Genomic DNA, 226,069 nt, shown 5'->3' with positions numbered 1-226,069 from the left:
GAGCCGGCGGAGGTCGTCCGCGTACTGGTCCGGATCACGCCCACCAAGATCACCGGCAACGCCGCCTGACGCGCGCCATGAACGGTCCGTTCCTTGCAAATTTTGCAAGGAACGGACCGTTCATCTCACACGCGAGGGCGGCAGGAACCCCACGATCGTGGCTAATGTGGACCTCGTGACCTTTCGCGCTGTGTTGTTCGACTTCTCCGGCACGGTCTTCCGGCTCGAACAGGACGAGACCTGGCTCGCCAACCTCACCGACCACGAGGGCGAGAGCCTGGACATCGAAGCCCAGACCGAACTGATGCGCCGGATGACCGCGCCGGTCGGCCAGGTCGTCGATCTCGACGAGGAGCACCTGTACGCCTGGAACCACCGCGACCGCGACCCGGTGCTGCACCGGAAGGTGTACCTGGAGGTCCTCAAGCAGTCCGGGGTGCCGCACGCCGACCAGGCCGTCGCGCTCTACACCCGGCTGATCGATCCCACCCAGTGGACGCCGTACCCGGACACCGAAGCCGTCCTCAAGGGCGTCTCGGGCAAGGGCGTGAAGCTCGGGGTGCTGAGCAACATCGCCTTCGACATCCGTCCCGCGTTCGGCCGCCGGGGCTGGGACGCCTACGTCGACGAGTTCATCCTGTCGTTCGAGGTCGGAGCGGTGAAGCCGGAGCCGGAGATCTTCCGCGCGGCCGTCGAGCGGCTCGGCGTCGACCCGGCGGAAACGCTCATGGTCGGCGACAGCGAGGAAGCGGACGGCGCCGCACGCGAGATCGGCTGCGCGTTCGCCCTGGTAGAGCCGCTGCCGACGACGGAACGGCCGGACGCCCTGCTCAGCGCCCTGCGCGCCCATAACGTGCTGTAATACGGTCACTGCGACACCGCTCACGCCGACCCCGTACCCTTTTAGGGTGGCACTACACCTCTATGACACGGCGACCCGGAGCGTGCGGGAATTCCATCCCGCCCGTAGCGGAACGGCGTCCATGTACGTGTGTGGTGCCACCGTGCAGGGCGTACCTCATATCGGCCACGTCCGCGGCGCGCTGAACTACGACGTCCTGCGTCGCTGGCTCGTCCACAGTGGACTCGACGTGCTGATGGTCCGCAACGTCACCGACATCGACGACAAGATCCTCACCAAGGCCGCCGCGGCGGACCGCCCTTGGTGGGAGTGGGCGGCCACGCACGAGCGCGCCTTCGAGTCGGCCTACGAGGCGCTGGGGTGCTTGCCGCCCTCGATCGCTCCTCGGGCGACGGGACACGTCACGCAGATGGTCGAGCTGATGCAGCGGCTGATCGACGGCGGGCACGCCTACGCCTCGGGCGGCGACGTGTACTTCTCGGTCAAGGCGTTCGACGGCTACGGCGACCTCTCCGGCCAGAAGCTCGACGAGGTCCAGCAGGGCGAGAGCCTCGGCGAGGGCAAGCGCGACCCACGCGACTTCACACTGTGGAAGAGCGCGAAGCCCGGCGAGCCGTCGTGGCCGACGCCGTGGGGTTCCGGCCGCCCCGGCTGGCACCTCGAATGCTCGGCGATGGCGACCGCGTACCTCGGCGCCGAGTTCGACATCCACGGCGGCGGCGTCGACCTGGTGTTCCCGCACCACGAGAACGAGCGCGCCCAGTCGAACGCGGCGGGTGACCCGTTCGCGCGGTTCTGGCTGCACAACGCCTGGGTGACCATGTCCGGCGAGAAGATGTCGAAGTCGCTGGGCAACACGGTCTCGATCCCGGAGATGCTGCGGAACTACCGCGCGCCCGAACTGCGGTACTACCTGGTCCAGCCCCACTACCGGTCGACGATCGAGTACTCCGACGGAGCGCTCACGGAGGCCGCGCAGGGCTACCGGCGGATCGAGCAGTTCCTCCGCCGGACCGCGAGCAGCGCCGGCGCCGTGCACCTCGGCGAGATCCAGCCCGGGTTCGCCGCCGCTCTCGACGACGACCTGGCCACCCCGCAGGCGTTCGCCGTGCTGCACAACACGGTCCGGGACGGTAACGCGGCCCTCGACGCGGCCGACAATTCCAAGGCACTCGAAATCGCCGCCTCCGTGCGCGCGATGACCGACGTGCTCGGCCTCGACCCGCTCTCCGCGCGCTGGTCCGAGGCGGGCGGCAATGAGACGCCCACCCGGCAGGCGCTGTCCGATCTCGTGGAAGGGCTGCTCACCGAACGGCAGCAGGCCCGAGCCGACAAGGACTTCGCCCGTGCGGACGCCGCGCGTGACCGCCTCCAGCAGGCGGGCATCGTGGTGGAGGACACGCCGAACGGTCCACAGTGGACCGTCAAGGACGTCTGACACTTACTCGGTTTCTAGCTCAAGGATTCTCACTGATGGCAGGCAACTCCCGGCGCCAGGGCGCTATTCGCAAGCCCGGCACGAAGAAGGGTCAGGTCGTCGGCTCCGGCGGCCAGCGCCGGAAGGGCCTCGAAGGCAAGGGCCCGACGCCCAAGGCCGAGGACCGGCCCGGCCACAAGGCGTACCGGATGGCCAACGCGCGTGACCGCAAGGACCAGGCGCGGCAGAAGAAGGCCGACAAGCCGGAGCTGATCGCCGGGCGCAACCCGGTGGTCGAGGCGCTGCGCGCCGACGTGCCCGCGACCGCGCTGTACGTGGCGATCAACATCGAGATCGACGACCGCGTCAACGAGGCCGTCCGGCTCGCCGGCGACAAGGGCATCTCGATCCTGGAGATCCCGCGCGAGGAACTGGACCGCAAGACCAACCGGGCCATGCACCAGGGCCTCGGCCTCCAGGTCCCGCCGTTCGTCTACGCCGACCCGCGCGACCTGATGGCCGTCGCGAAGGACTCCGGGCAGACCCCGCTGTTCGTCGCGCTCGACGGTGTCACCGACCCGCGCAACCTCGGCGCGGTGATCCGGTCGGCCGCCGCGTTCGGCGCGCAGGGTGTCCTCCTGCCGGAGCGGCGCAGCGCGGGGATGACCGCGGTCGCGTGGCGGACCTCCGCCGGCACCGCGGCCAAGCTGCCGATCGCCGTCGCGACCAACCTCACCCGTCAGCTGAAGGCGTGGAAGGACGAGGGCCTGATGGTCGTCGGCCTCGACGCGGACGGTTCGGTCGACATCGACGAACTGGACCTCGCGGCGGACCCGCTGGTCATCGTGCTCGGCTCCGAAGGCCGCGGCCTGTCCCGGCTGGTGCGCGAGACCTGCGACGCGACCGTCTCGATCCCGATGGCGGCCGGCGTCGAATCGCTCAACGCGTCGGTCGCGGCCGGGGTGCTGCTGGCCGAGGTGGCGCGCCGCCGACGGCTCGCGGGACGTGTCTGACCCCGCACTTCGTCACACGGTGCGGGGTGGTCAGGCTAAGGTCACCAGCGGATAACGCGTAACCGCCCTGGGGGACCCCGCACCGATGTCGTTCATTTCACCGCTGTTCCTGTGGTACTTCATGCCGGCGGTCCTGCTCGCCGTGCTGGTGTGCCCGCGCAGCTGGCGGAACGGCATCGTCGCGGTCGGCAGCCTGATCTTCTACGCCACCGGCGCCGGGCCGTACACGCTCGTACTGCTCGGCTGCATGGTGGTCAACTTCCTCGCCGGGCCCGCGCTGGAGCCGAACGCCTGGGACCTGCAGAACAAACGGCGCAAACGGCTGCTGCTCGGCGTCATCGGCCTCAACGTCGGCATGCTGCTGATCTGGAAGTACGCGGGATTCGCCACCCAGCAGATCGCGGCCGTGACGCATTGGTTCGGCGGCGGCTTCCCGGTGGCCGACCTGGTCATCCCGATCGGCATCTCGTTCTACACGTTCCACCACATCTCCTACGTGGTGGACATCTACCGCGGTGAACGCCGCGCGCTGCGCGACCCGGTTTCGTTCGCCGCCTACATCGCGATGTTCCCGCAGCTGGTGGCCGGGCCGATCGTGCGGTACCGCGAGATCGCCGACCAGCTGCCGCAGCAGCGGTCGCATCGTCTCGACGACATCGCCGCCGGTTTCCCGCGGTTCGCGCTCGGGCTGTGCAAGAAGACGATCATCGCGGACTCGCTCAGCCCGATGGTGGACGCCTGCTTCAACACACCTCCGGATCAGATGACCTTCGCGATCGCCTGGCTCGGCGCGATCGGGTACACGCTGCAGCTGTTCTTCGACTTCTCCGGGTACTCCGACATGGCGATCGGGCTCGGCCGCATGCTCGGTTTCCGGCTCCCGGAGAACTTCGCGAGACCGTACTCGTCGGTGACCATCACCGAGTTCTGGCGACGCTGGCACATGTCGCTGTCCCGCTGGTTCCGCGACTACGTCTACATCCCGCTGGGCGGTAACCGCACCGGCGCCGGGCACACGTACCGGAACCTGTGCATCGTGTTCGTGCTGACCGGGTTCTGGCACGGCGCGCAGTGGACGTTCCTGATCTGGGGCATCTACCACGGCGCGCTGCTGATCGTGGAACGCGCTTTCGGCTACGACGTCACCCCGAAGAGCCAGGCCGCCCGTATCGGCCGCCGCGCGCTGACGCTCGTGCTCGTCGTCTTCGGCTGGGTGTTCTTCCGCGCCAAGGACCTGCCGCACGCGCTCGGCATGATCGGGCACATGGTGCTGCCGGACTTCACCGGCCTCACCGACGTCGTCGAGAGCGCGGTGACCAACCAGCGGCTGCTCATCCTGCTGTGCGCGCTGGCGATCGTGTTCCTGCCCGCGCATCCGGTGACCGGGCCGCTGCTGGAATCCTCGCGGAGCCGCCCGGCCACGGCGCTGCGGATCGGCGTGATGACCGTCGGCCTGGTGTACGCGGCCATCCTGATCGCGACCGGGACGTTCAGCCCGTTCCTCTACTACCAGTTCTGAGGGAGCCCGAAGATGAGCGACCTGGCCGCCCAGCCCGGAGTGATCCCGTACGTGGACAACCACGACGGCCCCCGCCGGCTGCTCACCATCGACATGCGTCCCTTTCCCAGCATGAGGCTGACCTACGTGCCGTTCGCGAGCATCGACGGCAGGCAGTACGTGGTCTCGTGGGGGTCGGTCATGTTCGAAATCCCCGCCGACCGGAACGTGCACGTCAGCGTCCACATGCAGACCAACTACGGGGCCGGGTCCAGTGCGACGCCGTTCGCCTCGATCGTCTTGGCGCCGCATCACGGGCCGGTCCGGCTGGCCACCCAGCTCACCAGCCAGGGCGGTTCGATCCTCCCGGTCGGCTAGCTTGGCCTCATGACCGACGGCTGGAAGCGGGATCGCATCGGTTCGGCGTTGCGCGGGGAGAACCCGACCGTGCTGCGGCGCCTGGACGCGGGCTTCGCGGTGATCGGCGATACGCAGTTTCTCCCGGGCTACTGCGTCCTGCTGACCGATTCCCCCGGCGTCGGCAGGCTGAGCGATCTACCGCGGCCGCGACGGCTGGAGTTCCTGGCGGACATGGAGACGCTCGGCGAGGCGGTCGAAAATGTCTGCGCGCGAAGGGATCCGGGCTTCCGCCGGGTGAATCTGGAGATCCTCGGCAATACGGATCCGTTCCTGCACGCGCATGTCTGGCCGCGTTACGACTGGGAACCGGCCGACGTGGCAGGGCGGCCGGTCTGGCTCTATCCGGTGGAAAACTGGGCCGCTTCGCTCGGCTCCGAGCACGACTCGCTGCGCTCCGAACTGACCGGCGAGATCGACAGGCTGCGGGCCGCGTCGAGCACCAGCTGAGCGAACTCCTTGCCTCGCACCATCGGCAGGTAGTGCCCCGCCTTCGGGACGTTGACCAGCCTGCCGTCGGCGCAGGCGTCGAGAAAGCGGCGCTCATGGCGCCTGAAGTGGTCGCGTGAGCCGTTGACGAGCCAGGCCGGGCCCGGGTAGGCCGCCAGTTCCGCGAGTACGTCGAAGTCCGCGAAGGCCTCGGCGACGTCCGGAATGACCTCGGTCGCGATGCCGCCGCCGATCACCGCGTCGGCGAGTTTCGGTGGAAGGGCGCTGCGGAACTGCCATCGGCTCAGCCGTTCGCCCCGGTCCGGCAGCCGCGTGAGCAAGCGGTGCGCCACGCGAAACGGGGTCTCCAGCGCTCTGCCGGGCAGGAAGGTCGAGCCCGCGACGACGAGGCCTGCCACACGCTCCGGATACCGCGCGGCCGCGGCGATGGCGAGATAGCCGCCAAGGGAGTGGCCGACGACCAGCGCGGGTTCGTCGATCGCTTCGGCGACCGCGCCCGCCGCCGCGGCCAGGGTGAACCGCTCGCCTCGCCGGGTGCCGTGGCCGGGTAGATCGACTGCTTTCGCGGGATGTCCGAGCAGTTCGAGTTGCTCGGTCCAGGCGGCGCCGCTGAGCCGGATGCCGTGGACGAAGACGACGGGGACCATGGATTGCCTCCTATTTGCAACGCACCGTTGCGTTGCAAAGTACGCGCGATCGTCGCGCAACGCAACGGTGCGTTGTAGTGTTCTCCGGTGACCACTCGGAACGGCCCTCGCAAGGCGGAGGCGATCTTCGCCGCGACCCTCGAACTCCTGGCGGAGCACGGCTACGACAAACTCGCCATCGAGGCCGTCGCCGCCCGGTCCGGCGTCAACAAGACGACGTTGTACCGCTGGTGGCCGTCGAAGGACGCGCTCCTGGCCGCCGCGCTGCGCGATTCGGGCCTGTTCGCCGTCGACGTCCCGGACACCGGCAGCCTGCGCGGCGATCTTCTCGCCGTGGCAACGCAAATCCACCGGCTGCTGACCTCGGAGCGCACCGCGCCGGTCGTCACGGCGGCCCTGACCGCGGGCCCCCGGCGTCCGGAACTCGGCGACGTGGCACGGAGTTTCTTCGCCAACCGCATGGCACGCGAGGAACCGATCTTCGAACGCGCCACGGCGAGAGGCGAACTGCGTGCCGGCGTCGATCCAGTGCTGATGATGGATCTGCTGGCGGGGGCGATCTGGTTCCGGTTGCTGCTGCGCGGCGGCGAAGCCGATCCGAAATTCCTCGAAGAGGTCGTCGACACGATACTGGGCGGTGCCGCGTGAAAATCACGCTGAAGATCGAATCCGAGCGGCTCGAAGATTATCTCGCCGCCGACGCGATCGTCGATCACGATCATCCGCTGATCCGCGAAACGGCTGACAGCCTGTCACCGACCGGCGGCACCGAGATCGACGTGATTCGTTCGATGTTTCACTTCGTGCGCGACGAGATCGCCCATACGGTGGACGCCGCCGATTCCCGCGTCACCCTTATGGCGTCCGAGGTTCTGCGTGAACGGGTCGGACTCTGCTACGCGAAGGCCCACCTGCTGGCCGCTTTGCTTCGCAGCCAAGGCATCCCGGCGGGGTTCTGTTATCAACGGATCGGCGTCCTGCACGGGCTCAACGCCGTGTACCTCTCCGGTCCGGACCACTGGATCCGACTGGACCCGAGGGGCAACAAAAATGGCGCGGACGCGCACTTTCCTTTCATACAAGCGAGTCGCCCGGAAGACGAGCGGCTCGCCTGGACGCTGGACCCGTCGAAGGGCGAGATCGACTTCCCCACGGTGTACACCGCACCGTCTTCGGCCGTCGTCGAAACCTTGTCGTCGGCGAAGCCCGGTCCCGCATGGTACGAAGGAATCCTTCCGCACGCTCCGTGAGTGGTTTTTCCGCGATCCGGCGAAACCTCCGATGCGAAACCGGCATCGCCGAGCGTCACATTCGTTGTTGGTCTCTTTCCCCCGAATTTCTTATTTCGACATTGTCACGATGCGCGTAGAGTAACTCCCCGCACTCGAACAGATACGCACTGCGTTCGTCCGTTCGGGTGCTGATCAAGGAGGTGATCCCTCGTGCCCGCGGAAGCCGACCGGCTCCGCCGTACCCCGTTGCAAGAGATCTTCTGGACCAGGACGAGTCTTCTGCTCACGGTACTGGTCGTCGTCGCGGGCCTCAGCCTGTGGATCTCCAGCATGATGGATCCCGGCGCCGGCAAGACACTGCTCACTTCATTGGGCACCGGCACCCTGATATCCGCGGTGGTCGGCTTCGGCCAGACCCTGATCACCGCCACCGCGTCACAGCGCGCGATGGTGACCCCGGTGATCGAGGAAAGCCGACGCGCGCTGGAAGCGCTCAGCGCCGAATACCGTTCGCTCAACAAGGAATTCTTCCCCACCCACGTCTTCGAGGCGACCACCGATCCGGATCCGTTGTTCAACCGGATCATGACCGAAGACCTCGACGTGACCAGGCACTACTTCTTCCGCGGGTTCTCCGGAAGGCACGCCGCGGCCCGATTGCTGTTGTCCCGCACCGAAAGGGAGCTTCGCGTGGTCATCGCCGACCCACGCGACGAGGGCGCGATCGGTGGCAGGGCGCGCTATCTCCTGCGCAGCGAAGAAGCGGGCATGGACTACGAGACGATCCGGTCGCGGCTCAACGACGAGATCAGCATCGGCCTGGTCGGGCTGTTCCTGGCGCGCAGCCGGTGCTCGCTGGTGGACATCACCGTCGTCGCCGACCCGCCCTTGGACCGGCTCGAAGTGTTCGACGAGAGCGTTTGGGTGACCTTGTACAGCGACATCCGCGGCGCCACCACGTTGTATCCGCGAACGCTGCGGTTCAGCGAAGGTTCCTTTCTGTACAACAAGGAACGTTCGGAGTTCCTGCGCGTTTCACAATCCCGGTCCGGACGACATTTCCGCATCTCCACCACGACGACGCGGGCGGATTTCCTCGCCCTGTACGAAAAGATCACCGGCTCTCCCCTGTCCGAAGAGAACTTCCTCGAACTGGAAGGGAAATTTCATTCCTTCCGGAAGGAGTTCACCACCCTCGCCGAGTTGAACCCCTGACCTCTCGGCGTCGCAGAGCACTAGATTTGAGGAGCTGAAGTTGCTCACTCGCTTGTCCCCCCTCACCCAGCTCTCCGCGCTGCTCCGGACCACGGACCTGCCGCTGGCGCAGCACTGGCAGATCGTCGACGGGATCTTCCGGGACTGGACCTCGCGACCGGAGCTGCGCGACGACCTCCGACGGCATTTGGATTCGCTGAGCCCGGACGAGGCGAGCGCGGTACTCGAGCGGTCCCGGGAGACCACCACCCATTTCGCCTGGTGCCTGCTCGATTGCCCGACAGATCCCTTTTCGGTCTGGCTGCACGAATACAAGGCGCCGGAGGACTGGCGTGAGGGGTACGCCGATTCCGTGCACAATCACAGATATCACTTCTGCACCACGATCCTCCGTGGTAACTACGTCCACGAGCGTTATTCGACCCTGCGCGACCAGCTTTCCGGATTGATCACATCGGTTCGGTTACGACGTAGCACGCTGTGTCAGACCGGGTCGGTAGGCGTCATGTACGCGGACGAGTTCCATCGGATTCCCGAGGCCACCGAAGGGACTATGACGTTTTTGGTGAAATCACGCCCAGTGAGCGAGTTCAGTCTTTCCTTCGACCCGAAGACCGGGACAGGGCATCGTCACGTTCCGGTTGAGGTCCGATTGGGGGACCTCGCCGGCCGCATCTAACTACACACCGCCGTCGAAGGCGCATACCATTACTCCACCCGTCTCCTAAACGGGATCGGAGAGGTGTATGCGCGCGCGAAAGAGCACGATTCCTTCCCATACCATTGACGCCGTCGAGCAGCACGTCCGGCGACTGTGCTGGCGTTATGCGGACAAACTGCAGTTCCACGGCTGGCACCACGTGAGTTTTGTCCGGGCCAAGGCCGCGGGGTTCGCCGACCACAACGGCGCGGATCGCACCGTCGTCGAGGTGGCGGCACTGGTGCACGATGTGAACTACATCGTGCTCCGGAACTCCCCCGCGGCCGCCGGACGAGATCTTCGGATGGACATCCTGCGGGAATGCGGTGTCGAGGAGCACGTGGGCCGCTGGGTCGACGACATCATCGACGAGGCCGAAATGGCCACCAGAGGCCGCCACATCTCGCTCGAAGCTCAAGCGTTGAGCGACGCCGACACACTGTTCAAGGCGCTGCCGGTGACGCCCGTCGTCCTCGCCCACCGCTACCTGCGGGAGAACGGGTTGAGCCTCCGCGAACTGGCACACAAGATCGTCGGCGAGCAACGCGACGTCCACGACAGTGGCTACTACTTCTACAACCCCAAAGCGGCGGAGAACTACTCCCGCTGGGCGTTGGCGAATCTCCAGTTGTGGCAATGCATCAAGGAAGCCGTCGACGATCCGACGGTCGTCGAGCTTCTCGACGCGGTGCACGCCGTGGACGCCACGGACTTCGAGGCCGAACCTGCCGCGTCCTAGACGCCTTGGCGAACCGGCCTGCGCCGCCGCCAGTACGCGAAGCAGACTGCTGCCAGCAACGGCCCCCACAGCAGGAGCGGCGCGTAGGTGAGTTCGAAGAAGGCGAGTTGCCAGCCGTGCATGGCATTCGAGGGATAGTCGGCCGGGAGCGGATCGCCTTGGATGGTGAGCCCGGACATCCCGGTGACGAAGGCGGTGGTCCACAGAACGGTCAGGATCGTGGCCCCGAGGGCGGCGGGCAGGATCGCGGCGAGGGGCCGCACTCGGCGGCCGCCGAGCAGCGGGATCCAGCGCGGGACGACCTCTCCCCAGGCGGCGATCAGTCCGATGGCGGTGAAGGCCAGCAGTTCGGAGACGACGGACAAGCCGATGATGTACACCGGCCCCGGCAACCACGACGGGAGCTGCCCGGCACCGTGTGTGGCGTCGTCGCCGATGTGGAAGACGACGGTCATGATCCGCCACAGACCGGAGGGAAGCACGACGAAGGGGATGGCGTAGGCGGCGATCCGGGCCCACCGGGGGACTCCCGGCACCGGGGCGTGCGCGTTGTGCCAGGCGGCGCGCAGTCGCCCGGGCGCGGCGGGTCGGTGGACAGTCATGCGTGCTCCTCGGACCATCGGATGCCGATCACTTGATCGGTTCCCACGATCACAGCCGCCGCTGCCCGCCGCGTCCCCCGCCGGATTGAGCCCGGCCCGCCTCATGGGGGAAGGCATGTCCCCCATGGGGCCTAGCGCTGTCCGTAGCCGCGAAGTTTCTCCACGACGTGCTCGATCTCGTCGGACGGGAGCAGGTTCGGCGTTCCGGCCGCCCGCGCCGTCAGCCATACCTGGCAGACCCACTCAAGCTGCTGTGCCCGGCTGTACGCCGAGCCGAGGCTGTCGCCGAAGGTGGTGGTGCCGTGGTTCGCCAGCAGGCAGCCCCGGCGGCCGTCCAGCGCCTCCAGCATGGCTTTGGCGAGCTCCTCGGTGCCGTACGTCGCGTAGGACGCGACGCGGGCTGTCGGACCGATCGCGGCGAGCATGTAGTGGATCGGCGGCACCTCGGTGACGAGGGTGGAGACCGCCGTGGCGTGCACGGAATGCGTGTGCACCACGGCGGAGACCGGCTTGCCGTCCGGATCCGCCGCCTCCCGGTACACCGTGAGGTGCATCGGGAGTTCGCTGGTCGGTTTGAGCGCGCCGTCGACGATTTCGCCGTCCAGGCCGACCACCGGGATGTCTTCCGGCCGCAACCCGGCGTAGTCGACCCCGGTCGGGGTCACCGCGACCAGTTCGCCCTGCCTCGCGGAGACATTGCCGGAAGTACCGACCACGAGCCCGTCGGCGGTCATCCGGCGGGCGAACTCGCAGACCGCCAAGCGTTCTTTGGCCAGGATCACCGTCATAACCTCCAAAGTCCGCGGGCCGCGGCCAGTGAGGCCTGATAGTCGGCGTAGCCCTGCTCATAGAACCCTACGTTCTCGGGCCGGACCTCGACGACACGTGCGCTCTCCGCCCAGAGTTCCCGGTCGACCGGTTCGCCGAGGGCGTCCGCCGCGACGATCACCGCGCCTCGCGCGCCGACGCCGGGATCACCGGGGATCACGATGGGCCGTCCGAGAACGTCGGCGAAGATACGGGTCCACTCGAGCGAGCGGACCCCGCCGCCGCAGGCGTACAACGTGCCGGTGAGCCCGGCCGCCTCGAAGCAATGCCTTGCCGCGTAGGCGATCGACTCGCACAGGGCCCGGACGATGTCACCACGCTCGCTCTCCAGGCTCAGCCCGGAGAACTGCGCCCTCGCCGAGGCGTCGACGAACGGCGCCCGCTCACCGGACGCGGAGAGGAACGGCAGCGCGCGGACACCACCCGCGCCGGGCCCGCTCGCGTCGAGCAGCGAACCGATCTCCTCGACCTCGATTCCGAACAGGCGGCACATCCAGTCGATCCCCGCCGTGCCGACCATCGCCGGCATCGCCCGCAGGAACTCACCTTCTTCCGGCGTGCAGAGGAACATCCCCGCGGGTTCGCCTTCCGGATCGAACTCCGCCGAGTCCGTCAGGACCTGGCAGGCGAGGGTGGTGCCGGCGGTGAGGATGCCGTCACCCGGCCGCCGTACACCGGCGCCGATGGCACTCGCGGGCAGGTCGAACGGCCCCGCGGTGACGGGCAGCCCGACCGCGAGACCGAGCAGCCCGGCTCCGCGTTCGTCCAAGCGGAACACGGTCTTCGGCGCCGCCGGCTCCACGAGCAGGCTCCGGCGGTGGGAGAGGCCGACGGCCGCGATGGCGTCTTCGTCGTATCGCCGGGTGGCCGGGTCGAGGAAGGGTAGCGAAGCATCCGACGCGTCGACCGTGATCTCGCCGGTCAGCCGCTGGAGTACCGCGTCGACGCAGTAGCCCGCCACCGCCGCCCGGTCGAGCGACTCCGGTTCATGAGTGTCCAAAAAGGACATGATGGCCGCGGCGCAGCCGGGGAACATTCCCGACGCGGTGCGGCGGAACACTTCCCTGGTCACTCCGCCGGCCTGCCATCGGGCGAGCAACGAGTTCGCCCGTCCGTCGAGCCAGGAGATCGCCGGCCGCACGGCCTCGCCGGACTCGTCGCGCAGCCACAGCCCGTCGCCCTGACCGGTGAGGGCCAGCGCGGTGACCGGACCGTCGAGCCCGGCGGCGACCTCGCGCACCACCGTCGCCACGGTGCCCAGGACCTGGTCGAGGTCTTGTTCGACCAACCCGCCCGGCAGATGGTGCACCTCGGACGTGGTGCACGCGCTCGCCACGGACATCCCGGCCTTGTCGAAGACGACCGCCTTGGTCAGTGACGTGCCGATGTCGACGCCGATGATCATGGCCGCAGGACCTCGGGGTTCGCCAGATTCGCCGGCGCCTCCCCACGGGCGTACCGGCCGACTTCGGCGGCGACGATGCTCGCCGCCCGCTCCGCCGTCTGCCTGCTGGCCCCGGCGAGATGCGGTGTCGCGATCACGTTCGGCGCGTCCCGCAGCGCCCAGTCCGCGGGCGGTGGCTCGACGTCGTACACGTCGAGCGCGAGCGCGCCGAGCCGTCCCGAGCGCAGGGCTTCCGGCAGCGGCGAGTAGTCCAGCAAGCCGCCGCGCGCGGTGTTGACCAGTACGGCGCCTTCCGGCAGCAACGCGAGCTTGGCGGCGTCGATCAGGTGCCGGGTCTCTTCGGTGAGCCGGGCGTGCAGGCTCACCACGAAGCTGCGGCGCAGCAGGTCGTCCAGTTCGACGAGTTCCGCCCCGTCGGCGCTGATCCGGGCCGGGTCGGCGAACGGGTCCGAGACCAGCACCTTCGCGCCGAACGCGACGAGCACCCTGGCCACCCGGGCACCGATCGCGCCGTACCCGACAAGGCCGACGGTGGTCCCGTCGAGTTCGAGACCGGCCTGGTCGTAGGCGTAGTAGTCGCCGCGCCAGGTGCCGCCCAGCAGTTCGGCCGAGGACGTCGAGATCCGGCGCATCGCGGCCAGGATCATCCCCACCGCGAATTCGGCGGCGGCACCGGCGTTGCGGCCGGGCGCGTACGTCACCGCGACTCCCGCTTCGGTGGCCGCCGCGAGGTCGACGTTGACCGGACCGCCCCGGCACACCGACACGAGTTTGAGCCCCGGCGCGGCCGCGAACACCTGTTTGGTGAAGGGCGCCATCTGGGTCACCACCACCTCGGCTCCCGCCAAGGCCTCGATCACCTGCTCTTCGGTGCCGCTGGCCTCGTGCACGTTCGCGACCGGACCGAACGGCTCCACCGGCCACGGCAGGGTCAGTTCCGAGAATTCGTGCCCGGCGCCGATCTCGGCACGGACGGCGTCGGCCAGCAGGCCGGTGCCGACGAAATGGTCTCCCGCAGCGAGTATCCGCAACTCTGCGTCCTCTCTCCGTGCCCGTTTCGGGCAGTCTCTCAGTGCGCTTGCTCGTATTCGGTGATGTGCGCGACCTTGCTCGCGCTGGCCGAGGCCGGGTCGAACCGATGGCCGACCCATTCGGCGACGATCTTCTTCGCCAGCTCCGGACCGATCGCCCGTGCGCCGAAGGTGATCACCTGGCAGTCGTTCGACTTGACCGAACGTTCGGCGGAGTACGAATCGTGCGCGACCGTGGCCCGGACACCGGGGACCTTGTTCGCCGAGATCGCCATGCCGATCCCGGTCCCGCAGACGAGGACTCCTCGATCCGCCTCGCCCCGCGCGATCGTCTCCGCCGCCGCCAGGCCGAGCAGCGGGTACGCCTTGTCGTCGGACCCGTCGGCCACGCCGAGGTCGGTGACCTCGTCCACCCGGTCATCGGCGAGGAGCAGGTCACGCAGCTGGTCCTTGAGCTCCACCCCGGCGTTGTCCGCCGCCACCACGATCCGCATTCAATCTTCCTTTCCGAGAGCCTGGCCGACCGCGGTGACGAGCAGCGCGAACGAAGTGGCCCCGGGATCGGGGTGCCCTTTGCTCCGCCGCGCCAACCGCGCCGCCCGGCCTTTGACGGGCAGCAGGTCCGCCGTGGCCTCGGCCGCGCTCACCGCGACCTGGGCCGCCTTCTGCCAGGCCTGCGGGACGTCGGCGCCCGCCGTGGCCTGTTCGCGCAACGCCAGCCGGAACGGCTCGATGGCGTCGAGCATGGTCTTCTCGCCGGGCTCCGCCTTGCCCAGTTCGACGAACGCCTTCACCGCGCCGTCCACCGCGCCCGCGAGAGCTTCCGCCGTGACCTCTTCCGCCGCCAGGCCACGCAGGCCCGCACCGGTCTCGGCGAGCAAGACGCCGTACAGCGCGCCGGACGCACCGCCCGCCGCGTCGGCGAACGCCGTCCCCGCGGCCAGGAGCGCGGTGGACAGCGAGTCTCCGTCGCGCCGCGCGGCGGAGACCGCGGCCCGCATACCCCTGGTCATGCCCAGTCCGTGGTCACCGTCGGCCGCGACCGCGTCCAACCGGCCGAGTTCGGCTTCGTTGGCCTCGATGTCGCGCAGGGCCGCCGTCAGCGCGCGATCCACGATGCCCTGCCCCGGTTCGGCCTCCGCCAGCAGAGAGTCCACTGTGGACTCCAGCGGCACCTGCGCCAGCGCGGCGCCGGTGCTCCGGTAGCCAGGGGTGTCGCAGGGGGCCGCGTAGAGCTCGGCGAGTTCGTCGTCGAGCACCAGGATCGACAGCGAGACACCCGCCATGTCGAGCGACGTGACGAACTCGCCGACCTCGGTATGCGACGGGCTGAGCCCCGCCGCGGCGAGCCGTTCGTGCACCCGGGTGTAGGTCGCGAACATCTCCTCGTATTTGGTGCGGCCCAGCCCGTTCACCAGGACCACCACGCGCCCGTCGCCGGCGGGCAGTTCCGGGAGGAGGCCGTCGACCAGTTCGTCGGCCAGCTCCCGTGCGCTCAGCCTGCCGACCGTGCGGACGCCGGGCTCGCCGTGGATGCCGAGCCCCAGCTCCATCTCGCTCTCGCCGACGGTGAACAACGGAGCGGACGCGCCGGGCAGCGTGCACCCGCCGAACGCCACCCCGAACGTCCGGGTGTTCGCGTTCGCCTTCTCCGCCACCGCGTGCACGGCGGCCAGATCGTCACCGCGTTCCGCGGCGGCGCCCGCGATCTTGAAGACCAGGAAATCGCCCGCGACACCGCGACGCCTTTCCGGCGCTTCGGCGGGACCGCTGGCGATGTCGTCGGTGACCAGGATCGTCCTGCTCTCGATGCCCTCGGCGGCCAGCCTGCGCGCGGCGAGCCCGAAATGCAGCACGTCGCCCTGGTAGTTGCCGTAGCCGAAGAGGACGCCGGCGCCGCTCTCCGCGGCCCGCGCGGTGCGATAGACCTGCTCCGCGCTCGGACTGGTGAACACGTCGCCCACCACGGCTCCGTCGGCCAGACCGGGACCGACCAGCCCGGCGAACGCGGGATAGTGCCCGCAGCCGCCGCCGATCACCACCGCGACCTTGGGTTCGGATTCTTCCCGGCGCAGCACGCCATAGGCATCGGGGACCTTGCGCACCGAACGCCCGTACGCGGTGACGAACCCGTCCAGCCAATCGCGTTTGAACGTCTCCGCGGAACCAAGGACCGTCATCGCCCGCTCGCTTCCGCGAATTCACCGGACAGGTACGCGAGAAGCTTGCGACGCACGTCGTCGTTGTCCTCGGCGACCTCGGCGGCCAGCTCCAGCGCGTCCGGTTTCGGCGGGTACACCGGATTCGGCAACGCGATCACGGTGAGCCCGGCCGCGGCGGCGGCGCGGATGCCGTTGCTGGAGTCTTCGACGCCCAGGCATTCCTCGCCGGACCGACCGAGCCTGGCCGCGGCTTCGAGATAGACGTCCGGACTCGGTTTGCCCCTGGCGACCTCGGCGCTGGAGACGGTCGCGGCGAACTCGCCGGTGAGCCCGTGCTTGCCGAGCACCGCGTCGATCACCCTGCGGGCGGCCGACGACGCCAGCGCGACCGGCACCTTCGCGCTCACCTCGCGGACCATCTCCCCGGCGCCCGGCAGGAGGGGCGCCTCGCCCGCCTCGATCGCGGCGATCATGCCGTCCACCACGGCACGCTCGACCTCGGCCGCGGTTTCCGGGGTGCCGGACCGCTTCGCGAGGTACGCGGCCCATTCGGGCGCGCTCATCCCCTGCACGGACGCGGTGTCCTCAGCGGTCCATTCGGTGCGGTGCCGGGCGGCGTACGCCACCCAGTTCTCCTCCCAAAGGTGTTCACTGTCGACGAGGACACCGTCCAGGTCGAACACCACCGCGGCGAGTGCCATCCGGCATCTCCTTTCACATCGATGCTGTTAAGTTAACATCGAAGATGTGATCTGGACAAGCCCTGAGGAGGGATCCCGTGGTCGCACGGTTGTTATTGGCACGGCACGGCCAGACGGAATGGCACGCCGAGAACCGGTACGCGGGCAGCAGCGACGTCGCGCTGACCGAGGAAGGGCTCCGGCAGGCGGACGAACTCGCCGGATTCGCCGCGGCGGCCGGACTGTCGGCCGTGTTCTGCTCACCGCAGAGCCGGGCACGTCGCACCGCGGAGCCGTCGGCCAAGGCGTTGGACCTGCCTTTACGAGTGATCGACGAACTGCACGAAGTCCACTTCGGACTGATGGAAGGGCGCACCAGGGCCGAACTGGCGGAGGCGGATCCCGATGCGGTCGCGAGGTTTCTCGCCGACCCCGTGAGCGGCGCCTTCCCCGGTTCGGAGCCTCCCGTGGAGGCGGCCGCCCGGGGAGCCGGGGCACTGCGCGGGATCGCCGCCGAGGTGCCGGGCGAGACGGTGCTGGTCGTCGCGCACAACACCTTGATCAGGCTGACCCTGTGCGCACTGCTCGGCATCCCGCTCGAGAACTACCGCACGGTGTTCCCGCGGCTGGACAACGCGGCCATCACGGAGATCGAGATCGACGGCACGCGCACCGGCCTGCTGCGCCTCAATCAGCCGGCCCGCACGCGATACTGGACATCATGAGCGATGAGAAGACGGCCGGTGCGAGCGCACACTCTCGTAACACGCGTCAGCAGCTGATCACCGAACACGTCTTCACATCCGGCTCCGCGAGCATCGCCGAACTGGTGGAACTCACCGGGGTCAGCACCATGACGGTGCACCGCGACGTCGACGAACTGGCGCGGCGCGGCCTGCTCCGGAAGTACCGGGGAGGCGTGTCGGCCATGCCGTCGACGGTCTTCGAAAGCAACGCCGACTACCGGATGAACGTGCATTCGGAAGAGAAGATGGCCATCGCCGCGCACGCGCTCGCCCGCGTCGAACCGGGGATGTCGATCCTGCTCGACGACTCCACGAGCGCGCTCGCGCTGGCGAAGATGCTGCACCGCGTCACCCCGCTGACCGTCGCGACGAACTACCTCGGCGCCATCGAACTACTCAAAGGCGTTCCCGACCTGCGGCTCATCTGCATCGGCGGCGACTACTCGGCGACCCACGACTCGTTCCTCGGCATGCAGAGCCTCGAGGCGATCGAGCGGATCAACGTCGACGCGACCTTCGTTTCGACCTCGGCGATGAACACACGCATGACGTTCCATCAAGAGCCGGAGATCGTGATGCTGAAGCGCGCGATGCTGGCCAGCGCGCGGACGAAGGTGCTGCTGATGGACCACAGCAAGACCGAACGCGCGGCACTGCACCGGCTGGCGCCGTTGAGCGACTTCGACGTGCTGATCGTCGACGACGGGGTGGAAGAGCATCTGGCCGAGGAGATGCGAAGCCAGGTGGAAGTGGACCTCGCGGAACTCTGAGGTGCCGCCTGCTGAGACCTGAAGTACGTGAAGGCCCCCTTCACTGCGTCTAGCGCAGTGAAGGGGGCCTTCACGTACTTGGCGTGACCCGGGCGCGCGAGGCTAACACGAAAATCCACCGATGTAACATCTTGAAAGTTAAGTTAACACGATCCATGATACGCTGAACACGACGTCATGGAGGCGTGCATGAACCAGGTAACATCGCCGTTATCGCGATCCGGGAGCGGGTTCGCCCGCGTACTGAACCGCTGGGGCCTGCCGGCCCCGCTGTTCCTCGGCTACGCCGGGCTGCTGCTGTTCATGATCGGCGACGGGGTCGAGTCGGGCTTCATCGCGCCGTTCATGGCGGACAACGGCGCGGGCACCGAGATCAAGGCTTCGTATGTGATCACCGTGTACGGCGTCGCCGTGATGCTGGCGTCGTGGTTGTCGGGCGCGTTGTCGGATCTGTGGGGCCCGCGTCGCGTGATGATGATCGGCCTGGCCATCTGGCTGGTGTTCGACGTGCTGTTCCTCGCGGTCGCGGTATCGGGTGAGAACTACCCGTTGATGCTGGTGTTCTACGGTCTGCGCGGGTTCGGCTATCCGATGTTCGCGTTCGGTTTCCTGGTCTGGATCACCGCGGTGGCACCGGTCGCCAGGCTCGGCGCGGCGGTGGGCTGGTTCTACTTCGCGTTCACCGGCGGGCTGCCGACACTGGGGGCGCTGGTCGCGAGTTTCACGAACCCGGTGCTGGGCCAGTACGGCACGCTCTGGGTGTCGGTGGCGCTGCTCGCGCTCGGCGGGCTGCTCGCGATCTTCGGGGTCCGGCAGCGGACGGGGTACACCCGGCTCGCGCCGCCGGACGTGAAACCGGTCCAGAGCCTGGTGTCCAGCGTGTCGATCGCGTGGAAGAAGCCCCGCGTCGGCGTCGGGATGCTCGTCCGTGTCATCAACACCGCGCCCGAGTTCGGGATGCTGGTGTTCTTCCCGACGATCTTCATCGAGGACATCGGGTTCGGGGAGAGCCGCTGGCTCCTCCTGGTCTCGGTCATCTACGGCACGAACATCTTCTTCAACCTGATCTTCGGCGTGCTGAGCGACCGGATCGGCTGGCGCACCACGATCTTCTGGTTCGGCGCGATCGGCTGCGCGATCTCGATCCTGTTGCTCTACTTCGTCCCGATCGCCATGGGCGCCGAGTACTACTGGCTCGCGCTGCTCGTCGGCGCGCTGTACGGCGCCACGCTCGCCGGGTTCGTGCCGATCTCGGCGCTGCTTCCCTCCCTCGCCCCGGAGAACAAGGGCGGCGCGATGGCCCTGCTGAACCTGGGCGCGGGCGCGGCGGCGTTCGTCGGGCCGGCGATCGTCAGCGTGTTCCTCGGCCCGCTGGGCGCGGCCGGCGTGGTGATCGTCTTCGCCGCGCTGTATCTGGTCGCGGCGGTCATGGTGCGCTACCTGAAGCTGCCCGATGAGACGGCGAAGGCGATCGAAGAGGACAAGAGCCTGCAAGAAGTCGGAGAAAAGGTCGCCACCACGTGAACCAACCCGTCACGATCGGCATCGACGTCGCCACCGCGGGGGTCCGAGCCCTCGCGGTGCGCGGCGGCACCGTCCTCGCTTCGGCCGCCGCGCCGCTGCCCGCGCCGGTCCGAGACGGCCGCGGACACAGCGAGCAGGACGCCCGGTCCTGGTGGCCGGCGGTGAAGACGGTGCTGGCGAAGGTCACCGGCGAGCTGCCGGGCAGGGGCGGCGAGGTCGCCGCGGTGGCCATCGCCGCGACGTCGGGGACGATCGTCGGGGTCGACGCGTCCGGTGAGCCGGTCACACCCGCGCTGATGTACGACGACAGGCGCGGCGCGGAGCTCAACCGCGAGGCCACCGGGCTCGGTGCGGATCGCTGGCGGCGGCTCGGTTTCGGTGTGTCCGCCACGGCCGCGCTCGGCCGGATCGCCTGGCTCGCCGGGCACGTCCCCGGCGTCGCCGGGATCCGGCACACCCCCGATCTGATCGCCGCCGAGCTCACCGGCGGGCCGGTGGCGACCGACTGGTCGCATGCCTTGAAGAGCGGCTACGACCCACTCGCCCTCGAATGGCCTGCCGAGATCTTCGAGGCGTTGGAGGTGCCGCCGAGTCTGCTCCCTCCGGTCGTCGCGCCGGCCACCGTGCTGGGTGAGGTGGCCCGTCCGGTCGCGGGACTCCCGGCGGGCTGCCCGGTCGTGGCCGGGATGACCGACGGCTGCGCGGGCCAGCTCGCGGCCGGGGCGGTCGCTCCCGGGAGCTTCGTGGGAATCCTTGGCACGACGTATGTGCTGAAGGGAGTCACCGAAGAACTGGTCCCGGATCCGACGGGGGCGATGTACAGCCACCGTCATCCGGACGGCTGGTGGCTGCCCGGTGGCGCGTCGAACACCGGCGGCGAGGCCGTCGCCGGGCAGGATCGTCTCCCCGAACTCGACGCGGCGGCGGCCGCGCTGGGCCCGGCGAAGGTGGTCGCGTACCCGTTGCGGCGCAAGGGCGAGCGCTTCCCGTTCGCCAGCCCGGACGCGGAGGGCTTCGTGTCGGGCGCGTCGGACGAGGTGGAGCTGCACCGGGCCAGGCTGGAGGGAGTCGCCTTCCTCGAGCGGCTCGCGTTGGACCATCTGCGCCGCCTCGGAGTCACGGTCACCGATCCGCTGCTGGCGGCGGGCGGCGGCAGCAAAAGTCCTTTGTGGACACGGATCAGGGCCACCGTCACCGGCCTCGGCCTGCGGGTGTCACCACAGGCGGAAACGGGCTACGGCGCCGCGCTGCTCGCCGCGGCGGGGATCCTGCCGGGTGGGCTCACCGAGGCGTCAGTGGGGCTCGGCGAGGGAACGCTGGTCGAACCCGACGAGCGCGAGAGTGCCGCGCTCGCCGAGTCGTACCAGCGATTCTGCGCCGAGCTGCACACCAGGGGCTGGATCGACGACGAGCTGTTCGCCGTCGCCCAGCGTTGAGAGATCAGGAAGGGCGTGGGCCGTTGGACTTGGTGGGGGCGGGCTTCGGCGCGGCCTCCGGCTCGGGTGCCTCGGCGGCATCAGGGGCGGGAGACAGCAGCCGGATGGCCTCCTGGACCGCGACGTCCGTGGCGGAAAGCCGATCGGCGACCTTCGACCGGAGTTCCAGCGCGAGCTTCCGGGCCTGCTGAGCTTCGGCCTGCTGCGTCTTCGCGTCGGTAAGGGCCTCCGCGACCTGCTCCTGCTTCGCGGCGATGTCCTCCGCCGAAGACTTCTCCGATTTGGCGATCTTCTCCGCCGAGATCCGCTCGGCTTCGGCGCGTTTGGCCGCCGACACCCGGTCGGCTTCCGCGATCTTGTCCGCGGACGCCTTCTCGGCCTCCGTGCGACGAGCCGCCGAAGCCTCCTCGGCCTTCTTGTCCGCGGCGGCGCGGGCGCGGACGCTTTCCAGGTCCAGCTCCTTGCGCTTCTGCGCCGCCTCGGAGTTCAGCCGTTCGATCTCGGCCTTGGCGTCGGCGAGCAGTTTCTCCCGCTCCGCCTCCGCGTCCTTGGCGGCCTTCTCGCTCGCGCGCTGCGTCTCGTGGGCGTACTTGTCCGCTTCGGCCCGGGTCGACTTGGCGTCCGCTTCGGCGGCGGCCTTGAGGTCGGCGATCTCCTCCTCGGCGAGCTGCATCATCATGCGGACGCGTTCGGCCATCGCGCCGGCGCCGGACGGGCTCGAACTCATCCGCACGAGGGCGGCCTTGGTCTCGTCCAGCTCCTTTTGGGCGTGGCCGAGCGCCTTGGTGAGTTCACCGGCGGTCGCCACGGCCTCATCGCGGCTGCGCGAGGTCTGCTTGAGTTCGGTCGCCAGTTCGGCGAGGTGCTCGTCGACCTGACGCTTGTCGTAACCGCGGACAGAGCCCGCGAACGGGGACGATTTCGCTGAGGGCGCCTGAGGCGCCGTCTTCTCAGGAGCGACCATGGCGGCCACCTTAATGAGCGGGCACCCGTCGGGCAGTACCGCCAAACGGCTGCACTCGGCGTGCGGTGGACTGATCACATGGCATCCTGCATTGTTGACAGGTCGTAAGCAGGGGAGGCCCGGTTGGATATCTCGGCGATCCTCGAAGACATCCGCGAGCACTGGCACGTCTACGCCACGATGCCCTTCATCGCCGCGCTCATCGGGTACATCACCAAACGCGTCGCCATCGAGATGATGTTCCGGCCGCTGGAGTTCGTCGGGATCAAACCGTTCTTCGGCTGGCAGGGGGTCATCCCGGCCAACTCGCGCCGGATGGCGACCACCGCCGTCGACCTGCTGACCAAGAACCTCGTCGATCCGCAGGAGATCTTCTCCCGGCTCGATCCCGAGGAACTGGTCAAGGAACTCGAAGAGCCGCTCCTCAAGGCCGTCGAGGACGTCACCCGCGAGGTGATGGAGCAGTACCAGCCCAGGCTGTGGGAACTGCTGCCGACCCGGGCGCAGCGCATGCTGGTCGACCAGGTCCGGGCGCAGGCGCCGAAGGTCGTCGCGAGGCTGATGCGCGAGGTGTCGACGAACATCGACGAAGTCCTCGACGTCAACGAGATGCTGATCAACGCGATGGTCCGCGACAAATCGCTGACCTGCCGCCTGATCAAGGAGGTCGCGACCCCGGAGCTCCGCTTCATCGCCCGCTCCGGTATCTGGTTCGGCTTCGTCATCGGCCTGATCCAGTTCGTCGCGTGGGCGTTGACGAAGCAGCCGCTGATCATGCCGATCTTCGGTTTCGTCACCGGGTTCGTCACCGACTGGCTGGCGCTGAAGATGATCTTCTATCCGCGTGAGCCGCGCCGGTTCCTGTTCTTCAGCTGGCAGGGCATGTTCCAGAAACGCCGCCAGGCGGTCGCCAAGGACTACGGCGCGCTGATCGCCGACGAGGTCCTCACCGTGCGGAACGTGATGGAGGCCGTGCTCACCGGGCCCAGATCGGACAAGCTGTTCACGATGATCACCCGCGAGGTGCAGCGGACCATCGACGCGCAGGCGAGCATCGCGAAACCGTTGGTGGCACTGACCGTCGGCGGGGTCCAGTACCAGGAGATGAAGAAGGCCGCGGCGGAGAAGGCGATCGCGTATCTCCCCGAAACGGTGAAACACGTGGAGAGCTACGCCACTGACGCGCTCGACGTCCGCAACACCATCGTCACGAAGATGCAGCAGCTGACCCCGCTCGAGTTCGAGGGGATCCTCCGCCCCGCCTTCCAGCAGGACGAATGGAAGCTGATCGCGGTCGGCGCGGTGATCGGCGGGCTCGTGGGTGAACTTCAGGTCCTGTTACTCCTCCATTGAGGACAGGCGGCTAGGTTGCCCCTCAAGCAAGACGCGGGAGGGGCTCGAAAGTGGACGCCGTCATCGCCGATCTCGGCGAGCACTGGCCGGTGTACGTCACCATGCCGTTCGTCGCCGCGCTGATCGGCTACGTCACCAAACGCGTCGCCATCGAGATGATGTTCAAACCGGTCGAATTCGTCGGCATCAAACCGTTCCTCGGCTGGCAAGGAGTGCTGCCGGCGAACGCGGAGCGGATGGCGGCCACCGCCACCGAGATGCTGACGAACAACCTCGTCGACCCGAAGGAGATCTTCGCCAGGCTCGACCCGGCTCAGGTGGCGAAGGAGATCGAGCAACCGCTTCTGCGGATCGTCGAGGACGTCACCCGCGAGGTGATGGAGCAGTACCAGCCCAGGCTCTGGGAGGTATTGCCGAACACCGCCCAGCGACTGCTGCTCAAACGCGTCCAGGCCGAGGCGCCGCGTGTGATCACGAAGATCATGGGCGAGATCTCGGAGAACATCGAGGACGTCCTCGACCTCAAGCACATGGTCGTGACGAACCTGGTGCGCGACAAGGCCTTGCTGAACCGGCTGATCCGCGACATCTCGCGGCCGGAGATGCGGTTCATCGCGCGGTCGGGGATCGTGTTCGGGTTCTCCCTCGGCTTCGTGCAGCTGCTGGTGTGGGCGCTGACGAAGTCGCCGATCGTGCTGCCGCTGTTCGGTATCGGCATCGGCTGGTTCACCGACTGGATCGCCCTGAAGATGATCTTCCTGCCGCGCGAGCCGAAACGGTTCTTCGGCTTCTACACCTGGCAAGGCGTGTTCCAGAAACGCAAGGACCAGGTGTCCGCCGACTACGGCGACATGATCGCGCGCGAGATCATCACCATCCCGAACCTGCTCGAAGCCGTGCTGAGCGGACCGAAATCGGACAAGCTGTTCGCGATGATCACGCGCGAGGTGCAGCGGACGATCGACGCGCAGGCGAGTGTCGTGAAGCCGTTCGTCGCGATGGCCGTCGGGAGCAGGCGGTTCCAGGAGATGAAGCAGACAGCGGCCGCGAAGGCGGCGGCGCGGATCCCGGAGACGATCCGCCACGCCGAGGGCTACGCGGTCAACGCGCTCGACGTCCGGAACACCATTGTGGACAGAATGCGGCGGCTGAACCCGCTCGAATTCGAGCAGCTGCTGCGCCCGGCGTTCCGGCAGGACGAATGGAAGCTGATCGCCGTCGGCGCGGTGATCGGCGGCCTTGTCGGTGAACTTCAGGTACTTCTACTGCTTCACTGACCCGCCACTGCCCCTCCGCCACCTCAACGGCGACGCTGCGCGCCACTGGCCCTGAAACCGCGATACGGTTTCCCCCTTCCCTGAGCGAAGCGAGGAGGTCGTGTGGACGCCGTCCTGGACGACCTCGCCCGGCATTGGTGGCTGTACGCCGCGATCCCGTTCGTCGCCGCGCTGATCGGCTACGTCACCAAACGCGTCGCCATCGAGATGATGTTCAAACCGCTCGAGTTCGTCGGGATCAAACCCTTCCTCGGCTGGCAGGGCGTGGTACCCAAACACGGCGGGCGGATGGCCGCCGTCGCGACCGAGTTGCTGACGTCGAACCTGCTGGACGTCAAGGAGGTCTTCCGCCGGATCGATCCGGCGATCATCACGCGCGAGATCGAGCAGCCGCTGCTGCGGGCCGTGGACGAGGTCGCCCGCGAAGTGCTCGAAAAGCACCATCCCAGGCTCTGGGAGGTCATGCCGACGATGGCGCAGGAGCTGCTGATCAAGCAGGTCCAGGCATCGACGCCGCGGCTGGTGCGCGAGTTCATGGAAGAGATGACCGAGAACCTCGACGAGGTGCTCGACTTCCAGCACATGACCGTGCAGCGGCTCACCAGGGACAAGAAGCTGCTGGTCCGGCTGATCCGCGAGACGTCACGGCCGGAGATGGCGTTCATCGCGCGCACGGGGATCTACTTCGGCTTCGGGCTCGGCATCGTGCAGGCGTTCGTCTGGGCGCTGACGAAGGAGCCGTGGGTGCTGCCGATCTTCGGCGGCTGCATCGGGCTGTTCACCGACTGGCTGGCGATCAAGCTGATCTTCGTGCCGCGCGAGCCGGTGCGGGTCGGCCGGGTGATCCTGCAGGGCAAGTTCCAGCGGCGGCGGGCCGAGGTCGCTCGTCAATACGGCGAGATGATCGCGAACGAGATCCTCACCGTGCCGAACCTGCTCGACGCCGTGCTGCGCGGGCCGCGGTCGGATCGGCTGTACGCGCTGGTCGAGCGGCTCGTGGCGCAGGCCGTCGACGAGCAGGCGAGTGTCGCGAAACCGATGGTCGTGATGGCCGTCGGCGGGCAGCGGCTGCAGGAGATCAAGCAGGCGGCCGCGCGGAAGGCGCTGGAGCGGCTGCCGCCGACGATCCGCCACGCCGAGGGCTACCTGACCGAGGCGATGGACGTCGCGAAGATCGTCGAACGGCGGATGCTCGGGCTGACGCCGCTGGAGTTCGAGGGGCTGCTGAGGCCCGCGTTCCGGCAGGACGAATGGAAGCTCATCGCGGTCGGCGGGCTCATCGGCTTCCTGGTCGGTGAACTCCAGGTCCTGCTGATGCTGCACTGACCTGCGTTTAGCGGGCTAAACGCGATCTGGGTTCTCCAGCTGTTCTGAAGGCCTCATCGCGTTTAGCCCGCTAAACGCGCTTTGGGGGCGGTTCTCACGTGCGGGAGACACGGGATGATTACGGTGGAGGGGTGGCGTCCGAACCCCAGCAGCTGCCAGCCGTTCACGAGGCGTGGCTTCCGCGCGAGCACGCGTTGCACCGTCCCCGCCACGGCGGCAGGCAGCTGACCGCGCTGATCAGCGCGCTTCTGTTCTTCACCACCCCCGCGCTGCTGTGGGTGTTCGGCGTCCGGCCTGGCGAGATCGAGAACCACAAGCTCGCGAGCTTCCCCGGTTTGGACCGGGGCTGGGGTTTCTTCACCGACATGCCGGCCTGGGCGATCGACCAGCTGTCGTTCCGGCCGGGCGCGATCGCCGCCGCCGACGCGATCAGCCGCGGTGTCTTCGGCGAAGGCGCCCCGCTCGACCAGCCGCCACCGCAGCAGCAGGCGGGCCCGATCCCGGCGCCGCCGGCACCGTCGCCGTCCAAGACCGCGCCCACCCAGGGGCCGACGCCGAACGCCGCGTCCGGCTATCGCCGTGTCGTGCAGGGCCGCGACGGCTGGCTGTACTACGGCTACGACGCCGACGCGAAATGCGATCCGTCCCGTCCGCTGCCCGAGACCATCGCCAAGATCAACGAGCTGCGGCGCGCGGTCGAACAGTCCGGGAGGCGGTTCGAGCTGGTCGTCGCGCCGGACAAGTCGACGATGGTGCCGCAGTTCCTGCCCGACACGTACCCGGGCAAAGACTGCTCGCGGTCGGCCGAAGCGACCACCTGGCACCGGATGCTCAAGGACGCGCGCGCGATCGACCTGCGGCCCGAGCTGCGTGCGTCCGAGGGGCGGGTGCAGCATCCGATCTACCCGCCGAACGACACTCACTGGGCCGACGAGGGCGCCCTGGTGATGACGCGCGCCATCGCGAACGCGATCAAACCGGGGGTCACGCAGACCTGGGTGAGCGTGCCCATGGGCCAGTACGACGCGACCGCCGATCTGCCGCCGCTGATCAACAAGCAGGGCACGAAGACGAACACGCTCTACAGCCTCCGCCCGGACGGCCTGGTCGAGCGCGCGGGCGAGACCAACGGCGACATCGACCGGCCGGTGTACCGCACCGCGAGCCCGCTGATCGGGACCGTCGACGAGAAGGTCCTGATCTATGGCGACTCGTTCACGAAGGCGTCTTCGCGTTACCTCTCGGGCGCTTTCACGAACCTGACGATGCTGGCGCACTTCACGCAGAAGACGTCACAGGCCGAGGCCGTCAACGCTTTCGTGAACGCGAACGTCGTGGTCGTCGAAGCGGTGGAACGCAGTGTGGCCGGCGGTCAGCTCGCCTTCATCGACCCGAGTTTCCTCGAACCGCTCAAGAAGGCGCTCGCCGAGAACCCGATCCGCTAGCGCAGCGCGGGCTGAGCCGTCGGCTCGACGCGGATCCGCGACGAACGCCCGCGCAGCCACGCGACGAGGCGGCAGACCAGGTAGATCACGAACGAGATCGTCGTGACGAACGCGCTCACCGGCTTCCCCGGCGCCAGCGAAAGGATGATCCCGCCGAGCGCGGCGATCTCCGCGAACACGATCGACAGGACGGTCGCCTTCCACGGGCTCGCCGTGACCCGCGCGGCCGCCGCGGCCGGGGTCACCATCAGCGAGACCACCAGCAGCGCGCCGACGATCTGCACTCCGAGCGCGCTCGAAATCCCGACCAGCACCGCGAAGATGAGCGACAGCAGCCGCACCGGCACACCGCGCGCCGTCGCGACCGCCGGATCGACCGTGGCGAACAGCAGCGGCCGGTAGATCACCGCGAGCACCACCAGGACCACGACCGAAGCGCCGACGAGCAGGTTCAGATTGGTCGAGTCGATGGTGATGATCTGCCCGACCAGGATGCCGAACTTGTTGGCGCTGCGGCCTTCGTAGAACGACAGCAGCAGGACACCCATGCCGAGGCCGAAGGCGAGGATCACGCCGATCACGGAGTCGCGTTCGGACTCGCGGCCGCCGAGGAGCCCGATCAGCAGGGCGGCGATGACCGCGCCCGCGAGACCACCGAGTTCGACGCCGACCCCCAGCAGCAGCGCGCCCGCGGCGCCGGTGAAGGCCAGTTCGGCGGTGCCGTGCACGGCGAACGACATCCGCCGCATGACCACCAGCGGGCCGAGTACCCCGGCCACCAGACCGAGGACGGCGGCCGCCAGCAGGGCCGTCTGCACGAAGTCGAGGCCGAGAAGTTCGCCGGTCAAGGCGAAGTCGAACATCTTGTCCACGGTGCTAGCTGGCCCGTTCGTCGATGTGGTGGGGTTCGTCCTCGCACAGCGCGCTCTGGGCCCCGGCGACGTGGATCTGCCCGCCGACCTTGAGCACCTCGATCCGCGTCCCGTACAGCTCGGACAGTGTCTCCGAGTTCATCACCTCGTCCGGCTTGCCGACCCGGAACTGGCCGTTCACCAGATAAAGCACCCTGTCCACATAGGACAGGATCGGGTTGATCTCGTGCGTGACGAAGAGGACGGCCGTGCCCGCCGAGGCCCGCCGCTCGTCGATCAGCTCGCTGACCGCGCGCTGGTGCGCGAGGTCGAGGGAGAGCAGCGGCTCGTCGCACAGCAGGACCTCGGGGTCGCCGACCAGCGACTGCGCGACGCGGAGCCGCTGCTGCTCGCCGCCGGAAAGCCGTCCCACCGGCTGCTTCGCGTACGCCTGGGCGCCGACGGACTCGATCGCCTTCGCCACCAGCTGACGCCGCTTCGAAATCCCGAAGAGCCCGGTCCCCCACCGGTGCCCGTCCAGGCCGAGGCCGACCAGGTCCACCCCGCGCATCGTCAGGCCCTCGTCGAGGGCGCGCTGCTGCGGGATGTAACCGATCCGCCGGTTGGTCCCGCCGGGGCGCCGCCCCGCGATCTCGACCGTGCCCTCGGGCAGCCTCTGCTGACCGAGCAGCACCTTGAGCAGGCTGCTCTTCCCGGAGCCGTTGGGCCCGAGGATCGCGAGGAATTCGCCGGGCTCGACGTCGAGGTCGAGCCCGGACCAGAGGGTCCTGGTGCCGAACGCGAGGCTCGCCCCGCGGACACGGACCGCGGGGCGGGCTTCGGCGGGTACGGAGGTCACTACTTCAGTGCTCCGGCCAGCGCGTCCACTTCCTTGGTCATCCATGCAATGTAGTCGGTCACACCCTGCGGGAGCGTTTCGGTGACGTCGACGACCGCGATCCCGGCGTTCTTGGCGTCGCCGACGACCTGCTGGGTGACCGGGGTGGTGGTCTGCGCGTTGTTGACCAGGGCCTTGACCTGCTTGCCGGAGATCAGCTGCTTGACCTCGTTGAGGGCGGCGGCGGGCACGTCCTGCTCCGCTTCCACGGCCTCGGCGAAGGCCGGCGGAGTCGCGTCGGTGACCTTCGCGCTGTCGAGCAGGTAGTGCGCGACCGGCTCGGTCGCGACGACCTTGGCGCCCGAGCCGCCCAGGCCCGAGACCTTCTTCAGCAGCTCCTGGGTCTTGCCCTTGAACGCGGTCGCGTTCGCGGTGAAGGCGTCCTTCGAGGCGGGCTGGATCTCGCCGAGCTTCGCGGCGACCTGGTCGGCGATCTTCTCGACGCCGGGGAGGCTGTACCAGACGTGCTCGTTCTCGTTGCCGGTCGCGGCGATGTCGACGGCGACCAGCTTCTGCGCGCCGGTGGCCTGGTCGGCGAGCTTCGAGAAGAAGTCGTCGTAGCCGCCGCCGTTGGACAGCGTCAGCTTCGCGTTCTTCGCGGCGACGGCGTCGGCGGCGGTGGTGTCGTAGGAGTGCGGGTCGGCCGAGGGGTCGTGGATGATCGAGGTGACCTCGACCTTGTCGCCGCCGACGGCGGTCACGACGCTGCCCCAGACGTCGGTCGAGGTGACGACCTTGATCTTCTCGCCACCGCCAGGGTTCGCGGCGGACGCGTTCTGCGGGCCGGAGCCCGTCGACGCCTTGTCACTCGACGCGCAAGCCGTCGCGCCGAGCGCGAGGACGGCCAGGGCCGATACGGCCGCGAAAACACTCTTAGTACGGCGGGAATTCATTTACTGCACTCCTGCGGATGCCCTGGCCAGGTGTCCCCAATGCCGGGTAATGGAAACCGTTGTCAGATTCAACTGTACCCCATCCGGATGACGGCGCCCCCCGTCCAGGCACGAGCTGTACCCAGGGTCACTCTGAATCGAGACCTGCCACACGTCGGGTGATGCTTCTGCAAAACGTTCTGAACCGTTACGGTTTGCGGATGGGCCGTCCTATCCGCACCAGGAGGCAGGCGACACTGGCGTCGTTGGCCGCAGAGCTCGGTGTGTCGAGGACCACCGTCTCCAACGCCTACAACCGACCCGACCAGCTGTCCCCTGAGCTGCGCCGCCGCGTCCTCGAGACCGCGCGCCGCCTCGGCTACCCGGGCCCGGACCCGGTGGCCCGTTCACTGCGGACGCGCAAAGCCGGGGCTGTCGGTCTTTTGCTCACCGAGAACCTCTCCTACGCCTTCCGCGACCCCGCCGCCGTCGGCGTGCTCGAAGGGCTCGCGCTCGCCTGCGAGGACGCGGGCGTCGGCCTGCACCTGGTCCCGGCGAGCCCGGGCCGGGAGGACGTCGCGGCCGTGCACCGCGCCGGCGTCGACGGCTTCGTCGTCTACTCGGTACCCGACGACGACCCGCATCTGGGCGCGGTGCTGGAGCGCCCGGTGCCGACGGTGATCGTCGACCAGCCGCGGGTGGACGGCGTCGACCGGGTCGGCCCGGACGACGCGGCCGCGGTCACCGCCATGGCCGAGCACCTCATCTCGCTGGGACACCGGCAGATCGGCGTGCTGTGCATGCGGCTGGCCCGCGAACGCAACGACGATTTCGTCTCCATCCAGCGGCAGAGCGCCGCCCACTTCCACGTCCAGCGGATCCGGCTGGAGGCGCTGGCCGCCGCGTTCTCGGCGGCCGGGGTCGACTGGGCGACCGTTCCGGTGGTCGAGCGCTTCGATCACACCGTGGACGACGGCGCGTCGGCCGCGCGCCAGCTGTTGGACGCGTATCCGCAGGTCACAGCCGTGATCTGCACTTCGGACATCCTCGCCCTCGGCGCGCTGGCCGAGGCGGAGCGCCGCGGGCTGCGGGTTCCGCAGGATCTGACGGTCACCGGGTTCGACGGCATCACCGAGGCCGAGCGGTCCGGGCTCACCACGGTCCACCAGCCGGTGCTCGAGAAGGGCAAGGCGGCGGGCAAGCTGCTGCTCAGCTCCGCCGACCGGGTCGGGCCGAAGGTGATCACACTCCAGACCGAACTCCGGGTCGGGCGCACCTCCGCGCCGCCGCGAACGGCCGAAGAGCGCTGGTTCGGGCCGTGATCTGCGTCCGCCCGCGTTGCCCTCGCCCGGCACGTCGGTTCCAATGAACACGTGACCTCAATCGACGTACTGCTCAAGCGAAACCAGGAGCTGGGTGACGTCACTCCTGGTGACCGCTCGTCTCCGAGGCCATCGCTCCACGTGACGATCCTGACCTGCATGGACGCCCGTATCCGGGTGTTCGAGATCTTCGGCATGATCCAGGGCGAAGCGCACATCCTGCGTAACGCGGGCGGGGTCGTCACCGACGACATGATCCGCTCGCTCGCGCTCAGCCAGCGGAAGCTCGGCACGCGTGAGGTGCTGATCGTGCAGCACACCGACTGCGGCCTGTCCATGGTCACCGAAGACGACTTCAAGGACGAGCTCGAAGCCGCCAGCGGGCTGCGCCCGACGTGGTCGGTCGAGGCGTTCCGGGTGGTGGAGGACAGCGTGCGCCGGTCGGTGCAGCGCGTCCGGCGCAGCGACTTCCTGCCGTATACCGACAACGTGCGCGGTTTCGTCTACGACGTGAAGCTGGGCCGCCTGACCGAGGTCGGGTAGGGGTTTTAAGCTGGCCGGGTGGGCGTCGACGCGGATGTGCTGACCGACTGGTTCGACGAAGCAGGGCGCGAACTGCCCTGGCGTGAGCCGGAATGCTCCGCCTGGGGCGTGCTCGTCAGCGAGATCATGTTGCAGCAGACGCCGGTCGCGCGCGTCCAGCCGATCTGGCTCGAATGGATGGCGCGCTGGCCGGTGCCGTCGGCGCTGGCGGCGTCGTCGCAGGGTGAGGTCGTACGCGCCTGGGGCAAACTCGGCTACCCGCGGCGCGCGCTGCGGCTGCACGCCGCGGCGGCCGTCATCGCCGCCGAACACGGTGACGTCGTTCCGTCCGATGTGGACACTCTGCTCGCGTTGCCGGGCATCGGCGCGTACACCGCCCGCGCGGTCGCGGCCTTCGCCTACGGCAAGCGGGCGCCGGTGGTGGACACGAACGTCCGGCGCGTGGTGGCCAGGGCGGTCCACGGCGCCGGTGACGCCGGGCCGCCGTCGAACACCCGCGACATGGCCGACGTCGAGGCGCTGCTTCCGCCGGAGGACGCGCCCGCCGCGAAACTGTCCGCGGCGCTGATGGAACTCGGCGCGCTCGTCTGCACCGCGCGGTCGCCGCGATGCGCGGACTGCCCGATCTACGAAGACTGCGCGTGGCAGCACGCGGGCAAACCCGCCTACGCCGGGCCCGCGAAACAGGTCCAGAAATTCGCCGGGACCGATCGCCAGGTGCGCGGGTTGCTGCTCGACGTCCTGCGTGGCAGCGAAGGCCCGGTCGAGAAGGCGCGGCTCGATCTCGTGTGGCACGAATCCGGGCAGCGCGACCGCTGCCTCGACTCCCTGCTCGTCGACGGCCTCCTCGAACAGACCCGGGACGGTCTGTTCGCACTCCCTGGCGAACACTAACGCATTACGACAAAAGTTGGTCAATGGTTGTCATCGGCGCGATGGCGGGTTAGTTTTCCGGCCAACGCGCATGATGGGAGTTACGCCCGTGGCCGACTTCGACCGACGTACCGCGCTCAAGGGCGGCCTGACGGTAAGCGCCGTCGGGCTACTGGGGACAGCAACGATTTCCGCCGCCGACGCGGCGTCCGGGGTGACGGAACCGAAGATCTACGGAACGGCCGCGTGGAGCGCGCGGCCGCCGAACGGCACGATCGAGGTGCAGAACCACAAACCGACGTACATCGTCGTGCACCACACGGTCGATCCGGGGAACGTCACCGACTACACGCTCGAACACGCCTTCTGGGCGTCGCGTTCGATCCAGAATTTCCACATGGACACCCGTGGCTGGATCGACACCGGCCAGCAGTTCACGAACAGCCGCGGTGGGCACATCACCGAAGGGCGGCACCGCAGCCTGGAGATCCTGCGCGGCGGGACCCAGCACGTGCTGGGCGCGAACGTGGGCAACAACAACAGCACCTGCATCGGGATCGAGAACGAGGGCCTCTACAGCAAAGAGGACGTCACGCCCGCGCTCTGGGACTCGCTGGTGAAGCTGGTCGCGTACATCGCGTCGCAGTACGACATCTCGCCGGAGTTCATCAAGGGGCATCGGGACTTCAACTCGACCGAATGCCCGGGAACCGTGCTGTACAACCGGCTTCCCGAGCTGCGTACCGAGGTCGGCAAACTGCTGGGCACCGCGTCGCCCAAGGTGGACCTGCCGGAGTGGCCGCTGCTCAAACCCGGCGACTCCGGACCTCGCGTTCGGACGGCGCAGGAACTCCTGCGGGCACGCGGTTTCGCGGTCCCGGCCGACGGCCTGTTCGGACAGTCCACAAAGGACGCCGTCGCCGCGGTGGCGGCCCGGCACGGGCTGGAACGCGATGCCTGCGGTGCGACGGCGGCGACCGACGAGACCGGATTCCTCGGCTCGGACGTCTGGCCGCTCATCGTCGGCTCCGGGACCGATCCGCGGGCGCTGAAAGCACGACTCGCCGGCTGAACAGCAGCGGCGAGAGCACCAGCAAGGCCGCGCACCACGGGAGCGGCGACGTTCCCAGCGGCAGCAGCAGCCCGCCGACGAGGGCTCCCCCGGCGACGGCGCCGTTCCAGGCCGCGATCGTGAGCGACTGGGCGGCGTCGGCCGTGGGGCCCGCGAGCAAGGCGGTGACGGCTTGGAACGCGGTCGGCGCGCCGCCGAATCCCAGACCCCACAGAGCCGCGGCGGCCAGCACCAGGCCAGGGACACCGTCGCTCATCCCCATCAGGAGGATGGCGGCGGCGGTCACGGCGGAGCAGGTCAGAAGCACGGCGCGCGGACGGCTGTCGAGCGCGGAGCCGACCGCGACCAGGCCACCCACCGTGGCGCATCCGAACACCAGCAGCGCCGCGCCCAGCATCGGTGCCGCGCCGAGCCCGGCGAGCACCGGGCCGATGTAGGTGTAGGCCACGTTGTGTCCCAATGAGAACAGCGCCACCGTCGCCAGCACGGGACGCATCCCCGGCAGCCGTGACGCGGCCAGCGGCCGGGTCGGCCCCGCCGATTCCGGGGGCACGGCGGGGACCGAGGCGGACACCCAGACCAGCAGCGGCACGGAGATCAGCGCCATCGCGGCGAACGCCCAGCGCCAGCCGGCGAATTCACCGAGCGCGGTACCGGCGGGCACGCCCAGCGCGAAACCGATCGGCGTGCCCGACATGGCCACGGCCAGCGCCCGGCCGGTGAGTCCCGGCGGGGCGAGACGCATCGCGTAGCCCGCGACGAGCGACCACATCACCCCGGTCAGCGCACCGGAAACGACCCGGGTGGCCAGGATCAGCGGATACGACGAGGACACGGCGATCACCAGGTTGGTCGCCAGGAAGCCGAAGATCAGCACCAGGAGCAGGCGTTTGCGCGGCATCCGGAGCGTCGCGCCGGTGAGCGGGATGGCGGTGAGCGCGGTCGTGATCGCGTAGACCGTCACGAGCTGCCCGGTGGCCGACGGGGAGACACCCAGCTCCTCGGACATGCCCAGCAACAGCCCGGCGGGCAGCACTTCGGTCAGGCAGCCGAGGAACACCGTGGTCGTCAGCGCGAGCAGCGCCGGAAGGGGCAGCATGCCCCGACGGTCTCTTCCCGGGAGCGGCGCCGGTAGTCCCTGACCGGTATGCCGCACGGTTATCCGCCGGGATAACCCGGCGGCATGACCGGCTGGCAGTGCCGCGCGCCGTGCGGGCGTACGCACGATGACCGGGCACCCTCCCCTGGAGAGAGAAGGCTCGTTCATGACCGTGCGGATTCGGTGGCAGGAGCCACTGTGCACCGCGTTGCTCGCCACCACGATGCTCGGCGCCTGCCCGGCTTCGGCGGTGGCCAAGCCGGCCCCCGGCAGCGACGGGTACGTGCACGTCTCACCCGACGGCACCGTCCTCGGACCCGATCCTTACTACCCGAAGGACGGCAACGGCGGTTACGACGTCGACCGGTACTCACTCGCATTGGACTACGCGCCGTACTCGATGTTCTTGAGCGGCAAGGCGACCATCACCGCCACCGCGACCCAGGATCTGGACCGGTTCGATCTCGACCTGCGTGGTCTCACCGTCCGGGCGGTCACCGTCGACGGCGTGGCCGCGACGTTCCGCCGGGAGGGCGAACACGAGCTGGTGATCACCCCGCGGACCCCGTTGGCCGAAGGCGCGCGATTCACCGTGGTGGTCGGTTACGACGGCCGTCCGGAACCGATCGCCACGGCGCGGGGGCGGGTCGGCTGGCTGGCCGCTTACGGCGATTCCGCCGTCGCCACCGGTCAGCCGCGTTCGGCGATGACCTGGTTCCCGGTCAACGGCACCGAAGTCGACAAGGCGACCCTGCGCGTCTCCGTCACCGTCTTGGACGAATTCTCCGTGCTGGGCAACGGTTTTCAGGTCTCCGACGTACCCGCGGGCGTCGGGCGGCACACCGTCACCTGGTCGGAGGAGACCGCGCTCGCGCCGAGCACGGCGATGCTCGGCATCGGCCGCTGGGAGGTCGAGAGGATCACCCTTCCCGGTGGGCGGACCGCGATCAACGCCTATCACCCGTGCGCCGTGGACAAGCGGAAGATCGGCGGGCGGCTGCCCGAGGTGCTGGAATTCCTCGCCGGGAAGTTCGGCGATTACCCGCAGTCGGCGGCGGGCGGCCTGTTCCTCGACCGCTCCCTCGGCTACACGCACGGCGCCCAGACCAGGCCGGTGTACGGCCGTGCCGCCACGATCGCCGATCTGGTGTACGCCAGCGCATACCAATGGTGGGGCGCCGGGGTGAGCGGCAAGATGTGGCGCGACGCGCTGATGCCCGAGTCCATCGCGCGGTACGCGGTGTGGCTGTGGGACGAGAAGAACGGCGTCGATCTGGATCGCCGATACCGCGAGACGGTGGCGAAGGTGCGCGACGACGCGGCCTTCTGGGCGCCGAAGCTCACCGATCCCGGCAAGGGCGCCGAATTCGCGCCGACGGCCAAAGCGGTGCTGATGGTGCACGCGCTGCGCCGTCTCATCGGCGACGAGGCGTTCTTCCAGATCCTGGCCGGTTTCCCGGTGATCAATCCGCAGGGAAACCAGAACTGGCATGACTTCGAGCTCTACGTTTCCGCGATGACGCAACGCGATCTCGGCGAGTTCAACCACGCTTGGCTGGACGGCACGGTGCGGCCGCCGGACTCGCTCCTCTTTCCCGGGAGCTGAACGACCTCGCCACATGATAGGTGCTGGGCTTGGTGATCATGTCGCGAAAGCCACTTTCGAGACGTCTGATGTCCCGAAAGTGGCTTTCGCGGCACCACCTCCAGAATCCCAGGCCTGAGCAGTCCGTGCCGTCCTCACCCCTCACGAGGCCTGTCCAGGTACTCGGCGTAGACGGGTGCCGTCCGCGCCTCGGCCCAGTACGTTTCGACCACGGCGGAGAGCAGCTCGTTCCGCCGCCCCGCCACGAAGGTCTCCTTGTTCCAAGCGAGAACATGCCTGCGCGGCAACACATCCCCGCGCAGCGGCCGGGTCACGACGCCGTGGTCGCCCGGATCGCAGATCGGCTGGGACAGCCCGATCGCGCCCGCCTTGACCACCAGCAGCGCCACCTGCTGCGAAGTCACCTGATGGGTGAACGACGGGGTGAAGCCGTGCCGTGCGCAGGTGTCCGCGAAGTATTTGGTGAACGTGGCCGCCGACGAATCGGAGACCATCACCCACGATTCGTCCCGCAGGTCCCGCAGGTCGATGACCTTCTCACGCGCCAGCGGATGGAATTCCGGCAGCAGGACGAAGGTCGGCTCGGTCACCACCACCGCGGTTTCCACGTTCGCGGGGATCTCGAGCTCGTATCCCGGATAGTCCTTGACCAGCGCCAATTCCGCGCGGCGCTGGGCCAGCAGCGGCAACAGCCGCTCGGGATGGTCGTCGTGCACGACCTGCACCTCGGAGACCTCCGGCCACAACCGGGTCACCAGCGACGGAAGACACGCCACCAGCGCGCTGGCCACCGCGGCCACCCGGACGACGTCGGGCGGGCCGCTGGGGCAGACGCGCTGCTCGATGTCTTCGAGCAGTTTGTCCAGCTGTGGCAGCAAAGCGGCGGTACGGCGTAACAGCAGTTCCCCCATCGGAGTCGGTGTCACGCCGCCCTCGCGCCGATCGAACAACTGGTAGCCCAGCATGTTCTCCAGCCGTTTGAGCTGCGCGGAAACCGCGGGCTGGGTGACGCCCAGCGCGATCGCGGCCCGGGAAAGGCTGCCCGTGTCCGCGATCGCCCTGATCACCCGCAGGTGGTGGACATCCAGCTGTACGACGTCGAACTCCTTTGTCACGAACGGGTTTTCGACCCGCCGGAAGAAGTCATGGTCGTGGAGAACACCACGGCCGTGGTCCGTCTGCCGAGAAGAACATACAGCAGAAAAGCGCCGAAAACGGAGTTCACCGTGGGGATTCCCCACGGCAGCCAGACCCCCACCGCCGCTCCGGCCACCCAGCCGATCAGCGCGGCGGGAACCCAGGTCGGACAGGTGGACGGCAGTTCCCCCGACGCACGGGTGGCCGCCAGATCCGGTTTCCAGCGCCGGACCACGTAGTACTCGGCGATCACCACTCCCGCCACCGGCGGCGTGAGCACGCCGACCCACGTCAGGAAGGTGGTGAAGTGATCGAGGATGCCGATCGCGGAGAGCACCGTGCCGAGGCCGCCGAGCAGCAGGGTCGCGGCGGTGCGGTCCAGCCGTCGGGAAAGCAGCACCTGCACGGCGTTCACCAGCCCGAGCGAGGACGAATAGAGGTTCCAGTCGTTGATCTTCAGGATCGCGGTGACCAGGATCAGCGTGCCGAGCACACCGGACGACGAGGTGATGATCCCGACGACGTCGGCGCTTTTCGCCGCGTGCGCGAGCAGGACCCCGATCAGGCCGATCAGGTACTGGCCGAGGGTGACGCTGACCAGGGTCTGCTTCACGACGTCGGACGCGGTCCGGTTGAACCGGGTCATGTCCGGCGTCATGATCGCGCCCATGATGAAGGCGCCCGCCACCAGCGTGGTGCCCTGCGCCAGCGACATCGCCGGTCCCGGCGGCGGCTCGGACATCAGCGTGGGCAGCGCATGGCCGCCGAGCGCGGAGATGATCGAAAACCCCGCCAGCGCGAGGAAAGCGGGCACCGTCAGATACGCCGTCCAGGCCATCGCGTGGAAACCGAACACGACGATCGCGGTGACCAGCGCGCCGCCCGCGAGCGCCCACACCCACACCGGCGGGCCGCCCATCAAGGCGTGCAGGCCGTGGGCGAAGACGTCGTTCTGCACCCCGAACCAGCCGGCCAGGCTCACCGTCATCAGGAGCCCGACCAGCGACGATCCGCCGGTACCGAAGCCCGCCCAGCGCGCGAGCACCGACGTCGAAAGCCCTTCCCGGGTGCCGGCGACACCCATCAGGATGGTGATGATCTCCAGCAGTACGGAACCGATCGTGATGGCGAGTACCGCGTCCCAGAACGTCATGCCGAAACCCAGCACCGCGCCGAGCAGGAACTGATGGAACGAGGACACCTGCCCGAACCGTTGCAGCGCGACGGAAACCCAGGAGTAGCGGCGTTCGGCAGGCACCCGCCGCAGGGAGAAGTCGTCGTGTTCCACGCTCACTCCACCCGTTCCGGGACGGCTTGTTCGAGGACGACGAAACCTTGGCCCGGCAGCGGCCGCCACGAGAGTTCGCCGCGGTAGAGCCGTTCGAGGAAGCCGACCCGCTGGTGATAGGCGAACACGGAGCTTTCGACACCCGCCACGGCGACGGTGCCGACGAACATCGGCAACTCGGCGAGGAAGTACCGGACCGCGCTGCGCAGCTGGTCACGCGTGGGGTGTTCGCCTTCGGGCAGGCGCCGGTCCAGCACCCAGCCCGTGGCGCCGAGGCACTGCTCGGCGAACTCCGGGTCGGTGGCGAACCGTTGGTGTGCCTCGGAAAGCAGGCCGAGATACGCGCTGTCGGCCTCTAGCACCGAGGCGTCCAGGATCAAGGTGTGCGGATCCGCGGGGCAGACCCGCTGCAGTGCCCGGACGATCTTGTTGCGCGTGTAATTGCCCTGCCGTTGCGCCTTTTGCGCGGCGCGGACCGGGTCGTAGCCGAGTGCTTCGAGCGTGAACGCGGACGGACCGTCCGGGACGAAGAAATGGAAAGCGCGAAAGGCCGACATGGCCCAGACCGCCAGATCGGCGATACGGTCCACGGTGAAATGGCTGTTGAACGGGCTGACGCCGAGACAAACGTGCTCGGCCCGCGCCAGCGGATCGGCGCAATGCTCCGTGAGTGGCAGTGGTCGCGGCAAGACGGCTCCTGATTCGCGTGATCTGCGATGCGTCGACCGAACGTAGCCACGGCACGTCCGCGCGGGTATTGCCACCGAATGTTGTCACCGGGTTATGAGAAATCGCGGCTCTCTACTTTCGGGGGTGCCGGGCGCGAACCGGTCGCGGTATACGAAGTCATGGAGATTCAGGTTCGGCATCTTCGCGTGATCTGTGCGATCGCCGCCGCCGGCAGCCTCAATCGTGCCGCGGCCGGACTGGGGCTCGGCCAGCCCGCGCTCAGCCATCAGTTGCGCCGGATCGAGCGGATGATGGGCGGTCCGCTGTTCCACCGCGACCAGCACGGGGTGCGGCCCACCGAACTCGGCGCCCTGATCCTGCGGCGGGCGCGGGCGATCGTGCTCACCTTCGACGAACTGGAGCACGACTTCCACCGGCAGGAGCCCGAGCCGGGCGCGTCGATCCGGATCGGCTGGAACGACAGCGCCATCACGGGTTCGCTGCTCGGCGGACTGCGCGACCTGCGCCCGGGCGAACCGTTCCGCACACGCGCGGACACCTCGCGCACGCGGCTGCTCGCGCAGGTCGCGAACCGGGGCATCGACCTCGCGCTGATCATGATCTGCGGCCGTCGCGGCCTCCCGGTGCCGCCGGAGGTGCGGACGCTGACGCTGGTCGAGGAGCCGTCTTTCGTCGCGATCCCCGCGGAGCATCCGCTCGCCGGCGAAGAGGAGATCGAGCTCGCCGAACTCGCCGGGGAGGACTGGATCGTGTCGAGCGGCGGCGACGGCTGCCGGGTGGTGTTCCGCGAAATGTGCCTGGCGCACGGTTTCGATCCACGGATCACCCACGACGCCGATATCGACACCGCGCGGGAAGACCTGGTCAGCGGCGGCTACGGGGTCGGGCTGATCCAGCCGACCCGGCCACCGGCGGACGGGCTGGCCATCCGGCCGCTGGCGGGCGCGCCGATGTGCGTCCGGCATGTGCTCGCGTGGCGGGAGGACGGCCCGTGCGCGCACGGTGTCCCGGAACTCGCCACCACGGCGAGAGCGGGCTATTGGCGGCTCGCCGAACGGACGGCGTCGTACCGCTCCTGGCTGCACCGCCACGGCGGGGTGGCGGCCGGATAACCCTCCGGCATGCCGATGCGGCACTAGAGCGTGTCCCGGAAAACGGCCGACGATGAAAATCGTCAATCACGGTCGCCGAAAGAAGGGGCACCATGCTGCCGTTGATCACCCGCACGGAACTGCTCTCCCGGATGGAGTCCGGATCGGTGGTCGTGGTCGACACGATGCCGGTCGCCTATTTCGAAAAGGAGCATCTGCCGGAAGCGCTCAACATTCCGGGTTTCCCGTACGAACAGGCCGCCGAATTCACCGACCGGCTGGCACCGTCGGTGCTTCCGGACAAGGCCGCCGCGATCGTCGTCTACTGCGCGAACACGCCGTGCCGCAACAGTGAATTCGTCGGACGGCGCCTGCTGGAGCTCGGGTACACGAACGTCCGCAAGTACCGCGAAGGCATCGAAGACTGGGTCGCGAACGATCTGCCGACCTGGTCTTCGTTCTGAAGGGAGATCGTCTTGTCCAAGTGCAAACGGTTCGTCTGTGTGCTGGCCGGTGTGCTGGCACTCGTCACCGGCTTCGGCAACGGCGCGGCTTCCGCCGCACCGACGGCCGAGAACGTGGTGACCGTGACTTCGGCCAACTACGCCGAGGTCATGAACATCTCGAAGGAAAAACTGGTCATCATGGACTTCGGCGCGACCTGGTGCCCGCCGTGCCGTCAGATGAAGCCGGTGATCGAACGGCTCGCCGGTGAATACGGCGGGCGGTTCCTGCTGGGCGAGGTCGACGTCGACCGGAGCCGTGACCTGTCCACCCGGTACAACATCCGCTACCTCCCGACGCTGGTCGGCGTCCGCAACGCCGCCGAGCTGCCGTCGTCGCGGAACATCGGTTACCCGGGCGAAGCGCGGTTGCGCGCCTGGATCGACGCTCAGCTGGCGAAGGGCTGACCGATGACGTCGGAGAGAAACGCTTCGACGGCACCGAGGTAGGTCTCCGGCGCTTCGTCGTGCACCACGTGCCCGGCGCCTTGGACGACGATGTGCCGTCCGAGGCCGCCGGGCACGCGTGCGGCCAATTCGGCCTGCTGGCCGTGCGGCATCGCGGTCCGTTCGCCCTCGATCGCGAGCAGCGGGCACTTGACGCGCTCGACGAACTCCCAGAAATCACGCCGTCCCCATTCGGCCGCGATTTCGTAGAGGTCCGGAAGTGACGCGATCAGGTGGTAGCCGTCTTCGCGTTCCTCGACGCATTCGATGAAGTAGTCGCCGGTGTCGCCGAAGAACTCGCGCACGTGGGCCAGCGACCGGAACGGGACCGGCCACGACTCGAAATACCCGCGCCAGGTGTCCACGGTCCGGCCGCGCTGATCCGGTGCGAAGTCCTCGCAGACCACGGCGCGGACGAGCTCGGGGTGCGTGGCCGCGGTGACCCACGCGTGCAGGCCGCCCATCGAATGTCCGATCAGGACCGCGGGTTCGCCGAAGGTCCGCAGCACCTCGGCGACGTCGTCGGCGAACCGTTCGGTGCGCCAGGGCCCGCCGCGCGGTCCGCGTCCGTGCCCGCGCGCGTCGAGGCCGTGGACACGCCCGTACGGTTCGAGCCTTCGCGCGACCCGCCACCACGTCGTCGCCCTGCCCATCAGCCCGTGCAGAAGGACGATCGGCGGCCCGTCACCGCCGAAAGTGACCAACCCGTCGCGCTGAATCACCACTAAGCTCCCCTCATGCGCAGCCGTGTCCCCGCCGCCGGTCTGGTCTTGGGGGTCGTCTGCGCCCTGATTATCGGCTGCAGTGCCGATCCTCCTCCGGCCACGCCCCCTCCGCCGCCGCCGATGAACCCGGCGCCGGGTGCTTCGGGTGCGGGCGACCCGTATTACCCGATGGACGGAAACGGCGGCTACGACGCGACCGAGTACCAGGTCGGGATCAGTTACGACCCCGCGAAAGGACGTCTCGACGGCGACACCACGGTGATCGCGAAAGCGACCCAAGACCTCAATCGGTACAACTTGGACTTACGCGGCTTGACGGTCCAATCCGTTGAAGTGGACGGCAAACCGGCGAAGTTCGCCCGCGAAGGCGAATTCGAGCTGGTGGTGACCCCCGCCGAGCCGATCCGGAACGGGACCTCCTTCCGCACGAAGGTCCTCTACGGCGGCGACCCGTCGGCGACGCCCAAGGCGGGCGGCAGCGAGAACGGCTGGCAGAAGTCGAAGGACGGCGGCGCGTTCATCGTCGGCGAGCCGCATTCGGCGTCGTTCTGGTATCCCGTCAACGAGACCCCGCGCGACAAGGCGATGTTCACCCTCACCGCCCGCGTGCCGGACGGCTGGACCGTCATCTCGAACGGACGCGAGATCCAGAAGACCGCGGCGAACGGCTGGACCACGACGTCCTGGCAGGAACGCACCCCCGTGGCCCCTTACCTGACCACGGTGGCGATCGACAAGTTCACCGTCGACCGGATGGCGCTCCCGGACGGGACGCCGGTGGTCAACGCGTACGCGCCGGGCGCCGAGGACCGGCGCGACACCGGCAGGCGGCTGCCGGAGATCATCGGCTTCCTGACCTCGAAGTTCGGGCCGTATCCGGTGGACGCGGCGGGCGGCGTCTATCTCGACGAGGACATCCATTTCTCGCTGGAGACCCAGACCAGGCCGACCTACGCGAAATGGGCCGACCTGATCACCGTGGTGCACGAAACCGCGCACCAGTGGTTCGGCGATTCGGTGACGCTGAATTCGTGGTCGGACATCTGCCTCAACGAATGTCTCGCGTCGTACGCGCAATGGCTGTGGCAGGAGTCGCGGGACAACGAGAACCTGGACGACCGTTATCGCGCCGCTCTGGAGATCATGCGGGGCAGCACCGATTTCTGGAAGCCGAAACTGGTCGGCATGGGGGCCGGGCAGGAATTCCGCGGCGTCTACGACAAGGGGATCCTGGCCGTCCACGCGCTGCGGCGGAAGATCGGCGAAGGAGCGTTCGGGCGGTTGCTGAAGGAATGGCCGGCGGCGTACCGGAACGCCAACGCGACCTGGGCGGATTTCGAGGCGTTCACGATCAAGCTTTCGGAGCAGGACCTGCGGCCGTTCTTCGACGCGTGGTTCCACGGCACGACGATCCCGCCGGACGCCGAACTGCTGCCGGGCACCCTGCGAGGCTGATCCCACCCACGCGTTCAGTCCTCTAAATGCGGGCTTGGGGGTAGTCCGGCAGGTCGATGCCGTTCACCACGTCCCGCATCTTCCGCGCGGCCAGCGCGGCGAACGGCTTCAGCCGCATGACCCGCATCGCCAGATACCGCGTCCGCAGCCCCGTCCGCGACTTCGCGAAGATCGACTCCGCGTTCTCCCGCCCCGTCTCCTGCGTCTTCTCGACGAACTCGCGCATGACGGCTTCGTAGCGCTTGAGCCCGGTGTCGAGACCGGCGGCGAGTTCCCCGGCGAGGACGTACGCGCCGACGAACGCCAGGCTCGTGCCCTGCCCGGACAGCGGCGAGGGGCAGAAGGCGGCGTCGCCCAGCAGCCCGACGCGGCCGCGCGACCAGGATTCCATGATCACCTGGGCGCACGAGTCGAAGTAGAAATCGGGCGCCTCGTCCATCCGGTCCAGCAGCCAGGGCGCCTCCCATTCCATCCCGGCGGCGAACCGGCGGACCAGCGCCTTCTGCGCCTCGATATCGCGATAGTCGTAGTCGACCTCCGGCGAAGCGAACCCGAAGTACGCCATCGCCTCGTCGCCGTCGCGGACGGCGCGGATCCCGGCGGACCGGCCGACGTCGTCGTGGCCGACGGCCCAGTTCCGCAGGCCGAGCCGGTTCGGCACGCTGAAGAACGCCAGGTACGAGCCCAGATGCCGGACGAACCGGGCTTCCTCGCCGAAGGCCAGCGCACGCACGCCCGAATGCAGCCCGTCCGCGCCGACGACCAGGTCGAACGTCCGCCGCGAACCACTCGCGAAGGTGACGTCGACCCCCTCTGTCCGCTCGTCCAGAGCGGTGATCCGGTCACCGAAGACGTACTCCGTCCGCTCCCTGGTCGCTTCGTAGAGCACTTCGGTCAGGTCGCCGCGGAGGATCTCGATCTCCGCCACGACACCGTCGCCGTCGAAATCGTCGGCGCGGATGGTGGCCTTCGTACGGTTCTTCCGGTCGACGAGCGTCTCGCCCTTCGTGTCCGTGCAGGCCGCGCGGATGCGTTCGTCCAGCCCCATCCGGCGGGCGACCTCCTTGGCCGTTCCGCGCAAGTCGACGGCCTGGCCGCCGGGGCGCAACGACGGCGCGCGCTCCACGACGGTCACCTGGAAGCCGTACCGGGTGAGCCAGAAGGCCAAGGCCGGTCCGGCGATGCTCGCTCCGGAGATGAGGATCTTGGTGTCAGCCATCGTCTGGAAGGTCCCACGCATCACATCGCGGCGCAAAACGATTTCGTCGTAGGCTGGCGGCATGGCTGTCGTGAAGATCAACGCGATCGAGGTCCCCGAAGGCGCAGGCCCCGAGCTGGAGAAGCGGTTCGCCGCGCGGCTGCACGCCGTCGACAATCAGCCTGGTTTCCTCGGCTTCGAGCTGCTCCGCCCGGTCTCCGGCGAGTCGCGCTACTTCGTCTACACCAAGTGGGAGTCCGAAGAGGCGTACCAGGCGTGGGCGTCCGGCCCGGCGCGTGAGGCGCATGCGGGTGAGCGCGCGAAGCCGGTCTCCACGGGTGCGAACCTGCTGGAATTCGAGGTCGTCCAGGCTTCGAAGCCGGGTGAGTGAACTCGAACGAGCCGCGGAACTGATCGACGGCGCCGGCGCGCTGCTCGTCTGCGCCGGTGCCGGGATGGGCGTCGACTCCGGCCTGCCCGATTTCCGGGGCGACGAGGGTTTCTGGAAGGCGTATCCGCCGTACGAGCGGCTGGGCATCAGCTTCGTCGAGCTCGCCGACCCGCGGCATTTCGCCGAGGATCCCGAGTTGGCCTGGGGTTTCTACGGACACCGGCTCGCGCTGTACCGCGCGACCGTCCCGCACGACGGGTTCCGGCTCCTGCTGTCCTGGGGAGCGCGCAAACCGGGCGGCGCCCGCGCGTTCACGTCCAATGTGGACGGACAGTTCCAGAAGGCGGGCTACCCGCATGTCGCCGAAGCGCACGGGTCCATCCATCACCTTCAGTGCCTCGCGAGGTGCGCCGAGGAGATCTGGCCCGCGGACGACGTCGAGGTCCCGATCGACGAAGACACGATGCGGGCGGTGGCCCCGTTGCCATCCTGCCCGCGCTGCGGCGGTCTCGCCCGGCCCAACATCCTGATGTTCGGCGACTACGACTGGTTCGGCAGGCGAAGCCAGGCCCAGCTCGACGAGCTGAACGCGTGGCGCCGCGCGCATCGCGACCTCGTGGTGGTGGAACTCGGTGCCGGACAGGCCGTGCCGACGGTGCGGCGGTACTCGGAGCTGGCCAGCGCCGCGACCGGCGCCCTGGTGCGGATCAACCCGCGTGAACCCGGGATCCGGCACGGCCGCGGCGTTTCACTGGCGACCAACGGCCTCGAAACCCTCGAAGCGCTGGACGCCCTGCTCAGCTAGGCCGGGTCCACAGATCGCGGCTGCTCGCCAGGACCACCCGCCCGTCCTCCAGGGTCACCGCGGCGGTGATCCGCTCCGCCGGGCAGCCCAGCTCACCCCGCCGCCAGCCACCCTCGGCGACCCACACGACCGTGCAGGCCCGGTTCGCCGTTCCGGTCTCATTCGACTCGGTACGGTCCCCGAACAGCACCGCCTTCCCCGCCTTGTCGACCGTCCCGCCGAGGATCCGGCCCTCCCCGGCGGACGCGGTCACCCAGGCGCCGGGCGCACCGGTCACGATCAGCGCGTCGTCCACGGAACCTCCGGCCAGCAGCCATTCCCCGCCGGTCCGGAGCACGGTGGAGAACCAGAGGTCGCTTCCCCGCACCTGAACCGGCGACACCGTCCAGGACACACCCGCGTCACCGGAGGCCCACACCCGCAAGTCCCCGCCGAGGGAGCCGGCCACGAGGACCTGATCGCCCTCGGCCGCGACCGCCGCCGGCGCCCACCGGCCCGGCCGGTCCTGCGGCAGGACGATTTCCCGCGCGTCGCGTCCTTTGTCTCCGGACACCCACGCGATCGGTTCCGACCGGTCCTCACCCGGGAACTCCCGGACCCCGACCCCGATCAGGTTCCGGCCCGCGCGGGCCAGCGCCACCGCTCGCCGATCAGGACCTGGCCGGAACAGCCGCTGGGCCTCGCCGGCCGGGTCCGGGAAATCGAAGGTCCGGGCGGCGCCGGGCTGCACGACGAAGCCCAGCGCGCTCTCGGGTGGCCCCGGTGGCAACGTGCCCGGGACGCAGGCCGCGACCAGCGACAACGAGAGGATTCCCCAGAGCTTCTTCACGAGCGGGAAGCCTGCCAGCGGAAGGTCACTTTCCGGGCAGGACGATTTCCGCGTAGACGGCGTCGTGATCGCTGCCGGGCGTCTCCAGCACCTTGAAGTCGGCGATGGCCGTCCGTTTGTCCGCCAGCACGTGATCGATCGCCACCGGCGGCGCCATCCCGTTCGTCCAGGTCCCCTGCAACGCCCTCCCCAGCTCATCGGCGGCGTCCACGTATCCCCTGGTCAGCAGCTCGCGGAAGAGCGCGTGGTCGAGGCTCGCGTTGAAGTCGCCCGCCAGGATCCGGATGTCGTGCTCGGCGTCGGCGTACGGCAGGTCCTTGGCCTCGGCGACCCACTCGTGCCGGTCCCACATCGGTGCCGACGGATGGACCGCGACGACCTCGACGCGGACGCCGTCCCCGAGATCCGCGCTCGCGCTGGGCTGCTTGTGGTCCGAGTCGCCGCTCAGCGTCAACGGCGTGAGCGGGTACTTCGACACCAGCCCGGAGCCGGACGCCCACTCGGCCGGATGCAGCACGTGGTACGGCAGGACCTGGAACAACCCGGCCCGGTCGAGCCCGGTGATCGCCTCGGGGGTCAGCTCGGTCAAGCTCAGGACGTCGACCTGGTGTTCCTTCACGTAGCCGACGATCCTGGCCGGATCCGCCTGGCCACCGAGCATGTTCGACGCCAGGACGCGGACGTGCTTGCCGTCCAGCGCCTTCTGTTCGTTCGCGAAGGCGCGCGGCAGGACCATCGACGCGATCGTGCAGGTCAGCACCAAGGCGACGACCGCGGTCCACCAGCGGCGCAGTCCCAGCGCGAGGACGCCGAGCACGAGCGTCGCGATCCCGGCGTACGGGGTGAGCGCGAGCGCCGCGATCGTGTACGTGTTGCCGTCGTAGCCGACCAGCCGCAGGGCGGTCAGCACCGCGAACGGCACGACCGCCGCGATGAGGAGCCCGCTGACCAGCTTCCGCCCGGTGCCGGGACGCGCCGCCGGACGGACCGCCCGTTCTTCGATCACCATGCCGTCGAGTATGCCGATCAAGCGCGTCGAGGCGGCGGTCTCCACAACACCTTCACAACCTCCTCACACGGCGTCTACCAGCGCTTATCAGTTCCTGCCAGCCGCTGTCAGCGCGCTGTGCGCGGTCTGCCAGGCCCGACGGGCACCTTTGTCCGCGGGGCGAGATCCACAGGAGGAACGATGACTCACGCGATCAGGGCCGAGGGCCTGGTCAAACACTATGGGGAGACGAAGGCGCTCGACGGGGTCGATCTGGAGGTCCCGGCGGGCAAGGTGGTCGGGGTGCTGGGGCCGAACGGCGCGGGGAAGACGACCGCCGTCCGGATCCTGGCCACCTTGATCCGGCCGGACCGCGGCCACGCGAGCGTCTTCGGGTACGACGTCGTCAAGAACCCGATGGCGGTCCGGAGCATGATCGGGCTGACCGGGCAGTACGCGTCGGTCGACGAGGACCTTTCCGGTACGGAGAACCTCGTCCTGATCGGCAGGCTGCTGGAGTTCTCGAGGGCGGACGCGAAGAAGCGCGCGGCCGAACTGCTGGAGCGGTTCGAGCTGACCGACGCCGCCGGCCGCGCGATCAAGACCTACTCGGGCGGGATGCGGCGGCGGCTCGACCTCGCCGCGAGCCTGGTCGGCCGTCCCAAGGTGCTGTACCTGGACGAGCCGACCACCGGGCTCGACCCGCATGCCCGCAACGAGGTCTGGGCCGTGGTCCGGACGCTGGTCGCCGACGGCACGACGGTGCTGCTCACCACGCAGTACCTGGAGGAGGCCGACCAGCTGGCCGACACGATCACCGTGTTCGACCACGGGCATGTCGTGGCGAACGGGCGGGCCGACGAGCTCAAGCGGCGGACCGGTGGCCAGACGCTGCAGGTGCGGCCGTCCGCGCTCGCCGACCTCGACGCCGTCGAGCGCATCCTGGCCGGGCTCACCGGGGTCCGGCCGAACCGGGACGACGACACCGGGCTGCTCACCGCACCCGTCGCCGACCCCGTCCTGCTGTCCACTTTGGTCCGCAAGCTCGACGAAGCCGGGATCACCGCGGACGAGCTGGCGCTGCGGCTGCCCAGCCTCGACGAGGTGTTCCTCGCGCTGACCGGCAAGAAGGCCGACGAGTCCACAAAGGACGCTACTCCGGAAGGGAGCCTGGTATGACGACCATCGCCGCGCCCGCACCACCACGGCGCGTTTCACTCTCCAGCAGCGGCCGGCACGGGCTTTCCCTTGCCTGGCGCGGCATCCTGAAGATCCGCAAGAACCCGGAGCAGCTGGCCGACGTCACCATCGCGCCGATCATCTTCCTGGTCATGTTCGTCTACCTGTTCGGCGGCGCGCTCGCCCCGAGCATCGACGACTACCTCCAGATGATCGTGCCCGGCATCATGGTGTTCAACATCCTGCAGGCCAGCATGACCGTCGGCGTCCAGCTGAACACCGACGTCACCAAGGGCGTGTTCGACCGGTTCCGGGCGATGCCGATCGCCCGGTCCGCGCCGCTGATCGGCGCCGTGCTGGCCGATATCGTGCGGTACCTGGTGTGCCTGGTCGTGCTGATGGTCGTGGCGACGATCATGGGCTACCGGATCCAGACCGGGCCCGCCGAGTTCGCGCTGGCGATCCTGCTCGTCATCGCGTTCGCGCTGTCGTTCTGCTGGGCTTCGGTGTTCGTCGGGATGCTGGTGAAGAGCCCGGGCGCGGTGCAGGGCCTGATGTTCGTGGTGCTGATGCCGCTGACCTTCGGCAGCAACGTGTTCGTGGGGACGAGCACCATGCCCGGCTGGTTGAAGGCGTGGGCCGACATCAGCCCGGTGACGCAGATGTCCGACGTCCTGCGCGGGCTGATGAACGGGGGACCGATCGCCGGCCCGCTGACCGGCTCGCTGATCTGGATGGCGGCCGCGCTCGCGGTCTTCTTCCCGCTCGCCACGTGGGCTTACCGGAAGCGCGTCTGACGGGGGTCAGGGGAACGCGCGTGAAGGCCCCCTTCCCTCGGCTGAGCTGAGGGAAGGGGGCCTTCACGCGCTCATTTCCCGGCTGATCCAGGAGACCAGGTCCGGCCGCGACAGGCCGGCGTCCTGCACGAGCAGCTCTTCGTAGCGCTCCTCGCCGAAGTGCGCGCGCAGGTCGTCGATCAGCTGCCGGATGGCGGGTTCCCCGAGGTCCAGCCTGCCGCGGAGGAGCTTCGCGGCGCCGAGCAGCCGGACGGCCGCGCCGAGCCTCTCCTGCCGGAACCGGATCAGGCCGCAGACCTCGACGATCCGCCCGAGATCGGGCATGTCGCCGCGTTCCGCGGTGGATTTGACGACGACCGCGGCACCGCGCTCGGCCCCGGCCAGATCTCCGGCGGCCAGCGCGATCTCCGTGTCGATGTACCCGCCGAACTCGTCGCCGAACATGCCCGGCATCGGCACCGTCGCCATCAGCTCCCGGAACCGGACCGCGACCGCGCGCGCCTCGTCGACGCGTCCGGCGCGGCTGAGCAGGTCGGCCTTGCCCACCAGCACCATCACCGCGAGCTGATCGTTGCCGGTGTCGATCGCGTAGCGCTCCGCGTCGCGCATCTCGCGCATCGCCGTGTCGAGGTCACCGCCCCGCGCGTACTCCGTCGCGAGCCGCCAGCGCTGCTGGATCACGTCGTCGTGCGAACCCAGTTCGAGGGCGAGGGCGAGCCCCTGCCGGTACAGCGCGAGCGCGCCCTCGTGATCGCCCGACATCGAGATGTCGCTCGCCTTCATACCCAGCGCCATCGCGGTGCCCCAGCGGTCGCCGACGGCCGAGAACCCTTCGTAGGCCCTGTCCCTGGCCTTGTCGGCTCCGTCGACGTCACCGTCGTCGGCGAGGATGAAGCTCTGCGCCCATGACCCCGCCGACCTGACCCAGGGATCCGGGCTCGCCAGTGCCCTGCCCACCTCACGGTGCGCGAGTTCCTTGTCCTGACTGAAGAAGGCCAGCATGGGCAGGCCGAGGGCGAGCCCGGCGAACCGGGTGTGCGCGTTCGTCCGCACGCATTCGTCGATGAGTTCGAGAACGGCTTCGCGGTCGCCGACGCCCGGCACCATCGCGGTGATCTCCCGCATCGCCCGGAACGCGGCCGCGAAGTCCTCGTCCAGGCGATCGCCGAACGTGAGCACTTCGGCGACGAAGGACTCGACCCGGTCGCTGTCGCCCTTGACCAGCCAGTACCAGAAGGTGCCGCCGAACAGATGCGTCGCCATTTCCACGTCACCGGCGTCGATCGCCTGGCGGAGCGCGGTCACGATGTTGCCGTGCTCGGCGTCGTAGCGCGAGATGGCGATGAGCTGATCCGCCGTCCGCAGCATCGGCTCCAGCCGCTCGGCGAGCTGGGCGTAATACCGGTGATAGGCCTTCGTCAGCCGTTCCCGCTCTTCGGCCTCGTCGAGACGCTCCGCCGCGTACGCCCGGATGGTCTCCAGCATGCGGTAGCGGGGCTCGCCGTGATCACCGGCGATCGCGTCCACAATGGACTTCTCGACGAGTGAGCCGAGAACGTACAGGACATCCTCGGCGGGCAGGCCGTCGTCGGCGCAGACGCTTTCGACCGCTTCGACCTCGGCGCCGGCCCCGAACACCGAAAGCCGCCTGGCGAGCACGCGTTCGGCGTCGTCGAGCAGGTCCCAGCTCCACTCGACGACGGCACGCAACGTGCGCTGCCTCGGCAGTGCCGTCCGGCTGCCGGAGGTCAGCAGGCGGAACCGGTCGTCGAGACGCTGCGAAATCTGCGCGACGGTCATCGACCGCAGCCGCGCCGCGGCCAGCTCCAGCGCCAGCGGCATCCCGTCCAGCCTGCGGCAGATCTGCGCGACTTCGTCCACTGTGGACTCGTCGAGGAGGAAGTCCGGGCGCACGGCCACCGCCCTGTCGACGAACAGCCGGATCGCGCCGGCCTCGGCCGCCTGCGGGACGGTCGGCTTCCCTTCCGGCACGGCCAACGGGCCGAGCGGGCAGAGCGTCTCGCCGTCGATGGCCAGTGCCTCGCGGCTCGTCGCGAGGATGCGCAGCGCCGGCACACGGCGCAACAGGGTGTTCGTCAGCTCCGCGGCCGCGTCGACCAGATGCTCGCAGTTGTCCAGCACCAGCACCGACTCGCCGGCGCCGAGCGTCTCCACGACCCTGGCCAGCGCGTCGACCGGGCGGCGTATCGGGTCGCCGCCGTGCGCGAGGCCGAGATCCCACAGTTCCAGCGCGGCGAAGACCGCGCCGGGCAGGTCGCCGGGGTCGCGGACACCGGCGAGCGGCACGAACCAGACGCGTCCGCGCGCGTGCGCCGGATGCCGCGTCGCGACCTCGGTGGCCAGCCGGGTCTTCCCGGCGCCGCCGGGACCGACGAGCGTCACCAGCCGCGCACCGGCGAGGAGTTCCGCGACCAGCTTCAACTCGTCGTCACGGCCGACGAAACTGGTCAGCCGGACCGGGAGATGGTCGGCGGCCGCGGGCGGCGGGCCGAGTTCACCGCGCAGCGCGGCGAGATGGATCTCCCGGAGTTCGGCCGAGGGATCGACGCCGAGCTGATCGGCCAGCGCCGCCCGGACCTCCTCGTAGACGGCGAGGGCGTCGGACTGCCGGTCCGCCGCGCACAACGCCCGGATCCACAGCCCGGCGAGCCGTTCACGCAGCGGATGCCGCGCGGCGGCCTCCTTGAGATCCGCCAGCACCCGGTCGTGCCCGCCGAGCCGGATCTCCGCTTCGAAACGGTCTTCGGTGGCTTCGAGGCGCAGATCCTCCAAGCGGGTCGCCGGTGCCTGCGCGAAAGGAGCGTCGAGGACGTCGGACAGCGCTTGACCACGCCAGAGGCCGAGCGCCTCGGCGAGGATCGCGGCCGCACCGGCGTCCCGGCCCGCCGCGAGTTCCGCGCGCCCCTCCGCGGCCAGCCGCTCGAAGCGGCACACGTCGACGTCCTCGCGGGCGATGTCCAGCCGGTAACCGCCCGGCCCCGAGCCGAGGGCGACGTCGCCGGCACGCAGGACCTTGCGCAGCCGTGAGACCAGGGACTGCAGCGCGTTCGCCGCGTCGGCGGGCGGCTCCGCGCCCCAGAGACCGTCGACCAGGACCGTCGCCGGGACGGCGCGGCCGGGCTCCAGCGCGAGCCTGGCCAAGAGCATGCGGAGGCGGGCACCGCCGATGTCGACCGGGGTGCCGTCACCGGCCTCCGCTCCGACCGGGCCCAGCAGCGTCACACGCACGGACCCCAGCTTTCCAGAAGCCGCAAACGCATAGCCCCATCAGGCGACGGAAGTGGGGATTATCCGGGCACGAAGGAGCTTTCCGGGCGGAAGGCGGAGATCACGGCGCTACGTTCGGGACCAAGTCACAGCCGATCGACTGGGAGCGTGAATGAGGTACCGGAGTGCGGCCGTCATCGCCGCCGTTCTGGCCGCGAGTGTCCTCGGCGGCGGGACCGCCGTCGCCGACACCGGGAAACCCGGCGCCGACGGCGCTGGCGACAGCTACTACCCACAGGACGGCAACGGCGGCTACGACGTCGGCGACTACAACCTGAAAATCGGCTACGAGCCGGCCACCAAGCAGCTCACCGGCCTGCAGACGATCACCGGGCGGACCACGCAGGCGCTGAGCTCGTTCAACCTCGACCTGCACGGGCTGACCGTCGACTCGGTCAAGGTCAACGGGCGGAAGGCGGCCTTCATCCGCACCGGCGACCACGAACTCGTGATCACCCCGGCGCGTCCGCTGCGGAACCACGAGCGGTTCACCGCCGAAATCGCGTATCACGGCGTCCCGCAGCCGATCGAGGATCCGGCGCTGGGCGAGAACGGCTGGCAGTACGCGAAATCCGGCGGCGCCTTCGTCGCGGGCGAGCCGAAATCCGCGACCACCTGGTACCCGGTCAACGACACCCCGCGCGACAAGGCCACCTTCCACCTCTCCGTCACCGTGCCCTCGGAGTGGGGCGTCATCTCGAACGGCCGCGAGCGCGGGCATTTCGCCGACGGGCCGAAGACCACCTACGTCTGGGCCGAAGAGACCCCGGCCGTGCCGTACATGACGACGGTCGCGATCGACAAATGGGAGTTCGAGCGGACGAAGCTGTCCGACGGCACCCCGGTCGTCAACGCCTACGCCCCCGGCACCCCCGCGTCGACCAAACAGGCCGAGGCGCGGCTGCCGGAGATCATCGACTTCCTGGCGTCGAAGTTCGGACGCTATCCGGTGGACGCGGCGGGCGGCATCTTCCTCGCCGAGCCGATCGGGTTCTCGCTGGAGACGCTGAGCAGGCCGATCTACTCGGGCGCGGCGGGCAACATCCCGACGATCGTGCACGAGAACGCCCACCAGTGGTGGGGCGACTCGGTCGCCGTCGACAAGTGGAAGGACGTCTGCCTGAACGAATGCTTCGCCTCGTACGCGGAATGGCTGTGGTCCGAGGCGAAGTCGGGCCAGGACCTCAAGGCGCGCTACCTGACCGCCGTGCAGAAGGCGACGGACCGGTTCTGGGCCGGGAAGCTGTACGACATGGGCCCTGGCAACGAGTTCACCTACGTCTACTCGAAGGGGCCGGTGGCGCTGCACGCGCTGAAGAACTACATCGGCGCCGCGCCGTTCGACCGCGTCCTCAAGACGTGGCCCGCCATCCACCGCGACGGCAACGCGAGCCTTCCGGAGTTCCAGAAGTTCGCCGAGCGCGTCGCGCACAAGAACCTCCAGGGCTTCTTCGACGCGTGGTTCTACGGCAACACCAAACCGGCGCCCGAGTTCCTCTACCCCGGGGACCTCAAGCCCGCCGCCTGACCTGCGTCACACGTTAGGGTGAGGGCATGACGTCTGTGCTCCTCACCGGTTTCGAACCGTTCGGCGGTGAGCGGGTGAATCCGTCGTGGCAGGCGGTTTCCCTGCTCACCGGCCGTCGGCACGACACCGTGGCCGTCGAACTGCCGTGTGTCTTTTCGCGTTCGCTGGTCACCTTGCGCGACGCGATCGACGAGTACCGCCCGGATCTGGTGATCTGCGTCGGCCAGGCGGGCGGCCGCCCCGACGTCACCCCGGAGCGGGTCGCGATCAACCTGATCGACGCCCGCATCCCGGACAACGCGGGCTCGCAGCCCGTCGACGTCCCGGTGATCCCCGGCGGGCCCAACGCGTACTTCACCACGCTGCCGGTGAAGGCCTGTGTCACGGGGATCAAGGACGCGGGGCTGCCGGCGTCGGTCTCGCACACCGCCGGGACATACGTGTGCAATCAGGTCTTCTACGGGCTGATGCACTTGCTGGACAACGACTTTCCCGGTGTGCGCGGCGGTTTCGTGCATGTGCCGTACACCCCGGAGCAGGCCGCGCGGACCACCGCGCCGAGCCTGGCCGTGCACCGCTCCGCCGAGGCGCTGGAGATCATCGTGGACACGGCGCTTTCGGTGACCGAAGACCTTTCGACACCGGCGGGCACCCTGCACTGATCAAGGCTTGAGCTGCGCGGTGAAGAACTCGACCATCTCCGCGGTCGTCCGCGCGCCGCCGTCGCTCCGGGTCGAGACGAGCATCGCGCTCAACGGCGCGTCTTCGGTCCCGAAGAGCACGATGCCGCTGCGAGCTCCCACGCCCGCCACGTAGCGCCCTCGGAGCCCGTCGGCCGCCCAGGTGCCCTCCGCGGGCTTGCCCTTGGTCATCCGCTGCCGGACGCCGTCCTCCAGGCCGGTCATCGCGACGCCCTGGTAGTAGTTGATCGCGTTCGACCCTTTGCCGTCCTGGAACACGCAAGTGACCGCGGACGACGCCCCCACCGTGGCGGCCGCGTCCGGCGCGTCCCGGCAGTCGTCCCGCTGCGGGATGACGGCGGCGATCCGGCGGAGACAGTCCGTGAACCCCTGCGCGTCCTTCGGCCCCGGCTGATCGCAGCTCACCGGTTGCGCCGGGGCGGGCGCCGCGACCGGCGCCTTCTCGCCCCCGCTGAGCAGGACGATCGTCGTCACGATCGCCGCGAGGGCGAGCGCGACGACGCCGTAGGTCGTGGGCTTCTGCCAGCTCCGGCCGGGCTGTGGCGGGGGCGGCGTCCAGCGCGGCGGCTGCGGACGCTGCGGCGGGGGCTGTTGCTGGACGGGCTGCTGGACGGGCTGTGGCCGCACCGGCGCGAAAGCGGGCACGGTCAGCTGCGAGTCTTCGCCACCGGTGGGCACGTGATGCAGCCCGAACGCGACCGCCGTCTCCGGCTGGTCCTGCGTGGTCGGCGCGATCCTGAGTTGATTCGCCAGCAGGCTCGCCAGCAACGGCATCCGGCTCGGCCCGCCGACGAGGTAGACGCCGCCGAGCCGATCCGGGGACAGCCCGGCGCGATGGATCGTGGCGGCCAGGAGTTCGCCGCTGCGCAGGAAACTCGGCCGGACGAGCGCTTCGAGCTCCATCCGCGACACCCGCACGTCGCCGAACGGCTCCGGCATCGGGATCTCGGTCTGCTGGTGGCGGGACAGGCTTTCCTTGGCGTCACGGACATCCTGCAGCAACGACCGGCGCGTCCGGCGGTCGCTGACCGACTGCGGGCGCAGGATCCGTTGCCAGTGCGCGGGATCGGAATGCGAAACCTCGCGGCCGATATGCACCAGCAGCGCCTGGTCGATGTCGAGACTGCCGAGGTCGGGCAGCCCGTCCTCGGCAAGCACAGCGAACCCCTGCGCGCTGACCCCGACGACGGCGCAGTCGAAGGTGCCCGCCCCGAGGTCGTACACCGCGATCGGACCGGGCGGGCGCCTGCCGTTGTTGAGGGAGGCGTAATGCGCGGCGGCCGCGACCGGCTCGGGAATGAGCACCGTGGCGGGAAATCCGGCCTTGAGCGCGGCGTCGCGGAGGATCTGCTTGCGATCCGGGCCCCAGCCCGCGGGATGCGAAATGCGCACCTGCGCGGGCAGACGCTGGAGAAGCAGCTCGGCCTCTTCGCCGACCCGGCGCAGGACCGCGGCGAAGGCGTCGGCGATCGGGAGCGAGACGTCACCGAGCTGGAGAGCGCCCTCGTCGATGCGCCGCTTCGGATTCGCCTCGAACCGGCTCGGATCGAGCCGGGCCCGGCGTTCGGCGTCCCGGCCGACGAAGACCGTGCCGTCCTTGTCGACGTAGATCGCGGACGACATCGTCACCGACCCGTCGATCTCGACGACCTGCGTCCCCCTGCCGTGGATCGAAAGCACCCCCACCGTGCTGGAGGTACCGAAATCGATCGCCAGAACGTCCACCTGACCCCCTCCCGGACCCGAGGGCATCGTCTCACGCCCCCCGATCACGCGAGTTCCGCCTCCAATCACGCGAGTCGCGCCCTCAATCACGCGTGTCGTCCATCCACGCACACGTGTCGTCCACCCAGACACGCATGGCGTCCGTACGGAAAGACGAACTCGCGTGACCGAACACGTAACTCGCGTGATTGAAGGGCGAACTCGCGTGATTGGAGGCGGAACACGCGTGATCAGACGGACGCCACGGCCCCGGATGCGAAAGTGCCCGCCGCGGCGAACCGCGACGGGCACTTCCAGAGCAGAGAGACTTACTCGCCCTCGGCTTCACCGTTCTCTTCGGTCGAGCCGGCGCCGATGCTGACCGGCGGGGCGTCCGGGACCGACGAGGGCCGGGCTTCGCCGCGGAAGACGAAGTGCGCCTTGTCGTCCTTCTCGCCCTCTTCGTCGTTCCAGCCTTCGACGTCGACCAGGATGATCTGGCCGGCCTGGACCTCGCCGAACAGGATCTTCTCCGACAGCTGGTCCTCGATCTCGCGCTGGATCGTGCGACGCAGCGGCCGCGCGCCCAGCACCGGGTCGAAGCCGCGCTTGGCGAGCAGCGACTTGGCCTTGGGCGTGAGCTCCAGCTCCATGTCCTTGGCCTTGAGCTGCGTCTCGACCCGGGCGATCATCAGATCGACCATCTCGATGATCTGGTCCTTGGTCAGCTGGTGGAAGACGATGATGTCGTCGATCCGGTTCAGGAACTCCGGCCGGAAATGCTTCTTCATCTCCTCGTTGACCTTTTGCTTCATCTTCTCGTACCGGTTGGTGCTGTCACCGCCGGACGAGAACCCGAGCGAGACGGACTTGGAGATGTCCGAGGTACCCAGGTTCGAGGTGAAGATGAGCACGGTGTTCTTGAAGTCGACCGTACGACCCTGACCGTCGGTGAGACGGCCGTCTTCGAGGACCTGCAGGAGCGTGTTGTAGATCTCCTGGTGGGCCTTCTCGATCTCGTCGAACAGCACCACCGAGAACGGCTTGCGCCGCACCTTCTCGGTCAGCTGGCCGCCCTCTTCGTAGCCGACGTAGCCCGGAGGGGCACCGAAGAGCCGCGAAGCGGTGTAGCGGTCGTGGAACTCGCCCATGTCGATCTGGATGAGCGCGTCGTCCTCGCCGAACAGGAACGCCGCGAGCGCCTTGGACAGCTCGGTCTTACCGACACCGGACGGGCCGGCGAAGATGAACGAGCCGGAGGGACGCTTCGGGTCCTTCAGGCCGGCGCGGGTGCGGCGGATCGCCTGGGAGACGGCCTTGACCGCGTCCTCCTGGCCGATGATCCGCTTGTGCAGCTCGTCCTCCATGCGGAGCAGACGCGTGGTCTCCTCCTCGGTGAGCTTGAACACCGGGATGCCGGTCCAGTTGGCGAGGACCTCGGCGATCTGCTCCTCGTCGACCTCGGCGACGACGTCGAGGTCGCCGTCCTTCCACTGCTTCTCCCGCTCGCCCTTCTGGCCGAGGAGGGTCTTCTCCTCGTCACGGAGGCGGGCGGCGCGCTCGAAGTCCTGCGCGTCTATCGCGGACTCCTTGTCCCTGCGCACGTCGGCGATCTTCTCGTCGAACTCGCGCAGGTCCGGCGGCGCGGTCATGCGGCGGATGCGCATCCGGGCGCCGGCCTCGTCGATCAGGTCGATCGCCTTGTCCGGCAGGAAGCGGTCGTTGATGTAGCGGTCCGCGAGGGTCGCCGCCTGCACCAGCGCGCCGTCGGTGATCGAGACGCGGTGGTGCGCCTCGTACCGGTCGCGCAGCCCCTTCAGGATCTCGATCGTGTGCTCGAGCGACGGCTCGCCGACCTGGATCGGCTGGAAGCGGCGCTCCAGCGCGGCGTCCTTCTCGATGTACTTGCGGTACTCCTCGAGAGTGGTCGCGCCGATGGTCTGCAGCTCGCCTCGGGCCAGCATCGGCTTCAGGATCGACGCGGCGTCGATCGCGCCCTCGGCGGCACCCGCGCCGACGAGCGTGTGCAGCTCGTCGATGAACAGGATGATGTCGCCGCGGGTCTTGATCTCCTTCAGCACCTTCTTCAGGCGCTCTTCGAAGTCACCGCGGTACCGGGAACCGGCGACCAGGGAGCCGAGGTCGAGGGTGTAGAGCTGCTTGTCCTTCAGCGTCTCGGGGACCTCGCCCTTGACGATGTTCTGCGCGAGCCCTTCGACGACGGCGGTCTTGCCGACGCCGGGCTCACCGATGAGGACCGGGTTGTTCTTGGTGCGCCGCGACAGCACCTGCATGACCCGCTCGATCTCTTTGCCCCGGCCGATGACCGGGTCGAGCTTGCCTTCGCGGGCCTGGACGGTCAGGTTGCGGCCGAACTGGTCGAGCACCAGCGACGACGACGGGGTGCCTTCACCGCGTCCGGAGCCGGTCTCGGTCGACTCCTTGCCACCCTGGTAGCCCGACAGCAGCTGCAGAACCTGCTGACGCACCCGGTTGAGGTCCGCGCCGAGCTTGACGAGCACCTGTGCGGCGACGCCTTCTCCTTCGCGGATCAGCCCGAGCAGGATGTGCTCGGTGCCGATGTAGTTGTGGCCGAGCTGCAGCGCTTCGCGCAGCGACAGCTCAAGCACCTTCTTGGCCCGCGGGGTGAAGGGGATGTGCCCGCTCGGGGCCTGCTGCCCCTGGCCGATGATCTCCTCGACCTGCTGGCGGACGCCCTCCAGCGCGATGCCCAGCGATTCCAGCGCCTTGGCGGCGACACCTTCACCCTCGTGGATCAGACCCAGGAGGATGTGCTCGGTGCCGATGTAGTTGTGGTTGAGCATCCTGGCCTCTTCTTGGGCCAGGACGACCACCCGCCTCGCGCGGTCGGTGAACCTCTCAAACATGTGCACTCCCTCGACTGCTGCGACGGCGGCCCGTTTCCATCGTGCTTTCACCGCGATGGATTCAGCACCGTGAGACCACTCTAGTAGCCATGCGGTCGCGCTGGCGTACCACTACGGCTGATTGCGGCCCGTTCGCGCCCAGGCCGTTCTCCGGCCGTGCGCTCTTTCATCTTCCGGTTGCCCTGCACCTTTACGTCAAGCCCAACGTGCGAACGCGTGCCCGGATTCCGCCGGATGAGCGTTGTCCGCTGAGCGCGAACACGGCTCCGCCCAGCGGATGGACACCCGTCCGGAGTAGTCACGGACGGTATGTAAGGTTAGGCGTACCTAATGACGGGAGGTCGGTGTGTCACATCCTCACACGCTCGCGTCACGCGAAGACGGACTGAGCGCCTCCCTGTCGAGGATGCCCGAAGACACCCGGCTCCGCGCGGACGTGCCGGAGGGTGAGCCGGGCTGGGTCCGCTGCGCCGATCTGCTCGGCGAACCGGCCCGCCTCGTGCGCTGGCGGGAGCGCCTCCGCGACTGGCTGGCCGAGACGTATCCGCAGGCGACCGAAATCCCCGAGCGGACCCCGGCGAGCTGGATCCTGTCCTGGTACCTGCACGTCCCGGCCTTGGCCGGCGCGATGCTGCTCCATCACGAACGCCGCGTCCCGTCGCTGGCGCCGTCCGCGCTGGCGTTCCGGATCGGCGCCGACCGGCCCCATCCCGATTCGGTGGCCGTCCTCGGCGACGGATTCCACTGCCTGCCCACGGACCCTGGCTCGGCACATCCCATGGCCGTCGTGGTCTCCGGCGAACGGGCGCTGGCGGCCGTCCTGCGGGGCCGGTTCGTCGCGCACGCGAGCCGGTTCATCGACGTCTACGGGCCGATGACGAGGCTCGGGCGACGCCAGTTGTGGGCCGCCGCCACAGACGCGCTCGACAACGCGCTGTGGTCGGCGGGGCGGCTGGGCGGGACCCCGGAGGCCGAGGGCGCCGGGGTCGCGGACGCGGCCTTGGTCCTCGAAGCCCGGTTCCCGCCGTTGACATCGTCATCGAAGCTGACGTTGACCACCGGAGCCGACGGATGCCGCGAGTGGACGAGAATCCGCGAAGGCTGCTGTTTCAACTATCTGCTTCCCGCGGAATCGGAATGCGGAGGGTGCCCGCGAATCCGCTAACGGATCCAGCCGGGGTTCCGTCCCGTCACGCCCAAGGCACGCTCGAACGTCGTCGCGTCTCCCGCGACGGCCACTTCTTCCCCGTACACCTTCATCGCCCGGGCCTGTTCCCCCATCGCCGCCGCGGACGCCAAGACGGCTTCGGCCACTTCGGGTGCGACGTCGAGCGAGCGGCCGGTCGCCTTCGCCAGATCCCAGCCGTGGAAGACGAACTCGCCGAGCACCATGTCGCCGACGAACGAGGACGGCATCTCCGTCTTGCCGAGCGCCGTCGTGCCCTGCCACGCCTCGGGTGCCCCGAAGACGTCCACGAGCCGCGCGGTCTGCTTCTCGATGGCATTGCGCCATTCGCCGTCGGCGAGGCCCGCCTCGGCCTCGCCGGCGGACACCTCGGGCGGCGCCGCCTTGCTCCCGGCGGCTTCGAGCCAGGGGCCCCAGTAGAGAAGGTGGTTCAGCAACGCGCGGACGTCGTACTCGGCGCACGGGGTGCGGCCGGAGAGGTCGGACTCGCCGATCCCGCGCAGGATTCCGGCGAATTCCGCGGCGGCGGGAGCGATCAGGGCACTGTGTTCGGACATGAGGTCATGAGCTCACGGGAACCGGCACGCTGTCTTGAAGAAACGCGACAGAGTTAGGTTCATCCGGTGAGCGGGCACCGGATCCCGGCGGGGATCGTCAACGCGCGGGCGGCGAAGTTCAGCCTCGTCCGGCATCCGCCGACGCCGGAACTGCGCCCGTACGTCGACCACCACTGGGTGCTGCGCTGGGATCTGCGCGGCCGACCGGGCGAGGAACAGGCGGTTTTGCCCAATCTCGCGGTGAACGTCACGTTCTTCCGCCTCGCGGCAGGCGCGTTCGGGCCGGGGAAACGGCCTTTCCGCTACCTCGTCGAGGGCGCGGACCAAGGTATCGGCGTGCGATTCCGCCCCGGGGCATTCCGGGCATTCCTCGGCGGTCCGGTCTCGATGATCTCCGGCGGTTCCGTTCCGCTCACCGATCTCTTCCCCGGCGCCGGAGGAGTGACGGAATCGGTACGGAATGCGACGGACGACTTCGAAATGGTCCGTGGCGCGGAGGAACTGCTCCTCGCGAAACGCCCGGTGCTCACCGCCGCGGCCGCGACGGCCATCGAAGCGGTGGAAACAATCGCGGCCGAGCCCGCCATTACCCGGGTCGCCGAGCTGTCAAGCCGGACGGGCCTGTCTCAACGAAGCCTGCAACGCCTGTTCGCCGAACATGTCGGTACCGCCCCCAAATGGGCGATTCAGGTATACCGATTGAACGAAGCGGCGGCACGGATCGCCGCCGAGGAACGGCCGGACTACGCGGAACTGGCGACGGAGCTGGGCTATAGCGACCAAGCGCACTTCACCCGGGATTTCCGCTCCGTGACCGGATGGGCGCCCACCGAGTACGCCCGCTTGAACCGTGTACAAGAACAAGAAAGCCGCCGGGAAAAGTTTCCCGGCGGCCGTCTGGTCTGAAAGACCTCAGTTCTTCTTGTGGTAGGCCTCCACGACCTCGGACGGGATACGCCCACGGTCGGAAACCTGGAAGCCGTTCTTGCGGGCCCAGGCGCGAATGGCCTGGTTCTGCTCGCGGTCCACGGTCGCGGGACGGGCGGCGGCCTTCACGCCGGCGACCGGACGAATGGCGGTGCGCTTACGGCCACCCGCGCGACGGGCGTGCTCCACATACTGGGCCAGCGCGTCACGAAGCTCTTCCGCGTTTTCCGCGGAAAGGTCGATCTGGTAGCTCACACCGTCCAAACCGAACTCGACGGTCTCTTCCGCCTCAGTGCCATCGAGGTCGTCGACGAGCGAGACGAGCACCTTCTGTGCCATCTGTTTCCTCCTGCTGGGGGCTTACACGAATGATCTGGTACGGGGCATGCCCCGGACAGAAGACTTTGTCTAGCGACATTAATACCCGCTACCGACTCATAACGCAAATCTTGTTTACGAGAACGATCGAGGTATCTGTCACGCGGACGGGTTATTCGGGTCGGACGAGCGGGAACAGGATGGTCTCCCGGATACCAAGGCCGGTCAGCGCCATCAGCAACCGGTCGATCCCCATTCCGACACCACCGCTCGGCGGCATTCCGTACTCCAGCGCGCGGAGGAAATCCTCATCCAGGTTCATGGCCTCACTATCACCCTGTGCACCCAGCCGAGCCTGTTCCACCAGACGCTGACGCTCTACCACGGGATCGACCAGCTCGGAGTATCCGGTGGCCAGTTCGAATCCGCGCACGTACAGATCCCACTTCTCGGCAACCCCCGGCTTGCTGCGATGTTGCCTGGTCAGCGGGGATGTCTCGACCGGAAAATCACGGACAAAAGTGGGTTCGTGGAGATGATCGCCGACGAGATGTTCCCAAAGTTCTTCGACCAGTTTGCCGTGGCCTAACTTTGGGTCGAGCTCCAGCTCTCGCGCTTCGGCATAGGAACGCAGCTTGTCCCCCGGCGTCTCGGGAGTGACCTCTTCCGACAACGCCTCGGACAACGACTCGTACATTCCGAGCGTGGTCCACTCGTCGGACAGGTCGTACTCCGAACCGTCGGCGAGAGTGACCACCTGAGTGCCGAGAACGTTCTGCGCCGCCTCCTGGATGAGCTGACGCGTCATCACCGCGTTGGAGTCATAGGTCGCATACGCTTCGTAGTACTCGAGCATGGCGAACTCGGGCGAGTGCGAGGAGTCGCTGCCCTCGTTCCGGAAGTTGCGGTTGATCTCGAAGACCTTCTCGATCCCGCCGACCACGCAACGCTTGAGGTACAGCTCCGGTGCGATCCTCAGGTACAGATCGAGGTCGAAGGCATTCGAATGCGTGACGAATGGCCGCGCCGCGGCACCACCGTGCAGTGTTTGCAGCATCGGGGTCTCGACCTCGAGGAATCCTCGACCGTGAAACGAGTCACGCAGGGAACGCAGCACACCGGCGCGGGTACGGACCACGTCCCGCGCCTTGGGACGCACGATCAGATCGACATAACGCTGCCGGATCCGCGTTTCCTCGGCCAGATCTTTGTGCGCCACGGGCAACGGGCGCAATGCTTTCGACGTGATGCGCCAGGAGTCGGCCATCACGGAAAGCTCACCGCGCTTGGAGGTGATGACCTCGCCCGAGACGAATACGTGATCACCCAGATCGACATCGGACTTCCACGCCGCGAGCGCGTCCTCGCCCACCTTCGCGAGGCTGAGCATCGCCTGCAACTCGGTGCCGTCGCCTTCACGAAGACTCGCGAAACACAGTTTGCCGGTATTGCGCATGTACATGACCCGGCCGGTGATACCGACGATGTCGCCGGTGGCGGTGTCGACAGGAAGACCGGAATGCTTCGCGCGCACTTCGGCCAGCGAGTGCGTCCGGGGCACCTCGACCGGATACGGATCGATACCCTCCGCGATTATCCGGTCGCGCTTGTCCCGGCGCACCCGCATCTGTTCCGGCAGGTCTTCGTCGGGGCTCACGCCCTCGGATGCGGGGATTTCAGTCATAGCGCACAGCGTACGAACCCGCCGCTTCCCTACGCCAACCGGATTACCTTTTCCGGGTCCGGACCGGCCGGTTTTCTCTCCATTAACCTTGATCGCGTGAACTCATCCACTCCCGGCATCGAACCCGAACTGCACGCACGTCGCGCCGCCTCGTTCGGCGCGAAGGCCGCCGACTATGCCGCGCATCGGCCGGACTATCCGGAAAAGGCACTGGCCTGGGGGCTGGCCGGCGCGGCGGGAACCCCGGAGCGGGTCCTCGACCTCGCCGCCGGAACCGGCAAGGTCAGCGAAGGACTGCTGGCGCTGGGCGTCTCGGTCACGGCCGTCGAGCCGGACGAGAAGATGCTCGCCGAGCTCACCAAGACACTCCCCGCCGTGACGCCGCATATCGGGACCGCCGAAGAGATCCCGCTGCCGGACGGATCCGTGGACGCCGTGGTCGTCGGCCAGGCCGTCCACTGGTTCGACCTCGACCGGGCCTATCCGGAGATGGCCAGGGTGCTGAAACCGGGAGGAGTCGTCGCCGCGTTGTGGAACCACGACGACGAGTCGGCGGGCTGGCTGGCGGAGCTGAACAAGCTGATCAAGACGTCGATGAGCAGGCGCTGGCTGAGCGACTACGAATCGCTGCCGGAACACGAGGCCTTCGAGCCGTTCGAGAAGAAGACGTTCGGCCACAAACAACCCAGGACGGCGGAAACCCTCGTCGCCACTCTCGCGACCCATTCGCACATGCTGGTGGCCACGGCGGCGGAACGCGAAGCCAAACTTCGCACGGCGCGGGAATTCCTCGACCGGAATCCGGAAACCGCCTCGGGGGAATTCGACCTGCCGATCACCACCACCGTCTTCCGGGCGCGTAAGCGATGACCGACTGGAAGGCGGCATTCACGACGACGTTCGGGGCCCCCGCGTCGGCGGTGTCCGCGCGGATCTGGGCCGAGGTGTACGGCGACGAGTACCCCGCCGAACTGGACACCTACAGCTTCGTGACCCGCACCGACCTGCGGCGCATCGCCGCCGAAGCGCGTCTGGAGCCGGGTGGGCGGCTGGCCGACATCGGCTGCGGGCGCGGCGGCCCCGGGCTGTGGGTCGCCGCACGCACCTACGCGACGCTCACCGGCATCGACATCGCGGAGACGGCGCTGGCGTCGGCACGGCGTCGCGCGGAGGCCATGGATGTCGAGGCGACCGAGTTCCGGGTCGGCGACTTTCAGGACACCGGGCTGGAGGACGCGTCATTCGAAGCGGTGATGAGCGTCGACGCGCTGCTGTTCGCGCCCGACAAGCGGCGCGCCTGCGAGGAGTTCGCGCGGATCCTCGCGCCGGGCGGGCGGCTGCTCGTCACGACCTGGGACTTCGACGGGCAGCCGGTGAACCGGCCGCCCCAGGTCGCCGACCACCGGCCGCTGCTGGAAGCCGCCGGATTCGACGTCCTTGCCTACGAGGAGACGCCGGACTGGCGGGCACGGCAGCGGCGGACGATGGAGCTGTCGCTCGAACGGGCGGAGGAGCTGGCGGCGGAATCGGGCGACGATCCTTCGAGGCTCCGGGCGAGCCTCGAACAGACGCTGCGGAACCAGGACCTCATGACGCGGCGGGTGCTGATGATCGCCTCCCGCCGCGTTTAGTCCTCTGAATGCGGTCAAACGCGGTGGTTGCGCTCGTAGACCAGCCGGAGGCCCAGGAGCGTCAGATCCGGCGCGTGCTCGGTGATCGTCTCGGACTCGCCGAGCACCAAGGGCGCGAGGCCGCCGGTCGCGATCACCGCGACCGGATCCGCCCCGCCCGGCGAGAGTTCGCGCTTGATCCGCTTCACGAGGCCGTCGACCTGGCCGGCGAAGCCGTAGAGAATGCCGGATTGCAGGCATTCCACGGTGTTCTTCCCGATCACCGACCGCGGCGGCACCAGTTCCACCTTGCGCAGCGCCGCGGCCCGCGCGGCCAGCGCGTCGACCGAGATCTCGATACCGGGGGCGAACGCGCCGCCGAGGAATTCGCCCTTGGCGGAGATGGCGTCCACATTGGTCGAAGTCCCGAAATCCACCACCACGCAGGCGGTGGACGGGTGCAGGTGATGCGCGGCCAGGGTGTTCACCAGCCTGTCCGCGCCCACCTCCTTGGGGTTGTCGACCAGGAGCGGCACACCGGTGCGCACCCCCGGCTCGACGACGATCTTCGGCACCCTGGCGTAGTACCGCGAAAGCATGACGCGCAGCTCCCGCAGCACGGCGGGAACCGTGGACAGCGCGCTGATCCCGGTGACCGCGTCCGCGTGCGAGCCGAGGAGCCCGCGCATGGTGAGCGCGAGCTCGTCGGCGGTCATCCGCGCGTCGGTGCGCATGCGCCAGTCACCAGCCAGCTCGTTTCCCGAATACAGCCCGAGAACGATATTGGTGTTGCCGACGTCGACCGTGAGCAGCAAGGACTCAGCTTTCGGCGTGCAGCAGCGCGTCGAGACGGCGGGCGTCGGCGGTTTCGGCGACCGGGAAGGTCATCGTGTCGTCGTCGGCCAGCGTCACGGTGCCGCTCAGCAGGCCGGAGCCCTCCGGCGCGTGCCCGGGGTTGGCGCCCTTCTCGACGATCCGGTTGTCCGCGTCGACGAAGACGACCCGCGGCCGGAACGCGGCCGCCTCGGCGTTCTCCATCTGCGCGTACGAAATCAGGATCACCAGATCGCCGGGGTGCACCAGATGCGCCGCGGCGCCGTTGATACCGAGCACCCCGCTGCCGCGTTCGCCCGCGATCACGTAGGTCTCGAGCCGCGCGCCGTTGGTGACGTCCACAATGGACACCTGTTCGCCCGGCAGCAGATCCGCCGCGTCCATCAGGTCCTCGTCGACGGTCACCGATCCGACGTAGTGGAGGTCGGCCTGGGTGACCGTCGCCCTATGGATCTTCGATTTCAGCATCGTGCGGTACATCGTGGACTCTCCCTATTCCCCTGCGTCCGGCGCGTGTTCCGGATGGTCCACGGCCGCGCCGAGCACCACCGGGACGTTGTCGATCAGCCGGGTACTCCCCACCCTGGCCGCGATCAGCAGACGCGCCTCACCGTCGACGGGCGCGGGCCCGAGGTCGGTTCCCCTCAATTCCAGATAATCGACCTCGACCGCGGGCCGCGCGGCGAGGGTCTGCCTGGCGGTCGCCAGCACGGCTTCCGCGCCGTCGCGTCCGACGAAGGCACCCGCGGTGAGCGCCGCCGACAACACGATCGCGTCCTCGCGCTGTTCCGGAGTCAGGTAGACGTTGCGCGAGGACAACGCCAGCCCGTCGCGCTCCCGCACCGTCGGCACCCCGATGACCCGGGTGTCGAAGTTCAGGTCGCGCACCATCTTCTTGATCAGCACCAGCTGCTGGTAGTCCTTCTCCCCGAAGAAGGCGTAGTCCGGCCGCACGATGTTGAACAGTTTCGCCACCACGGTGAGCACGCCGGCGAAATGCCCCGGCCGCACCGCGCCTTCCAGCTCGTCGCCGAGCGCGCCGGGATGCACCGTGACGGTGGCCCCGTCGGGATACAGATCCGACGCCTTGGGCAGGAAGCCCAGCTCGACGCCGTCCTCCTTCAGCACCTCGAGGTCCTTGTCCAGCGGACGCGGGTATGCCTCGAAGTCCTCGCCCTCCCCGAACTGCAGGGGGTTCACGAAGATCGACGTCGCGACGACCGTGTTCGGCAGCCGCTTCGCCCGGCGGATCAGCTCACGATGCCCGGCGTGCAGGGCGCCCATCGTGGGCACCAGCGCGACCTTGCGGCCGACGCCGTGCAGCGCACGCGTCACCTGGCTGACCTGCTCCGGCGGCTGGAAGGTGTGCAGCGTGCCTCGGGCGAATTTCGGTGTGGTCACTGGTTTTGCTGCCCTTCGGCGGGATCACTGAGGAGTTCGGTGAGCTCGGCGGCGGCCGAGGCGTCCAAGAGCCCGGCGGCGTCGCCGCGCGCCAGCGTGCGCCTGGCCAGCGCGCGATAGCTCGGGGCGATGTCGGGGCCACGTTCGGCCAGCACCGCGAGATGCTTGCGCACGGTGCCGAGATCACCACGGGCCACCGGCCCGGTCAGTGCCCGGTCCCCGTGTCGCAGAACATTATCCAACGCCGCCGACAACAACGGAGCCACCAGGCGTTCGGGCTGGGCGATTCCCGCCCCCCGCAACAGTTCCGCGCAGTCGGCGACCAGTGTCATCAGGTGGTTCGCGCCGTGCGCCAACGCCGCGTGATAGAGCGCCCGCGCCTCGTCGGGGACCCGGACGGGCTCGGCGCCCATCTCCACGGTCAGCGCCTCACCGACGTTCCACGCCGCCTCGTCACCCTCCGCCGCCGTGACACCGAAGCTGCAGGCGGCGAGCCTGTCGAGGTCTTCGGGACGGCCGGTGAAGGTCATCACGGGGTGCAGGGCCAGCGGCAGCGCGCCGGCCTCGGCGGCGGGCGCGAGGACGTCGATGCCGTGCGACCCGGAGGTGTGCACGACGATCTGTCCCGGGCGCAGGGAACCGGTGGCGACGAAACCGCGCACCATCCCGGCGAGCGCGTCGTCCGGCAGGGCCAGCAGGACCAGATCGGCCCGGCGGGCGACCTCGTCGGGCGGCAGGAGCGGCACGTCGGGGAGCAGTTGCTCCGCCCGGCGCACCGAAGCGTTGGAAAGACCGGAAGCGGCGACGACCGTATGCCCGGCCCTGGTGAGTGCCGCACCGACGACACTGCCGACGCGACCTGCGGAAACGACGCCGACGGCCAGGCGAGCGGGCCTCATCATGGCGTGCGCCAATGGACGCTCATGGTCGAAAACTCCTCAACTCGTTCCAGTCCCGCTCTGCGGTCGCGGGTACCAGACGACGGCGCGAGGGTAACCCTCCGGCGCGGGTCTGAACCGGCGCTCGTGACCAGCTTCACCTGACAGTGGTCATCCGCGCGGCGCGCCGTCGGCGAGCCGTACGGCCTCGGCCCGCGACGTCTTGAGCACCCGCAACAGCTCGCTCTGCCGCTGTTTCGCCTCGTCGGTGAGCTTCTGGCCGCGCCGCAGGAACGCGAGCTCGGTCACGCTGGCCTGGTAGCGGCCGACGGCCTTCGCCGCCTCCCGTCCCGACTGCTTCCTGGCCTGTTTCCGCCACGACCGCCGCCCGGAGAGGCTGGCCAGCAGTGAGACCTCGGACGGGGCGATCCAGCGCGCGTCGACCATCATCGGCAGGGCGGCGGCGACGATCCGCTGCTCGCGGCGCCGCTGCATGACCACCACCGAGAAGACCCCGATGAACAGCGGCACCATGATCAGGAAGTAGACGTTCAGGAAGGTCTTGGCGCCACCGAGCAGCGCGGCGCCGTTCCACAGCGCGTGCAGCAGCACGGCGACGAGGTAGCCGCCGATCGGCGCCAGGATCCGCAGCGAGCGGACCTTGCTGCTCGCGGCGACCCCGAGGCCGATCCCGGTCATCACGGCGAACAGCGGATGCGTGAACGGTGAGAGCACGCCGCGGAGGAAGAACGCCGCGAGCACACCGGCGCTCGTGCCGTCGCCGAAGCCGTGCTCGGCGAAGGCGCGGCCGAAGTAATAGATGTTCTCGGTGAAGGCGAAACCCGCCGCGGTGAACCCGGCGTAGACGATGCCGTCCACGACGCCGTCGAACTCGCTCGGGCGGCGCCACCACAGCAACAGGATGAAAGCGGCCTTCGCGGCCTCTTCGACCAGCGGCGCGGACACCAGCCCGCTGATCTTGCCCCCGCCGCCACTGCCGAGCAGCAGGTCACCGACGGCTTCGGCACCGCTGTTGAGCAGCAACGCGATGATCGTCGCGACGCACGCGCCCCAGACGAAGGCCAGCAGCAGGAGCTTCGGCGGTTCCGGTTCCCAGCGGTCGACCCACAGGAACGCGGTGACCACCACGGCGACCGGGACCAGCGCCGCGAGCACACCGATCCCGACCGCGAGCGGGCCCACCTTTTCGGTCACCGTGCCGAAGACGAACAGCCCGCACAACGCGACGGCGATCAACCCGAGCACCGGCAGCAGCACGGTGATCGACCGAGACCGGCGGGGCCGGTCGAGACCGGGCGCCGGGGAGGAAGGCTCGCTCACAGCGGGTCACCCTACCGTCGGTATGCGGTCAGTCTTCGGCGCGCCGCCTGCGCCGCGGGGTGGATTCGTTCGCGCCGTTGGCGGCGAGCAGATCCATCACCGACCGGCCGGAGGCGTGGGAGCCAGCCTCGGAGGTCTCCGGGCGGCTGTGCGACGACCCGTTGCGGGACGGCGTCTCGTCGTCCGGCTTCGCCCGCCTGCCGCCGTGACGGCCGCCGGTGGACTCGGCGCTCTGCCAGGCCGGGGGCTCCCCGTCCGGGCGGCGGCGACGGCCGCCGCCGGTGGGCTCCGGGACATTGGGTGCCGGGGTGATCGAGACCGAGGAGTCCTCGGCGGCCCGGCGACGGCGTCCGCCGCCGCCGTTCTGCGCCAACCGGATTTCCTCGGGCAACGTCGGGTTGACCGCGGGCGGCTCGTCCACCGGCGGGGAGCTGTGCCGTGACGGCGCCTCGGCCGCCGGACGGCGCACGGGTTCGGGCTCCGGCCGCCGCACGGGCTCGGCCCGGCGAGACGGCTCGGACACGGCCGGGATCGACGGCGGGGTCGGCGGCTCCGGATCACGACGCGGCTCCGGCCTTGGCTCGGGGCGCGGTTCCGGACGCGGCAGGGACGCCGACTGCTGGGGCTTGGACGGCGGTGTGGGACGCAGCCGGTCCTGGAAGTCGTCCTTCCTGGGGAACGCCGCGCTCAGATCGGAGACCGGGCGCTCCTGCGTCCACGACGGCTTCCACTCGCCGGTGGCCTCCATCGGCTCCGGCGTGGCGGGCTTGTTCGCGGGCGGCGGCGTGCCACCGGCCGGACGGGACCGCTCGACCGGTTTCATCCCGGGGCGGGTCAGGCCGAGCTCGCGGTTCGGCCGGGGACGGTCCGGCTCGACCTTCTTCACCGGCTTCGCCTGCGCCGGGGGCTTCACCGGCGGCGTCTGCTTCCGGGTCTGCTCCTCGGGCCGCGTCGCGGGCGGACGCTGCACCGTGCCGGCGTCGAGCCGCTGCTGCAGCGAAGACTGCTGCGGGCGGCGGGGCGGTTCGTTGCGCGGGGGCTCCGGGCGCTGGGGCTGCCGGGCGATGGTGGGCATCGACGGCTGTGAGACCTCGGCGCGCGACACCCCCGGCATCGACGGGCGGGACACCTCGGCAGGCGTCACCGGCGGCGGGGTCTTGCGCTGGGCGTCGACCCTCGGCATCGGCCGGGAGACCTCGGCGGGCGACATGCCGGGGTTCGACATCTCCATCCGCTCGCGGCGAGCGGCCTCGGCGGCGAGCGCCTCCGCCGCTTTCGAGGCGCGGGCATCCGCCTTGCGCATACTGCGGCGAGTCGACTCGTCGACCGGTTTCGGCCGCTGGACCTGATTGCTCTGTCCGTAGCCGTTGGTGCCGTTGACCTGGCCGTTCGCCGGTTTGCGGCGGGCGGCGGGCGGCGTGGCCGCCCGCGCGGAAGCGGGTTCGAGGACGCGGTCGATCATCTCGGTCGGGCGCTCGCGCTCGCGTTCACGCTCGTCGACGTCGATCGTGGTGCTCTTGGCCGCCATGAGCTGGGGTTTGCCGTTGCCGTTCTCGGACCCCGCGCTCATCAGCTGCTTGTTGTCGAGGGACCGCATCCGGGTGGCCTGCGCGGTGAGCGCGACGCGTTCGAGGAGAACCTCGCCGCCGAAGAGCGACTGGAGGCTTTCACGCAGGGCGCTCACCTCGGCTCTGAGCGCTTCGAGCTCGTCGTGGGAGCGGCTCTCGGCGGCCTGTCTGGTCTCCGCCTCGATCTCCAGCTCGAACTCACGGCGGGCGGCGATCTCGCGTTCCAGCTCCAGCTCGTAGACGGCCTGCGCCTCGGCGACGGCGTCCTCGCTCTGCGACACGTGCTTGCGGTAGCGGACCGCGAGGAACGCACCGATCAGGGCGGCCCACAGCGCCGCGACGATCCCCAGCCGCAAGTAGCGGAGGTCGTCGGAAAGCACCAATGCGAGAGTCGCGCCGACGGCGAGAACCAAGCCGACGACAAGCCACGGCCTACCCGCAAGGCGGCCGCGCGAGTCGTCACCCACCCCGGTCATGCCCAACACCGTACCTTCTAGTAATCCGAACGAGACCTAGTCGGTACTTCGAGCGGTGGCTCTCGAGCGTTAACCGGTCGGCTCGGGATCGGTGTCCCGATCACCGCCCTCGGGGGTCCGGCAGCAGTGTTCGAGCCATAAAGCCGCAGCTACCAGCGCCGCCGAGCTGACGATCCCGACCGTCGCCGAGCGGAGATCACCGCTCGCCGCGAGGAGTTCGTCACGTCGCGGAAAAAGATACGCGAAAGCCGCCAGCCAGACACCCGTCATGGCGGATCCGGCGAGCGAAGAGGCCTTCGCGAGGGCCACCGATCGGGCGACGGAGATCGCGGAGAGCACACGGTTGCTCTTGATCCGCGCACGGATGATGAAGGCGAGCACGGCCTCGCAGAGCGCGAGGACGAGCAGGGTGATTCCGGCGAAGAGCGGAAGCGCGGGGATGGAGCCGTAGGCGACCTGGAAGAGCAGATAGGCCAGGACCAATCCCAGAAGGCCGGCCACCGCCAGCTCGCGTGGCCGGGTGAAGTGCATGGTCCAACGCTACCTGGCAGGCTTGACTCTCCACCAACTGGAGAGTCGACGATGAAGCATATGGGCACCGCAGCGGTTTTCACCATCGGAGAGCTGGCCAAACGGACCGGCCTGCCGGTGAAGACCATCCGCTTCTACTCCGACGAAGGGCTCCTGCCCCCGACCGACCGCACCGATTCGGGATACCGCCTCTACGACGCCACCGCGATGGCGCGCCTGGAGCTGGTCCGGACGCTGCGGGAACTCGGGCTGGGTCTCGCGGACGTGGAGCGGGCGCTGACCAGGGAAGCGACCATCGGGGACCTCGCGGTCCAGCACGTCGCGGCCCTGGACGAGCAGATCCGGCGGCTGGAGCTGCGCCGCGCGGTCCTGCGAGCGGTGGCCAAACGGGACTCACCACTGGAGGAGGTCGAACTGATGAACAAACTCGCGTCGATGTCGGACGAAGACCGCAAACGTTTGCTCGACGAGTTCTGGGCGGACATGGTCGAAGGGCTCGAACTGGATCCGCAGTTCTACGAGCGGATGCGCTCGGCGAAACCGGAACTGCCCGACGACCCGACTCCCGAGCAGCTGGAAGCCTGGATCGAGTTCGCCGAGCTGGTGCAGGACGAGGAGTTCCGCGCGTCCATCCGCCGGATGAGCGAATGGCACTCGCAACTCCGGAAGCAGGACGGCGCGGACTTCGGCGAGAAGCAGCAGCAGCTGTGGATGGCCTGGAGCGCGAAGGCGTCCGAAGCACTCGAAGCCGGCCTCGCGCCGGACTCGGCCGAAGGGCGTGAGCTGGCGGAGACGATCTTCACGCAGTCTTCGCGGAACGGGCGGGATCCCGCCGACCCGGCCTGGCGGAAGAAGCTGACCGACGGGATGGCGATCAGCATGGATCCGCGGGCCGAGCGGTACTGGCTGCTGCTGGGGAAGATGAACGGCTGGCCGTCGTTCCCCTCGCAGATGCCGCAGGCAGAGTGGATCATCGCCGCCCTGCGCTCCGCCCAGGGGTAGCAAGGGACCTTTGCTACCACCTGGGGCTCCCGGCGAAGTCGGAAAAGCGCTGGTCGGTGCCACTCCAGGCGGCGACAAGAGACTCGCGACCCGCGTTGGGCAACTGAAGTACATGAAGGCCCCCTTCCTGTACATAGGCGCAAGGAAGGGGGCCTTCATGTACCTGGCCAGGTAGCAAGGGACCTTTGCTACCACCCGCGCAGTTGGTCCTCTGGATGCGCTGGTCGGTGATGCGAACTACCGCATTCAGAGGACGAAACGCGTGAGCCGGACGGAGTCCCGGTCCGAAGCGGGCCGGGCGGCGAGAAGGTCGGCGACGGGACCGTGGCCGGGGAGCACCGCGGCGGGCTCGATCTCCAGCCAGGGGATCAGCACGCTCGCGCGCTCCGGCGTGCCGGGATGCGGCAGCAACAACTGGGGGTCGTCGGAGCGCACCCCGTCCACGGTCACTATGTCGACATCCAGCGTGCGCGGACCCCACCGGAGTTCGCGCACGCGCTCCGCCGCCTGCTCGGCGGCCTGCCCGGTGCGCAACCAGTCCCAGTGATCGCGCGCCGGATCGTCGACCACGACGACGGCGTTGAGGAAGTCAGGCTGATCCTCGACACCCCACGCCTTCGTCTCGTACACCGACGACACCGCGACGACCGCGGGCCGGACCGCGTCGACGGCGGACCGGAGGTACGCGAGCCGGTCACCCAGGTTGGAACCGAGCGAGAGCAGCGCGCGGCTCATCGCTCCCGCCGCACCGTGACGGCGACGTCGTCGAAGTTCAGCGGGATCGGCGCGGACGGTTTGTGCACCGTCACCTCGACCGCGGCCAGCCGCTCGTCGCGCAGCACCTCGTCGGCGATCTTCCCGGCGACACTCTCGATGAGGTCGTACGGCTCGCCCGCCACGATCCCGGCCGCGAGCTCCGCCAGTTCGCCGTAGTGCAGAGTCTTGGTCAGGTCGTCGGACGCGGCCGCCGGGCCGAGATCCAGCCACACCACGATGTCGACGACGAACTCCTGCCCGTCCCGCTTCTCGTGGTCGAAGACCCCGTGCCTGCCGAAGACCCGCAATCCGGTCAACGTGATCCGGTCAGACAACAGGACTCCCCTTCCGCCAAGCCGCCGCGACGGTCACGGCGTCGATACTCGCGCCGACCTCGTGCACCCGCACACCCCAGGCGCCGGCCGCCGCGGCGAGCGCGGACACGGCCGCGGTCGCGTTCTCGCGACCGTCCGGCGGAGCGGGTTTCCCGTCCTTTCCGGACAAAAGGCGCCCGAGGAACCGTTTGCGCGACGCGCCGACGAGAACCGGGAAACCCAATGACAGGAAGGAATTCAGGCCGTTCAACAGCGCCCAGTCGTGCTCGGCGTTCTTCGCGAAACCCAGCCCGGGGTCGAGCACGATCGCAGCGGCGTCGACGCCCGCGGTGAGCGCTTCGTCCACTCGGGACAGCAGCTCGGCGCGCACATCCGCGACGACGTCCTCATAGGACGCCAGCGCGTTCATGTCCTTGCTGTGCCCGCGCCAGTGCATCAGCACATACGGGACACCGGTCTCGGCGGCGACCTTCGCCATGTTCGGATCGGCCAGCCCACCGGAGACGTCGTTGATGACGGAAGCACCGGCCTCGACCGCGGCGAGGGCGACCTCGGCGCGAGTGGTGTCCACGGACATCGCGACACCGTCGGCGGCGAGCGAGCGGATCACCGGCATGATCCGGGAAATCTCGGTCCCGGCGTCCACCCGGGACGCTCCCGGCCGCGTCGACTCCCCGCCGACGTCGATCAGATCCGCGCCCCGCGCCCACATCTCGTGCGCGTGCTCCAGAGCCTGCTCGACGCCGAGGTAACGGCCACCGTCCGAAAAGGAATCCGGGGTGACGTTCAGGATGCCCATCACCGCACACCGGCCGGGCCGGGGCAGGGCGGTCATCGACGGCCCTTGATCAGGTCCAGCGCCTCCGCCCGCGAGGACGCCGAAGACTGCAGCAGCCCGCGCACGGCGGACGTCGTCGTCCTGGCGCCGGGTTTGCGGATACCGCGCATGGCCATGCAGAGATGCTCGGCCTCGACCACGACTATCGCGCCGCGGGGCTCGAGTTTGCGCATGAGCGCGTCGGCGACCTGGGAGGTGAGCCGCTCCTGGACCTGCGGGCGCTTGGCGTAGAGGTCGACGAGGCGGGCCAGTTTGGACAGGCCGGTGACCTTGCCGTGGCCGTTCGGGATGTAGCCGACATGGGCGACGCCGTGGAAGGGCACCAAATGGTGTTCACAGGTGCTGAACATCGGAATGTCCGTTACGAGGACGAGTTCTTCGTGCGCCTCGTCGAACGTGCGGTCCAGGACGTGGTCCGGCTCGGTGTAGAGCCCGGCGAACATTTCCCGGTAAGCGCGAGCGACCCGGGCCGGGGTCTCCAAGAGACCGTCCCGGTCCGGGTCCTCACCACAGGCGAGCAGGAGTTCGCGTACGGCTTTCTCGGCCCGGTCCTGGTCGAAGACCGGGCGGTCGCCGTTATCGCTTGGTGTCGTCCTGTCCGTCGTCACGCTGTTGCTGTCCTTCGTCCTGCTGACCGCCGGGCTGGTCAGCGAACCAGCCGTCGCGCGGGCGGTCTTCGGCGGGACGCCAGGGCTGATTCGGCTGGCCGCCCGGCTGCGTGGCCGGGGTCCATCCGGGAGGAGCCCCGTAGTTCGGCGGGCCACCTACGGGCCCACCCTGGTAACCGCCTGCCGGTCCGCCCGGCTGCTGCCCACCATATGCCTGAGGCCAGTGACCGGTGCCGTTCGGCCCGCCGTTGGGGCGACCACCGTTGGGGTAGGCGCCCGGCGGCGGAGGAGCGTACGGGTTGGCGTTCGGGTCCGGCGGCGGGGCCGGCTGCGTGTACGGCGGGCCACCGGGAAGGTCGCCGCCGCCCTGCGCGGTGCCGACCGGGGTCGGCGCCGGCTGCAGCACCGGCTGCTCCTTCTTCTCCTCCGGCGGGGGCCACGGCTCGCCGCGCTCCATGGCCAGCTCGCCGGGGGTCTTGATCGGCGGCTTGTCCGACGGCTTCCGGTCGCCGAACTCGTTGAAGATGGTGATGTGCGGGCGCTTCTCGACGGTCGCGAAGATCCGCTCGAGGTCCTTGCGGGTCAGCGTCTCCTTCTCGAGGAGCTCGATGACCAGCTCGTCCAGCACGTCGCGGTAGGTGCTCAGCACGTGCCACGCCTCGGTGTGCGCGGTCTCGATGAGCTTGCGCACCTCCTCGTCGATCTCGTGCGCGACTTCGAGCGAGTAGTCCGCCTGGCGGCCGGCCGAGCGGCCGAGGAACGGGTCGCCCTGTTCCTGGCCGTACTTGACCGCGCCGAGCCGGGCGCTCATGCCGTATTCGGTGACCATCGCGCGGGCGATCTTCGTCGCCTGCTCGATATCGGAGGAGGCACCGGTGGTGGGCTCGTGGAAGACGAGCTCCTCCGCCGTCCGGCCGCCCATCGCGAAGACCAGGCGCCCGATCATCTCCGAGCGGGTCATCAGCTCCTTGTCGTCCTCCGGGACGAGCAGGGCGTGGCCGCCGGTGCGCCCGCGCGGCAGGATCGTCAGCTTGTAGACCGGTTCGATATCCGGCATCGCCCACGCGGCGAGCGCGTGCCCGCCCTCGTGGTAGGCCGTGATCTTCTTCTCCTTCTCGGAGATGATCCGGCTCTTGCGGGCGGGGCCGCCGACGACGCGGTCGACGGACTCCTCCAGCGCGGCGTCGGTGATCACGTGCCCGTTCTGGCGGGCGGTGAGCAGCGCGGCCTCGTTGAGCACGTTCGCCAGGTCCGCACCGGACATGCCGACGGTGCGCTTGGCGAGGCTGCTCAGGTCGGTGCCCTGCGCGATCGGCTTGCCCTTGGCATGCACCTCGAGGATCGCCTTGCGGCCGCGCATATCCGGCGCGGACACCGGGATCTGGCGGTCGAAGCGGCCGGGACGCAGGAGCGCCGGGTCGAGGATGTCGGGACGGTTGGTCGCGGCGATCAGGATGATGCCGCCGCGCGCGTCGAAGCCGTCCATCTCGACGAGGAGCTGGTTCAGCGTCTGCTCACGTTCGTCGTGGCCGCCGCCGAGGCCGGCGCCGCGCTGGCGGCCGACCGCGTCGATCTCGTCGACGAAGATGATGCAGGGTGCGTTCTGCTTGGCCTGCTCGAACAGGTCGCGGACTCGCGAGGCGCCGACACCGACGAACATCTCGACGAAGTCGGAACCGGAGATCGTGTAGAACGGCACGCCCGCCTCGCCGGCGACGGCTCGCGCGAGCAGCGTCTTACCGGTACCGGGCGGCCCGTAGAGCAGCACGCCCTTGGGGATCTTCGCGCCGAGTGCCTGGTAGCGCGCCGGGTTCTGCAGGAAGTCCTTGATCTCGTACAGCTCTTCGACGGCCTCGTCGGCGCCCGCGACGTCCCCGAAGGTCGTCTTGGGCATGTCCTTGTTGAGCTGTTTGGCCTTCGACTTGCCGAAGTTGAGGACGCGGTTCCCGCCGCCCTGTGCGTTGTTCATCATCCACATCAGCAGGCCCAGCACCAGCGCCAGCGGGATGGCGAAGATCAGGATCTGGGTGAGGACGTTCTGCTGGGTGACCTTGGTGGTGAACTTGACCGGGTTGTCACCGCTCTTGAGGCCGATGAGCTGGCCGTAGATGGTGCCCGCGACGTTCGCCGGGTACTGCGCGATGATCTGGTCGACCTGCTGGCCGTCGACCTCGATCTTCTTGTTCAGCAGCAGCTTGATCTGCTGCTCCTTGTCCTCTTGCGAGGCTTCCTTCACGTTGTTCGCGGTGATCTGCTGGTTCGCGATCGAGATCGGCACCTGGGTATAGCCACGATCACTGTCGAAGATCGTGTTGTATGCGAGAAACGCCAGTACCGCCGCGAGAATCCAGAGCACTGGGTTCCTGAGCACGCTCTTCCGGTTCATACGACTCGGCCCTGGTGGCCTCGACCCTTCCTGGTTGGGCGGCTCCTGTGATACCCGCCATCACGATCTTGACGACCCATGGTGCTCCGACACCCGCCCCTCAGGATACCGCCCGCCTGGACGGATGAGGGTGGTGAGCCTCTCGGACGTAAACGGTGGACGCCGCGCGAGGGTTCCCGGAGCGGGACCCTAGCGTGTGTCGACCGCCACACCGGCGGCCATTTCGCCGAGTCGCATGCGGAGTGTCTTGATGTCGGCGGGTGAGACGGTGACCCATTCGCGGCCGTCCGGACCGGCCTGTGACGTGCTGAGATAGCGGCCGCTGGCGGTGTCGAACCAGCCGAGGACGCGGGATCGCTGTTTGGCGCCCACGTGGGACCGGCTGTTCGCTGCGAGCTGACCGCCGCGGAGCCTCGGCTGGCCGGTGAGCTTGCCGAACGCCTCGCGCGGGTCCGCGGTGATGCGTTCACTGAGCGAGACGCGCGGCTTGTCCTTGCGGCGGGCCTTCGCCGCTTCGGGCTCTTCGGACTGCTTCGTCGCGTTGATGGCGGCGCGGATCGGCTCGGTGCGGCGGGCGTCGTCGATCGGCAGCGTGATGGACGCCTCCGAACCGCGCTGCCCCGGGGGCAGCAGGTCGACGATCGCGGTCGGGAGCCCGTCGGCGGGCGCCTCACGCAGCCAGATCCCGGACTGGTCCTGGATCGCGATCACCCCGTCGCGGCCGTCGGTGGCGCCGAGCACGGCGATCGTCGGGGCCTGGAAGTCGGGGATGTGCAGCGCGTCGATGGTCAGCGAACCGCGGGCGAGGAGGTACAGCCAGTCCTCGATCTTGCGGTCCAGCCGCCCCCGGCCGTCGCGGATGCCGCGGGCCTGCAGCTCGTTGTCGACGCGCTGGCGCAGCGCCCGGCGTTCGAGCTCGGTCGCGCCGTGCGACCGGACGCGCAGCGGGTACGGCAGGTCGCCGAGCTCGGCGGACTCCCAGAGGAAATCGAACGCCATCGGCGTGAAGTGTTCTTGGTGCATTGCTCCGTGCCCTCCCGGCACCTCGGCTTCTGGGCCTCGGGACGCCCAGACGGTTCACGATAGCGAAGGGGTACGACAGTCGTCGTCCGGATGCGGTAAGTGCCCGGCGCGCGTGCTATGAACGGGACGTTCCTTGCAGAATTTGCAAGGAACGTCCCGTTCATAGCACGGGCGGCGGAAAGGGTCAGCGTGCGAGAGACGCCTCGGAGGCGATCTTCCCCAGCATCTCCGTGAGCCGCTGCCGCAACGTCGCCGGATCCGCGGGCGCGATGGTGATCCAGTCCCGTCCGTCGGCACCGCGGGTGGCCTGGGTGAAGTACCGGCCGGACTGCGTGTCGAACCAGCTCAGCACCGAAGACCGGCTCCGCGTGCCGTGCTTGCTGCGCGCGTTCGCGCCGAACTGGCCACCGCGAAGCCGCGGCTGCGCCTGGAGCCGCGACAGGGCTTTACGGTCTTCGTCCGACGTCGCCGTGCCGTCGATCTGCGGCTGGCGACGCTGGAGGAAGTCCGCTCCCGAAGCGCCGACGAGACCGTCGAGCGGGAGGGTGATCGACTTCTCCGTGCCGCGGGTTCCCGGCGGCAGGAGGGAGACGATCGCGCTCGCGAGGCCGTCCTGGGCGATGGGGTGGAAGTGGAAACCGCGCGGATCCTGCACCGTCAGCAGGCCTTGGCCGCCGAGCAGCGACGCGACCGCGAGCAGCGGTTCGGTGTTGGGATTGTTGAGCTGGACGCAGTCCAGGCTCAGGTCCGGCCTCGCGAGGACACCGAAGTAGTCCTCGATATGCGGCTCGGGCCGTCCGCGCTCGTCGGCGAGGCGGCGCTGGTTCAGCGCCTGGAGCGTCTGCGTCCGCAGAGCCCCGCGCTCGTCCATGGTCGCCCCGTGCGAGCGGAGCCTCAGCGGGTACGGCAGCTCTCCGGCGTTCGCGCTCTCCCACAGGAAGTCCAGCTCGACCGGGGTGAGCAGCTCACCGTTCGCCATCTTCCGCCCCCAAACAAGTCAGCGGGCGCGCGGCCGGATCGGCCGCGCGCCCGGTGAAAACCGTTCTAGCGATCGTCGTCTTCGGTCCAGGCGCCGATGACCGGCGGCGGGGTCGCCTCGTTGGCGCCGAAGGCGTCGTCCGGGTCCGGCTCGATGAGGAACGACGCGTGCGTGTGCTCCTCTTCCTGCTCGGCCTGCGCGCCGTGGGCGCCCATGCCCATACCGCCGCCCATGCCCTGCATCGGCGGGGTGGGGCCACCACCGATGGTGCCGCTGGAGGACACGATGCCCTGCTGCGGCACGGCCTGGGACGCCGCGCTCTGCGCGGGCCCGCCCTTCTCGGTGGCCGCGGCGTCGGTGCTGTCGGTGTCCTTGGCGCCGGACTTGTTGCCCTGTCCGAGCGCCTTGGCACCGGCGTAGCCGAGAGCGCCGCCGAGCCCGGCCGCGGTGAGGGCCTGGCCGAGTCCGTTGCCGCCGCTCGCCGGGGCGTGCGGGGTCATCGGGGCACCCGCGCCGGAGGCGACGCCGGCACCCGGCGCGACACCGGAGGCCGGGACGTTCGCGGCGGGGTTGTAGCCGGCCTGCGAGAAGACACCCGAGTCCGGACCGGCGTGGATTCCGGCCGCGCCGCTGCCCTGCGCGCCGCCGTAGCCGTGCGTGCCGGCGAGGACGGGGGTGCCGGAGACGGCGCCGGAGTTGATGCCGCCGCCGGCGATGTTGCCGACGCCGCTGAACGACGCGCTGTTGTGCGTGGCGGTCGGCTTCATGCCGAGGGATTCGGGGCCGAAGCTCGGGGTCGAGCTGTCGACCTCGCTCATCTCCTTGGTGTAGGCCTCGAGGAACCTGGCCTGCTCCGCCCGCACTTCCTTGTCCTGGTCGGCGAGGGGCTTCTGGTCGGTGATCATGCCGACCGGGCCCGCCGCCAGCGCCTGGCCCATGGCCTTCTCGGGGCTGTAGTCGGTCGGCTTCGGCATGAGCTTGACCTTGGTCGCGGCGTCGGCCTGCTTCTGGAGCCTGTCCGACATCGTGTGCGCGGCCTCGGAGGCCTGCGAGCCCGAGTTCGCGATGGCGACCAGCGAACCCTGCGCGGCCGCCGCGCCCTGCCCGATCCAGGCGGAACCCAGTTCGGAGATCGCGTTGTAGAGGTCGTTCGACGCCTGGCTCAGCTTGCTGCCGTGCGAGCCCCAGGACTGGCTGATCGCGGTCGCCGTGCTGGGGTCGTTGCCGAGGTTGGCCTGGTTCCACAGGTCCTGGCTGCTCGGCGCGCTCTCCCAGTTCGGCGGGTTCGTGATGGCGCGGTCGGCGCCGATGTCGAAACCGTCCGAACGGCCTCGCGCGGACGACACGATGTTCGCGGCTTCCGAGTTGTCGCCGAGCTGGACCGGCGTGCCGCTGGTGTTGCTCTCGCCGTAAGAGTCGGCGCTGTGCTTCGGTGGCATGGCTTTCTGACTCCCCCTCAGACGTTACGGAACGGCTCGGCCGCGGCCTGGTCGATCTCGTGGTACCGGGCCATGGCGGTCACGATGCCGGACTCGGCGGCCTCGTACTGCTGGTAAAGGTTCTGGAGAGCGGCGGTGTACGAGTCGCCGCCACCGTCGGCACGGTTCGCGACCTTGGCCGCGATCGCGTTGCCGACCGGGTTGTTGCCCAGCTTCGGCGCCTGTCCGAGGTCGCCGGCACTGTGGAGCAGCGCCTCGACGGCGTCCTTGCCGGTGCGGATCTTGTTCAGTGCGGTCTGGGCGGCTTCCGGGTCGATCCCGACCTGCCCCTGAGCCGCGGCGTTCTTGAACGCGTTCGCGTCCGCCAGGCTGCTGTTCCCCATCTGAGCTCTCTCCGTTTCCCCCGGGCCAGGCCACGACGGCTTCGTGGCAAAGGTCTTCGCATAGGTTAACGCACTTGATCGCAGCCTATGACGTGTTCGCCGCGCTCAGGGTTCCGCATTCCCCCAGGAACGGGCAAGCGGTTCTCAGGACGTGTAAACGTGCGGATCCAGGGTGCCGATGTAGGGCAGGTCCCGGTAACGCTCCCCGTAGTCCAGGCCGTATCCGACTACGAATTCGTTAGGGATGTCGAACCCGATGTACTTGACCGGTACGTCGACCTTGACCGCCTCCGGCTTGCGCAGGAGCGAGACGACCTCCAGCGACGCCGGGTTCCGGCTCGCGAGGTTCTTCAACAGCCAGGACAGGGTCAGCCCGGAGTCGACGATGTCCTCGACGATGAGCACGTCGCGGCCGGCGATGTCGCGATCGAGGTCCTTGAGGATCCGCACCACGCCGGACGACGACGTCGCCGAGCCGTAGGAGGAGACCGCCATGAACTCGAGCTGGGAGGGAAGGGGGAGCGCCCTGGCGAAGTCGGTCATGAACATCACCGCGCCCTTGAGCACGCCGACGAGCAGGAGGTCTCCCTGCCCGGAGCCGGGGCCGTCGGCCGGGTAGTCCGCGGCGACCTGTGCGGCCAGCTCGGCGATCTTGTCGTTGATCTGCTGCTCGGTGACGAGCACGGAGGCGATCTCGCCTTCGTACACGGGACGTTCCCCTCTAGGTGGTGGACTGGGGTGCTTCGAGCAAGAGCCTGCCATGCGCCCGCTTGGCCACCAAGTCGCCGGGTAGCCAGACCCCGCCCTGACCCCGCCAGTTCCCCACCAGCGCGTCGACCGAACGCAGATGGGCGTCGGTGAGTTCGCGGACCCCGGAGTCCAGCAGCCACCTGCGGAGGACGCGTCGCCGGAGCGCGGGCGGTTCGGTGGCGAGCACCGCGACGTCCAGCCCTTCGCCGGTGAAAGCACGCAGGTGGACCTCGTCCGCGAGTGTGTCCAACGCCTCGGTGTCCTCGCGCAATTGCGCCGCCGTGCGGGCGAGCGACGCCGCGACACCGCCGGACAGCACCTCCTCCAGAAGGGGCAGTACTTCCGTCCGTAACCGGACACGGGTGAACCGCGGATCCTCGTTGTGCGGGTCCTGCCACGGGTCGGCGCCGAGCGCCCGGCACGCCTGGCGGGTGGTGGCGCGGGTGACGCCGAGCAGCGGCCGTCCCCACGGCGGGTCGAGCGGCCGCATCCCGGCGAGCGAGCGCGGCCCGGAACCCCGGCCGAGGCCGAGCAGAACCGTTTCGGCCTGGTCGTCGAGGGTGTGGCCGAGCAGGACGAGGCCGTGCCCGTCCGGCAGCGCCGAGCGCAAGGCGCCGTAACGGGCCCGGCGGGCCGCGGCTTCCGGTCCGCCGGCGCCCTCGACCCGCACTTCCAGCACTTCGGCGGTGTCGGCGCCCAGTTCTCGCGCCGTGTTCGCGGCCTGGGCGGCGGTTTCGGCGGAACCGTCCTGCAGGCCGTGGTCGACGACGAGCGCCCGCACCTTCAGCCCCGCGCGGCCGCCGGTGAACGCGGCCGCTTCGGTCAGTGCCAGTGAGTCCGCGCCACCGGAGACCGCGACGTACACCTCGTCGCGCGGGCTCGCCGACGCGAGGAACTCCCGCACGGCCGTCCGCACGGCCGCGATCGCCGGATCCGGTCCGCTCACCCGTGCAGGCGCCGCACCCAGGCCGCCGGATCGCTGATCTCGGCCCTGGTCGGCAACGTGTTCGGCGACGTCCACACGGCGTTGAAGCCGTCCATGCCGACGGCGTCGACGACATGCTTGGTGAACTTCGCGCCCTGCTCGTACTGGCGCAGCTTCGCGTCCACTCCGAGGAGGCTGCGCAGCACGCGGTCGATCAGCCCGCCGCCCTTGCGCCGGGCGGTGAACCGCGTACGGATCAGCTCGACACTCGGCACCACCTGCGGCCCGACGGCGTCCATCACGAAGTCGGCGTGCCCCTCCAGCAGCGTGGAAAGGGCCAGCAGCCGGTCGAACACCGCGCGTTCGCTCGGCGACTGCAGGAGTTCGGCGAGACCGGCGCCGCCCGCCTTGCCCTTGCCGATCTGCTTGATGGTGTCCGGCAGGCGGCCGACCAGATCGCTCAGCCCGTCCGCGTCCCGCCCGGCGAGCCCGCCGATCAGGCGCTCGACCTCGTCGGCGAAGTAGTCGCGCAGCCAGGTGACCGCGGTGAACTGCAGCCGGTGGGTACATTCGTGCAGGCAGACCCACAGCCGGAAGTCGTGCCCCGGCACGTCCATCGCGCGCTGGGCGGCGACGACGTTCGGCGCGACGAGCACCAGCCGCCCGCCGCGGTCCGGCCCGCCGAACGGGTCGTACTGCCCGAGCACGCGGGAAGCCAGGAAGGCGAGCACCAGACCGGTCTGGACACCGGCGCCACCGGCCAGCACGGGCGCCAGCGGGCCGCCCTGCGCTTCCGGCAGCGCGCGACCGGTGAGCGCGTCCAGGCCCGCCGCGGCCGAACGGACCCAGCCGGGCCGGTCGACGACTTCGGCGGGCAACAGCGGCAGGTCGAGGCCGAGCCCGGTCAGCTCGCGGACGTGCCCCTCGGCCTCGATCGTCAGGTCACGTAGCTCGGCGACGGCTTCCTCGGCCTCTTCGCGGTCGACCACCGGACCGCCGCGCACCAGGAGGGCGCCCGTCGAGGCGGCCAGGGGCCAGTCGACCATCGAACGTGTCTTGGTCGGCGTTTCCTCAGTCACTCTTATGACGCTACCCGCTGGGAGACCGGTTTCCGTCCCGACTTCCTCACGCTCCGATTCCGGTCGCTCACCGAATCATCTGCAGCCGCACTTGTGCAGGGTCGCCGCGACGACGTCGAGCGCGGCCCTGCCCTTGTTCTGGTCCGAACCGGACGACATCAGCGCGAACACCAGCATCCGGCCGTCGGTGTCGAGCACCACGCCCGCCAGGGTGTTCACCCCGGACAGCGTCCCGGTCTTGCCGCGCACCCAGCCCCGGCCCGCCGACGAGGCCGGATCGGCGTAGCGCTTCTCCAGCGTCCCGCTGCCGCCCGCGACGGGGAGGCCCGCCAGCAGCGGCCGCAGCTTGGGCGTCCTCGGATCCTTGCCGTCCGGCGCCGCCGCGACCGCGAGGATCTCGCTGAGCACCTTGGCCGGGATCTTGTTCTGGTCGGACAGTCCGCTGCCGTCGTTGATCTGGACCCCGGTGAGATCGAATCCGGCCTGTTTGAGCACGTCCATCGTCGCGGTCGCGCCGCCGGTGAACGACGGCTCGGCGCCCTTCGCGAGCGCGATCTGGCGGGCGAGGACGTCGGCCATCAGGTTGTCCGAGAGCTGCAGCAGCGAGTTGGCGAACTCCGTCAGCGGCTGGGACTTGACCTCGCCGAGTACCTTCGCGTCCTTCGGCGCCGTCGTCGTACCGCCGGCCTGGGCTTCGAGCTTCCCCGCGATCTTCTGGGTCAGCGCGGCCGCCGGGTTCGCGACGCGGGGCGCGTGGTCGTTCTTCGGGTCGGTGCGGCCGCCGTCGGCCATCACGGGGAGGACGGGCGCCATGTAGGTGTTCCCGGCCGCGGTGTCCTCCGGGTCCCAGCCCTTCGCGGCCGTCGGCCCCTTGAACAGGCTGATGTCCAGCTGGACCTTGGAGATCTTGCCACCCACGGCCTTCTTGACCTGGGCGACGAGGTCGTCGACGTGCGCCGCGCCCGGGTACAGCGGCGAATCGGTGCCCAGCGGCAGCGAGGTCAGGGAGGGGTCGCCACCCGCCACGAGGACGACCGTGCCCGGCTCGGCGCCCTGGACGATCTTCGTGGAGAACTGCGTCCCGTGCTCCATCGACAGCAGCGCGGCCGCGACGACGAGGATCTTCGTGGTCGACGCCGGCGTCAGCGGGGTGCCGGAGTTCTTGTCCCACAGGACTTCGCCGGACGCCGCGTCCACGACGGTGCCGGTGAGCGTGCCCAGGTCCGGGGAGCCGGCGGGACCGGCCAGCGCGGCCGAGAGACCTTCCTTCGTCGGCCCGGCGCCGTTGATGTCCGGCCCGTGCAGGACCCGGGTGACCCCGGCGGGTTTGGGGATGTCGCCCTTCGGCGCGTTGGGCGCCCAGGGCAGGCCGAGCCGGTTCGACACCTTCGGCATCGCCGCGGCGCCGCCCATCCCCGCGAGCAGCAGGACGACGACCAGCGTCGTGATCAGCAGGGCCTTGCGTTTGCGTTTCGGCTTCGGCGCCGGCGCGGACTCGGCCTCGGCGGCCGGGGGTTCCTGAGACGGCGGCTCGGGCTTCTGGATCCCGACGGTGGCTTCGGAGTCGAAGCGCTCTTCGGCGGGCTCGATGCGGACCGGACGCGCGTGCATGGTCGCGGACGGGACCGGTGCGGGTGCCGGCGGCTCGACCCGGCTCGGCTCCGGACGGCGCGGTGGCTCCTGACGCGGGGGCTCCTGCCTCGGCTCGGGTCTCGGGGGCTCGGCGCCGCGGTCGAACTGGTCCCAGTCCGGTTCCTCGGTTCGTCGTGGCTGGACAGGCTGGACGAAGAGCGTCTTCGGCTCTTCGCTCTGCTTCGGCTCGACAGGCGTCGCAGGCTCGAAGGCGGACCACTGCGGTGTCGGGGTCTCCGGGACGTCCGGCTCTTCGTCGATGTCACTGACTTCGACCACGGGCTGGAACCACGAGCCACTTTCGGGTGTGACCTTCGGCACTGCCAGCTCTTCGGTCTTCCCGTTCGCCAGACCCGACATGGGCAGCCAGACGGTGGCCTCACTCTCCCCTTTGGTGCCCTTGGGCTCGGCGGATGAGGTGTCCTTGTCGTCCGACGGCCACATCGGGACATCGTTTTCCGGCACGCAACACTCCTTCATCCACCGTCCGGGGAAGGGGCCAAGCTCACATACGACCACATCGATGCGACCGCCCGAGCCCCCGTGGTCCACACTAGTGAAGACAAGACGATGATTTCGGTGAGCCGTCCGCGACGGCGGGGCGTACCAAAGACGAGAGCAGCGAGGCCGGCGTGGAATTCGACGTCACTATCGAAATCCCCAAGGGGGAGCGCAACAAGTACGAGGTGGACCACAAGACCGGTCGCATCAAGCTGGACCGGACACTGTTCACCGCCACCCAGTACCCCGCCGACTACGGGTTCATCGACGACACCCTGGGCCAGGACGGCGACCCGCTCGACGTGCTGGTGCTCGTCCAGGAGCCGACCTTCCCGGGCTGCCTGATCCGCTGCCGCGCGATCGGCATGTTCCGGATGACCGACGAGAAGGGCCCGGACGACAAGGTCCTCGCGGTCCCGACGAACGACCCGCGGCTTGAGCACCTCCGCGACATCCACCACCTGAACGAGTTCCACAAGCTCGAGATCCAGCACTTCTTCGAGGTGTACAAGGACCTGGAGCCGGGCAAGAGCGTCGAGGGTTCGTCCTGGGTCGGGCGCTCCGAGGCCGAGGCCGAGATCAAGCGTTCGCTCGACCGTGAGACCGACCGGCTGGCCAAGGAGGCCATCGACGGTCCGGCGCACTAGTTTTCCGAGCGCCGAAGGGGCCCTTCACCGCATGCGATGCGGTGAAGGGCCCCTTCGTGTCTCGTCGTATGCGAGACCGATCAAGCCGAGTAGCCCGGGATCGGGAACGGCGCCAGGAACTCGCGGATCTCGGCGGCGATGGTGTCCAAAGCGGACTGTTCCTCGCCCGCCGCCGCGGTGATCGTGCGGTCGATCCACTCCGCGACCTGCGCCTGGTGCTCCGGCTCAAGCCCGCGGGTGGTGATCGCGGAGGTGCCGAGCCGGATGCCGGACGGGTCGAACGGCTTGCGCGGGTCGAACGGCACGGTGTTGTAGTTCAGCTCGATCCCGGCGCGGTCCAGCGCCTGCGCGGCGGGTTTGCCCGGCACGTTCTTGTTCGTCAGGTCGATCAGCAGCAGGTGGTTGTCGGTGCCGCCGGACACGAGGTCGTAGCCCCGCTCCACCAGCGCCTCCGCCAGCGCACGCGCGTTGGCGACGATGCGGTGCGCGTACGCGGAGAATTCCGGCTTCTGCGCCTCGCCCAGCGCGACGGCGATCGCGGCGGTCGTGTGGTTGTGCGGGCCGCCCTGCAGTCCGGGGAACACCGCCTTGTCGACGGCCTTCGCGTGGTCGGCGTCGGAGAGGATCATCGCGCCGCGCGGGCCGCGCAGCGTCTTGTGCGTGGTCGTGGTGATGACCTGTGCGTGCCCGACCGGCGACGGGTGCGCGCCGCCCGCGACCAGCCCGGCGATATGCGCGATGTCGGCGACCAGCACGGCGTCGACCTCGCGGGCGATCTCCGCGAACGCCGGGAAGTCGATGGTGCGCGGGATCGCCGTACCGCCCGCGAAGATCAGCTTCGGCCGGTGCTTCAGCGCGAGTTCGCGGACCTGGTCGAGATCGACGCGGCCGGTCTCCTTGCGGACGCCGTAGCGGACCGGGGTGAACCACTTACCGGTCGCGGACACGCTCCAGCCGTGCGTGAGGTGGCCGCCGTCGGGCAGCGCCATGCCGAGCACGGTGTCGCCCGGCTGCGCGAAAGCGAGGTACACCGCGAGGTTCGCCGGGGAGCCGGAGTACGGCTGGACGTTCGCGTGGTCGACGCCGAAGACGGCCTTGGCGCGTTCGATGGCGAGCTTCTCGACCTGATCGATGAGCTGCTGGCCCTCGTAGTAGCGCTTGCCCGCGTAGCCCTCGGAGTACTTGTTGGTGAGGACGGTGCCCGTCGCCTCCAGTACGGCCTGTGAAACGTAGTTCTCGGACGCGATCAGGCGGATCTTGTCGTGCTGACGCTTCGCCTCGTCCTCCACGAGCCCCGCGATCTGCGGGTCGGTGGCGGCGAGCGCGGAAAGTTCGGGCTGGTGTGTCATCGGACGTACTCCTGCCAGAGACGGCCGGACCCAGGCGCGCGGTACCGGCCTTGTCGTCGCTTCCCGGTGGTGCTCCACCTCAAATGGCGCCAGTCGCTGGTGCGGACCAGCCTAGAGCACGGAGCGGGACCCGGCGTGCGGACGATGTCCGGCGCACCACCGGCGGCTGCACCCGGCCGTGCGATCGCAGAACGCCTGCGCGCAGACGGCGCAGCGTTTGATCCGCCGCCAGCCGCCGAACGCGACCAGTTCCGCCAGACCGGAGGCTCCCGCGACCAGGTCCCCGCAGCCGGGCCAGGCCGTCACCTGCACCAGACGCCAGCCCTTTCCGGACTCGACCAGCCGCGGCGCCGCACCGGTCCCGGCGAGGATCCGGTTGAGCCTGCCTGCGGCGGCGTGCTCGTCCGGCAGCGCCGAGACGACGCCGGCCAGCCACGGATTCCCTTGGGCCAGCAGCCTTTCCGCGACCTCGAGGGCCGGGTCGAGGTCGCGGAAGGGCGGGACGATCACGTGCTTGCGCGTCACGGTTCTTCGATCGCGACGCCCATCGAGCGAGCCGTGCCCGCGATCGTGCGCATGGCCGCTTCGACGTCACCGGTGTTGAGGTCCGGCAGTTTCCGCTCGGCGATCTCGCGCAGCTGCTCGCGGGTCAGCTTCCCGGCGACCTCATGCCCTGGACGGCCGGATCCCTTGCCGCCCAAGGCTTTCTTGATGAGGAACGACGCAGGCGGGGTCTTCAGCCGAAGTTCGAAGGACCGGTCCTCGAACACCGACACGACCACCGGGACGATGTCGCCCCGCTGCGCCGCCGTCGCCGCGTCGTAGGCCTTCTTGACCTCGACGAGGTTCACGCCGGTCTGCCCGAGCGTCTTCCCGAGATCGACCACCGGCGCGTTGCCGGCGGTCAGCTCGAGGGTCGCCTGATGTGTTTTCTTCTTCGACTTCGGTGCCATACGCCCGAAGCTATGGTCTCCAGTTACTGGAGAGTCAATCGATCGGCTTGACGCTCTCCGCGTGACGGCGCGCCAGCTCCTGGTAGATCACCGCGTTGTGCTCGACCCAGCCGCGGGCGGTGCCGTCGAGCGGGACGTGCTTCTTCGCCGGGCTGCCCATGGCGACCGTCTCCGGCGGGATGACCATGCCGGGCGTCACCGTGGCGCCGGCGGCGACCAGTGCCTTCGCACCGATCTGCGCCTTGTCGAGCACGGTCGAGCCGTTCCCGATCAGCGCCTGCTCGCCGACCGTGCAGTCGTGCACGAGGCACTGGTGCCCGACGGTGGCGTTCTTGCCGATCTCGGTCACGCCGCCGTTGACGTGGATGACCGAGTTGTCCTGGACGTTGGCGCCCTCACGGACGACGATCTTCCCGAAGTCGGCGCGCAGCACGGCGCCGTACCAGACGGAAGCGCCCTTCTCGACGACGACGTCGCCGATCAGGGTGGCGGTGGGGGCGATCCACGCTTCGGGATCCACCTGGGGACGCAGCCCCTCGAATTCGAACATCGGCATGCCCGCACCCTATGTGCGAAAGTCCGTGAAGGCCTCCTTCCCTACCTTGAGAGTAGGGAAGGAGGCCTTCACGGAGCTCTGTGGCGTCAGCCGATGGCGGTGTTCAGCAGGAGATCCACGGCCTTGTCGTTACGGGTGGTCTCCCGGACGATCACCTCGTCGGGAGGGTAGAAGCCGGGGTTCGAACCCCGCGGGTACATCTCGAAGGTGAAGCTCAGGATCTTGTGGGTGCCCCACAGCCAGTCGTCGATCGTCCCGTCGGTGATGTACAGGTCGCTCGACTGCTGCGGCGTGTAGCCGTTGGTCGCCGCCAGCTGCCGCCCCAGCGTCTGGAACCGCTGTGCCTCGGCCGCCGTCATGCCGGGCGCGGTGTCGTTGTAGGTGAAGCCGAACGGCCACAGCACGAGCTCCGAGTAGGTGTGGAAGTCGATGCTCGCCTTGATCTGCTGGACGCCGCCGATCTTGCGCGAGTTGACGAAGTTGGACACCGCCCTGGTCTCCGGCGCGGAGAACGCCGACGGGCCGCGGTAGGTCTCACTGGTGGTCGAGCCCGACGAACCGCCGCAGCAGCCCCAGTTGTAACCCCAGTTGCGGTTGGGGTCGGTGCCGTTGCCCTGGCGGTTCTTGCGCCAGTACTTGTAGCTGCCGCCGGAGATGTCGTACTCCGAGCCGTCGGGGTTGACGTTCGGGATCACGTAGATCTCGGTGCTGTCGACGAACCGTTTGATCGCCGGGTCCGAGGCGTAGCCCTGGGTGAACCGGTTCACGATCCGCAGGCACATCTCGGTGGTGAGGTGCTCACGCGCGTGCTGGTTGCAGGTGAACATCACCTCCGGCTCGTTCTCGTCGGTGCCGACGTTGTCGCTGATCTTGAGCATGTTCAGCGCCCGGCCCTGATACGAGTTGCCGACGCTGCTCAACCGCGCGATCGACCCGTGGTTCGACTGGGCGTTGCGCAGCTCCGTGGTGACTTCGGCGTAGTTGTGGAAACCGGAGTCCGACGGCGGGAAGTCGTTGATCGCGTTGGTTCCGGCCTTCTCCGACCGGTCGACCACGCCGCGCTGCTCGACGCGGTAACCGAGCGAACGGATCTTCGCCGCGTCGCTCGCCTCGCCGATGAACGTGGTCGTGCCGCCCGCCGAGCCGAGGACATCGACGCCCAGCCGGGAGATCTGGGTGCGCTGCTGGGAAGTCCCGGTGCCGAAGACCTCGTAGATCTGGACCTGCGCGTCCTCGGTCTGCTGGTCGGCGGTCGCCGGACTCGCGGCGACCGGGATGGTGAACGCCGCGACGGCCGCGATCGCCACGGCCATGCACCGTCTTATGCGCATCGTCGTCTCCTAGCTCTCAGGCAAGGGAAGGGGAACCTCACCATGACCGGAGCCGGAAGAGCGAACAATCCGTAACGCTACGGATCTAATGCGTATTTCTAGCCGTAGTTCGCGAAACAGAGCGCTTCGATGTCACCACGCAGTGCGGCGAACGGCCGCCGCCGGACGCGCTGCTGGACGATCGCGCCGAGCAGATAGGACAGTAGGGCCCGCGCACGCGCCCTGGGGTCTTCGACGTCGAGCGGGGCGAGCAGTTCCGCGAGCAGTTCGGTGATCGAGGTCAGCATGACGTCGATGGCCTGCGGGTGCTGCGCGCGGCCCGCGGCGATCCAGTACTCGAACCAGAGGAAGGCCGCGTTCGGACGGCCGGAGAACTCGGCGAGGAAGGCCTCCAGCGCCGCGAAGAGCCGCTCATCCGGGTGATCGTGTTTCGCCGATATTTTGCGCAAATCGGCGGTGAACGTTGTGATGTGCGCCGCCATCGCGCGGTCGATCAAGACGTCGATGTCCGCGAAGTAGTAATGAATCGCACTCTTCGTGAGCGGCCCGGCGTCCGCGATCGCCCGCACGGTGCAGCCCGCGAGCCCGTCCCTGGCGAGCACGACACGCGCCGCTTCGACGATCTGTTCCTGTTTCTGCAGCTGATTGGGGGAGAGCCGCGCGCTGCGGCCGGGAACGGCGGTCACGAAGTTCCTTACACCAAGTAGTCAGGACACGAGCCCTGAAGCTTAGGGCAGCCGTCCTGTCCGATCACAGCGGGTGAAAAATCTAGGTGGCTAGCCGCCGATCCGTAGCGGACAATGCCCGGCATGGTGACCTCAGGGGACAACGGGTTCAGCCCGGCCGCACGACGGCAGCTGGAGAAGGAACTCGCCGATCTGCGTGCGCAGCGCGACGCGATGGCGCCGCTCGTCGGCGAGCAGGAACGAACCGGCGACGCCGCCGACCAGGCGGAGGTGCTGGACCGCGCGGAGGCCGCCGCCTACCTCGACCGGCGCATCGCCGACGTCGCGGCGAAGCTCGAACACGGCGGCCGTGACAGCAAGGGCCTGCTCCCCGACGGCACCACCGTCACCCTCAGGTTCGCCGACGGCGACGAGGACGAGCTCCACATCGTCACGATCCCCGGCGAGGACGCGGACGCCTCGACGGTCACCTCGGACAGCCCGCTCGGCCTCGCGCTCGTCGGCGCCAAGGAGGGCGACGAGATCAAGTACCGGACGCCGCGTGGCGAGACCAGCGCCACCGTCGTCACCCTGAAGCCGCCTGCCTGAGCGCGCTCTCCCCGGATGTCAGGAAAGGGTCTTTCAGGACATTTTTCGTCCTGAAAGACCCTTTCCTGACACTTGAGCGCCGGTCACGCCTTCACGCGCCCGGACGGCACAGCACCGGATTCGCCAGCTCGGCGCACGGCCGGTGCCCGTGCGACCGCACGATGTCCTTGCCGACCTGATTGGTCAGGTACCGCAGGAAGCTCGCGACGAGAGAGTCGGCCTTCGGCTCGCCGAAGGTGTACGCGTACTCGGTCTCCCAGAACGGGTAGGCCGCGTGGATCGCGCCCTCCAGGGTCGCCTGGTGGCCGTCGATCCGCACCGGCCGCACGTCCTCGCGTTTCGTGGCGGCGCCCAGTTCGCTGTAGCCGAGCGCGCCCGGCACCCGCGACACCGCGTCGAGGACGTCGTTCGTGGACGGCTTCGCGCACCGCACCACTCCCGGCTGGGCACCCGGCGCCGGTTTGAGACAGTCGTCGGAGTTGTCGCCCGGTTCACGCTTGCCCGCCAGGATCCGGCCCTCGAACGTCCGCCGCGTACCGGAGTCGGAATGCCGGTCGACGAGCCGGACCGGCCGGTCCTTGCCGCCGATCTCCCGCCAGTTCGCGATCTTGCCGTCGTAGACGTCGCGGATCTGGGCGAGCGTGAGGTCCTGGACCCCGGCTTCGGCGTTGATCACGAGCGTGAACAGCGAGAACGCGACCGGCCGCGGCAGCAGTTGCGGGAAGCCCTCGCTTTTGGCGCCGTCGGAGAACGCCAGCACGCCGTCGTTCCCGGCCTGGTTCAGGCTGCCGAGTCCCTCCGCGCTCCCCCGGGTGTCGAAAACGAACGACGCGCCCGGGCACGTCTTCGCGTACGAAGCCGTCGCTTCCTTCAGCACCGGCGCGAAGGCCGTCGATCCGGTGATCGTGAGCTTCCCGGACGCGCAGTCCAGCGGCGGCGGCTTCTCGTCGAAGAACAGCGAACGGGTCAGCTGGAAGATGCTGATCACGACGAGGAACAGGATCAGCGCCATCACCGAGCCCGTCGGCCCGGTGCGGCTCTTGGTCTCACGGAGGCTGCCGCCCTTGATCTCCCCGATGACCTGAGGATCGTCGAAATCGTCGGGCGAGCCGTCGGGGACGCGGTCGAGCACGGCGAGGATCTTGTAGTGCGCGCCGCGGTTCAGCGGCACCCTCGGCAGGTCGATCACGCCGGAGGGCCGTTCGGGGTTCTCGTCGCGCGCGCCCCACCCGGAGTCGTCGCCGAAGCATTCGTGCAGATGCGGCGAGCTGAGTTCGGTCACCACCATCCCGGCCACGGTGCGGCCGGGGAACTTCACGCGGATACCGACGCGGTCGTTCTCGTTGACCGCGTAGTCGTCGGTGTCGATGTCGGTGGTGCCGTTGTTCTCGATGCGCAGCAGGACGAACGACGGGTCGACGAGCCGCTCGCCGTTCTCGTGCTGCAACTGGGCGAGCGCGTCGGCCGTCGGCGCGAACCCGCGCCCGGACGCCGTCGGGGTGTCCATCTGCACGCGGTAGCCGAGCCGTTTGCGGCCGACGAGCACGAACTCCCACAGGAACGCGACGGCCGGGACACCGATCCCGGCCACCGCGAGCAGGACGTCCCAGGGAAAGCCTTCCAAGACGAGCCTCCAGGTTCGGGGAATCGAACCTAAGGCCCGTCACGGCCGGGGACGGCGGACTTCAGCCAGTGTTCACCGGCCGTCCGCGAAGGCGTAGTCGTCGAGGTCGAAGAACCGGCTGGTCACCATCGTTTCCAGCGTGGGCGAGGCGCGGAACGGCACGTCCCCGTTCGCGTCGAAGTAGTAGCTGTTGGCCAGCGAACAGCTGTCCTGGAAGAAAACCTGGTGTTTGCGCCGGTCCAGCATGCTCCGGAAGTACCGGTCGTTGGCCTCGCTCGTGACCTCCACGCGGGTCGCGCCGGTCTTGTGCGCGTTGCGCAGGCAGCGGATGATGTGCGCGGTCTGCGTCTCGATGAGGTTGAAGTACGAGGAACCGTTGTAGCCGTAGGGCCCGAGAACGGTGAAAAGGTTCGGGAAACCGGGGACGCTGACACCTTGGTAGGCCTGGAACCGGTTCTCCTCCCAGAACTTCTCCAGATCGGCGCCGCCCGCGCCGCGCACGGTGAAAGCGGGCATGTTGCCCTTCTCGAACACCTTGAACCCGGTCGCCAGCACCAGGACGTCGACCGGATACTCGGTGCCGTCGAGGGTGCGCACGCCGGATTCGGTGATCGCGTCGATGCCGGTGGTCTCCAGCGTGACGTTGTCCCGGTTGAACGTCTGGAGGTATTCGTTCGAGAAGCTCGGCCGCTTGCAGCCCAAGGCATAGCGCGGCGTCAGCTTCTCGCGGGTTTCGGGGTCCTTGACCGCGCGGCGCAGATGCGCGCGCCCGATCCGCTCGCCGGCGCCCGCGGTCGGCAGCAGATTGTGGAAATGCGCGGCCAGCGGGAAGGTCACCTCGACGAGGGCCTGGCTGGCCAGCCGGGAAACCAGTTTCGCGCCCGGCAGCCGCCGCAGCGCGAGCCGTGCCGTCCGGGGTAGCGCGGCGTCGGGTTTGGGCAGGCACCAGATCGGCGTGCGCTGGAACACCGTCAGCCGCGCGGCCTCCGGCGCGATGGACGGGATCACCTGCACGGCCGAGGCCCCGGTGCCGACCACGGCGACGCGTTTGCCCCGCAGGTCCACGCCGTGGTCCCAGCGCGCGGTATGCATCACCGTGCCGCGGAAACCGTCGATCCCGTCGATGTCCGGCGGCTTCGGCTGGGTGAGCACGCCGGTCGCGCCGACGACGAACCGCGCCGTCAGCGGCCGGCCTTCGGCGGTTTCGAGGCGCCACAAATGCGTCTCGTCGTCGAAGGTCGCGGAGACGACCTTGCTGCCGAGGCGCGTGCGGCGGCGGATGTCGTACTTGTCGACGCAGTAGTCGGCGTACGCCTTCAGTTCGCGGCCGGGAGCGTAGACCCGTGACCAGCCGGAGATCTGCTCGAACGAGAACTGGTAGCTGAACGACGGGATGTCGACGGCGACACCGGGATAGGTGTTCCAGTGCCAGGCGCCGCCGACACCGTCGCCCTCCTCCAGCATCAGGAAGTCTTCGAAACCGGCTCGGTGCAGCAGGATCGCGGCCCCGATCCCGGAGAATCCCCCGCCGATGATCGCGATCTCGTGGTCCGGCGTCATGCGGGAAGTCCTTCCTTGGCGAACAGCGAACTCACGCCGAGCACGATGACGTCGGCCTGGTGCTCGATACCTTCGGCGGTGCGGATTCCGTGTGGCGCGAAGGCGTAGACCGGCCAGGTGATGAGCTTGCAGCCGGGCCGCCGAAGCGCGCCGTAGTAGCCGAGGCCCGGCGCCGTCCGCCGTGAGCCGAAGCGGCGGTCGGGCGTCAGGAGCCTGCGGATCCAGGGGTCTTTCACCTGCCAGCGCAGGAAGACCCGGGCGACGGCGACGCCGAGGACGGTCGGCCCGGGTACCGGCATCGGCACCACCCAGTCCGGCTCCTCCTGGAACACCTTCACCGAGCGCGCGGTGGCCACCACCTCGGGCACGATCTGCGCCGCCTCGCGGCCGGGCGCGACGACGGCGACGCGCTGCCCGGTGAAGTCGTGCCCGAACCATTCGGTGCCGCGCAGCACCTCGCCCCGGAAGTCGCCGAGGCTCATGACGCGACCGGTTCGTGGGTGATCTCCTCGGTCCACGACTGAGGCTTTCCCAGCAGCCGGGCGGGGATCAAACGGGTCACCTTGACCATCGGGTCGGCGAGCAGCCGGTGGTAGACGTGCGAGCGGTCGACGATCATCGCCGCCTGTGCCTTGAGCACGTGGTACGCCGGGATGCGTTTGGTGAACTCGCCGCGGCCGCCGATGGTGGTGAACCGCTTCACGGCGTTGTACAGCTTCTTCTCCGGCAGGCCCATCGCGACGATGTTGTCCCGCATCTTGTTGATCAGCGGGACGAACACCACGATCAGGCCGAGGACGATCTGAGGTTTGAGCGAACCGATCGATTCGGTGAGCAGTTTGGTCGTCGATCCGGCGCCGATCAGTTCCAGCACCTCGAAATCGGCCGTGATGTGCCGGGCCTCGTCGGAGTTGATATGCCGGAAAACCTGGTGACACACCGGATCGGAGACCTCTTCGAGCAGGAACTTCACCAGTGCGCCGTCCAGCGCGCATTCCAGCAGCGGGATGAGCGTGGCGAGCGCCGTCAGCGGCAGTGTGTCGCCGTAGTCGTCCAGGACCTTGATGGCGAGCTTGACGTTGATGTTCGGCTCGGGCATCGAGCCGTGCTCGTCGAGCATGCCCCAGCGTTTCATCAGCGCCAGTTCCGCGTTGGCGTGCTTCTGTTCCTCGGCGTGGAAGTAGCGATAGATCTCCTGGATGACCGGCGTCGGCGCCTTCTTGGCCAGCGAGGCGAACCCGCGGGCGCCGACGTGCTCGATCCAGACGAGATCGGCCATGAACGGGCGCATCTTGGCGCGCAGATCGTCGGTCATCGTCTCGGCGCCGGGCGCGTCCCAGTCGATGTCGGCCAGCGACCACTGCTTGTCCTTGATGGTCTGGAGCATCGCGGCGAAGTCGTAGGCCATCACTTCTCCTTTTCGGCGGGCAGGAACCGGCCGAGCAGACCGGCGATCCGCGTGTACGGGACGGGCACGAACCGCTTGGCGTGCCACAGAAGCTGGGCGTCGGGTTGCGGCACCACATACAGGCGGCCGCGATCGTGGGCGTCGAGCGTCATCTTCGCGACGCGCTCCGGCGAGAACCCGACCACGTCGGAAACCCGCTTGGCGAGCCCACGGGCCTCGTCTTCGATGAGCTCGCCGCCGAAGATGTTGGTGCGCACTAAGGTCGGGCACAGCACGGTGACCGCGACGCCGGTGCCGGACAGTTCGGCGGAGAGGGTCTCGGAAAGGCTGACGACCCCTGCCTTGCTCACGTTGTACGCGGCCATCCGCGGCGCGGCGGTGAACCCGGCGGCCGATGCGACGTTGATGACGCCGCCCGCCTTCGCCGCGCGCATGGCGGGGACGAAGGTGTGGCAGCCGTGGATCACGCCCCAGAGGTTCACTCCGAGCGTCCGCCGCCAATCGGACAGCGGGCTCTCCCCGACGAGTTTGCCGCCCGCACCGATCCCCGCGTTGTTGACGACGAGGTCCGGCTCGCGGCCGAACCAGGACCGCGCCTGGCTCGCCATGTCCGCGACTTCGTCCACATCGGACACGTCACAGGCGATGGCGACCGCGTTATCGAGCGTTTTCGCGGTTTCTTCGGCGGCTTCGAGGTCGATGTCGGCGCAGACGACGCGGCTGCCGCGCCGGACGAGCTCGGCAGCGATCGCCCGCCCGATCCCGCTGCCCGCGCCGGTGACGACGGCATGTGCTCCGTGGGTCCGCTTGGTCATGCCGCCCTCACGATCGCTGGAAGGTTCCCGGTGAGGAAGCGGCAAGCCCGCTCCATCGCCGGCGCCGCTTCGGGGACGAAGCGGGTCAAGGCCTGGAAGACATGCATCTGGCCGGGGACCACGTCGAGTTCGCAGTCCGCTCCCGCGCGGCGCAGCGCCCTGGCCAGCTCGATGGCGTCCGCGGCGAGCATTTCGAGCCCGCCGGCCTGGATGATCGTCGGCGGGAAGCCCTTGATGTCGTCGAAGGCGAACCGCAGCCGCGCCGACGCGAGGTCGGCGTCCACTGTGTACAGACCGACCAGCCGCGCGGCCGCGGCGGCGGAGATCATCGGATCCGGGCGCATGCGTTCTCGTTGGGCGGCCAGCGAAAACGTCACGTCGAACAGCGGTGAGAAGAGCGCCAACGCGGCAGGCGGGGCTTTTCGTTCCCGGATCAGCTGCGCCGCGAGGTCGACCGCGAGATGCCCGCCCGCGGAGTCGCCCGCGACGAGGATCCGGCGGTATCCCTGGCCGAGGAGCCGGTCGTAGGCCGCGCGCACGTCGTCGGCGGCACTCGGGAAGCGATGCCGCGGCGCGAGCCGGTACTCGCAGGCGAAGACCGGCAGCCCGGTGCCGTCGGAGACCCGCGTGGTCAGCCCGCGATGCGTGCGCGCCGAGCAGAGCGCGTAACCGCTGCCGTGGATGTAGAGGACCACGGCGTTGCCCTCGCTCACCTCGGGCGCGCGGACCCACTCGCCGCGGATGCCGGGCTCGATGCGGCTCCCCTTCAACGGCGGCGACGCCAGCCACAAACCGCTCGCGATGAAGGCCCGGGAGAACGCGACCCCCGCGCGATTGGCCGGGATCGCGTTGGCGATCGGCCGCACGAAGGCGGACGTCAGCGCGGAGGCCAACCCGGCTCGCAGGCCATTCTGCGGTCGCATGCCCTCAGAATGAATCTGAGGGCACCTGCTGTCAAGATGGAGGGGTGACCGCGTCCCGCCGCTACAGCGGCAAAACCGCCGACGAACGCCGCGCCGAACGGCGGCTGACACTCCTCGGCGCCGCGCTGGAGATCTGGCAGGAACAGGGCTGGGCGGCGGTCACCATGCGCGGCGTCTGCGCGCGGGCGAACCTGACCGACCGGTACTTCTACGAGAGCTTCGCCAACCGCGACGCGCTGCTCGCCACCGCCTGGGAACAGGTCCGCGACGAGACCCTGCGGATGGTCCTCGACGCCGTCGCCGCCCATATCGAGCAACCCGCGCTGGACCAGCTCCGCGCCGCCGTCGACGTCGTCGTGCACCACGTGCAGGAAGAGCCGGCCCGCGCGCAGATCCTGTTCGGCGACCACGCGGGCAGCGCGGTGCTGGAGCAACTGCGGCGGCAGACCGTCCAGGAGACCACCGGGCTGCTGATCGACCTGGCGCGACCGCATCTGAAGCCGGACGTGGACGGGCTGGAGTTCCGGGTCAATGTCCTGCTGGGCATCGGCGGCTTCGTGGAGATCATGCTCGCGTGGCGCTCCGGGCTGCTCGACGCGGACGCGGACACGCTCGTCGAGCACCTCACGGGGGTGGGCACGTCGCTGTCGCGGATGTTCCTCAAGAGTGACACCAACGGGTGAACTTTCGGCGCGGCCCCGATGCCGGCCCGGAAACGAGTCAGGGCCCCATCCGGAGTGTTCCGAATGGGGCCCTGACCTGCGGAGCCGCCTAGGGGAATCGAACCCCTGACCTATTCATTACGAGTGTGCCCGTCTTTGATCAATATGACTTCTACCAGGCATTAGAGTTCCCTTGACATGGACCGAGATGCCTCCAGCTGCACCATTGCACCCCAGTTCGGTCCACGATCCGGTCCATAAAAACTGTGAGTCAGATCACTTCCCAAGCAAGCCCCTTGGCACGACCAGTCATTACGGAACGTGACAGAACTACGTGACACAGGGAATGTGCTCGGCCTTGTCAACGCGGTGGCCCACGAAGGCCCTGCCATCCAAATCTCCTCCCGCCTCCCGAATCGAGACACGGCGACTCTTCGGCCGATCACTCCTTCTTAGTTTCCACCGGCTGCTCAAGCTGTTGCTGACGCTTGCTCTGCTCGTCGCGGATCATCTCAACCTGCTGACAGAACAGACGATAGGCATCCGCCTCGTCTGAACAGTGCGCATATCGCCCAACGCGGAGCTGAACTGAATTGTACTCTCGCTCAACCAAGTCCGACGCTTGCTGCAGGTTGAATGAGCGTTCCCGGAACTTATAATAGCCATTAATTCCAGTAGCTATCCCAACCACCAGACTAATGACAATAGCAAGCACTCGGAATATCGAGAATGAAACCGATGCAGTCGTGATAGCAGAGGTTGCAACTGATCCAATGATAGTAATCGTCTGAAAACGATCGTGACGACGTTTATATCGGCTAGCCTGTTGCCTATAGTCTTCAATTACCGTTGCGGCACTCTCGCGATACTGATGCCGCACCTTCAGTAGCTTGTGATCATCATCGTCGTCGACGGCATCGTCAAGTTCATCCGCAACTCTCTCATTATACAGTTCGCGCATCGTCGCCAGGTCGACACGACCGACAGAGCAATTCCACACAAACATCAAGGTCAGGATGGCCGCCGACAAGGTTAGCGCGATCGCCAAGCCGAGAATAGAGTAGTACAACCAGCCAGTTTCAATAAATTGGCGCCAAACATGAAAAACCACAAGCGCCGTCAACAGAACAGCAAAAAGGAGAGTCAGCCATGCCGACACCGCCCGCCCTGTCCGCCACGTTCGCAAGCGATTTTCCGAGCGAATAATTACCCTGCGAACATTTCGAGAAGGTTCATCGTCTCCAATCACTCGATAGGTCGGCGCTTTTACAACCCCTTTCAGCCACGATGTGAATTTCTCGCCTGAAAAGTACTCTGCGGCCACGAATTCCCCTCGTCACCCAAATGACCAAGCGATATATTATTTCCCCTAAGCAACCAGGCGTCAATACTCTTTTAGAGCTAATTCCAAAGGAACTTCGACTTGCCAGAGGTGTCACCCTCAATGAGGCGCTGAAGCTACCGAGTGAGCGGCGCGATAACGCGGTACGATTCACACATCTCACAGACAGTAAGGGGAACCATGACTGACTCGTCAGACCTCGGCGTCGAACGGACCCTTGTACTTCTCAAGCCCGACACTCTTGTACGAGGACTCGCGGGACGCATCCTTACTCGCTTCGAGGACGCCGCACTCAAGGTCGTCGGCGTGAAGATGAAACACATGGATGCCGAGTTCACGCGCAAGCACTACTTCGACTTGGAAGAGCGCGCCGGTACCGAGATCTACAACACGACGGCTGCATTCATGCAGACTGGACCAGTTATCGCGCTCGCCCTTGAAGGGGTCGACGCCGTGGCCAAGGTTCGGAAGATCATCGGTCCGACGTTCCCTAACGAAGCCGCGCCGGGCACCGTACGCGGCGATTTCGCTCACCAGACCAAGGCATCGTCCGAAGTGAGCGGCAAGGCCGTGATGAACCTCGTGCACGCGTCCGGCAACTCCGAAGAGGCCAAGTACGAGGTGGAACTCTGGTTCGGCGCGGCCGAGCAGTTCGACTACGAAACCCTTGCCGAGAAGCTTGCCTACTGACGGACGGCTACCAGAATGGCCCACGAAACGGAAAGCAGCACTTCGCTAGCCGAGCTATGCGCCGCGTTCGAGGCCGAATCTGTCACCGACAGGAGAGCAGCAGCCGAGACTGCATATGCACTCGCTTGTCGGTATCGAAACGAGGATGTAGACGGCACCCGCCAGTTCGACACGGCGGGCAAGTGGGCACGCCGAGCGATCGCCATTCTCGATACACTCCCGTCAGCCTCACTTATGGACGTTGCAAGTACCAGAACTTCTATCGGAGGCGTGCCCATCCCAGGGTTGTTGCACTCAGGTGTCGTGCACGAACGCCTCGGCGACGTACTGTACTGACCTACCTACGGCGCAAGCGGCCCGCGCACGGCTTCGACTGTCGCGGGCCGCACTCATTCCAACCTCATGCCCCCGCCTGAGTCCCCGTGCTACCACATTGCCTGTAACAGCTGACGTCACATAAGCGACTTACGTGCACCGAACCGAAGGGAAGGTGCGCCATGGCGATCGAAGTTCATACCAAAAAGAAGATCTTCAAGTTTCACGAAGCGACGTCGTGCAAAGAGAGTGCGGGGCATCTGTACGTTACTAAGCCCGCCGGAGTCGGCGCCCAGGTAATGGCCATGTTTGCGGCAGGAAACTGGTCGTATGCCTATGAAATTGGGTCAGCAGACATCGAAGACACGAGCGATCCGAACCAATCTTCAGATCCTCATCCTCGCGGCTACGTAAACCTTGACCCCAGTGAGGTGTAGCTAGGTAGATCAACCGGCTTATTCCAGCGAGAATAAGGACCGAGCCCTGCGTCGACCACTTCGGACGACGCAGGGCCTGAACTACTTCGACAGATATAAGTCCAAGTACTCCTGAACCGGCTCAAAGAACGGGTAAGGAACGTAGTTAGTCAACTGCTGGCCGTCGGACCAAGCACACTCGGCCAGTTCGTCGTCATCTACGACGGCAGCAGTGCCGCCAATAACCCGACAAGCGACATAAATCATCGTCCTGCCGGTGTTGGGGTGGACGCGTTCGCCGAGTACCGAGACGTCTTTAACCTCAAGTCCGGTTTCCTCGCGGGTCTCGCGAACGGCGGCAGCAGTTGCCGCCTCGCCTTCTTCGACTTCCCCAGCGGGGAACTGCCATGACAGACTCCCCTCCTTAACGCGCCGACGCACCAACAAGACACGACCCTCATGCACAATGACAGCCGCCGAGATCGGCTTTTCCTTGTTAACGTCCGCTGTCTCCGTCATTCCGGTATCTCCAAGACTTCCAATATGGGTGGGAAAATTTGGTCCGGCGGGATAAATCGAGTTATTTCGGCCTTCTCGACCCATACAACACTAACATTCTCCAGGACGTCCATGTTCTGCGCCTCCCCTGTCAGGTACTCGCATAGCATGTACTCCGCCTGAACGTGAGTTATCGGATGAAGCCGACTTCCGATCTTGCGGACGACCGAGCAATGAACCCCGGTTTCGTCGAGCGTCTCGCGGACAGCGACTCTTTCCGCTGGCACTCCAGGCTTGACCATCCCAGCCGGGAACTGCCATGAAATACCGCCGCCGTCTTCGCCTCGACGACAGACGATCAACACGCGCGTTTCGTCGACAACGACGGCAATCGCGATCGTGAGCGCCTGGACCGCATCACCACCGACGTCCGACACGGCAGGCTCGCCCTCCGGCTCGATGAGCCGTTTGAAACGCGCCTTTGCCGAGTCCGAGGCGCGTTCGAACGCGGTATCTAGCGCGTCCTGCATCTCCGACCGTGGCGTGACGTCCGGCTTGGAGTGCCAGGCCGCAACTGTCCGTTTCGCGACGCCCAAGTGCTGCGCAAACCCCTCGTTGCTCATACGTAGAGCAGCCTGCAACGCGCACGCCGTCCGTCCGGTCCATTCGTTCACGAACTCCAGAACGAACACCCCCCAAGACGAGAAAATGCATCGGCAGTGCACTGGTTGTGCACTGCCGATGCACTGGTGATGCATCGTTTGCGACGGCGGTTCGACGTTGACTTAGAGGCATGAAAGAAAGCCATTCGAACCCCTCACCGGCGACGCGAATCACGGTCCGCGGGCAAGCGATTAAGGACCGACGCGACGTTGGCATTAACCTCGTCGAGCCGATCGCTCAGCCCGTCCATTTCGCGAAGCCGAGCGGTAATTTCACGCAACTGGTGCTCAATGACCGCAAGTCGGCCCGGGATGTCGTCATCCCCCCGCATCGTTGGTTCCCCTACCTCCGGGGGACGACGGCCCGCAAGTACCGCCGCAAGGTGGCCCGCGTGCAGGTCAAGCGCAAGGGACAACGCCTCAAGCGTGCGGTCACTGCGGCGACGCTGCGCCGTGTTGTGCTGGATTTCGCGAACAGTCGCCTTGGAAACCTGCGAGCGCGCAATGAGCTCGCGCTGACTGATACCGATCTCAGTCATGCGCTGATTGATCGCTCTTGCGACTGCCGCCCAGTCTTCCGACACGTATTCCTCCGCGCTCCGCCTCGACGCCGAGACTAGCGCGGCTCGCCATTCGGCCGCCCACACTCCGCGCCCGCGCGGACACATTCGGACCCTTTTGTGCCGTTACGGGATGAAATCATCCCGTAACTCAGATTCAAATAAGACTTTCTAGCCAAGGGATACCTCATGGATACCCACCAGAACGTCACGCCGACGTTCTTCACAGTCGGGGAAGTGGCGCGCATTCTGCGCGTCAATCCGGTGACGCTGTACCGCGCCATCCGCGATAACGCGTTCCCTGCCGTCCGCATCCGCTCTCGCTACGTCGTTCCCGCCGCCGCCCTAAACGAACTGATCGCCGAGGTCACGTCGTCTGGCGGCTGCATCGATCTCGCCGAGTTGATCGCCAAGCGCCGCATGGAGCGCGAGGCCGGTCAGGTGGCAGGGGGTGCGTCGCAGTGAATTGGGACGAGTACGAGGAGATTGCCGACAAGCTGGACCGCTACGCCGCCGTTCCGGACGACGTACTGACCGAGATTGTCACAAGAGACGGTCTGTGCTTCTGGGCATACGACCGCACGGAGATTCCAGAACTGTCCGGAGAGGACACGCCAGACAGGGAACTGGCTGCGCGGATGTGCGCCGGGTGCCCGGTCATCGATGAGTGCCTAGAACTCGAACTCCGGTCGGCCGGTGCCGACACGATCGGAGTCTGGGGTGCTCTCGCCGACTCCGACCGCCGGGCCGTACATCGAATCTGGCAGATGCGCCGAGCTAACCAGGCGGGAGGTGAGCAGCGATGACGGTCAACCTGACGCCAACTCAGATCCTCGCCGGAATCGGTGTCCTGCTCGCCTTGTTCGTTGTCTGGCGGTTCGGCGCACGCAAGGCGCGGCGTGCCGCCGACGCGGCCCGTGCCTCCGCGCGGATGGTTTCACTCGCCGGACGCGTCTTGTTCACGGGCGCCGCGTTCACGGGCGTTCAATGGCTGGTCATCACACATCCCGGCAACCCCACGTTGCTCATCGTGGTGCTCGGCGTGCCGAACTTGATTGCGGCTCACGTGCTTACCCGCGCGTTGACCGTCACATCGCTCGACGCGACCAACCATCGTGGTGGTGGTCGACGATGACCGAACAGACACAGGGAATCGGGTTGGAAGGGGTGGCCGCCTCCGGGCGGCCGCCCGCCCCGACTCCGGCGCAGCGGCTCGCCCGCGATGCTGCCGATGCGGCCGAGGTTCGCCGCTGGCAGGACCACCCGGATGTGATCGCGCTAAGAGTCGAACGTGTCCGGGCCCAAGTGGATCGGTTGTGCTGGGCGGGGATCGTGTTGGGTCTAGCGTTCACGATGGCCAACGTGCAGTGGTTCGCCGCTGCTGGTTCGGTCCCGTGGTCGTTGCCATGGCTGGCTGCTTGGCTCCTTGACCCAACGGTGTCGCTGGTCCTATTGGCGATCCTGCGAGCCGAGCAGGTGACCGCGCGGTACCAGGTCCACACGGGCCGATGGGTCCGCGCAGCCAAGTGGTTGGCGTTGGGCGCGACGTATGTCATGAACACCTGGGCGTCGTTCGCGGCCGGGTCGCTCGCGGGGGTAGTGCTGCATTCGGTTCCCCCGCTGATCGTGTTCGCCGCCGCCGAGGCGATCACGGACCTACGGGACAAGCTCACCGAGGCCGTGAACGCAGCGTTCACGGAAGCCGCCGAACGTGCCGAGCCGCCCACGCTGGTCGACAAACCTCCGGAGGAGCGTAAGCCGAAGCCGAGCAAGGAGCGGCGAACGAAGTCGACACGACGGAAGTTGTTCGCGGACTACCTCGGGGACGCAAGGCGAGCGTGGGCACCCGACGTGGTCATTACCCCCGCATGGATCCGCGAGGTCACCGGTTGCTCTCGGGGGCTGTCACCTCAGTTGGCCGCCGCGCTCGCGGACGAACTCAACAGCACGCCGGACGGAGAGGAGACACAGTCATGAACGCGGAAGACAAGACACCCGTGAACGCTGCCACCCTCACCGCCCGCGAGGGTTCACGAGACGTCGAGCACGTCGGCCCCGTCCTCGAAGCCGAGCTGATCGACGACACGTTGCCGCAACCACGCCGCCGGACCATCCGGCGCCGGTTCGTTCGGTGGTGGCAGCACTCGCCGCGCGTGCCGCGTGCACTCAAGAGCAAGGCACAGGCCGTGCAGGCTGCCAAGGACGCGGTAGTGGCAGTGCTCAAGTCGCCATGGCGGTACGTCGGCGCGGTCGTGCGCGGTCTGGTCGTCGGCGCTCGGTGGTGGCGGAAGTGGGTAGCAGTGCGGGACTACCGCACGGCGGCCGAGGAGTCGGAGAAGCTCGCCGACAAGTTCACGGAGATTCGTGAACTCACTCTGTTCCGTTGGAAGGTCACAGGTGCCGTGACCGCCGTCGTGGCTCTGGTGGTCGCTGTGACCGATCTCGTGTACGGCGCCGATCCGCTGTGGATAGCCGGGGTCGTCGCGTCAGTCGCTCTGGCGATCCTTGGCCGCCGCAAGGACGGCAGCCCCGGCCGGAAACCGGCGCTTGCGGGTCCACGGACGCTCACGTGGACGATGGACCCGCAAGTCCTCGTGGACGCGTACCGAGACGCGAAGCTGATCGGCAAGGACGAGAGTCTCCGGTTGGTCGAGAGGGCACACCGCATCGGAGACGGGTGGGCAATCGTGGTCGACCTTCCGGCCACTCGGAAGGCGGCCGACGTCGTCAAGAATCGGGATGCGCTCGCGTCGGCCCTGGCGGTGGATGAGGTACAGCTCATCGTTGAGCGTGTGCGCGGCAACGGTGGGCACGCCGGGCGGGTTTCGATGTGGGTTGCCGACGAGGACCCGTACAGCTCGCCGCCGCTGCGTACTCCGCTGCTCGGGGTGCCGAAGTGGGACGCGTGGCGGCCGGTTCCCTTCGGCCGGGATGCGCGAGACCGTCGGATCGACCTGCCGTTGGTTTGGACGTCGCTTCTGGTCGGTGCGATTCCTCGGCAGGGGAAGACGTTCGCGGCACGGCTCGCGGCCTCGGGACTCATCTTGGACCCCTGGGTCCGGCTCTACGTGGCGGACTTCAAAGCCGGTAAGGACTGGGACGCCGCCGGCCAGGTGGCTCACCGGTTCATGGCCGGCGACGAGAGCGAGCATGTCTTGGCCCTGATCGACTGGCTAGTGGAACTGGTCGCCGAGGTACAAGGCCGGTTCCGACGGATGCGGGACCTCGACGACCTGACCTGTCCGGAGTCAAAAGTCACCCCGGAGATGTCCCGAGACGGGGAGCTGAACATGCCGATTACGGGCATCTTCGTTGATGAGGTCCAAGTGCCCTTGGAGGACCGGACTCCCGTTGTAGTGCAGGGAAAGAAGGTCACCGCGGGCGAGTACGTCGGCGAGCTGTTGACGTGGCTCGCAAAGAAGGGACCAGCGGCCGGGATCGTGTTGGTACTGGCGACGCAACGGCCAGACTCGAAGACGATTCCGTCCGGGCTTCGGGCAGTGCTCGGCTCGCGGTTCGCGCTTCGGGTGATGGACTGGCGCGACTCGAATATCGTGCTAGGCGAGCAGATGAACACGCGAGGGTTCGACTCAAGCCGTCTCCTGCCGTCGCACAAGGGCGTGGGCATCTTGCGACCGGACGGGGATACGGCGGCCGGTGCGGACGTGCTCGCGATGATGGTTCGGACGTACTACATGCCGAACGAGGATTGGCACGCCATCTGTCAGCAGGGCCGAGCGGTTCGGGAAGCAGCCGGGACACTCAGCGGACACGCCGCCGGACAGGACACCGCGCCGACGCTGGACCACGCAGCGGTTGCCCGTGCCATCGGCGCAGGCAACGACGGCAAGGCGCCGGAACCGGCCGAGCCGATCGAGCTGCCCGAACCGCTCGCGTCAGTCGTCGCGTACCTCGGCGACGACCTCGACGAGGACGGCCGGGACTTCGTACCAACGTCCGAATTGGTCTCCGCGCTCGAAGTCGAACCGACCGCGTTCGGGCGTCGGATGGGCGACTTCGGGTGTCGTTCGGAGCGGGACCGCGTGGCAGGCAAGGATGGCCGCACGCGTCAGGTACGCGGCTACTTCACGGCCGACATTCGGGCCGCCCTCGAAGCCATCGGTAGCGGCGCGATCGATCCCGATGGGCTCGACGGGGACGACCCGTAACCCGTCTCACGTACCCGTCACGCCGTCACAGGCGGCGTGACGGGTACAAACACCCGCCGAGCAGGGGATACGTGATCTGTGACGGGTGAGACGGGCACGCCGGAACCCGTCTCACCCGTCTCAAAACGGCTTCCTGAGGCCAGGTCTGTGACACGTCCGAAGACCGTCACAGTTCGTCGGCCGGAGGTGGCCCGTCGCACGCTGCCGCGCCTGCTTCGACGAGTTCCGCCGCGCGGGAGACGATGGCTTGCAACGCCTCCAGATGGTTGGCGAGCCGCTCGCAGCCTTCAGGGGTGAGCCGGACCCACGTTCGACGGCCCTTGCTCCGGTGAACCTCGACGATGCCCGCCGCGCTCAGCTTCATGAGCTGACTGGACAAAGTCCCGGACGTCACTCCAAGCGCATCGCAGATGAAACCGAACGCGCACCATCGCATCTCGGCGAGCAAGGTCACGATGAACAAGCGCGCGGGTGCGGTCAACACGGGGTCAAGATCTCGGCTGAAGCTCGCGATGGAGGCAGGTCGTTCGTGTCCCTTGCGACGCATTGCGGAGAGCACTCCGTTTCTCCTCTGTCCTTCGGTTATGACACGGTGAAGCAGCCGTCAGGCCCCTGGCTTCGTGCGCCGGGGGCCTGACGGGTTGACCAAGGGGGCTATGCAGCGGCCGGGACTCCTCGGGCCGTGTCATAGAGCCAGGTCCGGAAGTCCGGTGTACTGCTGTAGACAGTCGGCCGGACCCCCGGATACGGCGATCCAGCCCGGCTACACGTGCCGACCAGACTTGGGACCCCGCGCACCAACGCGATAGCCGGACCGCCCGAGTCCCCGGCACCCGGCCCATCGGTGCCGTGCGGGTTATTGGTACAGATCTCGGCCGCCGACTGGGCAACGTCGGCGCACCGGTCCGGACGTAGAACGGTCGTATCGAGTTGTTGAAGCCGAACGGGCAGCCCGCTAGGGACGCCGTCCGGCTGGTCCGTGCCCCAGCCGTAGAGCGTCACACGGGAACCCGGCCGGGCCGCGTGCCCGCCGAGCTGGATCGGCTGTGCGCTCACCGCGCGATTGAGCTTGAGCAGCGCAATGTCGTTCACCGCCTGCTCAGGTGCCCCGGCCGCCCACTTCCAGCCGGGGTGTACGACGATCTTGTCAACCTTGGCCGTCTCACCACCTTGAGTACGGTCCTTGGAACCGACCCGCACGGAGAACGTTTTCGCCGACGTGGGGACGCCGCCCGGCTCTCCGGGCATGTCAGTAACGCAGTGAGCAGCAGTCACGACCCAGCTCCGGAACAGCAGGGCGCCACCGCAAGTGTGGTACGCGAAGCGGCCGTGTGCAGGAGCGTCGTACTGCACAGACGCCATCCAACCGGTGTCGCCCGTGGCCTCCCGGCCACCCACCAGATTCGGTTGTACGGCGGCCGTCGCGGGACTTGCGCCGAGCAACCCGGGCAAAGCCAGCACGGCGACAGTGAACGCAATAGCAGATTTTCGCAACATTCCTCTTTCTTGTTGTGTGCCAACGGTGTGCTGGCAACTTGGTCAGCCCTTGGGAGGTGCTTCCTGGTGTCGCGGCGGAGTCAAGAAGGCCGTCACCCGCCGTTCTACGGCCGGAATCCGACACAGTTCGTCGAGCAGAAGCACCCCCGGCCAGGTGAGGCCGACCGTGATCGATATGACGATGGCCCGCGCCCGGGTGTGCCCCTGGAACCATGGCCACGGAACCTTCGCGGCTACCTCTGCATAGGCCTCGCGGCCGAAGTGCTGCCCGGCCACAGCCCACAGCAGCACCACGGAAAAGACGTCAGTCGTCATTAGCTTGTGCACTCTCCTCGTGATCAGGTGATCCGCCCTCGGACACTTCCGGGGCGGGGGTCGGTGCCTCACGTAGACACCGTTCGCACGGCATCCCGCGAACTTCGCCGTGTAGTTCGAGTTCGTCGCGGCCGAGCACCACGCCGCAATACGCGGTCAGTTGGTTCGGGATCTCTTCCCCGGGCGGCACCTTGAACACGTGCACCACCCGGCGCGATTCGCCGACCGTGCCGGGCAACTGGCGCCCGAAGAACAAGCGAGTGGTCATCGCTCACCCCGCAAGGCGTGGCGTCCGGCGGGAACGGGCGCGTTCGGGGCGCTGCCCGCCCCCGCCGGAACTTGGGGCCGTCGGTCCCACTCCGATGCTTGCCGCTGATGCGGAATCACCTGAGGAACTGGCGACGGCTGCGTGCGCCGGATCAGGCGGCGCCATAACGCGGGCTTGCGATGCCGAGGCGGCCGCATACGTTGCTCGACGGTCGGCAGCGTTGACCGTGCCTGCAAGAACGCGGAGCAGCGTGGGCAGGGAGTCCCGGGCGGCACCAACATGGACGTGGCCACCACGATGTGACCGCATAGCGCTTCGTACCGACCTCTGGATAGCGCCTGTTTGCCCTTGTAGAACGCCTCATCGGTGACCGCGTGATCCAGTCCGCCGTACTCGCTCCGATGCCAACATACGTAAACCCCGGCTCCTCTACCCGGCCGTTCGTAGCTCACAGGCACGCCTTTCCCCAAGGTCTAAATTGACCTTCATGACAGAATGAAATAAGTCTCTGGGTGGCGCCGGTCAGCTACCAGGACACGCACACGACTTGTGGGCGCCATAAGCACGACTCGGAGTGAGGTAGGAGCAGAGAGATGCGAGACGCGGACGGCGACGACTCGGCACCTCGGACCTTGCTCGAACAACTGATCTGGGAGCGACGGCAGACGTTCGAGGAGTTCGTAGAGTTCGCCGAGGAGTTCGCCAGGGAGCACGACGAGCCCGGCACGCTCAGCGTTCGACACCTTGGGCGGCTCGTCGCTGGTGCTCACCCCGACGGCAGGCCACTCGGCGCGGTCCGTCCGGCGACCGCTCGCCTTCTTGAGCACATCTTCGGCATGAGGATCGACGAACTGCTAGCACCACTCGACAGGCCCGCCGGAACGACGTTTCAGCCGTTGCGGGTCGCGATCGCCGTGGTGGTACGCGGCACTGACGTGCTCATCGTCTGCCGCCGAGGGGACGACGCGAGCGGCATCTCATGGCAGTTCCCGGCCGGGGTGGTCAAGCCGGGAAGTCGCCCGGCGGTCGTCGCAGTGCGCGAAACCCTCGCGGAAACGGGCGTGCATTGCGTCGTCACGCGCAAACTCGGCACACGGTTGCACCCGGCCACGGGCGTCCTGTGCGAGTACGTCCTCTGCGACTACGTGGCGGGTGAAGCGCACAACGCGGACGTCGTCGAGAACGTCGCGGCGATTTGGGTCAGTCGCGCCGACCTGACCCGCTTCGTTCCGGCGGCTCAGGTCTATGGCCCGGTACTGCGGGCGCTCGACGCAGTCGGCGCGCAGTAGAGCGAGCCCGACTACTTCCGGCGGGCCGTGTGCAAGCCGACAACCTTCGCGGGTTCGGCGTTGGCGGTTGCCGAAGGATCGGCGACGACGGCGCGCTTACCCCGGCTGACGCTGACCAGCCCGGCCGCTCTGAGCTGGGCTATGGCGCGCTGTGCCGTCCCAAATGACACGGAGTACCGCGATGCCAGGTCGGCGACTGTAGGGAGAAGCTGACCGGGCACGAGCACGCCGGACACGATGGCGCCGCGAAGATCCTGGGCTATCCGCTTGTACGGACTCTCGTCCTCGGGCGCCACAACGACGGGGGCAACGGGCGCGAGCTTGCCCGCTTCGCTGATAGCCACCGGCAAGTCCGGCAACCGCGCCGAGAGCGTTCCGGCCGCGCGCTGGTCCGTCTCGGCAACCCAAGCGCTGTACACGCGGAGCGTGGTTGTGCCTCCACCGCCGTGCCCGAGGCGTCCGGCGACAGTCCGGATATCGACGCCTGCCGTGATCAGCTCGGTTGCCGAGTAGTGGCGGATCTTGTGAATGGTCGTTTTCAGCCCCAAGCGGCCGCACATCCGGTCATAGCGCTGACTCACAGAGTCCGGCTTGAGCCACGTACTACCGTCCGGCAGGAGCGAGAAGATGCGAGCATCAGCGGGCATCTCCTTGAGTCCGGCCCTGTCGGCACAGAACGCGAAATACCAGCGCAACAGTGACAAGGTCTGCTCGTCCAGCGCGATCCGTCGCTGTTGGTGCGTCTTGGTGTCCTTCTCCCAAGTCTTCTTGCCTTCTTGCGCGATGCTGGATCGAAGGGTCAGCACTCCGGTACCGAAGTCGATTCGGTCCCACGCGAGAGCGCACAGTTCGCCCCGCCGAGCCCCGGTCACGAACGCGAGCCAAACGAGAAGCCCCCAGTCAGTCTCACGCCATGCCTCCGTCACGATCGACGCGGCTTGCTCTGCTGTTGGCGGCTTCGGGTTCGACGGCACGGCCGGAATCGGGTCCGCGAGGGTGAAGCGGTTCGTGCCGAGCCACTCCCAGCGGACGGCGCACTTACCGGCGCCGGACAGGATGGCCCGGATCTTGCCGAGAGAGGCGTCACCGAGGCCCTTGCACTTGTGCGGCCGACACTTGGCCGTGCACTCGTGTTCGCCGCTCTTGCGGTGCTCGATGAACTCGGCACCCCCGCAATGAGCGCTACACGTGCGAAGCTGCCCGTAAAACGAGTCGAGCCCTTCGCCGTAGATCCGTGTGAGCGGCGTCTCACCGAGCAACGGGCGGATGTGATTCCTCGCGAGCGACTCATAGCTAGTCAGGGTCTTCGTCGCCCGCTTCTTGTCCGTCAAGTGCTTGAAGTACCTGTCCAAGAGCTGGTTGACGGTCGCTTTGGTCTTCGGCGCGCGCTGCTCGTCGAGTTGGTTCAGGAGCTTCGTTCGGACCTTCTCGGCCGTGTCCCAGTCCGAGCGCCCGTCAGGCAGCACCGGAACTACCTCGGTCAGGTGAAATTCCTTCTTGGTTACCGGATCGATACCGGCATAGATCTTCACCCTGAGTGACCCGCTGGGCAGCTTCTCAATCTTGCCGCGAACACGGCGTTTGCCCTGCTTGGGCTTGCTTGAGGTGGCCATGGACCGAGATTCTACGCCCGTTCGGGCCACGAAACGGGCCATGCGGAGGCTCCGGACCTACCCGGAACCCCCGCTGACCTGGGAGCCGCCTAGGGGAATCGAACCCCTGACCTATTCATTACGAGTGAATCGCTCTGGCCGACTGAGCTAAGGCGGCGGACATCGGGCTCGCACCCGATGACGGGGACAAGTGTAGCGGAGGCTTGAACGTCACCTTCCAGGGCCACCGTCGTTAAGGTCCTATGACGCCGGTCTCAGTCCCCCAAGATCGGCCCATCCCCACTGGAGGACCTGTTCATGCGGCAACGACTGCCCCGTGTGCTGGCGCTTCCGGCCGCCGCGGCCCTGCTCCTGCTGACCGCGGCTCCGGCGACCGCCCAGACGATCCCGACCACGCCGATCCCCGATCCGGCGAACCCGGGACAGCCACCGATGTCGGCGCCGATCGGGCCGCAGCCGCTGGGCAAGGCGGTCGGTGACGCGGGAGCGGCGCTCGGCGTGCTGCGGCTGCTGCCGAACGCGGTGCCGACCAGCGCCATCCTCCCCGGCGCGGGCGAGCTGCTGCCGAAGCAGTCCGCGCTCGAAGCCGGGATGGGCCTTTCCAGCGCGCAGGCCAACTCCGAGGCCTACCTGAACTACGAAAAGTCGATCGCGCAGTCGTCGCCGTTCGGCCTGTCCGCCGCGGGCAACGCGCCGCAGACGCCGGGCAGCCTCGTGCAGACGGCCCTGCCGGACAACCCGAAGCCGATCAGCGGCGGCCTCAACGCGCCGAAGAACCCGCTGTTCAATCTCGGCCTGCTCAACGGTGAGGCGCACGCGCGCTGGAGCCCGACGCTCGGGCCGTGCGTCGGCACGATCGCCGATTCGAGCACGTCGATCGCGAACCTCGCGCTGCTGCCGACCATCCCGAACATCCCGGGTGCCGACCAGCTGACCCAGGCCTCCGACCAGCTCAAGGCCGGCCTGTCCGCGCTCGGCCCGCTGGCGAACCTGGGCGGGCTGCTTTCGGGCACCAGCACCAGCGCCGACGGCAAGGGCGCGGTGCTGAGCCTGCCGAACACGCTGTCGTCGCGTTCGGTCGTGCGGCTGGTCGACATCCCCGGTTCGAAGAACAAGGCGGTCGAATCGACGTCGACCCTGCAGGCGGCCAACATCGAACTGCTGAAGGGCACGCCGCTCGGCCTGACGATCAAGGTCGCCAGCCAGCCGACGCTGCGGGTCACCTCGACCGGTGACAAGAAGACGTCGAAGGTCGAGTACACCGCGCCGGTGCTGCAGATCGTCCGCGGCGACAAGGTGCTGTTCACCCTCGACGCGAACAACCCGACCAAGGACATCCCGATCGGGATCCCGCTGCCGGCGCTCAAGCAGGCCCCGGGCTTCGAGCAGCTGAAGAACGTACCGGTCGTCGGCGGGCTCGCCGAGATGCTGAACGGTGCCACCAAGCAGCTTCCCGGCGGCGAGGCGGGGAACGGGCTCACGCTCGACCTCGGGGTGCTGAAGCTGTCGATCGCCGGACTGAACCAGAGGTCGAGCGACATGACCTCGCCGTTCAAGGGCTTCCAGATGGGCGCCTCGGCGCGGCTGCTGGACCTGCAGATCCTGCCGACGACGGCACTGCAGAAGGCGCTGCCGCCGGACGCCGCGAAGAAGCTGCCTTCGTCGCTGGCCCAGGTGTCGCTCGGTGAGCAGATCGCCCGCGCGTACGCGCCCGCCGGTGGTGTCGAGTGCGGCACGGCGACGCCGCCGCCCGCGGGCAACAACGGTGGCGCGGCGCCGAAGGGACCGGTCAAGAACCTGGCGTACACCAACGCCGCCTACGACACGGTGCCGATGTTCTGGTCGGGTACCGCGATGCTGCTGCTCGGCGTCGTTCTCGTGGCCGCCATGCCGGGACGGCGCCGGCTCGCGGTGGTTCCCGTCGCGAAGAACTCGCCGGGGTCGCCTGGGTGCAAGCCTTCGCCGCGGCCGCGCTCTCTGGACACGGAGGACTAGACGGGGCGAGGAGGGTGATGAACGGTCCTTTCACGCCCGCGTGAGAGGACCGTTCGTCGCTTTTCCTGAGGCGCCCGACCGCCGCCGAATCCGAAGCACCTTCACTTACCCACAGCACTTGTCCACAACCATCCCCACCTGTGGACAACTCCCGCGACCAGCCCTTTTCCCCCTCCACCCCCGGTAGACTGGACTCGGGGTCGCCCCCCTTGGGAAGGGCGGGGGGTGGGGTGGCGAGCGAAGCGCGGATCAGCCTTGGCGCAGGGTGGTGACCATGGCTTCGACGGCGATCCTCGGCTTCACGTTCAGGTCGATGGCCTCGCGGCATTCCAGGACGGCTTCGAGCCGGCGCAGGATCGAGTCCGGCGCCCAGGCGGACGCGGCCTGCGAGATCTCCGAGGCGTGGTCGGGGTGGTTCAGCGTCGCGCTCACGCCGCTCGCGGTCACGAGCACGTCCCGGTAGAACGCGGCCAGGTCCACCAGCGCGAGATCGAGGGTGTCCCGCTGGGTCCGGGTCGCGCGGGACTTCTGGCGCTTCTCGAGCTGCTTCACGGCGGCTTCGGCGGCTCGTTTCGCCCCGGCGACACCCTTTCCGGTGCCGTCACCGCCCATCGCGGTGCGAAGTTCGGAACGTTCGGCCTCGTCGCGGACCTTGCTCTCCTCGCCCGCGTCGGCCTCCGCCGCGCTGATCAGCTGATCGGCGCACGTGAACACATCCGACGGCCGCCGCAGGCCGAGCGGGATCCGCAGCACCGTCGCCCGCCGCTGCCGGGCCGCCTCGTCGGTGGCGAGCCGCCGCGCGCGGCCGACGTGTCCACTTGAGACGGACGCGGCCCATCGCGCCCGCTCGGGTTCGATACCGTCCCGCTCCATCAGCACCTGCGCGATCGCCTCGGGCGGCGGCGTCCGCAACGTGACCAGACGGCACCGCGAACGGATCGTCACCGACACGTCGTCCGGATGATCCGACGGCGCGCACAACAGGAACACCGTGCGATCCGGCGGCTCCTCGACGGCCTTCAGCAACGCGTTCGACGCGCCTTCGGTCAGCCTGTCGGAGTCCTCGATGATCACCACCTGCCACTTCCCGGTGGTCGGGCGGCGGGCGGCGGCCTGTACCAGCGAACGCATTTCCGCGACCGAGATCGAAAGGCCTTCCGGCACGACGAGCTTGACGTCCGCGTGCGTCCCGGCCATCACGGTGCGGCAGCCCGGGCATTCGCCGCAGCCGGTGCCGGTGCTGCACTGCAAAGCCGCCGCGAACACCCTCGCCGCCGTCGAGCGCCCCGACCCCGGCGGACCGGTGACCAGCCAGGCATGGGTCATCGCGCCGGGCGCGACAGGCTGGTTGTCGACGATCCGCGCGGCCGCGGCCGACGCGGTGGAAAGCGTGCGCGCGGCGGGCTCCTGGCCGACGAGCTGCTTCCAGACACCGATCAGCGCAGGGGCTTCCGTCATCTCACCTCGACCTTTTCCTCCGCCGGAACGAGTCCGGCGAGCCTGCCGACGAGCACCGCGCGGATCGCGGTCCGCACCCGGTCGCTCACTTCGTCCTCGGTGCCTTCCGCGTCGACCACGACATACCGGTCCGGATCGGCGGCGGCCATCTCCGTGAGCAGATGCTGCACCCGCCACTGCGCGTCCAGCGACTCCGACTTCCGCATCACCGTGCCGGGATCGGCGTCGAGCAGGATGGTGATGTCGGGCCGCAGCCTGCCGGTCGCCCAGTCGGCGAGCCCTTCGAGTTCCTGGCTGTCCAGCCCGGCGACCGCGGACAGATGCGCCAGCGGCGAGTCCACGAACCGTTCCATCACCACGACGGAACCGGCGTCGAGCGCGGGCTGGATGTCCCGTTCGACGATATCCGCCCGCACCGCTGCGGCGGCCAGCGCCTGCGCCCGCGCACCGGACAGCGAAGCCCCGGAGACGAGCTTCGCGAGCCGCTGATCATCCAGCGCCGGATCGGCGGCCAGCACGACCGGGCGCGTACCCGCGCGCAGCCATTCGGCCAGCCGTGCGGCCTGCGTCTCGGTGTTGATCGCCCGCGTGCCTTCGAGCGCGATCAGCAGCCCGTTCACGCGACGCGGGCTGCGGCGCAAAGCGTTGCGGAGGTCGGCGAGGATCGGTTCGGCCCGCCGGTCGTCCATCTGCCGGTACGCGAAGATGCCGGCGAGCAGCGCGAGGATGCCGCCGCCGACCATCACCGGCCGCGTCCCGTCGATCGTGATCGTGCCGCCCCACAACTCGACCTCGGTCGTCCGGACCGCACTGATCAGCACCGGCACGAGCACCGTCGAGCCGAACAGCACGATCTTCATCAGCGACTGATAGATCGCGTTGATCCGGCCGCGGATCGAGTCCTCGATCCGCGAACCGATGATCGTGACACCGGTCAGGAACGCCGTCCCCGCCCAGACCCCGACGGCGGCGACCGCGATCAGCGAAACGGCGAGATGCGGCGACAGCGCCACCACGACGAGACACAGGCCCGCGGCGACGATCGAGATGCCGAACAGCCGGTCGTGCGCGAGCCGCCGGGCGAGCTTCGGCGCCACCGCCATCCCGGTGGCGAGCCCGAGGAAGACCGCGAGCACGAGCAGGTTGAACGCCGCGTCACCGGCCAGCAGGCTGGACGAGTACGGCTTGGCCGAACCGATCACCGCGCCACCGGCGGCGAAAGCACCGAAAGCACCGATCATCAGCCCGCGCACCAGCGGCGTCGTCCGCACGAAACGGGCACCGTCGGCGATCATCTGCCGGAAGCCGAACTTCTCTTCGTCGGCGGCCTTGACCTTGGGTTTCTCGACCGCGTGGACGTTGCGCAGCGATAGCTCGGGGATCCGGGTCGCGATCACGATCGCGCTGGTCAGGTACAGCAGGCCGGTGATGACGACGGCGACCTTGGCGATGCCGAGCTGGGCGTCGCCCTGGAAGAAGTGGAACGTGGTGTTGCTACCGGTGAGCACGGCGTTCGCCCCGGCCGCGGTGATCACCGCGAGGCCGTAGGTCATCACCATGCCGAGCTGGTTGGCCGTCTCGACCTGGTCCGGGCGGCGCAGCAGGTTCGGCACCGCCGCGTCCTTCGACGGGATCCACATCATCGCGCAGCAGCCGACCAGGAAGTTGCCGACGAACACCCACCACGGCGTACCGACGAACGCGATCGACAGCAGGAATCCGCACCGGCCGAGGTCGCAGAGCACCATCACCTTGCGCCGGTCGAAGCGGTCGGCGAGCAGCCCGCCGAGCGGGGCGAACAGCAGCCCCGGCAGCAGCGACGTCAGCACGACCCCGACGAACGCGAAGTTCTGCGCGGCGTAGTTGTCGGTCAGTTTGGTGACCAGGCCGGTCAGCGTGAGGAGGTTCAGCCAGTCCGCGACGCTGCACAGGTACGAGACACCCCAGATCCGGCGGAAAGGCTTGATCGCCAGTACTCGCCGCACGCGGTGCATGGTCGAGGCGTCACGCCCCACCGATTCACCCGTGCCCGCTTCGGGCACCGACTGCACGCCCTCGCTGATACGCCCACCCCACTAGTCACGCGGCGCCAGGGCGTGACCCGGGTCAACACCGGGTACCCCGACCGTACGGCCAGGGTATCCCGATGGGTGAGGTATGGACGGACGGCCCCGTCCGGCGGTATCCACCGGACGGGTTACCCGAAGATCCCCGCGATGCTGTTGAACAGGCTGGCCAGCAGCTGGATGGCGAGGACCGCGAAGACGATCATGAGCGCGATCGCGATCATCACCCCGGCGGTGTTCGACGACGGTTTGCCGAGCCTCGGCATCTGCATGGACCGCTTGGCGCGCCGTACTTCGACCTCGGCCTCCTCGTCGACCTCGACCGGCTCTTCCGGCTTGAAGCGACGGGGCTGACGGATCAGCTGGGACGGCCTCGACGGCCAGGTGCGCTGCTGGGGAAGGATCCCGATCGGCGCAGCGCCCTGCTCACCGACCGTGCTGACGACCTTGGCGGGCGACGGGGCGGCGGTCTGCTCTGCTCCCGGGTTTTCGGCGGGCTGGTCGTCCGCGAGCATGGCCGCGTTGACCATCCTGCTCACGACTTCGGGGTCGTGCTGGACCGGTCCCGGCACCTGTACGTGGATGTCGTCGGCACCCGCCGACGGATCGGATTGGGCCGTCGTGCCGGTCGTGACCAGCCCGGACAGCGGGTCGGCGAACGTGTCGCCCGGAGGATCTGCCTGAGTGCCATCGCCTTTCACGAAGTCGGGGGCATCGAAGAAGGGAGTTCCGCCCTTCCCGCTCATGGTGACCACCTCACTACGGAATGTCCTCTGCTTCCAGGGTAACCACCTCGGCCCGCCGCACATCCGCCCAATGGGCCAGATAAATGTCACGCGCCGCGAGGCTGATCTTCACATCCTCCAGCAAAGGTTCGAAGAAAGAACGCCGGTACCGGGCATCTGTCGCGGTCGATGCGGCGAAGTACAAACCGGAGAAAACGGCGAGGAAAACGGAGACGTTGACGAGCGCGGAACTCACCGGGAGGGGGACACCCAGCAGTGTCCCGGGCGCCGATTCACGGCCGGCGAACTCCGTCACGACCTCCGGGCTGAGGATCAGCACCCCGAACACGACGAAGAACGCGAACACCAGCACCCCGAACGCCACGATCTGCACCGCTTGGGCGAAGAACAGCACCAAGGCGATGTTCAGGCGCTCGGTCTTCGTCAGCGCGCGCCTGCGTTGCTCGGGAACGGTGTCGTCGTCGAACGGCGTGCCGCGCAGGACGGTCGCGCCGGGCTCCACGGTCCAGGATTTCAGCTCCTTGATCTCGTCGGACAGCATCGACGCCAGGAACACGGCGCCGATCAGCACGAGGAAGCCGACCACCAGCCACAACCGGCCGGGGGTCAGCCGCTCGACGGCCTGCCACAGCTCGGCGGTGAAGAAGCTGAACATCACCACCAGCAGGAGCAGCGGCAACGCCCGCGACGCCAGCGTGCCGATGGCCCTGACCTGAGCGACCGCGCTCCGTGCCGCCCAGGTCAGGATCGAACCGACACCGATCCGGACCAGCAGCATCAGCACGGCCAGCGCGACGAGATTGGTGAGCACGGCGGCCCACAACGGGTTGTCCCACGACGCCAGCCCGGTGAGCCGCTCCCCGAGCGGCAGCACGAACAGCCAGAAACCGATCGTCACCGCCATGACGGCCAACCGGACCCTGGTGCGGCTCAGTACGCGGAGCAGCTTCGCCATCAGCCGTCCGGCGATCACCGGCACCACGACCACGGCGGACGTCAACGCCAGCACGCCGAGCACGTAGCCGACGCCGCTGCCGCGCATCCGGGCCGCGAGCACGTCCTCGGGGACGTCGAGCAACTTCAGCAACGCGGCCAGCAGCAGGTCGAGCAGGCACAGGAACACCAGCCCTGGCGTGGACCGGCGCAACATGCCCGCGCCGCGCCTCCGCCGGTGGATGACCATCGGCAGCCCTCGCCGCCGGAACCACGCGTCGGCCGCGCGCCGGTCCAGGTCCATGCCCGCCCTCCCCAGTCATCGCCCCATGGCGGCTACGTCCGGCTCAAGTCCACCGCCTCGTGCAGCCAGCCCGCCAGTGCCCGGCGGTCCATTCCACCGAACATCAGCCACCCTTCGGAAGGGGCGGCGTACAACACGAACCTCCCCAAATCGTTGTCGACGATCACGAAGCCGTAGTCCGGGTATTCGGCGTTCAGCCCGCCGAAGGCGACCAGATCGAGGATCGCCGTGCCGGTGCGCGGACGGCTCAGCGTGTCGGCGACCAGGCCGACCTCTTCCTCCTGACCGGGCAGCGGCACTCCGTGCTCGTCGATCCTGATGCGCATCGGCTCGGTCTCCCCGGCGGGGACGTGCGGGAGCCCGCCGAAGACCCGGGCTCCCAGCTCGCCGAAATCGCTGAGGCTGAACGTGGTCCGCCGCCCGGACCGCATCCGCCAGACGACCGCTTGCTGCCCGTCTCCGTAGCAATCGACGCGCACCGAGCGGGGCGCGGACGCGAAGACGCCGGTGAGGACGCCTCGCACCGAACCGCGCAGCATCACGCCGTGCATCCGGACCGCCGCCGGATGGATCTCGCCGTTCTCCATCAACCCGGCCTCTTCGAGCATCGCCGCCTTGGCCGCGTACCGCTCGGCCTGGGTGACGAGATCCGCGGGCCCGTCGTAGGACGGGCACAGACGGCGGATCTCGTCGTCGGTGATGTCCGGGTCGTAGCCCAGGTACACGCTCCGCCGCTCGGGCACCGCGCGCAGCACCGGCTCGGCGGCGCGCCTCATCAGTTCCTTCACGGTCGCCGGTTCACGCATGGTTCTGCACCGCCTTCACGATCCATTGCTCGGCCGTCGACCGGCTGGCCGGGCCCCAGGTGAGCGTCCAACGGCCGTCGCCGTCCATCGCCGCGCTGAACTGGTACCGGCCGAGGTCGTTGTCCACCAGGCCGAACGCGCCGTGCGGATACTCGGCGAGGATGGAGTTCCGCACCGCGAGATCGACGAGGACCGTGCCGTGCCGCGGCCGCGAAGCGCCTGCACGGATCACCTCGACGGCCTCGCGGGCGCGCAGCGGGATCAGCCCGCCGGCGTCCGTCTCGATGCGCACGGTCTCGCCGGTGCCCGGCGGATGGTCGGGCAGCCCGTCGAACACCCAGCCCGGCAGCGCGCTGAGGAAACCGGACCGCAGCCGCGCTCGCCTGCCGAGCTTGTTCAGCACCGTGGTGTAGTCCTCGTCGCCGAAGAACCGGACCTCCCACGGTTCCGCGCGCGACGGGAACACGCCGGTCACCACGCCGCGGATGAACCCGCCGCGCAGCGCGCGATACAGCCCGACGGCCTCGGGCGTGACCTCACCGCCGGGGGCCAGCCCGATGGTCGCCATCCCGCTCACGAACCGGGTGTACTGCTCCACCTCCTCGGCCAGGGTGAGCCCTGGAGTCGGCTCCTCGTCGGCCAGCACCGGCGGCACGGCGAGCTCCGGGTCGTAGAACTCCATCACCGAGGGACGCTCCGGAACCTCGGCGGCCAGCGGGGCGATGACCTCGTCGATGACGTCGAAGACAGCGGTCGTTGAAGTGCTCACCTGACCATTGAACACCCTGGTACCGACAATTTTTAGAACTTTTGTTCGAACGAGTGAGGCCGTTCGGCGAGCGGTCGGTGAGTGGTCGCCGGTCGACAGATTTGCTCAGCTGAGCTATTTTTTGCTCATGCAAGCAAAGGCGAAGACGTTCACCGAGAGTGCGAGACGGGCACAGATCGTGGCCGCGGCCATCGAGACGATCGCGGAGCTCGGCTACACCCGCGCGTCGTTCGCTCAGATCGCGAAACAGGCGAAGCTGTCGAGCACCGGGCTCATCTCGTACCACTTCGCCAACAAGGAAGAACTCGTCCGCACGGTCCTCGAAGACGTCTTCCGCGAGATCGGCGCGTTCATGGCCGAGCGGATGAGCGATCCCGCGTCGGCGAGCGAGGCACTGCGGACGTATCTGGAGGCGAACCTGGAGTTCGCCGCCGCGCGGCCGACGCGGATGCGGGCGTTGCTGAACATCTTCCTCGGCGGCGCTCTCGACTACGACCCGGCGAGCGAGCGGGCGGCGCTGGAACCGGTCGAACGCATCCTGCGCTGGGGCCAGGAATCGGGCGAGTTCCGCGAGTTCGACGTCCACGTGATGGCGACGACCATCCGGCGTTCGGTGGAGGGCCCGGTGTTCCTGCTCGCCGGCACCCCGGAGCTGGATCTCACCGCCTACGCGGCCGAACTGGTGACCCTCTTCGAGCTCGCGACCCGAAGGCAGTGATCCCGTGATCCGGCAGTGGAGTGTGGTGCTGCTCGAAGTCGTCGTGCCCGTCGCGGGCTACTACGTGCTTCGCGGCTTCGGCGTCGACGCGCTCTTCGCGCTCGCCCTCTGCGCCCTGCCGACCGTGCTCTTCGTCCTCTACCGGGCGATCCGGCGGCGGAAGATCGATACGCTCGCGATCTTCGTACTGACGATCTTCGCGATCAGTGTCGGCGTCTCGTTCGTCACCGGCAGTCCCCGGTTCATGCTGGCGAAGGCGGGCTGGGTCACCGGGGTGATCGGCGCCGGTTTCCTCGTCTCGCTGCTGTTCGCCAGGCCGCTCGCGTTCGGCATGGCCCGCTCGATGATCGCGAAGAGCCGTTTCGCGGACTCGCTGCGCGCCGCCGAGTGGGACGACCTGTGGCCGCGGCACGCGTGGTTCCGGCGTGCCTGGCGGGTCGCGACCGTCCTGTGGGGTGTCGCCCTGATCGCCGACGCCGCCGGACGGGTCTTGCTGGCGTACACGCTGCCGGTGGACTCCGTACCCGCTCTCGGCACCGCGCTGTACGGCGTCACGTTCGTCGCCGTCCAGGTTCTGCAACACCGGTACTTCCGCCGCGTCGGGCTCTGGCGCCGGCTCGCGGCCTCCTGAAAGGACCTCTCATGCATCTCCTGCTGGCCATCGTCACCGGCCTTCTCACCCTTGTCGCTCCCGCGGATCCGCTGGTCGTGCGCACCGACGCGGGACCGGTCCGCGGTATGGACTCCGGGCCGGCCCGGACGTTCCACGGGATCAGGTTCGCCGCGCCGCCCGTCGGCGAGGACCGCTGGAAGCCACCGCGACCACCCGAACCGTGGAAGGACGTCGCCGACGCGACGAAACCCGGGCCCGCCTGTACCCAGTTCATGCCGGGCAGCGCCGAGGACTGTCTTTTCCTGAACGTCACCGTGCCGCGCGACGCGGGGAACCGACGGCTGCCGGTGCTGGTCTGGCTGCACGGCGGCGGCTACACCATGGACGCGGGAAACCTCTACGGCGCTCAACGCCTGGCGGATCAGGGCGACGTCGTCGTGGTGACGACGAACTACCGGCTCGGCGTCTTCGGCTACTTCGGCCTTCCCGGACTCGCGGGCTCCGGCGATTTCGGGCTCATGGACCAGCTTTCCGCGTTGCGCTGGACCCAGCGCAACATCGCCGCGTTCGGCGGCGACCCGCGGAACGTGACGGTGGCGGGACAGTCGTCGGGCGGGATGAGCACCTGCGCGCTGCTCACCTCACCCGCCGCGGCCGGCCTGTTCCACAAGGCCGCGATCATGTCCGGCTCGTGCCTGCTGAACTGGCCTCCCGGCGGTCTCATCCCGAACCAGGACGCCCAAACGCCCTACGCCCCGCTCGCGAAAACGGAAGCCGACGGCGCGGCGGTGGCCGCGAGTCACGGTTGCGAGGGCCCGGACGCGCTCGGCTGCCTGCGGCGTCTTCCGGCCGCCGATCTGATGAAGGACACCCAGACCTTCGCCAATCACCTGACCTACGGAACCCCGCTGCTCCCGCTCGACCCCGCGAAAGCCGTGCGGCGGGGCGCTTTCCACCGCGTGCCGGTGATTTCGGGCGGCACGCACGACGAGATGCGGGCGTTCATCGCCGGAGTCGAGAAGCTCAAGCCGATCACCGAGGAGCGCTATCAGGAGTTCTTGCGGAAGTCGTTCGGCGAGCACGCGGACGAGGTCGCGGCCGAGTACCCGTCGCGGGACCATCTGTCGCCCGCGGTGGCCTGGGCGACGGTGACCACCGACCGGTCATGGGCGTGCCCGACGGCGGAGGGGAATCGGCTGCTGTCCCGGCGGACTTCCGTGCACGCCTACGAGTTCAATGACAAGAACGCGCCCAATGTCAACAGAAACGACGTGCCCACCGTGCCGCACGGCGCGGCGCACGCCCTCGATCTGGTCTATCTGTTCGAACTCGGCGGGGTCGAAGACTCGCTCGATGAGGCGCAGAAACGCCTTTCGGGGCAGATGATCGCGTACTGGACCACGTTCATGCGCACGGGTGACCCGAATGCGCCCGGCTCGCCGCGGTGGGATCCGGATGCCGTGCTTTCGCTCGCGCCGGACGCGATTCGTCCTGTCGCGCCTGGGGCCGATCACCGGTGCGGCTTCTGGGCGGGCCTGCGCTCCTGACCGGCCCTGCCCCGAGTGCTATGAAAGGTCCTTTCCTTGCGAAATTTGCAAGGAAAGGACCTTTCATAGCGCGCTAAGGGGGCTACTTCGTCTTCGTGGCCGTCGAGCGCGTCGAAGGCTTCTTCGCCGCCGTCGACTTCGCCGCCGCGGTTTTGGTCGCCGCGGTTTTGGTCGCGGTGGTCTTCTTGGCCGCCGTCGTCTTGGTGGCCGCCGCCTTCGACGCCGCCGGCTTGCGCGCCGGAGCCTTGCGCTTGGGAGCCGGGCCCTTCGCGCGCTTCTCCGCCAGCAGTTCGGCGCCGCGCTCGGCGGTCAGCTCCTCGATGCTGTCCGACTTCCGCAGCGTCGCGTTGTACTCGCCATCGGTCACGTACGGGCCGAAGCGGCCGTCCTTGACCACCATCGGCTTACCGGACACCGGGTCGTCGCCCAGTTCCTTGAGCGGCGGCTTCGCGGTCGCGGACCGGCCACGCTGCTTCGGCTCCGAGTAGATCTTCAGCGCCTCTTCGAGCGTGATCGAGAACAGCTGATCCTCGGTCGTGAGCGAACGCGAGTCCGTGCCCTTCTTCAGGTACGGCCCGTAGCGCCCGTTCTGCGCGGTGATCTCGTCGCCGGATTCCGGGTCCTTGCCCACCACGCGCGGCAGCGAAAGCAGCTTCAGCGCGTCTTCGAGGTTCATCGTCTCGATCGACATCGACTTGAACAGCGAGCCCGTCCGCGGCTTCGGCTGCTTCGCCTTGGCGGCCTTCTTCTGCGCGGCGGTCGCGCCTTCGGGCAGCGGCTCCGGCTCAGGCAAGAGCTCGGTGACGTACGGGCCGAAGCGGCCTTCCTTCGCCACGATCTCGTGCCCGCTGACCGGGTCCTTGCCGAGCACGCGGCCTTCCTGCGGCGTTGCGAAAAGCTTCTCCGCGATCTCCTGGGTCAGCTCGTCCGGCGGCAGGTCCTCGGGCAGGTTCGCCCGCTGCGACGTCCCGTCCACCTCACGCTCGAGGTACGGGCCATAGCGGCCGACACGCACGACGACGGTGTGCCCGTCGGCGTCGCTGAACAGCGGGATCGAGTTGATCTCGCGGGCGTCGATGTCTTCGACGCCCGAACCGACCAGCTTCTTCAGCCCACCGAGACGGCCGACGGAACCGTCGACGCCCATGTCGCCGCCGAAGTAGAACTTCGACAGCCACTGCGTCCGGTGCTCGTCACCGGCGGCGATGCGGTCGAGCTCGTCCTCCATGCCGGCGGTGAAGTCGTAGTCGACCAGCCGCTCGAAATGCCGCTCCATCAGGCCGATCACGGCGAACGCGACCCAGGAGGGCACCAGCGCGGAACCCTTCTTCCACACGTAGCCGCGGTCCTGGATGGTCTTGATGATCGACGCGTACGTCGACGGGCGGCCGATGCCCAGCTCTTCGAGCTTGCTGACCAGGCTCGGCTCCGAGTAGCGCGCCGGCGGCGACGTGGTGTGCCCGTCCGGGCTCAGCTCGGTCGCGGTCAGCGCCTGGTCCTTGGTCAGCTGCGGCAGGCGGCTCTGCTTGTCGTCCGCCTCGCCACCGCTCTCGGTGTCGACGGCCTCGACGTACGCCTTGAGGAACCCGGCGAAGGTGATCGTGCGGCCCGACGAGGCGAACGTGCACTCCTCGCCGCTGGTGGCGGTGCCGACGATGCGCACCGACATCGTGGTGCCCTTCGCGTCCGCCATCTGCGACGCGATCGTGCGCTGCCAGATCATCTCGTAAAGGCGGTACTCGTCGGTGTCCAGATCCTTCGCGACCTGGCCCGGCGTGCGGAAGACCTCACCCGAAGGACGGATCGCCTCGTGGGCTTCCTGCGCGTTCTTCACCTTGCGGGTGTACTGGCGGGGCGACGGCGAGACGTATTCCTTGCCGTACAGCTGCGTCGCCTGGCTGCGCGCCGCCGAGATCGCCGACTCCGACAGCGTCGTGGAGTCGGTACGCATATAAGTGATGTACCCGTTCTCGTACAGCTTCTGCGCGATCCGCATGGTGCGCTCGGAGGTGAACCGCAGCTTGCGGCCCGCCTCCTGCTGCAGGGTCGAGGTCATGAAGGGCGCGTACGGCTTGCGCGTGTACGGCTTCTCCTCGACGCTCGCGACCTTGAAGTCGCGGTTCTTCAGCGCTTCGGCCAGCCGGACTGCGTCGGCCTCGGCCAGCACGCGGATCTCGTTGTTCGAGGCCTTGAGCTGCCCGTCCGAGCCGAAGTCACGGCCGGTGGCCAGGCGTGCGCCGTCGACGGCGATCATCCGCGCCGGGAAGTTGCGGGGCGACGCTTCGGCACCGGCGTCCATCGTCGCGGAGATGTCCCAGTACGACGCCGAGGTGAAGCGCATGCGCTCGCGCTCCCGCTCGACCACGATCCTGGTCGCCACCGACTGCACGCGGCCCGCCGAAAGCTTCGGCATGACCTTCTTCCACAGCACGGGCGAGACCTCGTAGCCGTAGAGCCGGTCCAGGATGCGCCGGGTCTCCTGCGCGTCGACGAGGTCTCCGTCGAGCTCACGGGTGCTGTCGGCCGCGGCGCGGATCGCCTGCTCGGTGACCTCGTGGAAGACCATCCGGCGCACCGGGACCTTCGGCTTGAGGGTCTCCAGCAGATGCCACGCGATGGCCTCGCCCTCGCGGTCGGGGTCCGTGGCGAGGTAGAGCTCGTCGACGTCCTTCAGCAGGCCCTTCAGCTCCGTGACCTTGGACTTCTTGTCCGGCGTGACGACGTAGAGCGCCTTGAAGTCGTTGTCGACGTCGACACCCAGCCGCGCCCATGACTCGCCCTTGTACTGGGCGGGCACGTCGGCCGCGCCGCGGGGAAGGTCGCGGATGTGTCCGACGGAGGACTCCACGACGTAGTTACCGCCGAGGTACGGGGCGATCTTGCGGGCCTTGGTCGGCGACTCGACGATCACCAGCCGACGACGGCCCGCGCCGTCGTCCGACGCCGCGGTCTTCTTCGTCCGTGCTCCTGCCACGCTGTCCTGCTCTCCGCTCATCTTCGGCGCCTTCGCGCCGCCTCTCGACCCGTCAGTGTGCACGCTCGCACCGCCCGGACCACGGCTAGGTGGTGCAACACGCCGCCGATCGTGTGTTCAGCGCATCGCCGCTGACCTCGTCGATGTTTCCTTTCAACACCTAGCACGTGATGTCGGACACGTCCGCCTGGGGTCCCGCGTGACGGGGTGAACACCCTCCGTTCGACGGTGGTGGCTCCCCGCCGCCAACGCTTCACTTGATGTCCACGCCGACCCGAAAGGACTCCACGTGACCCGACGACTCCTCGGCACCCTGTTCGCCATGCTGACCGCGTCCGCCCTGGTCGGAACCGCACCGGCGGAAGCGGCCACGACCACCTTCGCCGGAACGGTGGCGTTGTCGAACTGCTCCGGGTCGGTGGTCAAACCGCCCGAGGCGAGCCTCGACGACCCCGCCCTCGTCCTTTCCAACGGGCATTGCCTGCAAGAAGGTTTCCCGGACCCCGGGGAAGTAATCGTCGACAAACCTTCGTCACGGACCTTCAGCCTGCTGTCCAAGGACGGCCGCTCGTCACTGGGCACGCTCAAGGCGAAGAAGCTGCTGTACGCGACGATGACCGACACGGACGTCTCGCTCTACCAGCTCAACACGAGCTACGCCAAGATCAAGTCGACGTACGGTATCGCCCCGCTGACGCTCTCGCCCACCCGTCCGTCGGCGGGTATCGCGATGGACGTGGTCTCGGGATATTGGAAGAAGATCTACTCCTGCAACATCGACGGCTTCGTCCACGAGCTGCACGAGGCGGACTGGGTCTGGAAGGACTCGATCAGGTACACCTCGGCGTGCAAGACGATCGGCGGGACCTCGGGGTCGCCCATCATCGAGACCTCTACCGGCAAGGTCGTCGGCGTCAACAACACCGGCAACGAAAGCGGCCAGCGGTGCACGATGAACAACCCGTGCGAGGTCGACGCGGCCGGGAACGTGACCGTGCGGCAGGGCATCAACTACGGGGAGCAGACCTACCAGCTGACCTCCTGCCTTTCGCACAGTGAACTCGACCTTTCGAACCCGAACTGCCGGGCGCCGAAGCCCTGACCGTTCCCTCGCCGGTGCCATGAACGGACCGTTCCTTGCGAAATTTGCAAGGAACGGACCGTTCATGGCGTTCCCGCAGGATCAGACAGCGCGCACCACCGGCACTAGGCTCGGCCAAGCGGGCTCGGCACCCGCGGGCGCGTCCCCGATCAGCTCGAGGACGTGCGCGAGCCGCCGCCGACCGGTGACCCGGAGCAGCGCGTCTTCCCCCTTCTGCATTTTGGCGGGCACGCCCAGCCGCGCCAGCGCCGTGACCAGCCGCTCATGCGTCTCCGGCGCCGCCGGATCGAGCGCGAGCAGGTAGCCGTTGCCCTGGGGACTGCCCGCCGCCAGCGCCCACATCCTCAACATCGCCCCGTCGAGCCGGAAACCCTCCGGCAGGACCTTCTCTTCACCACGGTTCCAGCACTGCTCCAGCGGCAGCAGATCGACCCGGAACGGCGTTCTCACGAGCGGCCGCCCGCATTCGGCGGCCGAGACCTGCGCCTGGACGCCGCGCCGACGGCATTCCCTGGCGAGGGCACCCGCTCGCCACGGCTCGTCGACCACGGCGGACAGCCGCGCGGCCGTCCGCCCGAAGCCCGCCATCCGCCCGGGCCCGCACAGCACACCGGCGAGGTCGGCGAGCCCCGGCCCGCTCGCCTCCGCCGAGAAGAGCGAGATCGTCCCGTCCACCCGGACACAATAGAACACAAGTTCGACTCATGGCCAGTGATCGGCCGCTGACTCAGCGAGGTTGTTTCACCAATTCCTGGCAAACCGGGATCCGGCTGCTCGCCGCGGCGAGCTGAGGCACGTCGTTAAGGCCCCTGAGAAGGTCAAGGCGGTCCAGTTCGTCGAGCGAGGTCCTCGCGTCACGAAGCGCGGCTTTCGTCGCCTCGGGGTCGGCTGAGGAGTCGAGACGATGGCGGACGTCGTCGGCACGGGCACGGATCCCACCGAGCTGGGCGACCGCGGCCGTCCGCGAGGTGTCACCACCGGCGACCGGTGCCGGGCCGAGGTTCTCGAGCGCGGCGGAAGTGCGATCCAGCCCTTCGACCACCGAAAGCATCAGCTCGCTGGAGGTACGCGAAGCCTGCTGCGGCGTACTCGGATCGACGCTGGGCAATGCCGCCAGTGTCCTGACGAGTCCGCCCGCCGCGCCGCAGTACGCCTCCGCCCAAGCGGAGGTGGGGTCGGCCTCCGACGCGCTGACCGTCGCGAGACCTTCTTGTCTGGCGTGGGAAGTCACCGCGGGCTGCTGCCCGCACCCGGCGAGGCCGAGTCCGATACCTGTTGCTAGCGCGGCAAGGACGGTGAACCGCGGCCGCACGAAAACACCTCCCGACCTGACGACTTCCCAGCTGGCCCCCGACGGTACCGATACCGGGGGGCAATGCAAATCAACCTGGCGGAAAGAACGGTCAAGAAGGCAACTTTTTGCAGTTCGGGGCCTGCGCGGCCAGTGTTTTCAACGAAACGTTCGTTTCCAGCTGCTGGAACGGGTCGGGCATGTCGTTCATGCGGGAACCGATTCGCCGGAAGGAAGCCGCGGCGGCCTCCACGGCCTTCTTGTCTTCCTTCGGCGTGGCGTCGAGCGCCGCCTTCGCGGCGAGTACCTCGTCCCGGATCGGCGTCAGCGCGTCGACGATGGTCTTGCGCGCCGCGTCGGCCTCCGCGCTCGGCGCCTGGCCGAGCTTCCGCAAACCGGTGACCGCGTTGTCGAAACCGGGCGCGAACACCCCGAAGGCCTCGTCCATCACCTTCCGCGCACTGGCGACGTCGGCCTGCTCGAAGTCGGGCATCGTGAAATCGCCGATTTTGGCGAAGTCGATCAACGAACCGCAGAAACCGTCCATCCAGGAAGTCCCGGCCGCCGGAGCGGGAGAAGAAGGCGAAGGGGCGGCCGCCTGCTCGGCGCCACCGCAACCCGCCAGCAGGAAACCGGCGGCGAACAGGATGATCGAACGCCTCATGACAGGAACTCCCCGAATCGGATCGGCGTGACGCGCAGAGATTAGCCCGCGCCGGACAGCCGCCGGGCCCGCCACGGGAAATCGTGGCGGGCCCGGCGGAGGGAACTGTCGGTTGTTACGCCTTCGCTTCCGCGGGGGTGTCGGAAAGAACCGACTCGCGGCGCTTGGAGACCACGATCGCCGCGACGATGATCGCGACGGCGACCAGCGAGATCGCGATGCGGATGCCGACGTTGGCGTCCGCGCCGATCGAGAACTGCACGATCGCCGGGGCGATCAGCACCGAAACCAGGTTCATCACCTTGATCAACGGGTTGATCGCGGGACCGGCGGTGTCCTTGAACGGGTCACCCACGGTGTCACCGATGATGGTGGCCTCGTGCGCGTCCGAACCCTTGCCGCCGTGGTTTCCGTCCTCCACGAGCTTCTTCGCGTTGTCCCAGGCACCACCGGAGTTGGCGAGGAAGATCGCCATCAGGGTGCCGGTCGCGATCGCACCGGCCAGGTAGCCGGCGAGCGCGCCGGTGCCGAGGCCGAACCCGACCGCGATGGGGGCGAAGACCGCGAGCAGACCGGGCGTGGTCAGCTCACGCAGCGAATCGCGCGTGACGATGTCGACGACCCGGCCGTACTCGGGACGGGTGGTGCCCTCCATGATCCCCGGGATGTCGCGGAACTGGCGGCGCACTTCGTAGACGACCGCGCCGGCGGCACGGGACACCGCGTTGACCGCGAGACCGGAGAACAGGAACACGACCGCCGCACCGACGATCACGCCGACCAGGGTGTTCGGGCTGACCACCGTGTTCACGAAGAAGTTCAGCGTCGACATGCTGGCTTCCGCCGCTTCCGGGATCGACTTCAGCGCCTTGCTGATCGCGTCCTGGTAAGACCCGAACAACGCCGTCGCCGCGAGGACCGCCGTAGCGATCGCGATGCCCTTGGTGATGGCCTTCGTGGTGTTGCCGACCGCGTCGAGCTCGGTGAGGATCTGCGCGGCGTCTTCGTCGACGTCGCCCGACATCTCCGCGATGCCCTGCGCGTTGTCCGAAACCGGGCCGAAGGTGTCCATCGCGACGATGACGCCGACGGTGGTGAGCAGACCGGTACCGGCCAGCGCCACGGCGAACAGCGCGACGCCGCCGCCGAGCAGGTACGCGCCGAACACCGCCGCGCCGATGACCAGCGCGGTGTACACAGCGGACTCGAAACCGACCGAGATACCGGCCAGGATCACCGTCGCCGCACCGGTTTTCGAAGACTTGCCGACCTCCTTGACCGGCTTGTGCTCGGTGCCGGTGTAGTACCCGGTGAGCTTGAGGATGACCGCCGCGAGCACGATGCCGATGATGACCGAGACGGTCGCGATGACCGCCGGGTTCCCGGACTCGTTCGTGGCGCCGCCGGTCAGCTCGGAGAACGAACCGGGCAGGTAGACGAACGCCGCGATCGTCGAGAGCACCGCGGAAATACCGGCGGAGATGTAGAAGGAGCGGTTGATCGTGACCAGACCGCCTTCGCCCGCTTTGGCCTTGGTGATGTAGACACCGATGACCGCGGTGATCACGCCGATGGCGGGAACGATGAGCGGGAAGATCAGGCCGTGCACGCCGAAGGCGGTGCTGCCCAGGATCAGCGCCGCCACGAGCATGACCGCGTACGACTCGAAGAGGTCCGCCGCCATCCCGGCGCAGTCGCCCACGTTGTCACCGACGTTGTCGGCGATGGTGGCCGCGTTGCGCGGGTCGTCCTCGGGGATGCCCTGCTCGACCTTGCCGACCAGGTCGGCGCCGACGTCGGCGGCCTTCGTGAAGATACCGCCGCCGACACGCATGAACATCGCGATCAGCGCGGCACCGAAACCGAAGCCCTCCAACACCTTCGGGGCCTGTCCGGTGTAGACGAGGACGACCACCGCGGCGCCGAAGAGGCCGAGACCGACGGTGATCATGCCGACCACGCCACCGGTGCGGAAGGCCACGCGCATCGCCTTTTCGCGACCGCCTTCCTCCCGCGAAGCGGCCGCGACGCGCAGGTTCGCCTGCGTCGCCAGCCACATGCCGAGATAGCCGATCGCGAAGGAGAACGCCGCGCCGACCAGGAAGAAGATCGACCTGCCGATCTTTTCGTTCCAGTCATCGGCCGGCAAGGCGAAGAGCAGTACGAACACGATCGCACCGAAAATCGCGAGGGTGTTGCGCTGCCGTTTCAGATAGGCAGCCGCACCTTCCTGCACTGCCTTCGCGATGTCCTGCATCTTGGTGGTGCCCTGGCCGGCGGCCAGCACCTCCTTGAGCAGAACGTAGCCGATGACCAGTGCGGCAAGGGCGACCACGGCGATTACACCGACGATGGTGTAACCACCTCCGGAGAGCGTGAGTTCGCCCTCCGCGAGGAACTGCCGGGACATTCGTCCTCCTGGAGACGTCGCCGTTGGCCAACGACGATCCGCCGATGGAACCGGCGTGCCGACGCTGGCATGGGGAACTGAACCGAACGTCACGCTAGTCGTACTGCAAGGCACGTCTCACATGACGCTCGCCACAGTCGGTGTGGATTGCGGGAGTGTATTGGTAGTGGGATGGAGGGCGGCAAGGCGTCCCCGCCACCGCACGTTCCGTTACCTTGTGAGGCTGGTCACTGTATCGATCATCGACCGGCCGTTCCAGCACCCGTTCCGTTCGGCGGCGGCCCGTTTCTGTCGGGGCACTGTGCGAAGCTTCCGAAGGTGGACGGCACGGCGGAATCCGGCAAGGGACGGCGGCTTCTCGACCGCGCGACGGCGGGAATCCCGGCTTCGCTGTACCCGGTAACCCATGTGGCCGAGCTGCCCGCCCGCCCGGCGGATTCGGTGGACTGGCCGGCGTGGGCGGCGGCCCCGGTCGTCGAGGCGCTGAGGGCGAACGGGGTCAAGGCACCGTGGCGGCATCAGGTGGAAGCCGCGTCGCTGGCCCACGCGGGCGAGCACGTCGTGATCTCCACCGGCACGGCGTCGGGCAAGTCGCTCGCGTACCAGTTGCCGGTGCTTTCGGCGCTGGTCGAGGACGAGCGGGCTTCGGCGCTGTACCTGTCGCCGACCAAGGCGCTCGGCGCCGACCAGTTGCGCGCGGTGTCTTCTTTGGACATCAAGAAGGCACGGGCGGCGGCGTTCGACGGTGACACCCCGCTGGAGGAGCGGGACTGGGTCCGCGCGCACGCGAACTGGGTGTTCACGAACCCGGACATGCTGCACCGCGGGATCCTCTCGTCGCACGCGCGCTGGTCCCGGTTCTTCCGGCGGCTCGCGTTCGTCGTCGTCGACGAGTGCCACAGCTACCGCGGGGTCTTCGGTTCCCACGTGGCACTGCTGCTGCGCAGGCTGCGAAGGATCGCGGCGCACTACGGCGCTTCGCCGGTCTTCGTCCTCGCGTCCGCGACGACGGCGGACCCGGCGGCGTTCGCGTCGAAACTCACCGGACAGGACTGTGTCCCGGTCACCGAGGACGGTTCGCCGCGCGGCGCCCGCACGGTCGCGTTGTGGGAACCCCCACTGCTGTCGGAACTCTCGGGCGAGAACGGCGCGCCGGTGCGGCGCTCGGCGGGGGCCGAGGCTTCCCGCATCCTCGCCGAACTGGTCATCGAAGGCGCTCGTTCGCTGGCGTTCGTCCGGTCGCGGCGAGGCGCGGAGCTGACCGCGCTCGCCGCCCGGCGCATTCTGTCCGAAGTGGACGGTTCCCTGGCGGAATCCGTGGCCGCGTACCGCTCGGGCTACCTCCCGGAGGAGCGGCGCGCCCTCGAAGCGGCGTTGCTGTCCGGGCGTTTGCTCGGCGTCGCGACGACGAACGCGCTCGAACTCGGCGTCGACATCGCGGGGCTGGACGCGGTGGTACTGGCCGGGTACCCGGGCACGCTCGCGTCGTTCTGGCAGCAGGCGGGCCGGGCCGGGCGCGCGGGAGACGCCGCTTTGGTCGTGTTCGTGGCCAGGGACGATCCGCTGGACACCTATCTCGTGCACCATCCGGCCGCGATCCTGGACCGGCCGGTGGAAGCCGCCGTCCTCGACCCGTCGAATCCGTATGTCCTCGGGCCGCAACTGGCGTGCGCCATCGCCGAACTCCCGCTGACCGAGCCGGAGGTCGCGGCCTTCGGCGGTGACCCGGCGCGTGCGGTGCTCGCCGATCTGGTCAAGGAGAAGATCGTCCGGCGCCGGACGAGCGGCTGGTACTGGACTTCGCGCGACCGGCCGCACGCCGAGGTCGGCATCCGCGGCTCCGGCGGCGAACAGATCGCCGTGGTGGAGGCCGACTCGGGCCGCATGCTCGGCACCGTCGACCCGGGTTCCGCCTGCTACGCGGTGCATCCCGGCGCGGTGTACCTGCACCAGGGTTCGTCCTATGTGGTCGACGAACTCGATCTGGAGACCGGTCTCGCCCTGGTGCACGCGGAGGATCCGGACTGGACCACGTCACCGCGCGAGATCGTCGACATCAGCGTGCTGCGTACCGAGGAGACCAGCGCGCACGGCGGGGTCACGGTGAACCTCGGCGAGGTGTCGGTCAGTTCGCAGGTCGTCGGCTACTTGCGGAGACGTCCCTCCGGTGAGGTGCTGGACCAGACTCCGCTGGATCTGCCGGAGCAGAGCCTGCACACCCGCGCCGTCTGGTACACGATCTCGGCGGAACTGCTCGGCCTGTCCGATGGCGTGGCGGGGACCGGGGGCCATCGGCCGGGGACCGAAGTTCTGGAGCCGGTGGGGACCGGAGGCTCCAGGGTGGGGACCAAGGAACTTGGCGGAGCACCGGGGACGAGCGCCGAGTTGGATCCGGCGCGCGTCCCCGGTGCCCTGCATGCCGCCGAGCACGCGGCGATCGGCCTGCTACCGCTGTTCGCTACGTGCGACCGCTGGGACATTGGCGGGGTGTCGACCGCGTGGCACGAAGACACCGGGGAGGCGACGGTGTTCGTGCACGATGGCCATCCCGGGGGTGCGGGATTCGCCGACCGCGGATTTGCCGCGATTGTCCCTTGGCTGGCCGCAACGCGGGAGGCGATCGTTTCCTGCGAGTGCCCGGCCGGCTGCCCGTCCTGCGTCCAGTCGCCGAAGTGCGGGAACGGCAACGATCCGCTGGACAAGGCGGGGGCAGTGGCCGTTCTGGACACCGTGCTCGGGGCTTTGCGTCAGCACGGGTCCGTGTCCGGCCACTTGGTGGTTTGAATGGCTGTGGCTTGAAATTGTGGGTTGATCAGGCGGCGGTGCTCAGGGTCGCCACCGGGGTGACGGCCTGGTCACCGGCCAGCGCACGGACGAGCACGTCGTGCACCTCGGTGGCCTCGGGCAGCTGCCAGCCCCAGACCTCGGGCTTGACCCGCCAGTGCACGACACCGTGCTGGAACGGCGACGGGGGCAGCGGGATGTAGCCGTTCGCGCCGTGCCACTGGATCGAGGCCTGGTCGGCCAGTTCCCGCGGGATGCTCGTGGCGACGGTGGTCAGGAACAGCCAGCGGCCGTTCGGCATCGCGACGATCGGGGCGGGGTGTCCGGTGGCGCGCAGCAGACGGGCGGCGGCCTTGCCGAGCTCGTCGTCGACCTCGATGGCGTCAAGCACTGTGCCGGTCGCCACGAGCAGGCTGTGGGTGTCGTCGCCGAACCAGGTGGCGACCTCGTGCGGGTGGGTCTCGAGCAGTTCACGCCAGTTGTCCTGCGCCGGGACGGGACGGCGCCAGGTGAGGTCGTCACCTTCCGCGGTGATCGCGGCGGGCTCCGCTCCCGGGAGCACCGGCCAGCCACGCCACGCGAGGCCGATCGCCTCCGCCCGCATTTCGATGCGGAAGGCGCCCCGCCAGCTGTCCGGCCAATTCGCGTCCAACATTCCTGTCCCTGCCTCAGGTCAACTCTGTCCCGTGTCGGTTCGCGCTACCCGGCGACCTTCTCGAGGTGGCGCACATCTCAATAAACGGCAAGTTGCACATCGAGAGAAGCCCTCACGCGACAACCGGCGGTTACTTAGCGATGAACGCGCGGTAGTGCGACCGGACGGACCGAACGCCGGACGTCCGATTAACGGGCGGGTACGACCGGTCCGGGGCCGTTCGTCGCAGCCGACCTGGGCCTCCGCCCCGCGTGACGGCGCTCACGGTGAGCGGCGGGCGGCCATTCGGCGGCAAGCCGATCATGGCTTCGACCGCTCGCCGTGCGTCAACGACCGCTGCTCGCGCCGAGCGGTTACTCACGCGTACTACCGGCCGGTCACCACTGGACGACCGTTCGTCGTGCGACGCCCGTCACGGTGGCCGGTCGACCGGCCCCGCCCTGGCCCGTGCCTCCGTCCGTCCGGTGACCGCCGGCCGCCCCGACGCCTCCGATCGCACCTCGACCAGGGCATCGCCGCGCTCCCACCGGCAGGCGAGCAGCGTGACCGACATCCGGACGGCGACCTGTCGGGCCCGTTCGCAGGCCACGCCTGGGCCCTCCATCGCGTGCGAGGCGGCCGCGAGCGCGGCCAGATCGGCGGCGGCCTCGGCGCGGTGCCGGGCCGTGACGGCGGCGCCGGCCCAGAAGACGAACGCCGCAGCGCTGACCAGGACCGCGACGATCGAGGCGGTCCACGCGGTCGCGACCCCACGGTCGTCCGAGGTCACGGCCCACTCCCCGGCTCGGCGACGGCGAAGGCACGGGAGTGCAGCCGGATACCCGGCAGCAGCCCGGCCACCGGTTCGGCCTCGACGCCGACGGTGATCGAGTCGCCTTCGCGGACGACGTCCAGCCGAGCGCCGGACGGCGCGATCTCCCGCACCGCCTGTTCGGCACGGGCGGGCTGGCCGCGCGCGAGGAGCCGGGCCGCCTCGCGGGCCGCGTCGGTGCAGCGGAGCTGATCGGAGGCGACGCCGATTCCGGCGAACAACAGGGCCGAGACGAAGGTCAGCGCGCCGATGCCGAGCGCCGCCTCCACCGTGACGGAGCCACGGTCGGCCATCAGAACTTCACCGACAAAGCCCGCTCGACGAGCGCGGTGAGCCCGGCGGAGACGGCATCACTGGTGACGACCAGATAGAGGAGGGCCGCCAACCCGGCGGCGGCCAAGGTGGCGATGGCGTACTCGATCGTCGCCATGCCGTCGTCTTCGCGGAAGGTGGGGAGCTTGTACATGGGGATCGCCTTTCAGTCAGAGGAAGCCGAGACGCCCGGCGAGGCCGAGCACGACGGGCAGGACACCGAGGCAGAGGAACGCGGGAAGAAAGCACAGGCCGATCGGGGCCGCCAACAGCACTCCGGCCCGTTCGGCTCGTTCCTCGGCTTCGGCGGAGAGCGACTCGCGCAGTCTTCGCGCGAGGTCCTTCGCGTGGGTGGCGAGCGCGGTGCCCGCCCTCGCCGTCCGGACGGCGGCGACGGACAGTTCGCCCAGGCCGGGCCGGTCGCGGACCGGGGCCCAGGCTTCCGCCGGTCCGATGCCCACGGCGAGGTGCGACGCCACCGAGCGCAGTGCCACCGCGGTCTTCGGTGACGCGGTGGGCACGACGGCTTCGAGCGCGACGGGTACCGGCAGCCCGCCTGCCAGGCAGGCGGCCAGCAGGTCGAGGGTGGCCGCGGACCGAAGGAGTTCGGAGACTCCTTTGTCGCGGGACGTTCTCTTCCGCGGCCGGCGCCACCCGGGCCGCTCTGTGCCCACAGAGGTGACGCGCGGCCAGCAGAGGACGGCACCGCCCAGCAGGATCAACGCCGCCCCGGTCAGCATGGCGCCACCCGGCCGGTGAGCGCCCGGCACCAGGCCGCGCCCGCCCAGATCAGCCCGCTGCCCACGACGAGCGACAGCCGGCCGGCGCCCGTCCCGGTGAGGACGTGGACCGGCCCCGCGCCCATCGCCTCGCCGAGCGCCAGGCACGCCAGCGGGAGGACCGCGAGCACGGCGGCGCTCGCCCGGGGGCCCGCCATCTTGGCTTTGAGACGACGACGGAAGCCGATCTCCGCCTCGGCGTCCCGTCGCGCGGCATCGAGTACCTCGGCCATCGGAAGCCCGAACCGGTTCGCGAGCGTCCACGCGTTCGCCAGCGCCGGTGGCGCGTCCGGATCGGCGGCGGTGCCGCCTCCGAACCGGGCAGCCGCGATGAGTCCGCTCAATCGCTCGGACGCCGCGGGCACCGCCTCCGCGGTCGCCTCGGCCGCGGCGACCGGATGAGCGCCCGCCCGGAGTTCGCCGATCATGGTCCGCAGCACGGACCCGGTGAGTTCCGCTTCGGCCAGCGCCGCCTTCTCCCGTGCCCGCCACCGGTACTCCTGGCGGACGGCCAAGGTGAGCACCAGCGTCGCCACCGCCCAGCCGATTCCCACTAAGGACAGAGCCAGCGCGGGGAGCGGCCACCAGCCCGTCCGGACGGCGCAAGGCAGCCGCCAGGCGATCGGAGTACGCCCCACCGGCTTCGGCCAGCAGGCGAGCCCCGCTCCGCAGGAGAGGAGGAACCAGGGGTTCATGCCGCCATCTCCTCGAACGGCGTCTCGTCGCCGATCCAGGCGCCCTTGCTCCAGACCGGGACGACCTTGGCCTCGCCTCGAAAGGACCGGAGGACACCGACCTCGTCCAGCCGCCGGATCCCGCTCGGCAGGCGGCGCATGTGCAGGACCACCCGCACCGCCGCCGTCAGCTGGCTGTGCAGCGCGTCCCGTTTCAACCCGCCGAGCGCGGCCAGCGCCTCCAGCCGCGCGGGGACGTCCTCCGGCGAATTGGCGTGCACTGTGCAGCCCCCGCCCTCATGCCCGGTGTTCATCGCGTTGAGCAACGCGATGACCTCGCCACCGCGCACTTCGCCGACGACCAGCCGGTCCGGACGCATGCGCAACGCCTGCCGCACCAGCTCGCTCAACCCGACCTCGCCCGCGCCCTCGACGTTGGCCGGGCGGGTGAGCAGGCTGACGAACTGCGGGTGATCCGGTTGCAGTTCACCCGCGTCCTCGACGCAGACGATGCGTTCGCCCGGGGGCACGGCGCCGAGCAACGCGGAGAGCAGCGTCGTCTTGCCCGCCCCTGTCCCGCCGGAGACCAGGAACGCGAGCCGTCGCCGGATGACCGAGCCGAGCAGGTCCGCGCCGCTGGTGCCGAACACCCCGCGCAACCGGAGTTCGGCGAGATCATGGGTGGCGGGCCGGAGAACGCGGAGCGAGAGGGCGGTCCCGGCCGGCGCGATCGGCGGGAGGACCGCGTGCATCCGGACCCGGCCTTGCGGCCCCACGCCCGGCAGCCAGCAGTCGGCGAACGGCTGGGCGTCGTCCAGGCGCCGCCCGCCGGCGAGCGCGAGCCGCTGAGCCAGCCTGCGGACGGCTTCCTCGTCGGCGAAGCGAACTTCCGTCAGGCGGATGCCTTCGCCGGTATCGGTCCAGACCTCGTCGGGCGCCGTGACGAGAACGTCGGTGACGCCGGGTTTTTCGAGAAGCGGCGCCAGCGGGCCGGCTCCGACGAACTCGTCACGGGCCAGCCGGACCGCTCCGAGGACGGCCTCCTGACCGAGCGCGCCACCGGCTTCGGCGCGGACCGCCCGCGCGACGCTCACCGGATCCGCCGGGGCGGCCGATCCGGCCAGCCGCCGCCGGACCCGCTCGACCAGATCGTCGGTCATCGCGAGGCACCGGCAAGCTGCCCGCGCGCGGCGGCGAGGACTTCGGCGGCGGCGGTGGCCAGGTGCCCGCGATGCCTCAGGACGAACTCACCGCGGTCGAGGGCGGCCGCGAGGGAACGCTCGCGGCCCATCGAGGTGATGAGCGGAACGCCGACGGCGTCGGCGATCTCTTGCGGGATCAGCCCGGCGGGGGACGGCCCCCGTACCGCGACACCGATCCGTGTCGCGTGGGGCTCGATCCTGGCGAGGACCTGTTTCGCCGCCGCGCAGGCGCGGAGTTCGGCGGGGACGACGACCACGACCAGATCGGCCAGCCCGATCACGGCGGACGTCTCGGCGCCGAAATACCTCGGCAGATCGCAGACGACCGTCCGGCCCGCGCGCCGCCCGGCGCACAGCACGCCCTCGATCGCATCGGGCCCCGGCCCGCGCCCTTCCCTGCCATAGGACACAAAGGACAGTGAGCCGGTCCCGTACTTCTTTCGCGGCAGGGCTTCGCTCAACGCGGCCATGGACACCCTGCCGCCGAGTTCGAGTTCCGGCCAGCGCGGACCGCGATCGCGTTCGGCGGCGAGGAGAACGTCGACTCCGCCGCCGAGCGGATCGCAGTCGACGAGCAGCCCGCCGGTGCCGGATTTCTCCGCCCGGTAGGCGACGGCGGCCGAAAGCACGGAAGCCCCGGCCCCGCCGCGCCCGCCGATGATCCCGATGACGACGCCGTCGTCCCGTGGCGGTCCGTCGACGACGTCGGCGAACTCGCCGATGAGGTCGCTTTCCTCGTCCGGCAGAGAAAGAACCTTCTCCGAACCGGTGTTGACGGCCCGCTCCCACGTCATCGGTGTCGGCGCGCCCTTGCAGACGAGCAGGACCTTGTTCCGCCGCAGCAGCCGGTTCGGCGCGCTCGCGGCCTCCTCGTCGAGCACCACGAGCGGCGCACGGGCCCATCGCCCGCGGGCGGCGTCCAGATCGGGTGCTCGCTCGACCTCGCAACCCGCGGCCGCCGCCACGCGCAGGATCTCGTCGAGCAGGACGTCGTCTCCGGCGACGACGAGCGGATGTTCCGCGGTCATGACTCCCCCAGTGATTCGGTCGGACTCGGGTGACGACTCCACGGTCGCGCCGCTTCCCCGCCCCGCACAACGCCATTCCGTCCCGCCTGTGGACAACCGGGGTGTTGTGGACAACTCCGCCTCGGGAAACCGGTTTCCCGCGTTTTCCGTCGGTTCTTTCCGGTATGGGCACCGCCCCTGTTCCCAGCCGGACGGAGCACGGAAAATCCTTGAGAGAAAGGAAAGTTAACGAACTCCGGCCGGTTCGGCCTTGTGCCGACGAGGTTTCCGTGACCGCCAAGGTCTGAACCATTGGCACGACGGGAAAATAGGAGGCGGCCCTCGCCAGGGGGGAGGGACGAGGGCCGCCTGGGGTTCAGCCCCGGGGGGTCGGACTGAACCTGGGCCCGGTGCAACACCGGGCAATCTCACTGTAACTCCGATACCGGCCCGTTGCGGGCGGCCCGTGTACCCACAATTCGATAACGGCACGACGCGCCCGACCGAGTACGCGGTCGTGAATTTTCCACCGTCGTATCCCGATCGTGGTCGACCAACGGGCGCTCGGCCGTCCGGCTCTCCTATCCTTGGCGAGTGGACCGACCCAGCACGACGCCGAGCCAGGTCGCGGCGTTCTTCGATCTCGACAAGACGATCATCGCGTCATCGAGCGCATTGGCCTTCAGCAAGCCACTTTTGCGCGAAGGCCTGATCAACCGCCGAGCCGCGCTTCGCAGTGCGTACGCCCAACTCGTCTTCTCCCTCGCGGGCGCGGACGCGGCGAAGACCGAACGGATGCGAGCCGAGGTTTCGGCGCTGTGCGCCGGATGGGACGTCGCGCAGGTGTCCGCGATCGTCCGCGAAACGCTGCACGACGTCGTCGACCCGCTCGTGTACGCGGAGGCGGCGGAACTGATCTCGTCCCATCGCGCGGACGGGCACGACGTCGTGGTCCTGTCGGCGACCGGCGAGGAAGTCGTCGCGCCGGTCGCCGAAATGCTCGGTGCGACGCGCAGCGTGGCCACGCGGATGCAGATCGTGGACGGCCGCTACTCGGGCGAAGTCGATTTCTACTGCTACGGCGAGAACAAGGCCGTCGCCGCGAAGCAGCTTGCGGCGACGTACGGCTACGACCTCACCCAGTGCCACGCGTACACCGACTCGAGCACCGACATCCCGCTACTCGAGGTCGTCGGACGGCCGCACGCGGTCAACCCCGACCGCGTCCTGCGCAAGCACGCGACGGAACAGGGCTGGGAGATCCTCGCCTTCGAGCACCCGATGTCGCTGCGGACCCGGATCCCGGCGCGGTCGGCGGGCCTGGTCGCGCTCGGCGCGTTCGCGGCGGGGGCCACCTGGTACGGCTACAACCGGCGCAAACGCGCCCGCTGAGCGCACACCCACACGGCGGTACCGACCCGGTTTTCGCAGACAGGGCGGCGAATTGTCCGTCGCGGAGGGTGCCCGTGTCACTAGATCGAGCCTCTGTACCGGTGCACCCGTCTGCGCACTTGAAGTGACCCGGCTCACGGCGTAGAAAGTAGGTGCGGACGTTCGGTCGGCCAGGGAACAGGTAGAAGAGAAGCCTGTTCCACCCCGGCGAATCTCCGTGTGCGGACACCGGGTACCCACGCGCAGCGCGCCGCGGGAGGCTCGTCGTCTAGGGACTGCGTACCGGGACGCCGGACGCCGAGTCCATGAAGGTACGACCAGAGTTGCACGCTTGGTCGCCCGAGTGGTCCGCACTGACTGGCGGCGCCCGCCGGCTTCTAGCCGACGGGCGCCGCCAGTGTTTTGCCCACGTTTTCAAGCGTGACAGGCCCCTTCGCGTCCCTTTGTGTATGAACGGACCGTTCGTGCGGGTGGCCGATGGACAAGCAAAGTGCTCGTGGGTAGCTTCCGGATATCAGTGCTTCCGGGTGGACTTCTTTCCACCTGAGAGTCAGGCACGAATCTGGGAGGCTTGAGGTGACGACCCGAATCGCGCACGCCCGTCATCGGAGGATCCATGCGCTCGCCCTGCCCCTCGCGGGTCTGCTCGCCGTGGGTGTCGCGGGCGTTCCGGCGACCGCGCAGCCGGTGACGGCCGACGCGGAGGCGCAGCGGACGCTGCGCGGGTTGACCCTGGAGCAGAAGGTCGGGCAGCTCTTCGTCACGTGGGTGAACGGGAAGTCGGCCGACGAGGTCAACGCCAAGAACAAGGCCGACTTCGGCGTGGACACCCCCGCGCAGGTGATCGAGAAGTACCACCTGGGCGGCGTCATCTACTTCAACAACGACAGCCGCGACAACTTCGACGACCCGGTGCAGGTCGCCAACCTGTCGAACGGCCTCCAGCAGGCGGCCCTCCGCAGCGGCGCCCGCATCCCGTTGCAGATCGCCACCGACCAGGAAGGCGGCACGGTCACCCGGATGGGTGCCCCCGCCACCGAACTGCCGAACGCGATGGCGATCTCGGCCGGCCGTGACACCAAGGCCGCGCAGGACGCCGCCCGGATCCTCGGGCACGAGCTGCGGGCCGTCGGCATCAACCAGGACTTCGCTCCCGACGCCGACGTGAACTCGAACCCGGCGAACCCGGTGATCGGCGTCCGTTCCTTCTCCGGCCGCCCGGAGCTGGCGAGCCAGTTCGTCGAAGCCCAGGTCAAGGGCTTCCAGAACTCCGGACGGCGTTCCGAGACGGTGTCCGCCGCCGCGAAGCACTTCCCCGGCCACGGCGACGCGGCCACCGACAGTCACCACGAGCTGCCCCGGATCGACCGGAGCGAGGCCAGCTGGCGCGAAACCGACGTGCCGCCGTTCAAGGCCGCCATCAAGGCGGGCATCGACTCGATCATGAGCGCGCACATCCAGTTCCCCAGCCTCGACCCGTCGGGCGAGCCCGCCACGCTGTCGAAGCCGATCCTCACCGGCAAGCTGCGCGAGGAGCTCGGATACCGCGGGGTCGTCGTCACCGACTCCCTCTCGATGGACGCGGTGCGCGAGATGCACAGCGACGCGGAGATCCCGGTGCTGGCGCTCAAGGCGGGTATCGACCAGCTGCTCATGCCGGTGAACCTCGAACTCGCGATCAACTCGGTGCTCGACGCCGTCCGCAAGGGCGAGCTGACCGAGCGGCGTATCGACGAGAGCGTCCTGCGGGTACTGAAGCTCAAGCTGCACCGTGGCATCCTGACCTCGCCGTTCGTCGACCCGGCCAAGGTGATGTCGAAGGTCGGCATCCCGGCCAACCTCGCCACCGCGCAGGGCATCGCCGACCGGTCGGTCACCGCGATCCGCAACGACGGCGGCGTCCTGCCGCTCAAGCAGCAGCCCGCGAAGACGCTCGTGACCGGCTGGGGCGCGACCACGACGAAGTCGCTGGCCGCGAAGCTCACCGCGCACGGCACGCAGGCGACCGCATTGCAGACCGGCCAGACACCGACCGACGCGCAGATCGCGCAGGCGGCCGCGGCGGCCAAGGACGTCGACCTCGTCGTCGTGCTGACCAACAACGTCGGCACGTATCCGTTGCAGGGCAAGCTGTTGCAGGCGCTGGCCGACACCGGGAAGCCCGTCGTCGCGGTGGCCGCCCAGATCCCCTACGACGCCGGCTACGAGAACCCGATCAAGACGTGGCTCGCCACGTACGGCTACATCACGCCTTCGCTGGAGGCGCTGGCGAAGGTGATCCTCGGGAAGGTGACGCCGCAGGGCAAGCTGCCGGTGGACGTTCCCGCGGGCAAGGACGTGGGCACGGTGAAATACCCCTTCGGCCACGGGCTGACCTGGTGAACCTCAACCGCCGCCACTTCCTCGCCACCGGCGCGCTCGCGGTCCCCGCGCTGACGGCCGGATCCTCGGTCGCGGGGGCCCAGCCGGAAAGCGAGAGCAAAGGTCCCCCGCTCACCCGCACCGGGGCGGACGTGCTCGCCGCCCGGGGCTGGGCGCCGCTGTCCGGCCGCAAGCTCGGCGTGCTGTCGAATCCGACAGGTGTCCTGGCGAGCGGCGACCACATCGTCGACTCGATGGTCGCCGCCGGGGTCCGGCCGCTCGCCGCGTTCGGGCCGGAGCACGGCTTCCGCGGCAGCGCGCAGGCAGGCGGCTCCGAGGGCGACTACACCGATCCGCGCACCGGCGTGCCGGTATACGACGCGTACGGCGCCGACGCGACGAAGCTCGCCGGGATGTTCACGAAGGCGGGCGTCGACACCGTCGTCTTCGACATCGCCGACGTCGGCGCGCGGTTCTACACCTACATCTGGTCGCTGTACACGGCGATGGTCGCGGCGGCGAAGGTCGGCGCAGCGGTCGTCGTGCTGGACCGGCCGAATCCGCTGGGTGGCAAGGCCGCCGGGCCGATGCTGAACCCGGCGTTCGCCTCGGGCGTCGGCCGGAAGCCGATCGTGCAGCAGCACGGCATGACCGTCGGCGAGCTCGCACGGTTCTTCGCGGCCGAGTTCCTGCCGGCCGAGGGGGTCACGCCGGGCAGGCTCGAAATCGTCGAGGTGCGCGACTGGCGGCGTGATCAGCTCTTCGCCCGCACCGGGCTGACCTGGGTCCCGCCGAGCCCGAACATGCCGACGCCGGACACCGCGCTCGTCTATCCCGGCACCGGGATGTTCGAGGGCACCGTGTTCTCCGAAGGCCGGGGCACCACCAGGCCGTTCGAGATCATCGGCGCGCCCGGCCTCGACTGGCGCTGGCGCGAGAAGCTCGGCGAGCTACGGCTTCCCGGGGTGAAGTTCCGCGAGGCGTACTTCGTGCCGACGTTCGGCAAGTTCGTCAACGATCCCTGCGGCGGCGTGCAGGTGACGATCACCGACCCGCGGGCGTTCGACGCCATCCGCACCGCGGTCAGCATGTTCGTCACCGCGAAACAGGTACATCCGGACAAGTTCAAGTGGCGCCCCGACAATTTCCTCGACAAGCTCTCCGGCTCCGACAGGCTGCGCACGATGATCGACAACGGCGCCGGAGCGGACGAGATCGTCGGGTCCTGGCAGGCCGAACTGGCCGAGTTCGACCGGAAACGCCGCCGTCATCTCATCTACCGCTGAAGGGAACGACCTTGCGTGTTAGGAAGATCCTGATCGCGGCTGTTTCCGTTCTGGTCGCGGCGACCACGCTGTCGACGGCGGGAGCACAGGCGATTCCGGGTACCGGACAACAGGGAAACGGCGCGACGGGCCGGTTCGACAAGCCGCGCGGAGGCTTCGCGCCCGCGTCCACCGTCCTGCGCGACGGCGCGCCCTCCGAGGTCGGCCTCGACCCGGAGCCGATCAAGGCCGCCGAGCGGTTCATCGAGAGCTGGACGAAGCCGGACGTCACCGGGCATCCGCACTTCTCCGGAGCGGTCGGCCTGCTCGCGCACGACGGCGTGATCGTCGAGCGCCAGGCTGTCGGTGGCGCGGTCCGCTACGCCGACGCCAAGGGCACGGAACTGCCGCCCGAGCAGCAGGTGCCGATGCGCGCGGACACCATCTTCGACATGGCCTCGATCTCGAAGCTGTTCACCTCCATCGCGGTGATGCAGCTGGCCGAGGCGGGCAAGCTGGACATCTCGGCGCCGGTGGTGCGGTACCTGCCGGAGTTCGGGGTGAACGGCAAGGAGGCCGTCACCGTCCAGCAGCTGCTCACCCACGTCTCGGGCTTCGCCGCGACACCGCTCCCGTCGCTGTGGGAGGGCTACCCGGACATCCCCTCTCGCCGGAAGGCCGTCCTCGACAGCCCGCTGAAGAACGCGCCGGGCAGCACGTACCTCTACTCCGACATCAACCTGCTGACGCTCGGCTTCCTGGTCGAGAAGGTGGCCGGGGCGCCGCTGGACAAAGTGGTCCAGGACCGCATCGCCACCCCGCTGGGACTGGTGGACACCGGGTACAACCCGCCGTCGTCGAAACTCGCCAGGGTCGCGGCGACCGAGTACGCCGTGAAGCCGCCTCGGGGGCTCGTGCGCGGCGAGGTCCACGACGAGAACGCCTGGTCGCTGGGCGGCGTCGCCGGGCACGCGGGCGTGTTCTCCACGGCCCCCGACATGGCGGTGCTGGCGCAGACGATCCTCAACGGCGGCGCGTACCGCGGTCACCGGATCCTGCGCGAGGAGACCGTGCGGGCGATGCTGACGAACTACAACCACAAGTTCCCCGACAACGCGCACGGGCTCGGTTTCGAACTCGACCAGCCTTGGTACATGGGCGCGCTGTCGGCACCCTCGACGGCCGGGCACACCGGGTTCACCGGGACCTCGCTGGTGATCGATCCGCTGTCGCGGTCGTTCGCGATCCTGCTCACCAACCGCGTGCACCCGACGCGGAGCTGGGGCTCGATCAACCTCGCCAGGGAGACGTGGGCGAGTTCGCTCGCGAAGGCGATGGCCGTCCGCCCGGCGCGTGGCCGCGACGCGTGGTTCAGCGGCGCCGGGGACGTCTCCACGGCCACGCTCACGACTCCGCCGTTATCGACGCGCGGCGGGCCGCTGAAGGTCTCCTTCGACACCTTCGTGGACACCGAAGGTCCCTCGGATTCGCTTTTTCTGGAAATAAGTACCGACGGCGGAGCCACCTGGAAATCGATTACCCTGCGTGCAAGCGGGCCGGGCGCCCCGGCGGGAGATCAACCCGGGCTCGGCGGGCATGGACACCGGGCTTGGTGGCGGGCCGCCGCCGAGGTGTCGCAAAGCTCACAAATCACCCTCCGCTGGCGTTACACGACCGATGCCCGTTACACCGGACGAGGAATTTCCTTGGATGGTGTGAAAGTCACTGAACGCGGCCGCATACTGCTGGACAGTGAGCATAATCCCCCTACTTTCGTCGCTACCGGCTGGAAGTTGAGCACTAGGTAGCCGACCGGCTCCGATGTGCTGACCGGACCGCCCCGTTGACCGGGACACAGCCCCTTGCGTCGCGACACTAAGTTGCCAAGTCGTTAGCTCAACCTCGTTAACGGCCTCGACCTGGTTAGCGACTTTCTGGTCAACGATTAATCGCAAATCGAATCCGCAGACACGGATAGGTTGCGATCTTCCCGAAGGGTGTGGGTAGCCTTGTCGCAGATGCCAACGGTTAGTAACTTTCCCACGGTGGGCGATACCGAATCCGTAATCGCGGCCGCACCGTCCGAGGCCGTGCCGGCGCAGCCGACACGGGACGCTGACGCGAGCCCGCTCGTCCGGATTCGCTCCCTCCTGCCCGGGCTCGCCCGGGCCGAGCAGCGCGTCGCGAAGGTCGTCCTCGACGACCCCGCGCAGGTCGCGCGGCGCAGCATCACCGAAGTCGCGCTCGCGGCGAACACCAGCGAAACCACCGTCACGCGGTTCTGCAAGGCGGTCGGCGTCGGCGGGTATCCGCAGCTCAGGATCGCTTTGGCGGCCGACACCGCCCGGTCCGAGGCGCGGTCGACCCGCAACCTCGGCGGCGAGATCGGGCCGGAGGACGACCTGGCCGCGGTGATCGGCAAGGTCAGCTTCGCGGACGCACGCGCCGTGGAGGAGACAGCCGACCAGCTCGACGTCCCGTCGCTACAGCGCGTGATCGACCTCGTGGCCGGCGCGGGCCGCGTGGACGTCTACGGCGTGGGCGCGAGCGCGTTCGTCGCCGCGGACCTGCAGCAGAAGCTGCACCGCATCGGGCGGGTCAGCTTCGCCTGGTCGGACACGCACATCATGCTCACCTCGGCCGCCGTGCTGAGCCCCGGCGACGTCGCGATCGGCATCTCCCACACGGGCGCGACCACGGACACCGTCGAGGCGCTGCGCGTGGCCCGTGAGCACGGCGCGATCACCGTCGCCGTGACGAACTTCCCGCGTTCACCGATCACCGAGGTCGCCGACCACGTGCTGACCACGGCCGCGCGGGAGACGACGTTCCGCTCGGGTGCGACCGCCAGTCGCATCGCGCAGCTGACCGTCATCGACTGCCTGTTCATCGGTGTCGCGCAGCGGCACATGGACGCGTCGGTCAACGCGCTCGACGCGACCAGGGACGCGGTTGGCTCGCACCGTCTGGGCGTCCGGCCCGACGGCAGGCGGCGGCCGCGGGAAACCGGCAAATGAGCGAAAAAGTGAGGCGCATGATGACCGTCCCACGCCAGGTGGTGCACGTCGACTCGCCAACCGAACAGCGAAATCCACGGACGACCGACATCGATCTGATGTCGACCATGGGCATTCTCGGCGCGATCAACGCCGAGGACCGCCGGGTCCCCGAAGCCGTCGCCGCGGTGCTGCCGCAGGTGGCGCGGGCGGTCGACTTCGCCGTGGAAGCGCTGCGGTCGGGACACCGCGTGCACTACTTCGGGGCCGGCACCTCCGGCAGGCTGGCGACGTTGGACGCGGCGGAACTCGTCCCGACGTTCAACGTGCCCGCCGAGTGGTTCATCGCGCATCACGCGGGCGGCGCGCGCGCTCTGCGCCAAGCCGTCGAAGACGCCGAGGACGACGCGAAGGCCGGAGCCACCGAGGTGGCCGAGTCCGTCGCGCCCGGCGACTTCGTGCTCGGGCTGACGGCTTCCGGCCGGACGCCCTACGTTCTCGGCGCGCTGGCCGCGGCCAGCCGTCGCGGTGCCCGTACCGCCTTGGTCTCGGGCAATCCGGCAGCCGTGACGCCGCCGGGCGTCGACGTCCTCATCGCGGTGGACACCGGTCCCGAGGCGATCGCCGGGTCGACGCGGATGAAGGCGGGCACGGCGCAGAAGATCATCCTCACGGCGTTCTCCACCGCGACGATGATCAAGCTCGGCCGCACGTATTCGAACCTGATGGTGAGCATGCGGGCGACCAACGCGAAGCTGCGGGGGCGGACCATCCGCATCCTGCGCGAGGCCACCGGGATGAGCATGGCGGACTGTTCCGACGCGCTCACCGAGGCCGACGGCGACCTCAAGGTCGCGCTGGTCCATCTGCTGTCCGGCGAAGACGTCGCGAGCGCGGCGAAGGCGCTGACGGCCAGCGATGGCCACGTACGGAAGGCTCTCGACTCCCTCAGGGTGCGCGCGAGCTGAACACCGGCGGACAGACCCGTTCATCCCGACGCTTCGCGCTCACGCGACGCGAACGGGTGTCCGTCGCCGGGATGGGCGGATTCATCCTGCTGCTCAACGTCATCGGCTGGGGGGTCCTGACGCTTTTCGTGGCGCCGCGCCAGTACGAGCTCGGCGCCACGGGCGTGTTCGGGGTCGGCCTCGGCGTCACGGCGTTCGTACTCGGGATGCGGCACGCTTTCGACGCGGACCACATCGCCGCGATCGACAACACCACCCGCAAGCTGATGGCCGACGGGCAACGGCCGCTTTCGGTCGGCTTCTGGTTCTCCCTCGGTCATTCGACGATCGTCTTCGTCCTGTGCCTGCTGTTGTCGCTCGGCGTCCGCGCGCTCGCCGGGGCCGTCGAGGACGATTCGTCGGCGCTGCACGAGGCGACCGGGCTGATCGGGACGTCCGTTTCGGCGGTGTTCCTTTACCTCATCGGGATCATGAACCTCGTGGTGCTCGTCGGCATCGTGAAGGTGTTCCGGCGCATGCGGCGGGGCGAGTTCGACGAAGCGGCGCTGGAGCGGCAACTCGACAACCGCGGCTTCATGAACCGTCTGCTCCGCGGCGCCACCAAAGCGGTGCGCAAGCCTTGGCACATCTACCCGATCGGTGTGCTGTTCGGTCTCGGCTTCGACACCGCGACCGAGATCAGCCTGCTGGTGCTCGCCGGCGGCGCGGCGGCGTTCTCGCTGCCTTGGTACGCCATCCTGGTGCTGCCGATCCTGTTCGCCGCCGGGATGACGCTGTTCGACACCGCCGATGGCTGCTTCATGAACTACGCGTACGGGTGGGCGTTCGCGAAGCCGGTGCGGAAGATCTACTACAACCTCATCGTGACGGCGCTTTCCGTCGCGGTCGCCTTGCTCATCGGGACGATCGAGGTCATCTCGATCATCACCGAACGATTCGGCATCACGACCGGACCGCTCGCGGCGATCGGCTCGCTGAGCCTGGACTACGTGGGCTATGCGGTCGTAGCGCTCTTCGTGCTTACGTGGCTCTTCGCGCTCCTCGTGTGGCGCTTTGCGCGTATCGAGGAGCGCTGGTCGGTCAAGTAGGCCTCTGACCTGCGAAAAGAGAGCAAGGGACCTTTGCTACCACTTACTTAGCATGCCTACATAAACGATAGCAAAGGTCCCTTGCTCCCACTTTGGTCACGCGGGCTCGGGCACCTTCGCCCGCGAAGGGACCGAAAGCGCAAAGCCCAGCAGAGCGACGAAGGCGGCAACGGGACCGATCCACCAGACACCCGCCGACGACAGGACGACGCCACCCAGTGCGGCACCGAGGGCCCCGCCGCCGTAGATCGCGGAACCGTTGAGCCCCAGGGCGACCGTCGGCGCGTCGGGCGCCAGCGAAAACAGCCGGTGCTGCTGCGGCACCATCAGCATGCCGCCGAATACCCCCGAAGCCAGCGCGAGGACCAGCGAACTGGGCAGGCTCAGCACGGCGACGTCCAGCAGCGCGAACGTCACGACCGTGCCCATCAGCGAGATCGACCGGACGCGAGAAGGCCCCAGAGAATCCGTCGCCCGGCCCGCGAAGGCGTTGCCCACGATCTGCCCGATCCCGAAACCGACCAGCAGCCACGAGATCGTCGCGCCCGCCGCCACCGGAGCCACCAGCACCGGCAAGTACACGAAGGCCGCGAAGCCCGCGGCGGTGCCGAGAACACTCACGCCGAGCACGCGCGCGATCGGCGGCCGCACGACGACGGCGAGCCTGTCGCGCAGGGACACCGCCGGCATCCGGACTCCGGGCAGCAGCGGCACGAGCAGCATCACGACCAGTGCCACCGCGCCGATCCCCCACATCACCGCGCGCCAGCCGAACCAGTTCCCGGCCAGCACCCCGATCGGCACGCCGAGCACCATCGACACGCTCATCCCATTGGAGACCGTGGCGAGCGCGCGGCCGCGACGCTCGTCCGACGCCAGCGCGCCGGCGAGGACATAGGCGTTGGACTGGAACGCGGCGGCGCCGAGGGCGGCCAGCACGCGCGCGACGGCGACCACGGCGAAGGACTCGCCGAGCGCCTGACCGGCCATGCCGATCGTGAACAGCACCATTCCCGCGCCGAGCACCCAGCGCCGGTCGAGCCGCCCGGTGAAGGCCGCGATGAGCGGCGAAGAAATCGCGTAGGTCACCGCGAAGACCGTGGTCAGCTGGCCCGCGACGGCCTCGGAAACACGCAGGTCGGCGGCGATGGCGGGTAGCAGCCCGTTCAGGACGAATCCGTCGGTGCCGACGGTGAACGTCCCGACGGCGAGTACCAGCAGAGCCCCCAGAGCGAGCCGATCATTTGATGATCGTCGAATCGTCATGGGAGGTATAGTGACGGGACTGTTCGATGACTGTCAAATAGTTTGGAGCGCCGTGAGCAGCACGCTGCCGCAGCCGTCGATCGACGAGATCGAGATCGTGCCGGTGCTCCAGGCGCTCGCGGATCCCGTGCGCCTGGAGCTGATCCGCGCCCTGCGAAGCAACCCTTCGCCGCGAAGCTGCGCCATCACCGAGTACGACGTCGAGATCAGCGCGCCGACGCTCTCCCACCACTGGAAGGTGTTGCGCGAGGCCGGCCTCACGACGACGTTCGTCGAGGGCCGGACCCGCTGGGTCGAACTACGGACCGAGGACGTCCACACGCGCTTCCCCGGGCTACTGGACGCCGTCCTCTCCTAGACGCCACTTCGCCGCGAGTTCCGCCGCGGCGCACACGCCGACGTCGAGCAGATACGGCCCCGCCTGCCCGCAACCGGATCCCGGCGCGATCGGCTGACCGTGCCCCATCCCGGCGACGGCGCGCGTGTCGACGGCCGCGCCGACGTCGCTCCACTGCTCGGAAAGCTCGCGCATGTTCATCGGGGCGACCGTGTAGTCCGCGGTCCCGTGCCAGACGCTGACCGGCGAACGCGGCCCTGTGCCCGCGGCCCGCACCTTGTCGCCCCATTGCTCCGGGGTCAGATCCTTGCCGGGATTCATGCAGGAGTACGCGTCGATCATCGAGGTCGCGCAACCGTAAGGCAGCCCCGCGACGACACCACCGCCCGCGAACAGTTCCGGATACGCGGCCAGCAGCACCGAAGTCATCGCACCACCGGCCGACAGACCGGTGACGTATGTCCGGCTCCCGGCCGAGAACCGCGCCATCTGCGCGATCGATTCGGCCTCCCCGGAGCCTCGCCTGATGTCGGCCGCCTGGAACCAGTTGAAGCACTTGCTGAAGTTGTTGACTGAAACCTGTTGCGGCAGAACGAGTTTGAACCGCAGCTTATCCGCCAGCCCGACCCAGCCGGAGCCACGCGCGTATCCGGCGGCGTCCTGGGTGCAGCCGTGCAGCACGACCACCGCCGGACGTCCGGACGGCAGCCCGTCGGGAACGTATTCGAACATCTGCAAGGCACCGGGATTGCTCCCGAACCCGGTCACCGGACGGATCGTCGCCGCCTGTGCCGGAGCCGGGGAAAGAAGGACCAATGCCGAAACCACCGCGCCGATGAGGAGTTTTCGCATCACCGCAGGGTAAAACCGCCGACGTCCGCTTCCCACGTGGAAGACCACCACAGCGGCGGCCCGTTTTGTGTGGCCGCGCCGGGTACCGGGCCGCGAAATGCCCGCTTACCGTCGGCCGATGCGGCTCTTTCTGGTCCTCGCGATGATGCTGGCCCTGGCCACACCCGCCCAGGCGGCGAGCGGTTGCGGGAACGTGCGCGTTCCCGGCGCCGCGGAACAGCAACTGTCCTGTTTGGACGATCTGACCACCACCGGAACCCTGGCCACCGGGCACACGGTCCAGGCCGACTGGGCCGGGCTCACCTCCGCCGGTTTCCCCGTCCCCGAGGGTGTTCCCGGCATCCAGATCGACGGCTACTTCCCGGACTCGTCGACGGCCAACACGGCACACGGCTGGAACCACGACGCGCAGTTCGTGCTGCGGCTGCCCGATCGCTGGAACGGCGGCCTCGTGGTCTCGGGGTCGCCGGGGGTGCGACGGCAGTACGCGAACGATCGCGCGATCGGCGACCAGGTCCTCGCCGCTGGCTACGCGTTCGCCGCGACCGACAAGGGCAACACCGGTGCCGGTTTCCACACCGATGGACGTCGCCCCGGTGACGCGCTCGCCGAGTGGAACTCGCGGGTCACACAGCTGACCATCGCGGCGAAGGCGGCCGTCGCGCACCGCTACGGGCGCCTGCCGAGCCGCACCCTCGCGGCCGGGATGTCGAACGGCGGCTACCTCGTCCGCTGGCAGCTCGAGAACCGGCCATGGCTCTACGACGGCGGAATCGACTGGGAGGGCACGCTTTGGCACGAAGACGGCCCGAACCTGTTCACCTTCCTGCCACCCGCGATCAAGGCCTATCCCGCGTACGCCGCCGGTTCCGCACAAGCGCACCAAGAAATTCTCGACGCCGGTTTCGCGCCGGGTTCGGAATTCCTGTGGAAGTACCACAACGACGTCTACTGGGGCTTGACCCAGCGGATCTATCAGGCCGAATTCGACCCGTCGTTCGCCGGAACCGATTACGACTACGCCGCCCGCCCGCCGTCGGTACACCGCGCGGTGGAACGGATCTCGTTGACCGGCCGGATCGGCAAACCGCTGATCACCCTGCACGGCACCCTCGACACCCTCCTGCCGATCACCCGTGATTCCGACGTCTACCAGCGGATGATCGCCGAGCAGGGCCGCGCCGGTCTGCAGCGCTATTACCGGATCGCCGACGGCAATCATGTCGACGGGCTGTACGACGCGTACCCGGAAAAACTGCGGCCGATCGGCCCGTGTTTCCGCGCGGCTTTCAGCGCTCTCGAAGGCTGGCTCGATGGCGTCCGCCCGCCCGCTTCGGCGACTATCCCGCGCACTGGCGGTGACCTGGCGACCACTTGCGCACTAAGCTGATCGCATGGAATTCCAGGACGTCGTACGACGCCGTCGCATGGTCCGGAAGTTCACCGACGAGCCCGTCCTCCAGGCGAGCCTTCAGCGCATCCTGCGCAACGCGCTGAAAGGTCCCTCGGCCGGATTCTCGCAGGGACAAGGATTTCTCGTCCTCACCGGCGAAGAACTCGCCAAATTCTGGGAGTTCGGGGCGAGCTGGGCGCCGGAAACCGTCACCACGGCCCCGGTCGCGATCGTGCCGCTTTCGGTCAAGAACGCGTACCTCGATCGCTATGCCAAGCCGGACAAGGGTTTCGCCGAGGGCGACGACTCGTGGTGGCGTGTGCCGTATTGGGACGTCGACACCGGGATGGCGACGATGCTGATCCTCCAGACCGCCGTCGACGAGGGTCTCGGCGCGGTGTTCTTCGGGCTGGCGCCGGAAAGCGTGGAGCGGCTCCACGGCGAGTTCGGCGTGCCGGAGGATCACGACCCGATCGGTGTCGTGGCGCTCGGGCACGCCGCCGAATCCGGTCCGTCACCCGGCTCGTCGCCGACCACGATCGCCCGGCGCGACTTCGACGACGTCATCCGTTTCGGTCGCTGGTGAGGCGATGCAGCCTGAGCGCGAGCTGGAGTTCCAGCGCGCGCTCGGGCGTCTGCCACTGCTCGCCCAGCAGCGACGCGATGCGGTCCAGCCGCTGGACGACGGTGTTGACGTGCACATGGAGCAGGTCCTTCGCCCGCGTCAAGTTGCCGCCACAGGCGAAATACGCACGGAGCGTGCCGATCAGATCCGTGCCGCGGCGTTCGTCGTAGTCGAGCACCGGGCCGATCGTGGCGGTCACGTACGCGCCGAGATCGGCGTGCTCGCCGAGGAGCAGCCCGACGAACCCGAGGTCGGCCATGCTCGCGCCTTCCCCCGCCCGGCCCAGTGCCAGCAGCGACGCGACACATCGCGCGGCTTCGGCGTGTGCCACGGCCAGGGCCTTCGGAGAGGCGGCCGGCCCCGCCGCGCCCACCGTCACCCGACAGTCCATTGTGGATGACAGCTCGGCGGCCACGGATCGCGCCAGCGCACCGGGATCCGCGCCACGGACCAGAAGGACCACCTCGTCGGCGTGGACCCCGACCAGGTCCGCGTGCCGCGAAGCCGCCGCGGCCAGCCGTCGCCGGGAGACGTCGCCGGAATGCGCGATCAGCACCGCGTGCGATGTCGACAAATCGACTCCCAGTCGGCGAGCTCGCGCCAGCAACGCGGCCGGATTGCGGCTCGGCGCGGTGAGCAGGTCCGACAGCAGCTCGCCGCGCACCTCGTCCTCGGCGCGCGCGACGGAACGCCGTTGCATCAGCAGCACGGCGGTGACCACACCCGCCCGCTCGAACAGCCGCCGGTCGGCCTCCCCGAGCGAGCGCCCGCCGCCCAGTACCAGGCTGCCGAGGAACTCCTGCCCCGCCTGGACCGCGCACAGCCAACCGTCCTCAGTGGACACCGCGCGCCCGCTCGCCCTGGACGCGGAAACCGCGGTACGCGAAAGGCTCAGCTCGCCGTCGGTCCGGGCGAGGACCGCGCCGTCCGCGTCGTAGACGGCGATGGCACCGCCGAGCACGTCCGCGACCGCGGCGGCGACCTCGGCCAGGTCACCGCCGCGCAGCACGAGATCCATCAGCCGGTCGTGCGCGTCCTCGGCGCGGCGCATCGCGTCGTTGTGCGCGCTGATCGTCGCGTTCGCGGCGTTCAGCTCGGCGACCGCGCGGCGCGTCTCGTCGAGCAGATGCGCGTTGTCCAGCGCGATCGCCGCGTGGTCGGCCAAGGACGACAGCAACGCGACCTCGTCGGGCGAGAACTCCCGCGTGGTCCGGTCCGAGGCGAACAGCACCCCGATCACCTTGCTGCCGATCGCCAGCGGCACCCCGAGGATCGCGGTCAGCCCCTCGTCGAGCACCCCGGTGTCGATCGACGAAGTGTGGCGGAACCGCTTGTCGTTGAAGTAATCCGCCGTCGCGTACGGCCGCGCGGTCTGCGCGACGAGCCCACCGAGCCCCTCGCCCATGCCGAGCACGATGTCCTGGAACAGCGCGGAAACCGACCCGTCGGTGACCCGGACGTAGGTTTTGCCCTCGGTCTCGTCGTTGAGGCTGAGGTACGAGACGTCCACGCCGAGCAGTGCCCGCGCCCGCCGCACGATCGACCGGAGGACGGCGTCGGGATCGTCCAGCCGCGCGAGGTCGCTGGCCGTGTCGAACAACGCGGCCAGCTCGGCCTCGCGCCGCCGATGCTCGGCGACGGTGTCCCGGATCCGCAGCGCCAGCTCGGTGGCCTTCGGGTCGACGGGGACGTGCGCCAGCTGCTCGCTGCCCGCCCCGGAGGCGAGCAGTTCGAGCAACCGGCGCAGCTGTGCGGAACCGTCCACAGCGGTCATGCTGGCACGTGACCGCGCTCCGTGAGAACTTCGGAGTGCAGGGATTCACCCTTGGTCTCGCGGGCGGCGAGCAGGGCGATCACGGTCAGCGCACACATCGCGACCACGTAGAGCGAGACCGGGACCGTGCTGCCGAACTCCTTGAACAGCGCCACCGCGATGAGCGGCGCCACCGCGCCCGCCGCGATCGAAGACAGCTGACCGCCGACCGAAAGGCCGGTGTAGCGCACCCGTGTCGGGAACTGCTCGGAGAAGAACGCGGCCTGCGGGCCGTACATCGCGCCGTGCAGCACCAGACCGATGGTCGCCGCGAGAATGATGACGCCGGAATTCTTCGTGTCGAGCATCGCGAAGAACACGAAGCTCCACACCGCCATGCCGATCGCGCCGAACAGATAGACCGGGCGACGGCCGATCCGGTCGGAAAGCATGCCCCACAAGGGAATGGTCACGAAGTGCACGGCGGAACCGATGAGCACCGCGTTGAGCCCCGCCGATTTCGGCAGGTTCAGCCCGGTGGTGACGTAGACGAGGATGAACGCGGTGATCACGTAGTACGAGACGTTCTCCGCCATCCGCGAACCGATCGTGATCAGTACCGCGCGCCAGCTCTTGCGGAAGACCTCGACGACCGGCGCGTGCGTGGTCGTGTTGTTCTTCCGCGCCGCCAGGAAGACCGGCGATTCGCTGACCGCGAGCCGGATCCACAGCCCGATCACCACGAGGACACCGGAGAGCAGGAACGGGATCCGCCAGCCCCAGCTGAGGAACGCTTCGTCGGACTGGGTGGCGGCGAGGATCGCCAAGACCGCCGTCGCGAGCAGGTTCCCGCCGGGAGCACCGCATTGCGGCCACGACGCCCAGAACCCGCGCCGCTTGTCGTCGCCGTGTTCGGAGACGATCAGCACCGCGCCGCCCCATTCGCCGCCGAGCGCGAAACCCTGCACGAGCCGCAGCAGCGTCAGCAGGATCGGCGCCAGGACACCGACTCCCGCGTACGTCGGGAGGATGCCCATCGCGCAGGTCGACCCACCCATCAGCAACAGGCTCAGCACCAGCAGCTTCTTGCGGCCGACGCGGTCGCCGAAGTGCCCGAACACCAGCCCGCCGACCGGCCGCGCGAGGAAGCCGACGGCGTAGGTCAGGAACGCGAGCAGCGTGCCGGTCAGCGGATCGTTGGAGGGGAAGAACAATTTGCCGAACACCAGCGCCGCGGCGGAGGTGTAGAGGAAGAAGTCGTACCACTCGATCGTCGTGCCGATCAGGCTGGCGCTGACGACCTTCGCGATCGAGCCGCGGTTCTGCGTGGTCACCGGGGAAGTCCTTTCATGGGTGGGGTTCACGCGGCGGTCCAGCCGCCGTCGAGGGGGATCGAGGTACCGGTGACATGGGCGGCGTGGTCACCGGACAGCCAGAGCACGCACGCGGCGACGTCCGCCGGTTCGATCAGCCGTTTGATCGCCGACCGCCGCAGCAGGACCTGCTCGATGACGGCGTCGCGTTCGAGCCCGTGTTCTTCGGCCTGCGCCTGGAGCTGGCCGGTGACCAACGGCGTCCGGACGTAGCCCGGGTTGACGCAGTTGCTGGTCACGCCGTGTTCCGCGCCTTCGAGCGCGGTGACCTTGGAGAGGCCTTCGAGCGCGTGCTTCGCGGTGACGTACGCGGATTTGAACGGGCTCGCGCGGAGGCCGTGGACGCTGGACATGTTGACCACGCGCCCCCAGCCGCGTTCGTACATGCTCGGCAGCACGCGGCGGATGAGCAGGAACGGCGCGGTGACCATGAGCGACTGGACGCGGGTGAACGTCTCCGGCGGGAACTCGTGGATCGGCGCGATGTGCTGGAAACCGGCGTTGTTGACGAGGATGTCGATCTCGGCCGGGAGGGTCTCGACGGCACGGGCGTCGGTGAGATCGACGACGTGCGCGATGCCGTCGACACCGGCCGCCGCCTTCTCGACGGCGTCGTCGATGTCGACGAGGTGGACCTTGGCCCCGGCCTCGGCGAGCGCTTCGGCGCAGGCCAGCCCGATCCCGCCCGCCGCACCCGTGACCAGCGCGGACTTACCCGCCAGATCGCTGTGATACGCACCACTCATGCCGGACGACGTTAGGTCGCTCCCGGCGGTTAAACCATGTGGTCACGCACTACACCTCGGCAAGATCCCATGTGGGATCTCGCCAGAGGTCAGCCGGCGGCGTCGGAGATGGACTTCGCCTCGCGAGCACCGGCCTCGAACGCTTCACACGAAAAGAGCAGCCACGCCCGGACGCCGTCCGGGGTTCCGGCGGCGAAGGCCGAAGCGGCTTCGAGGTACTTCGGCACCCGCCGGAAGTACGCGACCTCCGGTACCGTCAGCGCCTTCGGGTCCAGCCCGGTCGCCACCGCCGAAAGCCGCGCGGCCGCTCGCGCGACGACCCCGTCCGCGGAGCCGAAAGGCTTGAGCGCCAACAGTTCCCCGTGCACCACGGCGGTCAGCACCGGCCCGGGGACCGACGTCGCGCCGGTGACCAGCTGCGCCAGCATCTCCAGCCGCGGCCCGACGTCACCGGACGACCGCGGCCGCCCCAGCGCGTCGAGATCCGTCACCAGGTCCGACGCGGCGAGAACGTGCAAGCGCGCCAACGCCTGCAGCGGCGCACGCCGCCAGGTCGGGAGCAGGCCCTCCAGCGCTTCCGCGACACGCAGCGCGCCCGCCAGCACCGGATCGGTCACCTCGCCGGATTCCGGCAGTTCGGGCGCGGCGCCTTCGATCCCGGCCGACGCCCGCGCCGACCGCACGGACGCTTCGGCGGCCGTCGCCGCGCCGCCGCGCAGGTTGGCGGGCAGCCGGTGGACGGCGAACACCGCGTCCTGTGCCGATTTCGCGGCCGCCGCGACCCCTTCGAGATCCAGCAGCGGCTTCAGCGGATCCGTCACGCGTCCAGCACCTGACCCACGCGCCGCACCACGGGCGCCTGCACCGACCACGGGAAGTTGATCCAGCGGTCCGTGTGCTTCCAGACGTACTCGCATTTGACCTCGGAGCGCGGCTTCTCGTAGACCACCGCGCAGCGCACCTCGGCGACGTGGTCGGCGCAGAAGTCGCGGACCAGCTTCAAGGTCGCGCCGGTGTCCGCGACGTCGTCGGCGACGAGCACCTTCTTCTTCGTCAGGTCGACGACGTTCGGCACCGGCGGCAGCATCACCGGCAGGTCGAGACGCTGGTCGACGCCGGTGTAGAACTCGACGTTCATCACGTGCAGGTTCTTGACGTCCAGCGCGTAGCCGAGCGCACCCGCGACGAACAGCCCGCCGCGCGCGATCGACAGGATCAGGTCCGGCTCGAAGCCGTCGTCGGCGACGGCCTGTGCCAGCTCCCTGCTGGCCGTCCCGAACAACTCCCAGGTGAGCTCTTCCCGCTCCTCGGCCATGGTGCCTCGCCTTCTCGATCGTTCCCGCGAGCATAGGCAACGGCTTAGTGGACTTCTCGAATGCTTCGAAACTGGCTATCCAGTAAGGCCATTGCCGATCGTAACGTCGTGCTCGTGACCGACTGGAACGACCACGCGACCTTGACCGGCGAGCGCGTCCGCCTCGAACCCCTCACCCGCGACCACACCAAGGGCCTGTTCGCGGCCGGCTCCGACCCGGCGATCTGGACCTGGCTCAGCCTCCGGCAGCCGCGGGATCTCGCCGAGGCCGAAGCCATGGTCGAAGACATCCTCGCCGACACCGGCCGCCGCGCCTGGGCGCAGATCGACGCGCGCACCGGCGACGTCGCGGGCACGACGTCGTTCTACGCGATGAACGCCAGCCACAAGATCGTTTCCGTCGGCTACACCTGGATCGGTTCCGAATGGCAGCGGACCGGGCTCAACCGCGAGTCGAAACTCCTGTTGCTGCGCCACGCTTTCGACGACCTCGGCGCGAACCGCGTCTCGTGGGAGACCGACATCCGCAACCTCAAGTCGCAGAAGGCGATCGAACGTCTCGGCGCGCGACGGGAAGGGGTGCTGCGCGCGCATCGCGTCCGGCCCGACGGAACCATCCGCGACACCGTCGTCTACTCCCTCACCGGACCAGAATGGCCGGCGGTCCGTACCGCCTTGTCCTCAAGCGTGTGAATGCCGCGCGCAACCACGATGCAACCTTTTACTTCGCGTCGTAACGTCGATAGCGTGCCAACGGGCGTGAAGACACGCGAATCATCAGGAGGCATCGCACCATGACCGAGCAGTCGCCGGCGCTGGACAATTTGCTCACGGAGAGCAGGACCTTCCCCCCGAGTGAGGCTTTCAGCGCGCAAGCGAATGCCACCGCCGACTTCTACGCCGAAGCCGACGCAGACCGGGAAGCGTTCTGGGCCAAGCAGGCCGAGCGCCTCCACTGGGAAACGAAGTGGTCGCAGGTACTGGACTGGACCAATGCGCCGGTCGCGAAGTGGTTCGTTGGCGGGAAGCTGAACGTCGCCTACAACTGCGTGGACCGCCACGTCGCCGACGGCCACGGCGATCAGGTCGCCATCCACTGGGTCGGCGAGCCCGGCGACAGCCGTGACATCACCTACGCCCAGTTGAAGGACGACGTTTCCCGCGCGGCGAACGCCCTCGAATCCCTCGGTCTCGCCGCAGGCGACCGCGTCGCCATCCAGATGCCGATGGTGCCCGAAGCGATCGTCGCGATGCTCGCGTGTGCCCGCATCGGCGTCCTGCACAGTGTCGTCTTCGGTGGTTTTTCCCCGACAGCACTGCGTTCCCGTGTGGACGACCAGGCGGCGCGGATCGTCATCACCACCGACGGCCAGTACCGCCGCGGCAAGGCCGCCCCGATGAAGGCCAATGTCGACGAAGCGCTCGAAGGCGCCGAATCGGTCGAGAAGGTCATCGTCGTACGCCGCACCGGCGAAGAGGTGCCGATCACCGAAGGCCGCGACCTCTGGTGGCACGAACTGGTCGACGGCCAGTCCGCGGAGCACACGCCGCAGGCGTTCGACTCCGAGCACCCGCTCTTCATCCTCTACACCTCCGGCACCACCGGGAAGCCGAAGGGCATCCTGCACACCTCCGGCGGATACCTGACCCAGGCCGCGTACACGCACCACAATGTCTTCGACCACAAGGCCGGCGAAGACGTCTACTGGTGCACCGCCGACATCGGCTGGATCACCGGGCACACGTACATCGTGTACGGGCCGCTGGCGAACCGGACGACCCAGGTCGTCTACGAAGGCACGCCGAACACCCCGCACGAGGGCCGCCACTGGGAGATCGTCCAGCAGCACAAGGTCTCCATCTACTACACCGCGCCCACGCTGATCCGCACGTTCATGAAGTGGGGCAACGAGATCCCGCAGAAGTACGACCTCTCCTCGCTGCGCGTGCTCGGCAGCGTCGGCGAGCCGATCAACCCCGAAGCGTGGATCTGGTACCGCGAGAACATCGGCGCGAACTCGGCGCCGATCGTCGACACCTGGTGGCAGACCGAGACCGGCGGGATCATGATCTCGCCGCTGCCGGGCGTCACCGCCACGAAGCCGGGCTCGGCGCAGAAGGCGCTGCCGGGCATCTCGGCGAAGGTCGTCGACGACCAGGGCGTCGAGGTCGGCAAGGGCGGCGGCGGATACCTGGTGCTCGACAAGCCGTGGCCGGGCATGCTGCGGGGCATCTGGGGCGACGAGGAACGCTTCCGCGAGACCTACTGGTCGCGCTTCGCCGACCAGGGCTTCTACTTCGCCGGTGACGGCGCGAAGTACGACGCCGACGGCGACGTCTGGCTGCTGGGCCGGGTCGACGACGTGATGAACGTGTCCGGGCACCGCATCTCGACCACCGAGGTCGAGTCGGCGCTGGTCTCGCACCCGACGGTCGCCGAGGCCGCCGTCGTCGGCGCGTCCGACCCGACCACCGGGCAGGGCATCGTCGCGTTCGTCATCCTGCGCGGCAACGCCGTCGACGGTGGCGATGAGGCGGTCCAGGAGCTGCGCAACCACGTCGCCAAGGAGATCGGCCCGATCGCGAAGCCGCGGCAGATCCTGGTCGTGCAGGAGCTGCCGAAGACGCGGTCCGGCAAGATCATGCGCCGCCTGCTGCGCGACGTCGCCGAGAACCGCCAGGTCGGCGACGTGACCACGCTGGCCGACTCGTCGGTGATGGACCTGATCTCTTCGGGCCTGAAGTCCGGCAAGTCCGAGGAGTGACCCTCACCTAGCGCGCCATGAACGGTCCGTTCCTTGCGAAATTTGCGAGGAACGGGCCGTTCCTTGCATCCGACACGCCTACCACACCCCGGTTCGCCACACTCGAACGCCTGTTCTAGGATGTGCCGGGTACCACCCCATACCCGGGCAAGGAGACGACACCGACGATGACCGTGGATGCCTTGACACGCACTGACGCCGTGTCCGAAGAAGCGGCTACCGAAGCGCCCGTCGACTCGACGCCGCAGGCGGAGACCACCTCGGAGACCAGCGAAGCCCCGGCCGAGGCCAAGGCCGAGACCTCCGAGGCTCCGAGCACCCCGGAGGCCCCCGCCGACGAGAACACGGCTGAGTCCCCCAAGCCCAAGCGTGGCCGTCCGAAGGTCGCCACGACGGCGAAGAAGACCCGCACCGTCGAGCTGACCCTCACGGTCACCGGCACCGCCGACGGCGAGTGGCAGGCCGAGCTCAAGAACGGCGCCAAGTGGGTCGCGAAGGGCCTGGAGATCCCGGCCGCCGCCGTGTCCCGCGCCGCCAAGGAGCTGCACGCGGACCTGTCGGGCCCGATCGACGAGGTCATCAACGCCGCCCGCGAACTGCAGGCCGCGAAGGTGGCCCAGCTCGAAGCCGAGCTGGAGAAGGCGAAGCTGGCGCTGGCCGAGCTGGACGCCTGAGACTTTCCTCCCGACCGGGGCGGACGCTGGATATCAGTGTCCGCCCCGGTTTCTTCATTCCGCGATCGGCGGCCGGGAAGGCAGCGGCGTCTTGAACTCGACCCACTGACTGTCCACAATGGCCTCGACACTGTGCGGGACGCCACGCGGGTGGACGATCGAGCCGCCCGCTTCGAGCGTCACTTCCCGGCCGTCGAGCGTGCCGCGCAGCGAACCCGAAACCAGGTACACGATGCTGTCGTGATCGTGGCTGTGCACGGGAGAAGCGATGCCGGCCGGATAGTGGATCTCATACGCCAGGCCACCTTCCGCCGTCGCGAGCGTGCGGAACCGGCCCGGTCCGCCGATCAGCGGCAGACCCTCCACTGTGGACATCGGCACCCAGGTCATCGCACGGGCTCCATGGCGGCGGCCTCTTCGCGGTCCGGGTCGCGGGCGAGCGCGACACCGACGATGGTCACCACCGCGGTCACGAGCAGGTAGACCCCGATCGCGAGCCAGGTGTCGAAACCGGCCAGCAGCGCCGTGAACAGCAGCGGCGCGGGCGCCCCGCCGATCACGCCGGCGAGTGTGTACGCCAGCGAGCTGCCGGTGTAGCGCAGGCGCGGCGAGAACTGCTCGGTGACGAGCGCGGCCTGCGGCCCGTAGAGCGCGGCGTGGATGACGAGCGCGAGCACGATGCCGATCGCCAGCATCGCGAACGAACCACCGCTGACCATCGGGAAGAACACGAACGGCCAGATCCCGGCGGCGATGGTCGCGAACAGGTACATCTTGCGCCGGGAGACCCGGTCCGAAAGCGCGCCGAACAGCGGCATCAAGATCAGCTGGAACGCGGAACCGATCATCACCGCGGCCAGCCCGGCACCGCGCGAGAGGCCGGTGTGCGTGGTGACGTAGGTGAGGACGAAGACGGTGAACAGCGCGTAGAGCACATCCGGGCAGACGCGGATGAGCACGGCGGCGACAAGCGCGCGGCGTTCGGTGCGGAAGACCTCGGAGATCGGTGCCGACGGACGCTCGCCACGCTCCTGGATCTGCTTGAAGACCGGCGTCTCCTCCAGCTTGAGCCGGATCCAGAGACCGAATCCGACGAGCGCGCCGGACAGCAGGAACGCGATCCGCCAGCCCCAGCTGTTGAACTGGTCCTCGGTGAGCAGCGCGGCGAGGACGGCGAGGACACCGTTGGCGAGCAGGTTGCCCGCGGGCGGCCCGATCTGCGCGGCCGAGGCCCAGAATCCCCGTTTGCCCGGATCGCCGAACTCACTCGAGAGCAGGACGGCGCCGCCCCATTCGCCGCCGATGCCGACGCCCTGCGCGAACCGCAGCGCCACGAGCAGCACCGCCGCGAACCCGCCGATGGTCTCGTACGTGGGCAGGACCCCGATGAGGAACGTCGCCACGCCCGTGAGCACGAGCGTCATGACCAGGATGCGCTTGCGGCCGAGTACGTCGCCGAGGCGGCCGAAGAGGAACCCGCCGAGCGGCCGCGCGAGGTAGCCGACGGCGTAGGTGGAGAACGCCGCCATCGTGCTCGCGAGCTGGTCTTCCGAGGGGAAGAAGAGGTGGCCGAAGATCGTCGCGGCCGCCACCGAGTAGGCCGCGAAGTCGTACCACTCGAGCGCTGTTCCCGAGAGGCTGGCCGCGAAGGCCTTGTGCAACGAACGCCGGTCACCGGCTGGTGAGGTCATGTCCACATCCGTCCGTAGGAGGTCCGCAACCCCGCCGGGAGGGGTTGAATTGCGGATATACTCCTTGTATACAAGCTGTATGCGCAACCCCCAATCTCGGAGGAAAGATGCCTGAGCTGCGTTTCACCCTTCCCGACGGCCAGGAGCGGCGGACCGAGGTCCACACGCTGCTGAACGCCGGATACGCCGGTCGCAGCCAGGAGGACGTCGCCGCCCACGTGGCCGAACTGGCCGAACTCGGCGTCCCCGCGCCTTCGGTGATCCCGGCGCTCTACCCGGTCGCGCCGTACCTGGCGAGCCAGACCGACGAGGTCCCGGTGCAGCACGAGCGGACCTCCGGCGAGGCCGAATGGGCGCTGGTCATCACCGGCCCCGAGCCCGAGGACATCCTCCTGACCGCGGCCTGCGACCACACCGACCGCGCGCTCGAAGCGCACGGCGTCGCGTGGAGCAAGAACGCCGGCCCCGACGTCCTCGCCGCCAAGGCTTGGCGTCTCGTCGACGTCCAGGACCGGCTCGACGACCTCACGCTCTCCGCTTGGGCCGGGGAAACCTTGATCCAGCAAGGGAAACTCGCGGAACTGCTGCCGCCTTCGTACTGGCTGGACGTGCTGCGCGAGCGCGACCTCCACGCCCCGGGCACGGTGCTGATCTCCGGGACCATTCCGATGGTGCACGGCGTCGACCAGTTCGCGGACTCCTGGCGCGTGGAACTGGGCGACCCGGCGACCGGCGAGACGATCGAACTCGCCTACTCGGTGCGGCGGCTGCCCGAACCGATCGGCTGAAGCAACTCGCCGAGGAAGGCGCGATATTCGCCTTTCATCGGCAACTCGCGGTCGACGCGAACGCGGCGGCGGGTCGCGGAGACCTCGACCGCTCGCACCGGATCGAAGCCGGTGCGCTCATAGGACTCCCAGTACAGCCCGACACCGCGTCGCTGCCAGGCGGGGACTTCGGCGAAATTGACGCCGTGCGCGAAGAGCAGTTCGTTCTTCTCGGAGACGCCAGCGCCTTCGAGCGCCGCTCCGGCCTCACTCGCCGATTTCCCCGCCTTGCGCAGGATCCAGTAGCACCAGCCGTTGAGCGCGCAGCGGGCCGCGTCCGCCTGACGCCAGGAGAAGTAGTCGACGACGTCGTCCACCGTCGTGCCGAGCCAGACCCGGCCGTCGAAGTGCGCGGGCACCCCGGCCGCGTGGGTGAACGCGGCCGACGCGACCCCGGCCGAGATCGACACGAGTTTCTCCACGCCCCGGCCGAACAGATCGGCGGCGGGAGGGAGCACGAGGGAGATCTCGTCGCTTTCCGTGTACACATAGGGCGACGCGAACTCCGACATCAAGGCGCTCGCCGTCTCGGCCATACAGTCGGCGAACCGGGGATCGAACGGTTTCTCGAACCGCGCTTCGGTGAACTTGGAGAAGCCCCGGCCGTCGACGCGGAGCACCGTCCAGGAGCCCGGTGGCACGGTCAGCCCGTGGAACCACTCGCGTTCCCGTTGCCGTGCCTCGAAATCACCGGCGTCCATAGCTCACCCCCGCTCCACGACGAAACCGCCTTCGCCGTCGAAACCGACGGTGTACAGCTCGTCGAAACCGTCTTCGGCGCTCGGGCGCCGCAGCCGCTTGAGAGTCGCATACAGACCGACTTCGGGCACCCGGGTTTTGGCGCTCCGCAGCGCGTTGCGCTCTTGGGAGCCTTCGAGATCCGGCGGGAACCAGTATCCGGCGACGCGCGCGCCGTACCGCCTCGCGACCTCGATCAGCGGCGTCCACTCCTCCGGCGACGGGTTGGTGTTGTCCACGACCACCGAACGGCCTTCTTCGAGCGCCTCGGCCAGCATCCGCAGCTGGCGTCGCTGCCGTCGCTTGGCGTTCGGGAAGTGGTCCTTGCTGAGGTGGGCGTGCGTGCCCGCGAACCGCTGCCGGAAGAACGTCGACTTCCCGGACGCCTGCAGCCCGATCAGGATCACCACCTCGGCCATGCCCGCCAATCTATCCGACGACTTAGGTAAGGCAATAATGAATAAGGATTGCCTCAATTGACCGAAACACTTTCCGCTCGCATCGCGCCGTTTTCCGTGTTTCACTGAAACGGTGACCGAGACGGTATCGACCGAACATCCCCACGAACCGCACGCGGATCTGGGCGGCAAGCTGAACTGGTTGCGCGCCGGGGTCCTCGGCGCGAACGACGGGATCGTGTCGGTGGCGGGCATCGTGGTCGGCGTCGCGGGCGCGACCACCGATTCCACCACGATCGCCACCGCGGGAATCGCGGGACTCGTCGCGGGCGCGCTTTCGATGGCGGGCGGCGAATACGTCTCCGTGAGCACGCAGCGCGACACCGAACGCGCACAGTTGCGGCTGGAAAAGCGCGAACTGAAAGAGATGCCGGAAGCCGAAGAACGGGAACTCGCGGAAATCTACGAGGAGAAGGGCCTTTCCCCGGAACTGGCCGCCGAGGTCGCCCGCGAACTGACCGAAAAGGACGCGCTGCAGGCGCACGCCGAAGCCGAACTCGGCATCGATCCGGACAATCTGACCAGTCCGTGGCAGGCGGCGTGGGCCTCCTTGGTGGCGTTCACCGTCGGCGCGCTGCTGCCGTTGCTTTCGATCGTGTGGACGTCGACCTCGGCGCGCGTCTGGGCGTGCGCGGCGGCCGTCGTGGTCGGGCTGGCGCTGACCGGGTTCATCAGCGCGAAACTCGGCGACGCGCACGTCGGCCGCGCCATCGCGCGGAACGTCGGCGTCGGCGCGCTGACGATGCTGGTGACCTACTACGTCGGTGTGCTGTTCGGGACGACCGTCGGATAGGCGCCGTCACGCGTGATCGAACGGCGATCTCGCGTGATCAGGCGGCGATCAAGCGCGATTAGAGCACGCGAAAGGCCCCTTCAGCGCGAATTTCGCGCCGAAGGGGCCTTTCATCGCACGTCCGAGGATCGCTCGTCAGCGCGGGCGGAAGAGCGTCAGTGAACGCCCTTCATCAGCTTGCGGATCATCGGCGTCGCCAGCAGGAGCGCCACGCCGACCACGATGGCCACACCGCCGACGATGCTGAAGTACGGCGCTTCGTCGTCGACCGTGTAGTACTCGGCGAGCTTCCCGGACATCGCCGTCCCGAGCGAGATCGACAGGAAGTTCAGCGCCACCATCTGCGTCCGGAACGCCTCCGGCGCGAGTTTGGTCGACAGCGAGAGGCCGACCGGCGAAAGCATCAGCTCCGCCATGGTGAACACGAACAGGATGCCGGCCAGCGCGAGCAGCGGGCTCGCGTTCTTGCCGCTGCCGACCATCGGGAGGAACAGCAGGAACGCCACCCCCATGGTGACCGTGCCGAGCACGAACTTGATCGGCGAGGACGGCTGCCGCGAGCCGAGCTTCGTCCAGATCGCCGCGATCACCGGCGCGAACAGGATGATGAACACCGGGTTGATCGAGTTGACCCACGCGACCGGCATCTCCCAGCCGAAGATCGTCCGGTTCAGCCGCTCGTCGGTGTAGGCCGCGACCACGGTGAACTGCTGCTGGTACAGCGAGAAGAACGCGGCGCTCGCGATGAACATCGGGATGAACGAGTACACCCGGCTGCGTTCGTCGGAGGTGATCTTCTTGCTGCTGATGATCACCACGAAGTAGATCACCGAGATGATCGCGACGGCCCAGACGACGACGTCGACCAGGTTGCCCGGGTTGATCACGCCGAAGACCACGAGCAGCACGATCGCCGCGACCCCGACCAGAGTGCCGCCGAAGACCAGTGGCCGCTGCGACGCGGGCAGCGGGTTGGGGATCTCGCTCGCCTTCTCGCCGAGGTTCTTGCGGCCGATCGTGTACTGGATCAGGCCCAGCGCCATCCCGAACGCGGCGAGCCCGAAGCCGACGTGGAAGCCGATCTCGCTCTGCGCGAGGCCGGTCAGCAGCGGCCCGACGAAACCGCCGATGTTCACGCCCATGTAGAAGATGGTGAAACCGCCGTCGCGGCGCTCGTCGCCGTCGGCGTACAGCGTCCCGACGATGGCCGTGGCGTTGGACTTCAGCCCGCCACTGCCGACGGCCACGCACACGAGACCGACGCCGATACCCGCCAGCCCCGGCAGCACGGCGAGGCTGATATGCCCGATCATGATCAGGATCGCGCTGTAGAACAGCGTCCGTTCGGAGCCGAGCACGCGGTCCGCGACCCAGGCGCCGATCACCGCCGACAGGTAGACCATGCCGCCGTACGCGCCGACGATGCCGAGCGCGGAGGCCTTCGGCAGCGCGAGGCCGCCCTGACTGACTTCGTAGTAGAGGTAGATGGGGAGGATTCCGAGCATCCCGTAGTACGAGAACCGCTCCCACATCTCGACGCCGAAGAGGTTCGCCAGCCCTCGTGGGTGCCCGAAGAACCTCGTGTCTTGCTGGACCTCGGTAGAGGTACTCACCATGCCGTCCTTATTGAAGACATCGTTGTCGGTTTTCAGTTGACATGCTAGAAGCCCACCATGTGGACGGGACACCGACGTCCGCATGATCCTTGTGGTCGCCGTCATGAATGCGAGATTTCCGCAGCTCCAGACGTTAAAATAGCGTCAAGGTGCGCCGGGAAGCCTGGTCGGCAACAGTATTCGTCGTTGCCGAAACCGGAGGTTGCCTTGTCCGGCCCGATTCGTCCCGCGAAAGCCGTCGCCGAGTTCGCCCGCTATCTCCGCACGGAGACCACCGGCGGGTTGATCCTGCTCGGAGCCACCGCGATCGCCCTCTTATGGGCGAATTCGCCCATAGACGACAGTTACCGCGCCATCCGCGATTTCCGGCTCGGCCCCGAATTCCTCCACCTGAATCTGACGATGGGCGACTGGGCGAAAGACGGCCTGCTCGCGTTGTTCTTCTTCGTCGCGGGGCTCGAACTCAAACGCGAACTCGTGGTCGGTGAACTCTCCCGGTTCAAACAGGCGATCCTGCCGGTGGTCGCCGCGGTCGGCGGCATGGTGGTGCCGGCGCTGGTCGCGCTTTCCGTGGGCTGGGGAGCCCCGGGCATCGAACGCGCGTGGGCCATCCCCGTCGCCACCGACATCGCGTTCGCCCTCGGCGTGCTCGCACTGACCGCGTCGAACCTGCCGAGCAGCGCCCGGGTCTTCCTGCTCTCGCTCGCGGTGGTCGACGACCTCGGCGCGATCCTGCTCATCGCGATCCTGTTCACCGCGAAGTTCGACCTCGTCGCCGCGGGTGTCGCCGTCGTCGCACTCGCGCTGTACGCCTACCTGCAGCACCGCCGCGTCCGCAGCGCCTGGATCTACGTACCGCTGGCCTTGATCACCTGGATCGCGGTGCATTCGGCGGGTATCCACGCCACCATCGCCGGCGTAGCGCTCGGCCTGCTCACCCGCGTCCGCGCCGACGATGACGAGGAACACGCGCCCGCGATCCGGCTCGAACACCGGTTGCAGCCATGGTCGGCCGCGGTCGCGGTGCCGTTGTTCGCGCTGTTCGCGGCCGGGATCACCGTGGACAGCGAATCGCTCAGCGCGGTGTTCACCACGGCGTTGCCGCTGGCCGTGCTGATCGGGCTGGTCGGCGGGAAGCTGCTCGGGATCTTCGGCGCCAGCCTGCTCGCGGTGAAGTTCAAACTCGCGGAGAAACCCAGGGGTATGGGCTGGCGTGACATCGGGGCGCTGTCGATGCTCGGCGGTGTCGGGTTCACCGTCAGCCTGCTGATCGCCGATCTCGCGCTCGACGGGCAGGCCGTGGACCAAGCCAAGATGGCGGTCTTGATCGCCTCGGCGGTCGCGTCGCTGGCGGGCGCCGGGATGCTGCTGCACCGCAGCCGCGTGCACGCGCGCGAAGATTGAGAATGCGACACTCGCCGGTCCGTCGCGCCCGTGATCGGGGCACGTGGCACGATGACCGGTGTGAGCAGCCCCAAGCACGAACGTACCGGCCCCGACGGCGTGGGGGCCGTGCCCTACCTCCCCCTGTCGAGCGATGACGACGTGGTAGCGAGCGAGCAGTCCCTCGGGAAACTCGTCGGCGATGCCACACAACACGTCTCGACGCTGATCCGCGCCGAGGTCGAGCTGGCCAAATCCGAGGTCGTCGCGGAGGCGAAGAAGGGCCTCAAGGGCGCCATCTTCTTCCTGGTCGCGCTGGTCGTCGGGCTGTACAGCTCGTTCTTCTTCTTTTTCTTCCTCGGCGAGCTGCTGTCGGAGTGGCTGATGCGCTGGGCGGCGTTCGCGATCGTGTTCGGGCTGATGCTCGCCACGACGGCGGTCGCGGGCTTCCTCGGCTACCGCAAGGTGAAGAAGATCAAGGCGCCCGAGCGCACGATCAACAGCTTCAAGGACACCGCCGCCGCCTTCAAACCGCGGCACGAAGACGCGGCCGCGGACCGCGACTGACGATCTTCGAGTCGGTGCAGGCGACACCGGATCCGTCGATCGTCCGGATCGACGGCCCGTGGACCCATCGTGACGTCTCGGCGAACGGCATCCGGCTGCACGTCGCCGAACTCGGCGACGGGCCGCTGGTCGTGCTGCTGCACGGGTTCGCCGAGTTCTGGTGGACCTGGCACCATCAGCTGAGGACGCTCGCCGACGCCGGTTTCCGCGCGGTCGCGGTCGATCTGCGCGGCTACGGTGACTCCGACAAACCCCCGCGCGGCTACGACGCCTGGACCCTCGCGGGCGACGTCGGCGGGCTGATCAAGTCGCTCGGCGCGCGCAAGGCCCATCTCGTCGGACATGCCTGGGGCGGCATGCTCGCGTGGACGGTCGGCGCGCTGCACCCGCGGCTGGTCTCGTCGGTCAGCGTGCTGGGCGGCGCGCATCCGCTGGCGTTGCGCCGGGCCGTGCGGCGGCCGGGACAGCTGCGGGCTTCGGGACATCTGTTCCGCTTCCAGGTGCCGATGGCGCCGGAGAAATGGCTGGTCAAGGACGACGCGCTCGCCGTCGAGGAGCTGTTCCGCACCTGGTCCGGTCCACAGTGGACGGACACGGCGGACTTCGCCGAGACCGTGCGGGTGTTCCGGCAGGCGATGCTCGTGCCGGGAGTGCCGCACAGCGCGCTCGAGTACTACCGATGGGCGTTCCGCGCGCAGTTCCGCGGCGAAGGACGCCGGTTCGGCGAAGCGCTGCGAGGCCGCTTCGCTCCCCGCGTGCTGCAACTGCACGGCGAGGAGGACCGGTGCGTCCTGCCCGACACCGCGGCGGCGTCACGCCGCTGGGCCCCGGACGCCCGTCTCGAACGGTGGCCCGGCATCGGGCATTTCCCGCAGCTGGAGGCCCCGGACCGCACGTCGGCCGCGCTGCTGGACTTTTTCCGTATCCTGGAAGGATGACCGAGCGCAAACCGACGGGCGTGTCGTTCGAGTCCTGGGTGGACAGGCAGGTCAGCGCCGCGGCGGCGAGGGGCGAGTTCGACGACCTTCCCGGCGCGGGGAAACCGCTGCCGAAGACGAACGGCAAGGACACCGCGCTGGCCTGGGTGGTGAACAAGGTCCGCGCCGAAGGGCATGACGTTTCGGCCCTGCTGCCGCCTTCACTGGCGATCGCGAAGGAGCTCGACGATCTACCGGACACCCTGGCGAAGGTGCGCCGGGAGGCGCGGGTGCGGGAGATCGTCGAGGACCTGAACGAACGGATCCGCGCCGAGCACCGGCGGCCGGCGGGCGGCCCGGTGCTGCGGGCGCGGCCGCTCGATGTGGAGGAGACGGTCGCTTCGTGGCGCGAAGGCCTGTCTCCGGACTCCTGACCCACCTCCGCGCGTGCTAGGAACGGTCCTTTCCTTGCAAATTTCGCAAGGAAAGGACCGTTCCTAGCGTCGGCGGGCGAGTGAGCGGGCTCAGTTCGCGCAGGGCCCGGTGGACGTGTTCGCGCTCAGCGCCGGAGCCGTCTCCACCACCGGCCGCACCTGTTCCGAAGTCAGCGTGAACCCGGTCTCCGGATCCTCGACGGCCGCACCGAACACGACCCCGATGACCTCGCCATCGGGGTTGATCATCGGCCCGCCCGAGTTCCCGCTGCGGACCTGCCCGCGCACGGTGAACACGTCACGCTGCACGGTGTTGGACTCGTAGATGTCCGGTCCGCGCAGGTTGATCCGGCCGCGCACTCTGGCGGGCGTCGCGGTGTACGGGCCGTCGAGCGGGTAGCCGAGCACGATCGCGTTGTCGCCCGCCCGCGCGACCCGCGGCGTGAACGGGAGCACCGGGGCCTGCAGCCTCGGCACCGCCAGCACGGCCACGTCGGCCTCGGGGTCGAAGTAGACGACCCTGGCCGGGAACTTGCCCGACGTCGACTCGATGGCGACCTCGTCGGTGCCCGCGACCACGTGCGCGTTCGTCATCACCCGCTGCGGCGCGACGACGAATCCGCTGCCCTCCAGCGCCCGTGAGCACGAGGTCGCGTTGCCGCGGATCTTCACGACACTGCGGTGCACCTGTTTGACGATCGCGCTCGCCTGCAGCGCGGTGTCCGGCGGGCTGGTGTCCTCGACGTTCGGCTTCTGGAACGGGTCCACAATGGACGGGAAGCCCGAGGCGTCCAGCAGTTTGCGCAGTTCGCTCGGGAAGCCTTGCGCCGCTTCGGGCATGACGTCGTTGACGCCGCCGAGCACGACCGAGCTGTTGATCGACTTCGCCAGCCCTGGCACGCCGGAGACGGCGGTGAGCGGTGTCGCGATCAGCCACGCGACCACGAACACCACGGCGGCCTGCACCACCGCGCCCAGCGTCTTGTCGACGCCGGAAAGCTTGTCCGGGTTGATCTTCTGCCGCAGCTTCCGGCCGGCCCAGACCCCGAGGGTCTCGCCGAGCGCGACCAGGAACACCACGGTCGCCACCGCGAAGGCGACCTTCGCCGCCGGATGCTGGAAGAGCTCCACGACCAGCGGCGCGATCTTGATCCCCGCGAGCGCGCCGAGCACCACCCCGACCAGCGAGGGGAGGGCGATGATCACCCCCTGGAACGCGCCGGACACGCCCGCCAGCAGTGCGAGCAGGATCACCAGTATGTCGACCCAGTTCACCGGCGCCTACTCCTTCTCCGGCACTTGCCGCCCGTCGACCCGCGCCTGATGTTCGGCCAACGCTACGTCAAGGTCCCGGACGTCGCCGTGGTCCCAGTCCCGTTCCCAACCGCCGAGCGCCAGCGTCATCGCCAGCAGGCCGCCCGTGAACCCCCAGACGAACATCCCCCCGACGTCGAACGCGGGGCCCTTCCAGTCGTAGCCCTTGCGCATGACCTGGAACCGGTTGGCCGGGTCGGTGAGCTCCGCGACCGGCACCCTGGCCACCGCCGCCGTCTCGCCGGGGTCGACGGCGTGCACCGGCGAGGGCGTCCGCCAGTAGGCGAGCACCGGCGTCACGGCGAAGCTGGACACGGGCACGAACAGCTCCGGGAAGACCGCCACCGGCAGCACGCCGGCGGGTTCGACGCCGGTCTCCTCCTCCGCCTCGCGCAACGCGGTGCCGACCGGTCCGCCGTCCTCCGGCTCGGCGCCCCCGCCGGGGAAGCTGACCTGGCCGGCGTGCGAGCCGAGGGTGTCCGCGCGGCGCTGGAGCAGGACGTCGGGCCCCTGCGGGCCCTCGCCGAAGAGCATCAGGACGGACGCGGACCGGTAGCTCGCGTCCGGCGGCACGCTGAACCGGCTGAAGGTGGCCGCGTCGACGTCGCCGCTGATCTTGACCAGCGGTTGCAACCAGGCGGGCACGGCCTCCGGGTCCACGAGGGGGCCGGTCATGGTGTCCCTTCCACAGCGGCGCGCACCTGGTCAGTGTTCAGGAAGACGCGTGGGTTCTCGATGAGCCGGACGTCACCGCCCGCCGTGACCAGGTACGTCGCCGGCAGGGAGGAAGGGACCTTTAGTGCCGTCCGCACCGGCCCCGACCGTCCGTCACCGTCGAACACGGACGGCAGCCGGACACCCAGTTCGGCCAGCATCGCCAGCCCGTCGGCGCCGGAGCTCGCGACCTGGACGAGGAGCACGCGCGCGGCACCGGGCGACGCGGCGTACCGCTGGAGCAGCGGGAGCTCGGCACGGCACGGTTCGCACCACGACGCCCACAGGTTGACCAGCACGGGACCGCCCGAGAGCACCTTGGCGAGGTCGACCCTGGAGCCGTCGCCGAGACACTCGACGTCGACACCGCGCAGCTTCGCCACCTCACCGGGCCCAGGCGGCGGGCAAGGGGCGAGCGCGGCCTTCGCCCGCGCGGCCGTGAGATCCCCTGACGTCTTCGCGGGCGCCTGGCCGTCGCGCGTCGTGAGCAACGCGACGATCAGGGCCACCACCAGCACGGCGGCACCGAGGGCCAGTTTGGTGACCCTGGTCACCGGCGGGCCGCCAGATCCAGGATGTGCTCGCGCTCTTCGCCCTTGACGAGCTTCGCGGCCTCTTCGAAGCCCGTCGGACCGGTTCCGTACGAGGGGCACATCTTCGCCAGCGGGCAGGCGCCGCAGGCCGGTTTGCGGGCGTGGCAGACGCGGCGGCCGTGGAAGATCGTCCGGTGCGAGAGGAGCGTCCACTCCTTGCGCGGGATCAGCTCGCCGACGGCGTGCTCGACCTTGACCGGGTCCTCCTCCTCGGTCCAGCCCCAGCGGCGGACCAGGCGGCCGAAATGGGTGTCGACGGTGATCCCGGGCACCCCGAAGGCGTCGCCGAGCACGACGTTGGCCGTCTTGCGCCCGACCCCCGGCAGCGTGACGAGGTCCTTCAGCTTGCCGGGCACTTCGCCGTCGTAGCGCTCCACCAGCGCGGCACCCAGCCCCAGCACCGAATTCGCCTTGGCGCGGAAAAAGCCCGTCGGGCGGAGGTACTCCTCGAGTTCCGCGCGGTCGGCGCCGGCGTAGTCCGCGGCGGTCCGGTAGCGCGCGAAGAGCGCGGGCGTGACCTGATTCACGCGGACGTCGGTGGTCTGCGCCGAAAGCACGACCGCGACCAGCAGTTCGAGCGGAGTGGTGAAGTCGAGCTCACAGTGCGCGTCGGGGAACTCGTCGTCGAGGCAACGCTTCATCCGCCTGGCGCGTCTCACCAACGCGAGCCGGCTTTCACCCTTGCCCCCCGCACGGGGGGCATTGGTGAGGGCAGGAGGCACCCCGATAGCCTACGGGCGCCATCGGACGAGCCAGTGGGGAGCACCCGCCGGTCGACGGCCGACACGCCAGAGCACCACCTCGGCGCTTCGATCGAGGACGCCATGAGCGAGGATCTGGAGTAATGCACAACTTTTCGGAATTCCCTGGGCAGGGCGCATGACCGTCTGGTTCGTCATCCTCGTCCCCTTGGTGATCATGTTCTTCGCACTGTTCATGGAACGCGTGGAGACCAGGCTCAAGCACGTCGCGGTGCAGGAGAACGAGGTCGAGGAGTTCCTCGAGCAGGCTCAGCCCAACGAGGTCAGGGCCCTTTACGGGCACGGCATCGGGCGCGCGCTCGAGCTTTTCCGGCTGCGCAGGCTCGGCGGGAAGGCGGCCAGGCTTCGCGCGCGGCGCGTGCGGAGTTAGGCTCCACGTTCGAGCGAGATCGTTCCCGGCCCGCGCGCGCGTTCGGCGTGCCGACGAGCGATCTCGCGCGCACGACCTAGACTGACGCGAAAAGTGATCGACGACACGGTCCTCGCCCGACGAGGATCGACGTCGTATCTCGATGAGGAGGCACCCGAGGTGGACGAAACCCTGGCCCGAGCGGGCATTTTCCAGGGTGTTGAGCCGGCAGCCGCCGAGGCGCTGGCACAGACCTTGGAATCCGTGGAGTTCCCTCGCGGGCATGTCATCTTCAACGAGGGTGAACCCGGCGACAAGCTTTACATCATCCAGTCCGGCAAGGTGAAGATCGGCCGCAAGTCACCCGACGGCCGCGAGAACCTGCTTGGCATCTTCGGCCCGTCCGACATGTTCGGCGAGCTGTCCATTTTCGACCCCGGCCCCCGGACGTCCAGCGCGACGACCGTGACCGAGGTCCGCGCGGTGACGATGGACCGCCCGGCGCTGCGGCAGTGGATCTCCACCCGCCCGGAGATCGCCGAGCAGTTGCTCCGGGTGGTCGCCCGCAGGCTGCGCCGGACGAACAACATGGTCGCCGAGCTGATCTTCACCGACGTCCCCGGACGCGTGGCGCGCGCGCTGCTGCAGCTCGCGCAGCGCTTCGGCAGCCAGGAGGCCGGTCTGCTGCGGGTCACGCACGACCTGACGCAGGAAGAGATCGCCCAGTACGTCGGCGCCTCGCGCGAGACCGTCAACAAGGCTCTCGCCGACTTCGCGCACCGCGGCTGGCTGCGGCTCGAAGGCAAGAGCGTCCTGATCCTGGACCCGGAGCGCCTGGCCCGCCGCGCCCGTTGATTTCAAGTACGTGAAGGCCCCCTTCACTGCGCTAGACGCAGTGAAGGGGGCCTTCACGTACTTGTACTGAACACAACGAAGAGCCGGGCGCCACCCCCGACGTGGCGCACCGGCTCTTCGCTGTGCGCGGACCATCCCCCGACGATCCGCGCTCCCCGCCCTCCGGAACAAGGCCCCGACCCGTACGCCGGAGGGAGCTGGAAACTGTGTATTTGTCGTACAACCATCCACGGCCATCGGCCGTGAACTCAAGTTCTTTCACTCTCAAGGACGCCATCTGCGTCGATTTGTTGCCCCGAATGACCCAGAATCGACCGACTGTTACCTGATCGTGACGAACCTGGACGATTCGTGGTCCGTAGTACCCAGATCCGGTGGTGACCAAACTTACCGCCACAGATCTGGTACTCGCGTACCAAAGTGGTCATACTGGTACGCGTGTCCCAGTCTGTGTCCGCTTCCGCCGAGAGCCACCGCACCTCCCTCGCCGACTACCGAGCCGCGCTGACCGCGCCCGGATCCCGCGGGGCGGTGATCGCGTCGCTGCTCGCCCGCCTGCCGATCGCGATGATCGGCATCTCCGCGCTGCTCTACGTCCAGCGTGAGACGGGCTCCTTCGCTTCGGCCGGACTGGTGTCGGCCGGATCGTTGGTGGGTGTCTCCGTGGGCGCGGTCGTGCAGGGAAGGCTCATCGACCGGTTCGGGCCGACCCGGCCGCTGCTGACCACCACGATGCTCTTCGCGCTGGCGATGACCGGGCTGGTGTTCGCGATCGAGGCGCACGCCCCGACGCTGGTGCTGGTCCCGCTGGCCTTCGGCACCGGGATCACGGAACCGATGGTCGGTTCGGCCTCGCGCGCGCTGTGGACCCGGCTGTTGCCCGCCGGGCCGACGCGGAACGCCGCGTTCTCCTACGAGGCGATCAGCATGGAGGTCTTCTTCATCCTCGGTCCCGGGTTCGCCGGGCTGCTGATCGCCGCGCCGTGGGCGGGCACCGGCATCGTGACCGGCTCGCTGACCATGATCGCGGGCGCGGTTCTGTTCGCGCTGAGCCCGACCGTGCGCGCGTGGGGGCCGTCGCCGTCGACGGGCGGCAAACTGCTCGGCGCGCTGGCCAGCCCTGGGATGCGCACACTCGCGATCGCCGCGCTGGGCTTCGGCGCGGTGATCGGGTTCGTCGAGGTCGCCGTCCCGGCGGCCGCGACCGAGGCGGGGAACACCTCCATCGGCGGTCTGCTGCTTTCGGCCTGGTCGGTCAGCTCGGTCGCGTTCGGGGTGGCGTACAGCCTGCGCCCGTGGCCGCGTCAGATGGGCCTGCGGCTGCCGGTGCTGCTGGCCGGATTCGGCGCGCTGGTGGCGCTGCTCGCGCTGCCGGGCTCGCTGTGGGGCCTCGCGCTCGCCATGCTCGCCGCGGGCGCGCTCATCACGCCGCAGTCGACGACGCATTCGGCGGCCATCGAGATCGCCGCGCCGAAGGGCACGGCGGCCGAGGCGTTCGGCTGGGTGCTCACCGCGGTCACCCTCGGCCTCGCGTTCGGGCAGTCGATCAGCGGCTACCTCGTCGAGCACGCCGGGCACGAAGCGGCGTTCCTCGCCGCCGGCGGTGTCGGGTTCGCGCTCGCCGCGGTGGTGTGGCTGCTGCGCGGCACCTTCCGCACCCGCCCCGCCGGAACCGTCGCCGAAGCGCCCGAACTTGTCGGTGCCGCCCGCTAGCTTGCGGGCATGGACCTGACCGCCGCCACACGCCCCCTTTCGTCCGCCGTTTCCGCCGCCGCCCGGCTGCTGTCGGCCCGTTCCGGCCTGCTCCTGCGCGCCGGGAAGGAAGGGCTGACCGTCGGCGGCAACGACAGCGAGCGAGCGGTCCGCCTGACCGGCGAGGCCATGGTCCACACCGATGGTGAGGTCCTCGTCCCCGCCGGGCCGCTCGCGGAGACTCTGCGCATGCTCGACGACGATCTGGTGCGCCTGGTCGTCGAGGGTTCGCGGCTGGCCGTGCGGGTGGAGGGCGGGCGCTACGCGCTGCCGTTGCTGAGCCGCGAGCTGAACCTCCCGGACATGCCGCCGAAGGTGTCCGAAGTGGACGGTCACGCGCTCGTGACCGCGTTGCGCACGGTCGCGGGCACGGCGGCGAAGGACGACGCGCTGCCGATGTTCACCGGCGTCCGCGTGCAGAGCTTCAGCCGCGAGCTGCGGCTGACGGCGTCCGACCGGTACCGGATGGCGGTGGCCACCCTGCCGCTGCGCTCCGAAGGCGAGCCGATCGACGCACTGGTCCCGGCGGGCCTGCTCGCCGAGACGGCGAAGCAGGCGCGCGGCACCGTCGGCCTGCACGGCGACGGGACCCGGTTCGGGCTGAGCTGGGCCGGTGTCGCCGTCACCACCGCCGTGCTCGACGCGGGATTCCTGTCGGAGAAGCTGATCGAGTCGTCCACTGTGGACACGACGGTCGAGGTCGCCGCCGACGCGCTGGCCGCCGCCGTACGGCGCGTGGGCGTCTACGCGGACGATCGCCGAGTGCTGACGCTGGAGGTCGGCGACTCGCACCTACGGCTGGCCAGTGCCAAGCAGAACACCGGGGAAGCCGAGGAGACGTTGAAGGCCGAGGTGTCCGGCGGCCGGACGTCGCCCTCGTTCCAGGCGCGCTACTTGCTGGATGCGCTGCAGGGTTTCGCCGGGGAACGGGTGCGGCTCGACATCCAGCCCGGGATGCGGGCCTGCGTCATCCGCGCGGTGGAGCCGGGCGATGTGGAGCTGACTTACTACGTGATGCCGATGCTGCCGCGCTGACGCCTGCCGGCCTCCTGCGCGTCTCCCGCACCCGAACGCTATGAACGGTCCGTTCCTTGCAAATTTTGCAAGGAACGGACCGTTCATAGCGCGCGTAGGCGAGTCAGGCGGCAGAGGCGGCCTTCACCGCGGCCTCGATCTCGCCGAACGAAGGGTTCACCATCGCCTTCGAGCCCACGAAGACCGTCGGCACGACCTCGTTCCCGTTCGCCACCGAACGCACGCGGGCGGCGGCGTCCGGGTCCTCCCAGATGTTGACCCGCTTCACCTTGAAGCCGCTCTTCGACAACGGCCGCTCCAGCGCGGCGCAGAACCCGCATCCGGGGCGCCAGTAGAACTCGACCTCGACGTCACTCATTCGCCGTCCTCCGACCTCAGGTAGTCCAACTGCGCCCGCACGCTCCATTCGGCGGGCGCCCACAGAGCCTTGTCGACGTCGGCGTAGACGACCTCGACCACCTGTCGTGGGGTGGCGTCCGCGCCGAGCGTCTCCAGTGCCGAACGCACCTGGTCGAGCCGTTCTTCCCGATGTGCCAGGTATTCGCTCGCGGTCGCGGCGAGATCGGGCAGTTCCGGGCCGTGTCCCGGCAGGCCGACGGTGCCGCTGGGCAGCCCGATGAGCTTCCGCAGCGAGCGCAGGTAGTCGCCGAGATCGTGCAGCACGGTGGTGCCGCGGCCGAGGATGGTGTCACCGGTCAGGATCTGGCCGTCGGACACCAGGCAGATCGAGTCGCCGGTGTGCCCCGGCGTGTGCAGCACCGACAGCCGGACGCCGCCCGCCTCGATCACCTCACCGTCCACAAGGGACTTCCCCTCGACGCAGAGCGACTCGTCGAAGGCCCGCACCGGGGCGCCGACGCGCTCGGCGAACCAGGGCGCGCCCTCGGCGTGATCGGGGTGATGGTGGGTGAGCACGATCAGCTCGACGGCACCGGTCTCCGCCAGCAGCGTCAGATGCTCGATGTCCTCGTGACCGGGGTCGACGACCACGGATCCGGACGCGCCGGGACCGCGCAACACCCAGGAATTGGTGCCCTCCAGCGTCATCGACGAAGGATTGTGCTCAAGCAGCACGGAAGCCGTGGACGTGATCCGGCGCAGCACGCCGTACGCGGGGGCGCTCACGCCGGGTCCAGGATGACGCGGACCTTGTCGCCGTCGCGCACCAGCGTCGGCATGATCTTCGAGATCTCGCGTTCGGCGGCCTGCGCCGCGGCCGACGAGGCGAACTCACCTAGTTCCGCGAGCGTGATCCAGGTCGGTGGCATGAGCATGCGGCGGCCTTCCTTGGCATCGGCGATGGCCTCTTCGGGCCGCTGCCAACCGGAGCTGACGGCCTCGGAGGTGGCGCCGTCCGCCTGCTGTCCCTCAGGCAGCACGGCGACGAAGAAGCAGGTGTCGTAGCGGCGCGGTTCCTGCGGCGGGGTGACCCAGTTCGCCCACGGGCGCAAGAGATCCGCACGCAAGGTCAGGCCGTTCGCTTCGAGGAACGCGGCGAGCGAGAGTTCACGGGAGACCAGCTTTTCGCGGGCGTCGTGATACGGCGTCGTGTCGGTGACGACCGTGTCCCCGGTGCTCGCGAGGAGCACGCCCGACTCCTCGAAGGTCTCCCGCACGGCCGCGCACACCAGGGCGCGGGCCAGCGCTTCGTCACAGCCGAAGCGTTCCGCCCACCAGGCGGGCTCCGGGCCTGCCCAGCTCACGGAGGCGTCGACATCGCGGGAATCCACACCGCCGCCGGGGAAGACGGTCATCCCGCCCGCGAACGGCATGCCCTTCACCCGGTGCTGGAGGAAGACCTCGACGCCATCGGCGCCGTCGCGGAGGAGGATCACGGTCGCCGCGTCCTTGGGCGTCACCGGCTCGCCGCCGGCGTTGGCGCGGGTGCCCACCCCGGCCCCCACCGGGATGTCGAATGTCAGTTCTTCAGCCACACCCGCAACCTAACATCGCGTTTCGTCCTCTGGTTGCGATCGTTGCGCGTGCAACTACCGCATTCAGAGGACGAAACGCGTGGGGTTCGCTAGGACCAGCTCGAACCACTGCTGCGCGAAGCGCCGTTCAGCCGGATCTTCGCCGCTTCGGCGCGCTCCCGTTCGGCGAGCTCGGCGTGCAGCTCGCGCAGGAGCGCGCGGTCGCGCTCGCTCAGGCTGGGGTCGTCGAGGTCGAGAGCGGGCAGCTCGACGACCTCGTGCATGCTCGGCTTGCCCGTGGCGATCTCGCGGCCCTTTTCGGGGTCCTCCTTGAGCGCCTGGCGCAGCTGCGCCACCTCGGCCGGGGTCAGGTCGGCCGTGCGCTCGGCACGGGTCTCCGCCCTCGACTTACGCGGCGGTGCCGGCTCCGGCGAAGACGACGGCGTCGCCGCGGGCGCCTGCTGCACGATCGGCACCACCGGCGCGATCGGCTCGACCGGTTCGTGGCTCGCGCTGCTCACCGGCCGCAGCCCGTGCCTGCTCGGCTGCTCCTTGACCGGCTCGGGAGCCGGGGCGGGAGCGGGCGGCGGAGTCACCGGCTCGGACCGAAAGTCACTGGAGTGGGTACTCCCGGTGACCCAGACAGGACTCGCGGCCGAAGACGCGGCCTGGTGGTACGCGGACCGTGCGACGCCGGGGCCCGCGACCTCGACGACCGAACGGATACCCGCGCGGCGAAGCGCGGTGTCCACGCGGAACGCGACCGCGGGCGGGTTGCCCTCGGGTCCGATCTCGACCAGGACCACCCGCTGCGGCAGCGCGCCGGGCACACTGCCCGCCGGCGTGTTCCGCCACACCGCGTGCACCGACCGGACGTCCGGCAGCACCTGCAGGGTGCGGTCGAGCGCCTCGGCGAGGCCGAATTCGGGCTGGTTCTCACCGGTGAACCGGTGGGTGAGCACCGGCTCGTCCTCCTCGACGACCAGCAGGTCGTTCGCCAGGGTGGCGTCGGACCGGCTCATCTCGAGGACGAGCGCGAGTTCACGCTGTTCGGAGGAGCTCACCGGGATCTTCCCCGCGATCAGGGTGCCGGTGGTGAGCTCCACCGCTTCGTCGATGTGCGCACGCGCGATCAGCTCACGCGCTTCGGTCAAAGCACTGTCGTCGATACGACCCGCCAGGGCCAGTAACAGGTTGTGCAGGCGCAGGGGCACCGAGAACCCGTCCATGGGCGGGCCGTCGTGGACCTCCACCATTGCTCTGCTCCCTCCCGGCTCGCCTGGTGGAGCGAGCGTTAAGCGGCGACCAGCCGACTTCCGGTGTCCACCGCGCCCACACAGACGAGCTCGGAGTTGGCGAGCGCGGTGCGGTGATAGCCGGTGAGGTCGATGCTCGGCGGGAGAACCTCGACGCCGGGCTCCTCGTCACCCAGCACGCGCAGGACCCGCTGCAGTTCGCCGGTCAGCCTGGGCAGCCCGTTCAGCGCCGTGACCAGGAGGACTCGTTTCGCCCCACCCTCGCCGACCACACCAAGGTGTCGCCAGCTTTGCCGCACTTCACCCACATCCGGCCGTCCCCGCAACGTTGCGTGGATCAATACGGACACAGAGTCGACGGAGTTCACCCATTCGGGCGCACTCTGCGTGAATGTGTACCTGGTCTCGGTGACGTCGTCTACCCCCAGGGTGGAACTCACCTGATGCCAGTCGGCTCCGTGAGGGATGAGCCCGGCGACTAGCAGGCGATACTCCGTTTGATCCAGGTCGATCCTGTGCTTAAGCAAAGACCTGGGCAGGGTCCGCGCGAGCGTGCCCATCGCGCCTTCGCCCAGCCAGTCACGGAACCGCCACAAGAGCTGGTCCGGCAGCCGTCCGGCCAGCCGGAGCAGGAGCTCGTGCGAGGACCGTTCGATATCCGGGTCCATCACTTCACCTCCACGATCAGTTCGATCTCGACCGGCGCCCCGATCGGCAGCTCGGCGACGCCGACGGCCGAACGGGCGTGGATACCCGCCTCGCCGAAGATCTCACCCAGCAGCTCGGACGCCCCGTTGATCACCGCGGGCTGGCCGGTGAAGCCCTCCGCGGACGCCACGAACCCGACGACCTTGACCACCCGCACGACGTTGTCGATACCGGCGACCGAGTCGACCGCGGCGAGGGCGTTGAGGATCGACGTCCGCGCGTACTGCTTCGCCTCTTCGGGGCTGACCTCGGCGCCGACCTTGCCGGTCGCTTCGAGCTCACCCTTGACGAAGGGCAGCTGCCCGGCCGTGTAGACGTGCGAACCGGTGCGGACCGCGGGCACGTAGGCCGCCAGCGGGGCGGCGACGGCGGGCAGTTCGATACCGAGCTCGGCGAGTCGATCGCTCCAGGTCATGGCTTCAGTCCCTCAGTTCTTCGCTCGTTTGAGGTAGGCGACGTGCTGCTCGCCGGTCGGGTTCGGGAGCACGGTGACGAGCTCCCAGCCGTCCTCGCCCCACTGGTCGAGGATCTGCTTGGTGGCGTGGATCAACAGGGGGACGGTCGCGTACTCCCACTTGGTGGCGCTCATGCCCGGGAGCGTAGCCAAACCGGCAAGGGCGCCCGACACACATGCGGAAAACCCTCTCGCGGACGGTTCGCCGATTTCCCGCCGATGTGGTTCACTTCACACCTACTCGGGAGTAGATAGGACGCCGACATGCGGACGACGAAGTCCCTCGCCGCCACGTTCCTGGCCGCGACCCTTGCCCTGATCTGCGCATCACCTGCGAACGCCGACGAGGAACTCCCCGTCCCGTGGACGCTCGCCGCGGCATTGCCCGCGCAAGCGGCGAACCCGGGCGGCCCGCCGCCCGGCGCGAACGATTTCGACTGCCGTCCGAGCGCCGCCCATCCGAATCCGGTGGTGCTCACCCACGGCCTCAGCGCCAACCAGACGGTGAACTGGCAGACGTTCAGCCCGCTTCTGAAGAACCAGGGGTACTGCGTCTTCTCCCTCACCTACGGTGTTCCCGGGGAACCGCTGCCGATCTACCAGCCCGGCGGGCTGCTGCCGATGGAGCAGAGCGCGAAGGAGCTTTCGGCGTTCGTCGACAAGGTTCTCGGCGCGACCGGCGCGTCCAAGGTGGACATCCTCGGGCATTCCGAAGGCACGCTCATGCCTTCTTACTATGTGAAGTTCCTCGGCGGAGCGTCCAAAGTGGACAAGTACGTCAGCCTGACCCCGCTCTGGAACGGAACGACCTTGCTCGGCGCCTCGCAGCTGTACGCGCTCGCCGGCGCGCTGGGACTCGCTGCCGGGTTCAACGGCATCCTCGACCCGCTCTGCGGTTCGTGCCGCCAGTTCCTGCGCGGCTCGGAATTCCTCACGAAACTGCGGTCGGGCAACGGCGTCTTCCAGCCGGGCGTGACCTACACGAACATCATGACCCGCTATGACGAGGCCGTCGTCCCGTACACGAGCGGGATGGGCACGGGGCCGAACGTGAAGAACATCGTGCTGCAGGACGGCTGCCTGCTCGACCTGGCCGAGCACGCCGGGGTCGCCGCCGACCGCAACGCCGCCGGGCACGTCCTCAACGCGCTGGACCCGGCGCACGCGAAGCCGGTCCCCTGCGTCCCGGCGACCCCCATCGGGAGCTGATCGAAGCGCGTGAAGGTCCCCTTCCCTCGGCTGAGCCGAGGGAAGGGGGCCTTCACGCGCGTTCGGCGGCGCTACGGTGGGCCCGTGGAGACCTGGCGCGTGATCGCGACCGTCCTGCTCGCCGTGGCCGGGCTGCCGCTGGTGCTGGTCCTGATGGCGAAGGCACGAGACCGCACGGACAGCTCGGCGACGGTCGCGATCACCGGCGCGGTGGCCTTCGTCGTCCTCCTGCTGCTCGGTGTGGTGATGCTCACGGTGCTGCCCGGAGCTTTGACCTGGAGTCTTCTGGGACTGGTCATGGCCGCGCTCGGCGTCATGATGCTGGCGAGCTGATCGCTCAATTAGGGTGGACCGGTGAGCACACCCCTTGCCGGCTGGACCGACGAACTCGCGAGAGCCAGGCTGCATTTCGTCACCGGTAAGGGCGGGACGGGCAAGACCACGCTCGCCGCCTCGCTGGGCCTCGCGCTCGCCAAGGGCGGGCGCCGAGTGCTGCTGATCGAGGTCGAAGGCCGCCAGGGCATCGCCCAGCTCTTCGACACCGAGCCCCTCCCGTACGCGGAGCAGCGCATCGCGGCCGTCCCCGGCGGCGGCGAACTGCGCGCCCTGCACATCGACGTCGAGGCCGCGCTGCTCGAATACTTCGAGATGTTCTACAACCTCGGCTTCGCCGGGCGGACGCTGCGGCGGATGGGCGCGATCGAGTTCGCGACCACGCTCGCGCCGGGTCTGCGCGATGTCCTGCTCACCGGGAAGATCAAGGAATGCGTCGGCCGCACCGAATCGGACGGCCGCCACACCTACGACGCCGTCGTCGTCGACTCGCCGCCCACCGGCCGGGTCGTGAAGTTCCTCGACGTCACCAAGGCCCTGACCGATCTCGCCAAGACCGGCCCGATCCGGGGCCAGGCCGACGGTGTCGTGCGGCTGCTGCACTCCGGTGAGACCGCGGTCCACCTGGTGACGCTGCTGGAGGAGATGCCGGTGCGGGAGACCGTCGAGGCGGTCGCCGAACTCGACGGCGCCGACCTGCGTCCCGGCGCCGTGCTGGTCAACCGGGTACGCCCGCCGCGGCTGCCCGCCCGCTCGGTGACCGCCGCCGCGGACGGCCGCGTCGACGCCTCGCGCGTCCGCGCCGGGCTCGCGTCGGCCGGGCTCGACCTGCCGGAAAGCACTCTCGACGCGCTCGTCGAAGAGACCGTCGAGCACGCCGTGCGGGTCGCGGCGGAGCAGCGTGCCCGCGAGCAACTGTCCGAAGCGGACTTGCCGGGCCTCGAACTGCCCGATCTGACCGACGGGGTCGACGTCGCGGCGCTCTACGACCTCGCCGAAGCGCTGACCGAGCAGGGGGTGCGCTGATGTCGGACGTCTTGGAGATCGACAAGCTGATCGACGATCCGGAAAGCCGGGTCATCGTGTGCTGCGGTTCCGGCGGGGTCGGCAAGACGACCACCGCGGCGGCGCTCGCGTTGCGCGCGGCCGAACGCGGACGCCAGACGGTGGTGCTCACCATCGACCCGGCGCGGCGGCTGGCGCAGGCGCTCGGCCTGCGCGAACTGGGCAATCACCCGAAGCAGGTGCAGGTCGAAGGCTTCGAGCCCAAGGGCGAACTCTGGGCGATGATGCTCGACATGCGCCGCACCTTCGACGGCATGGTGCGCGTGCACGCCGGCCCGGAACGCGCCGAGCAGCTGCTGCAGAATCCCTTCTACCAGACCATTTCCACGTCGTTCTCCGGCACACAGGAGTACATGGCGATGGAGAAGCTGGGGCAGCTCGCGGCCACCGACGAGTGGGATCTGATCATCGTCGACACGCCGCCGAGCCGGTCCGCGTTGGACTTCCTCGATGCGCCGACGCGGCTTTCCAGCGCGCTCGACGGCAGGATGATCCGGCTGCTCACCGGTCCGGCCAAGGCGGGCGGCTGGGGCTTGCGCAAGGTCGTCAACGCCGGGTTCTCGATGTTCGCGAAGGCCGTCTCGACGATCATCGGCGGCCAGCTCCTGACGGACGCTTCGGCGTTCATGCAGGCCTTCGACAGCATGTTCGGCGGGTTCCGTGAACGCGCGCGAAAGACCTCCGAGCTGCTGCGGTCCGGTGGCACTTCTTTTCTCGTCGTGGCCGCGCCGGAGCCGGACGCGCTGCGCGAGGCGTCCTACTTCGTGGAGCGGCTTTCGGAGGAGAGCATGCCGCTCGCGGGGCTGGTCGCGAACCGGACGCATCCGGTGCTCGCCCCGCTGTCCAGCGCCGAAGCCATCGCGGCCGCCGAGCAGCTCGCGAAGGGTGAGACCAGCGCTCCGCTGGCCGAAGCCGTCCTTCGCCTGCACGCGGACCGGGTCGCGCTGGCCGATCGAGAGACGCGGCTGCTCGCCAGGTTCACGCGGGCGCATCCCGAGGTCCCGCTGGTGCGGGTGCCCGCGCTCCCCAGTGACGTGCACGATCTCGCAGGCCTGCGCGACATCGGAACCAGGCTCGCCACCCAGTCCTGAGGCTCCGCGAAGGGCCCCTTCCCTACCTTGGACTCAGGGAAGGGGCCTTTCACGCCAACCTTGATCACGAGACTCGGACGCGCACGTCTTCCTCTTCGTCGATCCCGGTGAAACTGCGCTTCGCCGCTTCAAGCAGGTCCGCCCAGCTGGAAACGTCCGGCCGCCGCCGCAGCAGCGCCCGCCGTTCCCGTTCGGTCATACCTCCCCAGATGCCGAAGTTGATCCGGCCATCGAGCGCTTCGGCGAGGCATTCCGTCCTGACCGGGCAACCGAGGCAGACCGCCTTGGCCCGGTTCTGTTCCGCCCCCCGGACGAACAAGCCATCCGGATCGGTGTCGCGGCACGACGCATTGACTCGCCAGCTCGACTGGTTGGTTTCCATACCCCCAGCTCCCTACCCTGGTGTTCGACACACCACGGGAGGACGAAAAGCCTGCGCTCCTGCCCCCATGAGCGTGTCTCCCTGTGTGCTCACGTCGGTTGAGCCGACACCTCCCCGGTGCCGGTGCCTCCGTTCGGCCGAATGCGACTGCCGCTCGCACTCACCCGTCTGTCGGCTTTTTCATACGTGAGACGTTGACGGACTGTAGGGGCCCTCGGTTCCCCCCGCCAAGCCCTAGAATGCCTGTCGTTACCGGCCGTCACCTCATGGGGTCGATTTCGTAACCGAATCCACACTTACAGCGAGGCGACGTCACGGTGGGCTAACGGCATCCGCGTACCCTGGTCCGCGTGCGCAAAACGGACGGTCTGCTGAAGCTCATTGGCCTTTGTGTGCTCGCGGGGGTGCTGGTCGCGGGGATGTTGTTCCCGGTGGCGGGTGCCGCGGGGGTGCTGTCGAACCAGGCGAGCGAGACCGTCGACAAGACATCTTCGGATCTTGCGGACATCCCGCCGCCGTTGGTGACGACTATCACGGACAACACCGGCAAGCAGATCGCGACGCTGTACAAGCAGTACCGCATCCCGACCACCGAGACCCAGATCAACGACGCCATGAAGTGGGCGCTGATCTCGGTCGAGGACAAGCGCTTCTACGAGCACAACGGGGTGGACTGGAAGGGCACGCTGCGCGCGGCGGTCAGCAACAGCACCGGCGGGGACACGCAGGGCGCGTCGACGCTGACCCAGCAGTACGTCAAGAACTACCTGATCAACGTCGTCTACCGGGACGACAAGCCGGGCCAGAAGCGCGCACAGGAACAGTCGGTCGCCCGGAAGCTGAAGGAAGCCCGGATCGCGATCCAGCTGGAAACCAAGCTGAACAAGATGGAGATCCTGACCGGCTATCTGAACGTCGTCGAGTTCTCGCGCGAGATCTACGGCGTCGGCGCGGCCGCGAACGCGTACTTCAACACACCCGTCGAGAAACTCACGGTGCCGCAGGCGGCGTTGCTGGCCGGTCTGGTGAACAACCCGGCCGTCAACGACCCGTGGAAGAGCCCGGCGAAGGCGACCGAACGCCGGAACCTGGTGCTGGACCGCATGGTCGACAACCAGAAGCTCGCGAAGGTGGACGCGGAACGGTTCAAGGCCGAGCCGCTCGGCGTCGTCGAAGGCGGCCCGCAGAAGCCCGCGTCGAACTGCGTCGGTGCCGGTCCGGAGAACGGTTTCTTCTGCCAGTACGTCGAGGACTATCTCCTCAAGTCGGGGATGACGAAGGACGACCTCTACACCGGCGGCTACCGGATCAAGACCACTTTGGACGAACGGGCGAACCACGAGGCCAAGATGTCGGCCGAAGCCCAGGTCAAGAAGACGCAGGACAACGTCGCGAACACGCTTTCCCTGGTGAAGCCGGGCAAACAGCGGCACGAGGTCGTCGCGCTGGCGGCGAACCGTGACTACGGGCTGCACGAAGACCAGGGACAGACGACGTTCGCGTTGCCTTCCGGCGTCTACAACACCGGCGGTGCCGGCTCGGCGTACAAGGTCTTCACCGCCGCGGCGGCACTGGAAGCCGGCGTGGCCGGGATCAACAGTCCCCTTCCGGTGCCCGACTTCTACACCTCGCATATCTTCGCCGGTGGTGGGAACAAATGCGCCCCGACCGGACCGCCGTTGCGCTCCCGCTGGTACTGCCTGGGCAACGCGGGTGACTACAACCCGGCGGGCGGGCAGATGTCGATGCAGCAGGCGCTGGCGACTTCGCCGAACACGGCGTTCGTCGCCCTCGAAGAGAAGGTCGGGAGCACGGGGCCGATCGTGGAGATGGCGCGCAAACTCGGTATGCGCGACACCATGGCCAGCAACCTCGGCGGTGGCGCCGTTGATCCGAAGTCCGACAATCCCGGTGCCAACACCAGCCAGCTGCAGGCCTTCGGCCCGCGGCCCGGCTGGCCCGGAAACGCGTCGTTCACGCTCGGCCCGGCCCCGCTGAGCGGCCTGGAATTGGCGAACGTCGGCGCCACGATCATGAGCGGTGGCGTCTGGTGCCCGCCGACCCCGCTGGCCGGTGTCACCGACCGGGACGGAAAGCCGGTGACCGTCAAGGAAGCCGCGTGTGAACAGGTGGTGCCCGAAGGGCTCGCCAACACCCTCGCGGTCGGCCTGAGCCGGGACAGCGCGCCCGGTGGCACGTCGGCGGGCGCCGCGAGCGGCGCCAAGTGGAACCGGCCGGTGATGGGCAAGACCGGGACGACGCAGAGCAACGGCTCGGGGACCTATCTCGGCGCCACCCCGCAGCTCGCGGGCGCGGCGATGGTGTTCCGTCCGAAGGGTGGAAACGGCGGTCTCTGCTACCTCGGCCCGGGTAACGTGACCACTCGCGGTTGCGAAAACATGTTCGGCGGGAAGACGCCGGCGCAGACCTGGTTCGGGGCGATGTCGAAGATCCTCGAAGGCCAGGAACCGCTGCCGTTGCCGGCTCCGGACCCGAAGTACATGGGCGGCGGACGCTGATCTTCGGTCCTGCTCCCGTTTACCTTCGCCGGCAGGCAAAGGGGGGTTGATGTGACCGGGGTATTCCTCGTCTACGTTCCCGCGTTCATCGTGTCCATCTACCTCGCCAGCCGGTCATATCCGACGCGGCGAACCAAGCTCTCCGCCCTGTCAGCGCATTTGCTCGCATCGGCCGCCTTGGTGACGGGGCTGACCCTGGCAACGGTCAGCCCCGAGGAACCCGGCATCATCGGACTCTGGTTGGCGATTCTCGGCCCCGGCGCCGCCATCGCGCTGTGCCGCCTCCTTGCCATCCTGTGGCACCGGCTTGCCGGAACTACTGGCGAGCAGGCGGGCACGCCACCGAAGTATGATCCGCAGGGTTGAGAGTTGCATTTACCAGCGCAAATCACGATGAGTCACCTGACTCTAACTTTGAGTGACCGCCTGGCGGCTTAACGGGTAACAGTGGTCGACGGGATCATGTCGGTTGATCGCGACACTCCGCGCCGACCACGGAAAGTGAAGAAAAGAGGCCATTCCAGCGATTTCCCAGCATCGCTGGAATGGGGGCGAACGATCACCACCAGAGAGCACGTAAACTGGACATTGTGAGCACGCTCAGTAACAAAGGTACTTCGGGGGCGACGGTACGGCGCTTGGCCGTGGGAACCGTCGCCCTGGGAGCCGCGACCCTCGGTTACGCGGTCGGAATCGAAAGGCGCCGGTGGACGCTTCGCACCGCGGAGCTCCCGGTCCTCGCGGCAGGGGCGAAGCCCTTCACGATCCTCCACATCTCGGACCTGCACATGCTGCCCGGGCACGTGAGCAAGCAACGCTGGGTAGCGGCGCTCGACGAACTCGAACCGGACCTCGTCGTCAACACCGGTGACAACCTGTCACATCATCAGGCCGTCCCGTCCGTGCTGCGCGCACTCGGCCCCCTGCTCGACCGGCCTGGCGTGTTCATCTTCGGCAGCAACGACTACTACGCGCCGAAACCGAAGAACCCCGCGCGCTACCTCATGCCGAAGGGCAAGAAGAAGCGGATCCACGGCGAGCACCTGCCGTGGCGCGATCTCCGCGCGGCCTTCGTCGAACACGGCTGGAACGACCTCACCCACGTCCGCCGCACCATCGAGGTCGCCGACCAGTACGTGTTCACCGCCGGCGTCGACGACGCCCACCTCCGCCGCGACCGCTACGCCGACATCGCCGGCCCGGTGGACACCGCGGCCGCCGTCCGCATCGGCGTCACGCATTCGCCTGAGCCCCGCGTGCTCGACGAGTTCGCCGGCGACGGCTACGACCTCGTCCTCGCGGGTCACACCCATGGCGGGCAGCTCCGCGTCCCCGGCTACGGCGCGCTGGTCACCAACTGCGAACTCGACCGCACCCGAGCCCGCGGCGCGTCCCGCTGGGGCGCCCAGATGTGGCTCCACGTCTCCGCCGGGCTGGGCACCTCGCCGTACGCCCCGGCCCGCTTCGCCTGCCCGCCCGAGGCGAGCCTGCTGACCCTCGTCCCACGGGGCACGACCAGCGAGAACCACCGGAAAGCAGCCCCCCGCAAAGCCCGAAACACCGTCCGCTAAACTTCTCCTCGACCCGCTAAGAAGTATCCGGGGTGTGGCGCAGCTTGGTAGCGTGCCTCGTTCGGGTCGAGGAGGTCGTGGGTTCGAATCCCGCCACCCCGACGTTGGATCGAAAGGGCCTTGCTCGCTTTTCGCGAGCAAGGCCCTTTCGCGTTGCAGCTCCCCCACGACACGCGCCCCGGGCAGCCCCCGCCACTCCCAGGGGGGCGACCCCGGCTCCAGCGTATCGCCGAGGGGCGGCGGGACTGGGCGAAGACGGGGCCGGCGGGGTCAGTAGTCCACAACGGCGGGTGGCTGTGGACAACCGAGGGGGCAAGCAAAGGCTGAGGGTTCCCAATGCCTCATTTGAGACGCTGAGTGTCTCCAATGAGGCATTGGGGACACTCAACGTCGCCAGAGCCGAAAGAGCGCTCAGCGGGTCGCGAGCAGTTCGGTCCAGCACTGCGCGAAATCCCCATCCCCCGAGCGCGCCCACGACCAGGCCGAGCGGGCGGCCGAGGCGAGCTGGTCGCGATCCGGGGTCGTCGCGGTTTCCAGCGCCGTCACCAGGCGCGCCTCCACGGACGTCGCCAGCGCCCGGTACGTCGTGTCCGTGCGGTAGCGGGTTTTCGTTCGTACGTCGGTGAAACCGGCGGCCGTGACCGCGGCGGGCAGCGAGCGTCCGGCGAACGGGTCGCCGCCCGCACGGCGCCACAGTAGATAGTGGCCGCGAAGGGCGGCGTCGACATTCGCCGTCTTCGGCCGCAGCCGCGCCCGGCTCCAGTCCGATGTGGACAGTGCGAGGGTGCCGCCTGGCCTGAGGACGCGCCGGAACTCCGCCAGCGCGGCGCCCGGTTCTCTCAGGTGCTCGAAAACGGCGTGCGCGAAGAGCACGTCCACGGAGTCCTCGGCGAACGGCAGCGCGCACGCCTCCGCCACCAAGAAGTCCACTGTGGACTTTCTGTGCCCGCTGTCGATACCCAGGGTGATCGAACCCGGACCGCAGCCGACGTCGACGCACCCCATCCCCGGCCCGAACAGCGGTTGCGCGAACACGGCCCGTTCGACCGCCTGACGCGCGGACCGCGCGCGCGGCGCGTTTCCCTCCAGCACCCCGCACACAGTACGGCTCTCCAGTGGCAGGATCGAGGGGTGAGCACGCAGCCAGGCACTGAATATCCGTCCGCGGCGGTCCCGGACCGCCTGTTCGACGACTCCGAAGCCGAGACCAGGTGGCGGGCCCGCTTCCACGCGCCGCGCATCTCGGTCCCCGAATGGGCCATCGACGCCCCGGACGCGAACGTCTACGTCTCCAACGCCAGCGGCGTCTGGGAGGTCTACTCCTGGGACCGGTCGACCGGTGAGCACCGCCGCGTCACCGACCGGCCCAACGGCACCATGCACGCGACCCCGTCCCCCGACGGCCGCTGGATCTGGTGGTTCGACGACACCGACGGCGACGAATTCGGTTCCTGGGTCCGCGAACCGTTCGCACCTGGCGCCGCCGCCGAGCGCGCGGTGCCGGGCGTCCACGACGGCTACCCCGCCGGGCTGGAGATCGGCACCCGGGTGATCGCCGTCGGCGTCTCGACCGACGACGGCAGCGAACTCTTCGCCCGCATCGACGGCGAGACCACCAGCTTCTACAAGCACGAAGACGACGCCGGGATCGCCTCGCTGTCGCGCGACGAGTCACTGCTCGCGATCTCCCACTCCGAACACGGTGATTCGCGCCACCCCGCGCTGCGCGTCCTGTCGACCGACGGCTTCACGACGATCGCCGACAAATGGGACGGCGAGGGCAAAGGCCTCGGCGCGCTCGAGTACTCGCCGGTCGCCGGCGATCAGCGATTGCTCGTGCTGCACGAGCGGCGCGGTCGCGAAGAGCTCCTGATCTGGGACACCGCCGCGGACACCGAGCAGGAGATCGAGCTCGATCTGCCCGGCGAGGTGGTCGCGGGCTGGTATCCCGACGCGCGGGCACTGCTGGTCGTCCACTTCCACCAAGGCCGCAGTTCCCTGCACCGGTACGACCTCGCGAGCGGCGAGCTGTCCTCTTTGGACACACCGCCGGGCCGGATCGGCGGCGCGGGCGTGCGGCCCGACGGCACCGTCGAGTACTCGTGGTCCAGTGCCGCGCAACCGACGGCGGTACGCGCGCGGACAGCGGGCGGCGAAGACTCCGTGCTCCTCGAACCGCCGGGCGAGCGTGCCCCGGAGTCCGCACCGGTCACCGACGCGTTCGTCGACGGGATCGGCGGGCGGATCCACGCACTGGTCTCGCGTCCCGCCGACGCGCCGGAAGGCCCGCTTCCGACGATCTTCTCCTTGCACGGTGGGCCACACTCGGCCGACGAGGACCGCTTCTCCGCGTACCGCGCCGTCTGGCTCGACGCCGGTTTCGCCGTCGTCGAGGTCAACTACCGCGGCTCGACCGGTTACGGCTCGGCCTGGCGCGACGCCATCGAAGGCCGCCCTGGCCTGACCGAGCTCGAAGACGTCGCCGCCGTGCACGACTGGGCCGTCCAAAGTGGACTGGCGGATCCGGCCAAATGCGTGGTGAACGGCGCTTCGTGGGGTGGCTACCTGAGCCTGCTGGCCCTGGGCACCCAGCCCGCGCGCTGGGCGGCGGGGATCGCCGGGGTACCGGTGGCGGACTACGTCGCCGCGTACGAGGACGAGATGGAGCAGCTCCGGTCGTTCGACAGGGCGCTGTTCGGTGGTTCACCGGAGACGGTGCCGGCGGTGTACCGGGAATGCTCGCCGATCACCTACGTCGAGGCCGTGAAGGCGCCGGTGCTGGTGCTCGCCGGGGACAACGACCCGCGCTGCCCGATCCGGCAGGTCGAGAACTACCTCGACAGGCTCGCGAAACGGGAGATCCCGTTCGAGTTCTATCGGTTCGACGCGGGCCACGGGTCGCTGGTGATCGCCGAGACGATCAAGCAGACCGCGATCGAGGTGTTCTTCGCGCTGCGGGCGGTCGGACTTCGCTGACCCCGGCGAGGGGGTCAGCGCTCGGAGAGGAGGGTCCCGCCGGACGCCCAGTGTTCGGCGGGAATCTCGTTGATGGTCACCCAGACGCCTTCGGGGTTGCCGCCGCAGGTGCGGACGAAGGCGTCGGTCACCTCCCGCACGAGGGCCTGCTTCTGCTCGGCCGTGCGGCCGGGGAACATCGAAACACTGATCATCGGCATGGCCGGAACTCTAGAGCCCGCGATCGTGCTTCCGGAGCCTGTCCACCGCGTAGGCGTCGCCTTCGAAGGTGATGCGGGCCGCGTCACGGCCGAAGACGAACAGCAGCAGCTCGATCGGCGCGCCGATCACGGTCACCGTGTCGGGGCCTTCCTTGACCCGTGCTTCGCGGCCTTCGGGGGTCTTCAGGATCACGCCGACCGGTGATTTCCGCAGGTTCAGCTTCGAGGCCTGCTTCGCCGACTTCCACGCCGCCGCGTCCCGCGCGGAGTCCGCCGGACGCGGTTCCCAGCCGGGCTGTCCCCGGCGGACGTCCTCGTGGTGGATCAGGAACTCCGCGCTGTTCGTCAGCTCGTCGAGCGCGCCGATCGACGTCGGCCAGTACCAGGCGGGGCCGGACCGGACCTTGCCGACGACCTCGGACCACGGCCGGGCGGCGTAGGAGTCCTGCACACGTTGCGTGTACGAAGCGAGCGCGGGCACCAGGATGCCGGGCGCCGCGTCGGGCCGCCGCTCGCGGACCAGCAGATGCGCCGCGAGATCCCGCGTCTTCCAGCCTGTGCACAGGGTCGGCGCGTCCGGGCCGACCTCTTCGAAAAGCTCGCTCAACGCACGACGTTCGTCTCCGGCGACTCCCATAGCCCCCGACGTTACGCGCCGGTAGGGCCCGGGGAAATCCGGCGTGACGCAGGGCACCCGGCTCAGTGATGGAACGCGGTCCGCCGTCGCGGGCCGTGATCGAGCTCGGGCAGCAGGCGCCGGAGGTCGGCGAGCAGCAGATCGGCGAGGTCGTGGGTGAAACCGTTGCGCACCACGATCCTCAGCACCGCGAGATCGGTCCGGTTCTCCGGGAAGGTGTACGCCGGGACGAGCCAGCCTCGCTCGCGAAGCCGCCGCGACACGTCGAAGACGTCGAAGCCCTCGACGTCCGCCTTCGTCGTGAAGGCGAACACGGGCAGCTGATCGCCGCGCGTCAGCAGTTCGAACGGGCCCAGCTGAGCGATCCCGTCCGCCAGCTGGGTCGCCACGTCACGCGAAGCCTGTTGCACGGCACGGAAACCTTCGCGGCCGAGCCGGACGAACGTGTAGTACTGCGCGGCCACCTCGGCTCCGGGACGGGAGAAGTTCAACGCGAAAGTCGGCATGTCGCCACCGAGGTAGTTGACGTTGAAGACGAGCTCCGCCGGCAACGCCTCCTTGTCGCGCCACAGCACCCAGCCGACGCCGGGATAGACGAGCCCGTACTTGTGCCCGGAGGTGTTGATCGACGCCACCCTCGGCAGGCGGAAGTCCCAGCTCAGCCCGGGATCGAGGAAGGGCGCGATCATCGCGCCCGAAGCACCGTCGACGTGCACCGGGATGTCCCAGCCGGACCGTTCCTGCAGGCCGTCGAGCGCGGCGGCGATCTCGGCGACCGGCTCGTAGCTGCCGTCGAAAGTGGACCCGAGGATCGCGACGACGCCGATCGTGTTCTCGTCGCAGCGGGCGATCGCCTCGTCGGCGGTGAGGTGGAAGCGGTCGCCGTCCATCGGCACCAGCCGCGGCTCGACCTCCCAGTACTCGCAGAACTTCTCCCAGCAGACCTGGACGTTCGCGCCCATCACCAGATTCGGCTTCCCGGGACGGCCCAGTTTCGACCAGCGGCGTTTCAACGCCATGCCGGCGAGCATGCACGCTTCCGACGAACCGGTGGTGGAGCAGCCCATGATCGCGGTGGGATCGGGCGCGTGCCACAGATCGGCGAGGATGTTCACGCAGCGCCGCTCGAGTTCCGCGGTCTGCGGGTACTCGTCCTTGTCGATCATGTTCTTGTCGACGCATTCGGCCATCAGCTCGCGGGCCTGCGGCTCCATCCACGTGGTGACGAACGTGGCGAGGTTGAGCCGGGCGTTGCCGTCGAGCATCAGCTCGTCGCGCACCAGCTGGAGCGCGGTGTCGGGCGGGAGCGGGTCTTCGGCGAGGCTGTCGTGCGGGAGACGGATGTTCTCGGCGAGCGCGGGAAACGCGCCGGCGTACAGCGGATTGGCCCCGTTCTTGCGCTCCGGATCGGACGCGGTTCCCTTGTGCAGCACCATGGACCGAACGTAGCCCGGCGAACGGCCGGTGGCACCTTGATCGCCCTCGGCCGTGCAATGAACGGGCCGTTCCTTGCAAATTTCGCAAGGAACGGCCCGTTCATGGCGTTCGGGACCGGCGGGGTCAGGCCTGCTGCGCCTGCCACATCCAGTGCGCCTTTTCGAGCTCCTGGGTGATCTCGATGAGGAGGTCCTGGGTGACCAGGTCACTCTTGTCGGTCTCGTCGATGCGCTTGCGCAGCCGTTCGATCAGCGCCGCGAGGATGTCGACGATGGCGGCCACCGTGGACTCGACGGACTGCCAGTTGTCGGGGTAGTCCGGCAGGCCGGAGCTCTCCACGACGGCCTTCGCCTGGCCGTTCGGCGAGACACCGATGGCGTTGGCGCGCTCGGCGACCTCGTCGACGTACTGGCGCGCGGTGGCGACCAGCTCGTCGAGCTGCAGGTGCGCGCTGCGGAAGTTCGCGCCGACGACGTTCCAGTGGGCCTGCTTCGCGATCAGCGACAGGTCCACCAGATCGACCAGCGTGGCCTGCAAGGCGTTACCGGTGATCTCCTTGTCGGCTTCGCTCAACGGACTCTGGATCGGAGACTTGCCCATTTTCGGTCTTCCTTTCAGAAATAGCCGGTTCGGGAGTGGACCTGTCGCGTGCGGGATCAGACCGACGCGGACAGTGCGACCTCGATGTTGCCGCGGGTCGCGTTCGAGTACGGGCACACCTGGTGTGCCTGCTCGACGAGCTGATCGGCCTGCGCCTGCGCCAAGCCGGGCAGCGAAACCTTGAGCGCCACACCGAGACCGAAACCCACGTCCTGCTTGAGCACGCTGACCTCGGCGGTGACGGTGGAGCCGTCCAGCTTCACCTTCGCCTGGCGCGCGACGAGCTGCAGCGCGGAGTGGAAACAGGCGGAATAGCCGGCGGCGAAGAGCTGCTCGGGGTTCGTCTTGTCCCCGCCGGGCCCGCCCATCTCCTTCGGGATCGCCAGCGACTCGTCGATGACGCCGTCGGAGGACGTGACCTCACCGTTGCGGCCGTCGCCGCGAGCGGTGGCCACAGCGGTGTACAGAGCCTCAGCCATTCTTCGCCTACCTTCTTGGTCTCAAGACACGCCCCATTGAGCGTCTCTTCGGTGTCAACGTCCCGCAACCGCGAAACCTTGCCACCCCATGGCAGGCATCACGTCCGGGAATTACCCGGACGATGACCGGAACAAACGGCTAGTGACCGGCGCGACTCAGCGCGAACTCGGCGACCTGGCTGCCGATCAGGCGGAGCGTGCGGACGCTCTTCTCGTCCGAGGCGCCGCCTGCTTCGTCGAATTTGGTCTCCGCGGTGTTGATCGAACCACCCAAAGGGGTGGCCCAGCCGCGCAGCGCGTGCGTGATCGTGCGCAGCTGCTCCAGTGTGGTGACCGCAGCCTGCCAGCCGTAGGCGACGGCGGCGAGACCGACCGCGCGGCCGTCGAGATACGGGCGGGCGTCGTCGCGCAGGTCTTCGACGTAGTCCAGGGCGTTCTTGACCAGACCGGACAGCGCACCGTGGTAGCCGGGCGAGACGACGATGATCCCGTCGGCGCGGCGGATCGCTTCGACCAGCCGGATGGCGCGCTCGTGCCGCTCCGAGGGCGTGGTGTCGTAGAACGGCAACACCAGTTCGGGTCCGGAGATCAGCTCCGTGGTGACTCCGGATTCGGCCGCCCCGCCGAGCGCGATGCGCAGCGCGCGCTCGGATTGCGAACCCTCCCGAAGAGAGCCGCCGATACCGAGGACATGCACCGAGTTCGTCGAAGTCACGCTTTCGAGGCTAACCCCTCTACTTAAGTGGAGGACCAGGATCTGGAACGGAGGCCTGCGTCACACCCGTTCGCCGCAACGGCCCCGTTCCCGCTGGACGGCATACCTACTCGAAAGTAACCTGGCGGGAAGCCCCCAGGAGGAAGCATGGCGATACCGCTCCAGATCCGTGCCGAGGCCGCCTTGTCGCAGCTGGCGTTCTGGCTCCCGAGGCCGGTCAGACGGGCCATCGCCGGGCCGCCGCTACGCCTGGACGGACAGGAACTGGCGTTGGACGCCCAGCTCCTGCTCCGCCTGCAGAAACTGGCGAAGGCGTCGCTGGTGCGGGGAAGCGTCGAAGAGTCGCGCAGCATGCTCCTGGACGGCAGGCATCTGGTGAGCGGGCCGACGATCGAGCCGGTCGCCACCAGGGAACTGCTCATCCCCACGGGTGACGGCGACGTGCCGGCCACGCTCTACACACCGGCCGGGCTGCCGGACCCGTCCGGGCTGCTCGTGTTCTTCCACGGCGGGGGCTGGGTGGTCGGCAGCCGCGTCTCCCACGACAACAGCGTCCGCTACCTGGCGAAACAGGCGGGCGTGCGGGTTCTTTCGGTGGAGTACCGGCTCGCGCCGGAGACACGCTTCCCCGGCGCCACCGAAGACGCGATCGCGGCGTTCGAGTACGCCTTCGCGAAGGCGCGCGACTTGGGCGCCGATCCGGCGCGCATCGCCGTCGGCGGTGACAGCGCGGGCGGGAACCTCGCGGCGGTGACGGCGCAGCAGGCGGTGAAACGCGGCGGCGGGATCCCAGCGTTCCAGCTGCTGTTCTATCCGGCGACCGATTTCACCGTGCGCCGCCGCTCCCGGGAATTGTTCGCGGAGGACCTGTTCCTCACCGATTCGGATATGACCTGGTTCGAAGGACATTACGTGCCGAAGGGCACCGATCTGTACAACCCGAAACTCTCCCCGTTGCACGGCGACGTCTCCGGATTACCGCCCGCCTATATCGCGACGGCCGGATTCGACCCGTTGCGCGACGAGGGCGAGGCTTACGCGGAGAAATTGCGGAAGGCCGGGGTTCCGGTGGCGCTCAGCCGCCAGCCGGACCTGATCCACGGATACCTCAACTTCCTCGGTGTGGGGCGGCGGTTCCGCGAGGCGACGGCCGAGGCGGCGGGAGCGCTGCGAGTGGGCCTCGCGCCCCAGTGACGGCCAGAGCCCGGGTGGGGAGAAATGTCCCCACCCGGGCCCCGGCCCCCATTTCGTGGCCCGCCGCCCTGCACGGCGGAACCGGACGACTCCCTCGGTCTTCTAGGGCGTGGGGAGCGGCACAGGCGGTACCGGCAGCGGCGGGACAGGGAGCCCGCCGAGCAGACCGCTGAGAATGCCGGTCACGGCCGTGAGCAGGGCTTTCACCAGGTCGCTGACGATCTTCAGCGGTCCGGGAAGGTCCGGGAGCGACGGCACCGGCACCGGCAGCGGCGGCAGCTGACGTGCCTTGGCGGTCGGGTCGGCCAGCAGCCTGCTGGACTCGACGGAGCGGCCTTGGGCCAGGTCGCCGAGTTTCTGTGTTTCGGTCTGGATCTGGTAGCGCTTGCCCGCGGCGATGTCACCGAGGACGGGGCTCAGCTTGTCCAAGTCCGCCCGCGTCTTGGCGACGTCACCGGCGTAGGCCACCTTGGTGAGGCCGTCTCGCATCTGCAGCACCTGCGCGGCAAGCGCCTGCGTGTTCGACGAACCCTTTCCACCATCGGTACCAGCAGTCGCGGCGCCGGCCGAGGCCACCGCCAACAGACTGCCGGTGGCGACCACGGCAATCATCCGGGCAATGTTGCCTTTCATTCCTTACCTCCTGGCCTCTGGGACCTGACGAGGTAAATCGATACCCGCCGTATCGGCCGAACACCACCCGATCACCGGTTGGAGACGATTTCTAACCCTTACGTGCCGGATTCATTCCCGGGTAAGACCCCCGCAATTGATTAACGTCGAAATCTTGTGCTTCCCCCTGAAGATCATCCTTTTCCCGCCGATTTATGACCACCTGTGACCGGTCGACACCGTAGTACGGCTCGTTCACCCACACCGGTGTAAACGGTGATCGTTTAGCTTCATCACTCCGTCGGACAGGCGTGTCGCACTGCTCCAGTCGGGGTGTCCCCCACGCACGCCACGCCCACTTCTGGTTTCACATGCGAGTGGGGACATGGGAACGCCCCCGGTGTGCGTACCGGGGGCGTTCCGTGGTGGGAGCAGCCTCTCGAAGAGAGGTCCTTCTACTCGCGGAAGGCGTCCGCGACCTTGTCGCCGAGGTCTTTGTCGACGTTCCGCCAGTACTCGAAAACGCGCTCCAGCACCGGCCGGGAGACGTCGTTCGAAGCGTGGCCGATGATGTTGTCCGCGAGCCGCTCACGCTGCGCGTCGTCCATCACATCGCGGACGAGCGTGCCCGGCTGGCCGAAGTCGTCGTCCTCAGCGTGGAGCTTGTACGCCGACCGGATGACCTCGTCCTCGACGCCGTAGCCCGAAGCGGTCTCGGCGGCGATTTCCGCGCTCGCGTGCGGGCCGCCGTAGGAGTTCGGCGCGTACACGGGGTCGCCGGGGTTGTGGTAGCGCATCGCACCGTCGCGTGAGTAGCTGTTCACCGGGGACTTCGGCGCGTTGACCGGCAGCTGCGTGTAGTTCGCGCCGATCCGGTAGCGATGCGCGTCCGGGTACGCGAACAGGCGGCCCTGCAGCATCTTGTCCGGTGACGGGCCGATCCCCGGCACCAGGTTGGACGGCTCGAACGCGGCCTGTTCGATCTCCGCGAAGTAGTTCGCCGGATTGCGGTCGAGCACCCAGCGGCCGACCTTGATCAGCGGGTAGTCGCCCTTCGGCCACACCTTGGTCAGGTCGAACGGGTTGAAGCGGTAGTCCGCGGCCTCGGCGTAGGGCATCACCTGGACGTACAGGGTCCAACTGGGGTGGTTGCCCTGCTTGATGTTCTTGAACAGGTCGCGGATGTAGTAGTCGGAGTCCTCGCCCGCGATGCGGTCCGCGTCGGCCTGCGGCAGGTAGCCGACCCCCTGGTCGGTCTTGAAGTGGTACTTGACCCAGAACTTCTCGCCGCCGGCGTTCTCCCACAGGTAGGTGTGCGAGCCGAAGCCGTCCATCTCCCGCCAGTTCGACGGGATGCCGCGGTCGCCCATCAGCCAGGTGACCTGGTGCGCGGACTCGGGCCGCAGCGTCCAGAAGTCCCACTGGATGTCGTGGTCGCGCAGGTGGTTGTCGGCGCGGCGCTTCTGCGAGTGGATGAAGTCGGGGAACTTGATCGGGTCGCGGATGAAGAACACCGGAGTGTTGTTGCCGACGAGGTCGTAGTTGCCCTCGGAGGTGTAGAACTTCACCGCGAAGCCGCGCGGGTCGCGCCACGTGTCGGGCGAGCCGTTCTCGCCGGCGACCGACGAGAAGCGGACCAGGCTCTCGGTGCGCACGCCGGGCTGGAACAGCGCGGCCTTCGTGAACTGACTGACGTCCTCGGTGACCTCCAGGAAGCCGTGCGCGCCACCGCCCTTGGCATGGACGACGCGCTCCGGCACGCGTTCACGGTTGAACTGGGCGTTCTTCTCGATCAGGTAGTGGTCCTGGAGCAGGATCGGGCCGTTGGCGCCTACCGTCAGGGAGTCGTTGTCGCTCGCGACGGGGATGCCCACGTTGTTCGTGGTCGGCAGGGTCACGCCGGTGCCTCCTGGTTCGTGGTGGTGAGCGGTCAGTCACCACCACCCTCCCGCCTAATCTGGAATCAGTCAAGAAAACACCCCGGACCGGGTGACCCGGGCCTCGCGAAAAAAACTTGCACGTGCGTACCAAGTTACGTTCTCATCGGACGTATGGCCCTCGCTCCGTATCGTCGCGTGTTAGCCGTGCCCGGAGTTCCCAGCTCGATGCTGCTGATGTTCCTGGCCCGGCTCCCGATGACGGCCATGGGCGTGACGATGACGCTGTACGTGGTCAACGACCTCGGCCGCGGTTACGGCGCGGCCGGGCTGATCGGCGCCGCCACCACGCTCGGCAGCGCGATCGGGGCACCGCTCGTCGGCCGGTACGTCGACCGCTACGGGCTGCGGCCGGTGGTCGCGGTCTGCGGACTGGCGTCGTCGGCGTTCTGGATCAGCGCGCCGCATCTGCCGTATCAGGTGCTGCTCGCGGTCGCGCTCCCCGCGGGTGTGCTGTCGGTGCCCGCCGGGACGCTCGCGCGGCTGGTGCTCACCGCGCTCGTACCGCTGGAGCAGCGGCGAGCGGCCTACTCGCTGGACACGATCCTGGTGGAGGCGTCGTTCATGATCGGGCCGTCGGCCGGGATCATGGCGATCACGCAACTGCCCGCGGTCTACGCGCTCACCGGTATCGGGGTCTGCTTCGCGCTTTCGGCGACGTTGATCTACCGGCAGAACCCGCCGATCCGCGCCGAGGCCGACGCCGAGGCGCTCACCGGGGAGCGGCCGTCCGTGCGGAGCTGGCTCACCGGACGGCTCGTGATGGCGATGTTCATCGCCGCGGGTGCGCTGTTCTGCCTGGTCGGCATGGAACTCGCCGCCTTGGCGACGCTGCGCGCGAGCGGCGACATCGCCTGGTCGGGCCTGCTGATCACGCTGATGTGCGTCGCGTCCGTGCTCGGCGGGGCGATCCACGGCGCGGTCCGGCGGTCGCTTTCGCAGGGCACGCTGATGGTGCTGCTCGCGGTGCTGACCCTGCCGGTCGGGCTGATCGACCACCCGTGGTGGCTGCTGGCGATCGTGCTCTTCCCGAGCAACGTGCTGTGCGCGCCGACGCTCGCGGCCAGCACGGAGACGGTCAGCGCGGCGGCGCCGCCGCGGGTGCGCGGTGAGGCGATGGGCCTGCTGGACGCGGCCAGCCGGATCGGGCTGGCGATCGGGAGCCCGATCATCGGGTTCGTGATCGACCGTTCGAGCCCCGGCTGGGGGTTCGCGGCCTCGGCGCTGGGCGCGCTGGCGATCGCTTCGGCCGGTCTGTTCTGGCGCCGGTCCCGGACGCCCGCCCAGGTGCCCGCGCTCACTTCCTCCTGACGCGTTTCGTCCTCTGAACGCGGCCGTTCGTATCGCCGACTACCGCATTCAGAGGACGAAACGCGAGAGGGAGCTAGGCGCAGACCTTGCGGAGGGCTTCGAGCCGGTCGAGGTTGCGCTTGGTCCAGTCCGCGATCTTGCCCGCGTCCTGGATGTTCTCCTTCTGCACCTGCAGGTACGAGTCGGCCATGCCGGTCAGCGCGCCCGCGATGTTCTGCTCGCCGACGCTGTTCGCCAGCTCACGCAGGCGCTTCTCCTTGTCGGCGGCCCGCTCCTTGATCGTCGCCGGGTCCGGATTGAGGTCGGCGAGGCTGAGCGCCTCGGCGCAGGCGCCGACCTTCGTCGCGGCCTTGTTCGTCTGATCGACGGCGTTCGTGACCTCGCTGCAGCCCGCCAGCGCGACTCCGGCGGCCGCCAGTAGCGCCGCGATTCCCAACCTCTTCATGAAGACCACAGTAGCGAGAAACGGGGGTGGCATGTCGGGTTCCCACGGCACACCACCCCCGTTTCAGCCCTTCACGCAGACGACCTGCTTGAGGTGAGCGACCACCTCGACGAGGTCCGTCTGCGCCTTGATCACCGTTTCGATGTCCTTGTACGCGGCCGGGATCTCGTCCACCACACCGGAGTCCTTGCGGCATTCCACGCCGGCGGTCTGCGCGGCGAGGTCTTCGGCGGTGTACAGCTTCTTGGCCTTGTTCCGCGACATCCGGCGGCCCGCCCCGTGCGACGCGGACTGGAAGGACGACGCGTTCCCGAGGCCGCGCACGATGTACGAACCGGTACCCATGCTGCCCGGGATGATCCCGAGGTCACCCGAACCCGCGCGGATCGCGCCCTTGCGGGTCACCAGGAGGTCGACGTCGTCGTAGGTCTCTTCCGCCACGTAGTTGTGGTGGCACGAGATCGCGTCGTCGAACGTCGTCCGCGGCACAACGTCCTTCAGCGCCTGCTTCACGAGCGCGACCATGGTGGCGCGGTTGCGCGCCGCGTAGTCCTGCGCCCAGAACAGGTCGCGCCGGTACGCCTGCATCTCCGGCGTGCCCGCGACGAACACCGCGAGGTCCGGATCCGGCAGGTCCGCGTTGTGCGGCAGCTTCCGCGCGACGGCCATATGCCGTTCCGCGAGTTCCTTGCCGATGTTGCGCGAACCGGAGTGCAGCATCAGCCACACGCGACCTTCGTCTTCGCCACCCTGTTCGAGACAGACCTCGATGAAGTGGTTACCGCCGCCGAGGCTCCCGATCTGGCGCGACGCGCGGTCGTGCAGGTCCTGGACGCCGGGATGCAGGTCGCCGAAGGACTTCCAGAAGGCGTCCCAGCCACCGACACCGTGCACCTTCGCCGGGTTCACCGGGGTCTTGTGCAGGCCGAACCCGACCGGGACGGCGGATTCGATCCGCCGGCGGAGCTTCAGCAGGTCGTCGGGCAGGTCGGCGGCGGTGAGCGAGGTCCGCACCGCGCTCATCCCGCAGCCGATGTCCACGCCGACGGCGGCCGGGGACACCGCGTCGCGCATCGCGATCACGCTGCCGACGGTCGCGCCCTTGCCGTAGTGGACGTCGGGCATGACCGCGACGCCGTGCACCCACGGCAGGTTGGCGACGTTGTGCAGCTGCCGCATGGCCTGGTCCTCGACCGATGCGGGGTCCGCCCACATCCGGATCGGAACCCGCGAGCCTTCGACCGCCGTGTACATGACTTTCCCTTCGTGGAAAACGTTTGTCGTCGTCGAGAATGCACCGGCCGGGCGAGCCGGACAAGGCAATTATTCGTCTCCACAATGGACAGTCCACATGCGACAAGCACGAGCGGGGTGATGTTCATCGCGAAGTCTTCGATCGTATTCGAAAAGTGATCGGCCGCGCGAGGCGCTTCGGGCACAATGAGCGATTGGTGTCGGGGGTACACCAACTCTGGGGAAGGTCCGTTTCACAGTGAAGTCTTTTCGTGGGCTGCTCGCTGCCGTCCTGCTGGCGGGGTTCCCGCTGCTCGTGCTCGCGTTCGTGGGCGGGATCGTGGCGCTCGAGGTGCTGGCGCTGGGGCACAACGTCGTCGCGGCGGTGAAGCTCGGCATCATCACCGTGCCGGTCGGCTGGATCCTGCTGAAGACCCTGCTCACGGTCGAGCGGGTGACCGACGACGACGTACCCGGCGTCCAGGTGACGCCGGAGTCCCAGCCCGCCCTCTGGGCGCTGGTCCGGGAACTGGCGGCCGAGGCGGGCACCCGTCCGCCGGACGAGATCTACCTCGATCCGGACGTCAACGCCGCGGTCACCGAGCGCACCTCGTGGCTCGGGCTGCGGGTGCTGCGCCGCCGCATGATCATCGGCGTGCCGCTGATCATGGGCCTGCGCCAGGACCAGTTCCGCGCGGTCCTCGCGCACGAGCTGGGGCACTACAGCAACAAGGACACCCGCTTCGCCGCGGTGACCTATCGCGGGCGCAAGTCGATCGCGCGGGTGGTCGACGGCCTGGACCGCGACGGTTACTTCGAGCGCTTCGTCGGCTGGCTCTTCAAGCAGTACGCGAAGCTGTACTTCGTCGTCTCGATGAGTGTCTGTCGCGCCCAGGAGCTCGCGGCCGACGCCGTCTCGGCGCGGCTCGCGGGTACCGACGCGGCGACCTCGGCCCTGCGCGAGATCGAAGCGCTGGCCGTCACCTGGCGGTTCTTCATGAACAACTACGCCGCGATCGGCTGGGACGCGGGGTATCTCCCGGACCGGTTCGGCGAGGGCTACCGCGCGCTGCTGACCGACCCGGCCAGGGCGGAGCAGATGGAGGAGATGCGCCGGAACCCATCGGAGGACGAGACCTCGCGGTGGGACACGCATCCGGCCACCCGGGACCGGGTCGCGACGCTCGAAGCGGGCGACAGGATCCCGGTCCGCCCCGGCGGGCGGGGTCCGGCCACCGAGCTGCTGACCGGCGCCGAGAAGATGCTCGACGAGGCACTGTTCACCGTCTTCTCCGACGAGGCGCACACGAAACGGCGGACGGACTGGCCGTCGCTGGTCGCCATCGGCTGTCATCACGCCGCCGCCGAAGCCGCCGCCGAGGTCCTGGGCGAACGCACCCTCGACATGGCGCTGGACCTGCTCGACGCGGGCAGGCACGAAGAGCTGGCCGATCCCGGCGCGGAGCCGCCCGCCGGTGCCGGTCCGCGCGCCCGCCGGGAGTTCGCCGCGGTCTCGGTCCGCCGACGGCTGGCGGTCGTCGTCCATGCCGCGCTCACCGACGTCGGTGCGGGGCGATGGTCACTTTCGTGGTCCGGGCCGGCGCCGTTCACCGTGGACGAGCCACTGGCGGACCGGCTGGAGCCCGCGCTCGACAAGGCCGCCGCGGCCGAATCCGACACCGCGCCACTGCGCGCGCTGCTGACGGCCGCCGGAGTGCCCGCCGGCTACCGGCCGGCTCTCACTCTTGTTCGTTCTTAAGGAGTTTCAATGCTTTGGCTGTTCAAATCCCGCGAACGCAAGGCCGTCTTCGCCATGATGAAAGAGGCGAAGCGGCGTGGGGTCGAGATCGACGAACTCAAGAACGTGCTGACACCCGAAGAGTTCGCCGCGCTGCTGCCGCCGGAAAAGCCCAAGTTCAAGGGAAAGATCCCGGACGTCACGCGCTGGGGCCTCCCGGCCGACAGCGAGGTTTCGGCCGAGGAGTACTGGACCGACAGGGACATCCTCGCCGTGCAGGAGTCGACCGCCCGCGGCGATTGGGAAGGCGCCGCCACGCTGCTGGCGTCGACCCGGGGGAACTGGGCTCGCCGCGCCCAGGTGACCGGCGCGCTCGGCGAGGCCGCCGCGAAGGACGACGCGTGGCTGCGCGCGTGGCGGAAGACCCGGCCCGGCGACCCGGGCGCGGCGCTCGTCAACGCGGAGTCGCTGGTGCACGTGGCTTGGGAGGTGCGCAGCGCGCTCCAGGCGAAGCACGTCACCCAGGAGCAGTTCGCCGCGTTCTTCCGGGTGCTGGAGCAGGCGGAGGAGGCCGTGCACGAGGCGGCCACGCTCGCCCCCGAAGACCCGACGCCCTGGGTGACCGCGCTCGCGATCGCGATGGGGCGGCAGTACGAGAACGACCGGTACCGGAAGGTCTGGGCGGAACTCGTCGCCCGCGACCCTCGGCATCGCGGCGCGCACTCGCGGGCATTGCAGTACTGGTGCGCGAAGTGGTTCGGCTCGAACGAGCTGATGTGGGAGTTCGCCGAGACCGCGGCCGCGGAGTCGCCGAAGCTGGCTCCGCTGCTGCTGGTCGCCGCGCACGAAGCCGAGTTCCAGGACGTTCCCGCGTGGCGGGACCCGCGGGTCTCCGGCGCGCTCGACGGGATCCTGGCGTGGCTCGACGGCGAAGGACGTGATGCCCCCGAGACGCGGGGGGACCGGGCGTACCTGGCGAAGGCGCTCGTGGAGAACGGGCGCTTCGACGAGGCCGTCGAGCAGTTCCGGCACCTGGGGACGCGGGCGGACGGCGGGGTGTGGTCCTACAGCGGGGACCCTCGGGGCGAGTTCCTGGCCACGCGGTACGCGGCCTGCGCGGGTGCTACGCGCGTTTAGTCCTCTGGATGCGGGGGTGTCACTGGCCCGGCGGATGCAATGAACGGTCCTTTCCTTGCAAATTTCGCAAGGAAAGGACCGTTCCTAGCATGCCGGGGCGGGGGTCAGGAGTTCGCGGCGACCAGTTCCGCGATCTGCACGGCGTTGAGCGCCGCACCCTTCCGCAGGTTGTCGTTCGACAGGAACAGCACCAGGCCGCGACCGCCGTCGACGCCCGGATCTGTCCGCAGCCGCCCGACGTAGGACGGGTCCTGGCCCGCGGCCTGCAGCGGGGTCGGGATGTCCGACAGCTCGACGCCGGGCGCGCCGGTCAGCAGCTCGGTCGCGCGGGCGACGGAAAGCGGCTGCGCGAATTCCGCGTTGATCGAGATCGAGTGCCCCGAGAACACCGGCACCCGCACACAGGTGCACGAGACCAGCAGCTCCGGGATGCTCAGGATCTTGCGGCTCTCGTTGCGGAACTTCTTCTCTTCGTCCGTCTCGAACTCGCCATCGTCCACAATGGACCCGGCCAGCGGGAGGACGTTGTGCGCGATGGGGCGCGCGTACTTCTTCGGCTCGGGGAAGGTCACCGCCGCGCCGTCGTGAGTCAGGGCGCCCGCGTTCGCCGCCGCCGCGGCGAGCTGGCCTTCCAGCTCCTCGACGCCGGCGAGCCCGCTGCCGGACACCGCCTGGTAGGTGCTGGCGACCAGCCGCACCAGGCCGGCTTCGGCGTGCAGTGGCTTGAGCACCGGCATCGCGGCCATGGTGGTGCAGTTGGGGTTCGCGATGATCCCCTTGCGCGCTTCCTTCACCGCCTCCGGGTTGACCTCGCTGACGATCAGCGGGACGTCCGGGTCCATCCGCCACGCCGACGAGTTGTCGATCACCGTGGCGCCGGCGGCGGCGAACCGTTCCGCCTGTGCCTTGGAGGTCGAGCCACCGGCGGAGAACAGCGCGATGTCCAAACCGGACGGATCCGCGGTCGTCGCGTCCTCGATGACGATTTCCCCGTCACGCCAAGGAAGCTTCGAACCGGCGGACCGCGCCGAAGCGAAGTACCGCATTTCGGCGACCGGGAAACCCCGTTCGGCCAGCAGACGGCGCATGACGCCGCCGACCTGACCGGTCGCCCCGACCACGCCTACCCGCAAACCTTCCGACATCAGCGACCACTCCCCGCGTAGACGACGGCTTCTTCGTCGCCGCCGAGTTCGAACGCCTCGTGGATCGCGCGCACCGCGTCGTCGAGCTGCGCGTCCCGGATGAGCACCGAGATCCGGATCTCCGAGGTGTTGATGATTTCGATGTTGACGCCCGACTGCGCGAGCGCCTCGCAGAACGTCGCCGTGACACCGGGGTGCGAACGCATCCCCGCGCCGACGAGCGACACCTTGCCGACATGGTCGTCGTAGAGGACCGACTCGAAGCCGATCTCGTCCTTGATCTTCTCCAGCGACTGCACGGCCTTGGCCCCGTTGGCCTTCGACAGCGTGAAGGTGATGTCGGTGCGGCCCGAGACGGTGCTGGACACGTTCTGCAGCACCATGTCGATGTCGATCTCGTCGTCGGCGATCACCCGGAAGATCCTGGCGGCGGCACCGGCGTGGTCCGGCACTCCGGTCACCGTGATCTTGGCTTCGGAGCGGTCGTGCGCCACACCGGTGATCAACGCTTGTTCCACGGGGATCTCCTCGATAGAACCGGTCACCGTGGTGCCCGGCTTGTCACTGTAGGAAGAACGGACTCGGATCGGGACGCCGTAGCGGCGCGCGTACTCCACCGAGCGCAGGTGCAGGATCTTCGATCCGCTCGCGGCGAGCTCCAGCATCTCCTCGTAGGCGATGGTGTCGAGCTTGCGGGCGTCGGACACGACCCGGGGATCGGCGGTGTACACACCGTCCACATCGGAATAGATCTCGCAGACGTCGGCGTTCAGCGCCGCGGCCAGCGCGACGGCGGTGGTGTCCGAACCGCCGCGGCCGAGGGTGGTGATGTCCTTGGTGTCCTGCGACACGCCCTGGAAACCGGCGACCAGCGCGATGTAGCCCTGGTCGAGGGCCTCCGTCACGCGGCTCGGGCTGACGTCGATGATCCGCGCGTTGCCGTGCACGGACGTCGTCACCACACCGGCCTGCGAGCCGGTGAACGACCAGGCCTCCGCGCCGTGCGCCGAAATCGCCATCGCCACCAGCGAGTTGGAGATGCGCTCACCCGCGGTGAGCAGCATGTCCATCTCGCGCTCCGGCGGAGCCGGGTTGACCTGCTGAGCCAGGTCGAGCAGCTCGTCCGTGGTGTCGCCCATGGCGGAGCAGACGACGACCACGTCGTTGCCCGCCTTCTTGGTGGCGACGATGCGTTCCGCGACGCGTTTGATCCGGTCGGCACTTTCCAGCGACGAACCGCCGTACTTCTGGACCACGAGGGCCACGCCCGAACCTCCTCGACGGGCCGGGCGTGCTCCTCGTGGGCACCGAGGAGCCCCCGCGTCCCTTATTTGGGCGAAAGCCTACCGGGGTCACGCACGCCCGCCACCCTCGTAAGTGGTCCTGACCACCACGTAGAGGACTCCCCGAAGTAAATCTTCCTTAACACCAACGAAATAGTCGGAGGCCTTTCACTTTAGTGACGGAGAGCACCCCTTGTTATCGTCCGTCAGTGCACAAACCCGCCGACACAAGTACCCCGATCGCGCCGATCATGGCCGCCAGGTGGAGCCCGCGTGCCTACGACGAGGCGGCCACGGTGTCCGAAGACCAGCTCCGCGCGCTGCTCGAAGCGGCTCGCTGGGCGCCGTCGTTCGGCAACACCCAGCCCGCCCGCTACCTGGCCGGTCTGCGGGGCACGCCGTCGTTCGACCGCATCCTCTCGACGCTCAACTCGGGCAACCGCGCGTGGGCCCATCGCGCCGGGCTGCTGCTGATCGGCGTGATGGTGACCACGAACGAGAAGGGCGACGTCCCGTACGCCGAGTACGGGCTGGGCCTGGCGAGCGAGAACCTCGTGCTCCAGGCCGTCGACCTCGGCCTGATCGCGCACCAGATGGCGGGCTTCTCCGCCGAAGCGGCGAAGGACTTCTTCGGTCTCCCCGACGACGTCGTACCCAAGGTCGCCATCGCGGTCGGCCACCCCGCGGACCCGTCGGTGCTCGAAGAGGACTGGCGGATCGAGCGCGAGAAGGCGCCGCGCGAGCGGGTTCCCCTGGCCGAATTCGCCTACGCCGACGCCTGGGGCACGAGCGCCTTCCCCGGGTGAGGGAGCCATCGCAGAGCGAGAGCCCCTAGCCCGGCGTGCAGCAGGCTGAGCACCGCGACGGCGGTGTGCAGCCCGGCGACGAAGGCCTCCTTCGCGTCAAGAGCGGCCGCGGGCGCGATAGCGAGGGTTTCGCCGAGGGTGGGCGCGAGGTCCGGGCCCGTCAGGCGGAACACGAGCGCGGCGAGCGAGCCCATGAGCGCGATCCCCAGGGCGTTGCCGATCTCGTTGCTGGTCTCGGCGATCGCGCCCGCCGCTCCCGCCCGTTCGGCGGGCACCGCGGCGACGGCCGTGTCGGCCACCACGCTGAACGAGATGCCGTAGCCGACCCCGGCGACCACCGTCGACGCGACGTACCAGCCCACCCCGCCGGTGACCCCGGTCATCAGCAGGAGCGCCAGCCCGGCGGCGATGGAGAAATGGCAGGCGACCAGCGCCGTTCGCTTGCCGACGCGGTCGACCAGCGCGGGCGTGACGACGCACATGATCGTGAGGACGGCCGCGCCGGGCAGTGCCAGCAGGGCCGCGTGCAGGACGGGCAGGCCGAGCACGGACTGCAGGTGGATCCCCGACAGGTACGCGGCCGCCGACCACGCGGCCAGCGGCAGCAGCCCGGTGACGATCGCGATCGTGAAGACGCGGTCGCGGAACAGGGAGAACTCGATCAGCGGATGTTCCAGACCGCGCTGACGCCGGACGAACCACACCAGCAGGGCGGCGCCGGCGATCCCCGCGGAGACCGCGGAGACGGACAGGCCGTCGGCGGCCGCGTGCTTGATCCCGTAGATCGCGAGCAGGAGACCGACGGCGGAGAGCGCCACGCTCAGCACGTCGACACGGCCTTTCCCGGCGGCCCGCACCTCGCGCAGCAGCACCGGCGCGAGCGCCAGGAACACCGCGATCACCGGCAGGTTGACCAGGAAGACCGAGCCCCACGGGAACCGCTCCAGCAGGACCCCGCCGACGACCGGGCCGATCGCGAAACCGGCGGCGAACGCGGCCGCGAAGATCCCGATGGCGCGCGCCCGCCGCCGCGGATCGGGGAAGAGTTCGCTCAGCACGGCGAGCGCGGACGGCAGCAGCGTCGCGCCCGCCAACCCCATCAGCGCGCGGAAGGCGACGAGCGTTTCCGGATTCGGCGCGAAGGCCGCGCCCGCCGAGCCGAGGCCGAACACGGCGGCGCCGATCATCAGCAGCTTCAGCCGTCCGTACCGGTCGCCGATGGCGCCGAACGCGATCAGCAGCGAGCCGACCGCGAAACCGTAGACGTCCAGGATCCACAGCGCCTGATCGGCCGTGGGGGTGAGCGCCTGGCTGATCCTGGGCATCGCGAGGAACAGGATCGATCCGTCCATCGAGACCAGGAACACCGGGCAGAGGATCACCAGCAGGCCGAACCAGGCCCGGGTGTGCGGTCGTGTCATGCCTTCGACGCTGTACCGGCTTCGAGAGCGCAGCCATCCCCGTGCCGTGGGTACACCTCGCGGGTGCACCCAGGCGTGCCGCGCGTGAAGGCCCCCTTCCCAAGTACATGAAGGCCCCCATCCTTGCGCCTAGGTACAGGAAGGAGGCCTTCATGTACTTCAGCTGCCCAGCACGCTCAATGGAGCTGTTGGCGGATTCAAGACCGGGTGGGCCTCGGCCGCCGGTCTGGCTGGTGCGCGTGAGCGGCCGGCATGTCGCGAAAGCCACTTTCGGGACGTCAGACGTCGCGAAAGTGGCTTTCGCGACGTGCCACAACCGTTGAGGAGAAGGGCAACCGTGCCGTGGGTACACCTCGTGGGTACCCCCAAGCGGCAGGCGAAGTACTTAGGCTCGGAGTCATGGAAAGCCTCGGCGTGTACCTCAAAAGCCGTCGTGACCGGGTGGCTCCCGCCGAGATCGGCCTGCGCACCTACGGCACCTCGCGCCGCGTGCCGGGGCTGCGCCGCGAGGAGCTCGCCCAGCTCGCCGGGGTGAGCGCCGGGTACTACACGCGGCTGGAACAAGGGCTGGCCGAGACCGCTTCACAGCAGGTACTCGACGCGCTCGCCCGCGCGCTGCGGCTCGACGACGTCGAGACCGCGCACCTGCACAACCTCGCCCGGCGGTCCTCGCTCCCGAAGCTGTCCGACCCCGGCTCGGAAGAGCCGCATCCCCGGGTCCTGGCGCTGCTGGAGAACCTCGGCGAGACCGTGCCCGCCGTCGTGCTCGGCAGGCGCGGCGACGTCCTCGCGTGGAACCGGGCCGGCCACGTGCTCACCGCCGAACACCTCGGCTTCGACTCGCCGTCGGATCCCGCGCGACGGCCGTCCGTGCCGCGGATGTTCTTCCTCGACCCGCTCACCAAGGATCTGTTCGACAACTGGGCCGAGCTCGCGCGCATCCATGTCGCCTATCTGCGGCTGACCGCGGGCCGTCACCCGACCGACGCCCGGCTGGCGGCGCTCATCGGCGAGCTGACCATGCGCAGCGACGAGTTCGCGACGCTCTGGGCGACCGGCGACGTCGCCGACTGCACCGTCGGCGCCATGTGGTTGCGGCATCCGACGGTCGGCGCGTTCGGCGTCGACTACCAGGTGTGGCTCCAGCCCGACAGCCCCGACCACCGGCTGGAGATCTACACCCCGAAGGATCCGGGATCCGCCGACGCGGTGAAACTCCTGACCCGGTTCGATCGCTAACCTGGGGATATGGGGGCATTTCGCGCGCTGATCCGCAACGAGTCACGCACGATGGCCGGACTCTGGCTGTATTTCAGCCGCCGGAAGGACGGGATCGACGGTGACGCCGTCGCGGTGCCGTACGGCTCGGGCGGCAAGCCGATCTTCGTCGTCTTGGCCGTGGTGAGCGCCGTCGAAGCCGGTCTCTTCTGGCTGATCGACTTCGGCATCGTCGTCGACGTTCTGCTGCTCGTCCTCGGCGTGTATTCGGCGCTTTTGGTGTTCGGGGTCTACGCGGGCACCGTCGTCCGGCCGCACGTGATCTCTTCGCGCGAGGTGCGAGTGCGTTACAGCTCCTTCTACGACGTGCGAATCCCGAGGGAGAACATCGCCACCCTGCGGCAGGTGAAGGAGAGCCACGATCCTGCCAAGGCGAAGGCGTTCCGCGACGAAACCTGGCTCCGTCACGACAACTTCTACGAGACGAACCTGATCGCCGAACTGCGTGAGCCGATCACCGTGACCCGGCCGCTCGGCGCGACGGAGACCGTCCGCGTCGTGAAATTCCAGGCGGACGACCCGAAAGCCGCCGTCGCGGCTTACGAAAGGCTCGGTGTCAGCTGAAGGGCGACGCCCGGTTCACGATCTTCCGTGCGGTTTCGATGACGCTCTCGTCCAGGGCGTAGGCCCGTGCGCGGATGAGGGCGATCGCGTCCGAGGCGTCGCAGTCCTGGGTGGTCATCAGCATCCCGGTGGCCTGATGCACCACGACCTGGAGATCCAGGTCGCCGAACAAGGGATGGACGGGGAGCCCGTCGTCGGCGTCGAGCCGGGTGTCCGGGTGCAGCGCGGTCGCGGTGAGGGCTTCGGCCATCAGTTCCGTCGAACGGGCGATTTCGGCGTCCGGTTCGGGCTCGGGCCGATACGCGGTGAGGGTGCCCAGCCGCGCTTCCCGCAGCCCCAGCCTGGCCGACACCACCGCCCGGACCCCGAGTTCCCTCGCGGCGGGCCCGAACCGGGGCCACCGGCTCGACAGTTCCCGCTCACCGCAGACGCCCGGCTCGGCGGAGGCTTCCAGGGAGGGCCCTTCGCCGAAGATGCGCTCCAGATCGTTCGCCCTGGCGGCGACGGGGTCGGACACGACGACCGCCGCGCTTCCCGGGCTGCTGAACAAGGACACCGCGAGGCTCCGGACGCCGGACGTCTCGGCCACCGCCGCCATGAACGCCGGAGGGGTGTCCGCCCGCCCGGTGGGCTCGGCGGCCCAATCCTTCATCGCGGCGACGTAACCCGCGTGCAGATCGGCCGCCGCCCGGTGCCTGCCTTCGGTGGCGCGATGGAGTTCCGCCATCCTCCGATGGAACGGTCGCATGGTTTCGCCGGCCTTTTCCATCAGGATTTCGTGCCGTAGAGCCACCCCCGCGGCGCGATCCGCACGCCCTCGTTCGGCCTCGACCAGTCCGCGCAGGGCCGACTGGTCGTACCGGCCACCGGTGCCGTCCCACATGAGCCGAGCGTACGCTCGCCGACGCCCCGCGGATGTGACCCGGATGGCTGAGTGGCACGGCTTCCGTGACCGCACCGAGAGGACTAGCGTTGGCTGCCCCCAAGGAAGGCCGATTTTTGATGCGGAATCGCGAAAAATGGGTCACCGACACGTTGGTGGAGCTGGCGGACACTCTCGTCCCCGCGCTGGATCCGGCGAATTACTGGTACTGCGTGGCGGATCGGTACTCCCAGCTGGTCGCCTCGTCGTCGGTGCACCTGACCGCCTCCGGCGATCGCTTCGTCGTGGTGGACACCGACGAAAGACTCGAGGCCCCACCGCTCGGCGGACTCCTCGCCGAGGAAGGGCCAGGCATCGAGTGCGAGGCGAACGGCGAGCCGGTCGTCAACGTGCTCCTCGACGAAGCGACGTCACGCTGGAGCAGACTCGCTCCCGCCGCGCTCTCCCTCGGCTACCGGTCGGTTCACGCGTTCCCGTTCAGCCGCCGCGAAGACACGCTCGGCGCGGTGACGATCCTGACCACGGAGACGACGCCACTGCCACCGACCGAGCTGAAGATCGCGGGCGCGCTCGCCGACGTCGCGACGATCGCCATGCTCAACCACCGGACGATCGCCGGGCTGACCACGACCTCGCAGCAACTGCAGGGGGCGCTGTCCAGCCGGGTGATCATCGAGCAGGCCAAGGGATTGCTGTCCGCCCGGCTGGAAGTCAGCCCGGAGGGCGCGTTCCGGGTGCTGCGGCGGTACGCCCGCGGTCACAACATGCGGATCGGCGACCTCTCCGAACGGCTGATGAAGCGTGACCTGACGGTCGCCGACCTGCTTCCCCACGGCGACGACCTCACTCCCGCCGCTTCTCCATCAGCAGCACGACGCCACTTCCCGGCCCGCCGAGCGGCGAACAACTGACCGAGGCGGTGAAGGGTCTGCCCTTCCGGTCCACCGCGTCGGTCTCGACCGGGAGTGCGCGGTGGCCGGTCTCGTTGCAGATCTCGACCATGTCGCGAAGCCCGTCGGTCGGCAGTCCGAAATCGAGCGTGAAGAAGTCCGTCCGGTAGACCTCGTCGGCGCGCATCCCCCACAGGTCTTCGGCGCCGCGGTTCCAGCTGCGCACCAAAAGATCGCTGTCGAGCACGACCACTCCGGCGGCGACACTGGACAGCACCCCTTCGAGGAAGGTGCGCGCCTCGTCCAGCTCCGCTGTGCGGATCCGCAGCTCCTCGTTCATCGTTTCGAGTTCTTCGTTGCCCGACTGGAGTTCCTCGTTCGTGGTCTCGAGTTCCTCGTTGGTGGACTGGAGCTCCTCGTTCGTCGTTTCGAGTTCCTCGATGCTCGACTGGAGTTCCTCGTTGACGGTCTCCAGTTCCGCGTTGGTCGACTGGACCTCGGCGTAGGCCGTGGCGAGATCCTCCTGCACCCGTTTGACCTCTTGCTGGAGCCGAGTGGCCTCGGTGGTGTCGATGAGGGTGATCGTGACGCCGAGGTCGTCGCCTTCAGTGGTGAGCAGCGGCTTGACGATGACGTCGAAGTACCGTGTCTCGCCGTCGCTTTTGTCCCAGCGCACGGTGTTGACCCGGACGCTTCGGCGCTCGCTGTGGGCCCTGTCGACCAAGGAGCCGAGTTCGATCGGCCGGGAGGAGATCTCCAGCTCGCCGAACGGCATGCCCACCTTGTCCGGGGAGAGCCCGAACTGCGGCGTCGTCGCGCCGATGATCAACGCCACCATGCCGTCACGGTCGATGACCAGCACCGAATCGGGTGAGGACGCCAAGGCCAGTTCGGCCACCTGACGCCGATTGATCCTTCCGGCGTCGGAAGCAGGCAAGAGGTCGGGACGCGCCGGCTTCGCCGCCCCCGCACCGGCTTGGACCCGGAACACCCGGTTGCGCATGTCGGTGACCTCGAACCGGGATCCGTCGGCGAGCAGCATCTCGGCCTTGCCGAGGAAAAGGTGGCCGCCTTCGTTGAGCGCGAAATGGAACCGTTCGATGATCTTCGTTTGCGCTTCGACGTTGAAATACATCAAGGTGTTGCGGCAGACGAGCAGATCGACCCGCGAGATCGGGGCGTCGCGGGTGATGTCGTGCCTGCCGAAGATCACCCTGCGGCGGAGGTCGCGGCGGAAGGCGAACAGGGCGCCGTTCGGTTCGAAGTACTTCGCCTTCAGCTCTTCGGGGAGTTTTTCCAGTGCCTTGAGGGAGTACACCCCGGCCCTGGCCTCGCGCAGCGCTTCCTCGTCGACATCGGTGCCGTAGATCTTGACCCGTTTGGTGCAGGCTTCGATCCCGAGATGCTCGGCGAAGATGATCGCGAGGGTGTAGGCCTCCTCCCCGCTCGAACACCCGGCGCTCCAGATCCGGATGTCCTGGTCCGGGTCGGCCTTGGCGATCAACCCGGGGACGACGGCCGTCCGCAGGTAGTCCCATGCCGCCGGGTCACGGAAGAAACCGGTGACATTGATCAGAATGGTGTTGAAGAGTTCTTGGAACTCGTCGGCGTTGATCTCCAGGAAATCCCGGTAATCCGCGTACTTCTCGAAGTTCACGGTCTGCATCCGCTTGCGGATCCGGCGCCCGAGCGACGTTCGCTTGTATCCGGTGAAATCGAAGCCGCGGGAATCCTTGATGAACGTCAGCAGGTATTCAAGCTCACGCTCGTCTTCGGTCTCGCCGTCATACGCGGTCACAGCGACATCGTTCCTTCGATCAGAGCCACCAGCGCGGCCGCGATTTCGTCCAGCGGCAGCGTCAGGTCGACCGCCGCGGCGTTCACCACCGCCTGAGGCATGCCTTTGAATTCCGCGGTACTCGGATCTTCGGCGACCACGGTACCGCCACGGGACGAGACCGCCCTCGCACCCGCCAAGCCGTCGCAACCGGTTCCGGTCAGCACGCAGACCAGTGCCCGCTGACCGTAGACCTCCGCGACGGATTCGAAGAGCGGGTCGGCGGACGGCCGGACGAATCTCACCTTGTCCCGATGGGACAGCCGGAGCTCACCGCCGGGTCCGACCAGGAGATGCCGGTCCGGTGGAGCGAGATAGGCGACCCCGGGCTCGACGACGTCTCCGTCCTCGGCCAGCTTGACCCGCAATCGCGACCGCCGGTCGAGCAGCTCGGCGAGCACCGTGTCGTGACGGGGATCGAGATGCTGGACGATGACCAAGGGCACCGGGAAGTCCGCGGGCAAGGCCTTGAGCACCGTGAGGAGCGCCTTGACCCCGCCCGCCGAAGCCCCGATCGCGACGATCTCGTAAGGCACCGCCCGCGAGCGGCTGATGCCGGACATTTTTCGAGCGTAGTGCTCCAGGGTCAGGCGGAACCGCCCACGCGGCGGATGATCTTGGCGAGGATCCCGGTGACGACCATCCAGAAGACCGCCGCGATGCCGTAGTTGATCAGCACGCGCAGCTTGGCGTCTTCGGGCATGAAGAGATCCTTGAAGCCCAGCAGCAGCCCGTCGGCCCAGCCGCGGACGAACGACACGATGCCGTTGCCGGGGTTCGCCTCGCCGATCACGAAGACGACGTGCAGCACCAGGATGGCGGCGAAGATCAGGCCCGCCCAGCGGACCACGTTCGCCAGGATCCCGGCCGCGCGGCCGCCGCCCGCTCGCCAGTCGACCTTGCGCCTGGTCTCCTGATCAGCGGTTTCCTTCTCTTCAGCGTGCTCGCCCATGCCGGGCAGTGTGGCACGCCGCCTGGTCCGATTGCTACCCGCGAGTAACCCGAATGGGCGCCACTGTGGTCACGGTTCGATCGCGGCCCGGGTTTCCCTTCGGGAGATCGCGCGGTTAAGGTGACCTCGTGGCTCGAGCTCTCCTGCTTCGCTGCCGCGACGGGGCCTGATCGGACCGGCTCCCCGTCGCGGGGCTTCGTGGTGCCGGTCGTCGCACCCGATTCTTCAGGAGAACCGACCCCTCATGAGCATTCGCAAGCCCACCCGTCCTGCGCCTTCCGAGCAGGCTTCGTGGAACACCCAGCGCGGCACTTCGATGCCCGTGCACCGCTATCGCCCCTGGTACGACCTGGTCGAGGACATCTCGCTGCCCGACCGCACCTGGCCGGACAAGCGCATCGACCGCGCCCCGCTGTGGTGCGCCGTCGACCTGCGCGACGGCAACCAGGCCCTGATCGACCCGATGTCGCCCGCGCGCAAGCGCAAGTTCTTCGACCTGCTGGTCCGCATGGGCTACAAGGAGATCGAGGTCGGCTTCCCGGCGGCCTCGCAGACGGACTTCGACTTCGTCCGCGAGATCATCGACGAGGGCGCCATCCCGGACGACGTCAGCATCCAGGTGCTGACCCAGTGCCGCCCGGAGCTGATCGAGCGCACCTTCAAGGCGCTCGAAGGCGCGCCGCGCGCGATCGTCCACATCTACAACTCGACCTCGATCCTGCAGCGTCGCGTCGTGTTCCGCGAAGAGCGCATCGGCATCACGAAGATCGCTTCGCAGGCCGCCGAGCTGGTCGTCGACTACGCGGCGAAGCAGCCGGACACCGACTTCCGCTTCCAGTACTCGCCGGAGTCCTACACCGGCACCGAGCTGTCGTACGCGCTCGAAGTCTGCAACACCATCACCGAGATCTGGCAGCCCACGCCGGAGAAGCCGGTGATCCTGAACCTGCCTGCCACCGTCGAGATGGCGTCGCCGAACGTCTACGCCGACTCGATCGAATGGATGCACCGCAACCTGGACCGCCGCGACTCGGTGATCCTGTCGCTGCACCCGCACAACGACCGCGGTACCGGTATCGCCGCCGCCGAACTGGGCTTCCAGGCAGGCGCGGACCGGATCGAAGGCTGCCTGTTCGGCAACGGCGAGCGCACCGGCAACGTCGACCTGGTCGCGCTGGGCATGAACCTGTACAGCCAGGGCGTCGACCCGCAGATCGACTTCTCCGACATGGACGAGATCAAGCGGACCGTCGAATACTGCAACCAGCTGCCGGTGCACGAACGCAGCCCGTGGGCGGGCGACCTGGTGTTCACCGCGTTCTCCGGCAGCCACCAGGACGCGATCAACAAGGGCCTCGACGCGCTGAAGGCCGCCGCCGACAAGGTCGGGACGCCGGTCGACGAGCACCCGTGGGAGGTCCCGTACCTGCCGATCGACCCGAAGGACATCGGCCGCAGCTACGAGGCCGTGATCCGGGTGAACTCGCAGTCCGGCAAGGGCGGCGTCGCCTACATCATGAAGGCCGAGCACCAGCTCGACCTGCCGCGGCGCCTGCAGATCGAGTTCTCGAAGGTCGTCCAGCGCCACACCGACTCCGAGGGCGGCGAGGTCGACCCGGCCACCATGTGGAACGCGTTCTCGGCCGAGTACCTGGAGCTGAAGACGCCGCTGGAGCTGGTGCGCCAGCACGTCACGGACAACGGCGACGGCGAGTACGACATCACCGCGACCGTGCGGGTCGAGGGCGACGAGCACGAGGTCACCGGCCGAGGGAACGGTCCGATCGCGGCCTTCTTCGACGCGTTGTCGACCGTCGGGTTCGACCTGCGGCTGCTGGACTACAGCGAGCACACGCTCTCGCCGGGCGACGACGCGCGGGCGGCGTCGTACATCGAGTGCGCGATCTCCGACCGGGTGTACTGGGGCATCGGGATCGACCCGTCGATCGTGACCGCTTCGCTGCGGGCCGTCGTCTCGGCCGTGAACCGGGCGAACCGGTAAACCCCGCTTCGCGGGGGGAGGCCCCCCAACCCCGGCGGAGCCCAGGGGCGGGGGCCGGCAACCCCCACTAAACGGCCCGC

Annotated in this window: 225 protein-coding genes and 2 tRNA genes (1 of these 227 only partly in view); 98 read left to right on the top strand and 129 right to left on the bottom strand. The window is 68.6% G+C overall.

Annotation, left to right across the window (positions count from 1 at the left end; all coding sequences use genetic code 11):
* From ACIBTM_RS10645 to ACIBTM_RS10615, 7 genes are all read left to right on the top strand, one after another.
* On the top strand, positions 1-69 hold the 3' end of the coding sequence (locus tag ACIBTM_RS10645) for a PPOX class F420-dependent oxidoreductase (RefSeq protein ID WP_395876257.1). Its footprint begins 327 nt before the window's first position; 69 of the gene's 396 nt are visible here — the last part of the coding sequence; its start codon lies beyond the left edge, outside the window; the stop codon is at positions 67-69.
* A gap of 106 nt (positions 70-175) precedes the next feature.
* Positions 176-862 (top strand): HAD family hydrolase, encoded by a 687-nt coding sequence (locus tag ACIBTM_RS10640; RefSeq protein ID WP_395876256.1) that lies wholly within the window; start codon positions 176-178, stop codon positions 860-862.
* 46 nt (positions 863-908) lie between these two features.
* Entirely contained in the window at positions 909-2,300 is a 1,392-nt protein-coding gene (cysS, locus tag ACIBTM_RS10635; protein ID WP_395876255.1) for a cysteine--tRNA ligase, read from the top strand.
* A 35-nt stretch (positions 2,301-2,335) separates the two neighbouring features.
* Complete coding sequence (rlmB, locus tag ACIBTM_RS10630; RefSeq protein WP_037335364.1) at positions 2,336-3,292, top strand: 23S rRNA (guanosine(2251)-2'-O)-methyltransferase RlmB; 957 nt, start codon at positions 2,336-2,338, stop codon at positions 3,290-3,292.
* Positions 3,293-3,377: 85 nt separating this feature from the next.
* Positions 3,378-4,811, top strand: coding sequence for an MBOAT family O-acyltransferase (locus tag ACIBTM_RS10625; protein ID WP_395876254.1), 1,434 nt, complete (start codon positions 3,378-3,380; stop codon positions 4,809-4,811).
* 12 nt (positions 4,812-4,823) lie between these two features.
* Positions 4,824-5,168 (top strand): hypothetical protein, encoded by a 345-nt coding sequence (locus ACIBTM_RS10620; protein ID WP_395876253.1) that lies wholly within the window; start codon positions 4,824-4,826, stop codon positions 5,166-5,168.
* 9 nt (positions 5,169-5,177) lie between these two features.
* Positions 5,178-5,657 (top strand): HIT family protein, encoded by a 480-nt coding sequence (locus tag ACIBTM_RS10615; RefSeq protein WP_395876252.1) that lies wholly within the window; start codon positions 5,178-5,180, stop codon positions 5,655-5,657.
* Here ACIBTM_RS10615 and ACIBTM_RS10610 read toward each other — a convergent pair.
* Entirely contained in the window at positions 5,549-6,304 is a 756-nt protein-coding gene (locus tag ACIBTM_RS10610; RefSeq protein ID WP_395876251.1) for an alpha/beta fold hydrolase, read from the bottom strand. The two genes, ACIBTM_RS10615 and ACIBTM_RS10610, sit on opposite strands and share 109 nt — an antisense overlap.
* An 87-nt stretch (positions 6,305-6,391) precedes the next feature.
* Between ACIBTM_RS10610 and ACIBTM_RS10605 the strand changes: the two genes are divergently transcribed.
* The 5 genes from ACIBTM_RS10605 (at position 6,392) to ACIBTM_RS10585 (ending at position 10,190) form a co-directional block, all read left to right on the top strand.
* Positions 6,392-6,952, top strand: a complete 561-nt coding sequence (locus tag ACIBTM_RS10605; RefSeq protein ID WP_395876250.1) for a TetR/AcrR family transcriptional regulator — start codon at positions 6,392-6,394, stop codon at positions 6,950-6,952.
* Positions 6,949-7,554 (top strand): transglutaminase family protein, encoded by a 606-nt coding sequence (locus ACIBTM_RS10600; RefSeq protein ID WP_395876249.1) that lies wholly within the window; start codon positions 6,949-6,951, stop codon positions 7,552-7,554. The genes ACIBTM_RS10605 and ACIBTM_RS10600 overlap by 4 nt, the downstream gene beginning before the upstream one ends.
* Positions 7,555-7,746: 192 nt before the next feature.
* On the top strand, positions 7,747-8,751 hold the full coding sequence (locus ACIBTM_RS10595; protein WP_395876248.1) for a hypothetical protein: 1,005 nt from the start codon (positions 7,747-7,749) through the stop codon (positions 8,749-8,751).
* 40 nt (positions 8,752-8,791) lie between these two features.
* Positions 8,792-9,430 (top strand): hypothetical protein, encoded by a 639-nt coding sequence (locus tag ACIBTM_RS10590; RefSeq protein WP_037335344.1) that lies wholly within the window; start codon positions 8,792-8,794, stop codon positions 9,428-9,430.
* A 67-nt stretch (positions 9,431-9,497) separates the two neighbouring features.
* Positions 9,498-10,190 (top strand): HD family phosphohydrolase, encoded by a 693-nt coding sequence (locus ACIBTM_RS10585; RefSeq protein ID WP_395876247.1) that lies wholly within the window; start codon positions 9,498-9,500, stop codon positions 10,188-10,190.
* On the opposite strand, the gene ACIBTM_RS10580 is transcribed toward ACIBTM_RS10585, so the two are convergent.
* The 7 genes from ACIBTM_RS10580 to ACIBTM_RS10550 form a co-directional block, all read right to left on the bottom strand.
* Complete coding sequence (locus tag ACIBTM_RS10580; RefSeq protein WP_395876246.1) at positions 10,187-10,792, bottom strand: hypothetical protein; 606 nt, start codon at positions 10,790-10,792, stop codon at positions 10,187-10,189. The two genes, ACIBTM_RS10585 and ACIBTM_RS10580, sit on opposite strands and share 4 nt — an antisense overlap.
* Positions 10,793-10,923: 131 nt before the next feature.
* Positions 10,924-11,580, bottom strand: a complete 657-nt coding sequence (locus tag ACIBTM_RS10575; RefSeq protein WP_395876245.1) for a class II aldolase/adducin family protein — start codon at positions 11,578-11,580, stop codon at positions 10,924-10,926.
* The gene (locus tag ACIBTM_RS10570) at positions 11,577-13,025 is read right to left on the bottom strand and encodes an FGGY family carbohydrate kinase (RefSeq protein WP_395876244.1); all 1,449 of its coding nucleotides are present in this window, start codon (positions 13,023-13,025) and stop codon (positions 11,577-11,579) included. Before ACIBTM_RS10570 ends, ACIBTM_RS10575 begins: the two co-directional genes overlap by 4 nt.
* Positions 13,022-14,056 (bottom strand): 2-hydroxyacid dehydrogenase, encoded by a 1,035-nt coding sequence (locus ACIBTM_RS10565; protein ID WP_395876243.1) that lies wholly within the window; start codon positions 14,054-14,056, stop codon positions 13,022-13,024. The genes ACIBTM_RS10570 and ACIBTM_RS10565 overlap by 4 nt, the downstream gene beginning before the upstream one ends.
* A 38-nt stretch (positions 14,057-14,094) precedes the next feature.
* Positions 14,095-14,550, bottom strand: a complete 456-nt coding sequence (locus ACIBTM_RS10560) for a ribose-5-phosphate isomerase (RefSeq protein WP_395876242.1) — start codon at positions 14,548-14,550, stop codon at positions 14,095-14,097.
* The gene (locus ACIBTM_RS10555; RefSeq protein ID WP_395876241.1) at positions 14,551-16,236 is read right to left on the bottom strand and encodes a dihydroxyacetone kinase family protein; all 1,686 of its coding nucleotides are present in this window, start codon (positions 16,234-16,236) and stop codon (positions 14,551-14,553) included.
* A complete protein-coding gene (locus ACIBTM_RS10550; protein ID WP_395876240.1) occupies positions 16,233-16,919 on the bottom strand; it encodes an HAD family hydrolase in 687 nt (228 codons plus the stop codon). Before ACIBTM_RS10550 ends, ACIBTM_RS10555 begins: the two co-directional genes overlap by 4 nt.
* Positions 16,920-16,996: 77 nt before the next feature.
* Here ACIBTM_RS10550 and ACIBTM_RS10545 point away from each other — a divergent pair, with 77 nt between their 5' ends.
* The 4 genes from ACIBTM_RS10545 to ACIBTM_RS10530 all read left to right on the top strand — a co-directional run bounded on the left by ACIBTM_RS10545 (position 16,997) and on the right by ACIBTM_RS10530 (position 21,374).
* On the top strand, positions 16,997-17,623 hold the full coding sequence (locus ACIBTM_RS10545) for a histidine phosphatase family protein (protein WP_395876239.1): 627 nt from the start codon (positions 16,997-16,999) through the stop codon (positions 17,621-17,623).
* Positions 17,620-18,414: a DeoR/GlpR family DNA-binding transcription regulator gene (locus ACIBTM_RS10540; RefSeq protein ID WP_395876237.1), complete on the top strand. Its 795-nt coding sequence runs from the start codon at positions 17,620-17,622 to the stop codon at positions 18,412-18,414. Before ACIBTM_RS10545 ends, ACIBTM_RS10540 begins: the two co-directional genes overlap by 4 nt.
* 189 nt (positions 18,415-18,603) lie before the next feature.
* Entirely contained in the window at positions 18,604-19,938 is a 1,335-nt protein-coding gene (locus ACIBTM_RS10535; RefSeq protein WP_395876236.1) for an MFS transporter, read from the top strand.
* Entirely contained in the window at positions 19,935-21,374 is a 1,440-nt protein-coding gene (locus ACIBTM_RS10530; RefSeq protein WP_395876235.1) for an FGGY-family carbohydrate kinase, read from the top strand. The genes ACIBTM_RS10535 and ACIBTM_RS10530 overlap by 4 nt, the downstream gene beginning before the upstream one ends.
* A 4-nt stretch (positions 21,375-21,378) precedes the next feature.
* Here the strand turns inward: ACIBTM_RS10530 and ACIBTM_RS10525 are convergent, their stop codons facing one another.
* On the bottom strand, positions 21,379-22,338 hold the full coding sequence (locus ACIBTM_RS10525; RefSeq protein ID WP_395876234.1) for a hypothetical protein: 960 nt from the start codon (positions 22,336-22,338) through the stop codon (positions 21,379-21,381).
* A 123-nt stretch (positions 22,339-22,461) separates the two neighbouring features.
* Here ACIBTM_RS10525 and ACIBTM_RS10520 point away from each other — a divergent pair, with 123 nt between their 5' ends.
* The 4 genes from ACIBTM_RS10520 (at position 22,462) to ACIBTM_RS10505 (ending at position 27,739) form a co-directional block, all read left to right on the top strand.
* A complete protein-coding gene (locus tag ACIBTM_RS10520; protein WP_395876233.1) occupies positions 22,462-23,691 on the top strand; it encodes a DUF445 domain-containing protein in 1,230 nt (409 codons plus the stop codon).
* Between the two features lie 101 nt (positions 23,692-23,792).
* Positions 23,793-24,968, top strand: coding sequence for a DUF445 domain-containing protein (locus ACIBTM_RS10515; protein ID WP_395876781.1), 1,176 nt, complete (start codon positions 23,793-23,795; stop codon positions 24,966-24,968).
* 102 nt (positions 24,969-25,070) lie between these two features.
* On the top strand, positions 25,071-26,294 hold the full coding sequence (locus ACIBTM_RS10510) for a DUF445 domain-containing protein (RefSeq protein ID WP_395876232.1): 1,224 nt from the start codon (positions 25,071-25,073) through the stop codon (positions 26,292-26,294).
* Between the two features lie 131 nt (positions 26,295-26,425).
* Positions 26,426-27,739 carry a hypothetical protein gene (locus ACIBTM_RS10505; protein ID WP_395876231.1) on the top strand — a complete coding sequence of 438 codons (1,314 nt, stop codon included), beginning with the start codon at positions 26,426-26,428 and terminating at the stop codon, positions 27,737-27,739.
* Here the strand turns inward: ACIBTM_RS10505 and ACIBTM_RS10500 are convergent.
* From ACIBTM_RS10500 to ACIBTM_RS10490, 3 genes are read right to left on the bottom strand one after another with little or no spacing between them, the layout of a single operon-like run.
* Positions 27,736-28,611: a metal ABC transporter permease gene (locus tag ACIBTM_RS10500; protein ID WP_395876230.1), complete on the bottom strand. Its 876-nt coding sequence runs from the start codon at positions 28,609-28,611 to the stop codon at positions 27,736-27,738. The genes ACIBTM_RS10505 and ACIBTM_RS10500 overlap by 4 nt on opposite strands.
* Positions 28,612-28,615: 4 nt before the next feature.
* Entirely contained in the window at positions 28,616-29,449 is an 834-nt protein-coding gene (locus tag ACIBTM_RS10495) for a metal ABC transporter ATP-binding protein (RefSeq protein WP_395876229.1), read from the bottom strand.
* Entirely contained in the window at positions 29,449-30,381 is a 933-nt protein-coding gene (locus tag ACIBTM_RS10490; RefSeq protein WP_395876228.1) for a metal ABC transporter solute-binding protein, Zn/Mn family, read from the bottom strand. The genes ACIBTM_RS10495 and ACIBTM_RS10490 overlap by 1 nt, the downstream gene beginning before the upstream one ends.
* Before the next feature lie 200 nt (positions 30,382-30,581).
* On the opposite strand from ACIBTM_RS10490, the gene ACIBTM_RS10485 reads away from it, so the two are divergent.
* The 4 genes from ACIBTM_RS10485 (at position 30,582) to ACIBTM_RS10470 (ending at position 34,170) form a co-directional block, all read left to right on the top strand.
* Entirely contained in the window at positions 30,582-31,682 is a 1,101-nt protein-coding gene (locus tag ACIBTM_RS10485) for a LacI family DNA-binding transcriptional regulator (protein ID WP_005165317.1), read from the top strand.
* A gap of 51 nt (positions 31,683-31,733) precedes the next feature.
* On the top strand, positions 31,734-32,225 hold the full coding sequence (locus ACIBTM_RS10480) for a beta-class carbonic anhydrase (RefSeq protein WP_395876227.1): 492 nt from the start codon (positions 31,734-31,736) through the stop codon (positions 32,223-32,225).
* 18 nt (positions 32,226-32,243) lie between these two features.
* On the top strand, positions 32,244-33,119 hold the full coding sequence (locus tag ACIBTM_RS10475; protein ID WP_395876226.1) for an A/G-specific adenine glycosylase: 876 nt from the start codon (positions 32,244-32,246) through the stop codon (positions 33,117-33,119).
* An 88-nt stretch (positions 33,120-33,207) separates the two neighbouring features.
* The gene (locus ACIBTM_RS10470) at positions 33,208-34,170 is read left to right on the top strand and encodes an N-acetylmuramoyl-L-alanine amidase (RefSeq protein ID WP_395876225.1); all 963 of its coding nucleotides are present in this window, start codon (positions 33,208-33,210) and stop codon (positions 34,168-34,170) included.
* Here ACIBTM_RS10470 and ACIBTM_RS10465 read toward each other — a convergent pair.
* The gene (locus ACIBTM_RS10465) at positions 34,115-35,269 is read right to left on the bottom strand and encodes an MFS transporter (protein WP_395876224.1); all 1,155 of its coding nucleotides are present in this window, start codon (positions 35,267-35,269) and stop codon (positions 34,115-34,117) included. The genes ACIBTM_RS10470 and ACIBTM_RS10465 overlap by 56 nt on opposite strands.
* Before the next feature lie 166 nt (positions 35,270-35,435).
* On the opposite strand from ACIBTM_RS10465, the gene ACIBTM_RS10460 reads away from it, so the two are divergent.
* Complete coding sequence (locus ACIBTM_RS10460; RefSeq protein WP_395876223.1) at positions 35,436-36,875, top strand: M1 family metallopeptidase; 1,440 nt, start codon at positions 35,436-35,438, stop codon at positions 36,873-36,875.
* A gap of 134 nt (positions 36,876-37,009) precedes the next feature.
* Here the strand turns inward: ACIBTM_RS10460 and ACIBTM_RS10455 are convergent, their stop codons facing one another.
* The 3 genes from ACIBTM_RS10455 to ACIBTM_RS10445 are packed head-to-tail and all read right to left on the bottom strand — an operon-like array spanning position 37,010 to position 39,989.
* Positions 37,010-37,990, bottom strand: a complete 981-nt coding sequence (locus ACIBTM_RS10455) for a LysR family transcriptional regulator (RefSeq protein ID WP_395876222.1) — start codon at positions 37,988-37,990, stop codon at positions 37,010-37,012.
* A complete protein-coding gene (locus tag ACIBTM_RS10450) occupies positions 37,987-39,300 on the bottom strand; it encodes a purine-cytosine permease family protein (RefSeq protein ID WP_395876221.1) in 1,314 nt (437 codons plus the stop codon). The genes ACIBTM_RS10455 and ACIBTM_RS10450 overlap by 4 nt, the downstream gene beginning before the upstream one ends.
* 2 nt (positions 39,301-39,302) lie before the next feature.
* A complete protein-coding gene (locus ACIBTM_RS10445) occupies positions 39,303-39,989 on the bottom strand; it encodes a tRNA-dependent cyclodipeptide synthase (RefSeq protein ID WP_395876220.1) in 687 nt (228 codons plus the stop codon).
* A gap of 159 nt (positions 39,990-40,148) precedes the next feature.
* On the opposite strand from ACIBTM_RS10445, the gene ACIBTM_RS10440 reads away from it, so the two are divergent.
* The 3 genes from ACIBTM_RS10440 to ACIBTM_RS10430 all read left to right on the top strand — a co-directional run bounded on the left by ACIBTM_RS10440 (position 40,149) and on the right by ACIBTM_RS10430 (position 41,992).
* Positions 40,149-41,102, top strand: a complete 954-nt coding sequence (locus ACIBTM_RS10440) for a LysR family transcriptional regulator (protein ID WP_395876219.1) — start codon at positions 40,149-40,151, stop codon at positions 41,100-41,102.
* Positions 41,103-41,194: 92 nt separating this feature from the next.
* Positions 41,195-41,545, top strand: a complete 351-nt coding sequence (locus ACIBTM_RS10435; RefSeq protein ID WP_395876218.1) for a rhodanese-like domain-containing protein — start codon at positions 41,195-41,197, stop codon at positions 41,543-41,545.
* Positions 41,546-41,557: 12 nt separating this feature from the next.
* Positions 41,558-41,992 carry a thioredoxin family protein gene (locus ACIBTM_RS10430; RefSeq protein ID WP_395876217.1) on the top strand — a complete coding sequence of 145 codons (435 nt, stop codon included), beginning with the start codon at positions 41,558-41,560 and terminating at the stop codon, positions 41,990-41,992.
* On the opposite strand, the gene ACIBTM_RS10425 is transcribed toward ACIBTM_RS10430, so the two are convergent.
* Positions 41,974-42,756, bottom strand: a complete 783-nt coding sequence (locus ACIBTM_RS10425) for an alpha/beta fold hydrolase (RefSeq protein ID WP_395876216.1) — start codon at positions 42,754-42,756, stop codon at positions 41,974-41,976. The two genes, ACIBTM_RS10430 and ACIBTM_RS10425, sit on opposite strands and share 19 nt — an antisense overlap.
* Positions 42,757-42,768: 12 nt before the next feature.
* Between ACIBTM_RS10425 and ACIBTM_RS10420 the strand changes: the two genes are divergently transcribed.
* On the top strand, positions 42,769-44,211 hold the full coding sequence (locus ACIBTM_RS10420) for a M1 family metallopeptidase (protein WP_395876215.1): 1,443 nt from the start codon (positions 42,769-42,771) through the stop codon (positions 44,209-44,211).
* 22 nt (positions 44,212-44,233) lie between these two features.
* On the opposite strand, the gene ACIBTM_RS10415 is transcribed toward ACIBTM_RS10420, so the two are convergent.
* A complete protein-coding gene (locus ACIBTM_RS10415; RefSeq protein WP_395876214.1) occupies positions 44,234-45,430 on the bottom strand; it encodes an FAD-dependent monooxygenase in 1,197 nt (398 codons plus the stop codon).
* Positions 45,431-45,491: 61 nt separating this feature from the next.
* Here ACIBTM_RS10415 and ACIBTM_RS10410 point away from each other — a divergent pair, with 61 nt between their 5' ends.
* Together ACIBTM_RS10410 and ACIBTM_RS10405 are read left to right on the top strand one after the other, a co-directional pair.
* Positions 45,492-45,800 carry an antibiotic biosynthesis monooxygenase gene (locus tag ACIBTM_RS10410; RefSeq protein WP_016337748.1) on the top strand — a complete coding sequence of 103 codons (309 nt, stop codon included), beginning with the start codon at positions 45,492-45,494 and terminating at the stop codon, positions 45,798-45,800.
* A complete protein-coding gene (locus ACIBTM_RS10405; RefSeq protein WP_395876213.1) occupies positions 45,793-46,605 on the top strand; it encodes an SIR2 family NAD-dependent protein deacylase in 813 nt (270 codons plus the stop codon). The genes ACIBTM_RS10410 and ACIBTM_RS10405 overlap by 8 nt, the downstream gene beginning before the upstream one ends.
* On the opposite strand, the gene ACIBTM_RS10400 is transcribed toward ACIBTM_RS10405, so the two are convergent.
* Positions 46,598-47,434, bottom strand: a complete 837-nt coding sequence (locus ACIBTM_RS10400; protein WP_395876212.1) for a hypothetical protein — start codon at positions 47,432-47,434, stop codon at positions 46,598-46,600. The genes ACIBTM_RS10405 and ACIBTM_RS10400 overlap by 8 nt on opposite strands.
* A 25-nt stretch (positions 47,435-47,459) precedes the next feature.
* Complete coding sequence (locus tag ACIBTM_RS10395; protein ID WP_395876211.1) at positions 47,460-48,443, bottom strand: endonuclease/exonuclease/phosphatase family protein; 984 nt, start codon at positions 48,441-48,443, stop codon at positions 47,460-47,462.
* Positions 48,444-48,623: 180 nt separating this feature from the next.
* Between ACIBTM_RS10395 and ACIBTM_RS10390 the strand changes: the two genes are divergently transcribed.
* Complete coding sequence (locus ACIBTM_RS10390) at positions 48,624-49,601, top strand: ATP-binding cassette domain-containing protein (RefSeq protein ID WP_395876210.1); 978 nt, start codon at positions 48,624-48,626, stop codon at positions 49,599-49,601.
* Positions 49,598-50,398: an ABC transporter permease gene (locus tag ACIBTM_RS10385; RefSeq protein ID WP_395876209.1), complete on the top strand. Its 801-nt coding sequence runs from the start codon at positions 49,598-49,600 to the stop codon at positions 50,396-50,398. Before ACIBTM_RS10390 ends, ACIBTM_RS10385 begins: the two co-directional genes overlap by 4 nt.
* Before the next feature lie 63 nt (positions 50,399-50,461).
* Here the strand turns inward: ACIBTM_RS10385 and ACIBTM_RS10380 are convergent, their stop codons facing one another.
* The gene (locus ACIBTM_RS10380; RefSeq protein ID WP_395876208.1) at positions 50,462-53,647 is read right to left on the bottom strand and encodes a BTAD domain-containing putative transcriptional regulator; all 3,186 of its coding nucleotides are present in this window, start codon (positions 53,645-53,647) and stop codon (positions 50,462-50,464) included.
* A gap of 151 nt (positions 53,648-53,798) precedes the next feature.
* Here ACIBTM_RS10380 and ACIBTM_RS10375 point away from each other — a divergent pair, with 151 nt between their 5' ends.
* Together ACIBTM_RS10375 and pcp are read left to right on the top strand one after the other, a co-directional pair.
* On the top strand, positions 53,799-55,214 hold the full coding sequence (locus tag ACIBTM_RS10375) for a M1 family metallopeptidase (protein ID WP_395876207.1): 1,416 nt from the start codon (positions 53,799-53,801) through the stop codon (positions 55,212-55,214).
* Positions 55,215-55,240: 26 nt separating this feature from the next.
* Positions 55,241-55,876, top strand: a complete 636-nt coding sequence (gene pcp, locus ACIBTM_RS10370; protein ID WP_395876206.1) for a pyroglutamyl-peptidase I — start codon at positions 55,241-55,243, stop codon at positions 55,874-55,876.
* Here pcp and ACIBTM_RS10365 read toward each other — a convergent pair whose 3' ends face one another.
* Entirely contained in the window at positions 55,877-57,640 is a 1,764-nt protein-coding gene (locus ACIBTM_RS10365) for an Hsp70 family protein (RefSeq protein WP_395876205.1), read from the bottom strand.
* Positions 57,641-57,948: 308 nt separating this feature from the next.
* Positions 57,949-60,507: an ATP-dependent Clp protease ATP-binding subunit gene (locus tag ACIBTM_RS10360; RefSeq protein WP_395876204.1), complete on the bottom strand. Its 2,559-nt coding sequence runs from the start codon at positions 60,505-60,507 to the stop codon at positions 57,949-57,951.
* 346 nt (positions 60,508-60,853) lie between these two features.
* Between ACIBTM_RS10360 and ACIBTM_RS10355 the strand changes: the two genes are divergently transcribed.
* The gene (locus ACIBTM_RS10355; RefSeq protein ID WP_395876203.1) at positions 60,854-61,672 is read left to right on the top strand and encodes a (2Fe-2S)-binding protein; all 819 of its coding nucleotides are present in this window, start codon (positions 60,854-60,856) and stop codon (positions 61,670-61,672) included.
* On the opposite strand, the gene ACIBTM_RS10350 is transcribed toward ACIBTM_RS10355, so the two are convergent.
* The gene (locus tag ACIBTM_RS10350; protein WP_395876202.1) at positions 61,669-62,250 is read right to left on the bottom strand and encodes a TIGR03086 family metal-binding protein; all 582 of its coding nucleotides are present in this window, start codon (positions 62,248-62,250) and stop codon (positions 61,669-61,671) included. The two genes, ACIBTM_RS10355 and ACIBTM_RS10350, sit on opposite strands and share 4 nt — an antisense overlap.
* Before the next feature lie 66 nt (positions 62,251-62,316).
* On the opposite strand from ACIBTM_RS10350, the gene ACIBTM_RS10345 reads away from it, so the two are divergent.
* On the top strand, positions 62,317-63,156 hold the full coding sequence (locus ACIBTM_RS10345) for a helix-turn-helix domain-containing protein (RefSeq protein ID WP_395876201.1): 840 nt from the start codon (positions 62,317-62,319) through the stop codon (positions 63,154-63,156).
* Positions 63,157-63,162: 6 nt separating this feature from the next.
* On the opposite strand, the gene ACIBTM_RS10340 is transcribed toward ACIBTM_RS10345, so the two are convergent.
* On the bottom strand, positions 63,163-63,516 hold the full coding sequence (locus ACIBTM_RS10340) for an Lsr2 family protein (RefSeq protein ID WP_005165380.1): 354 nt from the start codon (positions 63,514-63,516) through the stop codon (positions 63,163-63,165).
* 151 nt (positions 63,517-63,667) lie between these two features.
* Entirely contained in the window at positions 63,668-65,179 is a 1,512-nt protein-coding gene (lysS, locus tag ACIBTM_RS10335; RefSeq protein ID WP_395876200.1) for a lysine--tRNA ligase, read from the bottom strand.
* A 96-nt stretch (positions 65,180-65,275) separates the two neighbouring features.
* Between lysS and ACIBTM_RS10330 the strand changes: the two genes are divergently transcribed.
* Positions 65,276-66,049, top strand: coding sequence for a class I SAM-dependent methyltransferase (locus ACIBTM_RS10330; protein WP_395876199.1), 774 nt, complete (start codon positions 65,276-65,278; stop codon positions 66,047-66,049).
* Positions 66,046-66,810 carry a class I SAM-dependent methyltransferase gene (locus ACIBTM_RS10325; RefSeq protein ID WP_395876198.1) on the top strand — a complete coding sequence of 255 codons (765 nt, stop codon included), beginning with the start codon at positions 66,046-66,048 and terminating at the stop codon, positions 66,808-66,810. The genes ACIBTM_RS10330 and ACIBTM_RS10325 overlap by 4 nt, the downstream gene beginning before the upstream one ends.
* Before the next feature lie 14 nt (positions 66,811-66,824).
* On the opposite strand, the gene ACIBTM_RS10320 is transcribed toward ACIBTM_RS10325, so the two are convergent.
* The 7 genes from ACIBTM_RS10320 to ACIBTM_RS10290 form a co-directional block, all read right to left on the bottom strand.
* The gene (locus tag ACIBTM_RS10320; RefSeq protein ID WP_395876197.1) at positions 66,825-67,604 is read right to left on the bottom strand and encodes a type III pantothenate kinase; all 780 of its coding nucleotides are present in this window, start codon (positions 67,602-67,604) and stop codon (positions 66,825-66,827) included.
* A 4-nt stretch (positions 67,605-67,608) separates the two neighbouring features.
* Entirely contained in the window at positions 67,609-68,103 is a 495-nt protein-coding gene (panD, locus tag ACIBTM_RS10315; protein ID WP_016337767.1) for an aspartate 1-decarboxylase, read from the bottom strand.
* Between the two features lie 12 nt (positions 68,104-68,115).
* Positions 68,116-69,024 carry a pantoate--beta-alanine ligase gene (gene panC / locus ACIBTM_RS10310; protein WP_395876196.1) on the bottom strand — a complete coding sequence of 303 codons (909 nt, stop codon included), beginning with the start codon at positions 69,022-69,024 and terminating at the stop codon, positions 68,116-68,118.
* Positions 69,021-69,938, bottom strand: coding sequence for a Rossmann-like and DUF2520 domain-containing protein (locus ACIBTM_RS10305; RefSeq protein ID WP_395876195.1), 918 nt, complete (start codon positions 69,936-69,938; stop codon positions 69,021-69,023). Before ACIBTM_RS10305 ends, panC begins: the two co-directional genes overlap by 4 nt.
* Positions 69,939-70,073: 135 nt before the next feature.
* Entirely contained in the window at positions 70,074-71,243 is a 1,170-nt protein-coding gene (locus ACIBTM_RS10300) for a PrsW family intramembrane metalloprotease (RefSeq protein ID WP_395876194.1), read from the bottom strand.
* A gap of 28 nt (positions 71,244-71,271) precedes the next feature.
* A complete protein-coding gene (locus ACIBTM_RS10295) occupies positions 71,272-73,287 on the bottom strand; it encodes a DUF6779 domain-containing protein (RefSeq protein ID WP_395876193.1) in 2,016 nt (671 codons plus the stop codon).
* 69 nt (positions 73,288-73,356) lie between these two features.
* Positions 73,357-73,818, bottom strand: a complete 462-nt coding sequence (locus tag ACIBTM_RS10290) for a DUF3180 domain-containing protein (protein ID WP_395876192.1) — start codon at positions 73,816-73,818, stop codon at positions 73,357-73,359.
* 60 nt (positions 73,819-73,878) lie between these two features.
* Here ACIBTM_RS10290 and ACIBTM_RS10285 point away from each other — a divergent pair, with 60 nt between their 5' ends.
* Positions 73,879-74,820, top strand: coding sequence for a MerR family transcriptional regulator (locus ACIBTM_RS10285; RefSeq protein WP_395876191.1), 942 nt, complete (start codon positions 73,879-73,881; stop codon positions 74,818-74,820).
* Positions 74,821-75,066: 246 nt separating this feature from the next.
* Here the strand turns inward: ACIBTM_RS10285 and folK are convergent, their stop codons facing one another.
* The 13 genes from folK to dacB form a co-directional block, all read right to left on the bottom strand.
* Complete coding sequence (gene folK, locus ACIBTM_RS10280; protein ID WP_395876190.1) at positions 75,067-75,555, bottom strand: 2-amino-4-hydroxy-6-hydroxymethyldihydropteridine diphosphokinase; 489 nt, start codon at positions 75,553-75,555, stop codon at positions 75,067-75,069.
* On the bottom strand, positions 75,552-75,911 hold the full coding sequence (gene folB, locus ACIBTM_RS10275; RefSeq protein WP_395876189.1) for a dihydroneopterin aldolase: 360 nt from the start codon (positions 75,909-75,911) through the stop codon (positions 75,552-75,554). Before folB ends, folK begins: the two co-directional genes overlap by 4 nt.
* Positions 75,904-76,746 carry a dihydropteroate synthase gene (folP, locus tag ACIBTM_RS10270; RefSeq protein ID WP_395876188.1) on the bottom strand — a complete coding sequence of 281 codons (843 nt, stop codon included), beginning with the start codon at positions 76,744-76,746 and terminating at the stop codon, positions 75,904-75,906. Before folP ends, folB begins: the two co-directional genes overlap by 8 nt.
* Positions 76,743-77,357 (bottom strand): GTP cyclohydrolase I FolE, encoded by a 615-nt coding sequence (gene folE, locus ACIBTM_RS10265; RefSeq protein WP_125733205.1) that lies wholly within the window; start codon positions 77,355-77,357, stop codon positions 76,743-76,745. Before folE ends, folP begins: the two co-directional genes overlap by 4 nt.
* Positions 77,326-79,743, bottom strand: a complete 2,418-nt coding sequence (gene ftsH, locus ACIBTM_RS10260; protein WP_395876187.1) for an ATP-dependent zinc metalloprotease FtsH — start codon at positions 79,741-79,743, stop codon at positions 77,326-77,328. Before ftsH ends, folE begins: the two co-directional genes overlap by 32 nt.
* 189 nt (positions 79,744-79,932) lie before the next feature.
* A complete protein-coding gene (locus ACIBTM_RS10255; protein ID WP_395876186.1) occupies positions 79,933-80,766 on the bottom strand; it encodes an ESX secretion-associated protein EspG in 834 nt (277 codons plus the stop codon).
* Between the two features lie 184 nt (positions 80,767-80,950).
* Entirely contained in the window at positions 80,951-81,745 is a 795-nt protein-coding gene (locus ACIBTM_RS10250) for an ESX secretion-associated protein EspG (protein ID WP_395876185.1), read from the bottom strand.
* Between the two features lie 65 nt (positions 81,746-81,810).
* A complete protein-coding gene (locus ACIBTM_RS10245; protein ID WP_395876184.1) occupies positions 81,811-83,184 on the bottom strand; it encodes a WXG100 family type VII secretion target in 1,374 nt (457 codons plus the stop codon).
* 17 nt (positions 83,185-83,201) lie between these two features.
* Entirely contained in the window at positions 83,202-83,567 is a 366-nt protein-coding gene (locus tag ACIBTM_RS10240; protein ID WP_395876183.1) for a hypothetical protein, read from the bottom strand.
* Between the two features lie 144 nt (positions 83,568-83,711).
* A complete protein-coding gene (hpt, locus tag ACIBTM_RS10235) occupies positions 83,712-84,275 on the bottom strand; it encodes a hypoxanthine phosphoribosyltransferase (protein ID WP_395876182.1) in 564 nt (187 codons plus the stop codon).
* 13 nt (positions 84,276-84,288) lie between these two features.
* Complete coding sequence (gene tilS / locus ACIBTM_RS10230; protein WP_395876181.1) at positions 84,289-85,263, bottom strand: tRNA lysidine(34) synthetase TilS; 975 nt, start codon at positions 85,261-85,263, stop codon at positions 84,289-84,291.
* Entirely contained in the window at positions 85,260-86,288 is a 1,029-nt protein-coding gene (locus ACIBTM_RS10225; RefSeq protein WP_395876780.1) for a zinc-dependent metalloprotease, read from the bottom strand. The genes tilS and ACIBTM_RS10225 overlap by 4 nt, the downstream gene beginning before the upstream one ends.
* A 108-nt stretch (positions 86,289-86,396) precedes the next feature.
* On the bottom strand, positions 86,397-88,433 hold the full coding sequence (dacB, locus tag ACIBTM_RS10220; protein ID WP_395876180.1) for a D-alanyl-D-alanine carboxypeptidase/D-alanyl-D-alanine-endopeptidase: 2,037 nt from the start codon (positions 88,431-88,433) through the stop codon (positions 86,397-86,399).
* Between the two features lie 152 nt (positions 88,434-88,585).
* Between dacB and ACIBTM_RS10215 the strand changes: the two genes are divergently transcribed.
* Positions 88,586-89,101 (top strand): inorganic diphosphatase, encoded by a 516-nt coding sequence (locus ACIBTM_RS10215; protein WP_378445313.1) that lies wholly within the window; start codon positions 88,586-88,588, stop codon positions 89,099-89,101.
* An 80-nt stretch (positions 89,102-89,181) separates the two neighbouring features.
* Here the strand turns inward: ACIBTM_RS10215 and glyA are convergent, their stop codons facing one another.
* From glyA to ACIBTM_RS10185, 6 genes are all read right to left on the bottom strand, one after another.
* The gene (gene glyA, locus ACIBTM_RS10210; RefSeq protein WP_395876179.1) at positions 89,182-90,450 is read right to left on the bottom strand and encodes a serine hydroxymethyltransferase; all 1,269 of its coding nucleotides are present in this window, start codon (positions 90,448-90,450) and stop codon (positions 89,182-89,184) included.
* 111 nt (positions 90,451-90,561) lie between these two features.
* Entirely contained in the window at positions 90,562-90,975 is a 414-nt protein-coding gene (locus ACIBTM_RS10205; protein WP_395876178.1) for a hypothetical protein, read from the bottom strand.
* Complete coding sequence (gene rplK, locus ACIBTM_RS10200) at positions 90,972-91,403, bottom strand: 50S ribosomal protein L11 (protein ID WP_037335188.1); 432 nt, start codon at positions 91,401-91,403, stop codon at positions 90,972-90,974. Before rplK ends, ACIBTM_RS10205 begins: the two co-directional genes overlap by 4 nt.
* A 34-nt stretch (positions 91,404-91,437) precedes the next feature.
* Positions 91,438-91,959, bottom strand: a complete 522-nt coding sequence (locus ACIBTM_RS10195; protein WP_395876177.1) for a gamma carbonic anhydrase family protein — start codon at positions 91,957-91,959, stop codon at positions 91,438-91,440.
* An 86-nt stretch (positions 91,960-92,045) separates the two neighbouring features.
* Positions 92,046-93,272: a M14 family metallopeptidase gene (locus ACIBTM_RS10190; protein WP_395876779.1), complete on the bottom strand. Its 1,227-nt coding sequence runs from the start codon at positions 93,270-93,272 to the stop codon at positions 92,046-92,048.
* Positions 93,273-93,388: 116 nt separating this feature from the next.
* Positions 93,389-93,976: a TetR/AcrR family transcriptional regulator gene (locus ACIBTM_RS10185; protein WP_037335180.1), complete on the bottom strand. Its 588-nt coding sequence runs from the start codon at positions 93,974-93,976 to the stop codon at positions 93,389-93,391.
* A gap of 123 nt (positions 93,977-94,099) precedes the next feature.
* Between ACIBTM_RS10185 and ACIBTM_RS10180 the strand changes: the two genes are divergently transcribed.
* Positions 94,100-94,564, top strand: a complete 465-nt coding sequence (locus ACIBTM_RS10180; RefSeq protein ID WP_395876176.1) for a GreA/GreB family elongation factor — start codon at positions 94,100-94,102, stop codon at positions 94,562-94,564.
* Positions 94,565-94,655: 91 nt separating this feature from the next.
* Here the strand turns inward: ACIBTM_RS10180 and ACIBTM_RS10175 are convergent, their stop codons facing one another.
* The 6 genes from ACIBTM_RS10175 to ACIBTM_RS10150 all read right to left on the bottom strand — a co-directional run bounded on the left by ACIBTM_RS10175 (position 94,656) and on the right by ACIBTM_RS10150 (position 100,894).
* On the bottom strand, positions 94,656-96,188 hold the full coding sequence (locus tag ACIBTM_RS10175) for a PstS family phosphate ABC transporter substrate-binding protein (protein ID WP_395876175.1): 1,533 nt from the start codon (positions 96,186-96,188) through the stop codon (positions 94,656-94,658).
* Positions 96,189-96,260: 72 nt separating this feature from the next.
* Positions 96,261-97,748 (bottom strand): flavin-containing monooxygenase, encoded by a 1,488-nt coding sequence (locus ACIBTM_RS10170; RefSeq protein WP_395876174.1) that lies wholly within the window; start codon positions 97,746-97,748, stop codon positions 96,261-96,263.
* Entirely contained in the window at positions 97,745-98,230 is a 486-nt protein-coding gene (locus tag ACIBTM_RS10165; protein ID WP_395876173.1) for an FAD-dependent oxidoreductase, read from the bottom strand. The genes ACIBTM_RS10170 and ACIBTM_RS10165 overlap by 4 nt, the downstream gene beginning before the upstream one ends.
* A complete protein-coding gene (locus ACIBTM_RS10160) occupies positions 98,227-99,156 on the bottom strand; it encodes a ferritin-like domain-containing protein (protein ID WP_395876172.1) in 930 nt (309 codons plus the stop codon). The genes ACIBTM_RS10165 and ACIBTM_RS10160 overlap by 4 nt, the downstream gene beginning before the upstream one ends.
* On the bottom strand, positions 99,156-99,971 hold the full coding sequence (locus ACIBTM_RS10155; RefSeq protein ID WP_395876171.1) for an SDR family NAD(P)-dependent oxidoreductase: 816 nt from the start codon (positions 99,969-99,971) through the stop codon (positions 99,156-99,158). The genes ACIBTM_RS10160 and ACIBTM_RS10155 overlap by 1 nt, the downstream gene beginning before the upstream one ends.
* Positions 99,968-100,894, bottom strand: coding sequence for an alpha/beta hydrolase (locus ACIBTM_RS10150; RefSeq protein ID WP_395876170.1), 927 nt, complete (start codon positions 100,892-100,894; stop codon positions 99,968-99,970). The genes ACIBTM_RS10155 and ACIBTM_RS10150 overlap by 4 nt, the downstream gene beginning before the upstream one ends.
* A 44-nt stretch (positions 100,895-100,938) precedes the next feature.
* Between ACIBTM_RS10150 and ACIBTM_RS10145 the strand changes: the two genes are divergently transcribed.
* Positions 100,939-101,577, top strand: a complete 639-nt coding sequence (locus ACIBTM_RS10145) for a TetR/AcrR family transcriptional regulator (RefSeq protein ID WP_395876169.1) — start codon at positions 100,939-100,941, stop codon at positions 101,575-101,577.
* A 421-nt stretch (positions 101,578-101,998) separates the two neighbouring features.
* Here the strand turns inward: ACIBTM_RS10145 and ACIBTM_RS10140 are convergent, their stop codons facing one another.
* Complete coding sequence (locus ACIBTM_RS10140) at positions 101,999-102,880, bottom strand: DUF4231 domain-containing protein (RefSeq protein ID WP_395876168.1); 882 nt, start codon at positions 102,878-102,880, stop codon at positions 101,999-102,001.
* A 198-nt stretch (positions 102,881-103,078) separates the two neighbouring features.
* Here ACIBTM_RS10140 and ACIBTM_RS10135 point away from each other — a divergent pair, with 198 nt between their 5' ends.
* Both ACIBTM_RS10135 and ACIBTM_RS10130 read left to right on the top strand, forming a co-directional pair.
* On the top strand, positions 103,079-103,588 hold the full coding sequence (locus ACIBTM_RS10135) for a nucleoside-diphosphate kinase (RefSeq protein WP_395876167.1): 510 nt from the start codon (positions 103,079-103,081) through the stop codon (positions 103,586-103,588).
* Positions 103,589-104,085: 497 nt separating this feature from the next.
* On the top strand, positions 104,086-104,340 hold the full coding sequence (locus tag ACIBTM_RS10130) for a hypothetical protein (protein WP_395876166.1): 255 nt from the start codon (positions 104,086-104,088) through the stop codon (positions 104,338-104,340).
* Between the two features lie 81 nt (positions 104,341-104,421).
* Here the strand turns inward: ACIBTM_RS10130 and ACIBTM_RS10125 are convergent, their stop codons facing one another.
* From ACIBTM_RS10125 to ACIBTM_RS10115, 3 genes are all read right to left on the bottom strand, one after another.
* On the bottom strand, positions 104,422-104,838 hold the full coding sequence (locus ACIBTM_RS10125) for an NUDIX hydrolase (protein ID WP_395876165.1): 417 nt from the start codon (positions 104,836-104,838) through the stop codon (positions 104,422-104,424).
* Entirely contained in the window at positions 104,835-105,509 is a 675-nt protein-coding gene (locus tag ACIBTM_RS10120) for an NUDIX domain-containing protein (protein ID WP_395876164.1), read from the bottom strand. Before ACIBTM_RS10120 ends, ACIBTM_RS10125 begins: the two co-directional genes overlap by 4 nt.
* 125 nt (positions 105,510-105,634) lie before the next feature.
* Positions 105,635-106,063, bottom strand: a complete 429-nt coding sequence (locus ACIBTM_RS10115; protein WP_395876163.1) for a transcriptional regulator — start codon at positions 106,061-106,063, stop codon at positions 105,635-105,637.
* Between the two features lie 165 nt (positions 106,064-106,228).
* Between ACIBTM_RS10115 and ACIBTM_RS10110 the strand changes: the two genes are divergently transcribed.
* The 5 genes from ACIBTM_RS10110 to ACIBTM_RS10090 all read left to right on the top strand — a co-directional run bounded on the left by ACIBTM_RS10110 (position 106,229) and on the right by ACIBTM_RS10090 (position 110,208).
* A complete protein-coding gene (locus ACIBTM_RS10110; RefSeq protein ID WP_395876162.1) occupies positions 106,229-106,504 on the top strand; it encodes a helix-turn-helix domain-containing protein in 276 nt (91 codons plus the stop codon).
* Complete coding sequence (locus tag ACIBTM_RS10105; RefSeq protein WP_395876161.1) at positions 106,501-106,845, top strand: WhiB family transcriptional regulator; 345 nt, start codon at positions 106,501-106,503, stop codon at positions 106,843-106,845. Before ACIBTM_RS10110 ends, ACIBTM_RS10105 begins: the two co-directional genes overlap by 4 nt.
* Positions 106,842-107,174, top strand: coding sequence for a hypothetical protein (locus ACIBTM_RS10100; protein WP_395876160.1), 333 nt, complete (start codon positions 106,842-106,844; stop codon positions 107,172-107,174). The genes ACIBTM_RS10105 and ACIBTM_RS10100 overlap by 4 nt, the downstream gene beginning before the upstream one ends.
* On the top strand, positions 107,171-108,016 hold the full coding sequence (locus ACIBTM_RS10095) for a hypothetical protein (protein ID WP_395876159.1): 846 nt from the start codon (positions 107,171-107,173) through the stop codon (positions 108,014-108,016). The genes ACIBTM_RS10100 and ACIBTM_RS10095 overlap by 4 nt, the downstream gene beginning before the upstream one ends.
* A 233-nt stretch (positions 108,017-108,249) precedes the next feature.
* Positions 108,250-110,208 carry a cell division protein FtsK gene (locus ACIBTM_RS10090; RefSeq protein ID WP_395876158.1) on the top strand — a complete coding sequence of 653 codons (1,959 nt, stop codon included), beginning with the start codon at positions 108,250-108,252 and terminating at the stop codon, positions 110,206-110,208.
* Between the two features lie 166 nt (positions 110,209-110,374).
* Here ACIBTM_RS10090 and ACIBTM_RS10085 read toward each other — a convergent pair whose 3' ends face one another.
* From ACIBTM_RS10085 to ACIBTM_RS10070, 4 genes are all read right to left on the bottom strand, one after another.
* Positions 110,375-110,692, bottom strand: a complete 318-nt coding sequence (locus tag ACIBTM_RS10085) for a transcriptional regulator (RefSeq protein ID WP_395876157.1) — start codon at positions 110,690-110,692, stop codon at positions 110,375-110,377.
* A gap of 170 nt (positions 110,693-110,862) precedes the next feature.
* Positions 110,863-111,705, bottom strand: a complete 843-nt coding sequence (locus tag ACIBTM_RS10080) for a S1 family peptidase (RefSeq protein ID WP_395876156.1) — start codon at positions 111,703-111,705, stop codon at positions 110,863-110,865.
* Between the two features lie 42 nt (positions 111,706-111,747).
* Positions 111,748-112,020 (bottom strand): hypothetical protein, encoded by a 273-nt coding sequence (locus ACIBTM_RS10075; RefSeq protein ID WP_395876155.1) that lies wholly within the window; start codon positions 112,018-112,020, stop codon positions 111,748-111,750.
* On the bottom strand, positions 112,010-112,288 hold the full coding sequence (locus ACIBTM_RS10070; protein ID WP_395876154.1) for a hypothetical protein: 279 nt from the start codon (positions 112,286-112,288) through the stop codon (positions 112,010-112,012). Before ACIBTM_RS10070 ends, ACIBTM_RS10075 begins: the two co-directional genes overlap by 11 nt.
* A gap of 593 nt (positions 112,289-112,881) precedes the next feature.
* Between ACIBTM_RS10070 and ACIBTM_RS10065 the strand changes: the two genes are divergently transcribed.
* A complete protein-coding gene (locus ACIBTM_RS10065; RefSeq protein ID WP_395876153.1) occupies positions 112,882-113,577 on the top strand; it encodes an NUDIX hydrolase in 696 nt (231 codons plus the stop codon).
* 11 nt (positions 113,578-113,588) lie between these two features.
* On the opposite strand, the gene ACIBTM_RS10060 is transcribed toward ACIBTM_RS10065, so the two are convergent.
* Together ACIBTM_RS10060 and ACIBTM_RS10055 are read right to left on the bottom strand one after the other, a co-directional pair.
* On the bottom strand, positions 113,589-115,190 hold the full coding sequence (locus tag ACIBTM_RS10060) for a tyrosine-type recombinase/integrase (RefSeq protein ID WP_395876152.1): 1,602 nt from the start codon (positions 115,188-115,190) through the stop codon (positions 113,589-113,591).
* 83 nt (positions 115,191-115,273) lie between these two features.
* Positions 115,274-115,347, bottom strand: a tRNA-Thr gene (locus ACIBTM_RS10055).
* Between the two features lie 140 nt (positions 115,348-115,487).
* Between ACIBTM_RS10055 and ACIBTM_RS10050 the strand changes: the two genes are divergently transcribed.
* Positions 115,488-117,185, top strand: a complete 1,698-nt coding sequence (locus tag ACIBTM_RS10050) for a hypothetical protein (RefSeq protein ID WP_395876151.1) — start codon at positions 115,488-115,490, stop codon at positions 117,183-117,185.
* Between the two features lie 249 nt (positions 117,186-117,434).
* Here ACIBTM_RS10050 and ACIBTM_RS10045 read toward each other — a convergent pair whose 3' ends face one another.
* The 6 genes from ACIBTM_RS10045 to ACIBTM_RS10020 form a co-directional block, all read right to left on the bottom strand.
* Positions 117,435-118,643, bottom strand: a complete 1,209-nt coding sequence (locus ACIBTM_RS10045) for a DNA polymerase III subunit delta' (RefSeq protein WP_395876150.1) — start codon at positions 118,641-118,643, stop codon at positions 117,435-117,437.
* Complete coding sequence (locus ACIBTM_RS10040; RefSeq protein ID WP_395876149.1) at positions 118,640-120,694, bottom strand: bifunctional MFS transporter/dTMP kinase; 2,055 nt, start codon at positions 120,692-120,694, stop codon at positions 118,640-118,642. Before ACIBTM_RS10040 ends, ACIBTM_RS10045 begins: the two co-directional genes overlap by 4 nt.
* 146 nt (positions 120,695-120,840) lie before the next feature.
* On the bottom strand, positions 120,841-121,455 hold the full coding sequence (locus ACIBTM_RS10035) for a hypothetical protein (RefSeq protein ID WP_395876148.1): 615 nt from the start codon (positions 121,453-121,455) through the stop codon (positions 120,841-120,843).
* A gap of 13 nt (positions 121,456-121,468) precedes the next feature.
* Positions 121,469-122,692 carry a hypothetical protein gene (locus tag ACIBTM_RS10030; protein WP_395876147.1) on the bottom strand — a complete coding sequence of 408 codons (1,224 nt, stop codon included), beginning with the start codon at positions 122,690-122,692 and terminating at the stop codon, positions 121,469-121,471.
* Positions 122,693-122,724: 32 nt separating this feature from the next.
* Positions 122,725-123,498, bottom strand: a complete 774-nt coding sequence (locus tag ACIBTM_RS10025; protein WP_395876146.1) for an ESX secretion-associated protein EspG — start codon at positions 123,496-123,498, stop codon at positions 122,725-122,727.
* On the bottom strand, positions 123,491-124,282 hold the full coding sequence (locus ACIBTM_RS10020; protein WP_395876145.1) for an ESX secretion-associated protein EspG: 792 nt from the start codon (positions 124,280-124,282) through the stop codon (positions 123,491-123,493). Before ACIBTM_RS10020 ends, ACIBTM_RS10025 begins: the two co-directional genes overlap by 8 nt.
* Positions 124,283-124,394: 112 nt before the next feature.
* Between ACIBTM_RS10020 and ACIBTM_RS10015 the strand changes: the two genes are divergently transcribed.
* From ACIBTM_RS10015 to ACIBTM_RS10005, 3 genes are read left to right on the top strand one after another with little or no spacing between them, the layout of a single operon-like run.
* The gene (locus tag ACIBTM_RS10015) at positions 124,395-124,985 is read left to right on the top strand and encodes a TetR/AcrR family transcriptional regulator (protein ID WP_395876144.1); all 591 of its coding nucleotides are present in this window, start codon (positions 124,395-124,397) and stop codon (positions 124,983-124,985) included.
* A gap of 4 nt (positions 124,986-124,989) precedes the next feature.
* Complete coding sequence (locus tag ACIBTM_RS10010; RefSeq protein ID WP_395876143.1) at positions 124,990-125,616, top strand: VC0807 family protein; 627 nt, start codon at positions 124,990-124,992, stop codon at positions 125,614-125,616.
* Positions 125,617-125,627: 11 nt separating this feature from the next.
* Entirely contained in the window at positions 125,628-127,145 is a 1,518-nt protein-coding gene (locus ACIBTM_RS10005; protein WP_395876142.1) for a carboxylesterase/lipase family protein, read from the top strand.
* Between the two features lie 82 nt (positions 127,146-127,227).
* Here the strand turns inward: ACIBTM_RS10005 and topA are convergent, their stop codons facing one another.
* Complete coding sequence (gene topA, locus ACIBTM_RS10000) at positions 127,228-130,140, bottom strand: type I DNA topoisomerase (RefSeq protein ID WP_395876141.1); 2,913 nt, start codon at positions 130,138-130,140, stop codon at positions 127,228-127,230.
* A gap of 268 nt (positions 130,141-130,408) precedes the next feature.
* On the opposite strand from topA, the gene ACIBTM_RS09995 reads away from it, so the two are divergent.
* Positions 130,409-131,221: a serine protease gene (locus ACIBTM_RS09995; protein WP_395876139.1), complete on the top strand. Its 813-nt coding sequence runs from the start codon at positions 130,409-130,411 to the stop codon at positions 131,219-131,221.
* Between the two features lie 81 nt (positions 131,222-131,302).
* Here ACIBTM_RS09995 and ACIBTM_RS09990 read toward each other — a convergent pair whose 3' ends face one another.
* The 4 genes from ACIBTM_RS09990 to ACIBTM_RS09975 form a co-directional block, all read right to left on the bottom strand.
* Positions 131,303-131,914 carry a hypothetical protein gene (locus ACIBTM_RS09990; protein ID WP_395876138.1) on the bottom strand — a complete coding sequence of 204 codons (612 nt, stop codon included), beginning with the start codon at positions 131,912-131,914 and terminating at the stop codon, positions 131,303-131,305.
* Between the two features lie 34 nt (positions 131,915-131,948).
* Positions 131,949-132,533 (bottom strand): hypothetical protein, encoded by a 585-nt coding sequence (locus ACIBTM_RS09985; protein ID WP_125694922.1) that lies wholly within the window; start codon positions 132,531-132,533, stop codon positions 131,949-131,951.
* 91 nt (positions 132,534-132,624) lie between these two features.
* Positions 132,625-133,176: a hypothetical protein gene (locus ACIBTM_RS09980; RefSeq protein WP_395876137.1), complete on the bottom strand. Its 552-nt coding sequence runs from the start codon at positions 133,174-133,176 to the stop codon at positions 132,625-132,627.
* 115 nt (positions 133,177-133,291) lie between these two features.
* Positions 133,292-135,586, bottom strand: a complete 2,295-nt coding sequence (locus ACIBTM_RS09975) for a sodium-translocating pyrophosphatase (protein ID WP_072029639.1) — start codon at positions 135,584-135,586, stop codon at positions 133,292-133,294.
* A 318-nt stretch (positions 135,587-135,904) separates the two neighbouring features.
* Here ACIBTM_RS09975 and ACIBTM_RS09970 point away from each other — a divergent pair, with 318 nt between their 5' ends.
* Positions 135,905-138,370, top strand: a complete 2,466-nt coding sequence (locus ACIBTM_RS09970; protein ID WP_395876136.1) for a DEAD/DEAH box helicase — start codon at positions 135,905-135,907, stop codon at positions 138,368-138,370.
* Between the two features lie 28 nt (positions 138,371-138,398).
* On the opposite strand, the gene ACIBTM_RS09965 is transcribed toward ACIBTM_RS09970, so the two are convergent.
* The 8 genes from ACIBTM_RS09965 to ssd all read right to left on the bottom strand — a co-directional run bounded on the left by ACIBTM_RS09965 (position 138,399) and on the right by ssd (position 143,831).
* Positions 138,399-139,025 carry a bifunctional DNA primase/polymerase gene (locus tag ACIBTM_RS09965; protein WP_395876135.1) on the bottom strand — a complete coding sequence of 209 codons (627 nt, stop codon included), beginning with the start codon at positions 139,023-139,025 and terminating at the stop codon, positions 138,399-138,401.
* A gap of 412 nt (positions 139,026-139,437) precedes the next feature.
* Positions 139,438-139,794 (bottom strand): Rv3654c family TadE-like protein, encoded by a 357-nt coding sequence (locus ACIBTM_RS09960; protein ID WP_395876134.1) that lies wholly within the window; start codon positions 139,792-139,794, stop codon positions 139,438-139,440.
* Positions 139,791-140,129: a TadE family type IV pilus minor pilin gene (locus ACIBTM_RS09955; protein WP_395876133.1), complete on the bottom strand. Its 339-nt coding sequence runs from the start codon at positions 140,127-140,129 to the stop codon at positions 139,791-139,793. Before ACIBTM_RS09955 ends, ACIBTM_RS09960 begins: the two co-directional genes overlap by 4 nt.
* Entirely contained in the window at positions 140,129-140,302 is a 174-nt protein-coding gene (locus tag ACIBTM_RS09950) for a DUF4244 domain-containing protein (protein WP_395876132.1), read from the bottom strand. Before ACIBTM_RS09950 ends, ACIBTM_RS09955 begins: the two co-directional genes overlap by 1 nt.
* A 16-nt stretch (positions 140,303-140,318) precedes the next feature.
* On the bottom strand, positions 140,319-140,888 hold the full coding sequence (locus ACIBTM_RS09945) for a type II secretion system F family protein (RefSeq protein ID WP_395876131.1): 570 nt from the start codon (positions 140,886-140,888) through the stop codon (positions 140,319-140,321).
* Positions 140,882-141,622: a type II secretion system F family protein gene (locus ACIBTM_RS09940; RefSeq protein ID WP_395876130.1), complete on the bottom strand. Its 741-nt coding sequence runs from the start codon at positions 141,620-141,622 to the stop codon at positions 140,882-140,884. Before ACIBTM_RS09940 ends, ACIBTM_RS09945 begins: the two co-directional genes overlap by 7 nt.
* A complete protein-coding gene (locus ACIBTM_RS09935; RefSeq protein WP_395876129.1) occupies positions 141,619-142,761 on the bottom strand; it encodes a TadA family conjugal transfer-associated ATPase in 1,143 nt (380 codons plus the stop codon). Before ACIBTM_RS09935 ends, ACIBTM_RS09940 begins: the two co-directional genes overlap by 4 nt.
* On the bottom strand, positions 142,758-143,831 hold the full coding sequence (gene ssd, locus ACIBTM_RS09930; RefSeq protein WP_395876128.1) for a septum site-determining protein Ssd: 1,074 nt from the start codon (positions 143,829-143,831) through the stop codon (positions 142,758-142,760). Before ssd ends, ACIBTM_RS09935 begins: the two co-directional genes overlap by 4 nt.
* A gap of 573 nt (positions 143,832-144,404) precedes the next feature.
* Here ssd and ACIBTM_RS09925 point away from each other — a divergent pair.
* The 7 genes from ACIBTM_RS09925 to ACIBTM_RS09895 all read left to right on the top strand — a co-directional run bounded on the left by ACIBTM_RS09925 (position 144,405) and on the right by ACIBTM_RS09895 (position 153,880).
* Positions 144,405-145,202, top strand: coding sequence for an HAD family hydrolase (locus ACIBTM_RS09925; protein ID WP_395876127.1), 798 nt, complete (start codon positions 144,405-144,407; stop codon positions 145,200-145,202).
* Between the two features lie 576 nt (positions 145,203-145,778).
* A complete protein-coding gene (locus ACIBTM_RS09920; protein ID WP_395876126.1) occupies positions 145,779-147,584 on the top strand; it encodes a glycoside hydrolase family 3 protein in 1,806 nt (601 codons plus the stop codon).
* Positions 147,581-148,849, top strand: coding sequence for an exo-beta-N-acetylmuramidase NamZ domain-containing protein (locus ACIBTM_RS09915; protein WP_395876125.1), 1,269 nt, complete (start codon positions 147,581-147,583; stop codon positions 148,847-148,849). Before ACIBTM_RS09920 ends, ACIBTM_RS09915 begins: the two co-directional genes overlap by 4 nt.
* Before the next feature lie 11 nt (positions 148,850-148,860).
* Complete coding sequence (locus ACIBTM_RS09910; protein WP_395876124.1) at positions 148,861-150,636, top strand: serine hydrolase; 1,776 nt, start codon at positions 148,861-148,863, stop codon at positions 150,634-150,636.
* Between the two features lie 210 nt (positions 150,637-150,846).
* Positions 150,847-151,845, top strand: coding sequence for a MurR/RpiR family transcriptional regulator (locus ACIBTM_RS09905; RefSeq protein ID WP_395876123.1), 999 nt, complete (start codon positions 150,847-150,849; stop codon positions 151,843-151,845).
* 17 nt (positions 151,846-151,862) lie between these two features.
* A complete protein-coding gene (locus ACIBTM_RS09900; RefSeq protein ID WP_395876778.1) occupies positions 151,863-152,792 on the top strand; it encodes an N-acetylmuramic acid 6-phosphate etherase in 930 nt (309 codons plus the stop codon).
* A 56-nt stretch (positions 152,793-152,848) separates the two neighbouring features.
* Positions 152,849-153,880: a HoxN/HupN/NixA family nickel/cobalt transporter gene (locus tag ACIBTM_RS09895; protein ID WP_395876122.1), complete on the top strand. Its 1,032-nt coding sequence runs from the start codon at positions 152,849-152,851 to the stop codon at positions 153,878-153,880.
* 96 nt (positions 153,881-153,976) lie between these two features.
* Here the strand turns inward: ACIBTM_RS09895 and ACIBTM_RS09890 are convergent, their stop codons facing one another.
* The gene (locus ACIBTM_RS09890) at positions 153,977-155,146 is read right to left on the bottom strand and encodes an MFS transporter (protein WP_395876121.1); all 1,170 of its coding nucleotides are present in this window, start codon (positions 155,144-155,146) and stop codon (positions 153,977-153,979) included.
* Between the two features lie 52 nt (positions 155,147-155,198).
* Here ACIBTM_RS09890 and ACIBTM_RS09885 point away from each other — a divergent pair, with 52 nt between their 5' ends.
* Positions 155,199-155,504, top strand: coding sequence for an ArsR/SmtB family transcription factor (locus ACIBTM_RS09885; protein ID WP_395876120.1), 306 nt, complete (start codon positions 155,199-155,201; stop codon positions 155,502-155,504).
* Here the strand turns inward: ACIBTM_RS09885 and ACIBTM_RS09880 are convergent.
* Positions 155,481-156,335: an alpha/beta hydrolase family esterase gene (locus tag ACIBTM_RS09880; RefSeq protein WP_395876119.1), complete on the bottom strand. Its 855-nt coding sequence runs from the start codon at positions 156,333-156,335 to the stop codon at positions 155,481-155,483. The two genes, ACIBTM_RS09885 and ACIBTM_RS09880, sit on opposite strands and share 24 nt — an antisense overlap.
* Positions 156,336-156,453: 118 nt before the next feature.
* On the opposite strand from ACIBTM_RS09880, the gene ACIBTM_RS09875 reads away from it, so the two are divergent.
* Together ACIBTM_RS09875 and ACIBTM_RS09870 are read left to right on the top strand one after the other, a co-directional pair.
* Positions 156,454-157,725: a tannase/feruloyl esterase family alpha/beta hydrolase gene (locus tag ACIBTM_RS09875; protein ID WP_395876118.1), complete on the top strand. Its 1,272-nt coding sequence runs from the start codon at positions 156,454-156,456 to the stop codon at positions 157,723-157,725.
* A gap of 4 nt (positions 157,726-157,729) precedes the next feature.
* Positions 157,730-158,314, top strand: a complete 585-nt coding sequence (locus ACIBTM_RS09870; RefSeq protein ID WP_395876117.1) for a nitroreductase family protein — start codon at positions 157,730-157,732, stop codon at positions 158,312-158,314.
* Here ACIBTM_RS09870 and ACIBTM_RS09865 read toward each other — a convergent pair.
* From ACIBTM_RS09865 to ACIBTM_RS09845, 5 genes are all read right to left on the bottom strand, one after another.
* The gene (locus tag ACIBTM_RS09865) at positions 158,292-160,127 is read right to left on the bottom strand and encodes a helix-turn-helix domain-containing protein (protein ID WP_395876116.1); all 1,836 of its coding nucleotides are present in this window, start codon (positions 160,125-160,127) and stop codon (positions 158,292-158,294) included. The two genes, ACIBTM_RS09870 and ACIBTM_RS09865, sit on opposite strands and share 23 nt — an antisense overlap.
* Positions 160,124-161,440: an MFS transporter gene (locus ACIBTM_RS09860; protein ID WP_395876115.1), complete on the bottom strand. Its 1,317-nt coding sequence runs from the start codon at positions 161,438-161,440 to the stop codon at positions 160,124-160,126. Before ACIBTM_RS09860 ends, ACIBTM_RS09865 begins: the two co-directional genes overlap by 4 nt.
* Positions 161,441-161,466: 26 nt before the next feature.
* Positions 161,467-162,225 carry a 3-hydroxybutyrate dehydrogenase gene (locus tag ACIBTM_RS09855; RefSeq protein WP_395876114.1) on the bottom strand — a complete coding sequence of 253 codons (759 nt, stop codon included), beginning with the start codon at positions 162,223-162,225 and terminating at the stop codon, positions 161,467-161,469.
* 89 nt (positions 162,226-162,314) lie between these two features.
* Complete coding sequence (locus tag ACIBTM_RS09850; protein WP_395876113.1) at positions 162,315-163,046, bottom strand: oxidoreductase; 732 nt, start codon at positions 163,044-163,046, stop codon at positions 162,315-162,317.
* On the bottom strand, positions 163,043-163,540 hold the full coding sequence (locus ACIBTM_RS09845; protein ID WP_034314770.1) for a phosphoribosyltransferase: 498 nt from the start codon (positions 163,538-163,540) through the stop codon (positions 163,043-163,045). The genes ACIBTM_RS09850 and ACIBTM_RS09845 overlap by 4 nt, the downstream gene beginning before the upstream one ends.
* Before the next feature lie 114 nt (positions 163,541-163,654).
* On the opposite strand from ACIBTM_RS09845, the gene ACIBTM_RS09840 reads away from it, so the two are divergent.
* From ACIBTM_RS09840 to ACIBTM_RS09830, 3 genes are all read left to right on the top strand, one after another.
* On the top strand, positions 163,655-164,233 hold the full coding sequence (locus ACIBTM_RS09840) for a GNAT family N-acetyltransferase (RefSeq protein WP_395876112.1): 579 nt from the start codon (positions 163,655-163,657) through the stop codon (positions 164,231-164,233).
* Positions 164,234-164,334: 101 nt separating this feature from the next.
* Positions 164,335-166,305, top strand: coding sequence for an acetate--CoA ligase (gene acs, locus ACIBTM_RS09835; RefSeq protein WP_395876111.1), 1,971 nt, complete (start codon positions 164,335-164,337; stop codon positions 166,303-166,305).
* 167 nt (positions 166,306-166,472) lie between these two features.
* The gene (locus ACIBTM_RS09830) at positions 166,473-166,979 is read left to right on the top strand and encodes a DUF6319 family protein (RefSeq protein ID WP_395876110.1); all 507 of its coding nucleotides are present in this window, start codon (positions 166,473-166,475) and stop codon (positions 166,977-166,979) included.
* Positions 166,980-167,033: 54 nt separating this feature from the next.
* Here the strand turns inward: ACIBTM_RS09830 and ACIBTM_RS09825 are convergent, their stop codons facing one another.
* Together ACIBTM_RS09825 and ACIBTM_RS09820 are read right to left on the bottom strand one after the other, a co-directional pair.
* Positions 167,034-167,369 carry a cupin domain-containing protein gene (locus ACIBTM_RS09825; protein ID WP_395876109.1) on the bottom strand — a complete coding sequence of 112 codons (336 nt, stop codon included), beginning with the start codon at positions 167,367-167,369 and terminating at the stop codon, positions 167,034-167,036.
* Positions 167,366-168,670 (bottom strand): MFS transporter, encoded by a 1,305-nt coding sequence (locus tag ACIBTM_RS09820; protein WP_395876107.1) that lies wholly within the window; start codon positions 168,668-168,670, stop codon positions 167,366-167,368. The genes ACIBTM_RS09825 and ACIBTM_RS09820 overlap by 4 nt, the downstream gene beginning before the upstream one ends.
* 107 nt (positions 168,671-168,777) lie before the next feature.
* On the opposite strand from ACIBTM_RS09820, the gene ACIBTM_RS09815 reads away from it, so the two are divergent.
* Complete coding sequence (locus tag ACIBTM_RS09815; protein WP_395876106.1) at positions 168,778-169,458, top strand: DUF2848 domain-containing protein; 681 nt, start codon at positions 168,778-168,780, stop codon at positions 169,456-169,458.
* Here ACIBTM_RS09815 and ACIBTM_RS09810 read toward each other — a convergent pair.
* Both ACIBTM_RS09810 and ACIBTM_RS09805 read right to left on the bottom strand, forming a co-directional pair.
* A complete protein-coding gene (locus tag ACIBTM_RS09810) occupies positions 169,422-170,198 on the bottom strand; it encodes a tRNA(His) guanylyltransferase Thg1 family protein (protein ID WP_395876105.1) in 777 nt (258 codons plus the stop codon). The genes ACIBTM_RS09815 and ACIBTM_RS09810 overlap by 37 nt on opposite strands.
* Before the next feature lie 3 nt (positions 170,199-170,201).
* Positions 170,202-170,654: an AAA family ATPase gene (locus ACIBTM_RS09805; protein WP_395876104.1), complete on the bottom strand. Its 453-nt coding sequence runs from the start codon at positions 170,652-170,654 to the stop codon at positions 170,202-170,204.
* 112 nt (positions 170,655-170,766) lie between these two features.
* Between ACIBTM_RS09805 and ACIBTM_RS09800 the strand changes: the two genes are divergently transcribed.
* A complete protein-coding gene (locus tag ACIBTM_RS09800) occupies positions 170,767-171,486 on the top strand; it encodes a VIT family protein (protein WP_395876103.1) in 720 nt (239 codons plus the stop codon).
* A gap of 155 nt (positions 171,487-171,641) precedes the next feature.
* On the opposite strand, the gene ACIBTM_RS09795 is transcribed toward ACIBTM_RS09800, so the two are convergent.
* Positions 171,642-173,102, bottom strand: a complete 1,461-nt coding sequence (locus tag ACIBTM_RS09795; RefSeq protein ID WP_395876102.1) for a peptide MFS transporter — start codon at positions 173,100-173,102, stop codon at positions 171,642-171,644.
* A gap of 207 nt (positions 173,103-173,309) precedes the next feature.
* Between ACIBTM_RS09795 and nhaA the strand changes: the two genes are divergently transcribed.
* The 4 genes from nhaA to ACIBTM_RS09775 are packed head-to-tail and all read left to right on the top strand — an operon-like array spanning position 173,310 to position 176,403.
* On the top strand, positions 173,310-174,506 hold the full coding sequence (gene nhaA, locus ACIBTM_RS09790) for a Na+/H+ antiporter NhaA (RefSeq protein WP_395876101.1): 1,197 nt from the start codon (positions 173,310-173,312) through the stop codon (positions 174,504-174,506).
* Positions 174,507-174,557: 51 nt separating this feature from the next.
* A complete protein-coding gene (locus ACIBTM_RS09785) occupies positions 174,558-175,052 on the top strand; it encodes a phage holin family protein (RefSeq protein ID WP_395876100.1) in 495 nt (164 codons plus the stop codon).
* A gap of 14 nt (positions 175,053-175,066) precedes the next feature.
* On the top strand, positions 175,067-175,990 hold the full coding sequence (locus ACIBTM_RS09780) for an alpha/beta fold hydrolase (protein WP_395876099.1): 924 nt from the start codon (positions 175,067-175,069) through the stop codon (positions 175,988-175,990).
* Entirely contained in the window at positions 175,987-176,403 is a 417-nt protein-coding gene (locus tag ACIBTM_RS09775) for a DUF1992 domain-containing protein (protein WP_395876098.1), read from the top strand. Before ACIBTM_RS09780 ends, ACIBTM_RS09775 begins: the two co-directional genes overlap by 4 nt.
* A 90-nt stretch (positions 176,404-176,493) precedes the next feature.
* Here ACIBTM_RS09775 and ACIBTM_RS09770 read toward each other — a convergent pair whose 3' ends face one another.
* The 4 genes from ACIBTM_RS09770 to nth are packed head-to-tail and all read right to left on the bottom strand — an operon-like array spanning position 176,494 to position 179,665.
* Entirely contained in the window at positions 176,494-177,678 is a 1,185-nt protein-coding gene (locus ACIBTM_RS09770) for a MarP family serine protease (RefSeq protein ID WP_395876097.1), read from the bottom strand.
* Positions 177,679-177,684: 6 nt separating this feature from the next.
* Complete coding sequence (locus ACIBTM_RS09765; protein WP_395876096.1) at positions 177,685-178,392, bottom strand: NUDIX hydrolase; 708 nt, start codon at positions 178,390-178,392, stop codon at positions 177,685-177,687.
* Entirely contained in the window at positions 178,389-178,985 is a 597-nt protein-coding gene (locus ACIBTM_RS09760) for a TlpA family protein disulfide reductase (protein WP_395876095.1), read from the bottom strand. The genes ACIBTM_RS09765 and ACIBTM_RS09760 overlap by 4 nt, the downstream gene beginning before the upstream one ends.
* Entirely contained in the window at positions 178,982-179,665 is a 684-nt protein-coding gene (gene nth, locus ACIBTM_RS09755) for an endonuclease III (RefSeq protein ID WP_395876094.1), read from the bottom strand. Before nth ends, ACIBTM_RS09760 begins: the two co-directional genes overlap by 4 nt.
* 238 nt (positions 179,666-179,903) lie before the next feature.
* On the opposite strand from nth, the gene ACIBTM_RS09750 reads away from it, so the two are divergent.
* The 4 genes from ACIBTM_RS09750 (at position 179,904) to dnaN (ending at position 183,776) form a co-directional block, all read left to right on the top strand.
* Positions 179,904-180,155, top strand: a complete 252-nt coding sequence (locus ACIBTM_RS09750) for a hypothetical protein (protein ID WP_005166943.1) — start codon at positions 179,904-179,906, stop codon at positions 180,153-180,155.
* A gap of 159 nt (positions 180,156-180,314) precedes the next feature.
* Positions 180,315-180,989 carry a Crp/Fnr family transcriptional regulator gene (locus ACIBTM_RS09745; RefSeq protein ID WP_003081747.1) on the top strand — a complete coding sequence of 225 codons (675 nt, stop codon included), beginning with the start codon at positions 180,315-180,317 and terminating at the stop codon, positions 180,987-180,989.
* Between the two features lie 450 nt (positions 180,990-181,439).
* A complete protein-coding gene (locus ACIBTM_RS09740; RefSeq protein WP_395876777.1) occupies positions 181,440-182,702 on the top strand; it encodes an MFS transporter in 1,263 nt (420 codons plus the stop codon).
* Between the two features lie 9 nt (positions 182,703-182,711).
* A complete protein-coding gene (dnaN, locus tag ACIBTM_RS09735) occupies positions 182,712-183,776 on the top strand; it encodes a DNA polymerase III subunit beta (protein WP_395876093.1) in 1,065 nt (354 codons plus the stop codon).
* Between the two features lie 103 nt (positions 183,777-183,879).
* On the opposite strand, the gene ACIBTM_RS09730 is transcribed toward dnaN, so the two are convergent.
* The 7 genes from ACIBTM_RS09730 to ACIBTM_RS09700 all read right to left on the bottom strand — a co-directional run bounded on the left by ACIBTM_RS09730 (position 183,880) and on the right by ACIBTM_RS09700 (position 188,242).
* Entirely contained in the window at positions 183,880-184,134 is a 255-nt protein-coding gene (locus tag ACIBTM_RS09730) for a glutaredoxin family protein (RefSeq protein WP_395876092.1), read from the bottom strand.
* The gene (locus ACIBTM_RS09725) at positions 184,131-184,901 is read right to left on the bottom strand and encodes an MBL fold metallo-hydrolase (protein ID WP_395876091.1); all 771 of its coding nucleotides are present in this window, start codon (positions 184,899-184,901) and stop codon (positions 184,131-184,133) included. Before ACIBTM_RS09725 ends, ACIBTM_RS09730 begins: the two co-directional genes overlap by 4 nt.
* The gene (locus ACIBTM_RS09720; RefSeq protein WP_395876090.1) at positions 184,898-185,710 is read right to left on the bottom strand and encodes an NUDIX hydrolase; all 813 of its coding nucleotides are present in this window, start codon (positions 185,708-185,710) and stop codon (positions 184,898-184,900) included. Before ACIBTM_RS09720 ends, ACIBTM_RS09725 begins: the two co-directional genes overlap by 4 nt.
* A gap of 89 nt (positions 185,711-185,799) precedes the next feature.
* Positions 185,800-186,945 carry a hypothetical protein gene (locus tag ACIBTM_RS09715; protein ID WP_395876089.1) on the bottom strand — a complete coding sequence of 382 codons (1,146 nt, stop codon included), beginning with the start codon at positions 186,943-186,945 and terminating at the stop codon, positions 185,800-185,802.
* Between the two features lie 38 nt (positions 186,946-186,983).
* Positions 186,984-187,613, bottom strand: coding sequence for a hypothetical protein (locus ACIBTM_RS09710; protein ID WP_125679756.1), 630 nt, complete (start codon positions 187,611-187,613; stop codon positions 186,984-186,986).
* Positions 187,613-188,068, bottom strand: coding sequence for a RidA family protein (locus ACIBTM_RS09705; protein WP_016337888.1), 456 nt, complete (start codon positions 188,066-188,068; stop codon positions 187,613-187,615). The genes ACIBTM_RS09710 and ACIBTM_RS09705 overlap by 1 nt, the downstream gene beginning before the upstream one ends.
* 12 nt (positions 188,069-188,080) lie before the next feature.
* Positions 188,081-188,242 carry a DUF4177 domain-containing protein gene (locus tag ACIBTM_RS09700; RefSeq protein WP_005166970.1) on the bottom strand — a complete coding sequence of 54 codons (162 nt, stop codon included), beginning with the start codon at positions 188,240-188,242 and terminating at the stop codon, positions 188,081-188,083.
* Between the two features lie 129 nt (positions 188,243-188,371).
* Between ACIBTM_RS09700 and ACIBTM_RS09695 the strand changes: the two genes are divergently transcribed.
* The 4 genes from ACIBTM_RS09695 (at position 188,372) to ACIBTM_RS09680 (ending at position 191,805) form a co-directional block, all read left to right on the top strand.
* Positions 188,372-189,316: an esterase/lipase family protein gene (locus ACIBTM_RS09695; protein WP_395876088.1), complete on the top strand. Its 945-nt coding sequence runs from the start codon at positions 188,372-188,374 to the stop codon at positions 189,314-189,316.
* Positions 189,317-189,400: 84 nt separating this feature from the next.
* On the top strand, positions 189,401-189,649 hold the full coding sequence (locus tag ACIBTM_RS09690; RefSeq protein WP_395876087.1) for a hypothetical protein: 249 nt from the start codon (positions 189,401-189,403) through the stop codon (positions 189,647-189,649).
* Between the two features lie 21 nt (positions 189,650-189,670).
* Positions 189,671-190,675: an ArsA-related P-loop ATPase gene (locus ACIBTM_RS09685; RefSeq protein ID WP_016337892.1), complete on the top strand. Its 1,005-nt coding sequence runs from the start codon at positions 189,671-189,673 to the stop codon at positions 190,673-190,675.
* Positions 190,675-191,805 carry an ArsA family ATPase gene (locus ACIBTM_RS09680; protein WP_395876086.1) on the top strand — a complete coding sequence of 377 codons (1,131 nt, stop codon included), beginning with the start codon at positions 190,675-190,677 and terminating at the stop codon, positions 191,803-191,805. Before ACIBTM_RS09685 ends, ACIBTM_RS09680 begins: the two co-directional genes overlap by 1 nt.
* Before the next feature lie 64 nt (positions 191,806-191,869).
* Here the strand turns inward: ACIBTM_RS09680 and ACIBTM_RS09675 are convergent, their stop codons facing one another.
* Positions 191,870-192,187 (bottom strand): WhiB family transcriptional regulator, encoded by a 318-nt coding sequence (locus ACIBTM_RS09675; protein ID WP_005166974.1) that lies wholly within the window; start codon positions 192,185-192,187, stop codon positions 191,870-191,872.
* Positions 192,188-192,537: 350 nt separating this feature from the next.
* On the opposite strand from ACIBTM_RS09675, the gene ACIBTM_RS09670 reads away from it, so the two are divergent.
* From ACIBTM_RS09670 to ACIBTM_RS09655, 4 genes are all read left to right on the top strand, one after another.
* Entirely contained in the window at positions 192,538-194,706 is a 2,169-nt protein-coding gene (locus ACIBTM_RS09670) for a transglycosylase domain-containing protein (RefSeq protein ID WP_395876085.1), read from the top strand.
* Between the two features lie 51 nt (positions 194,707-194,757).
* On the top strand, positions 194,758-195,072 hold the full coding sequence (locus ACIBTM_RS09665; RefSeq protein WP_395876084.1) for a hypothetical protein: 315 nt from the start codon (positions 194,758-194,760) through the stop codon (positions 195,070-195,072).
* Positions 195,073-195,350: 278 nt separating this feature from the next.
* Positions 195,351-196,277, top strand: coding sequence for a metallophosphoesterase (locus ACIBTM_RS09660; RefSeq protein WP_395876776.1), 927 nt, complete (start codon positions 195,351-195,353; stop codon positions 196,275-196,277).
* 28 nt (positions 196,278-196,305) lie between these two features.
* A tRNA-Pro gene (locus ACIBTM_RS09655) sits at positions 196,306-196,379 on the top strand.
* Between the two features lie 309 nt (positions 196,380-196,688).
* Here ACIBTM_RS09655 and ACIBTM_RS09650 read toward each other — a convergent pair.
* Positions 196,689-197,369 (bottom strand): methyltransferase domain-containing protein, encoded by a 681-nt coding sequence (locus ACIBTM_RS09650; RefSeq protein WP_395876083.1) that lies wholly within the window; start codon positions 197,367-197,369, stop codon positions 196,689-196,691.
* 39 nt (positions 197,370-197,408) lie between these two features.
* Here ACIBTM_RS09650 and ACIBTM_RS09645 point away from each other — a divergent pair, with 39 nt between their 5' ends.
* The gene (locus ACIBTM_RS09645) at positions 197,409-199,253 is read left to right on the top strand and encodes a prolyl oligopeptidase family serine peptidase (protein ID WP_395876082.1); all 1,845 of its coding nucleotides are present in this window, start codon (positions 197,409-197,411) and stop codon (positions 199,251-199,253) included.
* 14 nt (positions 199,254-199,267) lie between these two features.
* On the opposite strand, the gene ACIBTM_RS09640 is transcribed toward ACIBTM_RS09645, so the two are convergent.
* From ACIBTM_RS09640 to ACIBTM_RS09615, 6 genes are all read right to left on the bottom strand, one after another.
* The gene (locus ACIBTM_RS09640) at positions 199,268-199,453 is read right to left on the bottom strand and encodes a 2-hydroxymuconate tautomerase (RefSeq protein ID WP_395876081.1); all 186 of its coding nucleotides are present in this window, start codon (positions 199,451-199,453) and stop codon (positions 199,268-199,270) included.
* A gap of 10 nt (positions 199,454-199,463) precedes the next feature.
* Entirely contained in the window at positions 199,464-200,090 is a 627-nt protein-coding gene (locus tag ACIBTM_RS09635; RefSeq protein ID WP_038521096.1) for a TIGR03085 family metal-binding protein, read from the bottom strand.
* Positions 200,091-200,152: 62 nt separating this feature from the next.
* Positions 200,153-201,526, bottom strand: coding sequence for a glutamate decarboxylase (locus tag ACIBTM_RS09630; RefSeq protein ID WP_395876080.1), 1,374 nt, complete (start codon positions 201,524-201,526; stop codon positions 200,153-200,155).
* A 124-nt stretch (positions 201,527-201,650) separates the two neighbouring features.
* A complete protein-coding gene (locus tag ACIBTM_RS09625; protein ID WP_395876079.1) occupies positions 201,651-202,127 on the bottom strand; it encodes a Dps family protein in 477 nt (158 codons plus the stop codon).
* Positions 202,128-202,183: 56 nt separating this feature from the next.
* The gene (locus ACIBTM_RS09620) at positions 202,184-202,606 is read right to left on the bottom strand and encodes an organic hydroperoxide resistance protein (RefSeq protein ID WP_395876078.1); all 423 of its coding nucleotides are present in this window, start codon (positions 202,604-202,606) and stop codon (positions 202,184-202,186) included.
* A 139-nt stretch (positions 202,607-202,745) separates the two neighbouring features.
* Positions 202,746-203,321, bottom strand: coding sequence for an NADPH-dependent FMN reductase (locus ACIBTM_RS09615; protein ID WP_395876077.1), 576 nt, complete (start codon positions 203,319-203,321; stop codon positions 202,746-202,748).
* 147 nt (positions 203,322-203,468) lie between these two features.
* On the opposite strand from ACIBTM_RS09615, the gene ACIBTM_RS09610 reads away from it, so the two are divergent.
* The gene (locus ACIBTM_RS09610; RefSeq protein WP_395876076.1) at positions 203,469-204,515 is read left to right on the top strand and encodes an alpha/beta hydrolase; all 1,047 of its coding nucleotides are present in this window, start codon (positions 203,469-203,471) and stop codon (positions 204,513-204,515) included.
* Between the two features lie 102 nt (positions 204,516-204,617).
* On the opposite strand, the gene ACIBTM_RS09605 is transcribed toward ACIBTM_RS09610, so the two are convergent.
* Together ACIBTM_RS09605 and ACIBTM_RS09600 are read right to left on the bottom strand one after the other, a co-directional pair.
* Positions 204,618-205,148 carry a hypothetical protein gene (locus tag ACIBTM_RS09605; protein WP_395876075.1) on the bottom strand — a complete coding sequence of 177 codons (531 nt, stop codon included), beginning with the start codon at positions 205,146-205,148 and terminating at the stop codon, positions 204,618-204,620.
* Positions 205,149-205,582: 434 nt separating this feature from the next.
* Complete coding sequence (locus ACIBTM_RS09600; protein WP_395876074.1) at positions 205,583-207,025, bottom strand: catalase; 1,443 nt, start codon at positions 207,023-207,025, stop codon at positions 205,583-205,585.
* A 207-nt stretch (positions 207,026-207,232) separates the two neighbouring features.
* Here ACIBTM_RS09600 and ACIBTM_RS09595 point away from each other — a divergent pair, with 207 nt between their 5' ends.
* Positions 207,233-208,375 carry an MFS transporter gene (locus ACIBTM_RS09595; protein WP_395876775.1) on the top strand — a complete coding sequence of 381 codons (1,143 nt, stop codon included), beginning with the start codon at positions 207,233-207,235 and terminating at the stop codon, positions 208,373-208,375.
* A gap of 73 nt (positions 208,376-208,448) precedes the next feature.
* Here ACIBTM_RS09595 and ACIBTM_RS09590 read toward each other — a convergent pair whose 3' ends face one another.
* Both ACIBTM_RS09590 and ACIBTM_RS09585 read right to left on the bottom strand, forming a co-directional pair.
* The gene (locus ACIBTM_RS09590) at positions 208,449-208,820 is read right to left on the bottom strand and encodes a hypothetical protein (protein ID WP_395876073.1); all 372 of its coding nucleotides are present in this window, start codon (positions 208,818-208,820) and stop codon (positions 208,449-208,451) included.
* A gap of 63 nt (positions 208,821-208,883) precedes the next feature.
* Positions 208,884-210,074, bottom strand: coding sequence for an RtcB family protein (locus ACIBTM_RS09585; protein WP_395876072.1), 1,191 nt, complete (start codon positions 210,072-210,074; stop codon positions 208,884-208,886).
* A 238-nt stretch (positions 210,075-210,312) separates the two neighbouring features.
* Between ACIBTM_RS09585 and ACIBTM_RS09580 the strand changes: the two genes are divergently transcribed.
* Entirely contained in the window at positions 210,313-211,812 is a 1,500-nt protein-coding gene (locus tag ACIBTM_RS09580) for a M48 family metallopeptidase (protein ID WP_395876071.1), read from the top strand.
* Between the two features lie 9 nt (positions 211,813-211,821).
* Complete coding sequence (locus ACIBTM_RS09575) at positions 211,822-212,928, top strand: DUF4034 domain-containing protein (protein WP_395876070.1); 1,107 nt, start codon at positions 211,822-211,824, stop codon at positions 212,926-212,928.
* A 104-nt stretch (positions 212,929-213,032) separates the two neighbouring features.
* Here ACIBTM_RS09575 and ACIBTM_RS09570 read toward each other — a convergent pair whose 3' ends face one another.
* A complete protein-coding gene (locus ACIBTM_RS09570; RefSeq protein WP_240596877.1) occupies positions 213,033-214,073 on the bottom strand; it encodes an aspartate-semialdehyde dehydrogenase in 1,041 nt (346 codons plus the stop codon).
* The gene (locus ACIBTM_RS09565; protein ID WP_240596876.1) at positions 214,073-215,338 is read right to left on the bottom strand and encodes an aspartate kinase; all 1,266 of its coding nucleotides are present in this window, start codon (positions 215,336-215,338) and stop codon (positions 214,073-214,075) included. The genes ACIBTM_RS09570 and ACIBTM_RS09565 overlap by 1 nt, the downstream gene beginning before the upstream one ends.
* 227 nt (positions 215,339-215,565) lie before the next feature.
* Between ACIBTM_RS09565 and ACIBTM_RS09560 the strand changes: the two genes are divergently transcribed.
* Complete coding sequence (locus ACIBTM_RS09560) at positions 215,566-216,162, top strand: nitroreductase family protein (protein ID WP_395876069.1); 597 nt, start codon at positions 215,566-215,568, stop codon at positions 216,160-216,162.
* Here ACIBTM_RS09560 and ACIBTM_RS09555 read toward each other — a convergent pair.
* Positions 216,123-217,583 (bottom strand): MFS transporter, encoded by a 1,461-nt coding sequence (locus ACIBTM_RS09555; protein ID WP_395876068.1) that lies wholly within the window; start codon positions 217,581-217,583, stop codon positions 216,123-216,125. The genes ACIBTM_RS09560 and ACIBTM_RS09555 overlap by 40 nt on opposite strands.
* A 399-nt stretch (positions 217,584-217,982) precedes the next feature.
* Here ACIBTM_RS09555 and ACIBTM_RS09550 point away from each other — a divergent pair, with 399 nt between their 5' ends.
* Both ACIBTM_RS09550 and ACIBTM_RS09545 read left to right on the top strand, forming a co-directional pair.
* The gene (locus ACIBTM_RS09550; RefSeq protein ID WP_395876067.1) at positions 217,983-218,822 is read left to right on the top strand and encodes a helix-turn-helix transcriptional regulator; all 840 of its coding nucleotides are present in this window, start codon (positions 217,983-217,985) and stop codon (positions 218,820-218,822) included.
* A 9-nt stretch (positions 218,823-218,831) separates the two neighbouring features.
* On the top strand, positions 218,832-219,425 hold the full coding sequence (locus ACIBTM_RS09545; protein ID WP_395876066.1) for a hypothetical protein: 594 nt from the start codon (positions 218,832-218,834) through the stop codon (positions 219,423-219,425).
* Here ACIBTM_RS09545 and ACIBTM_RS09540 read toward each other — a convergent pair.
* A complete protein-coding gene (locus ACIBTM_RS09540; RefSeq protein WP_395876065.1) occupies positions 219,418-220,308 on the bottom strand; it encodes an ANTAR domain-containing protein in 891 nt (296 codons plus the stop codon). The two genes, ACIBTM_RS09545 and ACIBTM_RS09540, sit on opposite strands and share 8 nt — an antisense overlap.
* Positions 220,309-220,427: 119 nt before the next feature.
* Here ACIBTM_RS09540 and ACIBTM_RS09535 point away from each other — a divergent pair, with 119 nt between their 5' ends.
* Positions 220,428-221,219, top strand: coding sequence for an ANTAR domain-containing protein (locus ACIBTM_RS09535; protein WP_395876064.1), 792 nt, complete (start codon positions 220,428-220,430; stop codon positions 221,217-221,219).
* Here the strand turns inward: ACIBTM_RS09535 and ACIBTM_RS09530 are convergent.
* Genes ACIBTM_RS09530 through ACIBTM_RS09520 form a run of 3 tightly spaced genes read right to left on the bottom strand, consistent with a single transcriptional unit; the run spans position 221,152 to position 223,987 of the window.
* The gene (locus ACIBTM_RS09530; protein ID WP_395876063.1) at positions 221,152-222,996 is read right to left on the bottom strand and encodes a CheR family methyltransferase; all 1,845 of its coding nucleotides are present in this window, start codon (positions 222,994-222,996) and stop codon (positions 221,152-221,154) included. The genes ACIBTM_RS09535 and ACIBTM_RS09530 overlap by 68 nt on opposite strands.
* Positions 222,993-223,598 carry a chemotaxis protein CheB gene (locus tag ACIBTM_RS09525; RefSeq protein WP_395876062.1) on the bottom strand — a complete coding sequence of 202 codons (606 nt, stop codon included), beginning with the start codon at positions 223,596-223,598 and terminating at the stop codon, positions 222,993-222,995. The genes ACIBTM_RS09530 and ACIBTM_RS09525 overlap by 4 nt, the downstream gene beginning before the upstream one ends.
* A 23-nt stretch (positions 223,599-223,621) precedes the next feature.
* Positions 223,622-223,987, bottom strand: a complete 366-nt coding sequence (locus ACIBTM_RS09520) for a hypothetical protein (protein WP_395876061.1) — start codon at positions 223,985-223,987, stop codon at positions 223,622-223,624.
* Positions 223,988-224,231: 244 nt separating this feature from the next.
* Between ACIBTM_RS09520 and leuA the strand changes: the two genes are divergently transcribed.
* Positions 224,232-225,989: a 2-isopropylmalate synthase gene (gene leuA / locus ACIBTM_RS09515; protein WP_395876060.1), complete on the top strand. Its 1,758-nt coding sequence runs from the start codon at positions 224,232-224,234 to the stop codon at positions 225,987-225,989.
* The last annotated feature ends 80 nt before the right edge of the window (positions 225,990-226,069 follow it).

The sequence above is a fragment of the Amycolatopsis sp. NPDC049868 genome, from assembly GCF_044461365.1.
GTDB lineage: Bacteria > Actinomycetota > Actinomycetes > Mycobacteriales > Pseudonocardiaceae > Amycolatopsis.
This window is presented reverse-complemented; position numbering and strand designations above follow the sequence as displayed.

Coding starts and splice junctions, on each gene's coding strand:
- ACIBTM_RS09750 (WP_005166943.1), top strand. CDS start 179,904: ATGACCGTCTGGTTCGTCATCCTCGTCCCCTTGGTGATCATGTTCTTC.
- ACIBTM_RS09680 (WP_395876086.1), top strand. CDS start 190,675: ATGTCGGACGTCTTGGAGATCGACAAGCTGATCGACGATCCGGAAAGC.
- ACIBTM_RS10130 (WP_395876166.1), top strand. CDS start 104,086: ATGGCGATCGAAGTTCATACCAAAAAGAAGATCTTCAAGTTTCACGAA.
- ACIBTM_RS09940 (WP_395876130.1), bottom strand. CDS start 141,622: ATGAACCCCTGGTTCCTCCTCTCCTGCGGAGCGGGGCTCGCCTGCTGG.
- ACIBTM_RS10135 (WP_395876167.1), top strand. CDS start 103,079: ATGACTGACTCGTCAGACCTCGGCGTCGAACGGACCCTTGTACTTCTC.
- ACIBTM_RS10080 (WP_395876156.1), bottom strand. CDS start 111,705: ATGTTGCGAAAATCTGCTATTGCGTTCACTGTCGCCGTGCTGGCTTTG.
- ACIBTM_RS09900 (WP_395876778.1), top strand. CDS start 151,863: ATGATGACCGTCCCACGCCAGGTGGTGCACGTCGACTCGCCAACCGAA.
- ACIBTM_RS09855 (WP_395876114.1), bottom strand. CDS start 162,225: ATGAGTGGTGCGTATCACAGCGATCTGGCGGGTAAGTCCGCGCTGGTC.
- lysS (WP_395876200.1), bottom strand. CDS start 65,179: ATGACTGAAATCCCCGCATCCGAGGGCGTGAGCCCCGACGAAGACCTG.
- ACIBTM_RS09870 (WP_395876117.1), top strand. CDS start 157,730: ATGGAATTCCAGGACGTCGTACGACGCCGTCGCATGGTCCGGAAGTTC.
- ACIBTM_RS10580 (WP_395876246.1), bottom strand. CDS start 10,792: ATGACTGTCCACCGACCCGCCGCGCCCGGGCGACTGCGCGCCGCCTGG.
- ACIBTM_RS09700 (WP_005166970.1), bottom strand. CDS start 188,242: ATGAGCGCCACCAAGTGGGAGTACGCGACCGTCCCCCTGTTGATCCAC.
- ACIBTM_RS10555 (WP_395876241.1), bottom strand. CDS start 16,236: ATGACGGTCCTTGGTTCCGCGGAGACGTTCAAACGCGATTGGCTGGAC.
- ACIBTM_RS10525 (WP_395876234.1), bottom strand. CDS start 22,338: ATGGTCGCTCCTGAGAAGACGGCGCCTCAGGCGCCCTCAGCGAAATCG.
- acs (WP_395876111.1), top strand. CDS start 164,335: ATGACCGAGCAGTCGCCGGCGCTGGACAATTTGCTCACGGAGAGCAGG.
- ACIBTM_RS09965 (WP_395876135.1), bottom strand. CDS start 139,025: ATGTTGGACGCGAATTGGCCGGACAGCTGGCGGGGCGCCTTCCGCATC.
- ACIBTM_RS10515 (WP_395876781.1), top strand. CDS start 23,793: ATGCCGTTCGTCGCCGCGCTGATCGGCTACGTCACCAAACGCGTCGCC.
- ACIBTM_RS10150 (WP_395876170.1), bottom strand. CDS start 100,894: ATGCGACCGCAGAATGGCCTGCGAGCCGGGTTGGCCTCCGCGCTGACG.
- ACIBTM_RS10255 (WP_395876186.1), bottom strand. CDS start 80,766: ATGCACCAAGAACACTTCACGCCGATGGCGTTCGATTTCCTCTGGGAG.
- ACIBTM_RS10540 (WP_395876237.1), top strand. CDS start 17,620: ATGAGCGATGAGAAGACGGCCGGTGCGAGCGCACACTCTCGTAACACG.
- ACIBTM_RS09620 (WP_395876078.1), bottom strand. CDS start 202,606: ATGGCTGAGGCTCTGTACACCGCTGTGGCCACCGCTCGCGGCGACGGC.
- ACIBTM_RS10050 (WP_395876151.1), top strand. CDS start 115,488: ATGCGGCAACGACTGCCCCGTGTGCTGGCGCTTCCGGCCGCCGCGGCC.
- ACIBTM_RS10390 (WP_395876210.1), top strand. CDS start 48,624: ATGACTCACGCGATCAGGGCCGAGGGCCTGGTCAAACACTATGGGGAG.
- ACIBTM_RS10035 (WP_395876148.1), bottom strand. CDS start 121,455: ATGAGCGGGAAGGGCGGAACTCCCTTCTTCGATGCCCCCGACTTCGTG.
- ACIBTM_RS10170 (WP_395876174.1), bottom strand. CDS start 97,748: ATGACGCCGGACCACGAGATCGCGATCATCGGCGGGGGATTCTCCGGG.
- ACIBTM_RS10060 (WP_395876152.1), bottom strand. CDS start 115,190: ATGGCCACCTCAAGCAAGCCCAAGCAGGGCAAACGCCGTGTTCGCGGC.
- ACIBTM_RS09945 (WP_395876131.1), bottom strand. CDS start 140,888: ATGCTGACCGGGGCGGCGTTGATCCTGCTGGGCGGTGCCGTCCTCTGC.
- ACIBTM_RS10325 (WP_395876198.1), top strand. CDS start 66,046: ATGACCGACTGGAAGGCGGCATTCACGACGACGTTCGGGGCCCCCGCG.
- dnaN (WP_395876093.1), top strand. CDS start 182,712: ATGGACCTGACCGCCGCCACACGCCCCCTTTCGTCCGCCGTTTCCGCC.
- ACIBTM_RS09540 (WP_395876065.1), bottom strand. CDS start 220,308: ATGTGGGACGGCACCGGTGGCCGGTACGACCAGTCGGCCCTGCGCGGA.
- ACIBTM_RS10570 (WP_395876244.1), bottom strand. CDS start 13,025: ATGATCATCGGCGTCGACATCGGCACGTCACTGACCAAGGCGGTCGTC.
- ACIBTM_RS09630 (WP_395876080.1), bottom strand. CDS start 201,526: ATGGTGCTGCACAAGGGAACCGCGTCCGATCCGGAGCGCAAGAACGGG.
- ACIBTM_RS09595 (WP_395876775.1), top strand. CDS start 207,233: ATGCTGCTGATGTTCCTGGCCCGGCTCCCGATGACGGCCATGGGCGTG.
- ACIBTM_RS10195 (WP_395876177.1), bottom strand. CDS start 91,959: ATGCCGATGTTCGAATTCGAGGGGCTGCGTCCCCAGGTGGATCCCGAA.
- ACIBTM_RS09585 (WP_395876072.1), bottom strand. CDS start 210,074: ATGTACACGGCGGTCGAAGGCTCGCGGGTTCCGATCCGGATGTGGGCG.
- rlmB (WP_037335364.1), top strand. CDS start 2,336: ATGGCAGGCAACTCCCGGCGCCAGGGCGCTATTCGCAAGCCCGGCACG.
- ACIBTM_RS09955 (WP_395876133.1), bottom strand. CDS start 140,129: ATGGCCGACCGTGGCTCCGTCACGGTGGAGGCGGCGCTCGGCATCGGC.
- ACIBTM_RS09765 (WP_395876096.1), bottom strand. CDS start 178,392: ATGACCGGCCCCCTCGTGGACCCGGAGGCCGTGCCCGCCTGGTTGCAA.
- ACIBTM_RS09570 (WP_240596877.1), bottom strand. CDS start 214,073: ATGTCGGAAGGTTTGCGGGTAGGCGTGGTCGGGGCGACCGGTCAGGTC.
- ACIBTM_RS10350 (WP_395876202.1), bottom strand. CDS start 62,250: ATGTCCGAACACAGTGCCCTGATCGCTCCCGCCGCCGCGGAATTCGCC.
- ACIBTM_RS10360 (WP_395876204.1), bottom strand. CDS start 60,507: ATGTTTGAGAGGTTCACCGACCGCGCGAGGCGGGTGGTCGTCCTGGCC.
- glyA (WP_395876179.1), bottom strand. CDS start 90,450: ATGACACACCAGCCCGAACTTTCCGCGCTCGCCGCCACCGACCCGCAG.
- ACIBTM_RS10410 (WP_016337748.1), top strand. CDS start 45,492: ATGGCTGTCGTGAAGATCAACGCGATCGAGGTCCCCGAAGGCGCAGGC.
- ACIBTM_RS09805 (WP_395876104.1), bottom strand. CDS start 170,654: ATGGCCGAGGTGGTGATCCTGATCGGGCTGCAGGCGTCCGGGAAGTCG.
- panD (WP_016337767.1), bottom strand. CDS start 68,103: ATGTACCGCACGATGCTGAAATCGAAGATCCATAGGGCGACGGTCACC.
- ACIBTM_RS09820 (WP_395876107.1), bottom strand. CDS start 168,670: ATGACCTCACCAGCCGGTGACCGGCGTTCGTTGCACAAGGCCTTCGCG.
- ACIBTM_RS10440 (WP_395876219.1), top strand. CDS start 40,149: ATGGAGATTCAGGTTCGGCATCTTCGCGTGATCTGTGCGATCGCCGCC.
- ACIBTM_RS09625 (WP_395876079.1), bottom strand. CDS start 202,127: ATGGGCAAGTCTCCGATCCAGAGTCCGTTGAGCGAAGCCGACAAGGAG.
- ACIBTM_RS10375 (WP_395876207.1), top strand. CDS start 53,799: ATGAGGTACCGGAGTGCGGCCGTCATCGCCGCCGTTCTGGCCGCGAGT.
- ACIBTM_RS10245 (WP_395876184.1), bottom strand. CDS start 83,184: ATGCCACCGAAGCACAGCGCCGACTCTTACGGCGAGAGCAACACCAGC.
- ACIBTM_RS09890 (WP_395876121.1), bottom strand. CDS start 155,146: ATGACGATTCGACGATCATCAAATGATCGGCTCGCTCTGGGGGCTCTG.
- ACIBTM_RS10100 (WP_395876160.1), top strand. CDS start 106,842: ATGACGGTCAACCTGACGCCAACTCAGATCCTCGCCGGAATCGGTGTC.
- ACIBTM_RS10385 (WP_395876209.1), top strand. CDS start 49,598: ATGACGACCATCGCCGCGCCCGCACCACCACGGCGCGTTTCACTCTCC.
- ACIBTM_RS09950 (WP_395876132.1), bottom strand. CDS start 140,302: ATGTACAAGCTCCCCACCTTCCGCGAAGACGACGGCATGGCGACGATC.
- ACIBTM_RS10095 (WP_395876159.1), top strand. CDS start 107,171: ATGACCGAACAGACACAGGGAATCGGGTTGGAAGGGGTGGCCGCCTCC.
- ACIBTM_RS10180 (WP_395876176.1), top strand. CDS start 94,100: ATGGTGACCTCAGGGGACAACGGGTTCAGCCCGGCCGCACGACGGCAG.
- ACIBTM_RS09675 (WP_005166974.1), bottom strand. CDS start 192,187: ATGGAAACCAACCAGTCGAGCTGGCGAGTCAATGCGTCGTGCCGCGAC.
- ACIBTM_RS10240 (WP_395876183.1), bottom strand. CDS start 83,567: ATGGGGAACAGCAGCCTGGCGGACGCGAACGCGTTCAAGAACGCCGCG.
- ACIBTM_RS09695 (WP_395876088.1), top strand. CDS start 188,372: ATGCGGACGACGAAGTCCCTCGCCGCCACGTTCCTGGCCGCGACCCTT.
- pcp (WP_395876206.1), top strand. CDS start 55,241: ATGACGTCTGTGCTCCTCACCGGTTTCGAACCGTTCGGCGGTGAGCGG.
- ACIBTM_RS09715 (WP_395876089.1), bottom strand. CDS start 186,945: ATGGTGGAGGTCCACGACGGCCCGCCCATGGACGGGTTCTCGGTGCCC.
- ACIBTM_RS09525 (WP_395876062.1), bottom strand. CDS start 223,598: ATGTCCGGCATCAGCCGCTCGCGGGCGGTGCCTTACGAGATCGTCGCG.
- ACIBTM_RS09980 (WP_395876137.1), bottom strand. CDS start 133,176: ATGAGGCGTTCGATCATCCTGTTCGCCGCCGGTTTCCTGCTGGCGGGT.
- ACIBTM_RS10620 (WP_395876253.1), top strand. CDS start 4,824: ATGAGCGACCTGGCCGCCCAGCCCGGAGTGATCCCGTACGTGGACAAC.
- ACIBTM_RS09935 (WP_395876129.1), bottom strand. CDS start 142,761: ATGACCGACGATCTGGTCGAGCGGGTCCGGCGGCGGCTGGCCGGATCG.
- ACIBTM_RS10560 (WP_395876242.1), bottom strand. CDS start 14,550: ATGCGGATCGTGGTGGCGGCGGACAACGCCGGGGTGGAGCTCAAGGAC.
- ACIBTM_RS09575 (WP_395876070.1), top strand. CDS start 211,822: ATGCTTTGGCTGTTCAAATCCCGCGAACGCAAGGCCGTCTTCGCCATG.
- ACIBTM_RS10625 (WP_395876254.1), top strand. CDS start 3,378: ATGTCGTTCATTTCACCGCTGTTCCTGTGGTACTTCATGCCGGCGGTC.
- nth (WP_395876094.1), bottom strand. CDS start 179,665: ATGAAGCGTTGCCTCGACGACGAGTTCCCCGACGCGCACTGTGAGCTC.
- ACIBTM_RS10575 (WP_395876245.1), bottom strand. CDS start 11,580: ATGACGGTGATCCTGGCCAAAGAACGCTTGGCGGTCTGCGAGTTCGCC.
- ACIBTM_RS09545 (WP_395876066.1), top strand. CDS start 218,832: ATGGGGGCATTTCGCGCGCTGATCCGCAACGAGTCACGCACGATGGCC.
- ACIBTM_RS10075 (WP_395876155.1), bottom strand. CDS start 112,020: ATGACGACTGACGTCTTTTCCGTGGTGCTGCTGTGGGCTGTGGCCGGG.
- ssd (WP_395876128.1), bottom strand. CDS start 143,831: ATGACCGCGGAACATCCGCTCGTCGTCGCCGGAGACGACGTCCTGCTC.
- ACIBTM_RS10290 (WP_395876192.1), bottom strand. CDS start 73,818: ATGCACTTCACCCGGCCACGCGAGCTGGCGGTGGCCGGCCTTCTGGGA.
- ACIBTM_RS10030 (WP_395876147.1), bottom strand. CDS start 122,692: ATGGACCTGGACCGGCGCGCGGCCGACGCGTGGTTCCGGCGGCGAGGG.
- ACIBTM_RS09810 (WP_395876105.1), bottom strand. CDS start 170,198: ATGGACGCCGGTGATTTCGAGGCACGGCAACGGGAACGCGAGTGGTTC.
- ACIBTM_RS10615 (WP_395876252.1), top strand. CDS start 5,178: ATGACCGACGGCTGGAAGCGGGATCGCATCGGTTCGGCGTTGCGCGGG.
- ACIBTM_RS09975 (WP_072029639.1), bottom strand. CDS start 135,586: ATGTCCCGGCAGTTCCTCGCGGAGGGCGAACTCACGCTCTCCGGAGGT.
- ACIBTM_RS09605 (WP_395876075.1), bottom strand. CDS start 205,148: ATGAAAGGCAACATTGCCCGGATGATTGCCGTGGTCGCCACCGGCAGT.
- ACIBTM_RS09610 (WP_395876076.1), top strand. CDS start 203,469: ATGGCGATACCGCTCCAGATCCGTGCCGAGGCCGCCTTGTCGCAGCTG.
- ACIBTM_RS10485 (WP_005165317.1), top strand. CDS start 30,582: ATGGGCCGTCCTATCCGCACCAGGAGGCAGGCGACACTGGCGTCGTTG.
- ACIBTM_RS10465 (WP_395876224.1), bottom strand. CDS start 35,269: ATGCTGCCCCTTCCGGCGCTGCTCGCGCTGACGACCACGGTGTTCCTC.
- ACIBTM_RS09845 (WP_034314770.1), bottom strand. CDS start 163,540: ATGGCCGAGGAGCGGGAAGAGCTCACCTGGGAGTTGTTCGGGACGGCC.
- ACIBTM_RS10025 (WP_395876146.1), bottom strand. CDS start 123,498: ATGCGTGAACCGGCGACCGTGAAGGAACTGATGAGGCGCGCCGCCGAG.
- ACIBTM_RS10550 (WP_395876240.1), bottom strand. CDS start 16,919: ATGGCACTCGCCGCGGTGGTGTTCGACCTGGACGGTGTCCTCGTCGAC.
- ACIBTM_RS09730 (WP_395876092.1), bottom strand. CDS start 184,134: ATGAGTGACGTCGAGGTCGAGTTCTACTGGCGCCCCGGATGCGGGTTC.
- folP (WP_395876188.1), bottom strand. CDS start 76,746: ATGACCGCCCTGCCCCGGCCCGGCCGGTGTGCGGTGATGGGCATCCTG.
- ACIBTM_RS10165 (WP_395876173.1), bottom strand. CDS start 98,230: ATGAGCCTCGGCGACTTCCGGGGCGAGGTGCTGCGCGGCACCGAATGG.
- ACIBTM_RS10160 (WP_395876172.1), bottom strand. CDS start 99,156: ATGGCCTACGACTTCGCCGCGATGCTCCAGACCATCAAGGACAAGCAG.
- ACIBTM_RS10460 (WP_395876223.1), top strand. CDS start 35,436: ATGACCGTGCGGATTCGGTGGCAGGAGCCACTGTGCACCGCGTTGCTC.
- ACIBTM_RS10250 (WP_395876185.1), bottom strand. CDS start 81,745: ATGGCGAACGGTGAGCTGCTCACCCCGGTCGAGCTGGACTTCCTGTGG.
- ACIBTM_RS10110 (WP_395876162.1), top strand. CDS start 106,229: ATGGATACCCACCAGAACGTCACGCCGACGTTCTTCACAGTCGGGGAA.
- topA (WP_395876141.1), bottom strand. CDS start 130,140: ATGAGCGGAGAGCAGGACAGCGTGGCAGGAGCACGGACGAAGAAGACC.
- ftsH (WP_395876187.1), bottom strand. CDS start 79,743: ATGAACCGGAAGAGCGTGCTCAGGAACCCAGTGCTCTGGATTCTCGCG.
- ACIBTM_RS10490 (WP_395876228.1), bottom strand. CDS start 30,381: ATGAATTCCCGCCGTACTAAGAGTGTTTTCGCGGCCGTATCGGCCCTG.
- ACIBTM_RS09825 (WP_395876109.1), bottom strand. CDS start 167,369: ATGACCTGGGTGCCGATGTCCACAGTGGAGGGTCTGCCGCTGATCGGC.
- ACIBTM_RS10005 (WP_395876142.1), top strand. CDS start 125,628: ATGCATCTCCTGCTGGCCATCGTCACCGGCCTTCTCACCCTTGTCGCT.
- ACIBTM_RS09640 (WP_395876081.1), bottom strand. CDS start 199,453: ATGCCGATGATCAGTGTTTCGATGTTCCCCGGCCGCACGGCCGAGCAG.
- ACIBTM_RS09830 (WP_395876110.1), top strand. CDS start 166,473: ATGACCGTGGATGCCTTGACACGCACTGACGCCGTGTCCGAAGAAGCG.
- ACIBTM_RS09865 (WP_395876116.1), bottom strand. CDS start 160,127: ATGACCGCTGTGGACGGTTCCGCACAGCTGCGCCGGTTGCTCGAACTG.
- ACIBTM_RS10190 (WP_395876779.1), bottom strand. CDS start 93,272: ATGGCCGTGGCGATCGCGGCCGTCGCGGCGTTCACCATCCCGGTCGCC.
- ACIBTM_RS09795 (WP_395876102.1), bottom strand. CDS start 173,102: ATGGTGAGTACCTCTACCGAGGTCCAGCAAGACACGAGGTTCTTCGGG.
- folK (WP_395876190.1), bottom strand. CDS start 75,555: ATGAGCCGCGCGCTGCTCTCGCTCGGTTCCAACCTGGGTGACCGGCTC.
- ACIBTM_RS09710 (WP_125679756.1), bottom strand. CDS start 187,613: ATGGACCCGGATATCGAACGGTCCTCGCACGAGCTCCTGCTCCGGCTG.
- ACIBTM_RS10285 (WP_395876191.1), top strand. CDS start 73,879: ATGGGCACCGCAGCGGTTTTCACCATCGGAGAGCTGGCCAAACGGACC.
- ACIBTM_RS09520 (WP_395876061.1), bottom strand. CDS start 223,987: ATGGGCGAGCACGCTGAAGAGAAGGAAACCGCTGATCAGGAGACCAGG.
- ACIBTM_RS09775 (WP_395876098.1), top strand. CDS start 175,987: ATGACCGAGCGCAAACCGACGGGCGTGTCGTTCGAGTCCTGGGTGGAC.
- ACIBTM_RS09535 (WP_395876064.1), top strand. CDS start 220,428: ATGCGGAATCGCGAAAAATGGGTCACCGACACGTTGGTGGAGCTGGCG.
- ACIBTM_RS09550 (WP_395876067.1), top strand. CDS start 217,983: ATGGAAAGCCTCGGCGTGTACCTCAAAAGCCGTCGTGACCGGGTGGCT.
- ACIBTM_RS09880 (WP_395876119.1), bottom strand. CDS start 156,335: ATGCGAAAACTCCTCATCGGCGCGGTGGTTTCGGCATTGGTCCTTCTT.
- ACIBTM_RS10065 (WP_395876153.1), top strand. CDS start 112,882: ATGCGAGACGCGGACGGCGACGACTCGGCACCTCGGACCTTGCTCGAA.
- ACIBTM_RS10070 (WP_395876154.1), bottom strand. CDS start 112,288: ATGACCACTCGCTTGTTCTTCGGGCGCCAGTTGCCCGGCACGGTCGGC.
- ACIBTM_RS09590 (WP_395876073.1), bottom strand. CDS start 208,820: ATGAAGAGGTTGGGAATCGCGGCGCTACTGGCGGCCGCCGGAGTCGCG.
- ACIBTM_RS09815 (WP_395876106.1), top strand. CDS start 168,778: ATGCCTGAGCTGCGTTTCACCCTTCCCGACGGCCAGGAGCGGCGGACC.
- ACIBTM_RS10415 (WP_395876214.1), bottom strand. CDS start 45,430: ATGGCTGACACCAAGATCCTCATCTCCGGAGCGAGCATCGCCGGACCG.
- ACIBTM_RS10125 (WP_395876165.1), bottom strand. CDS start 104,838: ATGACGGAGACAGCGGACGTTAACAAGGAAAAGCCGATCTCGGCGGCT.
- ACIBTM_RS10225 (WP_395876780.1), bottom strand. CDS start 86,288: ATGGTCGACTGGCCCCTGGCCGCCTCGACGGGCGCCCTCCTGGTGCGC.
- ACIBTM_RS09785 (WP_395876100.1), top strand. CDS start 174,558: ATGACCGGTGTGAGCAGCCCCAAGCACGAACGTACCGGCCCCGACGGC.
- leuA (WP_395876060.1), top strand. CDS start 224,232: ATGAGCATTCGCAAGCCCACCCGTCCTGCGCCTTCCGAGCAGGCTTCG.
- ACIBTM_RS10610 (WP_395876251.1), bottom strand. CDS start 6,304: ATGGTCCCCGTCGTCTTCGTCCACGGCATCCGGCTCAGCGGCGCCGCC.
- ACIBTM_RS10340 (WP_005165380.1), bottom strand. CDS start 63,516: ATGGCACAGAAGGTGCTCGTCTCGCTCGTCGACGACCTCGATGGCACT.
- ACIBTM_RS10015 (WP_395876144.1), top strand. CDS start 124,395: ATGCAAGCAAAGGCGAAGACGTTCACCGAGAGTGCGAGACGGGCACAG.
- ACIBTM_RS10435 (WP_395876218.1), top strand. CDS start 41,195: ATGCTGCCGTTGATCACCCGCACGGAACTGCTCTCCCGGATGGAGTCC.
- ACIBTM_RS10585 (WP_395876247.1), top strand. CDS start 9,498: ATGCGCGCGCGAAAGAGCACGATTCCTTCCCATACCATTGACGCCGTC.
- ACIBTM_RS10155 (WP_395876171.1), bottom strand. CDS start 99,971: ATGACCAAGCGGACCCACGGAGCACATGCCGTCGTCACCGGCGCGGGC.
- ACIBTM_RS10535 (WP_395876236.1), top strand. CDS start 18,604: ATGAACCAGGTAACATCGCCGTTATCGCGATCCGGGAGCGGGTTCGCC.
- ACIBTM_RS09555 (WP_395876068.1), bottom strand. CDS start 217,583: ATGACACGACCGCACACCCGGGCCTGGTTCGGCCTGCTGGTGATCCTC.
- ACIBTM_RS10045 (WP_395876150.1), bottom strand. CDS start 118,643: ATGACGGAAGCCCCTGCGCTGATCGGTGTCTGGAAGCAGCTCGTCGGC.
- ACIBTM_RS09875 (WP_395876118.1), top strand. CDS start 156,454: ATGCGGCTCTTTCTGGTCCTCGCGATGATGCTGGCCCTGGCCACACCC.
- ACIBTM_RS10295 (WP_395876193.1), bottom strand. CDS start 73,287: ATGACCGGGGTGGGTGACGACTCGCGCGGCCGCCTTGCGGGTAGGCCG.
- ACIBTM_RS10420 (WP_395876215.1), top strand. CDS start 42,769: ATGCGCAGCCGTGTCCCCGCCGCCGGTCTGGTCTTGGGGGTCGTCTGC.
- ACIBTM_RS09635 (WP_038521096.1), bottom strand. CDS start 200,090: ATGGGAGTCGCCGGAGACGAACGTCGTGCGTTGAGCGAGCTTTTCGAA.
- ACIBTM_RS09705 (WP_016337888.1), bottom strand. CDS start 188,068: ATGACCTGGAGCGATCGACTCGCCGAGCTCGGTATCGAACTGCCCGCC.
- ACIBTM_RS09905 (WP_395876123.1), top strand. CDS start 150,847: ATGCCAACGGTTAGTAACTTTCCCACGGTGGGCGATACCGAATCCGTA.
- rplK (WP_037335188.1), bottom strand. CDS start 91,403: ATGGCACCGAAGTCGAAGAAGAAAACACATCAGGCGACCCTCGAGCTG.
- ACIBTM_RS10395 (WP_395876211.1), bottom strand. CDS start 48,443: ATGGTGATCGAAGAACGGGCGGTCCGTCCGGCGGCGCGTCCCGGCACC.
- dacB (WP_395876180.1), bottom strand. CDS start 88,433: ATGAAGGAGTGTTGCGTGCCGGAAAACGATGTCCCGATGTGGCCGTCG.